Below are 230,686 nucleotides of genomic sequence, written 5' to 3'. Positions count from 1 at the left end.
GCTTACTTCTATATTTTAAAAAGTAATTTTATAATATTCTCGAAATTCTGCCAAGTGAGTGGTGAGAATTTCAAATTCATCGAATTTTGTTTAAAATCCTCACCCGGTACGCCTTGAACATAATATATACGATGATGTATATAAGAATCGAGGAAATCACTATATTACACATGGCCCCTGTTAAAAAGGTGAATCCGCTCGAATGGGAATTCACAAATCCAGTATACGTATGTTCAATCGCATCTATGTATTCTACTTCATCGACTTCTTCGACTTTAATAGTTCGGTCGAGTAGTAAGCTCCCGACTTTATAATTTAAAAAGAAAAGCAGAGGCCAAATAAATGTGCCTAGAACACCGCCGACAAGTGCGGAAACGGTATTCGCCTTCATGAGTCTTGCCATACCGACAGAAAGAACGGGGCCGAGTCCGAATGTAGGAAGCCAGCTAGGAATAAACCCAATTGTTACCCCTGACGCAACTTGATGTGGACCCGATTTAAGCCGAAATAGCCGGAGTAAATTATATTTAATGACGCGTGTTATTTTCATAGATGTCTATCCTCTCCAAGTACTTCATCGCAAATGTAACAATCAATACCGAGGTGTCTCCTATAGACAGATTATACCGAACGTAAGAAAATTCTTATGCTATTGTATTAAAGGAATAAAATGTTTTATGAGAAGTAGATTGTAAATTATACAATATCTGTCTAAGTCGAACATTACAAGCAAAAGTGCCCCCTGAAAAATCAGGAGGGCACTTTTGGCTAACATTTAATAAAACAGTTGCATAGAGGCCTAAGCGGGTAGTGTACTGGATCTATGCTTTTTTCTAATTTTCGTTTCCGTCACAGTAAGAAGCGACTACAGCAGCCATTGCTTTGGCACTTATAATGAGGCTTTCTTCATTAATATCAAATTTAGGATGATGATGCGGATATGCTTCACCTGACGCTGGCATCGCACCGACATAGAAGAAACAGCCCGGTACTTTTTCAAGATAATAGGCAAAATCCTCTGAAGGCGGCAGTGGCGGTGTTTCTAAAACGGCTTCCACTTCAGGAATGGCTGCCAGCTCCAAAGCCTGACGTACATGTTCCGTTACTACGGGATGATTATTCAGAACAGGGTAGTCGTTGAGGTAGTCTAGATGACATGTGACGCCAAATGATTTTTCCAACCCTTCTGTAAAAGCACGAACTTCAGCTTCTACTATTTCCCGGGTTTCAGGGGTCATTGTACGAACATCACCTTCGATTGTCACGGAATCCTTTATCACGTTAAAAGTACCTTTCCCGTCCAGATTTCCAATCGTAACGGACGCTGTATCAAATGGGTTAATGCGGCGGCTGACGATTGTTTGCAGATTCATGACAAATGAACTTGCGGCAATAATTGCATCATTTGCAAGATGCGGGGATGATCCATGTCCGCCTTTACCTTGAACGACAAGTTTAAAATAGGATCTGCCTGTTTGCGTGTTGCCGCTTCTGTAATAAATATGACCTGTCTTCATGTTGCTCATGACATGGATTCCGATGATAGCATCAACGCCATCCAGTACACCTGCATTGATCATTCCGATCGCACCACCTGGAGGCGCTTCTTCAGCGGGTTGATGAATTACTTTAATCGTACCTTTTAATTCATTTTTAAACTCCGCCAACGTTTGCGCCAAAACGAGCATATAGGCTGTATGACCGTCATGCCCACATGCATGCATGACCCCTTCATTTTTTGAAGCGAAAGGCAGACCGGTTTCTTCCTGGATTGGCAACGCATCGAAATCAGCACGAATGGCAATTGTTTTTCCTGGTTTTGCCCCTTGAATCGTTACAACGACACCACGTTCGCCCCCAAAGTTTGTTTCAACTGAATTGACCGGAACATCAACATAAAACTCCTGAATATACTTGGCTGTCTGCTCTTCTTGAAAGGAAAGCTCCGGATGTTCATGGAGATAGCGGCGGATTTCAATAATGCGATCCTTTTTTTCATCTAATCTTTTCATTAAATTGTCTAATAACATTTGATAATCTCCCTATTTATAAAATGGACATGGCTGATCAATGCATGTCCATTCGGTATTTAAATCGTTTCTAAGTTTTGAGCTTCCTGCTTTCTTCCGCCCGAAGTAGGTCGATTCGGTTTTAGACCGGCTGCAGCGATGATTCCTAAAACGGCACAGGCAATGATGTACAGAAATGCAGAGGCATAAATTCCATCAAATACTTCAATTAAATAGCCCATAACCATTGGTGCGAGGAATGCTCCAATCATTCCGCCAAGATTAATCATTCCAAAAGTTGACCCAATCACATTTTTCGAGAATAATTTATGCGGAAGGCTGAAGATGATCGCTACAATTGGTCCGTGGAAAAGCATACAGATGGATTGGTAAATAATAACGAGAGTGACTGACGGCGCATTGAATAATAAATAAAGAGATCCGATCATGATGATGAAGCTTATAATCGCAAGGTATTTCTCTTTTCCCATTAATAAAGATTTAATCAGCTGCCCGCCGACGATAACTCCTATAGCACCAGCCAGAGCCGGGATGGATGTCAGCATCCCCATCGACATCAAATCAAGGCCTCTCACATCTACAAGATATGGCGGCATCCATGAGATAAGCCCCCAAATGACCGTACTTACGCCAAACCACATAATGGCCAACTGCCAGCTTGTAGGAATTTTTAACACATCTTTAAAGGATGCTTTTTGGACTGTTTCTTCCTCAACTAGTTCTACCTGCATATTTTGCGGACTTAAATAATACCAGAGTAGGGCTGCAACAAAGAGACCTAAAATTCCAATCGCGAAAAAGAGGTTTTGCCAGCCGATCCATACAAGTAACGGGGTGGCGATTAAAGGAGCAATCACACCTCCAAGTGAATTCGATGACATCATGATCGTTTGGGCACTTGTCCGTTCTTTCTTTGGAAAGACATCTGCTATTGCTTTTGAACTTGCAGCAGGATATCCGCCTTCACCAAGACCGAACATGAAACGAATAATAATCATCGACATTAAAGACCAGGCCATGCCGGTAAAAACGGTAAATAAAGACCATAAAACAATGGAGATCACAATGACCTTTCTGGAACCGAATTTATCGGCAAGCCACCCCCCAGGTAATTGCATTAATGCATAACCGGCAAAAAAACTACTCAGTACAACACCCATTACAGACGGACTAAGATTAAAGTCTTTTGCAATTTCCACAATTCCGACATTCATTGCCATTCTGTCAAGATAGGATAAACACCATCCTAAAAATAGCAGTGAAAGTATTATGTGCCTCTTTTTATTAGGAACTTGTTCATTTTTCATAAATAACCTCCCCCTGAAATTTACTCATCCAATGTGAATGTAGCTATATGAATATAAGAAAACGATTGGAATAAACAATTTTTCGAGTATGATAATTGTTTAATCAAGAAAAAGTAAGCGTTTTCTATATTCAATATTTATTGAATATTATATAATTTCAGAAATGTCGTGCACATGTGCAGACAAACAAAGTTATGGAGAGAAAGTTGTTGAATTCAACAAGGGGGAGAATGAATGGAACAAAATGAGGCGTTGCTCAAACAATTAAGTAGGGAAAATCAAAAAGCCCAAAACCATGTGGTGAATCTAATGGAAAGCTTTCGCGCAATTAATTCGACACTTGAATTGGATGAAGTACTTAAAAAAATTATGCAATCTGCATTGAAGATTGTCGAAACAGCAGAGGCTGGTTATATACAAATGTATGATGCGATCTCGGATAAGCTGATCGTAAAGACATATGTAGGTTTTAATGAAAACATTAAATTTTTTAAAGTTAACATAGGTGAGTCCATTACAGGAAAGGTGTTCAGGGATGGCGATATAAGGTTAATTATCTCAACGGAAGAAATTTATAATAGCATGGCAAATTTAAGTGAGGAGAATCTTGAATTCATTACGAAGGCTCACCAAAATAGCCCTACTATTAAATCCATTTTGTCTGTTCCTGTAGCACTTGGAACAAAAACGATGGGGGTTATGACATTTCACTGTTTTGATGTAGAAGATGGCCTAAGTGAAACGGATTTGCTACTTCTGCAAAGTTTCGCTTCCCAAGCAGCAACTGCGCTATATAATGCACAGCTTCACACGAAAGTTCAAAATAGCCTGGATGAAGTTACCCATTTATCAAAAAAGCTGAAAGAAACGAATGCGATGTTAGAGAAACGTACAGAAATTCATACGCACCTCACGAAGTTATCTGTTCAGAATAAAGGACTGGAAGCAATTATCCTGGAAATGAATAAGTTAATGGAGAGAAAGCTTGTCTATGCGGATTACCTTGAAGGAAATTACGTCCCCCAGCATATTCAACATATCGCTACCATTCTGGACGATATATTCTTGCTCTTTGCGAATAAAACTGAGGCTAGTTATGTATCAACGTACGATTCAGTTCAAATTGATTGCTATATTTATCCGATTCGGTCAGGCTCTGTTTTTTTAGGGTGTCTGATTGTAGAAGGGAACACCCCTCTATCACAACCCGATCAGTTGATTATTGAGCAAGGAGCTCTGACTCTCTCGCTTGAAATTATGAAGCTTAGATCCCAGACTGAAATTATGTACAAGAAAACCTATGAAACCTACCATCGTTTTTTGGAAATTAGAAATCTCCAGCAGGCTGAGCTTGTTGCGCAGGAGTTAGGAATTCATCATGATCATTTTCTCCAAATTGCTTTAATTGAGCTAGATGGAAATGCGGATTTGCTTTCACTTGAAAATGATGCACTGCTTCTTCTAGCACATCTAAAAGAGAAGTTACGTTTAGAGAACAGTCTTTTGTTTAGCTACAATAATAAAATTACCGTTCTATCCTTTACCCGAGATTCAGCTGGAGAAGGCATGATTACGAACATATTAAAAAACGGTATGAATTGGTGGAATGAGCGGTTTACAGTAGTAGCCCGGGGAGGATTAAGCACAGGACAATACTCTCCCGGCCAAGCTAAAGATTATCATATGAAAGCGGAAAAGGCTCTTCTTCATTTGAAAAAACAAAAGGAAAAAGGCCTTCTGCATTACCGGGATATTGGCATTAGTACGCTTTTTTTACATCATCCTGCTGAAGAAATTAACTCATTTCTAAGTGAAACGTTTTCTGTATTGTGGAATAACAATGAAACAAACGATGAACTTCTCCATACGCTTTTCACGTATATACAAAACAACCGTTCCATGGCAACGACGGCAAAGGAACTCCATATTCATACAAATACGCTCTATCATCGTATAAAAAAAGTTGAAGACTTATTAAAAATTGACTTCAACCATTACGAAGATCATCTAAAAGTACTGCTGGCTGTGTATCTTTATAATACCTTTATGACCGATTGACATTCAGTCGAAAGAGGCTTAAAACTTATATTTTTTATAATTCAGATAAAAATTGGCGATTCATTTTGTGAAAAAAAGGGTAATGGTAAGAAGCCGATTAATTAAAAAGCTTATCAAAGGGTGGCATCACGATACTAAACAGAAAAGGGGATATGGACTATGCTACAACTATTTTTTAACGACGATCATTTAATTTCAATTACGGGGGATCAGGATATTTTATCGAAAGTACCTGACAATTATAAGCATTACGATTTAATTAAAATCAGAAGTGAATTGGTTACTACAGAACATTTAGTAGAGGCTTTCGAATTTGCTTTACGTAAAAAGGATACAGGGGCAGTACATGCAGCGGCCTATTATGCTAAATTAAAAAATATGTACGTTCAGAAAAAACGTGCTCTCACTAATAATTAACATGAAGATGTGAGCTTGTTAAATGAAAATTCGTTTCTACATATGAGCATCACCATAAAATACGAAATGGAAAGCATGGGAAACATGGCACAACTGACGTGCCATGCTATCGCCAGGCTTTTTTTGTGTGCAAATTTGTTTTAGGGGAAATACAATCCCCTAGGAAAAAGCTTATCACCCAAAATACCCCTTAAATATACAAAATTACTATATAAATATAAAGAAAAATCTAAAAATTTGCATAACTCATTGCTATCTCCTTTATATTTTGCTATTCTTTTAAACATTAAACTTCTAGGGGGACGCATATGGAAAGTAAAGCTGGTAAGAAAAAATTGGTTGATAGGTTTCTTGACGGAATTGAACGAGCGGGAAATAAACTTCCGGACCCAGTTACGTTATTCGTTATTTTAGCATTTTTTGTTCTTGCGCTATCACTGATTCTATCAAAACTTGGGGTTTCTGCCGTTAAGCCAGGAACTGACGAGACGATCGAAGTAATCAATCTATTGAATCGTGAAGGACTCATACAAATTGTTACAAACATGGTCAGTAACTTTACTGGATTCGCGCCACTTGGCATCGTAGTTGTGACAATGATCGGTATTGGGGTAGCTGAAAACAGTGGCTTAATATCAGCATTAATGAAAAAGACCGTTTTAAGTGCTCCTAAAAAAATCATCTTGCCTGTTATTTTATTTACAGGTCTTGTCGGGAATGTTGCCGCAGACGCAGCCTTCATTATTTTACCTCCAATTGCCGCCATGATTTTCATGAGTGTCGGACGAAATCCGTTAGTTGGGTTAATTGCTACCTATGCAGCCATTGCCGGAGGATTCAGTGCAAATATTATTATTTCGTCTTTAGACGTATTATTACTGGGCATTACACAAACTTCAGCCCAATTGGTTGATCCTACATATACCGGACTTGCAACAATGAACTACTACTTCCTGATCGTTTCGACATTTGTATTAGTTGTTGTCGCAACTTGGGTAACAGGTAAATTCGTAGAACCTCGCTTTGGTAAGTACGGCGGGAAAATAGAAGTGGCTGAACCACTGACAGCTTTAGAAAACAAAGGGCTTCGCTGGGCAGGGGTTGTTACATTAGCATACATCATTTTAATGGCGATTTTGGTAGTACCGGAATCAGGGCTACTGCGTAATCCGGAAGATAACGGCTTTTTAAATTCACCGTTTATGACGGGTATTGTACCAATTATGCTGTTCTTCTTCTTACTACCGGGCTTAACATACGGTATCGTTACGAAAAAAGTGAAATCGGACCGTGATGTAGCGGAACAAATGTTTAAATCAATCGGTGACCTTTCTTCATTCATCGTATTGGCATTCGTAGCAGCACAGATGATTGCCTATTTCGGATGGAGTAACATTGGACCAATCTTAGCAATTAAAGGCGCAGAGTTTTTACAAAATATGAACTTTACCGGCGCACCAATGTTTATCGGGTTCATTATTATTTGTGCATTCATCAACTTACTGATCGCAAGTGCATCGGCTAAATGGGCATTACTTGCTCCGATTTTCGTACCGATGTTCATGTACTTAAACTACTCACCAGCTGTAACACAAATGGCGTACCGTGTAGGGGATTCGATTACAAACCCGATTACACCGATGCTTGCTTACTTTGCAATTTTACTGGCATTTGCTCGACGCTATGACAAAAATATCGGAATCGGTACGTTAATCTCAGCGTTACTGCCTTACTCAGTATTCTTCGCAATTATGTGGATTATTTTATTCGCAATCTGGTTCTTACTTGGCCTGCCATTAGGACCTGGCGACGGCATTTACTTGAAATAATAGTCAGGATACACGAATATTATTTGAAAAACAGACAACTTAGAAAATGGGGATGGAAAACATGACGAATATTTTTGACATACTGGAACAGCATTTTGATGAAATGGTAGCGATCCGTCGTTACTTGCATGAAAACCCGGAGCTTTCACATGAAGAGGTGGAGACGCCAAAATATATTGCGGAATACCATCGTGCGCTTGGACATGAAGTGCGTGAAGGGGTAGGGGGACGCGGGGTAGTGGCTACATTACGCGGTGGTCAACCTGGTAAAACGGTGGCATTACGTGCTGATTTCGATGCACTGGCAATTCAGGAGCAAAATGATGTCCCTTACAAATCGAAGGTGGATGGCCGAATGCATGCATGCGGTCATGATGGGCATACAGCGTCACTCCTTGTATTGGCAAAGGCACTGAACAAAATCCAGGACGAGATTCAGGGGAATGTTGTATTCATCCACCAATTCGGTGAAGAAATTGCGCCGGGTGGAGCGATTGCGATGATTGAAGATGGCTGCCTGGACGGAGTAGATGTCATTTTCGGCCAGCATTTATGGGCACCGGTAGAGCATGGGAAAATTGCTGTATGCGAAGGTCCGTTAATGGCTGCAGCAGATGGCTTCTACATTACGATTAAAGGAAAAGGCGGACACGGTGCGAAACCACAGGAAACGAAAGATTCGATTTACATCGGGTCACAATTTGTTGTGAATGCCCAACAGCTTTTAGGCAGACGTATTAGTCCTGTGAAACCGGCAGTTATTTCGGTATGTCACTTTGAAGCGTTAAACCCATTTAACGTCATTGCCGACTCGGTAAAAATCAAAGGAACTGCACGTGTATTTGATGAAGAAACGCGTGACCTGATTGAACGTGAGCTGGAAGATGTTCTGAAGGCGGCTTGCTTGGTGATGAAGGCCGATTACGAATACGATTATGTGCGCGGATATTCGGCTGTTATTAATGACCGGGAAACAACAAGATTCTTTATCGAACAGGCAAGACAAACGCCGGGTGTTGAGGAAGTGGTTATTTGCGAACCGGAAATGGGCGGAGAGGACTTTGCCTACTACTTAGAAAAAGTACCGGGAACATTTTACTTCACAGGTGCCCGTGACCCTGAGAAAGAAGAAGCGTACCCGCACCACCATCCAAAGTTCGATATCGATGAGCGTGCACTTCTCGTTGCAGCAAACACACTTGCAAAGGCGACATTAGAGTATTTAAAGAAGCATGCTGTGAGTCGTGTTATATAAACATAGAGAAGTTAAGGGACATAACATAGTTTTGTGTTATGTCCTTTTCTTATGTACAATTGGCGGTAAAATAAATAGGGAGAGAGACATTTCATAGCATCACTCAATAAATTGTCTTATTTCATTAGACAGTTTCTGTACTAAATCATCTTCTTCTATTGCTAGTAACAATTGATTCCCTTTATCTATCCACACATTCCCTTGCTGTTGTAGACGGTTTAAACAGACCCCTTTACGAATATAACAAATCGCTAATTGAATATAGGTCTTTTCAGTTCTACAAATAATTATTGCCTCCTCTAATTCATCTATTGCCATTTCAAATTGTTCCTCTTTCATTAACAAATACGCAATATTAATAAACATATTAATTCTAATACGCTGAAGTCTAAATAGATTTCCATACTTTTCAATCGATAACTCCACTAATTTTCTTATTTCAAATATGGTTTCTAATGGGAAAATGAAAAGAATTGAATTCAGTAGATAAAGATCCATCACATACAGCATATTCCGCTTAGAAACTCTTTCCCATACTTTATTGGCAGATATACTTGCTTCAGTAAAATCCTTCTTTTCCAACAAAGTAAGGAATGCTTGGCATAAATAATAAATTTCTTTAATTAAATAATCTTGTGTTTGGTGTTTTTCTAAATACTCTTTGGCTAACTCATTAACTTCTAGTAATACTGTCTCATCATTATAGGACATGTAAAAAAAGCGATGAATAATTTCGTCTCGTATTGTAAATTGATAGTCATTTTGGAGAAATTTAAATTCTTCTAAACTCATATCAAGTTTATTTAAAATATTCAGGAACACAGATGCACGAATTTCTGTTCTACCTAGTTCAAACTTTGAATAAGCACTTTGGGTCATCAATGAATCTAATACGTAATTTTGAGATAAGCCTTTATTTCCACGGATTTCTTTTACTAATTCACCTAACATATATTAACCTCCCTAAATAAGTCATTTTTGACTATTTTTACAACTAAAATCTCCCTTATATTATCATACTGATAAAGGAGGTGAAGTTAAATTATGTACGAAGTGATGAGCGTTTTATTAGATATATGGTTAATTGGAGTAGGACAATAAAAATTTTACATTTAAATGATGGGGAGGATATTTAAAATGAAATTTAAAAAACTATTAGCTTGTGGTATTGCTACAAGTATTCTTTTCTCTACTTATGGAGGAGCTGTATCTGCCGCTACATATAAATCTCCAACTATTATTCAACATCAACAAAGTGAAGTTGATCAACTAGCAGGAGATTTAGAAGTTTTATTTACAGAATATGCATATCTTGACGGGGATCGCTATGTCCTTGACACTGAATTAGCCGCAGCATACTTTGGACAAGAAAATATTGCTGCTTTATCAGCTTTCATTAAATTAGTAAATGGCGAACAGCTTACTGAAGAAGATTTAATTGGGATTCCAGCTCCTGCATTTATGGCTGGATCCAATGGGACAGGTATGATTAGTGCAAATTCATGGGCAAGTTGTGTTGGAGACAGAATTTTAGAGTTTACAGGAATTGGATTCTTGAGTGGTGGAATGTGGGAACTAATTGAAAAGAAAAACTGGAACTTACTTGCTAAGGAACTAGTTAAGGTTGCAGGTAAAAATGCAATTAAAGGTGGCGCAGTGGGGCTAGCTGCTAGTTTAGCTTGGTTCTCAGTTGCATGCTTATAAAAATGAAATACTAATTTTTTTGTGTACTAACCTAATAATATAAACAACAACCCTATAAGATGGAATATCTTATAGGGTTTTATAGGGGAAAAGAGGGATAACAAGATATTGTTTAAATCAATTTTTATTGTTTAACCAAGATTTCTATTCTTTTTATAAGATAACTTAAGTGATAACCAATTGATGATCATAAGAATAATTGCAGCAATAAGCGCGACACCCAATATTTCAGTAGTTTCTTTAAGATCGGTTGGGATGCCCTTGAAAATTAATGTCAGCAATGCGAACATCACAAAAAACTTAAATGAGTTTTTTACTAAGCGTTTATTTTCTTTAGAATAGTCCGTACTTGTAAAGATTGCGGTATATTCAATACCGGATAAAATGTATCGAATTAAAATATAACCTGCAGGAATTACTATGTTTATAAAGGCAAAGAATTCATTATTAATAAAATCTTTATTATAGAATTGAATGGAAATTAATAAAAAGAAATTAACTATAATTACTAATAACAAAGCTTCACTGAAAAAACCTTTAATTTTATTTCTCTTATACTCATCTGACGGTAAAAAGAAAAGTAATGAATTTTTCATAATTATTCCTCCCAAAATAAATCATTTAATGTTAAATTGAGCGCTTTTGCAATGGCAATACATAGTGTTAACGAAGGATTAAACTTATTGTTTTCAATTAATCCAATAGTTTGACGTGTAACGCCTGTCCGTGCAGCAAGCTCATCTTGTGTCATATGTAATCCCGTACGTATTGACTTCACTTTATTCATTTAGCTTCTCTCCTATTTCATATTCGGTATTACAACTGTTTTAAATGTAACATATAAATTGCGTCCGCGCAATATATATATTACATAAATGCAATTTATATTTTGCATTCATCTAAATCCCAATAATTTTCAGGAGAGTTTGGATAGGTGGTAACAAAAACGAAGCGTCTTTATATAATGAAAAAGCGCGGATGATTTTTACACAATTGTGTTCGTAGTTGGATGAGGGGCACATCAATCTGAAAATCGCCATAAATGTAAATAATGTTGCTATATCAACTTTTCTACACATTACTTTTGAATAAGATATTACTTTTTTTTGAAAAAATGCAAAAAAATGTTTACAGATAATGTGAGGATGAGTATACTTACACAATAATCAAAAAAATTCTAAGGAGGTCGAAGAAAATGATCATTATCAATAAATTAATGTCACTAGTAGTTACAACTTCAATGAAAACAAAAATCACACATTCGACCAGACTGGAATGGATTGCTTAAACTCTTGATTAATTAAGTATGCCCATACCGCAGGGAGAAGTGTGTCCCTGCGGTATTTTTGTGTCTTTTTTTACCGCAGGGGGAGTCTCCCTGCGGCATTTTTCATTTTTAGGGCACTTTAAGGAGGTGATAATCCATGATAGTAAACTTTTTTACCCTTTCGATCGCTATTACAAAACGGGAGCGTGAAATCTCTCGTGAGAAAGCAATTCATGAAGAAAAAGTAAAAAAAATCTTTGAAGAGAACAAAAGAAAAGTAGAGGATTACACGCGTCAACGTCATTATTAATTTTGGTAATTTAAAACAATGAAAGGTGGGAATTGAAATGATTTTTATGAGTAAGAGACGGTATGCAGTTTTATGGTTGGAGAAGGACTCAACGTAGCTACGGATATGAATATAAGTGTGGATGATAATACTTAACTCAAGTGAAGGGGCTGTACGAAAAGTAATATCATTTCACCCAGCTCCATATCAAGGTATTATTTAGCCGCGTTTGGCGCGGGGTGGCCGGATTTCAGAAATGAATGCTAAGACCTAATGGGAACAGAATCTTACCGGCCTCCAGCATCCTTGATTTTGTGGATAATCTGATTGTTGCTTCAACAGTGTGAAAGCATAAAATCGTACATAACCTTAATGTGGTAAATCTTTCTGAAGATCTCCTTAAAGAGAGAGTTCCATCTTAAGTAACAATTAAATAGCTTCCGAAACCCAGCTTTTGAGGCAATTTTTCCATTACTGTTATATAAGATTAGATATCATAGTTTATTGCGATAAAATATTTAAGTACGGTGGGATGGCTAAAGTCATTAAGAGAGCTGGCTGATTACATGAGTGGAGGAGAACAATGAAATTCTTCAAAAAGATGTCTGAATTTGAGCAAAGTAATTGGAAAAATGGAGCAATCCTTGGTTTTTATACATATATGTTATTGTTATTTATCAATTATATTTACGATTTAATATTTGAAACTGAGCCCCTTACTTCAGGAATAATTTTTTGGACGGGAATTTTAATAGCCTTTGGATACGAGTTAGTACTAAATTTAAAGTCTAAAAAAGACGTAAAAAATTGAACTGTATCTGGACAATATTTCGGAAGGATCGACCGTATTTTCGTTGACCCTACATATCAAGGAAACACGAGTAATTTAGTTGGAAGTCAGATACTCGATTTCAAGCTGAATATAGAGTAGTTAATGTATCTGGGAACAAGTGAATACAAAAAAGAAGACCATTGCCACAACAAGGGTCTTCTCTATGTCTCGTATGAGTGGCAGTACACTGACTGCCGCTAAAAGCGAAAATCTTCTACTATAAGGACTTTACTTTTTCTCCTGTTCAATAAATTCAACATTATTTAGTTTAGCTACCTTATAAATTTCACTTTTATCTTCTTGTAGGAACTGATCGTTTAAAGGAATTCGAATAGAATCTCCTACCATTGAAGTAAAAATATATTCTTCATGCTTACCTATATCATCGAAATAATATTCGAGAACTACTTCTTGGATTTCAGACCATTGAAACGTTTTTTCGTCGAATAATTTATTGGAGACCACTTCTTCTTTTCCTATATATGTATAACTTAAAATCGATAAATAGAAAACAAAGAGTCCACCTGCAATAATAACACTTGATAGGCTAAAAGTGAGTTTGTTCTGTTTAATTACCGGAATCATTAATCCGATAAATAAAACAAAACATGCAGCCATTACTAGTCTGAAATTTATTCCATCCGGATAGAGTATGATTGCCAATCTATCAAATAAAAATGTTTGAACATAGAACACAGGAAATATTGCACCTAAAACAGGTATGCTGATAAGGGATAATATGGCGAGCACTAAAAAGATTAGACGAGGCGAGTAATGAGTTCGCAATTTAATTCCTCCAATTATAATTTTTATGTTACTAACTTATACGGATAAGGAAAGATAAAGTTTCAATTTTCTGACTTTATTATTTGGGAATCGGGTTCTATAATTGAATCAAGCACTTTATTAAAAGTTCATGGAAATCTTGGATAGGCTGGGTTTTTGGTGTACTTATAAGTGTATATATTATAGGTATATGGAGAAACAGAGAAGTAGACTGGGGACATTTTGTTACTTTGAGTATAGGTGGTTTAGTTGGTACAGCTATTGGCTTATGGCTTAGGAATAAAAAGTTATTGCTGAAAGTAAGAAACAGAATTGAATTTATTCTCTTAATTAAAGTAACTAGGGTTTAGTGCAACAAGGATTTATAAGGTATACATAAATAAACTTAATGCCACGGCGTTATCATAAGGGCACCACTTCACGAACTTGTATAGCATATTTTTTATTCCACAATCTGTCCCAATTGATGCAAAAAAAGAAGACCGTTGCCTCAACAATGGTCTTGGGTCCTAGCTGCCTGAAATTTAATGATTATTGATTAAGAGATTCTTTTGTTATTGTTTCTAAAAGCTCAAATAAGCCACTATCATTCGAAAATTTATAATATATATGATCGCTATCATTGTCATCTTCATAGACAAATATTAATTTTTTTTGAGTTGGATTAAGTTCTAACTCATAAAGCTTATTCAATGAAATATTGATAAAATAATTTCCATCCGCATATGAATCTGAACTAGATGATATTTCAAATTTTGAATTCTTAAAAGCTTCTAGAATTGCTGTTTTATCCTCCTCAGACAGCTTAAGTTTTACAAAAAGCTCTTCTGTCTCATGATCCAATTTATAACCGTCAACATTAACGTGTTCTGATTTAAAGTCTATATCATTAAAAACTTCATCGCTGGCTAATGTATTGCTGTTAAAAACAAAGAAAGCCACGAATAGGGCAACTATAAAAAAAATGAATATACTTACTATCATTTTTTTACTCTTAACTTTAGAATTCATAAGCAACCTCCAATTCCCCCCTTATCATTAAATAGTTAGAACTGGTAATATTTTACTCAAAAAATCAGAAAAAGCAATGTTTGGTATTGAACAAACGCAACATATTCTGTACCAAGAGGTTATGGGGAGTCGAGATAATCCTTTAATTCTTAGTAAATTTTACAATTGTATATAAGATGGTTATTCCACAATATCGCCCTATAACGGAAAAACGCGATTTTCTTATTGAAGATTCGCGCCAAATTGTTGAATAAGAGGTCGTCTTATTCAGGTGGTATAATACCTTACATAAAAAAGAAATACCAAATACGATTTTGAGTACGGGAATAGACTGTAATTAACAACATCTTTTGTTTTAATTGTCTAGACTAGAGTATTGCTATAACATTTTTAAATTGAATAATAAATAATCCATTCAAAAGGAGGTTAAGGACATTCTTACAAATAAATATATACGTCCTCTTGTATTTCCAAGTCTTTTGTTTATAAGTATGACTATTTTAAATATTTATCAAGATAACGGGATTCAGTGGGGGGATAATCTTTTTCTCTTCCTTTTCACATTAGTTTTCTACAACTTAATTTTATTTTTGCTTAAACGGTTTAAAGAAACACCCCCATCAAAATAACTTTTTATTTGTTGAATAATTCGAGTAATACAAATACATAAGAAATAAAGTTCCCAAATGAAAGTTTGTGGTCAACAGAAAAATCGGTAAAGGTGTAGCATTTTAACAAAGTTCGATTAATAGTAAGTTGGAACGCTGATTTTTTACAGAAAGAAACCAACTGTTTTGAAACAAAGTTTGATCAAAATAGTTGGTTCTTTATTTATCTAGTTTGGTTCTTATAAAAATTTTGATGATTGCGGATGCGAATATTCAAGAAAAGCGCCCTATAATTGAATATCAAATAAACTATTTAGCTATTTAAAACTACACATCTGCATTTAATAACTTGTAATCATTATCAAAATAGGCATGTATTCTGTGTCCACCAAATAAATCTCCATCATAATATTCACAGTATATATCATCTGCTCTAATTTCAATTGCATAGAGGGTAATTGCTTCGGCAAATTCTTCTTTGGTTATATCATATTCCCCTGCATCTACAGCATCCCAATTTAGATTTTCATCATCCTCATCATACTCGGGCCAAAAATCATTTTTGTAATTAATTAATTTCTCTGTTATGGCTATTTTAGCCTTTTGCTCGAAGTTCTCTAAGAATGTGAAAAGTTTTTCTGCTCTTTTAATCATCTCATTTTTATCAACCAATTCATTTCTTATGTTTAATGTCCAAAGTATTTCCCCATTACTTGCCTTAAATGTTTTACAATCCTCATCATATGCAAATACCCCAATTAATTCACTTTTTATTGATTTTTCCATAGCCCAATCCCCTTCATAAATAGTCTATTTTATTTTACTTAAGAAGTGTCCTCAATTAAATAGCCCTATAACGGAAAAAACGCGATCTTCTTTTTGAAGAATCGCGCCCGATTGTTGAATAACGAATGCCATTACAAGGTTATAATCAGCAATACTCCGAAACGTCGCTTTGGGGACGTTATTTAAAGGAAATCCTATTCTGTTATCGAAATAGAGTATATGAATGATTAATTTTATTATTTATAAGTTTAATATTAAATGGGGATGGATAAATTTGCAGTTAAAATATTTTATTATTCTATTTATACTTGTAGGATTACTTTGTGCTTGCAATGCCAACATAGAGCCAAAGGAACATTTAGGGGAAATATATAGTGTTGCATTGGACGCTATTGCAACAGAATAAAGAATTAAATCGTGGTATGGAATTTATAGCTATTGATATGAGTAATTTCAAGAATGTAGAGGAAAGTGATAAAGAAAAAATTTTAAGCTACTTGAAGGAAAAATATAAAGTTGATGTAATGGATGCTACTTTTGAACAACTCGAAGAAAAAGGATTATATAATGCCGATACAATGTCTCTAGATGGTGTACTCCTTACAATAGATAAGGTTGATTTTAAGTTTAAAAACGACACTGTTTTTGAAGTTTCCAAGTATCATTCTAACTTAGGCGCCGTCGGGTTTGAATGTAGAGTACATTATAAAGATAATGAATGGAAAGCTAAAGAAGTAAAAATGACTTGGATAAGTTAATTAGACTTTCAGTAGCGAATAGTTAAAAAAAATTATACAAGACAAGATTCAATAACGTTCCGAAATAAAAGTTTGGGAATAGAGCAGAAAGGCAGGAATGTTTTTATACAACATTTTGTGTCTTTTTCTTTTGAACATTGGGTCATCTTTTATGCATTGCCCAAAAACACGTTATTCAACAATATGGCCCTATAAACGGAAAAATGCGATTTTCTTATTGAAGAATCGCGCCCTTTTGTGGAATATTACCGCTTTTTACTTGTTAAACTAAAGCACTCCGTTAGTTTAATTAGTTAGTATCAAGTAATAGTATTTTGTATCTTGTAATAATCTAATTAATTCAAAGGATGATTTGAAGGCAATATATATTGCAATACCTGATAACATAGTTGTAACTACACCGCTATCTTTAAGCATTTTTCTATTTTTCTTATAAAGGATAAGCGTTGTTATAATAATTATTAGTAAGTATAATACCGATAAAATTAGTTTTGCCAATACCAATTTACTCTCATTTACAGCATTCATGTAATTTTCTAAATCTTCCCGATTTGAATCACTCTCTTGGATAATAGATATATCTCCTTTGTAGCCGACCTTCCAAGAAAATTTATTTTGTTCTTTTAATACAGTGTACTCATAACCAAAAGATTGTTCATCACCAATAATCCCTGAATATTCCTCTGTGTCCTCCTCAGTTTGGGAACAGGCAGATAAGATTAAGGTGAAATTAAATAGCATTAGCAAAATACATTTTTTCAGTTGAATTCCTCCTGTCTTTCGGCAAATTCATTATTGTCATCTTCCACTAATCTGCAACTTTAGTTTAAGTACATTTCTTCTAAATCTCACACTAATATTAACATAAGAATCCTTTTTTATTAGGTATTCTTATTCCATTAAATGGCCCTATAACGGAACAACGCGATCTTCTTATTGAAGAATCGCGCCCAGATTGTTGCATAAGGATGGCATCAGTTCTATATTTAGAATACTAAGAAAAGAGATGTTAATAATTTACGCTTTGGGAACTTCTCATTATTATAAACGTATACTTATAAAACTGTTTTATTGGAGGATTATTTGTGAATGATTACATACAAACAATGAGAAATTTAATTGGCCATGAAACCTTATTAACAATAGGCTGTGGCGCTATTATTGAAGATGAATTAGGACGTATTTTGTTACAAAGAAGAACGGATAACAATACTTGGGGAATCCCAGGCGGCATTATGGAAATCGGGGAAACTTTTAAGGAAACAGTAATGCGAGAAGTTTTAGAAGAAACAAATTTAGTGTTAAAAGATTTATCTTTATTTGGCTTATACTCTGGCAAAAAAGGATTCGCCTCTTATCCTAATGGAGACCATGTGTACAGTGTACAAATAATACTATTTACCAAAAATTATGAGGGCGATCTAAATATGAACAATGAAAGTAAAGAATTATATTTCATAGCAAAAGAGCACTTACCTTCTAACTTAACTCCCACACAAGCACCATTTATTTTAGATTGGAAGTCAGATACTCAAAAACCAATATTAAAATAAATTAAACAGTTGAAGTGGCAGCGTTTATACTCGCAAAGCTTTGTTCATAAATTGGTCCGATAGTTGAACACAAGTCAAACACCTCTACGAAAACAGCGTTTTTATGAATAACCGAAATATAGAAATGTCACGTTTGGGCGCAAAAAAGATTCAGAAGCATGACGTTTTACTAAACAAAAAGGTTAGCGTCTTAAACCTAGATTAAATAAATTAAAACGTATGTACTTAATTAGAAGGGAAATTGCAGAATATGTTAAAACAAAATAAATAAAGAGCCCTCCACTTTAAATTGTGGAGGGCTCTTTATTTTAGCTAGAAAATTAAGATGCTATTTTTACAAACTATGTATCAGCCTGTTTTACCAATAATTATTTTTTTAGTTGTTAAAGACTTACCAGTTTTTGCATTAGAAAATACGATTAAACCATAACCCCAATATGTAGAAGTAGGAGAACCAGATTTATAGACATATGTTTTTACATTAATAGCAAATTGCGCACCCGAATCGCCCGAAAATAAAGTCTCGACTGACGATTTTGCTCCAACAATAGTTGTAAGGGTTGCAAGTTTAACATACCCTAGAAATCCTAATGCCATACCAGATGCAGTAACTAATAGAGCGTCTGCAGCCGCAGTTTTATTTTGTTGCTTTATTGAAATTGTTTTGTTTATAGTTTCATACAAGTAATGATTAGTACCCCCACCAATATCATAGGCAAATGGAGTAATTTCTGTATCAGGCATAAGCTCATATCCTGACTCTAGTGGCTCTAGTAACTCTAGTGACTTTATTTTTTCGGAATAATTACTTTTACTCTCCAAAACCTGTTGCTTGGCATCAACTTCTAATTCATTCGCTTGTGCTAATGGACTAAAAAGGCTACTTAATAAAATAGCAGATGAGCCTATAATTAGTTTCTTCATAATAAAAACCTCCTAAAAGTGATAAAAATAGTGTATCATAGTTATATAACAAAAATATATATAATTTTACAATTTTTTAGAAATATTATATTTTTTTGAAATTTATTAAAAAAATGGTAGGTGTGAGTATGCGTTTATTAAAATCTATAAACAACTTTTTAGAAAGTAAGTATATGTTTCTTATACTAGGAACATTATTAGCTATAGTAGCAATAGCGCTTTATGTTAGGGGTTTAGGTGGTCTTTCTATCTTTATAGCTTCTCTTTTCTCTATTTCAAATTTGATATTGTTTTTTTATGTAAATAAATATGGGTTTAAAAATAAAAAATAAAGAAGTCAGTCTTCGTAGAGGACTAAACCCTTGCTTGGTAACATTTCATAAAAAAGGCATCCATTGTATTCACCATTGGATGCCGCTTTCATATTCCGATAATTTTTAAAAGCACTGTTTGTTACATTCTATTGGTCCTTTAACGAAAAAGAGCATTTCCTTTATTCAAGGAACGCACCCTTTAGCGGAAAAATGCGATCTTATTATTGAAGAATCGCGCCCGATTGTTGAATATTAATATATTGATTTCAGCCTTTTACTTGTTGCCCCTATACTTAATAAAGATCTCTTTAAATCTTTTCTAAAATTGATTTAACGAATTCAGTTTTCTCTTCAGCATATTTATGTTTATTATCTTTGTTTTCATTTGCCAAGTTAAGTTTCAATTGTTCATATTCAATTCTTGCTCCATCATTCACCCGCAAATAATCTCTAAACTTCAATTGTTCAAGTAAATATTTATTTCCACTTTGATACATATGGATTTGGTGGGTTCTTAGTTCACCCTTACTAAAATAATGTCTTTCAGGTAAAATGTTTATTCCTTTATACGAATATCCCAAATCCTCTAAAAGTGCGGCAGTATTACCACCCATATCAAAATCTTTGATTTCTACAGCAATATCAATAATTGGTTTTGCACTTAAATATTTTACTGATGTGCTTCCTATGTGATGAATATTTATAATATATTCACCTATTTTATCTTGTATTTTTTCTTTCTCTGATAAAAATTCCTTATTCCATTCTTCTGTCCAATGTACTAAAAATACATCTCCTTTGGGCAAACCTAACATCTTAATCCTCCTTAAAACTTATTACTGTTTTTATTGGAATATAATACCATACTTGAGGGTTCTTCTTGTTGCCCTAATCTTTCCCTTTAGTTTAAGTTTAATTCTCCATAAACACCAAAGTAAATAATATGGCCCTATAACGGAAAAATGCAATCTTCTTATTGAAGAATCGCGCCCGATCGTATTATTAGGTCAGCCAGAAAATATTTCTGGTTGACCATTTTTTATATCGATATATGATAACGGTAGCCGAGGTAGAACGTTCGCGCCCGTGGGGCTAAGACCTCGTCCGCAAAACAGTTCACCCCCTACTTGTAGAAACATGTTTGAGGCTGGTTGGGACAGTGATCTCGTATAACAAGCGAAGCTATGACACTACAACGAGGATTTAGGGGTTACCGGCAATTATCATTTTGAAGGAGGAATTATAATGAATCCAGTCATTGGCCTGGATGTAGCTAAAGGTGAAAGTCAGGTTCAAGCTTATTTGGAAAGAAAGAAGCCCTATAAGAAAAGCTTTAAAGTAAAACATGATCTTGATGGGTTAGCTAGTTTATTAGATTTTATTAAAGAAGTAGAAGATATTTCAGGAGAGCGCCCTCCCCTAGTTATGGAGTCTACAGGCCATTATCACACACCAGTTGTTCAATATTTTGAAGACAAAGGTTATTTAATCATTATCGTAAATCCACTCATCTCTTATAAGACGAAAAGTTCTAGTTTACGAAAGGTAAAAACAGATATCGTTGATGCCAATCATCTCTGCGAGCTGTATTATAAAGAGGATTTAGAGCCTTATAAAAAGCGTGGCATCCAACTTGCGAACTTACGTCATCTTACGAGACAGCACGATAATATTACAGGCATGTTTGTACAAACTAAACTACAATTCCAGGCAGTCTTAGATCAAGTATTCCCTGAATATAGTAATGTTTTTGGCGACTTATATTCGAATGTTTCTTTAAAAATACTACAGATTTATCCTACTTCAGAAGATATATTGAGCGCCAATAACGAAGTATTAACAACTAAAATAAAAGAATTCTGTAATTCTCGTTCTCTACAATGGGCAAATCAACAGGCTGAAAAGCTAATGACTGCAGCAGCTCAAAATCCATTTCAACAGGCTTTATATTCTAGCCTTGCCCTAAGTTTAGATATGTATATTAACATGATCTTTGAATACAAAAAACACCTATCCCTACTTGAAAATGAGATAGATGCTTTGGCCAAAAGTATTGAAGAATCGAAGATTATCCAATCAATTCCTGGTATCGGAGAAAAAATCGCTGCCACGATTATATCTGAAATTGGGGAAATTGAAAGGTTTAATCACCCTAAGAAACTAGTCGCATTTGCCGGTCTTGATCCAAGTATCTTTGAATCAGGTACATTCAAAGGCACTTACAACCGAATAACCAAAAGAGGCTCTAGCAGACTACGACAAGCTTTGTATATGGCTGTTAAATGTGCAATTCGTGATTGTCGAAAACAGAAAACTACAGATGAAATCCTTCCTCGTAATAAGAAATTACGGGCGTTTTATGATAAAAAACGTGAAGAAGGAAAACCATTTAGAGTAGCTGTAATAGCTTGTGCAAACAAACTCTTACATTGGATTTATGCACTATTAAAAAACAAAACTTCTTTCCAAGACATAGATTGATTTAACAATTTAACCAAGCAAACCTAAACTTTCCAAATCAAGAATTTGGACGGTTATTTGGCATGCACAAATTTAGTATAACATGATATTTTTATTATTTTTAATGAAAATTATTGACAACTATTAGCTGGTTTTGTGGAATAACGAATGCCATTATAAGGTTATGAACAGCAATACTCCCAAACTTCGCTTTGGGAATGTTTCAAACACAGCTATGGTAAAACATGGTTGTGTTTTTAAATATAATTTAGTTCTAAGATTCCTCTAGACTTTTGACTTCAAATGTCTTTTTCATTTTTTACTTAATCTGTTTTACTTTCATCGACATCTACTGGCAATACAACTGTATCTTCATTTGAATATTGGTTCTGTCTATCCGAAGATACAGTGATTGCGTCGTTTACAGTGCCGATTTCTTTTACTGCTTCTTCATCAGCGTATTCTTCGGAATAATCGAAATACTTCTTACATGAATGTTTTTTGGTCAAATCCAGATTCGTTATTAGAAAAGACTGTGCTTTTCCATTTAGAATTAAGCTGTTACATTCAAAGTGGAATAAGCAATAAATCTAATATTTAAAAAGGTTATGATAGGTTTTGAAATTCAAAACGAATGATAGAGTGAACGGATCTTTCGCGAAAAACGTTTTGAAATGAGGTGTCATATGGACGAGAAAATAATTTCATTAATTAAATCCAAACAAGAAAAAGGCATTAAATTGTTACTTGAATAATACGGGGGACTCATGAAAGCTATTGCGCTCAAATATCTGGCTAGTAGACCTCAAGAATTAGAGGAAACAATGGCAGATATAACAATTGCTATTTGGTATCATATCTACGACTTTGATTCGGGGAAAAACACGTTCAAAAATTGGGTAGCAGCCATTGCGAAATTTAAAGCAATCGATGTTTTACGAAAATTAGAGCGACAAGTTCCTACAGCAGAGCTACAAGATAATTTACCTTTGCTAGAATCTAAACAAATCGACTGGCAAATAGTACTGAATAGTTTACCTATTGAAGAACGCCAAATTTTTGATAGCTACTATTTTAAAGGGAAATCAACGACAGAAATAGCAGATCAATTTCAAATGAAACCATCCTGGGTCCACAATAAATTATCACGAACTAGAAAAAAACTAAAAGATCAATTTTTAAAAGGGCGGGTGTAAAGATGAGCATTTATAAAGAGTTAAATGAAGTAACTATTGATTTAAGTGAATTTGACGTGTCACCGCTCACCAATTATGAGAAAAAGCGTGTACAAAAACTCGTGAAAAAGAAGTTGAAATTAGTGAAGTCCCATAAAGGGATGGGCGTTGCAGCAGCTACTCTGGCAATCGGCTTATTAGCTATGAATCATCAAACGATTGCCAATATGCCGTTCATAGCAGCATTGTTAGAAGATTGGCAAGTAACTGAGCAAGTGGATTGGTCACCTTACAAAACAGTGATTGGTGAAACGCGTACGACAGAAATGGGCGATTTAACATTAAATGAAGTGCTTGTTAATTACGATAAAATAATGATTAGTGCAACGTTTGATAAAAATGAAGAGACCGTTTTTTCTTATCGACATCAATTAAAGCCTACTGTCATTATTAATGGTGAAAAAGTTGAAGCGAAAGGTATATCAGCACAATCGATTGCACAAAACAGTTCAATGTATACAATTTATAATGAGATTACATTAGCTGAGCCAGTAGCTGCTGCCAATTTTGATATACAAATTATGTATGACGAAATGCATACCCCACAGACAAAAACGCTAGAAGGTGAAACACTTGAACAGCCGTGGGTATTTGACATAAAGGCTTCTCAGCTTACTGTACAAAATAAAACAGCGGTGCATGATTTACACCAAACAATACAATTACAAAATGACGAGCAATTTGTAATTGATCGAATCGTAACAACTCCGATTTCTACAACCATTTATTATAGTGGTTTTTCATCTGATCAATCACCGAATATTAATCTTTTTGATGCGGAGGGGAACCGTTATCACTGGAATTCTGCATATGGAAATGATGATGGTACGGGAGAAATTAATTATACAGGTGCATCTTTTTTAGAGAGTGAGCTTTTCATCCAAGTTTTCTCTACTTCCACAGAAGATGATGCAATCAGTGGAAAAGTAAAGATTTTAAATTAATTTTTGATTTATCAGTTCCAGGCATCCATACAAATTTAAAGAGGCGTCCGAGAAGTCATTTTGGGACGCCTCATCTTTATGATTAAGTAGAAAATTTATATGTATAACAGATTCAAAAAAGGTTCCCAAATGAAAGTTTGGGCATACACCACAAAGGCACGAATGTTGTTAAATCAACATTTGTACCGTTGCGCTTGAACGATTATACAGTTTACTATACATTTGGTATAAATTGTTGAAGTTGCAACGTTTATACTCGCAGAAGCTTGTTCATAAATTTGCATAAAAACTTGAGTAACATTTTTTATCTTTAAAAGTGTTATTCAACAATATGGCCCGATTGTTGAATAACATCTAAAGACGATTCTTCAACTAACTGATCCGTTAGTTAAATAAACTCAACGATCATCTAGCGTTATGGAATGAAATGGAATAAAGTGTAATAAAATGAATGCACTAATGATATCACCAATTTAGATACTGAGGACGATAACATAAGAAGAGGTGGTAAATTGTTTAAGATATTAATAGGAGTAACTTCTCTAATATTTATAATTATTGGCATGTTACACGTTTTTTGGGCATTTGGTGGAGGTTGGGGAGTAAAAGCGGTTCTTCCGACTAAAGATGACAGTAAATTGCCAGTTTTACAACCAAGAATGTTAGGTACACTTTTGATCGGTTTATTTTGCTTTTTTGCATCTGTTCTACTATTAGTTCAAATAGATTTATTTACAGTCATCCAACCCTCCCCCCTTTCAAAGTGGCTTTGTATAACTGGAGGAATTGTTTTCTTATTACGTGCTATTGGTGAAGGAAAATATGTAGGTTTTTTCAAGAAAATAAAACATACTAGATTCGCAAAACAAGATACCGCCTTCTATTCACCTCTTTGTGTATGGATTAGTCTTATTTTTTTGCTAGCATCATTTATATAAATTTGAATAAATGACAATTAACAACAAAGATTTTCTTTCAGGAGTTGAAACGTTACGATATAGCCGTTGCTTTTGATATATTAGCTTCCGGATGCGGCATTTCAATTTGCCCATAGAAAGTATTGTTCATTTATAATGTCTGATGAGTTATTTTTTATTGTTACACTTACTTTCCTATTACCTTTGTTTATTAGATTTATTACAGTTAAAAGTAGCACAAAATCTACAAAATAAATCTAATAAAAGTTCACAAAAGATTATGGGCATAAGAAAAAACGGTAAACGTTACTACAACAACGTTTACCGTTTTTTTATTGAAATATTGTTTGTACCGAATTTTATGAAAGTCGCAGAAACGTTACTAAAGCAACTTTTATACTATTTATTACATTCTAATATGTATTACTAATATTTGGTATAATTATCCATAATGGGTGAGGTGAGAACAATTTGAAAAATATCTTGAAATTTATTGTACTTTTATTTACTCTATCAGCTTGCACACAAACGGATAGAAGTGAGAAGGAAGAAATTTTTGATGAGAAAGAATTATTATATTTATTTGAGAACTCTGATACCAATCAAAAGTTTAAAATAGTCCATGTTAATACTTTATTTGATAGCTACCTTGAAAAAGTAAAAAATTATACAAGCCAATCAAACTTGGAATTATACAAGGAGGAGGTTATCCAACCTGTTTACAGCGACTGTTTTGAAAATGGAGAGTTCATACATATAGTAGATTCCGTTCTTAATAAGGCTCCAACTAGTTTAACCGAATTAAAAATTGTAAGTGAATTAATTGAAAGTAAAAAAGATGACATAAATGCACTTATTCAAGATGCACTACTTCAATCCGCTAAGCTACTACAATCTGAAAGTGACGTAGCAGTATGTGTCTTTCCATCTAGTAATTCCAATGTTGTTATGTATACGGTAGGTGCTGGTAAAATTCTGATTCCTTATAATGAATACTTTGAAGATGATTTTATAAAGGTTGCTTTAGCACATGAATATCATCATAGTACTTGGGCAGAAAGTTATTTAAGTACTCATTCAGGTTCAGTCTTAGATAATCTTATATTTGAAGGAAAAGCTGTTATGTTTGAAAAAACTGTATATCCTGATATTGAAATTACACAAATGGATTTCACTTATAATAATGAATTTTGGTCTAAAATTGAACCTGATTTAAACAGTAAAGATATAAATCGTTCTTTAGAAATCTTATATGGTGGTAAAGGGCTGCCTTTATTTTATGGGTATAGTGAAGGCTATAAAATGATTAAATCCTACCTCGACTTACACCCAAATCTAACTCCAGAAGAATGGACAGGATTAAGTACAGAAAAAATTATTGAAAAGGGGAAATACTTCGATAACTATAATTAAATCAATGTATTAACAATCGGTTCAATTAAGCCCATTGCAAAATATAATATTGCACTTTGACAAAATTATACAGTTCTTTACAAAATAACGTTCCTAAATGAAAGTTTGAGAATCCAAAAAAATCCACAAACGCTTTTAAATCATTGTTTGTGGATTTTTGTGTGGAATATTATGCGGTGTTTTATTCAATTGTTTAGGAAGAAAGAAAAACTCATTCTATTATTTTCTTTGAATCGTCGGCAATTTTAAAGGATAGAATTTCGCGATTTTTCTCTATTATTTCCTTATTTTTAGCTATCGTTTCCTTTATATTTAGATGGATTTCATTATCGAAAATTTCAAGATGGTTTTTAAGTTTTGTATCTAATTGAGGTACTGATGTTTTACTATTATCCATAACAATTTAATCCTCCTTTATTCGCTATTATAATGAGGGATATAAATCTTTTCTTTCCCCAGAAGACTATTAATTCATTATTACATTAACTTCTTGAAACGATTCTAGAGAAATGACTACATTCAATTGTTACATCATAATTTACTTTGCAAATCCTCTGAAAGCTTAAAGACCATAATGCGTTCCCCAGTTATTGTGCTCAAATCACTATAAAAACTCACAACTTCCATACCTGTTATGGTTAGTATTGCTTCTTTTATTTCTTCTACACCCGATTCCACCAAGCTATTTCGCATTTTTTTAACTGATAATAGGCCCTCTTTATCTTGGCATACTGCATATTCAGCAGGTGTTAAGACCCCCCCTAACACAACAACCACCATATCTCTCAAGATATCTGATTTAACCGATACGGAACCGCGTCCTAGATAACTTTTCTCCCAATTAGTTAACACTTTACTGATTTCGGCTTCAAGAGCACCCTTTGTTTTATTCATCGTGACTTCCATCCCTTCCATTCCACAATTAATCGTTATATATTTATTTTATAGTCTGTGTTACCTCTAGTTTCTCCCATATGGCATATATAAATATTATTTCTCTGCACCATTTCTAACAAGTCCATAGCTTTCATTTCTAAAAAATAAAAAAACCGACAATCAAAAAATAATGGTTTCAAATATCAAACCATTTACTTTTAAAATTGTCGGTTTACTTTTAACTAACCTAATCTAGGTTTTTTAAAATGTCTACCTATTATTTAAAATTATTATTCTAATTCCTTTTTGAATGGATAATCAATATCCAAAATATTGACTACCAAACTAAGGAGAAAACTCTATTTATAATATATAAAATATTAATACTTAGATTATTCTCTGTCAAGTTTAAGATAATTGAATTTATATTAAATATTTAGCTTCAGCACTAGCTTCTTGGTATAGCGAAAGCGGTTTTTGGAGAAAAGCATCAGCGATTGTTTTAATTGGGTTTCTGTGTGGTATCTCTTATTTTCGGAATTTTGTTTTTCAAAAATTAGACATTTAATACGATAAGAGAAATAAAGTTCCCAAATATGCACTTCAACTAATGTGATGGTGGGCTATGATTCAATGGAGAGGGGGAAGGATATCTTTACACGTTGTTGTAGCAGCATTAACCGTTTTTTTATTCGAACATTATGCTTCCTCTAAAATTGTTCAATCAAAAGGCTCAACTAGTTTCTCTTCAGCCAGTGTTATACTTTTAATAGTGAGGTGACTAGAATGAAAAAATTGAAACTTGTGATTGCTGGAATTATTGGAATTTACATTATTACGTTTATGTATCAGCAGCATCGAACGATTCTTGAATACCGACAAATTCCATACTATTCATTAGAATTATTGGTTTCTCCAATTGCAGAAGTAATCGAATTTCATGAGAATGCTGATAATTATGAAGAGGATGAACGAAAAGAAATGCTTGGGAACATAAATGTTAGGTTTTCAACAATTTTTAATAAAACAGGTGTAGGGCTTTCAACTGAACAAAAGATCCATGATAGGTATTTCTATAAATACAATGAAGCAAGAATAGACTTTGCTCTTAGTTTTGATAAATATATGGAAGCAACAACACGTGAACAAAGGGAACAGGCATATAGAGAGCTAAAGAGTGAATACAGCGACTATCAGACATTTCTTCAACTAGCAGAGGATGATTTAATGTTACCTGATCCTACTCTTGAATGAATTTCAGCATCGGACTTGATAGTAATTAAAAACAGACTTTTTCCGTGGCACTAAACTTAAAACTCCTCTGAAAATCCCAGCCCCCACACAAGCAAGCGCTGTTTAACTTTGCTTGTTCGCGGGAACTTGAAGTACAACAGTACTGGGGGAATTTCAATGGAAAAAGTTCAGAAGAAATGGAACAGCTTGAGTCGCAGAAAAAAGGTTATAAGGGTTCTTATACTTCTTTTGATTTTACTATATATAGGGGTAATGTTATGGCATACATATAAACCGTTGCCGAAAGATATTTCCTATGAAGGGGACTTACATAGAACAGACAATATTGAAATGATCACGGATTTAACTTATGCGCAAGACCAAGATGGAACGGATCGAAAACATGAGAATCATATATTTGATGAAGTTTATACATTGATTGAAGAAGCCGAACAGTTTGTCGTGATGGATTTCTTCTTGATGGATGGGTATTTCGATGAAAAAGAAGATTTCCCGCAAATCGCAGATAGTCTCTCTGACAAGCTTGCCGAGAAAAAGAAAAACAATCCGGATATGCCGGTTATTTTTATCACCGATCCGCTAAATAAGGGCTATGGTTCCTATGAAACGCCATGGTTCAAGAAGATGCGTGAAGCCGGAGTAGAAATTGTTTATACCGATTTGGAACCACTGAGGGATTCCACGCCGATTTATTCAGGCTTATACCGATTATTTTTTCAATGGTTCGACCGTGATGGCGAAGGATGGATTGCCAACGCCATGTCGAGCAAAGCACCAAAAATGACCGCATCCTCCTATTTGGAACTGCTCAACGTGAAAGCCAACCACCGCAAAGCAGCAGTTTCGGAAAAGGAAGCGATTATTACTTCATCAAACCCGCATGATGCAAGTGGCTTCCACGGAAATCTTGCTTTGAAAGTAACGGGGCCCGTCATAAACGATATTCTGGAGGCAGAAGAAGCGGTGTCGCTCATGTCGGATGGTCCAAAATTGCCGAGGGCGGAGATTCCCCAGCAAGATGACGGCCAGTATGCGGTACAGTATTTGACCGAGAAGAAAGTTTTGGATGCCTTACTTGAAGATCTGGAGGCGACAAAAGAGGGAGATAAAATTTGGGTTGGCATGTTCTTTATTGCACAGCGCGGCATTGTGAACGCTTTAACAGATGCAGTAAACCGTGGCGTGGAAGTGAATATGATACTAGATCCAAACGAAAACTCATTTGGCCAGGAAAAGTCCGGTCTGCCGAATCGGCCGGTTGTGAACGAGCTGCTTGAAGATACAAATGAACAAATCAACATTCGCTGGTACAATACCATAGTCGGCCAATACCATACAAAAGCCATCTGGATTCAAACAGCGGAACAAACAATCATTTCAAGCGGTTCTTCCAATTATACGGAACGTACATTGGATAATTACAATTTAGAAAATAATGTACGAATCCTTGCTCCAAATGATAGCGCGCTCGTCTTGGATATGGAACAATATTTTGAACGGATTTGGAAAAACGAAGATGCCCTCTACACTCTAAATGTGGAAGAATATCAGGATAACCTGTCCTGGTGGCAACGCTGGATTTACTCGGCTCAAAAAGCAGTTAAATTAACTACTTATTAGTTAATCTAGCAGCATTTATATGTAACCCGGTAATCCCTGGAAAACAACAAACGTTATTAAATCAACGTTTGTTGCTCTTTAATTTAGTTTGTTATAATGAATTACGAAATCACTTATATTATAGAGTTTGATTACGAAAGAAGAATAATCGGAATTATCGAAGGTCAAAAAATATGGAACAGTGTATTGTAGAAAGGGATTCAGAATTGTTCCTCTTTGTTCAAAACCCTTCTATTCCTTACTTTCAAATACTGTTATCTCTTTAGCTTCAAATGTTAGTCTTTCGGAATCGACACTTGTTATTGGCTCTTCAAAATATACTGAAACCGCATTATTTTTATATAATTCATCAAATGTTAATGCATCACCAGCTTGAGTCTTAATAATCGTTTCGTCGGTTATTTTTATAGTACAAGAATAGCCTATGTCATCATTACTGTTATTCGATTTTCTAACTAGATCTGAACACCCAACATTGATGCTATCTTCTTCAATTGAAGAGATTTCTCCGTAAATAGAATATGTTTCATTTGAACAAGCAGTAAAAAAAATGAAACTAAATATTAAAATTAATTTCTTCATATAAACACCTCCACGGGCAAGAGTCACAGTCTTAGTAGGAAAATAGAAAAACAGCGGGAAGCTTCTCCCACTGTTTTTTATCACAACCCAACCAAAATAAAACACTGGTCATCGTTATTGTATTTACTATAAATCGTTTCCTTGTTTTCGAGGGCACTCTGTATGGTCTCTTTTGTCTGTGCCAATGGACAGGAGATGGATTCGTTCAATAAATCATTTAAAGTGTTACATTCAAATGCTTCCGAAACGCCATCTGTGTACAAAAGAATTTTTGTCCCGCGTTCATAGTGCAAAGTTCTCGATTTAAAAAGTATGTTTTCGAATGTTCCTAATGGCGGATTGGTTGCACCTAGCTCTTGCTGTACACCATTGTTGTCTACCTGCAGGATGGCAGGGGGATGACCAGCATTGATATATTCAATCGTCTGTGTACGAATATCAATATTTAAATAGATTGCTGTACAGTAATGCCATGCATCCTGGTTATTTTGAAATAAATCGTGCAAGTATTGGTCCAGCTCCTGCAATACCTTTTCAGGCGCAGCTTCCCGTGATATTAACTTTTGGAACATCGATTGAAGGGACATCGTAATTAAGGCCGATGAAACCCCATGCCCCATCACATCCAATAAAATAATTGCATATTTTTGGGGCGTTACTTGATAAAATCCAAAAATATCCCCGGATAATGATTTGGAAGCATGGTAATAAGAGAGAATCTCAATATTGTCATTGGTGATGTCATTCGTTAATGCGGTTTCCTGAACTTTTTTGGCAATCTGTAAATCACGCTCGGTTTCGCGCATGATTTTCGTGTTGATTTGATTGGCCTGCAAGAGATCCTGTTGCTTTCTTTCCAATTCCAAAAGGGCCTGCTCTTTTTCTAAATAAGCATCTTCCGTCATTTTTCTGGCGTTAATGAGCGCGTCTTCCAATGCACTGCGATTACGGATCGGAAAGATGACACAGGTAAACGGATGATTATCATGGACAGATGCATTTAATAATATAGGAATTTCTTCTTTCATTACGGATAGTAATGTCAGGAACATTTCCTCTACCGCCTGCTTCACTTTCATCATTGGTACTAAATAGAGCTGACAGAAAATCTGAGAGGAAGGAGATAATAGCACATTAAAATGCTTTCCTATAAGATGCTCAGATGATGGATAGTGCAGCAAATTTAGCATTGTCTTATTTATAGTAAGTATTTCACCTTGTGCAGATAGAGTGAGAAGCCCGCATGGAGCGTTTTCTATGAGTTCATCCATTTATAAATCCCACACCCTCACCGATAAGGGGCACAGATTGCTCCAATAAATAATCTTTAATCAATTGAATGGTTTCCTCTGGGTCGCTCATATGTGGACAGTGACCGATTGCATTCATATAGACAATCGTGCTGTTTGGCATATTCTCATGTAAGTACTCGCCAACTACCTTTGGTGCAATGACATCTTCCGAGCATTGTAAAATAAGGGAAGGTACCGTAGCTTTCGGAACATCTTTACGACTATCAGTAAAGAAGCAAGCCTTTGCAAAAGTATTGGCGAATAAAGGATCGGTAGAACAGAAACGATCTTCCAAATCTTTTGCCACACCTGCTTTTGCCGTATTGTTTAATAATGTAATCGAGAAAGCATTGGCCCAGCCGATATAATTTTTTTCCATCATGTCCATTAAATTGAGTAAGTCCTTCTTTTCAAAACCACCGTAGTATACAGGCGGATCATTTATATAGCTTGGCGACGGAGCAATCATGATTATTTGTGAAAAATATTCCGGTTTCTCTAACGAAGCCAATAAACCGATCATACTACTTACCGAGTGACCGACAAAAACAGCATCCTTTAAATAGAGCGCTTCACAAACATCCAATAGATCCTGTACGTAACCGGACAGTTCTCCATATTTTACAAGGTCAAAAGCTGTAATATCTGAATTTCCAAACCCGACATAATCAAATAAAACCACTTGATAATCCTCTTCAAAAGCAGGGAAAATGTCATTCCATACCGTTTGGTCGCAACCAAATCCCGCAGCGAATATTAGAGGTTTTTTACCTTTACCTCGAATATGTACGTTATTACGTTTAACCGTATTTTGAATCATGAAATAGCACTCCCTTCAAATGGTAACCTATAACATTTTAGATTTATATATGTTTAAAACATAAAAGTTTATCTTCTATTTAACAATCATTCTGTATGATATTGGGTTATAAGTAAAGGGATATGGATATTTATTACTTGGAATCTATCACTTTTCGGTTATAATTTCAATTCAAATAGAATTGGGGAGAGAAGTTTAATAAAAATCAACAATATGTTGAATATTGTGCATTGCTTCCATTACTCGTCCATTTTAAAATAAGAGTATGAAATGAACAAGTTGTTCAATTTTGAGGAGGAAGCAAACAATGAGTAAAGTATCTAAACTATTAATGGCAATTGCTAGTATTATATTAATCGGATTTGTGGGGAAAGCGTTTATTCTGGATGAAGCGGTGAAAGGGTATTTAGTAACGTTTTTTTTTGTCGGAGCAGGATTGGCGCTGTTACGTTTATTTATTAACACGATGATCGGTAAAATGAAAGGGAAACCTATTGTTGTGAAAATCGGATTCTTCGCTGTACTTTTAGGTCTAGGTATACCGTTCCAAAACTGGTTCCGTACAGAAGTCATTTTCTCGATGAGTAAAGCGTTTATTGTGCCAAGTATTTCAGTGATGGTTGCAAGTGTCGTGTTGATGACAATTGTGTATGGCATTATTGGGAAACATATTCAAGCAGCGCGTGTAGAGGAGCTTCAATTAAATTAACAGGACGGTGGGAAGGTTCTCACGTTCAAATAAAGAAAGCCGATTCGTACTTGAAATTTCGTACGGATCGGCGTTTTAGCGGACGCGATTCTGTAATAGGAATCAGCGTCCGTTTTTAATAGTGGGTATTGTTAAACAACACATTCTTTTATAGTCGAAATCTTAAAGAAGTCTTGGGACGGAAGCCCTCATTCCATCATTATTATCTCAATAAAATATCCATTTATATTTTAAAATGTGCTACATTATAAGGAAAAAGTGTTAATTAAGAGAGGGTGAACCAAAAATGGGTTCGCAATTGACTATGTATATTACGCTTGTTTGCACGTCAGGCGTACTGAATTTGTACTTATGTCTCTATGCCTTTAGCAAACGTCATAAATATACAAATATCGCAAACTATTTTATTTTATATACAGCAGTCATTAGCATTTACTGTTTTGCTTCGGCTATGACTTTAATATCGACGACGCTCGAACAAATCAGTTTCTGGAATACCATTCTCTACATCGGGATGCCTACATCTGCAACATTAGGTTTACTGTATGTCATGAGCTATTTAGGATTTAAGCTGACGGTTAGAAGAAGCATGCTGATACTTCTTGTTCCGATTATTACAATTATTATGGTAGCGACAAATCACTGGCATCATCTTCATTATCGTGTATTTGAACTGGACCCGAATTTAGGGGCACCTTTTGTTTATCAGGAGATTGGCATGTGGTATATGGTGCACGGTGTCTACACATTTGCCAGCATGTTTGTCGCGTTTTTGCTGTTGATTTCTCATTGGAAGGAAACGGCGAAGGTATACCGTCCGCAATTGATCGCGTTAATGTTCGGCCAGCTTGTTCCGATAGTGACAGCGTTTCTTTATTTGAACGGATTCACACCTCCAGGGGTAGATCCGGTACCAATGATTTTATGGCTTTCTTCATTATTATACTTGTGGGCAATCAGCACATCGCAGCTGTTTCGGATTATGCCGATTGCGAAAGATAAAATCTATAATAGTATCAATGATGGGGCCATCGTATTGGACGATTCATACCGGCTTATTGAATTCAATCAAGCTTCCAAAGTGATGTTGCCTAATTTGAACAAATCGATGTTTGGCAAAAACTTCGTGAAGTTTTGGAATGAGCAGACAGGAGAGGCCCTGCCATTCAAATTAACGGCCGATATCGAGTACGTTCAAGAAGTAAGGTTATGCTCCGAACATGCGGAGCGGGTTTATCAAGTCCGTATTACTTCACTGGAACAAGCGAGAAACAGTAAAGGTCTGTTGCTGGTTTTTACGGATATTACGGAGATCAAAAGACTGCAGGAAAAATTGGAGCAGCAAGCTTATTACGATGAGCTGACAAAGATTTATAATCGCCGTGCATTTCTACAGCAAAGTGAGCAGGATTTTCAGAAAGCTAAGGAAACAGGTTTACCATTTACGGCCCTATTAATGGATATCGATCACTTTAAACGGGTGAATGATACGTACGGGCATCATATTGGGGACCAATTGCTCGTGCACGTCGTAAATGCTTGCAAAACACAACTGCTGGAAAGCCATTTCTTCGCGCGATACGGCGGGGAAGAATTCGTCATTGCGCTGAAAGGTTTCAATGAAGCAGAAGGTGAAATACTAGCCAACCAGCTTCGAACTGCCGTTGAGCAGGCACCGCTCATGACAGAAGCAGGGAATCTTTCAGTTACGTTAAGTATTGGTGTGGCGGAAGTGGTGGACTGGACAGAGGAAACACTGTATCAGCTATTGCATAAGGCAGATACCGCTTTATATGCTGCGAAGGAAGAAGGACGTAACCGCGTGAAAGTGTATGCGGAAAGTGAGAGCGTACTTAGTTGATAGGGTGAAACCGGCATGGAGAAATTCATGCCGGTTTTTTAATTTGTTGAAGGGCGCTGTAAGTTTTATAAGCCGGACTCTGTACTACCTCGTTTTAGGAGAATATGTTAGCATAGTAAAATAATAACTAAAGGGGGGGAGCGGGTATGACACAGAATTCAAAGACGATTTCTGTAAGTATTAGCTTAATCCTAGCTCAAACCGTGTTTATAGGATTTTTAATTAAAAATATACAGCTATATATTAATCAGCCGTCGATCGTTGCAAAATGGCTTGCGGGAATTTCTTTTTTCATATTTCTGTTGCTGTTCATCGTCTCGTTATGGGCGACAATCAAACTTTTAAAAGGAAAAGATACAGGGGGATTGTGATGATTGGATATATTCTAACAGGGTTATTATTAATCTTTGCGACTCGGAAATTTTATAAGCATAGGGCGGTTTTTAAACAGCTTTCGAAAAAAGAATGGCTACAATTTGGCGCAGGTTTTTTATTGGCATGGGCGGGAGCTGTTTTCATCATTATAGGTGGATCCAACATAACGGATATGATTGAAATCACATGGTTAAAAAACCTTATGGAAATTGGAGTGATTTTGATTGGCTTGGCTTTGGCAGGAATTATTATGAGTAAAGTCTTACCGTATAAAATAAAGGAGTTTTATTTGGGAGATTAGTGAAACGGGGAAAATTGAAATGGATGATATGATTGGATTTGCAGTAGTTGGAATCATTATTGCATGTTTAATTTATGCTTTAGTTAAACAAATTAAAGAGACAAAGCATAGCGGGAACGGCATTGGCAGCCCGCTGTATCGAAAACAATTGGCAAGAAAAAATAAAGTGATGACAGTTGCGTTAATTGGAGTAATAGTATTTTACACATTAAATATCATGAGCGTTATCGCTTCATCTATTCCGGTATCAAACAGCTTTACTGTACTCGGGACTTTTTTAAGTTTTTTTGTTTACTTTTTTGCAAGGATAATAATGAAACCACAGCTGGGTGATCAGCGGAGGAATTTAAGCCTTTATTAATAGGAGAGTGCTGCGATGAGAAAACGCTTTACAAATTTAGACCAAGATGACCGGCTCGGTACTTTTATAGATGTCCTGAAATGGCAGCGATCAAAGCAAAAGAAAGTTGTCGATTACGAAGTACCGCAGTGTGAGGAAAAGCAAATTGCGTTTCTAAAAAGTAATCGCACGGAGCAGTCCGTTACGTGGATCGGCCACTCGACCTTTTTAATTCAAAAAGAAGGGCTCAATATTTTAACGGATCCGGTTTGGGCAAAATGGATGGGTGTAGCGAAACGGTTGGCAGAGCCGGGGTTGCGGCTGGATGAATTACCGGACATTGATATTGTCCTCATTTCACACGCGCATTACGATCACCTGCACGTACCGACGTTAAAGAAATTGAAAAAACGAAATCCCAACGTATTATTTCTTATTCCGGAAGGGCTCGGTTCTTTAATGAAGCGTCATAAGTTGCACAACTTTACCGAGCTATCATGGTATGACAAGCATGAATCAAGTGCGCTTGAAATTCATTTCGTTCCTGCAAACCATTGGACAAGACGCATGCCTTGGGATACGAATACCTCGCATTGGGGCGGCTTCATATTGCAAACGGCATCGGATGCGCAAAGTATTTATTACGCCGGAGATAGCGGGTATTTTAGAGGCTTCAAAGATATTGGCGAACGCTTCAACATACATACAGCGCTAATGCCAATCGGCGCATATGAGCCGGAATGGTTTATGCATGCCTCCCACGTGACACCGGAAGAAGCGATCCAGGCGTTTTGTGATGTCGGAGCGAAAGTGTTTATTCCGATGCATTACGGTGCCTATATGCTGGCGGATGATACACCGAAAGAAGCGATTGACCGGCTGCATAATCATTGGCAGCGCGTGGATTTGGAAGAGGTGGAACTGAAAACGTTGTCGATTGGGGAGACGTATAGAAGCTGAATGCATAGACCCCTTGACGAGAAGACAGGTTCAAAGTAAAGTAATGTTAAATTCATCAAGCATTAGGTGCCCGTTAAGGGAGAATAGGGAATAAAGTGAAAAGCTTTAGCGTAATCCCAACACTGTATAGAGGAGTTTCATAGCAAAGCCCACTGGATGTCAATCTGGGAAGGGGCTATGAAATCATGAATCTGAGCCAGGAGACCTGCCTAAGTATGCTTACTGTTTATAGACACTGGATATGTCTGTAGTTTATTTGTTATCGAATAAACTGCAGGCTATTTTTATTGTCAAAAATTCATTCTAATGGGGGAAACGAAACATGAAATTACTACAGCAAACGATTGAACAAATTCAAGAAATCGACCGACAAATGGAAGACAAAGCACGTCAGTACATAGACTCATTAGCTAAACCGCCTCAAAGCTTAGGGAAGCTCGAATCTTTAGCTATGCAAATTGCTACAATTACCGGTGAGCTTGCGCCGAAAATCGATAACAAAGCGATGATCGTCATGGCTGCAGACCACGGAGTATATGAGGAAGGGGTAACGCCGAACCCGCAAGGTACAACGGTATTCCAAACACTTTCCTTTCCAAAAGGGACGACAGGAATGTGTACGATTGCGAAAATCACGAATGCACAAGTCATTCCGGTAGATATCGGAGTAAAAGAAGACTTACCTCAAGACGCAGGGGTCATTATTAAAAAGGTGAAATACGGGACAGACAATATGGCGAAAGGTCCAGCGATGACCCGAGAAGAAGCGATTCAGGCAATTGAAGTAGGGATTGAAGTCGCAACAGAAGCGATCCAAAACGGTATCAATCTTATCGGTACAGGTGAAATGGGCATAGGGAATACGACGCCAAGTGCTGCGGTGCTTTCGGTACTTCATGGCTGCGATCCGCTGGAAGTAACGGGCTTTGGTGCTGGTGTCGGAGCTGGCGGCATTAAATATAAAGCCGAAGTTATTCGAAAAGCAATTGCATTGAATGAGCCGAATGCGGATGATCCGATTGATGTAGTGTCAAAAGTAGGCGGACTTGAGATTTGCGGGATGGCAGGAATCTTCCTTGCAGCAGCAGCGAACCGTGTGCCGGTCGTAGTTGACGGGTACATTTCAACCGTTTCAGCATTAATCGCCTATAAATTAAATCCGAATGTGAAAGCATATTTGATACCGTCACATTTATCGGAAGAGCCAGGTGCAAAAATTGCGGCCGAGCTTTTAGGACTGGAACCGATGCTGCATATGAATATGCGACTTGGAGAAGGATCAGGTGCTGCATTAGCGTTCCCGATTCTTGATGCGGCTTGTTCGATGGTTACGAATATGGTCACGTTGGAAGAAGCGGCAGCGCTTTTAGTAGCCAAGTAGAATAAAAAAATTCATATAATAAAATTCAATAAAAAGGCTACATTAAAAGAAACAATTACTTTAAATGTAGCCTTTTTTCTATAATTAAAGTGTTCCCGGAAAATAAGTACGGCTTTTCAGTCTATTCCATTTATCTTACCAGTAAAATACCAATAAGCGGAACTTTATCGTTTATTTTGCCAAGCAGAGTACGATAAAGAAAGCCCAACCCAATCCTCGTAAATGTAGTGTGAGAGCAAAACATTACAAGTAGTGGATAGAACTTGATTTTATTTTACAGAAAATTCAGTGAAATTCAAGCGATAGTCCTGTCAAATGCGTTTCCTCTGTAATATCCTATATTAATTAAATGTAAAAACATATCCGAACTGTTAATAATACCTAAAAAAGTGCTTTTTTATTCAACCATGGAATAAAGTAAGCGGTAAATAGGGTATGGAAACGTAAGACCAATAAAAAGGAGAGGCGGGAGGGGCATTAAAAGGAACGGGGTGATCACTATTTCTCCGTATGTGAAAGGTCGTTTTTGAATATATTCGAGAAAAGGATGAGGATAATATGAATCAAATTTTCAAAAAAGATGAGTTTATTATTATTCCTTTTTATAAAGGGCGAAAGCAGGAATTTATGGTCGTCAATACGAAGAAGGAATTTAAAAATGGACATACGCACTTAAAGTCATTTAAGATGGCCAAGTATTTGATCAATCTTGCGCGTTGCCAAAAAATCAATTCCGGATTAAGACCATATTTATTAACAAGCCTTACAAGAATATCGGCAGACCGTGAATATATTCAAAAATTAGAAGAGCTTCTAGCTGTGAAAAGAAGTAAAGGGTCAAAAGCTTCCTATTATAATAAAGCAATCTAATTGTACGTAATCACGTCAATAAAAATAGATAGACCGCTTTTTCAAGAAATTGAAAGAGCGGTTTTTTGCATGGAACTTTTTTTGGGGTGGAGCTCATCACCTGAGAACTTACAATGTAACTAAATCATTTTTAATAAAGCTTCTTCGCCAATCATGCCTTCTTCAATGCCGTACGCTCTCGCTTCGTATGTGACAGATTCCAGTGGCGCTTTTAGTAAGTCATCGATCGTTCGAACACCTACTGCACGACCCGCAATGATTTTGCGATCGGCCAACTTTTCATTTAACAGACCAACATCGAGTGCACCACACATAATGTACCCATGCTCATTCGAAATCGTCAGCAAGGTTGTTTTAGGTAATTGAACCGTTACCGCAGTAAATAAATGACCTTGAAGATCAATCGTTTCCGTATAGACGATAACCTTCTCCCCCTTTCATATAAATCATATGAAAGAATTGAAAAATGGTACTTGTTTTTGTGGGAAATTTAAGTAGGGTATTTTAAAAGAGCAGCTTTTTCCACTTTCGCCAGCTTTCGTTCTACATTCAAAGTGCCAAGTTCTACTTTCTGGCCGAACTGTTCTACTTTCAAGCCGGAACTTTCTAATATTCCCGAACCATTCCTCTTTTGAGCCAAGTTGTTCTACTTTTCCTAGCTTTCGTTCTACATTCAAGGCACAGAGTTCTACTTTCGCCCCGATCTGTTCTACTTTCAACCCGGAACTCTCTACTTTCCTCGGACTTTCATTTCACCCAGCACAACAATACTTACAAACTCTAACAAATCCTTCATATGACCTTAACATTCCACCTTTACACTTAGAAAAAATGTAAAGGTGGAATGTTGTCTATGTCTAGGAAATTATTAGCTGCTGCACTTATTGGAGCGGCGGTCACTACACCTGCCATTGTCGCAGAAGCAGCATTAAGTTTGGATGCCCGCTATGATTCAGGTGTTCAAAATGAAGATGGCGGTACAACGGAAATCGTTGCGTATAACCCGCACTCACATGCAACATATGTCGTAAATGGCGAAACGAAAAAAATCGAAGCAATCTCACTCAACTATACAAAAGACGAAGCAATGAATTTAAAGCCTTTCCTTTCGATTGATATCGCGAAAACGATTGCCTCATTCGACCAAACTTTTGAATACGGGGACTTAACAAGTATTACGGTGCATCCGAAAGAAAATGTGATTGCGGTGTCTGTACAGGCAAAAGGCTACAATACTGCCGGTTATGCCGTGATACTCACTGGTGAAGGCAAGCTTCTTGGCGCTACAAAAGTAGGCAGTCAACCGGATAACATTACATTCACAACAGACGGGAAGAAGCTTTTAACGGCAAATGAAGGCGAACCGCGTGAAGGTTATGGCAAGGATATTGTGGACCCGAAAGGCAGCATTTCTGTAATTGATACAGCAAACGGCTATGACGTTTTAACAGAAGAGACGCTTTTCTTCGATGCATTCGATACACCTGAAAAGCGCGCTGAGCTTGTGGCAGACAATGTAATATTAAAGAAAAATACGAACCCTTCTGATGATTTAGAGCCAGAATACATAGCAGTTAATGAAGAGAGCACAAAAGCATATGTAGCGTTACAGGAAAACAATGCCGTTGCCACTATTGATTTAACATCAAATGAAGTGGTGTCTGTGAAAGGGCTTGGCTTCAAAGACCACAGCAAGCCCGGCAATGAAATCGACTTATTGAAAGACGGCAAAATCGAGATTAAAAATGAAAACTATTTCGGAATCTATATGCCGGATGGAATGGCGGCCGTCTCGATTAACGGCAAAGATTATCTCGTCACGGCCAATGAAGGCGATGGACGCGAATGGGGTGAGGAAGACAGCGAAAACTTCCATCTGAATGAAATCGAAACGGAAGAAGAAATCGTAACATATGATACGTCTGGCTACGAAGGTTTTGTAGAAGGGCAGGACTATATTTTCGGTGCACGTTCATTTGCGATCTTTGATGCTGAGACAATGGATGTCGTGTTCGATAGCGGCAGTGATTTTGAAACAATGACAGCACAGCACCATCCTGAACATTTCAACGCAAGTAATACGAACGTAAAACTTGATAGTCGCAGCGGCAAAAAAGGACCCGAGCCGGAAGATGTAAAGATCGGCAAAGTAGGTGATGAAATCTTTGCATACATTGGACTGGAGCGCATCGGTGGTGTCATGATGTACAACATCACAAAACCGGCAAGCCCAAAATTTGTAGACTATTTGAACTTACGGGACTTCTCGGATGATATCAAAGGTGATGTTTCACCAGAAGGAATGGCCGTCATTACGAAGGAAGACAAGCCGCAGCTAATCGTTGGTCATGAAGTGAGTGGTACGGTAACAGTGTTGAATGTAATGGATGATCCGATCGCATTTAAAGACGCTGAAAATCATCCGGATAAAGATGCTATTGCAAACGTAACAAAGCGCGGTTTATTTAAAGGGGTAAATGAGACAACATTCGCGCCAAACAAGCCGTTTAGCCGTTCACATGCCGCACTGGTACTGCACCGTTTGGCGGGTACACCGGGAAGTGATGTTACGAGTTTCAATGACGTGAAAGCACCTGTAACACAAGTAGCTGTTTCATGGGCAGTGGCAAACGAGTTCATCAGCCCAGTAAACAACAAAGTATTTGGTGCAGCAAAACCGATTACGCGTGAAGCATTTGCCGTTGCGGTTTACAATGCATTGAAGGCGAACGGCCAAATTACAGCTGCCGAAGCACCTGCCTATACGGATGATGCGAAAATTTCCGCGTATGCAAAGGAAGCCGTTGCCTCTCTGAAAGCGGCGGGCATTATGACAGGAATTGATAATGAGTTCAATCCGAAGCAATCGTTAACACGGGCTCAGGCGGCTGTTGTATTGAATAAATTGGTGAAATAACGTACCGATAAATAAAGCTCGCTGCTCCTACCACGCAGCGAGCTTATTTGTGAGTGTTTAAAACGCCATTCCTTTTTCCATCGCAAGGCCTAGTTCACAGATTTTTTGAAATATAATTCTTCCTGAAGGGTACAATGATTTATACTAAAAATAACAACTACGAATGAACATGGGGAATGTAAATGAAAAAACTATTCGCTGCTTTTATGATGTTAGGAGTCATTTTTATAATGAATGATGCACAGGCACAGCAAAATAATACAAAATCAACTTGGCTTTGGCATACCCATACGATTACAGATGAGCAAACGATCCATTTTCTAATAGAAAAAGAAGTAACGACCGTTTATTTGCAGATTGATCCAGCATTACCGAATGATGTGTACGCAGCCTTTATTAACAGGATGCGCGAAGCAAATATTGAAGTGCAGGCACTGGATGGTGGTCCTTATTGGAATACAGCAAATTTTGATGCGTTATGGGCATGGATCAGTCAATACCATCAGGAATATCCTGCATCGAAATTCACAGCAGTCCATTTAGATGTAGAGCCTTATTTATCTGCATTATGGGAACAGAATCGAAACCTTGCAGTCAGTCAGTATCAAGAATTAATACAACACGCCCTCTATAAAGTACGCTGTACAGAATTAAGGTTAGAGACGGACATCCCATTCTGGTATGATGAAGTGCTATATTATAACCAATTTGGTGAAGGCAACTTGGCAGAGTGGATGATTGCGAATACAGACGGCATCTCCATAATGGCCTATCGCAATACAGTTGCCGCACTAAAGAGCATTACAAAAAATGAAATGAGTTATGCAAAGAAGTATCAAACACCGGTTGTGATTGGTGTTGAAACAATGCCGTTTCCAGATGAGCCTTATATAACATTTGCTGCTGAAGGTGAAATCAAGATGAACCAAGTGCTCAACCAAGTGGTGGGTCATTATGCTAAAAATCGTTATTTTAGCGGAGTAGCTATCCACTATGTGCAAAGCTGGCAAGGGTTGAGAGAGTAGTATTTGAGATAGAGTGCCATACAACAAAGAAACAAAGGACAATCCAAGGAGTTTGGGTTGTCCTTTGTTTCTTTTTAAATCTTTACGAAAAGCCATTTAAATAATGCTGTAATGCACTCGTACCACTTTCTTGGAGAGACTGATCTTCTGGGAAGGTACACCAATGATAAATGACGCCCATTGCGAGCTGGGTAAAGGCGAGTTTTAATTGTTTGAGTGATAAGGCAGGTTTTGTTGGGCTTGCTTCAATAACTTCGGTAATTAATGCTTCAAATAACATAAATAATTTACGGTTAGGATTCCTGAAATATAAATGAGCTTCAGATTCTAAAGAAGTAGAGTAAACTACGGATAAAAACTCACGTCCAAACGTTTCTTCTAAATAAATAAATACGTTCTCTAAAAAGAGCTGTAATCGCCTTTTTGGTGATAATTGTATTGGTAGATCATTATACAATTGTTCATAATACTTATCTGCCAAGGCAAAGTGCTCATTTAAAATTTCAGCCTTTGACTTAAAGTGATGGTAAAACGAACCTTTGGATGAATTGCAGGCTTGTACAATTTCATCGACACTGACATTTTTATATCCTTTTTCTTTAAACAACTGCATGGCAATCCTTATGATGAATTCCCTTTTGTTTTCTGTTTTATGTATTTTATTTTCTCTTTTAATCAATTAAATCACCCTTTATACATTTACTTCTCTTTTATTCTATTGTAAAATTAGACTGCAGTCTAGTTAATGAGATGAGGGGGGTTAAAATTGAAAAACAAAGTCATCCAAAATCTTTCAGAACTAAGTGGGTTATTCAAGGACAATCAGGTTATTTTAGCAGGGGGATTCGGATTGTCAGGCGCACCATTAACAATTATTGATCAAATGGCTGAAACCGATGTGAAGGGATTGCATGTAGTTAGCAATAATTTAGGGGATCATGGGATCGGTTTACACAAACTGTTTTTACAAGGGAAGATTGAAAAGGCAATTGGTTCATTTTTTACAATGAACAGAGAGGCAGTTATTGCTTGGTCGGAAGGTAAGCTAGATATTGAACTTTTACCACAGGGTACATTAGCGGAGGCCATTCGTTGTGGAGGCGCGGGAATTGGTGGCTTCTATACGAAAACGGCTGTAGGCACTGAGTTGGCAAACAATAAAGAAGAGCGAGTTATAGATGGAGAAACGTATATTTTTGAAAAAGCAATCAAGGGCGATGTGGCAATAATTCGTGCTAAAGCAGCCGATCGATTAGGAAATCTAATTTATCATACGACTGCCAGAAACTTTAATCCTATGATGGCAACTGCTGCTGAAACGGTCATCGTGGAGGTTGATGAAATTTTAGAGGTAGGCGAATTAGATCCAGAAGCAATTGTTACACCACATGTTTATGTAGATTATATTGTGCAGTCTAACTATGTGAAAGAGGGGGATCGCTATGTCAGCGTTTGATTCACGTACAGTTATCGCTAAACGTATTGCGCAGGAGTTGCAAGATGGTCAAATCGTGAATTTGGGCATCGGAATTCCTACGTTAGTGAATTCTTACATTGAAGGAAAAGATGTCTATCTACAATCAGAGAATGGTTTATTAGGAATGGGACCACCACCATCAGAAAATCAGATTGATGCAGATTTAATATCTGCAGGAAAAGAACCTGTTACGATTACAAAAGATGCATCGTTTTTCAGTAGTGCCGATTCTTTTGCGATGATCCGAGGGGGGCATATCGATGTAGCTGTATTAGGAATTTTACAGGTGAATCGTTTTGGTGAAATTGCCAATTGGTCTGTACCGGGGCAACCGATTTTAGGTGTAGGTGGAGCAATGGATTTAGTAGTAGGGGCCAAAAAGGTAATTGCAGCCGCAACTTTGTTTACAAAAGATGGCGATCCAAAAATTGTAGAAAGCTTAACTTATCCGAGAAGCGGTATACGCAGGATAGAGATGCTTGTAACTGAATACGCGGTATTTGAATTTGAGGACGAAAAAGTAATTGTAAAGGAATTGTTAGGTGACCTTACGATTGAACAATTGCAAGACCGATTAAAAATTCAATTAGATATGGGGGTAAAGCTATGAATGAAAGCGCTTTAGCGAAACAGACGACGAAGAAAACGATGACTCGTATTTTACCGTTTATTTTAATCCTGTATATCATTGCCTACTTAGATCGTGTAAATTTAGGGTTTGCTGCGTTAGAAATGAACGCTGATTTAGCATTAACTGCTGAAGTCTTCGGGTTATTATCGGGTATCTTCTTTATCGGTTACTTCTTCTTTGAAGTCCCTAGTAATATGATTATGCATAAAGTAGGGGCAAGAATTTGGATTGCGCGTATAATGCTTTCTTGGGGAATCATTGTTATTCTGACTGGATTTGCGCAATCAGCTACACATCTTTACATTTTACGCTTTTTACTAGGTGTTGCGGAAGCCGGATTCTTTCCTGGTATTATTTTATATTTAACCTATTGGTTCCGCGAACGCGAGCGTGGTAAAGCAACAGCAGTTTTATTATTAGCCTTGCCGATTGGAGGATTAATTGGTGCTCCATTATCAGCATGGATTATTGATAACGTTGCTTGGGCAAGTTTAGAAGGCTGGCGCTGGATGTTTATTTTGGAAGGGATTCCAGCATTAATTTTAGGTGTGATTACATTAGTTTATTTAACAGATCGTCCAAGTAAAGCGAAATGGCTGACACAGGAAGAAATAAATTGGTTGGAAGGCGAATTAAATGTAGAGCGACAAAAGGCATTAAAGCTCAATAAGCCGTCTAAACTAGCAATGTTAAAGGATGCAACGGTTTGGAAATTAGCACTTTTCTATTTTGCTGGCTATACAGGTGTATACGGTCTATCGTTCTGGGTACCAACTATTATTAAATCACTCTCTGCAGTCACTACAACGAATATGGAAATTGGTTGGATGGCTATGTTACCATCGTTAGTCGGTATACCTGCCATTATCTTTACCGGGCTTAACGCTGACCGGACAGGAAAGCATAAACAGCATCTAGTAGTATGTTTGCTTATTGCTACAGTTGGTTTCGTAGGTTGTGCACTCGCTACGACTCTATGGCCAATGGTTGCCATGTTGTCACTAGCTTCAGCAGGACTATACGGCTTCACGGGCAGTTTCTTTGCTTATTTAACATTCTTCTTCACCGAGTCAACAGCACCAGTAGGAATTGCACTTGTTAACTCATTTGCAGCACTTGGTGGATTCGTAGGTCCAACAATTTTAGGTATGTTTGTTTTAGAAACTGGCATGTTTGCACTTGCGATTATTTTAGTTGTCGGTATCCTAATTTTATTAACAATGCCGAAAGCAAATATTGAAATTGAAGCAGAAGGCAATAAAGAAGTACGTGTAACAACATCTGGGAAACGATTAACTTAAATTAGGTGCGCCTTAAAAAGACTGATTATTCTGTTTTTACGAAAGATGCTGCCCAGTATATAATTACTGCGCAGCATCTTTTTAGTAAAAGACCTCTCGCTACATCTCCTCAAAATAATCCAAATTAATGCGTTTAATTGCATAAAAGGGTTTGTTTAAAAGAGCTTTTTGCAAATGCTTACTTTTACATAAATTATTCCATGGACTCATACCATTTAATGTTGAGGAGGGATATTGATTGGATGAGCAAAATAACCGCAAGAACAGCAAGGACGAACAATTAGATATTTTCCGAACAGATGACAGGGGAAAAGATCTTACAACGAATCAAGGGTTAAAAGTGTCGGAGGATGAATTCTCATTAAAAGCAGGCGTGAGGGGGCCAACTTTACTCGAGGATTTTCATTTCCGTGAAAAACTAACGCATTTTGACCATGAACGAATTCCAGAACGCGTTGTCCATGCACGTGGCTTCGGTGTGCATGGGGAGTTTCAGTTATACAAAAGCATGGAAAAGTATACGCGGGCGAAATTCCTTCAGGATACATCTAGAAAGACGCCTGTATTTGTTCGTTTTTCTACTGTCAATGGTTCCCGTGGTTCTGCCGATACCGTACGTGATGCGAGAGGATTTGCGACGAAATTCTATACCGAGGAAGGGAATTATGATTTAGTTGGCAACAATATTCCGGTATTTTTCATCCAAGATGCCATCAAATTCCCGGATCTTGTACATGCATTTAAGCCGGAGCCTGATAATGACATACCGCAAGCTTCGACTGCCCATGATACGTTTTGGGATTTTGTCGCGAATAACCAGGAATCTGCCCATATGATCATGTGGATCATGTCAGACCGCGCCATCCCACGCAGTTTCCGTATGATGGAAGGGTTTGGTGTGCATACGTTTCGTCTCGTTAATGAGGAAGGTAAAGCGCATTTCGTAAAATTCCATTGGAAGCCTTTATTGGGAACGCATTCTTTAGTATGGGACGAGGCCCGTAAACTGGCGGGCATTGATCCGGATTTTCACCGCAATGACTTATGGGGTGCGATTGAAAACGGCTTTTTCCCTGAATTCGAACTAGGTGTTCAGATTCTTGCGGAAGAGGACGAATTCAGCCTCGGGTTTGACATCCTTGACGCGACAAAGATTTGGCCGGAAGAAGACATTCCTGTAAATATTATCGGAAAGATGACGTTAAATCGGAATGTAGATAATTTCTTTTCGGAAACAGAACAGGTTGCTTTCCATTTGGGGAATGTCGTGCCAGGGATCGATTTTACAAATGATCCATTATTACAAGGACGGCTATTTTCGTATTTAGATACACAATTACTTCGTCTGGGCGGACCTAACTTCCATGAGATCCCGATTAACAGACCGGTTGTTCCATTCCATAACAATCAGCGGGAAGGCTTCCACCGACAGACGATTAATCTTGGGAAAGTGAGTTATCACCGAAATTCATTAGCCGGGAACACGCCGTCACCTGTAAGTCCGGACAAAGGCGGATATGCCACTTATCAGGAAAGAGTGGACGGAGTAAAAATCCGGGCTCGAAGCGAAAGTTTTGCCGATCATTTTTCACAAGCGACACTTTTCTGGAACAGTATGAGCCCACCTGAAAAAATGCATATCATTGAAGCGTTCAGTTTTGAACTAAGTAAAGTGAAAAGTGAATCTGTTAAACAGCAGGTAGTGAATATGTTCGCCAATGTAGATATGGAACTAGCAACCGCCTTTGCAATAAATATCGGGTCACAACCTCCTGCAAGGGGCGGTTCGGCGGTAACGAAGTCCTCCCCGGCACTCAGTCAGGAAAATACAGTGAAATCCGTACAAACACGGAAAGTAGCGGTCATTTTGACAGAGGGATTCAATGGTCCGGAAGTTAATTACGTGCTCCATCAATTGATTAACCAAGGCATTGTTCCGGAAATTATTAGCGAACATATTGGGATGGTATACGGAACAGACGGAGTGGTCGTAAAAGCCGAAAACACCTTCCTAACTGCAAAATCCGTGCTGTTTGATGCTGTTTATATGGTAAGGGGAAGTAACACAAACGTCATGTTCAACAAGGATGCGGCCTACTTCATCGATGAAGCCTATTCACATTACAAGCCAATTGGTGCGACGGGTGCGGGTATTGAATGGCTGCGTGTAAATCAGATTTTAGGTCAGCCGGGTGTCATAACAGGAACAGATATGCAGGAGTTCGCAACCCAATTCATACAAGCGATAGCAGCCCAACGGTTCTGGTATCGGAAATTAGCATAGTTATTAAAAACACGTAAAACCCTACTCATAAAAGGTTTTACGTGTTTTTTTGCGGTGGTTTCATCTGAATCCTGTTAAACGAGATCATTCTACATGTTAAACTAATAATAACACCGCTCAAAAGGAGGATCGTCCCATGATAACCCGCGTAAAACAATCATTAACAACCCGTCTTCTTATCACCATCAGCGGAATCATATTCACAATTTGTGTGCTGTTTTTGTTGTTGATCAATCACTATCTGGATGAATCGGTACTGGAGGAGATGGGAGAAAAGGCGTTAACGAGTGCATACTTGATTGCTGAGCGGCCGGATATAGTCAATGCATTTTCTGCGGAAAATCCGTCTTCCATTCTTCAGCCGATTGCAGAGGATATACGAATGCAGACCGGAGCGAGTTTCGTCGTGATAGGGAATGAGCAAGGGATTCGCTACACCCATCCGATCACTGAAAAGATTGGCCAGTCGATGGTCGGCGGGGATAATGATTCAGCGCTGATTAACAAAGAGTCCATTGTTTCGGTAACGACGGGTTCAATGGGAGAATCGATCCGCGGAAAAGTCCCAGTTTTAGTTGACGGCAATGTTGTCGGGGTTGTTTCGGTCGGATTTTTAACGAAAGATATACAAAAGACGATTGATACTGCCTTTTTCGGTTGGCTTCAGATCACGCTCCTGCTCGCGGTTTTCGGGATTGTCTGTGCGGTGCTGATCTCGCTTTATGTAAAGGAACAGTTGCTCGGTATGCAGCCGGCGCAAATTGCGAAGCTCTATTCGGCGTATCATACAATACTTGAGGAAACAACGGATGGTGTGATCTTAACGACACTGAATAATGAAGTGGTGATTGCTAATACACGTGCGAAGGAACTCATCTCATCCCTGACAGAAGGGATCTCATTACATACGCTACTTCCCGAACGGCTTTTTAAAGAAGACGTGATTCGGGCTCTGGAAATTCCGTTGCAGCAGCAAGAGATGATTATTACCAAAACGCCATTGAAACATGAGGAGCAGCTCGGCTATTTATATATTTTACGGGCTAAGCTTGAATATGAAACGGTCATTAATGAGCTGACATTGGTGAAGCAGCAGGCGCGGATGCAGCGGGCAAAAACACATGAATTTGCGAATAAGCTGCACGTTATCCTTGGCTTGTTGAAGCAAGCCCATATTGATGAAGCGATTGCATTTATCAGGCAGGAGCAGCAAGATTCTACGAAACAGCAACAGGCACTTGCAACACAGCCTTCGATATTGCTGCAGGCGTTACTCGAAGGGAAAATATCGGAAGCGAAAGAGCGCGGTATTACGATTACGATCGAAACCGAGGATGTTTTAATCGATTATAATGATGAAGAAGTGGACGCATTATTAACATCGCTAGGGAATGTCCTTCAAAACGCAATGGATGCTTTGGATCAGACAAACATAACGGACAAGCAAATTAAGCTTTTTATTCATCAATATCGTCATGAGCTGATTATTGAGGTGCATGACAATGGGCCGGGAATCGATGAAGAAACGGCAAATCACATATTTACTCTCGGGTTTACGACAAAGGACGGCTATGATCGGGGGTACGGTCTGGCGATCAGTGAACAGGCACTTGAAAAAGTCGGCGGCTCACTGTTAATAGAAGAAAGCGATATAGGCGGGGCCTGCTTTTTAATCATTTTACAAAGGAAGTGATTCAATGGATATATGGTTACTGGAAGACGATTTTCGCATTGCGGCGATTCATGCAGACTATATTAAAGCGATACAGCCGGATGCACAAGTACAGCAATTTCTAACGGGGGCCTCATTAAAGGAAGCGCTCCTGCATAACACACCTCCTGCCGCTCTGTTGATGGATTTATATATTCCGGATGTTACAGGTTATGAACTCGTTGCGTATGTAAGATCACATTTCCCGGAAGTCCGCATCATTATGGTGACGGCAGCGGCCGAGCGTGCACATGTGGAAGCATTGTATGCATATGGGGTATTCGACTATATTGTGAAGCCGTTTGATGAAGCACGACTGCAAAAATCATTCCAGCAGTTTCATCACATGCAATCGGCTTTGCAAAAGAAAACACATTTATCGCAGCAAGATTTGGATACGCTGTTTTACCGGAAAAATCATTCGACGGCGACTGAAAAGGCACTGCCAAAAGGGATCGATACCTTTACGCTCGAACAGGTCATTCACTTATTTAAGGAGCAAAAGTTCACGACATTGACGGCGACACAGCTGAGTGAAGTAATCGGCACGAGCCGCTCCACAGCACGCCGCTATTTGGAATACTTAGTGGAAATGAATATACTGGAGACAAAACTGCTTTACGGAACAGTCGGGCGTCCGGAACGGAATTATGTCCTACGTGAAACTTATGAACAAAATTAGCTTTATTGTTTTTATTAAATAAATGAGCACATTCTTCCTCCTAACATAGAATTGTCATAAGATTATAAGAATTCTAAGCAATGGGGGTTGTTGAATGTTAAGTATTATTGGTATTATTACGATTTTAGTTATCGTTGTGCTGTTAATTAGCGGACGTGTATCACCAATTGTCGCAATGGTTATTCCACCAGTAGTGGCGATGTTTGTTGCAGGCTATTCGTTCGATGATTTAGGGGTATTTTTCAATGATGGAATCAGTTCTGTAATCAGTGTTGCCATCATGTTTATTTTTGCGATTATCTTCTTCGGGATTATGCAGGATGTCGGGTTATTCGAACCAATTATCAATAAGATGGTAGCGCTGTCAAAAGGGAATGTCGTGCTTGTTGCAATCGTTACGGTAATTGTCGCGGTTATTGCACAGCTTGACGGTTCAGGTGCTTCCACATTCTTAATTTCGATTACGGCATTATTGCCGCTATATGTTCGACTTGGGATGAACCCGTATTTACTTTTACTATTAGTCGGCGGTTCTGCGGCGATTATCAATATGATTCCATGGGGCGGGCCATTAGGGCGTGTTGCATCCGTTCTAGAAACAGATGTAACAGAGCTATGGCATCCGTTAATTAAAATTCAAATCATCGGTGTTGTGCTGATGCTGTTACTTGCGATCTTTATGGGCTTCCGTGAAAAACGCCTGATTGCGAAACGAGCGCAAACAGGAGAAACGTTAAAATTTGATTTAAGCAATAGTATTTTAAATGCTGAAACAGATGAAACGTTAAAACGACCAAAACTTATTTGGGCAAATGCGATTTTAGCAATTGTTGTTCTTGCTGTATTAATGTCAGGACTTTTACCAGCTGGCTTAGCGTTCCTGATCGGTGTCGCAATCGCTTTACCATTAAACTACCGTACACCGAAAGAGCAGATGGGACGTATTCAGGCACATGCATCGAACGCGTTGACAATGGCTTCAATCATTATTGCAGCAGGTCTGTTTTTAGGAATTTTAAACGGGACAGGCATGTTAACAGCCATTGCCAATAACGCCGTAAATATTTTACCAAGCTTTTTAGCCCAGTACTTACATATTATTATCGGGGTACTTGGTGTACCGTTTGACTTGCTGTTAAGTACGGATGCATACTACTTCGCATTGTTCCCGGTTGTTGACCAGATCGGTTTAACGTACGGCATCGATTCATTATCGACAGCGTATGCGATGATCATCGGTAACATCGTAGGCACATTCGTATCACCACTTGCACCAGCAGTATGGTTGGCACTTGGACTATCAGGTCTGGAAATGGGCAAACACTTGAAGTTCTCATTCTTCTGGATGTGGGGATTAAGTATTACCCTACTGATCATTGCGGTTTTAATTGGTGTGGTACAAATATAGATAGCAACCAAAAAGAAGCTCCCTTTAATAGGGGGCTTCTTTTTTGATAGATTGGCGTTGTGTTAGTTTTCACTGCATCCTTCTCTAAGATGGCGCTCAATCAAAATAATAATAATTTTAAATAAACAGAAAAAATTTTCTGATAAATAGAATTTTATTGCAGAAAAGTATCTAAAACTAGCAAAATAATGATATAACAAAGGAAAATAGAACGAAAATGCTTGTAATGGCAGTTTTTTAATAATAAACTGAATTTAGAAATATCTAAATATATAATAAAAGGGGAAAATTCATGAAAAAGAATCTATTAGCAAGTCTATTACTCGTACCAGCATTGTTATTAGCAGCGTGCGGTGGAGAAGAAACAGAAAAAAAATCATCATCAACTGATTCAGACAAAGAAGTGTATACAGTAGGTATTGATGTTACATACCCACCATTTGAATTCGAAAAAGATGGTAAATATGTTGGGATTGATGTGGAATTAATCGAAGCAATTGGTGAAGATCAAGGTTTTGAAGTGGAATTAAAAGCAATGGACTTCAAGGGGATTATTCCAGCATTACAAGCAGGGCAATTAGATGTAGCTATGGGTGGAATGAGTATCACAGAAGAACGTAAAAATGTTGTTGATTTCACTGAGCCGTACTTCGATGCAGGTGTATCTCTTATAGTAAGTGAAGCAAATACAGATATTCAATCTGTAGAAGATTTAAAAGGAAAACGCGTAGCAGTAAAAAAAGGAACAGTTGGCGCAAACTATGCGACTTCGATTGCACAAGAAATCGGATTTGAAATGATTCAATTTGATGATAGCCCATCAATGTTCTTAGAAGTACAAAACGGAAATTCTGTAGCATTATTTGAAGATTACCCAGTTATCTCATATGCAATCGCACAACAAGATTTACCATTAAAAATTGTTGGTGACCGTTTAAATGATGACAAATATGGAATTGGTGTATTAAAAGGTAAAAACGAAGAGGTTCTTGAAAAAATTAATACTGGTCTAGAAAACTTGAAAGAAAGCGGAAAGTATCAAGAAATTCTAGACAATTATTTAGCTGAATAAAACGGTAAGCACGCATATAGCGTGCTTATTTTTAAGAGGAGTGAAATACATATGGAAGTAGCAATCGCTGCGTTACCTTATTTACTGGAAGGGTTGAAGATGACCCTGTACATCTTTGTTATTGCTATTGTATTAGGGTTTGCTATCGGTCTTATCGTAGCATTGTTCCGATTGGCACCATTAACAATTTTAAATATCATTGCAAAAGTCTTTGTTAATATTATCCGTTGTACACCAATCATTGTACAATTATTCTTCATCTACTTCGGTGTAACAAAGTTCATTCCGATGGATAATATTACAGCGGGGATCCTTGCGATTTCATTGAACGCCGGTGCGTATTTCTCTGAAATTATCCGTGCGGGAATTCAATCAATTGATAAAGGACAAACAGAAGCAGCACGTTCACTCGGCCTTTCAGGGGCTCAGACGATGAAGGACATTATTATGCCGCAAGCACTTAGAAGAATGCTTCCTACATTTACGAACCAAGCAATTATTAGTTTGAAAGATACATCGCTATTATCTGTTATCGGTATAGCCGATTTAACGCAAAAAGGCGACATACAGGCTTCTGCTACCTTTGCGGCGTTTGAAATTTGGTTAACTGTCGGAGCAATCTACTTTGTGATTTTATATGCGTTAACATTGTTAAGTAATTACCTCGAAAGGAGAATGGCCCTGCGATGAGCATTATTACCGTAAAAAATCTTAAAAAATCATTTGGGATACTAGAAGTTTTAAAAGATATTTCTACAGAAATTAAAGAAAAAGAAGTTGTCTGTGTTATTGGGCCATCAGGTTCAGGAAAAAGTACCTTTTTACGTTGCTTGAATCGCCTTGAAGAAATTTCAGGCGGAGATGTCATTGTAAACGGTCATGCGATTTCCGCTAAAAATGCAAACTTAAATCAAATTAGACAAGAAGTAGGAATGGTTTTCCAACAGTTTAATTTATTTCCGCATAAAACTGTATTGCAAAATATCACATATGCGCCGCTAAAATTAAAAGGCTTAACGAAAGACCAAGCTAAAGAGCGGGCAATGGAACTGTTGAAAAAAGTTGGTTTAGTAGAGAAAGCCAATGCATATCCTTCTGAGTTATCAGGTGGACAACAACAGCGTGTGGCAATTGCCCGTGCACTTGCTATGCAACCAAAAATCATGTTATTTGATGAACCAACGAGTGCACTTGACCCTGAAATGGTAGGGGATGTTCTTGATGTTATGAAAGACTTGGCAAGAGAAGGTATGACGATGATTGTCGTAACGCATGAGATGGGCTTTGCGAAAGAAGTAGCGGACCGTGTTATTTTTATGGATGGCGGTTACATCGTTGAAGAAAACAATCCTAAAGCGTTGTTTGAAACACCGCAAGAAGAAAGAACAAAAGCGTTTTTAGGAAAAGTATTATAGACAGGATATAAGCCGGTTCGTACAAAATTTGTACGGACCGGTTTTTTGTTTGCAATGATTTGTTGATATTGTTGTAAAAAACTGGATAATATGATATATGTCTAACTACTTAGAGTAGGGCTTTTTAAGGGGGAAGGAAATGTTAGTTTTCGGTTTACTTTCATACATATTGGTATTAGTAATTTTGTTAAAGGTGAACACTTATGTAGCAATCGGTTTTATTATAGTAACTTCACTCGTTTCTAATGCTTATTTACCACAGCTGAAAGGATATGTTGGGGAACGGCGTATTCGCAAAATACTGGAAAGTTTAGGGGAGGACGTTAAGATTTACAATGATTTGTATGTCCCAAAAAAGAATGGGGAAATGACACAGATCGATCATGTATTACTTTCGCCAAATGGCATCTTTGTAATCGAAACAAAAAATTATACAGGGTGGATCTTTGGTAGTGAAAGTCAAAGAAACTGGACGCAAACAATCTATAAGAAAAAGTCACGTTTCTATAATCCGGTCATGCAAAATAAAGCGCATATTAAAGCATTGCAGCACTACTTAAATATGGATGTACCACTGCATTCAATAATCGTGTTTTCGAATGCGGCAACATTTAAATTTAAAGAACCTTTTCATGAAGCACATGTTCTTCAAACAAAACATTTAAAACGAACAATTAATCAATTTACGATAAATGAAATATCAGGCGAACAACTTAGCAGGATTTCGCAGTTGCTACATGCACTTGTTCCCGATACAAAGCAGCAAAAGAAGGAGATTAAAAAGCGCCATCTAGAATATGTGAAAGTAATCGCCAAACCTGCAAAGAAAAAAGTGATTAAAGTAAAGGCGGAGCCCGTTACTGCAGGACCGGTAATCGTTGAGCCTGTTCGTGTTTCTACAGATACTGCTTGTCCGAAATGCGGTAGTAACTTGGTAGTGCGTAATGGCAAGCGCGGGTCATTTTATGGCTGTCAGGGCTTTCCGAAGTGCCGGTTTACGAGGGATTTATGATCATCCTTTATGCTAATATGTAAATAATAATTAGCAGCGATTTTAAAAAAAGAAGGTGGCAATTTGTCAGCAATCGAAATACTGTCCTGGCCGTTCAAGCAAGAAAGCATCAATCAGATTAATAACAATGAACACTATCTGAACTACCCGGTCATCTACGTGTTAAATGGCAATAAAGAAGCTTATATTGGGGAGACGGTGTACTTTAAAAGCCGGATGAAAGCTCATTTAACTGCCCGTAAAAACGTCAGTCAGATTAACCTCATCAAGCATGAAAAATTCAACCGTTCGGCAACCTTCCATCTGGAAACGAAGCTGATTAATTATTTTCTTGGTGATGAAAAATATACGCTGCAAAACAAAAGTAAAACGGCGAGCGATTTTACACACAATTATTACGACAAGCCGTATTACGATCAAGAATTGTTTAAAGAAATCTGGCAGAGGCTGCACGAGCAAAAGCTGGTCGATCATGAACTGCATGTCATTGAAAATAAAGACATTTTTAAATTGTCGCCGTTTAAAGAACTATCGTTCGAGCAGCTTGAACTGAAAGAAAAGGTACTCGAATTTTGTGAGAAACAAGTAAGTGCCAATCCTGAAGAATACGGCAGTTTACTCGTCATTGAAGGTGAAGCGGGTGTCGGGAAAAGCGTTGTGTTAAGCTCGATTTTCAACACGATTCAGGAACGGGCGGAAGAAGCTTCGTCACCGCTTTATCAAACAGAAAATTATCTGGTCGTGAATCACGAAGAAATGTTCAAGACCTATAAAGGGATTGCGAAACAGATAAAGCATTTAAAAGCGAAAAACTTTGCAAAGCCGACACCTTTAGTCAATTCGCTGCAAAGAGACAATAAAAAGGCGGACATCATTTTTGTGGATGAAGCGCATTTATTGCTGACAAAGCCGGATACGTATAATAACTTCCACGGCAATAATCACTTGGAGGAACTATTAAAGTTAGCGAAAGTCGTCGTCATCATTTACGACCAAAATCAGGTGCTCAAACTGAAGAGTCTATGGGGTGCGGCAACACTTGAACAATTAAAGAAGCAAAGTACGTACACCGAAGAATACCAGTTAACGAACCAGTTCCGGATGCAGGCAAATGATGATGTCATTAATTGGATTAATGCCTTCAAAAATAAAAAGCTGCTTCCGCTGCCTCATGATGAAAATTATGAATTCAAAGTGTTCGAAACGATGAAGGATATGCATGATGCAATAAAGATGCGCAACAGTGAATTTGGCTTAAGCCGGGTCGTTTCAACATTTGATTACTTGCATAAAAAAGATGGCGGGACGTATTATGTGAACGAATCAAACGGCGCATACAAAATTGCTTGGAATACGACAAGTACGAAATATACATGGGCGGAAAAGCCTGAAACGGTGCATGAAGCCGGCTCGATCTATACGATTCAAGGGTTTGATTTAAATTACGTAGGTGTTGTACTAGGACCGTCTGTTCAATATGACGAAGCCCAAGACGAAATAGTCATTGATCCGAGCAAGTATATGGATAAAGGGGCCTACTCAGGCACGGAAGGCATTGCCGATGTGAACGAAGCGAAGGAAAAGATTGTGCTGAACTCGATTAATATTTTAATGAAGCGCGGGATTAAAGGGCTTTACATTTATGCAAGTGATGAAGCATTACGAAACAAGTTGTTAGCCGATCAACATCGAGACAGTAAGTAATCAAAGTCAGGTACACACAAGAGCATATTGTGTACCTGGCTTTTTACCGGTTTAATCGTAAATTACATTTTTCCCTTCTTCACTTAATTTCTTTAAAGATGCCAGCATATGATTGATGACTTCATCGGAATGGCGCTCCCAACAACCTAATTCGGCGACTATTTTCAAAGGAGATTTCGAACGATATGAGCGTGTTGGGTTACCTGGGAATCTTTTGTCCGTAACGTTCGGGTCATTTTCGAATTCACCTAATGGTTCAACAATATAAATTCGCTCTTTTGCTGTTGATCTTGCCAATTCGGCACCCCATTTTGCAGCTTCCAATGTTGCGGTAAAGTAAATATAGTTCGATTTCTTATCCTGATAATTGGATAAGTGAAGAGGCTCCAATAAATCTCCGATATTTAGTTCTGCTTTCGTACCATGAAAAAAAGGACCCCGATCGAGGACATCTGTTTGATCTTTCATAGGACACACCCCTTTCGTTTTGTATTATCAGTATAGTACGGAAATTTTAAAAGAGTAGTCTAAAAATAAATAGCCTGAAATGGTATACTAATAGTAGAGAGAATGAAAGATCGACATACATAGCACAAAGGACTAGTTTACATAGGGGAGTGACCGAGATGGAAACTGTATATTTTGCAGGTGGGTGTTTATGGGGTGTACAGGCATTTATGAAAACATTGCCTGGTGTAACATTTACTGAAGCCGGAAGAGCAAACGGAACGACAACCACTCTGGACGGCGATTATGATGGGTATGCCGAGTGTGTTAAAACCGAGTTTGATCCGAATGTTGTATCGATGCGCGAATTAATGGGGTACTTTTTTGAAATCATCGATCCGTACAGTGTGAACAAACAAGGCGAGGATGTAGGGGAGAAATACCGAACGGGTGTCTATAGCGAAAACGAAGCACACTTGATTGATGCAAAGGCATATATTACAGCGAGACCGGATGCTGACCGGATTGTTGTGGAAGTGCTGCCGCTCACTAACTATGTGAGAAGTGCGGAAGAGCATCAGGACCGGTTAACAAGATGTCCGGATGATTACTGCCATATTCCTGAAGCGTTATTAACGAAATATAAATGAAAAAGTGAACCTTCCAGTCAAGTTTGAGATGGAAGGTTCATTTTTATTAGTCGCATCAACATTTTAGCGATTGAATCTTTTTTTCTCATTTAATCGTAAAGGTATTAACTAAAGGAGGTATTTTGAATGAAACAGCTCTATATTAAACAAAAGGTTTTCAGTCTTAGCGGAAAATTTACGGTAATGGATCAGCACGAAAATGATGTATATTTTGTGGAAGGAAGTTTTATGCAAATACCGAAAACGTACTCGATTATGGATACAGCAAGAAATGAAGTCGCGCTAATTACGAAAAAGGTGCTCAGCTTGCTGCCAAAATTTTATGTGGAAGTCGAAGGACGAGAGGTATTGACAATCCAGAAGGAGCTCTCGCTTTTCAAGGCACGCTATTCGGTGGATGCAGTTGGGGTGGAAATTGAGGGGAACTGGTGGGATATGCACTTTGCAGTAAAACAGCATGGGGAAGTCATCGGACAAGTAAGCAAGGAATGGTTTACATGGGGGGATAGCTACAAGGTGGAAGTATTTAAGGATGACATGGAAAAAATCATCATTGCTATTGTAATTGCAATCGATTGTGTGAAAGCTGATCAGGATGCAGCGGCGTCTGTTTAAAACAAGAAAAAAGAGAGACAAAATCCGAGTGATCTAAAATTTTGTCTCTCTATTTAATCAAACAGCTACATGAATATTAGTATGCAGTCCAACCAGCATCAGCAGCAATGACTTGTCCGTTGATGAAGCTTGAATCATCAGAACCTAGGAATAATGCAAGCTGAGCGATTTCTTCCGGTTGACCAGCACGAGGCATTGTGCCTTGACCAGTAGATTGACGGCTGTATCCGAACTCAGAAACACCTGTCATTGATGATTGAATGTTTGTCATTACGCCACCTGGTGCGATACCGTTACAACGGATGCCAGAGTTAGCGTACATATAACCTGTGTTTTTCGTTAAACCAGCAACTGCATGTTTCGAAGCAGTATAAGCTGCACCAGCACGAGCACCACGTAAACCGCCTGCTGAGATGTTGTTTACGATAACACCGTGACCTTGTTCAAGGAAGAGGTTCGTTGCGATACGCATAGCACGCATTACACCCATTGTATTTACTGAGAAAACACGATCCCATTTCTCATCTGTAATTTCACCGACTGGCTCCATGCCGTCCATGATTCCAGCGTTGTTTACTAAAATATCTAATTGACCGTAAGCTGCTTTAGTTTCTTCAAACATGCGCTCGATGTCAGCTAATTCTGCTACGTTTGCCTTGTTTGCGATTGCTTGTCCGCCAGCTGCCACGATTGCGTCTGCTACTGTTTTTGCACCTTCACCGTTATAATCTGAAACGACAACTTTTGCGCCTTCTTTTGCATAAAGTTCAGCGATTGCTTTCCCCATACCAGAAGCTGCACCAGTTACGATGGCTACTTTACCTTGTAATTTCATTTGAAATCATCCTCCTGAAATATAATTATTATACATCTGTACAATAAAATTATAATACACAAATTAAAGCGTTTTCAATCAGCAAAAAACCTTCGTGTTGTACGATATCCAACAGATTTGATAGAATTGTACAATAAAGGAGGTCGCCATGAATAAAAATGATCTTCGTGTTATCAAAACGAAAAAAACAATACATAAAGCATTACTTTTATTATTGAAGGAAAAGTCATTGCCCCAAATTAAAATTACCGAGCTTTGTAAAGAAGCGACGATTAATCGCGGGACGTTTTATTTCCATTATCAAAGTGTTGACGATGTACTTCAGGAATTGTTCGAAGAAATTATGCTGGATTTACAAATTTCATATGATGAGCCATTTAAAGAAGGGTTGGAACTAACCGTCAGCGGAATGAACTTAAACCCAAATTCAGTAAAGATTTTCGACCACGTAAAAAAATACGAGGATTTTTACAAAATTGTATTATCTGAAGATGTGTCGATGAAATATTATTACATGCTCTTTGATGAAATCTGCAAGCTGATGGATGAGACCGATTATGTAAAGCATGAAAATGAGTTAAAGAAATATTTGCATGCCTACAATGCAAATGCCATTATCGGATTACTCATTCAATGGTACTTGAATAACTTTGAAGACTCCGTTGATATGATGAACAATCGCCTTGTGGAAATTGTGAAATTCCGGCAATCGCTTAAATGAAGTTTATAATCGCTAGAAAATGGAGTAGTGGACTATTTCATTTTCTAGCCTTTTTGCTTTATTGACGTGCCTAAAATAACTCCATCACATTCTTAACAAGTAATTAAATAATTTAACGATTTTACTTCAAGAATTAACGGAATATTAATAATTTTATGATAATATAAAGAGGAGTTGGTTGGCGTTTGCTGATTGAACTTAAATTGCATAACTAGGAGGAGAAAAATGGTTAAAAATCGAAATGTAACTCTACTGTTTTCTTGGGTACTTATTGTTTTCATTTTAATTCAGCCTCTTCAATCTACTGTTACAAATGCAGCAGCTGGGGACGGGTCATGGTCGACACCTTACTCCGTATCTCAGGCAATCAGCAATCAAAACAACTCCACAAAAACAGTTCAAGGTTATGTGGTGGGACAACCTACATCAACAACGACGGTCCTTACAGGCAGTTTTCCGAATGACTATGCATTGGCTATAGCGGACAATGCGAATGAAACGAATACCGCTAACATGATTTATGTACAGATTCCAACTTCTTTCCGCTCTTCTTACGGATTAAAATCAAATCCTTCATTAATGGGGAAAAGCGTAAAAATTACGGGTGCCTTGTCCGCATACTTTTCTCATCCTGGATTGAAAAATAGTACAGCATTTGAAATAGTGGGGGGAAGTCCTGCCGATCCTGAGCCGATTCCAACACCAAATCCTTCAACGGGTGCCTATTATGATGCAGCTATAGGGAAGACCGGCACAGCTTTAAAATCGGCTTTGCATAATATTATAGATGATCATACCGAAATTTCGTATTCCAATGTATGGACAGCTCTTCGCGAAACAGATGAAGATCCGAACAATTCGAATAACGTCATCCTTCTTTATACAGGCCGCTCCCAAAGCAAATTTACAAACGGCGGGAACGTGAATGACTGGAACCGTGAACATGTTTGGGCAAAATCGCATGGTAGCTTTGGCACATCGATGGGTGCAGGAACTGACTTGCATCACTTGCGTCCAACCGATGTCAGTGTCAACGGTACGCGAAGCAATCTTGACTTTGACAATGGCGGGAACGAGCATTCAGAAGCATCGGGCAACTACTATGATTCTGATTCATGGGAGCCAAGAGACAGCGTAAAAGGTGATGTTGCCCGTATGCTGTTTTATATGGCGGTTCGATATGAAGGGGACAGCGGAGAAGTAGATTTGGAATTAAATAATAAAGTAAATAACGGCACGGCGCCTTATCACGGGAAACTTTCAGTACTGCTCCAATGGCATAAACAAGACCCGGTCGACAATTTTGAACGTACAAGAAATGAAATTATATATACCGATTACCAGCATAACCGTAATCCATTTATCGATCATCCTGAGTGGGCATCCGCTATTTGGGAATAAAATATGAAAAAACACTCTCCTTTAAGCAAAGGGGAGTATTTTTGTGCTTCCTGATATATAATTTATGGAAGGGAGTGTTATAAATGGGCGAAATAGACATAAGTAAAGAGGCAATCGAAAAGGATTTGGCACTGATTAAAACATGTTTAAGACTCATTAATCAAGCGGTGATTTTAAGGGAACGCAATGGCGAAACCTTTACCCCTTCTGAAAATGAAGAGTTACATAGATTAATTTCTAAAATTGATAAAGATTTAAACAAACTTAAAATGAACATAAATTATGATACAAAGCTATAAAAGGGACAGGTAACTATATTCTATAATAGGCGTTTTTAAAACTGTCGCATATGATAATACGATGATTCTGTGAAGGGAATGAAATAAATGTATTATCAATCTTATGGGTATCCATATCAAGCACCATATTATATGAATTCTTCGCCGTATAATTATGGTGGAACCCCGACTTACTGGACATACCCGTATGGGGCTATTTCTATAAATCAATTAAATCCCTCTCCTGTTTCCGGTGGGAATAATGGAATGATGTTAAAGGATTATGGAGCGACCCCATTTGTCATCAATATTAATGAGGCATCGAAGCAAAACAATACGTACCGTACGGCTTTATGGACTGGGAAGCATTTGCAGCTCACATTAATGAGTCTGGAGCCGGGAGAAGATATTGGACTGGAGATGCATCCGAATGTCGATCAATTTTTACGGATAGAGCAAGGGCAAGGGGTAACTCAAATGGGCAAAAATAAAAATCGATTAGACTTCAGAAGAAATGTCCAGGATGACTTTGCCATTTTCATCCCTGCCGGAACATGGCATAACTTAACAAATACCGGTAATGTCCCACTAAAACTATATTCTATCTACGCTCCGCCGAACCATCCATTCGGAACGGTTCACCCTACGAAAGCTGCAGCAATGGCTATGAAAGAAGGCGGAGGTCACAGCAATGAATTCCCTGTTATTTCTGGGAAGACGCCGGATGAATGGATACGGCATACTGAATTTTTAGTGAAAGAAGGATTAGAAGATTTTCAAAGAGGGATAAACACTACTCATATTCTTCAGGAATTTATTCTTATGGGCGTTCTAGTAGGAAAAGGATACTCTCCGGAAGAAGCATATGAGACAGTGGAAGAGTGGGAACGGTCCGGGAAGTCTAAACTTCTGCAGCAAAGTAAAAATATGTAGTGAAGCGTTAAGGAACCTGAACGATCTCTTTTGCCTTAACTAACATAACCAACTATAATGAAACGATAGATGGTTATTAAAGGAGATTTTTAATGAATACACGAATGAATCCACGATATAAAATTACACGTCATGATCAGGAAGGGAATCCTACGCTCAGCTTACAGGAATGCCTAAACTTCTTTGCGACAAAACCAGATTTCGAATACCGAGATTTCTATAGTGTCACACAAGACGGTGTCAATATGAAAATTAACGGCCACTTCTTCATGTGGCAATATGAAAGCCAGGAAATACCGTTCCGTTTTTACGAAAACGAGCTGTATGTTGCGGCGGCACACCGGGCAGTTATGGATAAAACGAAGGAAGTAGCGCGCGGCCTGGAAGCGAATTATATTGAAGGGTAATTAATTACACAGCACTAATTCCATTTAGACAGTTGGGACCGATATCCGGGGCCGACTGTTTATTTGTTTAAGCTCATTCATATATGAAAGAAGGTTTTACTCATGAATCTATTAATTTTAGGCGGAACAGGTCGAGTTGGAAGTCATTTAGTTATGAATGCACTTAAGGACGGCCATCATGTAACAGCTCTCGTTCGTACACCGGACAAAATTGAAAATCAGCATGAAAATTTAACAGTTATTCAAGGGAATGTGCTGAAGAAAGAAGATGTTGCGCGGGCGATATATGGGGTGGATGTAGTGTTAAGTGCACTGAATACAGATGGGGGAACGACTTTAACCGAAAGTATGCCGCTATTTATTGATGCGATGGAACAAGAAGGCATCAAACGAATCATCACGATCGGTACTGCCGGCATTCTGCAAAGCCGGGTCAGCCCGGAACTGCTGCGCTATCAGTCAAGCGAATCAAAGCGGAAGTTAACCCGTGCTGCCGAAGAACACCATAAAGTGTACGAGTTACTGCAGCAGTCCAACCTTGACTGGACAATTGTCTGTCCTACCTATTTGCCGGACGGGGAACTGATCGGGAACTACCGGACAGAACGCAATTTTCTACCGGTAGACGGCAGCCAAATTTCAGTTCCGGATACAGCGGATTTTACCTACAGCTTACTGCAAAGCAACGAATTTATAAAAGCGCGTGTGGGAATCGCTTACTAATTGCTCCCTAACTTTGCCGAAATCATTTTGAAAATACCGATGCCTGTAAGCTTCAGTGTGATTTTCTCATTATGTGAAAGATGCTTCTCAATGAAAATGGACAGGTTATCGATTTTGATTTCCTGATAGTTATGCACATCTTTCGGCTTTCCTAGATGAGTCATCAATTCCTGGACAGGGGGTGCACAGCAGGCGTTCACCGAAATGGTTTTTACAGAAACCGGCTTGCCTTTTGACTGCATCCATTTTTTCGTATTTGTATCGAGTTCGATTTGCATGAAGGGTTCCTCGCTTTCTTAGAGAAGTTCTAATATCACCGCTCAATGTTCTAATAAACTTAAAAGTGTTTTAATAAAACTGTGTTTTTCTAATATATATGTACGATCTTCTAATAAGTGTTCCCGATGTTTAAATATGTGCGGCGGAAGTTCTAATAAACTCCAGACATGTTCTAATATAACGGAAAATTTCCTGATATCCATATTGCTTCTACCATATCATAAATTACAAAATAGAAAAGAAACAAAAAAACGAACGATTCGGATTTCCCGGAAAGGAGCAATCACAATCGTTCGTTTTAATTGTTATGAAGACGAAATATTTTCTGCCAAAACGCGCTGGACAGCATAAATATTCGTCGCTTTATTAAACTTCTTTTGAAGAGGGATGCTATTTCCGGAAATCCAAATTTTCAACTCTGCATCCAAATCGAAAGTTCCGGCTGTTTCGATCGAAAAATTTGTAATGCTTTTGTACGGAATGGACATATATTCCGTTTTTTTCCCCGTCATTCCTTGTTTATCAACGAGGATCAAGCGTTTGTTTGTAAAGATGAATGTATCTCGTATTACTTTATAAGCATGCTTGACTTCTTCATTACTCGTAATGATTTCGGCCATCTCTTTTTGAACATCTTCTGCTTTCAATTCACTTGCATTGCCCATCAAACCATCAAAAATTCCCACTATGTTCACCTCATCTGTTTATTCCACTATTTTTTCCATTCTTTTAAAAGATATACTTACGAATGATGAATTTTATTCCGAAATATTAATTTAATAATTTTCTCTTAAAATGAGTAAAAATATATTAGATGGGTATTAAAGCTGTATAACAAATTTAAAGGAGGAATTCTATATGAATCATTTGAAAGCTTTAGTTATTAAATTTGTGATGATTGCGGCAGTTTTAGGTATTATTCTTGCAGGATTTTTTGATTTTGCGTTTAGCGACACATTAGTAATCAGCTTAGTGTTAACACTTTTAGCTTATGTTGTTGGGGATTTAGGAATTTTCCAAAATGCTGGTACCCACGCAGAGCAGGATAAAAGAAATATCATCGCAACATTATCTGATGTACTTCTAGCAGCGATTGTTATTTACTTTATGGCACAAAGCTATTCTGAAAACAACGACAATATTGTAGCAGCTGCCATTGTTTCGGCTGTAGTCATCGGTTTAGGGGAATGGTTCTTCCACAAATATATTGATAGACAAGTATTTGATAGTGCTGAAGCAACGGATGCTCAAAGAGATTATTAATAGTTTCATAATGGCGCTTTCCAATAAGGAGAGTGCTATTTTTTGTTTTTTACATAATGAACGATGCATCACACATCCTAATAAAGGAGGTGTAAAAAATGAAGAACAATCCGAAAAAGAATCAAAATGAAGAAATGAAAAACCGGCAAGTAGAAGAAACGCTTGGCTTTTCACCAAATGACAGCAAAGCGCTACTTGCCCATGCTGTGGAAGTACAAACAACAGATGTGATTCCAATGATGAGCTGAATGAATATGCCAAAGTGGACAGCACGACAACGACTTTGAATAATTTACATGAAGATAACACGTCCGCAATTTTAGATCGAAACGCACCGAGGTAAGTGCCAATGAGAACATCAATTCAATTGATGTTCTTCTATTTTTAGAGTATACGAAACAAAAAGAACACGGAAATTAATCCGTGTTCACTGTAATTATTTTCGAGTTGTCGTTGTTTCCCACATATCCTTCAGCCAAGTGTCAAACTGTGCACCTTTTTCGCCTTCATATGTGTTGTAAATATCGATACGCATTTTTTCTAATTTTACTTTGAAGTCCTCGTACGTGTGGTCCGCAGGCAAGCTCTTCTTAATACGTTTGAAAATTTTACGCAGGTCTTTGAACAATTCGCCTTTCGGTGTTTCCGACGGTTCAACTTGCTGACCCATCTTCTTTAATTGTTTCGCAGCAGCATCACGAACTTTTGTTACTAGATCGGCCTTCGCTACATATTGCAAAATTTTAATTGATTCATCGGCTTTAATTTTCGCTAATTCCTGTACCGCATCTAAACGTGCTTCCCAATCTGCTGTACGGTTTACAGCTTTCTTTAATTCACTGAAATTTTCAGGTAATTGTTGTGTTGTTTCTTGATTTTGTTGACTCATTATTTTGTCTCCTTTGTCATTGCCTTACTAGCAACGATCCGCTCCATCTATTATAGCATGAAAGCGAGGTAATTACTCGTTCTACTAGATGGGCGGAATCGATTGCAGTGAGGGTGATTTTCTAATAAAGCTCTCCATTGTTCTAATATCCCGAAAAATCTTCTAATAAAAGTGAGATGTTCAAATATAAATCCTATTTTTTCTAATAAGTGCTCCAACTATTCAAAAAAAGCATGCGAATGTTCTAAAATCCCATACAACTCTTCTAATATGTACCCGAACTTTTCTAATAAAAATCCGCCCCGTCACTCAATAAAGTGATAATCAAAGCTTGCACCGGCAAAAAAGCACAACCTCAAACACGAAATCTCAACCCATTTCAGTTACACTCTTACTAAGCAATTTATAAAGGAGGAATTCAACCAATGTTCCAAAACAAAACCGTGATCGTAACAGGGGCAGCGCAAGGAATCGGGCGCTCCGTAGCAACCCATTTTGCAAAAGCCGGTGCGAATGTTATCATCGCAGATATCGAACATGACTTAGGTGTCCAGCTGGCAGGGGAACTCCAAAAAGAAGGGTACTCCGCCATTTTTGCCGAGACCGATGTGCGCAGTGAAGAGAGTGTATGTCAACTGATGGGAATGGCAGCTGACCGTTTTGGCGAGATTCATATTTTGATCAATAATGCGGGAAAAGGGAAATGGATTTCACCGCTTGAATTATCGCTTGAAGACTGGGATGACATCATCAATACGAATTTACGGAGTGTCTTTTTATGTTCACGTGAGGCGGCAAAGCTGATGAAAAACGGTGGGGCAATCATCAATCTTGCTTCAACGCGTGCCGTCATGTCCGAACTGAATTCAGAAAGCTACGCGGCATCAAAAGGAGGAATCCTTGCCCTGACTCATGCATTGGCAAGTTCGTTCAGTGAGCTCAACATAACGGTAAACAGCATTTCGCCGGGATGGATTGAAACAGGAGACTACGATGCCCTCAGACCTTCCGACCATGCCCAGCATTTTTCAAACCGCGTCGGCAAACCGGATGATATTGCACGTGCCTGTCTGTATTTAGCGAACCCGCAAAATGATTTTATTACAGGGACGGATCTGACAATCGATGGCGGGATGACAAAGAAAATGATTTATGAAGAATAGTAGATTAAAAGAAGGGCGCTTTCCTTGCAACGAGGAACAGCGCCATTTCCAATTGTTAAACGCACTCCTCGTTCTATCATCGTAATCCAATAGAGTTCTCAGTATTTTCTAATTTTGGGATGGTAAAGTTACAATTAATAAATTTTGGAGGGATGCCTAATGAAAATTGTAATCGTACCATCAGGGTTTAAAGAATGTTTGGATGCAGAGGATGTCGCATTAGCGATGGAACGGGGGGTAAGACGTTTTGACCCGACCATTGATTTGGAAGTAATGCCAATGGTTGATGGCGGGGAAGGATTCGTGAAGACAATTGTTCGTTTAAAGGACGGAGAATTAGTTTATAAAAAAGTAACCGGACCGGTCGGCAAAAAGATTAAAAGCTATTTTGGTATTTATGAAGAGAACGGGAAACGGACTGCGGTCATTGAGATGGCGGCGGTGGCAGGTTTGAAACTCGTGCCGCGCCATCAAAGAAACCCGTTGAAAACGACTACTTATGGTGTAGGGGAATTGATTGTTGCGGCACTTAATATGGGCATTGAAAATATTCTGATTGGCTGCGGGGATTCGGGTACATCGGATGGGGGTGCAGGAATGGCGCAAGCATTGGGCGTTCAGTTTTTAGATGAAAACAGGCAAATTGTCCAAATGAATGGCGGAGAAGATTTAATGGCTGTCAATACCATTGATACGGAAAATGCTGATCCACGGTTAAAGAACGTTTCGATCAATGTTGCGTGTAACTGGGGAAATATTCTGTGCGGGGAAAAAGGGGTTGCGCATATATTTGGACCTCAAAAAGGAGCTACACCAAAACAGGTGGAACAACTAGCATCTACGCTTGATCATTATGCGGATTTGATTGAACAAGCAACTGAACTGGATGTTCGTTCATTACCGGGCAGCGGGGCATCCGGCGGGTTAGGTGCGGGACTGATTGCATTTGCGGGTGCCACGTTGCATCCACGGTTCAATATCATCATGAAATATATCAATATAGAAGAAAAAATTCTGACGGCGGATATCGTATTAACAGCGGAAGGCAGTCTTGATTTTCAGACACCGAACGGGAAAATCCCTGCTGAGGTTGCACGCATTGCGAAAAAGAATCACATCCCGGTCATCGCGATTACAGGAACAATCGGAAAAGGCGCAAATCTGAACTATCATGCCGGGATTGATGCCTACAGCAGCATCATTCAAAAACCGATATCTTTGGAAAAGGCGATTAAAAAAGCACCGAAATGGATCGAGGAAAGTACGGAATCAATTTTACGTAAAGTTTCAATTGGCATGGAAATAGCCAATAAAGAAAATAGAAAAGAAAGAGCCATTTAACATGTCTAGCAAAGTAGAAAGAAATAAACAAAAGCAAAATCGCCTGAAATCAAAGATACAATCGATGCCGAATAAGACAGCGATCATTATATCCATACACATTCTAATCCTGATTGCCGTTATTTTCATTCAAGATTTGGATTACAGTGCAAAAGTATCCCTTTTTGCATTTTTATCAGCGATGACGTTATGGGTGACAACGAAATTTTCAGCAGGCTGGGTGGCAATGACCCTTATTGCATTTATAATTTTAATGAATGCGGCAGAGCCTGATTTATTGTACAACTCATTATCCGAGAAAGTCGTGTGGCTTATGATCGGCGCGTTTATTATCGGGGAAGCCGTTAAAAAATCAGGGCTGGCCGAGCGACTGACGCTGTTCATCTTAAGTAAATCGAATAAAAAAGAAAATGTCGTGCTTGGACTAAGTTCGGTATTGTTTGCATCGGCCTTCTTTATCCCTTCAACATCAGGGCGAGCAGCATTGTCGATGCCGATTATTAAGCAAATCAGCGAGAAATTTTCTTCTAAAGAACAAAGTATTTTGGCGATTATTGCACCGGTAATCATTTTAATGAGTACATCGGCGACTTTAATCGGAGCAGGTTCCCATTTAATCGGCATCGGCTTTCTGGAAAGTACGGCCGGTGAATCGATTTCCTACATCCAGTGGTTAATATGGGGTGTTCCGTTTGCACTTGTTGTAACCTTGCTTTCATTAATCGTCATCAAATGGACATTGTGGCCACGGGGTAGTGTAGAGAAATTGGAAAGTAATGAAACGATTCCTGTAACAAAACCTTTTGGAAAAGATGAAAAAAAGACAATGGTTCTCATATTATTTTTAATCATCGGCTGGATGACGGAAAGCCTCCACGGGTTGGATATTGAACTGATTACAGTAATCGGTGCCATTCTTTTCATGATGCCAAACTTCGGAATTATCAGCTGGAAACAAGGAATGAATGCCGTTTCATGGAATCTTGTGATGTTTGTTGCTGCAGCGACCGCGCTCGGCAAAGTATTGGTCGATACGGGCATTGTGGAATGGATAGAAAGTGAAATGATCAGCGTGTTGCATCTGTTTGTCGGTGCACCGGACTGGCTGATCGTATTAATGATCCTAACGATTACCGTAACAAGTCATCTGTATATTACTTCCCATACGACACGTGCCATAGTCTTCATTCCAGGACTGATCTTGTTCAGTGAGTTAATCGCCGTAAACCCCTCAACTGTCGTGTTTTTAAGTTTAATCGGGATGAACTATTGTGTAACGGTGCCGGTCAGCTCAAAAGCATTGCTGCTGTTTTATGAGGAGGGGGATATTTCCTATGATGCGCGGAATCTCGTAAAGCTTAGCGCCATTTTAATGCCCCTATATATATACATCATCATGCTTTTCTACTTTACTTTTTGGCAATGGACAGGCATGCATTTATAAAGTTAGTGTCAATTTTCTATTTGAGGGAATTGGCACTTTTTATCTGCATTTTGCACGATTCCTAGCCCTTATTAACTAAAAGTTTTAAATTTAATAATTGTTCAGAAAATAAAGATTGTTTTTATTATTACCCTGTTATAATATAAAGTTTATTAAATAACTAGGAATTAAAAGCGGAGGCATTTAGCATGAAAAAATTATTATCAATCGTTACATTATCAGCGCTCGTTTTAGCAGCATGTGGTGGCGACAAGTCAGATGAAAACGCAAGCGAGGCAAAAAATAAACTGGAGGAAATCCAGGCAGACGGAAAAATTCAAATCGGTCTTGAAGGAACATTCCCTCCATTCAGCTTCCATGATGAATCAGGAGCATTAACAGGCTTTGAATATGAAATTGCTGATCAGATTGCAAAAGATCTAGGTGTTGAAGCTGAGTATGTTGAAACAAAATGGGATTCATTAATTGCGGGTTTAGATACAGATAAATACGATTTCGTAATTAACAACGTATCGATTACAGATGAGCGTAAAGAAAAGTATGATTTCTCAACGCCATATATGAAATCAGAAGCGGTTGTTGCTGTACATACAGATAACACAGAAATTAAAGAGCCGGCTGACATGGACGGCAAAAAATCTTCACAAACAATTACAAGTAACTTTGCCCGCGATGCAGAAGCGCTTGGTGCAGAAGTTGTCGCAACAAATGATCTGATGAGTTCAATCGAGCTTGTTGTACAAGGCCGCGCTGATGGAACAATCCATGACCGCGTGACATTCCTGACATACTTGCAGGAACAGCCGGATACGAAGTTGAAAGTGCTGGACGGTGCGATCAATTCAACAGATATCGCATTAATTTTAAATAAAGAAAACGATGAGTTCCGTGAGAAGTTAAATGAAATTATTAAAGAACGTACAGAAGACGGTACATTCGAAGCAATTTCGGAAAAATATTTTGGTGAAAATGTTATTTCAAACAACTAATGGAAAGGTCGTTTCGACGGCCTTTTTTACGTGGATTTAACTATAGAAAGGAGTGTTAGTGGATGAGTAGAGAAATGGATATTTTACTTAACTCGATCTGGCCGATTTTAAAAGCAGGACTTCTTGTTACCATTCCGCTATCGCTCATTGCCTTTGCCATAGCATTAGTCATCGCAGTCGTGACGGCACTGGCTAGAATCTCAAACTATAAAGTATTACGCTGGATTTTCGGTACTTACGTCTGGGTATTCCGTGGAACACCATTATTGGTGACATTGTTTATCGTATTCTTCGGTCTTCCGAAATTGGGGATTACCCTTGATGCCTGGACAGCGGCGATTATTACATTCTCACTGAATACAGGCGCCTATGCATCTGAATCGATTCGAGCTTCGATTTTGGCCATCCCAAAAGGACAATGGGAAGCTGCAGAATCTCTCGGTATGACGTATTGGCAAATGATGCGACGAGTTATCGCACCGCAAACCGTCCGAATTTCATTACCATCAGTGGCCAATGATTTTATCGATTTAGTGAAAGGCACATCGTTAGTTGCGAGTATTACTCTAGCGGATCTATTCATGGTCGGACAGCAAATTACCGCACGTACATATGAGCCGCTTATGATTTATTCACTTTGTGCGGTCATCTATTTAATCTTCATTAGTATACTGATGATCATTCAAAGCCGCCTGGAAAAATACGCATCGAAGTATGTGTAGAAGTGTCAGGTGAAGCGCTAGAAGGGAGGGCTTATTATCGTACAATTTCAGCAAATGTCGAAGTTCTTTGGCGAAAACGAGGCATTGAAAAATATTAATTTAACATTTCATGAAGGCGAAACAACGGTTATTTTAGGTCCATCCGGTTCAGGGAAATCAACGCTGTTACGCTGTATCAATTTATTGGAGCGACCTGAAAAAGGGATTCTGACAGTCGGCAACCAAAAAGTTGAACTGAACAAGCCAATCTCTCAGAAGAACCTGCTTTCAATACGCCAAAATACAGCGATGGTATTCCAAAGCTTCAATCTGTTCCCGCATATGAAAGTGCTTGAAAATGTGATGGAAGGGCCGGTTACCGTCTTAAGGAAAGACAAAGGGGCTGCTAAACAAAAGGCACAGCAATTATTGGAGAAGGTTGGCCTGAGTCATAAAACAGACCAGTATCCATCGCAATTATCCGGAGGGCAACAGCAGCGTGTCGCCATCGCAAGAGCATTGGCAATGGAGCCGCAGTTTTTACTGTTCGATGAGCCGACAAGTGCACTGGATCCCGAGCTGGAAGGAGAAGTGCTGAAGGTGCTGAAAAATTTGGCGGAGGAAGGCAAGTCGATGATTATCGTGACGCACAACTTGAATTTTGCGCGCGAAGTGGCAGATCGGATTTTATTTCTCGAAAACGGTGAAATCGGCTATGACGGCGTAACCGAAAACTTCTTTACGGCAAACAACAACGAACGGATTCAACAATTTATAAAATCGATGCAATTTATTTAACTAGGGGGATTCAACATGACAACAGAAAAAACAAATGTAGAGAGCTTTGATTTAGACCATACGAAAGTAGTGGCACCTTATGTGCGACTTGCCGGTACGAAAACAGGAGCGAAAGGCGATGTCGTAACAAAATACGATATCCGTTTCAAACAGCCGAACAAGGCACATATGGAAATGCCGTCACTACACTCTTTAGAGCATTTAATGGCTGACCGTATCCGCAATCATAGCGAAGATGTCGTTGATTTATCGCCAATGGGCTGCCAAACAGGCTTCTACTTGGCATTACTGAACTACAATGACTATGACGGCGTATTAACGATTATTGAAAATACGCTGCAAGATGTGCTAAAGGCAGAGGCTGTTCCAGCATGTAATGAAGTGCAATGCGGCTGGGCGGCAAGCCATAGTTTAGAAGGCGCAAAAGCATTAGCTGAGGAATTTTTAGCAGGCCGCGCCGAGTGGCATATCGTTTTCGGAGAATAATTGATGAAGCAAGTCTTCTGTGAGAATAATCTCGCAGGAGACTTTTTTATTGGAGCAATTGTTTTAAAAGTTCCTGTGAATAGGTTATTAATAAACTAAAGTAACTAAAAGGAGAATTTGAATGAACAATACCTCAACGACTACATTAACAATGAAAAGAGAATTTAATGTAAAGCCTGAAAAAGTGTTTGACGCATGGTTGAATCCTGTAATGATGAAAAAGTGGTTCTTTACATTGGAAGGGACGAACAAGGTTGCACAAAATGACCCAAAAGTAGGGGGCAGTTGGGAAATTGTAGACCACCGGCAAGGTGTAGACTACCGGGCGATCGGGAAGTATGTTGAAATCAATTCGCCTGAAAAAATCGTGTTCACTTTTAAAATGCCGCAATTCAGCGAACTGGAAGATACAATCACAGTGGAGCTGAAAGAGTTGGGACAAGGCAGTGAAATGACGTTCACCCAACTGATGCATGTTGAAAATGAAGAGCAATGGACAGATGCAGACATCGTAAAAGCTCTAGATGAAATGCGAGATGGCACAGAACATGGCTGGAATTTAATGTTCATGGGTCTGAAGGAATTAGTTGAGACCGGAAAAGTGAGCTATCAAGGTTAGGACGTATAATGAAACACAAGGTGGGGGTTATGACCATCCGGTGATTGAATATTCGGGGAAGATTTTCTAATAAAAGGTTGAATTGTTCTACTATATCTTTATACGGTTCCAGAAGAAGTAGCCGCATCTTCGGAACAACAGCTCATCGCGAAATTTAAATATTAAATCAAAGGCACCGTCTAGTTAGGAGATGCCTCTAACTTATAGGGAGAAAAGTTCGCGAAAAATGGTAAAATAGGCTAAATTGAAGTGGTGTAAATTTGAATTCAGAAGGGGAAGGGTACAATGAAAAGCGCAAAACCATTTTTAATGTTTCAAGGCGGCGTTGCAGAAGAAGCAATGAACTTCTACACATCCGTTATCGAGGACGCAGAAATTACGAGTATTGTCCGCTATGGAGCAAATGAAGGCGGAGATGAAGGGAAAGTTATGCAAGCAACTTTTTCGATAAAAGGTCAGGAATTTATGTGCATTGACAGCAATTTAAAACATGAGTTTGACTTCACACCGTCATTTTCTATTTTTATTACATGTGATACAGAAGAAGAAATCAATCATCTTTATGAAAAACTGCTTGAAGGCGGCCATCCACTAATGCCAATCGGTGATTACGGTTTCAGTAAGAAATTCGGCTGGTTAAATGACCGTTACGGCGTGTCATGGCAAATCAATTTAGCTTAATAAATGTACCGGGTGTCATGAGTCGATACCCGGCGCTTCATTTTCTAATATATTTTAAAGTCTTCTAATAATAAATCCCTTGCGTTCAACGCCAGCTACTCAACCGGCATTCTGATAAAGCATCCCGCCAAACGCCCTGTTTCTCACCATAATCTTCAGCAAGCCATAGCCTAAAAGCGCACCCGCAAACGAACTCATCATAAATGCCGGGACAAAACCGAACAGTGCCGCTTCCTGACCTAAAAATAAAATCGCAATCGGATAAGTAGCCATCGCACCGAGCAACCCTGTCCCAATCACTTCACCTACAGCTGCAAACGCCAACTTCTTCGTTTTCGCAAACAAAAATGCAGCGAGAAGTGCGCCAATCATACTCCCCGGATAGGCAAAGATACTGCCTGTCCCCATCAAATTTCTTAACGTCGATGTAAGAAACGCCTGTAATACCGCATACCATGGACCGAGCAGTACCGCCGATACGACATTGGCAAAGTGCTGAATCGGAAAAATTTTTGCAAAACCTAATGGGATATACACCAAACTGCTGAGAATCGTCGTAATCGCTGCGATAATCGCGGAATATGTAAGTTTTCTCGTTTTATTCATTTCTACCATCCTTTATAATAATTTTTGCAACAAAAAAACCACTTTCAATTAAGAAAGTGGTATCGTAGCCTATACAAAAATAAAAATAGGGGATCGACACTACTTTCCTACGCTAGTATTACCTAGATCAGGTGCAAAGGGTACTTCTCAGCCAAAAGGCGCCCCTAGTAGTTTTATGAGCAGATCATCTGCTTCCAATATTAGGTTAATTTCACAATTATCATAACACGGCCGTTTCATTATGCAAATGCATTTTCTAAATTTGATTCCTTTGACCGAGAAAAACTACTGCTCATACCCGCCGCCATAATTACCGGGTTGGGCATGTTGCCAAGGGTTTGGCGGACCGATGAAAGTATTCGGTCTGACAGGAGCAATTGCCTGCTGCCATAAATTTTCGTTCATGCCATACGTATGGGCCATAATATTTGCTGGTGTCAGCTTAAGGAGGTCGGAACCTAAAATGACTTCCGGTGTCGGAGCATTAAAAATGGCAAGCAGATGCGTGTTGTTTTGCGTAGCGACTTCGTAATGCCACCACCCTTGAGGAACGTTCGCTACTTGACCGGGGGTAATCGGAAAATGCATCAGCTGTTTCGTAAACGGATTCAAAATCGAAACAATCGCACTCCCCGCAATACAGTAAACAAGTTCCGCCGCATTTTGGTGGTAGTGCGGTTCAATCACATTATTGGCACTCAAATAAATATCAAGCAGCGATATATTATCCAGTGTATTTAACTGGTTGACGCCCATTACATTAATAAAATTTTGCTGGTCTTTAACGAACAACGGGTTTTTATTAAGGTCGAATGTAAACTGGGGTTGCACTGATGTATAATCTTGATTCGGATTCAATAGTTCACCTCTTTTTTATTGTAGTTAAAATATGCAATAATTTACCAGTGTGTGCCTATGTCGTTAGTAGCCATCCATTTAAAAATACACATACAACGCATTGATTAATGTGAAAATTAAAATAAACAGGGTAGCACCACATACAATAATTTCTGTAAAGTGGACGAACATGACTCTTTCATAACTTAACTCAGCTTTACGAAAACCAAAGAAATTCCCATGACTGATAATATAAATAAACGTACTCACGACCATTAAGGAAGACATTAAAAATGAAATTGTTGGCAAAGAAGTAACGTAGCGCGAGTTGCCCCCTGTTTCCATATAGAGCGGAATATCCAACCTCTTGCTTAACACAAAACTGACAATGACCAGGATGTAGATAATAAGCGAAATATTAAAGGGATGTTTGCGGTAATCGATCAGATCAAGCATCATTTTTGTCTTCCCTTTATACTCCCAGTCCTTATTGTCTTCTACTCTGTCACCTTTCAGCATGTAAATAATACCGGCTATTACAAGCCCCGAAAATAAATACCATTCCAGCATCGTAAAAAACAGCGTCCAGCTATAAAACGGTGCGATCACAAGCGGTAGAATAACAAGTCCACTCAACCATTTATTAACTGGCTGATTAGCAGTAAGCCATTCGTTTAGAGCATGCCGTTTATCTTTTGTATGTCCTTCTTCCGGTTCCCGGTAACTGAAGAATTGATTCATTACAAAATTGCATCCTACCAGTACCAACCCGATTCCGAAAGAAAGATAAGAAGCTCTCGGATAAATTGTGATGCTATCATAATTAAGAATAATCCAGTTCCCGCTTAAGGCAGTGATCAATATCCCGGTAAGCATTATATACGAAGATAAGTTTCTCATCCGTACACCTCCAATTGTTCTATTCTACGTCGATAAGCTGGAAATAGTTTCAAAACGAAAAAGGAGGCATGCAAACGCTTCTAATAACGACCTGCATCGTTCTAATAAACAAAAAAATGTTCCAATAAAAGTGCGATGCCAATAAATCAGTGGGTTGTTCTAATAAACAGCCGACATCTTCAATTAAAGGACACCGATATTCTTATACCCCGCCGACATTTTCTAATAACCGCCCTAACTATTCTAATAAAATCACAAAACAAAAAAGCGATCGCACAAATAGAACCGATAGAACCGTCTCCTACTGTGCAGTCGCTTTTTTCAAAATAAGCTGCAGTATTTCATTGGCACAAATCGCATCCGCATCGGCTGTATGATGGTTAAGAAGCGGGATGTTATACGTTTCGGCAATAACATTTAAATTATTTCTCGGACTGTCCAAATATTTGCGCGCAAGCATTACCGTACAGGCTGCCGGATTCGTTGGACGAATGCCATTTCGGAAAAACTCGAGTGCGAGGAAGCTGTACCAGTCAAACCCGATATGGTGACTGACAATCGGCAAATCACCTAAAAAATCTTTAAAGGCGTGAATGACAGGGGAGATCGTTTGCTCACCTTTCACCCGTTCATTAGTAATCCCGTGAATATGCGAATTTTTAATCAGTTTTTCCGGATTCACAAAGCGGTGAAAAAGGTCCACCGTTTCTCCGTCACGTATTTTTAGCGCAGCTATTTCCACGATTTTATCACCTCTAGCAGCAGAGCCACCCGTCGTTTCAATATCGACGACGATATATTCGGGTGCATGCTCCAACAGTTCCACCATTTCCGCAACCTTCAAGCGCGGGCTATACGTTGTAATAAACTTTCTTAAATACTGCGCGGCAAGCTTCGTATTGTAATAATGGCCATAGCGCGTCCGGGCAATATAGCCGTGCTGTTCCAGTTCATCAATTGCCTCTGTCGGATAGCTTGCGGCCAATGCTTCACGTTTGGCAAAGCCCACAATCGAGCACGTAATCAGGATGCGGATATGCAGCCGTTCGATGTTCATAAACTTCACCTCTTAATTGGAACGTTTGTTCTATAATTGAACCATATATGAAGTAAATAATAAATAAAAAAGCTGACCACAACCGAAACAACGAGCAATGGTCAGCCTATCACTTATTTAGAAAACGGATTCGGCACTGGTTGCAGACGCTCTTGGACTTTCTTCGCAACGACCGTTTTTCCTTTTGAAGGAACGGTATTTGGTATTGAAGATCTTGCTTCGAGGTCTTCCCAGAAATCCGCGTTTTTAATCCCTAACACTAACGGATTGAACGTTGGGTTAAGCCCCAAACGTTTTTGCGTATCGTAATCTTTCAGTGCGGTTAAAGCGGTTTTCGAAAGCAGCACGATCGTAATGACGTTCACCCAGCCGAGCAAACCTACTCCTAAATCAGTAATCGCCCAAATAAGGGTAGCCGAATTCACTGCGCCGAAAATAACCATGCCTAAAAGTCCGAGGCGGGCAGCATGCGTAATGATTTTGCCTGCTTTGCCGATATTCAGCATTTCTTTAATGAAGGCAATGTTCGTATCCATTTTGTAGAAGTACGTAATTAACGTAGTAAAACAGAACAGGAATAATGAAATTGTCATAAAGTACTGACCGAATGTCGGAGAGATCAGTGTACTCATTGCCGACTGTGTTACCATTTTAAATTCAAGCCTTTGTAAATATAAAACGGTGTTCCGCCGCGGTATTCACCTTCGATTTTACTTTTGAAAATTTGAGAAAGGGTAATTTCAATAAATGAAGTGGCTGCACCTAAAAATCCCATAACCCACATCCAGAAAACTGCACCAGGACCACCAAGGCTGATGGCTGCTGCAACACCGACAATATTACCTGTACCGATACGACTGCCCAATGACATCGCCAATGCCTTGAAAGAGGAAATTCCTGCATTATCATTATTTTTCTCAAACAGCAATGTGATCATATCTTTAAAGCGTCTTACTTGAACAAATCGAGTTCTCAACGTAAAAATGAGACCGACCGCCAAAAATAAAAATACTAACGCATTACTCCAAACATACTTATTCAAAAAATTCACGATTTCCAACATTCATGTACCACGTCCTTTTTATTTCATTTTCTAAGTAAAACTGCACAGCAAATTTTTTATGTAGAGCTTTTTTCTGTTAACAGAAAAAAAGTATTATTACTGTAATTAACACAAACAAGCGCTTGTTAAACAAAATTTTTTCGGGCTTGTAGTAATTTTTATGGAATTCAAAGCTTGGGAATGTTTTAGTAGCAGGTATTTAACGGTGTTCTACATTAACAGAAAATAATTTAATATTCACAGGGAAAACGAATAAATTCCATAATCTTTTGTGCAGTAATTCCATATTCCTATCGCTCTCTTATCCCAGAAAGTACTTCTGGCAAAATATTTACACAATGATAGCTTCTCTACAGGTCAGTAATGAATTGATAAGACTACATAATAGAGGAGAGGAAGTTCATGTTTATTCCTTTATTTGGATTTAATTAACGCAGTTTTCCTTATAAATCGTTCAAAAATGCCGAATATTACTTCTTTAAATCAGCACTAAACTAAAACTTAGGTCTTTCTATTGGAATGTTTGAATGTCTCTTGACGTTGTAAAATGTTAGGCCTATCATTGCTAATAGAATCAATTGATAATGATTATCATTATTGATTGTTGATTCTAATAAGAAATCAAGCTGTCTTTACATAACTGTAAACGAAAGGAAGTGTTGAAGTGAACTTTCAGGAGTTAAGAGGGAAAGTTGCACTTGTGACAGGCGGAGCCCAGGGAATTGGCGCAAGCCTTGTCAAAAGCTTGGCTACATTAGGAGTAAAAGTTGCTGTAATCGATTATAACGAGGAGAAATTGAGAAGCCATGTGATTGGTTTAATAGAGCAGGACCACGAAGTTTTCGCCTTTCCTGCAGATGTCGGAGATAGTAACGCCATTGATGCAGTTGTAGAGAAAGTGGAAAACGAAATCGGGCCAATTGAAATGCTCGTCAATGTAGCAGGTGCATTGGCTACAGGACCGGTCGAATCATGTACTGACCGTGACTGGGCAAGGATTTTTTCAATTAATACGACAGGTGTGTTTTATGTTTCAAGAGCGGTAAGCCGTTATATGATTCAAAGAAAAGCAGGTTCAATTGTAACAGTCGGATCCAATGCCGCAAGTGTACCGAGAATTTCTATGGCGGCCTATGCAGCATCAAAGGCGGCAACGGTCATGTTTACAAAATGTCTCGGTTTAGAGCTGGCAGAGCATAATATACGCTGCAATATCGTTTCACCAGGTTCGACGGATACGGACATGCAACGTTCGATGTGGTCCGATGATCATGGAGCTGAAGTTATGATTAAAGGAATGCCTGAAACGTATAAAGTAGGGATTCCACTGAAAAAGATTGCACAACCGGACAATATTGTCGGTGCTATTCTGTTTTTTCTGTCCGAGCACTCAAGCCATATTACGATGAGCAATCTTGTCGTGGATGGCGGCGCAACATTGGGAGCGAGCTAAGTCTGTCTTTTGAATTCAGAGTAGTGAAACGAAAAGGAGCGGTAATATGGTAAGCAAACAAAAAGCACTAATCGAACATGAACTTTTAGATGAGTATGAAGTTGGTGATTTTTTCATTGAAACACCAAAAAGAACGATATTAGGCAAAGGTGTATTCATGCACGTGCCAGCGGGTGAACCACTTCAAAACCAGATGGAAGGATTGTCCGATAGAGTGGCGAGCGCGTTGAAGAAAGCCAAAGAACAAGGACATCCACGACCTGTCGTAGCGGGCGCGGTGCCATTTGATTACTATAAAAAGGCTTGTTTACTTGTTCCGGAATCTATCCAAATCGCACCATCATTGCAGCAGGAGGAAAGGGCAGTGACCGCTTCAGCATCTGTTACTGTTAATCGGCTCGTATCCAATCCATCACCAGAGCACTATAAGCAGGGTGTCATACAAGGGATTGAAAGAATAAAAAACGGCGAACTCGATAAAATTGTACTGGCACGTTCACTGGAAGTAAGTCTCAATAAGCCGATCGACCTTCCGCAGCTGTTACGAAATCTTGCGTATCAAAACAAACATGGATATACGTTTGCAGCACCGATTGAATACGGAAATCAAAAGGCTTCGCTCATCGGGGCTAGTCCGGAGCTGCTTGTTTCAAGACAAGGGATGTACGCCATCGCGAATCCATTGGCAGGTTCAAGACCTAGAAGTGAAGATCCGGTAGAGAACCAAAGACGTGCAGAGGAACTGCTTTCTTCTCCAAAGGATTTACATGAGCATGCGGTCGTAGTGGAAGCAGTCGTCAAGGGATTGCGTCCATTACTAAAAACGATCGAAGTCCCGGAAAAACCGTCAGTCGTGTATACGGAAACGATGATGCATCTTTCGACTGTCATTAAAGGAGAGCTCCTGGAAGCGGATATCTCATCGTTGGATTTAGCCATTGCCCTGCAACCTACACCAGCTGTTTGTGGCGCACCAACGGAAAAGGCAAGACAGGCAATCACAGAAATTGAACCGTTTGACCGAGGCTTCTTTACAGGCACAATCGGTTGGTGTGATGCTGAAGGCGACGGGGAATGGGTTGTGACGATTCGCTGCGCAGAGGCAAATGGCGATTCATTACGATTATTTGCGGGAGCAGGCGTTGTGAGCGAATCGAAGCCTGAAGAAGAATTGGCTGAGACGGGTGCGAAATTCCAGACAATGCTTCGCGCAATGGGTATCGATACAGAGCAGCTGAAGGATATTTAACGACTATTTATATGAAATACAACAGGGTTCACCAACAAAGAAAAAGGAGTGATTTAGATGGCTATTCCAGCGATCTCATCATATAAAATGCCAAAAGAAAGCAATCTTCCAAAAAATAAAGTAGGTTGGGAAGTCGATCCCAACAAGTCTGTCCTACTCATTCATGATATGCAGCAATATTTTATCGATTATTATGAGAAGGATTCATCATTAGTTCGTGAAATGATCGCCAACATAAAAGCAATCAGAAAACAATGCGATGAACTTGGCATTCCAGTTGTCTATACGGCGCAATCGGGAAATCAAAAACCAGAGGATCGCGCATTACTGACTGATTTTTGGGGAACAGGACTAAAAGACGATCCGAATATTACAAAAGTGATCGATGAATTGGCGCCAGGCAAGGCCGATATCGTATTGAAAAAATGGCGCTACAGTGCATTTAAAAAATCTAATTTACTGGAAATGATGAATGAACAAGGCCGAGATCAGTTAATCATTTGCGGGGTTTACGCCCATATCGGTTGCCTCATGACTGCTGGAGAAGCTTTCATGTCGGACATTAAGCCTTTTTTCATTGCCGATGCGGTAGCTGATTTTACACAAGATGAGCACGAAATGGCGATCAACTATGTGGCAGGACGCTGTGGGGCAGTTTATTCTACAGCACAAATTATGGATCAGCTAAAGCGTGAGACATCTGCAGAAGCAGAGCTCGTATAAGAATGAACAGGTGGTGAAAATTTTCGCCGCCTGTTTTTTGCGTTCAAATGGAAGCAAGTTTTTTTGAAGAATAAACAGGGAATTGGTTACCGACAATGTTTTTAGAAAAAAGGAGATGAAGTAGATGACAAATTCGGTGCCAAAGGAAGAAGGAATTGACCACAGCTTGAATCTTCTGAGAGAAGGCTATTTGTATATTTTAAATAGAAGACAAAGCTTTCATTCCGATCTGTTCGAAACACGATTGCTTGGAAAAAAGGCGGTCTGTATGGGCGGAAAGGAAGCGGCCGACCTTTTTTACGATAACAGTAAGTTTAAAAGGGCAGGCGTTGCACCAAACCGTGTTGCCGAAACATTATTCGGCAAAAAGGGTGTTCAGACACTGGATGGAGATACCCATAAGCACCGGAAAAAGATGTTTATGTCCATAATGTCCCAGGACAGACTTAAAAAACTGAATGAAATTGCCGCGAAGCAGTGGGACACGGCTCTAACTAAATGGCAGGAGATGGACGACGTTGTTCTTTACGAGGAAGCGCTGGAAATTATGTGCCGAACTGCCTGTGAGTGGGCGGGGGTACCGGTGGAAGACAAGGACATGAAAAAGCTCGCCGACGATTTTAGAGCGATGTTTGAATCGGCAACGGCAATCGGACCATCGCACTGGGCTGGCAGACATGCAAGAAACCGGGTGGAAAAGTGGATGGGGAACCTCATCGACCAAGTGCGCGAGGGGAAACTGAATCCCGAAGAAGGTACAGCACTGTATACGTTTTCAATGCATCGTGATTTGGAAGGGAATCTTTTTGATCAGGAGGTCGCTTCTGTAGAAGTAATCAATATATTAAGGCCGATTGTAGCGATTGCGGTCTATATTACTTTTTCAGCATTGGCTGCACATCATTATCCGGAAGAGCGGAAGAAACTTCAATCCGGCAACGAAAAAAATACACAGATGTTTGTGCAGGAGGTGCGCCGTTTTTATCCATTCTTCCCTTTTGCCGCTGCGGAAGTAAAAACAGATTTTACATGGAAGGATTATACGTTTGAAAAGGGTACATTAACTTTATTGGATTTATACGGAACGAATCATGATACGAATATTTGGGGGAATCCCGAAGTGTTTCAGCCGAGCCGTTTTGAAAACTGGGATGGCAGTCCGTTCAGCTTTATTCCGCAAGGTGGCGGCGATTACTATTTAGGCCATCGCTGTGCGGGGGAATGGGTGACGATTGAGATGATGAAATTGAGTCTGGATTTCCTAGTTAACCAAATGACATACGATGTTCCGGAACAGGATTTAAGCTACAGCAAAGTAAGTATTCCAAGCTTGCCTAAAAGCAAAGTAGTAATTAATAATGTTCAGCGAGTATAAGATGAATGGATTAAGCCTGTAACCTTTTACTTGGTTACAGGCTTTTTAAATGCTAATTCGTTAAATCAATTTTCTCATATGTTCCAACCTTTTCCCTGAAAAACGTTTCAATTTGTGCCCACTGAACGTGCGTCACGTTTTCTAAGGAATCCTCCAAACAGACAGCTGCACTGTAACCAGGTGCAAGGAAAAAAGGTATGGTACGGGCTTTTACACATGAGGCGGGGTGATGAATCGATCCATCTTGCCGAATCGTTGCCTCCATTAAAGAATCGTGTAAACCAAACCCTTTATATTTCCCGTAACTTTCCTTAGCAGTCCAGAGGGCATAGAATGCTTCCTGTTCAAGAAGCTTATAGAAGTGATTCTCCTCTTCGCTCCACAATGTTTGAAAGAGAGAGAAGTCCCTTGTTACCTGCTGTTCCACATCAATTCCAACCGGAAAATCACTAATGGCACATGCTACATAACTTCCGGAATGGGAGAGATTGAAGTGAAGGTCTTGTCCTAGTTGGTATTTACCGTTTGAATCTTTGGTAAAGCGAATTTCAGACAATTCCATTTCGTAAGTCGTCACCAACATCATCTTCGTCAGTAAATGGGCACAAACCGTCCGCAACCGATCTTCCGTTTTCCGCATGCGTCCAATACGCTGCACCACGTCGTTTTCCAAAAAGGGAAGATAACGTTGCCAATCAGTAGGCATCTCGTTGATCTTGCAATAGGCAATGGTTGTCATGCTTTTTCTCCCTTTAGAATAGTTTCCTGTCCTTTCGCAAATAAAGAACAGCCGAGTCCTGCCAGAAGCAGAACAACCGTAGCAACGAGGGCGTACTGATAAGAAAGGATCTCTGAAAAGTAGCGACCAGACACGGTTAATGTCGTCGCTACAAGGGCAATTCCTACTGCTGCTCCAACGCGGTTAAGCATATTGTATAGCGTTGTCGCCTTGCTCATCTGACTTTTTGCTACATGATGAAAGGCCGAAAGTTGCGAACCGATTACACTATGTCCTAAACATATCCCGACTGCAAACATCAATCCGCGTAACAGCCAAGGATTTGCTGAAGGACCAAGGATGGCGATACAGCAGAAAATCATTACTGTACCGATCAAACCGAGACGTACTGTATGCAGCATTCCGAAGCGCTTGGATGTTCGAGGCAGTAATTTGGATGCGACCATCAGTCCAAGTGCCTCGGTAAACGTAATAAGTGAGCTTTCCAGAGCAGAAGCTGAGTACGCGTACTGATACATGAGCGGGAACAGATACAGCATCCCCATCAAGGCGCCCATGGAACACATCGCGACGAGACTCGATGAAAGGAAAAGCGGTTGTTCATACAGACGCACGTCCAGCAGCGGCTCTTTTATATTTCGTTCATATACATAAAACCGGCTTAATAAAAATACACCGACAATCGCACAAAAGACGACCTTAATGGAAACACCGTCTGATGCAATAAGGCTCAGAGTGAGCATTAACAGCGGCAACCCGAGTGCAATGAGCATATAGCCTTTCGTATCAAACGGTGCTTTAAAAATCTCAAATTCCGTTAAGGCAAAAAGTCCGATCAGGACGATGATGATACCAAAAGGAATATTAATGAAGAACGCCCAGTTCCATGATAAATACTCCGAAAACAGTCCACCCACTAAGGGGCCAATCGCCGGTGCAAAGGCGATTGGCAATACTAATGAACGCGACAGATTTTGTCTTTCCGGTGGAGAAAATGTCCGAAACAGCAGTGTCATGCTGACGGGTGTAATGATTCCTCCTGCCAGTCCCTGCAGCACGCGCGCTAAAATAAGGGCCTGCAAGCTTCCCGCCAATCCGCAAAGAAGAGAGGCGAGTGTAAATAGACTGACAGAGAGTACATACATTCTTTTTACGCCGTACCGATTGCTTAAATAGCCGGCAGCAGGCAATGCAACAGCGATGCTGACAAGGTAGCCGATATTAATGCCGTTCGTTGCCCCCGGCGTTACACCGAATTCAATGGCAATTGTAGGAAGTAGCACATTGACAATCGTTCCGTCGATTGAAACCATGAACATCGCCACAACATAGAGGGCGATGATGACTGCTCGCTGTGCTTTCATCCCAAAACACTACGCAGACTTTTAGGTCTCATATCCAGCCAATTTTCTTCTATATAGAGTTGGCATAATGGTTTTAACGCAGGGCCATATACGACCTCCCATCCGGCAGGGACAGGAATGACTGCTGGCCATACAGAGTGCTGTTCTTCCGAATTTCGCAAAACGTAATATTCACGATCTTCTTGTTCAAAAGGGTTAGACATACATTTTTTTCTCCTTTACTAAGTACTTGACTAATGTTTGACCGACTTCATTCAATGGGATGGATTGACACATATCTTTATGGCGACAGGCAATATCAATCTGTGTAAGTTCTCCTTTGATATACGGATTCCACGAAGTAACATCAACGTCCGGGATCCAATCCGGCACAAGTGTAGATTTATAAAATAAAGCATCGCCATTATACGTTTCTTGCTGATGATTTTTCAGTAACTGAATCGAGTTTTTATAAACTTCTTTTAAGCGCAGAAAGGTCGATTCATCTAATGTTGCAATCGCGCTGCCCTCTGCTTTTAGAGCATCCATTACATATTCCTGTGTCACTTCATCTTCTATATCAGGTTCATACCCGGCTAGGGCAAGAAGTGCCACGAGTGCCTCCTGTTCTTCCGTCAGGTCCACTGGCGGGGTGAATGTGAACGGGTAGGCATCCATAATGCATAGAAGCGACAGTTCCTCTCCTTGGCGTTCCAGCTGGACAGCCATTTCCTGTACGACATTTCCGCCAAGTGACCATCCGAGTAGACGATAAGGTCCTTTTGGTTGAATTTCTTTGATGGCTTCAATATAGCCGAGCGCCATTTCAGTTAAAGAACCCGGAAGTTCACAGTCTTCGGCAATCCCTTTTGCTTGAATGCCGTATAGGGCAAACTCCGGCGGCAGATTTTTTAGCAATCCTGCATAGCACCAACTTAACCCACCAGCAGGATGGACAGCAAAAATCGGTTGCTCCCCGCTGCGTAACGGCAGTACTGTGTTCAATGCCTTTGATTCTTTCCCTTTTTGCAGTATATATGCGAGTCGGGAGATAGTAGGTGCTTCAAACAAATGCCCGATTGCCAGCTCTTTCCCGAATGCCTCGCGAATGCGTCCGATCAGATGTACGGCTAGTAACGAGTGGCCGCCAAGTTCGAAAAAGCTGTCCTCTGTGCCGACCTGTGGCAGATTCAGTACTTCGCAGAATAGTTCACAAAGCAATGTTTCCTGCGGTGTTTTCGGCAATACAAGTTCCTGCAATGTAATAACAGGTGCAGGGAGCTGCTTCGTATCCAGTTTTCCGTTTGCTGTAAGCGGCATTTGCTCCAGGCGAGTACAGCTTGAAGGAACCATATAGACCGGCAGTAAACGGGAGACGAAATCTTTCAACATTTGCTCGGTTACGTCCGTGCCTTGCTCCGGAACATAGTAGGCAGCCAAGCGGACATCTTCTTTTCGATCTTCTCTCGCAATGACAGCTGCCTGTACGATTTGCGGATGATTCAGAAGCACTTGTTCAATCTCGCCAAGCTCAATGCGGAAACCGCGTATTTTCACTTGGTGGTCAATGCGTCCGATATAGTCCAGTTCGCCGTTTTTCATCCAGCGAGCCAGATCACCTGTACGGTACATCCGGCTTCCCGGAGGTCCATACGGGTTGGCGATAAAACGTTCTGCCGTTAAGGAAGCGCGGTTTAAATAGCCTTGTGCCAAGCCTTCGCCAGAAACATACATTTCGCCGACAACACCGGGAGGAACCGGTTTTAACTGCCCATCAAGGACATAAATATTTAAATCAGGAATCGCCGTGCCGATCAGACTATTCGCCTGTGACTGGCTCAGTTCTTCATTTACACTTAAGTAGCTGACATGGACAGTTGTTTCGGTAATGCCGTACATATTCACAAGGGTAGGTGCATCTTCCGGATGTCGGTCATACCATTCCTGTAAACGTGTCAGGTTAAGTGCCTCCCCGCCAAACACAATGTAGCGTAGTGCCAGTTGTCCGGACAGTTCGGGATGCTCTTTATCAACGGTCATGAGCTGATAGAAGGCAGATGGTGTCTGGTTCAGCACCGTAATTTTCTTGTCTGCAAGCAATGCCAAAAAGTCGGTAGGTGAGCGGCTGACATTGTACGGTATGATTACGAGCTCACCGCCATATAACAGGGCACCCCATATTTCCCATACGGAAAAGTCAAAGGCATAGGAATGGAACAGCGACCAGCGATCTTCTTCGTTAAAATGAAACCATTCATCTGTTGCATCAAGTAAGCGGATAACGTTCTGGTTCGGAATAACCACACCTTTTGGTCGGCCAGTTGAACCGGAAGTATAGATAACATAGGCCGGATTCATTGGATGATTGTTATGATTTGTATTTTCACCAGGGAATGAAGTAAGTGAAACCTCCTCCATTACAAGCACTTCCAACACAGATGTCGCTTCTGCAGACGGCTTCAGATCTTCTGTAGTGATTAAACAGCTCGGGTTTGAATCGTTTAAAATATAGTCAATTCGGTCTTGCGGATAAACCGGATCAATCGGCACATAGGCAGCGCCGGCTTTTAAAACGGCTAAAATGCTGACAATCATATCGGTTGAACGCGGCATTAACAGTGCGACAAATGTTTCGGATGTAACGCCTTTTTCGAGTAAAAGATGTGCTAACTGGTTCGCTTTACGGTTCAATTCGGTATAAGTAAGCTCTTCGTTTTCGTCACTGACAGCAATTCGTTCGGCATGCATTTCCACAATCGCTTCGAATTGTTCGGCAATCGTTTTTTGCTTACTTACATGGCCTTTCGGATTCCAGTCAAGCAGAATTTTTTCCTGTTCCTGTTCCAACAGCACATTCAATTCTGAAATGGCCGGATTATGCAACGCCTGCTGCAGGACGATTACATAGCGTTCCATAAGAGCGGTAACTGTTTTTGCTTCATATAAATCTGTTCGGAATTCCACCTGTACTTCGATTCCATTAGGCTGCTCGGCTAGATATACCTCCCGCATTTCGATATTCAAATCGAATTTCGGCTGCCCAACCGTATGCAGCTGAATGTCGGCATTTTGGCCTTCCATTACAAGTGATGGCTGAGGCGTGTTCTGTAAGGCGAACATAATCTGGAAAATCGGATGCTGTGAAGGGACACGAGTCGGTTTTAATATTTCGACAATATGATCGAAAGGAACATATTGGTGCTCCATTGCCTCAATCGAGGTTTGTTTTACGCGCTCCATTAATTTTGTGAAACGAGGGTCCCCGGAAGTATCCGTCCGTATCGCCACCGTATTGATGAACATACCGACATTTGCCAGCAGTTCTTCCTGATCACGGCCCGCCATTGGACTACCGAGAATCAGATCTTCCCCTGCACCGAGCTTTGTCATGAGGGCCAAGAATCCGCTTTGTAGCACCATGTAAAGAGTTGCCTGTTCATCTTTTGCAAGCTGCTGCAATTGTCTGTGAAGCGCGGAATCGATTGTAAACGTCAAAGTTTTGCTAGTCGATTTCACCTGCAATTGACGCTTTCCATCCCGGACAAGCTCAATTTCATCCGGAACATGCTTCAGTTTTTCCTTCCAATAAGTAATGTTGTCGTCTGTATAAACACCGTGCGTTTGCTGCCAAACCGCAAAGTCATGGTATTGAAGCGTTAACGGTTCTAGCTCATGGCCTTCATAGGCAAGCTGCAGATCTTCAGTGAATGTTGCAAGTGACCAGCCATCCGCACTAATATGGTGGAAAACAACGACCAATGTGTTCAAATTGATGAGCGTTACACGGAAGCCGGGTTCCTGTTTCAAATCAAACGCATAGCGCGTGCACGCATTAATTTGAGCCGACACCTCTTCGGGGCTTACTTCCTCAATCAGCACTTTCGGCGTATCCTCAACGATTTTCTGATAGGGCACCCCATCCACTGCAGGATAAACTGTACGTAAAATGGCATGTTTTTCTACCACTTTACCAATGGCTTTAATCAGTTTTAATACATCAATCGGCTGATCAAATGTATAAACAAGCGGAATATTATAAGAAGCACTTGATTCCTCCAGCTGCTGTATAAACCATAAACTGCGCTGTGCATGCGATAATGGGATTTTTTCAACTTGCTGTCTGTCGATTACAGTGAGCGTCTTTTTCTTTGCTTTATCCACTGCTTGTGCCAGCTCTTTTACAGTAGGCTGATTGAAAATGACGGAGATCGATAAATCGATAGCAAATGTTTTCCGTAATGCCAATAGTAGCTCGGTTGCTAGCAGGGAATGCCCTCCTAGCTGGAAGAAGTTTTCATCAATTCCCACTGATTTGAGATTCAAAATATTTTTAAAGAATGTACAAATCGTTTCTTCGGTACGCGTTGTCGGTTTCACTTTTGCAATAATCGAAACATGAGGCTGCGGCAGCTCTTTCCGGTCGACTTTTCCGTTATTCGTTAATGGAAAGGTCTTCATGAAAACAAAATGAGCAGGTACCATATAATCCGGCAAACGTTCTCCTAGCTGCAGTCTGCATTGTTCCTCTGTTTCATTCCCCACTACATAGGCAACGATTTGTTTATGACCGGGCTGATCTTCACGGATTATCACAACGGCTTGTTCAATTGAAGTGAATTCTTCAAGCGCATTTTCGATTTCACCTAATTCAATACGGAAGCCGCGAATTTTGACTTGGTGGTCGGCCCGGCTAACATAATGAAGGCAGCCATCCTCCTGCCACACAACTAAATCTCCTGTCCGGTACATGCGTTTTCCGGATGCAAATGGATGTGCAACAAAACGTTCTGCCGTTAAGGTTGGACGATTATGATAACAGCGCGCCAGTCCGTCACCAGCAATATACAATTCCCCAACGACACCAATCGGAACGGGCTGCAGCATGCTATCGAGCACATAAATATCTGTCCGGTCGATTGCATTCCCTAATGAAGGAGTATCTTGCGGGCGAATTTCCGTGCAAGTTGACCAGATTGTTGTTTCGGTAGGTCCATACATATTGTGAACGGTTGCTCCTGCTTCCAGTAGTGCCTGCGCAAGGCTTTTTGAAAGTGCTTCACCACCGACAAGTACAGTAAGTCCTTTCAGCGCGTCTTTTGCGTACTGTACCATCATCTGCCAAACAGTCGGTGTTGCCTGCATGATGGAAATGTTTTGCTGCAAGATCAGCGACTGCATCACAACTGGATCCTGTACCTGTTCTTTTGTCGTCAGATGAATAGATGCCCCGTACAGCAACGGTAAATAAAGCTCCAATGCCGAAATATCAAAAGAAATCGTTGTAATCGCCAGTAAATTGTCCTTTTCAGATAATGTAAATTGATGCTGCATCGCTTGTAAAAAGTTAACCAAGCTTGGCATTTCAACGACGACACCTTTTGGATTTCCCGTAGATCCAGACGTATAAATCATATAAGCTGTTTGTCCAATACAATTAGCAATCGGTTCGTAAATTTGCTTCGAAGGGTGTAACGGCACAATCGGTGTTCCTTCTGCAATAAATGAAACCTCACCATTTACGAGCACAATTTTAGGACGAGCATCCTCAATCATATAAAGTAGCCGTTCTGCCGGATAAGCAGGATCCATCGGAATATAGGCAGCACCAACCTTGAAGCAGGCAAGCATCGTTGCGACCATTTCAATCGAACGGTCCATGCAAATTCCGACAAAGTCTTCGAGCCCAATGTCATGCGCTTTCAGCTGATGCGCAATCCGACCGACAAGCAGATCCAGTTCGGCATAGGAAATAGATGTATCATTCATCTCAACAGCGGTTGCACCAGGCATATTTTCCATCTGTTTTTTGAATAATTTATATACAGTGGCATTTTTCAGCTCACTGACAGTACCTTGTTTTGCCTCAAACATTGCCGCTTCTTCTTGCAATAGTATCGGGAAGTTGAACAGTGGTGTGTCAGCTTGATCTACCAATAACTCAAGCAACTGTAGGAAACGTGCGGCATGACATTCCACTTCTGCCTGTTCATAAAGATCCGAGTTGGCTACAAGATCAAACTGCATTCCATTTGGCGTGCTATAGAAATTGAAAGAAATATCTTCAACAGGCCCTGTCACAACTTTCTTGTGCTCTACCTCGACATTTCCGAACAGATAGTTTTCATAAAAAGGCATGAAATTAATTTCCGGACCATACAGCTGGTCATCGGTTGTCAGCCGCAAATCACGGCGCAGCTGTTCTTGACGGTACAACTGATGCTGCTTCATCTCCGTCATGAAGCTTTTCACATTTATACATAGCTGTTCAAAAGTTTCTTCAGTCGTAAACGTTGCACGCAAAGGCAAAACATTTACCCGTGTACTTGGTACGGACAGTGACTTATGACCAAAACGGTTCATCAACGGAATGCCGACAATCACATCCTCTGCCTGTGACATCCGTTTTGTGTAGGCAATAACTGCTGCGGTAACGACTTCCTGTATGTTGACGTGCAGCTGCTTACTGTATGTTTCTAATTTCATCCATGTAGTGGCAGAAAGGGAAGAGGGGTACAAAATAATCTGTCCCATACGACCACTCTTTTTTTTGCTGAGCGAAATGACTTCGGTTCCTTGCATTTTGGATAACCAGTAGGCAGCGTCCGCCGTTGCCTTATCGGAAGTTTTGTACTTCACTTCCTGCTCTACCATCTGAACATAGTCACCAAACTGCTTTGTGAATGATTCATGATGAAGCAAAGCCGAATAGCGCTCGGAAATTTGCTGGAACAGTAACCGGAAACTATACGCATCACTGACAAGATGGTGAATGCGCAAATAAAGGAAATGTTCTTCGGCAGACACCGAAAATAAAATAGCGCGAACAAAGTTGTCCTTTGTTAAATCAAGCAATGTTTCGACATCTTCCTGCATATGTTGAAACGCTTCAGCCATTGAACACCTAATCTGTTCAGAATGAAATTGAACAGAAGAAGGAATCGTCTGGAAAAGTGAACCTTCTTCCTCTGAACATTGGATATGTAGTCCAACCGCGCTCTCAATTGTGGCATCGACTGCCTGTAACAGAAGGGTGGAGTCCACCGGAGCCTGAATATGTAAGTACTCCGCTGTATTGTATAAATGGCTTTCCGTTAAATGGTGGGCATACCAAATCCCTGCAGCAGCTTCAGTTAAAGGGAAACGTAATTCAGCCATTCGACTCAACCTCCGTAATCTGCCATCGATTGTTTGATTAGACGATGCCACCCGTAGATTGTTGGCTCATCGGCAAGCTGTATGAATGTAAGTGCAAAGCCTTTTTGGCGGAGTTCTTCAACGATTGTCATCATCGTGATGGAATCGATTCCGACATCCAGTAAATAATCTTCATCCGAAATCGTATCAATCGGTTCTGTCACATATTGAGCAACAAGTTCGCGCAGCTGTTCCATTGTAAAATCAGTTTGAGTTGTCATATTATCAACCTTCTTTTCCTAATATTCTGTATCTTAACGTTGTAATTGCTGTTCAAGTAAAAGGCGTAAATCCTTTTTCGAAACTTTGCCTAGATGGGTCAATGGAAATTTCTCTACAAATAAAATTTCATCCGGAATTTTATAAGTAGCCAGCCCGCGCTCACGCAAGAATGACTTCAGCTGGCGTTTTGTTACCTCCGTATTCCTTAGAATAATGAAGGCACAGCTTTTTTCACCCATATAGTAATCGGGCATCCCGACAATTGCCGTATCATGGACTGCAGGGTGGGCAAGCAGCATATTTTCCACTTCTTCCGCAGCAATTTTTTCCCCGCCGCGGTTAATTTGATCTTTTGCCCGGCCTTCTACGATTAAATAACCATCTTCCGTGCATCGAACAATATCACCTGTCCGGTAAAAGCCATCCTTTGTGAACGCCTTTTCATTATGTTCAGGTGCTTTATAGTATCCTTGAATCGTATAAGGTCCACGTGTCAACAGATGACCTGTTTCGCCAACCGGCAATTCCTGGTCTTCATCATCCACGATTTTCACCTCGTCATATGGGGACATCGGGCGACCTTGCGTATGAATGACAATTTCATCAGGATCATCCAATCGAGTGTAATTCACCAAACCTTCCGCCATACCGAATACTTGCTGCAGTTGACAATCAAATACAGGACGCACACGTTTCGCTGCTTCAGCACTAAATTTCGAGCCGCCGACAAGCATGACTTCCAAACTCGATAAATCCTCCGTATGATTCGGCTTCATATCCAGCCAATGCAGGGCAAGGGACGGTACAAGCGGTACCATTGTCACACGGTGCTTTTCAATAAGCGGGAAAGCAACATCCGGACTAGGCGATGGACTTAAAACGATTTTACCGCCAGCATAAAGGACCCCTAATATCCCCGGGGAACTCATCGGATAATTATGAGAAACCGGTAGCACAACCAAAAATACCGTCTCTTCTGTCACCTGGCATTGTTCAACACTCAACTTAATCGTGTACATATACTCATCATGCGTTCTCGGAATCAGCTTGGAAATTCCTGTACTCCCGCCAGATAGCTGCAAGAATGCTACTTCGCTCCCTCTAACTTCAGGGAAATCGATAGATTGTGTACTGAATAATGAATCAAATGATACAAACTCCTGCGCCTCGCCAAGAACGATGACATGCTCCAGCGAATGAACTGCGTGCTGAACTTCTCGCGCAAGACCTCGGTAGTCAAATCCCCCAAAATGATCCATTACGATATAAGCCTTCGCTTCCGCAAATTCGCAGAAGTATCGAATCTCATTGGAACGGTGAGAGGGAAGTGAAAAGACAGGCAGTGCACCAATCTTAAATAGGGCAAATACAATTTCTACATAACCCGCCACATTCGGAAGCTGTACAACGACACGATCCTCTTTCTGAATCCCAAGCAGTAAAAGACCGGCTGCCAACTGGTCCACACGCTCATTAAGCTGTGCATATGTAAGTGATCGTTTATCATCCATAACCGCCACATTGTCAGCAAATTGTCGAGCACGATCTTCAAGCATCTGGCCGAAAGTTAAACCTACCCAGCAACCAGACTCCCGATAAAACTCAGCTCGCTCAGCAGGCCACGGTGTAAAACCATCTAACATGGGCTGAAACCTCCTATAATAAATCTTTAATTATCAACATATCAATATTGATATTGATAATCATTATCAATATACTGTAACGGCTATGCTACTCCTTAAACGATTACTCGTCAACAATTGATGAACAATTTGATTCAATTAGACCAAGCGCTCTGGTTCTTTCGACTTTTTTTATATTTATTATCATAGACTTAAAGAGGGATCTGTAAAATACAGCGAAATGTCAAAAACACTGAATTATATGGCGGATGAGATTGTCAAAACGGACCAGTTAAAAAATGATTTCATCTCCTCAATTTCCCATGAACTTCGGACACCGCTGACAGGAATAAAAGGATGGGCTGAAATGCTGGAGTCACCAGAAGGCTTAACGGAAAAAGAAATCAACTTTGGTTTACGGATGATCAACAGTGAATCTGATCGCCTCATAAAATTGGTGGAGGATCTTCTGAATTTCTCAAGATATGAGTCAAACCGCATTGAGCTACTCCTGACAAAGTTTGCCTATGCGACACTGGTTGAAGAAGTAACATTACAGTTGCAAAGTAAAGCAAATGAAAAGAATATCCGCATGAAACTGAATAGTAACCCAGTTTCTATTTACGCCGATGAAGATAAAATCCGGCAAGTTTTATTGAATACAATCGAAAATGCGATTAAATTTTCGCCTCATAACAGCGAAATAGTTATTAAGCAATACGAATCGAACGGGAAGGCGATTTGTATAATTCGGGATGAAGGAATTGGAATAAAGGAAGAACAACTACAGCATATTATGAATTCTTTTTATAAAGCCGATGTGAAATCCGTTGGTGCCGGACTTGGATTAGCGATTTCCCGTACGATCATTTTAAAGCACGGCGAGACAATCGAGGTGAATAGCGTATACGGAAAAGGTACAGAAGTTTTTATTGAATTGCCCTTAATTAGTAGCCTGTAATAGAGAGAGGGGAAACAACATGAAGAAATTAGTAGGAATGTTTACTGCTTGCTTATTGCTGGCCGGCTGCGGAGCATTAACATTGATTGAGGAAAATAGTTTAGCCGATGAAGAAACAAAGGTTTTGTCTGCACAACTTCAAGAATTCAATGAAGTAAAGGAAGCAAAGAGTCAGGCCGATTGGGACCGTGTTTTGGAAAAAGCACACTCACTGCTGGAAAATCCGGCATTGGACAACAATTTAAAAAAAGAGCTTGAAGGCATGGTTGTAGAAGCCGAAACGGAAATTAATAAGAGCATCAGAGAAAGCTTTGAACAAAATTCCGCGAACGGGGACGAAGAAGGAAATCCCCCGCCTGGAGAACCCGAAGATCCATCTGTCAGCTTGAAGGAAAAGTACCTCGCTAAATTAGCAGATGTAGAAAAAAGTGTGAAAGAGTTTGATGAAATTTTTGATCAAATTTTTGATCAAGGGATACAAGTAGAAATGACAGCAGCAGAGGGAGAAATATTCTCGAAATGGGATATGCTATTAAATGAAATCTACGCAGATCTAAAGAAAACCTTGCCACCTAATGACATGAGCAAACTAAGAGAAGAGCAGCGTGACTGGCTGGAATATCGCGACGAAAAGGCAACAGAGGACGCATTACAATATAAAGGCGGATCAATGGAAACACTACAATATGAAAGCACTCAAGCTCAGTTAACAAAAGAGCGATGCTATCAATTAGTCGATTTGTATATGAAATAGGACTGTAAGGTCAATTCCTTACAGTCTTTTTTTTAGGCTCCCCGGTTGTTCTAATAAAACGTAAAATGTTCTAATATCCACACAAAACTTCTAACTAAAATCCCACCCCCAATCGAATCAATTAATCGCCCATCGAATGTAATAGGCAGTATAAAATAATTTAAATTTACATTGATTCTTCAAATAGAATGATTTATTATGGTCAACAAAGTAATTTTTAGAAAATTTAGAAAAATATCCGTTGGAGATGATATAAAAATGGAAGAGTCAAAACCTTGTAATGCTTCAAGAGTCATTCGTTCAAGTCGGGTATTCCCGAATGATTTTAATAATCATAATACTTTGTTTGGTGGCAGGCTGTTGAGCGATATGGACCAAGTAGCCTCAATATCTGCGGCAAAGCATAGCAGACGAGAATGTGTCACGGCATCGGTTGATACAGTAGAATTTTTAACACCGATCCGTCCGGAAGAAGCCGTTACCTTCGAGTCATTTGTAGTTTGGACGGGGACGAGCTCGATGGAAGTGTTTATAAAAGTGCATGCCGAAAATATGCGGACAGGAGAAAGCAAGATTGCGGCAATTTCCTATTTTACATTTATAGCGCTTGATTCAGCCGGGCAACCTACTAAAATTCCACAAGTTTATCCGGAAACAATCGAAGAACGCTATTTATATGAAAAATCCAAACAGCGCACGAATTACCGGAATGATAAACGGGTTTTCAATAAAGAAACAGTGAGTTACCTTCGAAAAAATCATTCTTGGATGGCGTAATCCCTCCCATTCAATTAAATAAACGGCAAGTACTAGCTTGCCTAAAAATAAAACCGAACCATTTTGACGCTCGATAAAGCGCCCCAAAATGATCCGGTTTTTTAATTATTCGTTCACCCGTACCGGTTGGCTGTCAAACCGCCATCAATTACAAACTCTGATGCTGTTGAATAGCTGGAGTCATCACCGGTTCAACAGTTTTCCAATTGAATCCGTAACAGTAGGATTTTCGTCTTTTGTCATAACCATTCATCTCGAATCTTCTAATAAGCAGCTGCTACTTTCTAATATCCGTACCAACTGTTCTAATAAAACCCCCGCTTCTTTAAGAGACATATTTTAACAAAAAATATATAGTAAAACAAAGGGGGAAGCGAAATGAGAATTTTTGATGCACATTTTCATATTATCGATTATCAGTTTCCGATTATTGAAAGTCAGGGGTATATGCCGCCAAGCTATGACGTTGCAGCTTACAATAAGGAAACAAAAGATCTATCAATTAAAGGCGGAGCAATTGTTTCGGGCTCATTTCAAGGATTTGACCAGACATATTTACTGCATTCATTGAAGAAACTTGGACCGGCATTTTGCGGCGTAACCCAATTGCCGTATACGGTGTCCGACGAAGAAATTGAAGCACTGCACAAAAGTGGAGTGAGAGCATTGCGCTTTAACATTAAACGCGGAGGCTCGGAAGATTTATCGAAGCTTGATTATTTTGCAAGACGTGTGCATGAATTGGTCGGCTGGCATAGCGAGCTGTATATTGATGCGAAAGAACTGCCTGAAATAGCTGCAACAATTGAAAAATTACCGGCGATCTCCATCGATCATTTAGGGTTATCCGAAGAAGGGCTGCCGCATTTACTGAAGCTGGTCGATAAAGGGGTTCGTGTGAAAGCGACAGGTTTTGGCCGTGTCGAATTGAATGTACAAAAAGCACTGCAGGAGGTATACAGCATTAACCCGGATGCACTGATGTTCGGAACGGACTTGCCGTCAACCCGGGCAAAAAGGCCATTTGAGGTTGCTGATATTACACTGATCCAGCAACTTTTCGATGAACAGGCTAGCGATAAGATTTTATATTCGAATGCGTCGGCATGGTATTTTGGAAAATAATAAAAATTAGTGGTAAATCTAATGAGTATCACCAAAATAATTATAGAAAGATAGTAACATTCATGGTAAGGATGTTTTGAAATAGCATAATATGGGTAATTTCTCTTCAATGTATTTAAAGAGGTGAACATATGAAAGGGAAATATTTTTCGAATACTGTATTTACAGTTTCAGCAGTATTTATATTAATCTGTGTTATTTTTGGAAGCATTGCACCAGAAACCTTCAGTAATGTTGCTACATATTTATTTGGTTTGACGACCGACTATTTTGGCTGGTTTTACTTGCTCTCCGTTTTTATTATTATTGTATTTCTTTTAGTGCTGGCTATTTCCAAGTACGGGAAAATCCGTTTAGGAGGAAAAGATGCACAACCGGAATTTAAATTCCATACATGGATTGCACTGTTATTTGCAGGGGGCCTTGGAATTGGGTTAGTTTTCTGGGGTGTGGCCGAGCCGATGAGTCATTACTTTAAAACACCATTTAACGATGTCCAGGCGCAAACAACGGATGCTGCCCGTCTCGCAATGGGCTATGCCTTTTTCCACTGGGGGATTAGCCAATGGTCCGTATTTGCGATCATTGGGTTAGTTATGGCCTATATGCAGTTCAATAAAAAAAGAGATTTGTTAATATCTACAGCGTTAGAGCCTGTCACAGGAACAAATCAGGGCATTAAAAATACAGTTGATATATTGGCTGTTATTGCTACAGTAATGGGTGTTGCCACGTCAATCGGATTAGGTGTTTTACAAACAAACGGCGGTTTAAATGCCGTCTTTAACACACCGATTTCAATTTGGGTACAGCTAGCAATTATAGGTGTAGTTTTCATTGGATATATGGCATCTTCTATAAGCGGCCTGCAAAAGGGGATTCGTATATTAAGTAATGTAAACATGTACTTAGCCTTGATTTTACTAGTATTTGTTTTTGTTACAGGCCCTACAGTTTTCATATTGGAAAGTTTCGTTTTAGCAATCAGTGATTATATTACGAATTTCGTACAGTATAGCCTACGTTTGCAGCCGTATGCAGGGGGAACGTGGGTGAAGGATTGGACAATTTTCTATTGGGCGTGGGCGATTGCCTGGTCACCTTTTGTCGGATCGTTCGTAGCACGTGTATCGAGAGGGCGTACAATTCGTGAATTTATCGTCGGCGTTTTAATCATTCCGCCGGTTATTTCTTGTTTCTGGATTGCGGTATTTGGCGGTTCAGCACTTTACTTTGATTTGAACAAAGGCACAACAATTGCCGAAGCAGTTGATACTGATTTGACTGTCGCATTATTTCTAATGCTGGAACAGCTTCCGTTAACAACGATCGCCTCGATATTAGGGATTGTTTTAATTGTTATTTTCCTTATTACATCAGGGGATACAGCGACATTTATTATGGCAAGCATGACGGATAAAGGGACGATGAACCCTCATAATCGATTAAAAGTAATTTGGGGTGTTTTAATTGCTGCGATTGCAAGTGTACTATTGTTTTCAGGCGGGCTCGAAGCTTTGCAAACAGCTTCACTCATATCAGCCCTTCCATTTACTGTCGTCATGCTCTTACTCATTGTTTCCTTCTTCAAAATGATCCGACATGAAGTCATTCCTATTACGAAGCGGGATGTCCGTCGTCATAAACGAATTATGGAGCATATCGAAAAAACTGAAAATAAACCCAAAAAATAAATCGTAAAACGGGTACTGCTCACTAACAGGTGAAGCGGTACCCGTTTTTTAGCAATGATAGTTATATTATGTATAATAATTTTTATTTAGAAGATTTTTTATGAAATAAAGTTTAATCACAAATGAGGCGGGTAATTGTTAGGGGAACGCCAAAACACAATCTAGGAGGAATTACAAAATGAGTGAAATGAATAACATTAACAAGAAACTTGATGAATTATCTCCAGAGAAAAAAGATCAGATTTTAGAAAGCTTTTCAACGTTCAAAAGCTATTTGAACGACCAGCTTGCTAAAGGTGAACGACTAGGTTTGAGCGATGACATGTTGGCAAAAGGCGCCAAGTTTGTAGCGGAGCATTTAGCTAAAAACGAAGAACCTCGAAACAGTGAAGAAAAAGTGCTGCAGGAATTATGGAAAGTAGCAGATGAAAGCGAAAAGAAAGCATTGGCAAGTGTGCTAGTGAAAATGGTACAAGCAGATTAATTCGTTGGATTAGAGTTTAGTAGAATCCAATAATACAAATAGACGCAAAAGCTGATTTTACAGCTTTTGCGTCTTAAATTTTACACTTTAAATTCGTTGATTTGTTCTTGAACTCCGACAGCGCCTACGCTCAATGATTGGGCGACAGCGTTAATTTCCTGCATAGTGGCAGTTTGTTCTTCAACTGCTGATAGGACAATGCCAATCTCACCGGCAGCTCCGTTAGCTGCATGAGCCATTTCAGCAATAGATGCTGCAACTTCCTCAGTACTTGCGGAAATTTGTTCGGATGATGCAGACACTTCTTGAATTTGAGAAGTCATCTCTGTGATCGATCCGACAATATGATTAAATGAAACTTGCGCATTTTGTAAGTAAATAACACCCTGATCAACATTTTGAGCTGTTGCATTAACGCTTTCTTCAACTTCTCTCGTATCTGCTTGAATCGTAGATGTTAAGCCGGCAATTTGCGATGCCGAGCTTTTCGATTGCTCAGCAAGTTTGCGCACTTCGTCAGCAACAACGGCAAACCCTTTACCATGTTCTCCTGCACGGGCCGCTTCAATTGCTGCATTTAGAGCAAGCAGGTTTGTCTGATCTGTAATATCCGTAATCACTTTTGTAATGTTCTCGATCTCGGCAGATTGTCTGCTCAGCTGTTTAATTTTTTCTTTTGTTTCATAAGAAGACTGCTGAATAACCGACATTTGCTGTTCAGCTGTCTGTAATGTATGACCGCCTTCTCCAGCAATTGTCTGCATGTCCATCGCATGTGAGTTCAATACTTGCGCGGCTTCAGCGATTCGGCTTACACCTTGAGCTGTCTCATCCATAGCAACAGCACAATCATTGCCGATTGCTGCAGCGTTACTACCGCCTTCAGCAACAGTTTCCACACGTTTTGCAATATCAGCAGAAGCTGCAGATACTTCATCGGTACTGCTCGCCAGCTGTTCAGAAGCTGCTGTTGTACTTGAAACGTTTAATGATACATTACTGATCAAGCTGGCAAGATTGGCTTTCATTGCATTAAAGGCAGTCGCAAGGTCTCTAATCTCATCTTTTGATTTAACATGAATATCTTCCTCGCGTAAATCCCCATTCGCTATCACATTTGCAGTATTTGTTAATCTGCGTAATGGACGGGTAATGCTGAGTGTAATGTAGATGGCTAAAGCAACTGCAATGAGTGTACCTATCACAGCAATTGTAATAAGCGAAATTTTAATTATATTTGCGCTTTCAGTTGTTTCCTTACTAGTAGTGTTCATCTGTTCCTTTTGGAAATCAACCATACCATTGATTGTTTGCTGAATATTGCGGTTAGCTGGTACAGCGAATTCGAATAACATATTATAAGCTCTATCTGTTTCTTCATTATCGACGTACGCAATTACTTCTTCTACATAGCCGTTATATAAAGCTTGTTGTTCTTTTAATATGCTTAATTGTTCCTGCATTTTAGCGGTTCTAAATAATCCTTCGATTTCACCGATTTTTTCTGCAATTGTTTCTCTTTGAGTAGTAAGTCTTTCTATATCAGTTGGATCTTGGCGTAAAACATAGGAACGGATATATAGTCCCTGTAATGATGTCGCATTTTGAATTGCCGATAATTCCATCGCATTAAATACGGCCCCATCGATTACATACGAATAATCCTCATCAATTTCAGTCATTTTAATGACAGAAAAAATTGAAAGAAAAATGAGAATTAGAATAACGATACCAAAGCTACCGAACAGTTTCTTTCCAATATTCATATTTATTTTCCTCCGAATTCATAGTTAAAATATATTTATAACTTCGGTTTAAATTTAAAGTACTTAAGACTAATTTTATAGGTGATAGGTAGTTATTTAGGCTTAAAATGAAGTTTTGGAATTAAGTAAAATTTATTATGGTTTAAGCAGGGAATTTTGTCATATAACATTTCTATGGATGAGGGTGAATTGCAGAGGTTAGATTCTAATAAATTGCCGGGATGTTCTAATATAGCGAAAAGTTATCTAAAAAAGTCTTATTTTCTAATATAAGTGTCAGTTGTAATAAGTATCCGAGATGTGCTAATAAAGGTGGTGAATGTTCTAATAACGAATTAGGATCTTCTAATATCAGTTGTAACTCTTCTAGTAGACCCACCCCAACAAAAAAACCGAAACCCTATAAAAGGATTTCGGTTGGCACATGTAGCATCAAGTTCTAAACTTCGCCACGATGCCTTGCAGTTCTTCGGCAAGGTGGGCAAGAGAACCTGCTGCGGTATTCACTTCGGACATCGATGCAAGCTGCTCTTCTGAAGCGGATGCGACCGAAACGGCATTATCTGCTGTAGTTTCAGAAACCGACGCCATCTCAAGTGATTGCTCTGACACAGATTCCATTTTCGAATGAATGCTGTCAGATACAGCGGTAATCTCGTTTACCTGAGCTTGTACTTGACCGATAATAACAAGAATTTCATCAAACGTTGCCTTCGTATCGTGCGAAATCGTGATTCCCGCATTGACGCGGTCTTTCACTTGCTGGATTGACGAAACGGTGGTAGTCGTATCGTTTTCAATTTCAGCGGCAATGCGCGAAATATCGGATACGGACTGCTTCGTCTGCTCAGATAATTTCTTCACTTCATCCGCGACAACGGCAAAGCCTTTACCTGCTTCACCTGCACGCGCTGCTTCAATTGCAGCATTCAGTGCAAGCAGGTTCGTCTGGTCGGAAATATCCTGTACAAGCTTTAATATATTCACAATCTCAGTCGTACGGCTAGCAAGAAGTGTTAACGAATCTGCTGTTTCTTCTACTGTTGATTGAATGAGGTTCATTTGAGACACGGTGTTTTCTACATACACCGAACCTTTTTCGATTTTCTCATTGGTTGAAATAGAAAGTGCTGTCGCCTGATTTGCCTGATTCGCGATTTCTTCAGCTTCTTCCAATACTTTTTGCGCAAAGGCAGCAGAGGAGCTCGACATTTCTTTTTGCTTATCTGCTGCGTCCGAAACATTTTGAATGGAAGTGGAGATCAGTTCTGTACCAAGCATTGTTTCATCGGCACTGGCCATCAGCTCCTCGGCAGATGCTGCAACCTGATCAGAACTGTCAGAAACATGCGTAATGATTTCCTTTAAGTTACCGGTCATCTGGCGGAATGAAGTCTGTAATTCACCAACTTCATCATCAGCTTCCTGATCTTCAAACTGCACATTTAAATTCCCGGCAGCAATTTCTTTTGCACCTGTTGTTAATCGACTGATGCGGCCAACAATTTTGTTTGTGAAATATAGTGCCGACACGACACTTACGATTATAAGTGCGATAGCGGAAATAATGGAGATCCATGTAATCGCGTTTATTTTATTACCAAGCTCTTGCTGCATCGCAGTATAGTTTGCGCTCACATCACGTTTCAACTCGATTACATCATTAACGATTCCTCGTGTACGCTGGGATTGACGCTTAATTTCCGCAACATTTGTTTCCTGTAGGGAAGCGGCAGTCGCTTCGGAAATTTTTGCGAACTTTTCTTCAAACTGTGCACTAATTTGACGTTGGCGTTCTGTTGAAAAACTGCCTTTCAGATTGTTATAAACTTCCTCAGTTCGCGCTAAATCCGTTTCAATATTATATTTATTGTTTTCGGATACATTGATCGAATAGACGCTCAATGATTTTTGCAGGCTTTGAACTGAGCTGTTTAATTCCTCAACGGCAACTAAGGAATCCACGACTTCTTCCGTTGATGCGTTCAGGCTCATAAGCTGGCTAATATTATAGCCGATAATACAGACAGCTAAAAGCAGCGGTAACAATGCTAACATTAATATTTTCTGTTTTAATTTCACTGTTGTACGATCCTTCCTTCTACTTAATCGTCACTTGGCCGTCCGAAATTTCCTGCTGTAACTGATCAATTTGCTTTTGTTCCTGCGCAGTTAAATTCACGACACGGATTGGTGCAAGACTAACACCATTTTCTTTAATGCCAAGCACATTATCTTTTTCTGAAAGTGTCCCTGTTTCCGCAATTTCTTTAATTGCCTGATAAACAGCAGTATCGACCTGTTTTAGCATTGAAGAAACAATCGTATCCTCAGCAAGGAAAAACTGATCGCTGTCCACACCGAATGCATGTACACCGGATTCCTGTGCCGCCAAAATAGAGCCGACCCCTGTGAAGCCGGCAGCGGGATAAATATAATCCGCACCTTGCGCAATCATATCGCGGGCAATTGAAGCACCAAGCTGATCATCACCGAAATCACCTGCATATTCAGATAATACTTCTATGTCAGGGTTTACTTGTTTGGCACCGGCTTTAAACCCAGTTTCGAAACGCTTGATAACTTCATTTTCAACACCGCCGATAAATCCGATAGTATTGCTGTCTGTTTTCATCGCAGCGAGCGCCCCGAGTAAATAGGAACCTTCATCTTCTTTAAAAGTTATATTATGAACATTCGGCAGGTCAGACACTGCGTCGATTAATATAAATTGCTCGTCCGGATTAGCAGCAGCCACTGCTTCCATATCTTCCTGGACTGTAAACCCGATTCCAATGATCAGATCCTGTCCTTCCGCAACGAGTTCTTCCAGCCCTTGCTTATATGTACCGGTAAATTCAAGTTCACGGTAATCAAACGTTATATTTAACTCATCGCGTGCTTTTTCGAGACCTTCAAAAGCAAGATCTGAAAACGACTGATCACCAAGTCCTGCATCTGACAGCATGACCCCAATTTTCACCCGTTCCTTTTTCTCTTCCTCTGACTTCTGAGAGCAGGCAGAGAGCACGACTACAACGAGAAGACTCATCAAAAACAACCATCTTCTTTTCATTTCATCAGTCCTTTACTTTAAATACATTATGTAGAGGTTCGACCTCCAACATTTTCAATTTTAACGTATACTTGTCATTTAATAAATGAAATAAAAAAATTATGCAGAAAATTAATAATTTTTGGGAGATTATGGGTAATCGAAATTTTATTAGAAGATAACTCGGGGATATTAGAAAAGATTCAAGCGTTATTAGAAAATCGTAAAGTCATATTAGAACACCTCAAATTAGATGAGTACTTCTCCAACTATAAAAAGAAAATTCTGAAACTTATGTTGACACAATCTGGAAGCATGCAGTATAGTGTAGTAATTAAAAAGGGGGAAATTTTATGAAAGGGTTCATTTATACTCAGCAGCAGTTTACACAATTACATCTTCATACTAAGTAGTCTTGCTATCTTTATTAGATTTTTAATAATGAATAGGAAGACTTTTTCGCATTGAATCGTATAATAAAGCCGTTTTGGAGCTTTATCATTATACGATTTTTTTATTTCTCAAAAATAGGAGGATTTGTATGAAAAAAATGGACTATCAAAACGTAAGAGGAACACAGGATTATTTACCAAGCCAGGAAGTCATCAGACGCAACATACGGCGCACATTAGAAGATACGTTTATATTGTATGGATGCAAGCCATTGGAGACACCGATATTAAATTATACAAAGCTAATGGCTTCCAAATATGCAGGTGGGGCAGAAATTTTAAAAGAAATGTACACATTAACAGATCGTGGGGAACGTGATTTAGCACTTCGTTATGATTTAACGATACCTTTTGCAAAAGTAATTGCGATGAACCCACAATTATCAATGCCCTTTAAGCGCTACGAAATCGGGAAAGTCTTCCGGGATGGACCGATTAAAGCAGGAAGGTTTAGAGAGTTCACTCAATGCGATGTGGATGTTGTCGGCATAGAATCCCAGTCCGCAGAAGCTGAATTGATGATGATGACAATCGATGCTTTTAACAAGTTGAATATTGAAATGGTGATTCAATTCAATAACCGTAAGCTATTGGCAGGGTTACTGCAATTTTTTGAAGTCCCTCAAACAAAAATAAACAGCGTCATTCTTATACTTGATAAGATGGAGAAAATCGATCAAATCACTTTACTGAAAGAATTGGAAGAACAGAACCTTTTACCTTCCACAATTGAGTTTATTAAGCAGTTTTTAAATGCTAATCCGACACTGGCATATTTTGAACAGTACCGAATGGAGAATGAATTAATTAAGCAAGGATATGAAGAATTAGTCGAGCTGCTAGATTATTTACAAGTTTTAAATGTCGGTGAAAGTTGTGTGTTTAATCCATTTTTAGCACGTGGTCTGGAAATCTATACAGGAACGATTTATGAGCTGTTTCTAAAAGATGGTGCCATTAAATCAAGTATTGGAGGCGGCGGTCGTTACGATAATGCCATTGGAGGATTGATCGGTTCAGAGGAGAAAATTTCTACTGTCGGCATTTCATTTGGTTTAGACGTTATATATACAGCGATGGAGCAAAGAGAAAATAATGCCAACCAATCGTTGGTGGATATTTATATTATTCCATTAAATAAGGAAAAGGAAGCCCTGCGTATAGCTTGGCAATTACGTCAGCAAGGAAATCGTGTAGAAGTTGAATTAAGTGGGAAGAAATTGCGAAAAGCAATGGAAAAAGCAAATCGTGAAAATATCCGGAAAGTAGTTATTTTAGGGGAAAATGAAATTCAACGCGGACGATATGAGCTGAAAGATATGAAAACAGGTGACATTGAGCAATTTGAAATATTTTAAATAGGAAGGGAAGAGACGGGATGATTATTCGCAAAGCAAATATAAGTGATGCCACTGGGATAGCCAAAGTCCATGTTGATAGTTGGCGGACTACATATAAGGGAATTATTCCACAGAGCTTTCTGGATGGGCTCAGCTATGCGCAACGCACAAAACTTTGGGAAAACAATATTTCAGATAAAACTAATACAATCTTCGTTGCAGAAAATGAGGGAGAAATTATTGGTTTTGTCACAGGGGGCACACGTAATACAAATAAAGAGGCAGGAGCAAGCGATTTAACATCGATTTATTTACTTGAAGAATGGCAAGGCAAAAGCGTCGGGAAAAAACTATTGAATCAAATTATGAGTACCTTTTTAGAGCAGGGCTATCAGAAAATATATGTGGATGTATTAGCAGATAATAAAACAAGACTGTTTTATCAATATTATGGAGCTGAGTATGTTAAAACGGTTCAATTAAATATAGCAGGTAAGACAGTAAATGAAGAGATTTATGTATGGAACAATGTAGAAAAAGTAATCCAACGGTCTAAATAAAAGATTTACATTTTTTGTGTTATTTCAAATAATATTATTGAAAAATTGTATAATTATGTTATTATTTTACAGTACGGTAAAGCTAAAAACCTATCAATTCTCTATTTATTAGGATAATAGAAACAAAAAATTAGGAACTAAAACATGCTACATTCCTTAGTAGTCATGATATACTAATAGTTGTCAGACATTTCAGTTAAAGTGGTGGGGGGGCCGGTATGGAATTTAATCAAAGAACAAAACAGAATGTATTATTGCTTTGGTTAGCTACAGGGCTACCCCTCATGTACGGTTTATATTTTCTGTTTCCAAGTCAGCCAATCGACTGGGAAATTTTCGTGTATCTGACTATTTTCGCACTCATAACAACAGCGATTCCTTTCCAAATCGGGAATACGACGATTATTCTTTCTCAATGGGTGACATTGGCAGCCTTTTTGCTGTACGGTGTCGGGGCAGAAATGCTTATCGTCCAGTTAAGTATTTTGCCGATTATTTACCAGATGAGAAATCATAAAGATGCATTTTACCGGATTATTTTTACTTCGTGGATGTTTGCCTATACGTCGTTTTTCGCTGCTGGCATTGTACATTTAGCGGGGTTTGAAGTAGGGAACACGAATTTAACGCACTTACTGGTTTACGGAACAGTATTTGTCGTATTGCATTTGTTTATCAATCATACGATTTTGTATGTGCGTGACCGTTTTACAGGAGAAGATGAAAAGTTTTTCAGTGAACATATATTATGGGATTATGGCAGTGCGACTATTACGATCCCGTTTGCGGTTACATTAGTTATCCTGATTAATGGAATTGGAGCACCGGCGATTTTCCTGCTAGGCATTCCTTTTTTTGCGGTAACGTTTATTGCAAAAATGTACAATATTTCGGAACGCGTCAACTATTCGCTCAGTAAAGCAAGTGAGTTTGGTCATGAGCTGGCAGATCGATTAAGCGCACAGCAAATTATTGAACTGTTTATGCACCGGGTTGGTCAGCTCTTTGCCCATGATGCGATGTATCTTGTCGATCATATTCAAGGGAAATATGTGATTTTGCGTGCAAGAGTAGATGGAAAGGATATCGAAATTCAAGCAGATTCCGATTCAATCCGAGATTCCTTTATTCATATTTGCTTCCAGACAGAAGACAAAAAAGTGTTCTCCAGTGCGAAAGAATGGGAAAAGGATGCTCCGGATTTTATTCCTTTTGATATGAATAGTGTCATGATTGTTCCAATACACCGTAATCAAAAGACGGAAGGAACATTGATTTTAACGGCACGCAAAAAGAACGCTTTCGAAAAGTACCAGATGGATATCGTTCACTTACTGTCGACGTATTTTGCTGTATCGCTGGAAAAAGCGAAGTATTTCAGCGCGGCAGTAGAGAAAAGTGAGACATGTGCATTAACAGGTTTATATAATTATCATTATTTAGATAAAAGGCTAGTGATGGAGCAGGAGCGGATTATAGCGAACCCCCATCTGCAGTTCTCATTGTTAATGATGGATATCGATTATTTTAAACGCATTAATGATACGTATGGCCATCATGCGGGTAATATTATCCTTCAAAATTTTGCTAAACTACTGGAAAACTTTGTTCCGGAAGAATCGGTTTTGGCAAGGTATGGGGGAGAAGAATTTGTCATGCTTCTACCGCATATGACGAAGGAAGAGGCAGTCCAATTAGGTGAAGAAATTCGTCAATGTGTAGAAGTAACACCATTTTTAATTGAATCCGATTTGGCCGAAGAGGGTCAGAAAGAGCTAGTATTTATTACAGTGAGCATCGGCGTTTCGAATGTGCCGGATGATACGGATGAAACGAAAGGGCTTTTACGTAACGCTGACCGTGCCCTTTATATCGGAGCCAAACAGGCAGGACGCAATAAAGTAGCAGAGTATTCACGTTAAAAGAACGCCTTAGTTAACGCTATGGTGTTCTTTTATTATTTTCTAATGAAGTTTTATTAACAACCGGGTAACAAATCATACTAATTTCATATGGATTAATGTATGATGGAAGTATAATCTTTAAAGTTGAAAAATTCTGTGTAAAAGCTTGCAACATATCGGAGGAATGACAGATGGCAAAAATCTACGTAATCCATGAAAATGATGATTGGACGCGTCACTTAGTAAATCGTTTAGAAGAATTAAACTTACCATATGAAACTTGGCATTTAGACGAGGGGATCGTCAACTTGACTGAGGCCCCACCGGAAGGAGTATTCTACAACCGAATGAGTGCCTCATCACATACGCGTGATCACCGTTACGCACCTGAACTGACAGGAGCAGTACTGGACTGGCTTGAATTCCACGGAAGAAAAGTATTAAATGGCAGCAATGCACTACGCCTGGAGTTAAGTAAAGTAAAACAGTACACGGCACTGGAAAAGCACGGAATTAAAACACCGAAAACAATTGCGGCTGTTGGAAAACAGCAAATTGTTGAAGCGGCAAAAGCACTGAATATCGTACCTTTTATTACGAAGCATAATCGTGCAGGTAAAGGATTGGGCGTTCAGCTGTTCTATTCAATCGCTGCACTGGAAGAGCATTTGGCTAAACCGGACTATGAAGAGCCTGTTGATGGAATTGTGCTGATCCAGGAATATATTGAATCACCTGAATCGTACATCACACGTGTTGAATTTATCGGAAGAGAATATTTCTACTCAGTTCAAGTCGATACGTCGGAAGGATTCGAGCTTTGTCCAGCAGATGTATGCCAAATTGGCGATCTGTTCTGTCCGGTAGGAGAAGAGCCTAAAGAACAGCGTGCAAAATTTGAAATCGTCGAAAACAACGAAACAAAGCTGCTTGAAAACTATGCGAATTTCCTGAAAGACAGTGGAATTGATGTAGCGGGCATTGAATTTATCCGCAATGCAAGAGGGGAAATATTTACGTATGATGTCAATACAAATACGAACTACAACCCGGATGCAGAGGCAAAAGAAGAGAAGTATGCAATGCTGCAACTTGCTAAGTTTTTAGGGCAGGAACTGGAAAAAGTAACAGTTCAAAAAGTGAAATAATATAAAAAGTCCAATGAAGGGGGAGCACAGTACGGCACTTTCTTCATTGGACTTTTTTATTTATATTTCTTATGCTGCTTCATTCGTTTTACTAAGAAACCGCCTTTAAACGATTTCGGTTCATAGGAAATTATAAACGCGGATGGCTCATGATGTTGGACTAGCATAAATAATTCCTTTTCACGATTCCGTTTTGTTAAAATTTCATATTTATAACGTTGGCTGTCACGCCCTTCACCAACGTATGTTGTTACCGCAAACCCTTCATTTCTCATAACTTGGATCAGCTCTTCATTGCGGATTTGCGTATTGATCGTTACATAAATATAGCCAATCGCCAGCTTTTGTTCGATGCGAGTCCCGATAATAATACCTAGACCAAAACCGACCGCATAAACGACCATTGCAAGAAAACCTTGGTCGCCACTGAAAACAAGAGACAGACCAAACACATAGATGAGCATTTCAACGATTCCGATCATTGAAGCGAGCGTTGTAATATTTTTGACTAAAAAAATTGTACGCAGTGTAAATAAAGGAACGTAAAGAAGTTGTAATAATAGAATAAGTAAAATTTCTTTCATCAAATCGAATCCTTTTCTTTAAATAATTATGCTCATCATATATGTACACTCTTACAAATGCAATAGATAAGATTATATAGAGAAGTATTATTCAACGTATTATACACCCTGGCTAATTTCCCAATAAAAAATATTCTATACAAAATTTCTCAAAATAAACATAACTTATATGTTTACCCATCCGTTATTTGTGGGAAACATATATGAGGATAATCCATAGAAAATTATTCGTTATTACTTATTACTTTTATACTCAGTGAAAGAGACTAGCAGGAGCTTTCGTAATAGGTTTATTAATTACTTATATTATACATAGTACATAGCTAATGAGACTTATAGACTGAAAATGTGACAAGAAAGCCTCCGCATTTCTTTTAACTGTTGTTTTCTGTATAATTATGGGGAACGGGCAATGAATTTATATGCTTTATCTAAAAAAATAGAGAGAAGTTGATGTAATGACCATTCTTGTTGTAGACGATAACCAAGTTAACCTCTTCGTTATTGAAAAAATATTGAAAAGTGATGGTTATGAGAAGTATGTTTCCGTACAATCTGCAAAAGAAATGTTTGACTACTTAGATCCATCCAATGCTCCTAAGTGCTATGACATTAATGTTATTTTATTGGATGTTATGATGCCGGAGATGGATGGAATTGAAGCTTGTCGTATTTTAAAACAAAATCCTCAATGGAAAGATATCCAGGTGATATTCGTAACGGCACTTGAAGATAAAGTGAAATTGTCGGAAGCTTTAGATGTTGGCGGGATTGATTACATAACAAAACCTATTAATCGAATAGAATTATTAGCCCGTATACGTGTTGGGAAAAGGTTGAAAAAAGAACTGGACTGGCATACAAATCAGGAAAAGATTATTCAAAGAGAGTTGGATCTGGCAGCCCGTGTCCAACAAAGTCTTTTAAGCCCAGCTGTTCATGAACCGAATATCTCAATTACTGCTTCTTATTTACCATCATCGAATCTGGCAGGCGATTTATATTACTGGGACAAGCTTGATGAAGACCGCTATGCTGTCATGTTATTGGATATGATGGGGCATGGGGTGTCCGCATCGCTTGTTTGTATGTATATTTCATCTGTTTTGCGTGAGGCAATTAAAAAGCTGACCGACCCAGAGCTTGTTATTGCAGAGTTGAATCGTTATATGAATTTACTGCAAAATGAAAAAGAAAATATATTGTATTATTTCACCGGTGTGTATTTTATTATTGATACGAAGAAAAAGACAGTGGAATACGTCAATGCAGGTCATCCGAAAGGGTATGCACTAGTTGATGGGGAAAAGACAGTACCGATTACGTCGACGAGCTATGCGGTAGGATTTGTGGAAGATATCAAAATTGAAAAAGCAGTTATACCATATAATTCTTCTATCCAAATTGTCCTCTTTACAGATGGTGTTCTGGAAGCAATGGGTCCGTGTGAACTGGAATCAGATAAAGAGTTATGTGAAATTGCAAGTACCCACTGGTCGACGGAAACTTCACCAATCGACTATTTACTGAAGGGCGAACAGCAGCATAATCAGCCAGATGATATGTGTGTACTATTATTGCGTGCCAACAGTTAATTAACGGATTTAAATAAAAGAACTCAATTTTTCTCTTGTAGAAAAATTGAGTTTTTTGCTGTTTAATCCAAAATAAAAAATGGTACATCCGTATTAGATGTACCATTTTTTCAACTTTTACATATTTAAATAGTTACTAAAATCTCTTTTGATAGATACGCTCCGTACCGTTAACGGTGCGGTATTTGGATACGAGCGGAGTGAACTGCAATGTTTCTTTATCTCCTAAGCCAAGATATCCGTTTCTTGCTAAGCTATCGTAAAAGAGGTGATGTACTTCATGCTGCAGCTCAGGTGTAAAATAAATGAGCACATTGCGGCAAATGATAACATCAAATTCCTGGAATGATTTATCCGTCGCCAGATTATGCTGTGCAAACATAATATTTTCGCTTAAGTAAGGTTGAAATGTGGCAAAGCTATCATCCGTTTTATAGTAATGGGAAAAGCTTTCAGTTCCGCCAGCTAAAATATAATTTTTTGTATAGGCTTGCATTTTATGAAGAGGGAAGGCACCATGCGCTGCTTTTTTCAGCACATCTTCGTTCATGTCTGTCGCATACATCATCGTACGATCCAGCAGACCTTCTTCCTGCAGAAGGATGGCCATTGAATAAACTTCTTCACCCGTTGCGCAACCTGCATGCCATATCCGTATTTTATCAAGCTGTTTCAACTGTGGGATAATCTCTTCCCGGAACGCCCTAAAGAATGAGGGGTCCCGGAACATTTCAGTTACATTAATCGAAAAATCGTTCAACAACACTTTTAACAATTCTTTATTGTATATAATCGATTCGGTTAATTGTGATATTGATGAAAAATTATTAAGTCGCATGCGATGTTCAATGCGTCGCAATATAGATTGTTGATTATACTTTCGGAAATCATACCCCGATAATGTGTAAACTGCTTCCAATAATAATCGTACTTCTAACTTCTTTCTATACATTTCGTAAACTTTCCCCACTTGTGAGCCATACCGTTAGTACGGAGAATAGTTGTTCCAAGTTTAAAGGCTTACTAATATAATCGGAAGCCCCAGCTTCAAATGCTCGATCTTGGTCTTGTTTCATCGCTTTTGCTGTTAATGCAATAATCGGCAGCTCATGTAATTGTAAATCTTTGCGGATACGCTCCATTGTTTCATATCCGTCCATTTCAGGCATCATAATATCCATCAGAACAGCATCAACACGTGTTGCTGTCTGTAAAATATTCAAGCATTCTACACCGTTAGACGCTTCTATAATGTGAACACCTTTATGTTCCAATGCCTGACGAAGCGCATAAATATTACGGTAATCATCATCAACAATCAAAATATGCTTTTCATCAAATATCGACTTTGATGCACCCATCGGAAGTGCTGGAGTGGCATCTGTATAAACTGCTTCCTGTTCAGCAATTGTCGATTGTACAGCATTTCCATCAGGTAAGCTTGGCAAGTACACAGTAAACGTACTACCTTGACCTTCAGTACTTGTTAACGTAATCCAGCCACCAAGAAGTTTAGTAACTTCGCGGCAAATGGATAAACCTAAGCCTGTTCCGCCATATTTACGAACAGTGGCTCCGTCCGCTTGCTGGAACGATTCAAATACAATGCTTTGTTTATTTTTCGGAATACCAATACCGGTATCTGTCACACTAATCGAGATCCATGTATCGCTTAGCTGTCTCATGGTAGGTGTTATACGTGCTTTATCCACCTTCACTGTTACCGAACCTTCCTCAGTAAACTTCAGTGCGTTGGAAAGCAAGTTATTTAAAACTTGATGGAATCGTTTCACATCTGTATGGAAAATTTCAGCAAGGTTATTTGCTACATCCACCGATAATTCCAAACCTTTTTGTTTCGCTACCGGCAGGAATAGACTTTGAATATGCTGTGGAATTTCATAAATATCCATTTCTCTGAACCATAAATCCATTTTTCCGGCTTCAACTTTCGATAAATCCAGTATGTCATTAATCAGGTTCAGTAAATCTTCGCCTGAATCATGGATAACTTTTGCATATTCCAGCTCGTCATCAGATAAATTATGCTCATGGTTTTCCGCAAGCATTTCAGACAAGATTAAAATGCTGTTGAGCGGTGTACGCAATTCGTGAGACATATTCGCAAGGAACTCTGATTTGTAATTTGAGCTTTGGCGCAGCTGTTCTGCACTTTGTCTTAACTCAACCTGTACTTTTTCCAGCTCATGTGTTTTCTGTTCCGCGTCACGTGTACGCTCTTCTAAACGTTCATTAATTGTTGTCAGTTCTTCTGTTTGCATTTTCAGTTCTTCAGATTGTGTTTGTAGCTCTTCTGACTGAACTTGCAATTCTTCTGTCATCGCCTGTGATTCATTTAAAAGACGAATGACTTCCATACGACCGATGATGCTGTTAATCGTTACGCCTAAATGTACAACGACTTCTTTAATTAGGTCACGATGCAGTTGGCTATATGGTTTTAGTGAAGCTAATTCAAAAACAGCTACGACTTCCTGCCCGAAAAATACTGGCACAATAATACCATTTGAAATTGGAATATTACCAAGTGCTGTTTCTAAGTAGTGGAAGCTATTATCTTTATTATCATAGCTTAAAATCCGTTTTTCCTTCACACTCTGTCCAATGAAGCCTTGTCCAACTTCAAAACTTTCCCGTCCGACATTGTCGCCAGTTTCCGCAAAGGCAGCAATCTTATTGAATTTGTTTTTATTGCGGATATCTTGAATATAAAATGCGCCATATACCGAATGTGTACGTGTCGTCAACGAGTTCAGCAGTACTTCACCTAATTCATCGAGTGTATCGACACCTTGGTAGGCTGTTACAACCTCGGCCAAGTTTGTTTGGAACCATTGACGGTTCTCCAATGTGGTTAGAAGTGAATTTGTTGCCAGTACGAGATCTTTCACTTCATCGTTCGTCTTAGCAGTAATTCGCTTCCGTACTTTCCCGTCTGATGCATTCATATCTTGGATAGCATCGGTTACTTCGTTAATCGACCCTGCGATATTACGAGAAATAATTGTGAAGATGATAATTGTAGCCGTCGCGATTAATGTTAAAATTCCAAAAAGGCTATATGTTAACGCTGTATTTTGGTCATTAAGCTCCGCAACTTTTACTTGAATTGCGTCTGTTTCAAAAGTACGGAATGCAGTGAACTTTTGCTGTAAATCACTGATTGCCACACTGCTTTGCATTCCATCAAACGTCGAAAGTATTTCTTCATTATTATTAGCAAGTATCGCGTTCAATAAAGGCTGTCCAATATTATTGATCCAATCTTCGATACCGCTGTGTATCACTTCCAACTGCTCTTGGCCACTTGAAAAGTCCTGTACAATTGTGCTTAGTTCTTCATAAGAAGCTTCCCATGTTGCGAGTTCTTCATTAAATTTATCAAGATGAGTTTCGTCATCTGTAATTAAATAACGTTGTAAGGAGGATTCCATATTAAGAATTTGACGTTCTAGATTATTTGACATCATGCGCATTTGGGAATCATATTTAATGACGCCGTTTCGTTCTGATTGTAAACTTGTTATTTGGTTATTTAAGACAAGCGCCGAAACGATTAAACATATTATGAGAATAATATACCCACTCGTTATTTTGAAGCCAATGCCCCATTTACGTTTTTTATTCATTGTGTGTTCCTACCCTGCCTTTATATAAAATTTCTATCATCTAAGTATACTATAATTTAGTAGACTGTACGAATATGATGATTGAAAAAGTTCACAGAATGATGATTTATAATTAATAAGAATCTTTTAATTCATATCAATCTTTCCGTATACTCCGCCGCCGCCTCCTGTAATGGCAATTTGTCCTTTTCTTGATAAATCGATGAGGACTGCAAGTTTTTCAGGAATGACGCTTTTTAGTTCTTCAAATGATGCTTCATGTAAAATATTCATCTCGGTGCCGAATGCATCCAACATCTTTTCAATTGTTTTAGCGCCAATACCCGGAATAAAATCGAGCGGAACTTGGTGAATATACGGAGGTCTGCTGATTTCCAGCTGCGGGTTATCCGTTAATTCTACAATTCTTTTTGCAACGCCTTTGATCAACTGCTCCTTTCCGCAATGAGGGCAGCGGCTATGACCTTCCTCTATTAATTGTTCACCGCAGTTGGCACATACCGTTTCGTGATACTTGCCAAGTAGGGGATTAAGTCCGTAATTAGCTATGATTTGTCTGCCTTCCATCTTATGGAGCGCTTTTCTCAGCTCTTCAAAATTAACATCCTGTACCTGGATTTTCTGATATTCACGGGCAAGCTTTCCTAAAGAATGCGCATCCGAATTTGTTACAAAGCTATAAGGGGCCAATTCACTAATCCCTTTGACCATCATCGTATCAGAACTTAATCCGAGTTCAATTCCATCAATGAGGTTTGAATCAAATACTTCCGTTAAACTACTTTTAACCCCTCTGCCGAAAAGGCTTTTAAACGGGGTAAATACGTGCGCCGGAATAAAAAGGCCGCCAAGTTCATGGACTTTTTGCTGCAAAGTGTGTCCATCACATCGCGTACGCTGTGTGCTTAGATGGATGTTCTTCTGGTGAAGCCGGAGCCAATTTGAAAACTGTTTCATCTTAGTAAGTGTCGGTATATAGCAAAGAACATGGATTGGCCCATGGCAGTTTGCATCGTAAATCTCAATTTCCGTTCCTAAAATGAGCGTTGTCTTTTTATAACGAATTCCGCCTTCAGCTAATTCTGTTGCTTTTTGTTCTAGAAGAAGATGTTCCACTTCTTCGATTACTTCTGGGGAATGACAATCAATAATGCCGATTAAATCCAATCCTTTTCTCGAAGTAGCGGTCTCCAAAATATTTGTAAGCGTCAAGTTTTTGCTTCCTGTTATTTTTACTGCCCGACCTTTATAAGTACGACCAATATGTATATGTAAATCCGCATAAATTTCCTGCCACATTATGCACACATCCTTAAAAGAGTTGTTTTTTAAATAATACCCGAAATTCGAAGTTTATTTTCAACGTGGGGAAGATTATTTATATTAAATAACTCAGACAGTGGTCACGACATTCGAAAGCTGCCGAAGCAAAAAGGAAGGGGGCAAAACCCGAAAACACCCTTTTTTTCTATAAGAAAAAGGGTGTTTTTACTATGCTTAAAAATATACGTTTCTTAATAAGAGATTTTACTTGTCTAACGAAATTTCTAATTATGTTGCATTATCTTTAAATTCAGTTCTGTTAATCAACTGCTTCGGACAGTGTTGCTTTAGTTGCGGTAACATTTTCTGGAGACACGCGATTTTGCATATTTACATACGAGCGTTTATCCGAAACGAATGTTAAAGCAATCGCAGCAATTAAACCCGGAATGGCAAATGCGATGAAGTTCATTTCAATCGGCAATGCAATTGATAATAGGAAGCCGCCTAGAAGGGGACCCATCATGCCGCCCATACGCCCAATCCCGGATGCCATCCCTAATGCAGTGGAACGGATATTTGGCGGGTAGTACTGTGAAACGTATGCTTGTACAATATTTTGAGCACCGATTGTTGCAGCACCAGCGACAGCAACTAACACATAAATGTAAAACGTATTACCGCCAAACCCTAGAAGTGTTAAAGCGATTGCACCAGAGGCATACATCGGAACGAGCATTTTCTTTGAACCGTATTTATCACATAACCGGGCGATAATAATCGTACCGACCATTGCACCACCTTGAAGTGTAATGAGGAAGCCTAAGCTCGAGTTCAACCCATAGCCCGCTTCAATCATGAGCTTTGGCAACCATGTGTTTAATCCATAAACCATTAGAAGACATGAGAAAAACGCTGTCCAAAACATGACCGTACTTAAACCACGTTTATTATTAAATAATCCGACAACAGGAACTTTGGAATTATCAACCGGAATATGTTCGAGCTCTTCCGTTCCGTCAAATGTTATATTCGGATCTACTTTTCGTAAATTCTTGAATAACTCTTCTGTCTTTCCCCTTCTAGCAAGGTAAACTGCTGATTCCGGCAGCTTTTTATACATCAATGGTAATAATAGTAGTGGAATTCCGGCCACCCAAAAAATCGACTCCCAGCCTAAGCTTGGCATAATTAAGATACCTAAAATAGGGGCTAACATCCCGCCGACAGAATAGCCGCATAATACAATGGAAACGACCATACTGCGCATTTTTTTAGGTGAATAATCTGTCAATAATGCGATGACATTCGGCATAATGCCACCGAGGCCCAACCCAGCGAAAAAGCGGAAAATTGAAAATAACAATACATTTGTTGTAAAGCCACATAGGACTGTAAATAAGCTAAATAATACGATCGAAATCGCGGTAACTTTTTTTCGGCCAATACGGTCTGCTAAAATTCCTAAAATGATCGCACCAAACATCATACCGAACAAACCATAACTGCCAATTGCTCCGGCTTGAACTGTCGTCAATCCCCATTCCTCGATCAGTACAGGGACAACTGTACCATAGACCACTAAATCATACCCATCAAATAAAATAATGAGAAAACACCATGCCAATAAGCTGAAATGAAAGCGGTTAAACTTACTGTCTGCAATAACCTGTGCTACGTTAATTTTCTTCATATGCATTCCCCCTAAAAGTCACCAATCCCCATTGAACCGACTTAAATTATTAATATAGTGAACAAAGTTCATAATATTTATAGATAATAATATTCTGAATTAAGGTAATTTTCAATGTTTATTATTAAAAAAGTTTAAAAAAGTTAAAAAATCAAATTGTCTAGTTTATATAAATTTTTCGTTAAAATGCACAAAAGGGTAGGAGAACAATTATTTAATTTCTTTTTATGAGATATTTGTTAGTGAATGAATTAAAAGAGGGGTTAAATTAATATGTCCTGCTGACAGGGGAAATTCACTCAGCAGGACCGTTTATTTACTCGTAATTTCAATTAAACAATCGTTTTTATTGCTTGCCATTTTTCCATTACGACATCTTCATCAAACGTACTAATGATTCGATAGTTTTCGTCATCTAAAATGCGGTAATGCTTGCTTAAAAGATTTTGCTGAAGTCGGTGGTGTTTATATTCGTCGATGTTCTTCCACCAAACATAACCGCCCATTGTTTTTTCACGTGGGGTAATGATGACATTATGTGCGGTAAGTTCAATGACTTCCATCGGGTCGCCGCCAATACGGTTTTGTAATGTTTCGCTATGACGGAAGAGGGCGCAGATCGCAATCGTCGTTGTCCAGTTTGCATAAGTACGCTCTTTCTCGATTTGTACGAGTGTCTTTTTCGAAATGCCCAAAATTTCGGCCATTTTATCTTGTGTATAGTTATTTTCAGTGCGGATAAGTTTCAAACTTTCCGATGTTATTTGTATAATAAAATCTCGATCCATCGAATCACCTCGTGTAATAATACACTAAATATAACATAATGCCATTTCTATTTCGACGAATTGAAATAAAAAATAGCCTGAGCAAAATCGCCCAGACTACTTTCATATAACAATTATTCGTCCTTTCCTTTTCCGAGTAGCTTATTTGAAATGACAAGTCCGATTGCACCGATAATGATGAACGAAATCGAACGAATAAGGATGTCGAGCTCGGATAAATCAAAGAAAATCATCTTGATAATCCCGAAGAACAGTAAGCCAATACCGACCATCTTCAAATTCGAGTAGCTTCGTTTCGCTGCAAGGAACAACGAGAAGCAGGCGAAGGTGAAAATAAATACAGTATTTAGAATAACCGCTGAGCTCCAATTGATAAGATCATGGAAATTCATGAAATTCGTTATACTGAAAATCCATATAATCGAAATAATCATACTGGCGATCGTCAGTTGCTCTATATATTGGCTGAAAAACGTTTTGTAGTTTTTATAAATCCATCCTTTTTCCCAAGCATCAGCAACAATTGCCCACAGAATGGCAAAATACAAAATGCGAACGATAAGGGCGACGATAACTGCCTGGTCATCAACCCATACAGTGGAAAGTAAAACAAGTCCCGCAAACACATAAACGCCAGAAGCAAGCCAAGGAAGAAAATGACCGACGATTTCGGGTTTGACGACTAAAACAGCAGCAAATGCAAATGCAATTAAACTAATTGCTAAAAACGTTGTGTAGTGCTGCGGCATATACGCCCAGTCCAGTTTCCAAACATAAAGTAGGGCAACTAAATATAATAGGCACGGATAAATATCTTCCAATTTGAAAAGTCTCTTTTTCTCTTCAACCGGTGCAGCTTTATACTGAAGCAGGACTTTATAAAGACCTATTAGCATCGCTATAACAAGAACAATGTTCAAATGCTTCAATGAGAAGAATGGCTCCACTTCATAAAACATTAAAACGAAAAAGGCGAGTACAGAAAACGTAATACCCTTAACCCATTTCATGAAGAAAATCGCATGCTTCAACGCAACGACCAGTCCGCCAAATGACACGACAATCATCAGAAGCAATGACATTTCGCTTGAAATATTGAGCTGGGTAATAATATTCAGCAGTACAATAATCGATAATGTCCCGAACATATCAATCAACAGTCGTTCCGCACGCTTGAATACGATATATAAAGCGCCGGCTACAATCGCAAAGAACAAAACAAGAGCGATTAGTAACGGAGTCTCTTCACGAGAAAGTATTCCGTTTATGAGTGACAATACGATGACTGTAAAAGTGAATAGTAAACTAGCATGCAACTTACTATTACTAGAATATAACCGTATGAAACTTATGAGAAACAGACTGAAAACGGCAATGATCGCAAATGCAAAAAAGGCCAGTCGTTCATCATGGAATATCGAAACAACCGCCAGTGCTAAAACTGAAAAGGCCGTCCCGATATAAAGTGCTCTACGCTGTGTATGTTTTAAAATAACGACTTGCACAACGGCGAAAAGCAACACGACGAAAATGCCGATAATCACTCCGCTAAACTGCATGTATTCCAGTAAATACGGCAGTAATAATGACGTAAAGACAACGAGTGCTGTCAATGCTTCATTTCCTTTAACATAGCTGATGAAAACGCCGTAAATGATATAAATTAGGGCAAAAATTAATGCTACATATAAACTGAGCACATCATATAAAATGGCCCCCGCAGCAGTTGTTAAAATCCCGACAATGAAGGCACCACCGTAAAGCGATAACGCGACAACCCGTGATCCTTTTTCCTTTTTCTCCATATAGTAGGCACATGCGCCAAGACCGATCGATAATACAAAGCCGGCAATAATTTTGACGCTATCGGATAAGAAGCCGTAATCACTAACGAGTTTTAAACCCCAGAGGACACCGAGCACTAAAATGACCGTAAAGATTCGCGGTAATGCCCGGGTAAACAAGTCTTCCAGTGACCGCTTTTCCTTTTCTGGAATAGGGTCTTCTCTAGGAACAGTAACCGTACTTGGTACAGGTAGTTTTTTTCGTACAAAAGGTTTTACCGGTTCTGTTTGAACGGGTACAACTTGCTCTATTTTCACATGCTGCTTTAAATGCTGTACTTCTGTTTTTAATGAGCGTACTTCCTGTTCCAAAGCCGCAATCCGTTCCAGCATTTCTGTATCTCTTTCCACATAATCACCTCTTTCAATAAAAGTAATGATACTCTATTAGTGTAATTTTACACTTTTGTGCAGTGGAAGTAAATTGTTTTCGGAAAATTCATTTACCGTAAAACTAATCTATAAATAAGGGGCGAGAAAAATAGTAAAAGGACTATTTATGAGAATGTCATGCATATTATTTATCATTTGAAACTATAATTAAGTAATATAGAAATAAATAAAGAAAATTAGTAGGGGGTAATATGAGTAATTTAATAATTTTTTCAATCATTTTTCTAATCGTCCTAGTAATTTTTATCAAGCTGTTTCGTTCCTTTACCGCACAATTATATATTCGAAGCAGAATACGAAAAGGAATCAGGCGGAATTTTAAACAAATTAAATTGGCAAAAGGCAATAAGCAACAGCTTTTTGACGTATATAAAAGTGTATATAATAACGCGACATCAAAACCAAATCGATTATTTGCCTCCAGAGACCGAGATAAATTTGAACTGAAAGCAAATACGGAATTAAACCGTATGACGAGAAATCCTTTTACAAAACTGTATGCAAGCGCATTAACGTATTCAAAAGGGTTATTTACATGTCTTTTTCTTATTGCGACAATTCTTTCAGGAGGAATTTTGAAAGATGAAGTAAAAGCCTCTTCATTGACATTACCGACAGTTGACCAAGACATTCAATTAAAACTGAATGTTAACTTGGAAGATAAAATCGATCAGATCGTGACAAGCTTTATGCAAGGTGAAAATAAACTGCAAAGCTTTAATTTTCAAGATTTGGCGAATAAGAAGGTTGTTCCGGTTTATGATGTAAAAGATTTACCGCAGGCAGTGACAAATGTGGAGCAGTTAGGCCAGGCAATCGCCCATCATATGTCGCAGTTTGAACATCAGTTTACGGTTTACTATGAAGGCGATGTCTCCGATTTTGAAACGACAATAGATGAAGTTTTTGCATGGCTGGAAGTAAATGAACCGTATTTATGGGCGGTCATGGGCGAGTTCTCAACACGCGCCAAATACTACGGCAATAAAGTTGAATGGCATGCAGCGGTAAACTATGATTTAACAGCAGAAGAAAATGCCATTGTGCTTGGGAAGATCGATCAAATTATAAGTACAATTCCGGAGAACGCAACGGTATCGGAAAAAGTGAAATTTGTGAATGATTATCTAGTTGTGCATACGGAGTACAATGTGAACAGTAAAGCAAATCCACATACACCGTATTCTGTTTTAATGAATGGGGAAGGTGTCTGTGAAGGATATGCATTGGCTGCATTATTAATGTTTGAAGCGCTCGGTATCGAGGCGAAATATGTTGTCGGTAATGCCGGCGGACCACATGCCTGGAATTTGGTGAAAGTGGATGGACAGTGGTATCACCTCGATATTACATGGAATGACCCGGTTCCGGATCAGGGAGATCGAGTCCATTATCAATATTTCCTCATAAGCGATGAAAAACTTTCGAATGACCATGAATGGATTAAAGCGGATTATCCGAAAACATCTGTAAATGATTACCTGTAAAAAATAATATTGACAAAAGAATGTATTAACCACATAATACACTTATTGGGTGTATGAAGTGCTTAATACATTTTTTTATGCATACTGTATTAAGCAGTTAGTACAGAGTTCGGTTAGATGGATTTTTTTGCAGATAGTGTACTAAGTGAGTAATACACGAGAGGAGCTGAACAAGGTGGATGTGAAATTCAATAACCGGGATCCTGTATATGTGCAGGTTATCCGTCATTTTAAGGAACAAATTGCAAAAGGTTCGTTTGCGCCAGGGCATGTCATCCCATCTAGACGGGAGTTGGCCAATCAGCTCAAAATCAACCCGAATACAGTGCAGCGTGCCTATAAGGAAATGGAGGAGCAGAAATTGATTTATACAGAAGGAAATATGCCAAGTTGCATTACGAAAGATGAAGCGGTACTAAAAAGTGTACGTGAAGAATTAATCAGTGAAGCGGTGCAAGTATTTATCAGTTCGATAAAATCAATCAATGCGCCACTTCCCGAAATAATGGAGCTCGTACAGAAACAGTATGAGGAGGCGGAGCATCGTGATTGAAGTTAAAAGTGTCTCTAAAAAATATAAAAGAAAGCAAGTATTGAAAGATATGAGCTTTACTGCAGAAAAAGGGCAAATTACATGCCTGATCGGAATTAACGGTGCAGGAAAAACGACCATTATGAAATCTATCATGGCGCTCACTCCGATTGACCGTGGCGAAATTTTAATCGATGGAAAAAAAATCAGCAAAGATGCGTACGAAAAAATTACGTATATTCCAGACCGTCTGACAATGTCACCAAACTATACAATTGCACAAAGCTTCGAGTTTATGGCCGATTTTTATAAAGTGTGGAATGAACAGCGGGCAACAGAACTTCTCGCATTTTTTCAACTGGATCCGAGCGATAAAATTTCAAGCTTATCAAAAGGGAACACGGCAAAAGTTAATTTACTGCTTGGCTTGGCATTGGATGTAGACTACATACTAATGGATGAGCCATTTTCAGGAATCGATATCTTTTCTAGGGAACAGATTGCGAATGTCTTTACGAGTCATTTAATCGAAAACCGAGGCGTCATTATTACAACACATGAAATTAATGATATTGAGCATTTAATCGATAAGGCGGTGCTTATTGGAGACGGCCGTGTATTAAGAGAAATGGATGTAGAACAAATGCGGGAAACAGAAGGCAAATCCGTAGTAGATGTAATGCGGGAGGTGTATGTCGGATGAATCATTATATAAAGCTCGTCAATTTTGAAGTGAAACGATTTAGTAAACTCTTTCTAGCTTTAATAATTGCGGTAGTAGCAGCCCAAATTTTCGGTGCCATTATCACGTCTTTACATTATGTAAGTAATGCGGAAACAACGATGCTGCGTGAACAAATGACAGTAAGCGACTATATACAAAACTATGGTGCGTATTCACTGCAGAACTTTTTATTTTCGGAATACTTCATACTATCCGTTGTATTTGCAGCAGCTTTACTTATGATTTATGTATTTTTTATTTGGTATCGTGACTGGTTAGGTAAATCATCGGTTATTTATCGTTTGCTCATGCTTCCTACAGCACGCAGAAATGTGTATTTTGCCAAATTAACAACAATTTTGCTTTTTGTTTTCGGTTTAACAGGAATGCAAATCATCTTACTGGAAGTTGTGAAACAAATTACTCAACAAATAGTACCTGACCAATTGTGGCAGGCTGACAGTGTAATTTATATTTATTCTACTGACATACTGAATTTATTGTATCCACAATCACCGTTATTATTTGTTTTCTATTATGTAATTGGCATTACAGCTGTTGCCGTAATTTTTACCTCTATATTATTTGAACGCAGCTATCATCTTAAAGGGATTTTCCTGGCATTAATCTATATTGTCATTTCAGTTGTCATTGTAATGGTTCCAGTAATCATTCAAACGATCACCGATTATTTTTATACGAATGAGATTTATTTAATCGTTACTGGGTTCAGTATTTTAACTACTGCCCTTGCGATTTATTTAGCAGATTATTTATTAAAACGAAAGATTAATGTGTAGAGGAGGGGAATTACATGAAAAAATATTGGCAACTTCTTTTAATTGCCGGAATCATCGTTGTAACATTTACTGTGCACTATATACAAGTAGTGAACGCAAAAGACAAAGAGTATGATTTTACGTTCGAAAAAATTTCAGGTGATGATAAATATATAGATTCATTGATGTTCGAAACAAGCGTTGAGTATGGGATAGGATACAATTTACTTCTTATTAGTAAAGATGAATCCACATTAATTGAATCTATTCATAACCGTACAGTGCCGATAATGTTTCAAAAACTTATAGATGAACATAAAAGCTTTATGCGCGGTAAAGCATTTATTGAAAATAACTATTTTGAGGACGATACGAAGCTTATTTATATGAATGAACCTGAGGAAGGCTGGAAGATAAAAGAAGGGGACACATATAGTTATGAAGTTGATATACTGGATAAAGTGAAGGATGAAAAAACTTCATTTACTATCGAGTCACAACTGAAAAATAGATATAACTGGGTTTTTTATAATGACATTACGGTTGTTGATAATGAGCTTAAACTTATTGTAAAACAAATGGATAATGACGGAAGCGAAAAAATGTATCAAGTAATTATTGATTTGAAAAAGCAGCAGCTGCTGAGTGAAACTTTACTTGAAGAAGCAACAACGGATGATACGACAAGAAGAAGTATTGATTCCTACAATTCTTATTCAAATTTAGGACATGAAAAATACCACGTCTATTCTATAAATTCTTTTGATTTGAAAAATCCTGAACAAGATCTTATTTCACATCAGTTCAGTGCGTTAAATACGGAAACGAATGAAATAACTGATATTCAGTTACCGGAAGGTTTAGATCAGAACATGCAAAGTATTGAAGTGGATGATAATTATTTAGTTATCGCCTATTCAACAAAAGAGGAAATAGTCATTTACAGATATAATATCGGACAGCAGCGATGGCTTGAACCGATTACTGTACCGTATTCTGAAAAAGTGTTAGTTCCTGAACTTAATAGCACGGCTACGCTAAACGGAAAATTCTACGTCATGACAGAAGTGAATAACGATTTTATACTCAAGATTTTTGATATTGAACAAGGTACATTATTATATGAAGGAAAACTTATCAATAATAATGTGGAACAAAAATATTATATTCACATAACTGATGTTTATGAATTAGAAAAGTAACTGAAAAGATTTAAAACTCAATGAATTTGGCTACCAACAGATTTTTGGAGTATATAATAGAAAGATACTTAATCGTGCATTTGCGGAAAATCTTTAAGATATTCCGGCAAGCCGTTATTAATTAACGCATTATCTTTAATTTAATTATTCCATTTCAATGGGTAAAGAAAAGAAATAAACTTAAATGCACATAGCAAATCCCGCTATCTTAAATGGTAGCGGGATTTTTTTGATCGGTTCAACTCTCAAAGAATATTATAGTCTTAAACAAATGATTGACTGAATATTCACATTTATTTACACTGAGGAAAATGAGGCGACATAGAGAGACAGCTAGAATTAGACAAAGGAGAGGGTATGTTGTGTTTAAATGGAAGAGCAAAGAGCAGTTAAGGCAATTATTATGTGAACTTGTACAAGTAAAAAGTGTTTCAGGTTCACAGGCAGAAAAGGAATTCCCTGATATTGTAGTGAATAAACTGTCGGAGCTGGCCTATTTCAAAGAAAACCCTGGCCATTTAAATCGAACATATTTGAGTGACGGGCGCAGTTTCATTAGCGCATTGGTCAAAAAATCTCCGAATACTAAAAAGACAGTTGTATTAATTAGTCACTTTGATGTAGTGGATGTACAGGAATACGGAAAATGGAAACAATATGCTTTTGATCCTGAGAAGCTAACGGAACAATTTTACTCGATCAAAGACGACTTGCCTGAAGCAGTGCGAGTTGATATGGAGAGCGGAAACTGGCTATTCGGCAGAGGGACAATGGATATGAAATGCGGGCTTGCCTTGCATATGTCCATTGTTGAACAAGCGACGTTCGGAGAGTACGACGGCAACATTCTTTTATTGACCGTTCCTGATGAGGAAGTAAACTCTGAAGGGATGCGAGCAGCGGTTCCAAAACTTGTACAACTTCTGGAAGAGCATAATCTTGAATATACAACAATTTTAAATTCAGAGCCGATGTTCAGCAATTTTCCTGGCGATAAAAATAATTACTTCTATACCGGATCTATCGGAAAAGCATTGCCGGGCTTTTTATGCTACGGGAAGGAAGCCCATGTCGGGGAACCTTTTGGTGGATTGAATGCAAATTATATGGCATCGGTAATCACAGCTGAAATGGAATTAAATACGGATTTTTGTGAAAAGGTGGGCGAAGAAATTACACCGCCTCCTACGAACTTAATTTATCACGACTTGAAAACGGAGTATTCCACACAAATTTCACACCGGGCTGTGACGCTGTTTAATTTATTTTTATTTGAAAGAAGCATGACAGACGTTGTTTCATTGCTCCAGCAAAAAGCGATTAGAGCAGCAAGTGAAATAGAACAGTCCTATATGAACAAAGCTACGAAGTACTCACAGCATACGGAGTTTACACCGCAAGAATTAAAGGTGAAGGTCATGACGTATGAGGAGATTTACGAATATGCGCTGGAGAAATACGGTGAGGAAAAAGTTGAAGGGCTTCTATCAAATCGTGACAGCGAAAAAGATGATCGGAAACGAACGATTGAACTAGTCGATCAATTAGCTGCGTTATGTAATGAACTGGCACCGATGATTGTCATTTTCTTTGCGCCGCCATTTTATCCTGCAATCAGTTCGGGCAAAAATGGACTCATCAGCAACCTTGTAAATGAGTTGAAGCAATACACGCAGGAAACATATGATATGGAGTTCCACATTCAAAACTATTTCGCCGGAATATCGGATTTAAGTTATGTAGGTTTAAACTATGAAAACAGTTCAATTGCGTCGCTTATAAACAATATGCCGGTTTGGGATAAAGGCTACTCGCTGCCGATCGGGGATATGAAAAAGCTGAATGTACCGGTGCTGAACATTGGTCCGGTTGGGAGAGATCCGCATAAGTGGACAGAGCGGCTTGACGCGGATTTTGCATTTGTAACATTAGTCGATCTATTGCAATTGACAATTGAAAAATTATTCGCTGCGCATTATGAGGTGAATGAACAAATAGTAAGCAAATAATACTCTGCCTTTAACGTTTTAACGTTAGATTTATGTTACAGTGGGAATACTAACCGCGAAATAGAGCGGAGTTGGAGGCTTATTATGACAAATACAGTAGACGAACTATTAGAATCGCTCGTGGCAGCGACAATAAATAATGAAGTGAAGTGGAGTAAAGGTACGGAAGCACTGGAAGATGTGTTAGAAGAAGTATACGGCAACACGGAAAAGCTTTATTTCTTCTTTGATGAAGAAGAAGGTTCAAACATCGTTTTAGCAACGTATCAATATTACGAAGGCGAAGTAGAAGCCGATGAATTTTTAAAAGAAGGCATAAGCCTGTTTGTCATCGATGCAGATGATTTTGAGATTTTAAATGAAGTAACAGATGAAGATGCAGACGATGCAAAGTTATTTCCTGCTTTAATGGAAGCGATTGAAGAAGCGAAGTAAACTTTAAAGATATAACGGGTGTGGACAGTGTTTTATATGGTTCACACCCTTATTTTTTATTTATACGAGCTCAAACACTATGCCTTCAGGATAAATGCCAATATAGGTCTCCTCATCATTTAAATAGGCAATTTCCGCTCCATCAATTACTTGATGTTCGGTTAGTACTGTTAAGATTGATCTCAGTGCTAATCCTAAATCAACAACGAGGCAGAACGTAATGCCGGCACCATCCCCGATTTCGGAGCCATAAAGCTCGCCGTTTCCAGTTTCGTGCAAAATATCATCTAATAAATCCTCCACGAACAGGCTTCTTTCTTCCGCTTCTTCAAACTGCTCTTCCAGTTCATAACGGTATTGAACAGCAATTTTAATTAAAGAACCGGGATCTACATATTCATAGCCTTGATTGACCTTCTCTGCTGCAAGTTTTTCCATGACGCGTTTAGAACTTTGGAAAAATCCTAACGGCAGTTCCTCCTCCATACCTTGCTCACCTAATGTCCCGGATAATATATGAATCTGCTTATTCATTTTCCAGGCTTGCCAAAATTGTGTGCCACCGTTCATTTTCTTTAATAATCGAATCATTTTCCATCCTCCATATCCTATCTAAAATCTCATACCCATTAAACTATGTAACTAGACAACAGAAAGTTAAAAAAAGGAATCTTTTTTTCTCGCACTTTTTTTATTAGAACAATTAAACACGATTTCAGAAAAACTCAACCCGATATTGGAAAGTCTGGAGGTGATATTAGAACAACTGGAGAATAAATTTGAAAATCGCAACTTTATTAGAACAAATAAAATGATATTAGAACTTCTGTAACTATGTTAGAATACCCGGCCAAACTCTAGTGACACCCGGCACAAATCCCGGACAACATAATCCAGCCCAACAAAAAACGCCCGGTAACCACTCAACCAAGGCGTTCCACTCAACCAATCAATAACCGCTATTCAACAATTTAAACCCTTTCACCGCTAACGGCACTTCACCAAAGGGCTTTTGATCAAATTGTTCTTCGATATAAATTTCCGCCAGCATCTGCTCGCGTTCACCGCCCGATTCAGCATGCTTTACTGCGACAACTGCTTCGTATAGACGAGCAAGCTGTTGCATCAGCGGTTTTGCTTCGAGCGTTTGCATTGCCGGATCTAGTGTGACAAACACTGCAAAACGCTGCTCCACGACAGAGGCAAGCTGCTGCAAATACGGATGGCTCGTTTGCTGTAGTTCATGAAGGAGCGTAATATGCGCATTTTTTTGCACAAGGCGAATCAGCTCATGTGCCAAAATGTTCGCAGTTCCTTCCCAAACGGTTAATACTTGGGCATCCCGAAGTAAACGGGGGAGTACGAAATCCTCGATATAGCCGTTGCCGCCATGTAGTTCAATTGCTTCATGGGTAAATTCAATCGCCCATTCTGCTGTTTCCTTTTTTACTAACGCAATTAACAGGCGGACGATTTGCTGTTCGTCTTCAGATGCATTACCGTCGATAACCTCCTCATAGCGCGATACTAAATCAAATAACGCGACAAGTGATGCATGCCATTTTGCGTGCAATGCGCCTAACGTTTGCTTCACCATCGGAAACTCGGCAACAGTCTGGCCAAAAGCAATACGCCCGTTTGTATAATGGACCGCTTCATCAAGGGCACGTTTCATAATGCCGACTGATGCTGCGGCATTGCAAATCCGGGATAAGTTCAGTGCTTCGAGCATATAGTAAATCCCTTTGGACGGATCCCCGACAACATATGCTTTCGCACCGTTAAATTCAACTTCACCTGATGGTACCGCTTTTACGCCAAGCTTATCTTTCAATCGGCGGATTGTAATGTGATTAAGCTCACCATTGTCTTCACGCCACGGTACAGCAAACAATGTTAAGCCTTTCGAGCCTTGCTTGGAATTGGTCGTCTGGCGTGCAAGTACCATTGCCACTCCGCACATACCCGCATTCGACGCAAAGTACTTTTCGCCGTATAAACGCCACTCACCTTGTTCGAATCGCGCTTCCACGATGTTCGCACCGACATCGGAACCTCCTTGACGCTCCGTTAAAAACGTGGCTCCTTCAAATAATTCGGTTTCGCCTGTTGCACAAATATGCGGCATAAACTTCTGCTTGAGCTCATCAGATGCATAGTGCTCGAATAAATAAGCCGTGGCCATCGTCAATGTAACAGGACAGTAAAAGCCGGGCTCAGTTTGCGACAATAAATAACCTTGTGCAAAGCTGTATACATAATTGCCTTTATGACCTAATTCCGGAATGTCTTTATGCACATAGCCGACAATTCCTGTTGCATAAGTCTCGGCAACCGTTTGTTTATAGCCTTCGTTTACAATGACTTCACTCACTTCATCGCCGTATGCATTATACCGACGTAATCTCGGTTCGCCTTCCCGGTCTGTCACTTTGGCACGGGCATCAATTGGTCCTGCACAAAGCGCACCGAATGCAGTCAGCCGTTCATCTGCATAACGGTAAAAAGAAGGCGAAAGCTTTTGCTGTAATAGCTGATGCAATGTTTGATCAAATTCATAAAAGTTCTGGCTCTTTTCACGTTTATTGGCTAACACTTGCATTTGCTTCACCTCTTAGCTGTTGTTTTAATATTTTACCGGAAGCATTTCGCGGAAGTGCTTCAGCTTGTTCAAAGAATTTCGGGATTTTAAATGCGGCAAGTTTGCCTTCTAAGTGCTCGCGAATTTCCTGCTCGGAAACAGGGACTTTCGCACAGTAAACCGCTTTTACAGTTTCACCCCATTCAGGATGCGGCACGCCGAACACCGCTACTTCAAAAATAGCGTCATGCAGCAGCATCTGATCTTCAATTTCTTTCGGATAAATATTGACGCCGCCGGAAATAATTACATCTTTTTTACGGTCAACAATGTAAATATAGCCTTCCTCGTCAATGCGGGCTAAATCGCCTGAACGTACCCAGCCATCAACGAAAGTATTTTTCGTTTCTTCAGGATTTTTATAGTACTCTTTCATATTACCTTCACCATATAAAACGATTTCGCCAATTTCTCCAGGAGTTACATCTTCATTTAATGTGTTAATAACACGCAGCTCTGTTCCGAATGGTGCACGCTTTCCGATACTACCTGCTTTATGAGGATGGTCGGCAGCATGTAAAATCGACCCGCTCGGACCGGCTTCCGTTAAACCGTACACACATACTAAGTTGTCCGTATTAAACTGCTGTTGAATATAGACGACTTCTTTTTCAGACAGCGGTGCCCCTCCGTAAACCCACCATTTCATTGACGAAAGGTCTGCATTTGCGATGCGCGGTGAGCCGGCAGTTAAAAGATAGGCAACAGGTGCCCCGAAAAAGTGTGTCGTTTTGTATTTTTCTACCGTATCTATTAACAAGTCAGGCGTAAACGTCGGTGTGAGTACAGCGGTTGCCCCGACTAAAACAGCTGTAACTAAAAATAAATTCAATGGAGCTGAATGCGTTAACGGCATCATAATCAGCATTCGACTTTCAGGCTTTACTTCCATTTCAATTGCAATCATATGCGATACAGCAAGTACATTACGGTTAGTCAGTAAAACTCCCTTTGGATTGCCGGTTGTGCCCGAAGTATAAAGTAAAGTAGAAAGATCATCTTCCACTAAATTACAGCAAACAACCTCATTACCTTCAGCCTCGAATTGATTGAAGCTTTGCCAATCATGAATGACAGGACCTGTTTTTACTTTCAGACCGTTGAACATAATCGTAGCAGCCTGTTCGAAAATCAGCTCATGTACAAAGATCGCCTTTGCATCACTATGATTGAGCACATATTCAATTTCACGCGTGACAAACTTGGCATTGATTGGAACTACAACTGCACCAATACGCTGAATGGCAAAGTAAAGTGCGGCAAACTCTTTCACGTTCGGCATGAAAATCCCGACTTTATCACCTTTAACAATTCCGTTTGCGCGCAATGAGCCGGCGATTTTATTTACTTGTTCATCCAATTGTTGATACGTCGTTTCCTGACCGAGACTAATGACAGCAATTTGATTCGGATACTTTCTTGCATGACGAGCTAACAGATTAGAAATATTCATGATTGGTCCTCCAATAATAGAATTAGTTTTTCCCGAAAAATAGCTTCCGTCCTTTCGATATCTTGACGGATTTCATACAACTCTTGAATCTTCTGATCAATTTCCCTTAACTTTTGCTGACCGTATTCGATTGTCCGCTCCAACTGTTTAATACCAGTACGATCAAGGTCAAAAAGTAAAATCATTTCCTTGATTTCTTCCATAGAAAAGCCATACTTTTTTCCGCGGATAATTAACTTAATCTTTGCCTCCTCTCGTTTGGAATAGTGGCGCATTCCATTATGAGGTCGTGTCGGTTTCAAAATCCCGAGTTCTTCATAGTAGCGCAATGTTCTCGTTGTGAGTGCATATTCTTTAGCGATCGTTTTAATGGATTTCATATAAGGCACCCCCATTGGCGAAAGTATACCATTTACGTTAACGTCAATTTAAAGAGAAATAAAGATTAAAATAGAAAAAATATTTATTAAGGGATGAAATAATGGGGAAGTGAGGTTTGAGTCAAATACAATCGTTATACTTTAGAAGTTATGATAAGGTTAATAGTCCTTATTAAATTCAGCTTGTTTCTCAATCGAGAAGCCGCTTTTTTATTTATATTCGTATAAAATTCTTACTATATAAAAAATAATCCGCAATAAGTAATAATCTCATTGACAATCATTATCAAATAGCATTATTATTTTAATTAGTGAAAATGATAATTGTTATCAATCAATTTTAAGGAGCGTTAATTAGATGAAAACGAAAAAGTTCTATTCTTTAATGGCAATGCTTTTCGTAGCAATGGGCTTACTAGTTGTTGCGGGCTGCTCAGATAAAGAAACAAGTACAGATGAGAATAAGTCAAATGAAACAACAGGCTCTTCGAATTCTGAAGATTCGGCAACTCAATACCCAATCGTAATTAAACATGCATTAGGAGAAACAGTAATTGAAGAAAAACCGGAACGTGTAGCAACAGTTGCATGGGCAAACCATGATGTGGCACTTGCTCTTGGTGTAGTACCAGTAGGTTTCTCAGCAGCAAATTACGGTGTACAAGATGAAAGCGGTATGCTTCCATGGACAGCAGAAAAATTAAAAGAGCTTGGTGAAGAAAATCCGAACATCTACCAAGATACAGATGGTATAGATTTTGAAGCAATCTCAGATTCAAATCCGGATGTGATTTTAGCGGCATATTCAGGAATTACACAAGAAGAGTATGATACATTAAGCGAGATTGCACCAGTTGTTGCATATCCGGAAATTCCATGGGTTATTACATGGCGTGACCAAATCCTATACAATTCAAAAGGTATGGGTATGGAAGAAGAAGGTAAACAATTGATCGCTGATACAGAAAAATTAATCCAAGATAAAGCAAACGAATTCCCGGAAATCAAAGGTAAGAAAGCGGCGTTCGGTATGTTTAACGCTACAGATTTATCGAAGTTCTATATCTATACACCAGCTGATCCACGCGGTGAATTACTGGAAGAGCTAGGTATGGAATATCCGGAAAGCATTAAAGCGCAAGTTCAGGATGAAAACAGCTTCTATATCGAGTTAAGTGCAGAAAATGCAGATGCTTTAAATGATGCTGAAATTCTGATTGCCTATGGCGATGACAACACATTAAAAGCACTTCAGGCAGATCCGATTCTAGGTAAAGTACCTGCAATCAAAAATGGTACGGTTTTAATTATTCCTGACAACACACCACTTGCTGCTGCAGGAAATCCGAACCCGCTGTCAATTCAATATACAATCGACGAATATGTAACTTTAATTTCGGAAGTTGCAAAAAAGTTAAAGTAATATGAAAAGTACATCCGTTTTAGAAAAGAAGCAAATTATGATGCCGCGTAATTTTATAAAAGTATTAGTGCTTTTAATAATTTTACTCGGACTATGTATACTAGCATCACTTGTATTTGGTTCGCGGATGATTAGCTGGACAGACCTTCTGAATGGGTTATTCCATTCAGAGGCTCAGTCTCATGAAGCGAACGTCGTAAGGCAGCGTGTAGTAAGAACAATTTTTTGCTTACTATGTGGTGCAGCATTAGGTGTTTCCGGAGCGCTTATGCAATCGGTGACACGTAACCCTATTGCAGATCCAAGTATATTAGGTGTCAATACAGGGGCATCCCTTTTTGTCGTTTGCGGCATTGCCTTTTTGAATATCAGTTCAGCAAATCAGTATATTTGGCTTGCGATAGCGGGAGCTTTTATTACCGCTATTTTTGTATTTGGGATTGGTTCAATGGGAAAAGGTGGTGCGACACCATTAAAGCTCGTGTTGGCAGGTGCAGCTACGAGTGCAATTTTATCATCACTGGTTGTGGCAGTCATGATACCAAGAACGAATGTAATGGATCAGTTCAGATTTTGGCAAGTCGGAAGTGTCGGTTCCGGCAGCTGGGATACGATCACGTTATTTATTCCATTTATAGTAGTAGGACTATTTATTGCCTTAATTACAGCTCCGGCATTAAATGCAATGGCATTAGGTGATGATGTTGCGACAGGGCTGGGTGTACGCACAGGTACTGTAAGAATTGTAGCGGCATTAGGTGGCGTATTATTATGTGGTGCTGCAACAGCATTGGCAGGTCCAATCGGCTTTATTGGTTTATTAGCTACACATATCGTACGTCTCGTAGTAGGTCCTGATTTACGTTATATTATTCCGATGTCAGCATTGTCGGGGGCAATTATTTTAACCTTTTCCGATGTGATCGGAAGGCTTCTTGGCAGTCCAAGTGAGCTCGAAGTTGGAATTGTGACGGCCTTTATAGGTGCGCCGATTTTAATTTTAATTACGATGAAAGCGAAAATGCGTGCAATATGATGAATGAAACGATGAATATGATTAAGACGTCAAGATTAAAAAGAAAACGCCGGTTTATATTGATGACTACCTTGATGGCAATCATTTCGCTAGTACTTTGCGGTTTGATGCTTATGCTTGGCAACACGATTTATCCGGTACAGGATGTCATAAAGGTTTTACTAGGTGAACAAGTGAAGGGAGCATCCTTTGCGGTAAATACAATTCGTTTTCCAAGAATGGTGGCCGGTTTGTTTGCAGGCTTTGCATTTGGTGTCGGGGGCTATATTTTCCAGACGATGCTGCGCAACCCGCTTGCAAATCCAAATGTAATCGGAATTACAACAGGTTCAAGTGCAGCAGCTGTATTTTGTATCATTGTATTAAATGCAAGCAATACGGTTGTATCCATCGCAGCTGTAATAGGAGGCCTTGCAACAGCTATCTTTATCTATCTGCTGGCAAAAGGCACATCCTTTTCGATTGGTCGACTAATTTTAATCGGTATCGGCATTCAGGCGATGCTGACGGCCTTTATCAACTATTTAATGCTCATCGGGGATACACATGATATTCCGGCTGCAATGAGATGGCTAAGCGGTAGTTTAAACGGTGCAAAATTAACGAACTTATACCCGCTTATCCTTATCGTGTGTATTTGCACACCGATTTTAATGTATTTTGCAAAGCGTCTGGAAATGCTGGAGCTTGGTGAACAGGCAGCAACCTCTTTAGGCGTCAATACAAATCAAACGAGAGTCATCCTTATTATTACGTCGGTGCTCATGATTGCATTAGCGACTGCTGCAACCGGTCCGATTGCCTTTATTTCCTTTTTGGCAGGCCCAATCGCAAAAAAATTAGTAGGTGTCGGATTTTCAGGTCTTATTCCTGCAGGTTTAATCGGTGTCATTTTAGTATTGGCGGCAGATCTTATCGGACAGTTTGCTTTTGAGACACGCTATCCGGTAGGGGTCATTACAGGGATAATTGGTGCACCATACTTAATTTATTTATTAATCCGTATTAATCGGAAAGGAGATTTATGATGAAATCGACACATACATTCCAAACGGAAAATCTTGTTGCAGGCTATGACAACAAAGCGATTTTACAAGGTGTTAGTCTAGCGATTCCAAGCAATAAAATCAGCATAATTATCGGTTCGAATGGCTGTGGAAAATCGACACTTTTAAAAACGATGGCACGATTAATCAAGCCAATCTCCGGCCAAGTATTGTTGGATGATAAATCGATTAACAAAATCCCGCCGAAGCAGCTTGCACGTGTTTTAGGACTTCTTCCGCAATCACCGATCGTACCTGAAGGCATCACAGTTGCTGACTTAGTTGGCAGGGGCCGGTTTCCGCATCAGAGCTTTTTAAAAGGCTGGTCAACTGAGGATTACGATGCAGTTGCGGAAGCGATGGAAATGATGAACATTACCGAACTTGCCGACAGTCATATCGATGAGCTGTCAGGAGGGCAAAGACAACGTGTATGGATTGCAATGGCACTTGCACAGCAAACCGACATTTTGTTTTTGGACGAACCGACTACATACTTGGATATTACGTACCAAGTGGAGATTTTGGACTTATTAACGGATTTAAACCGTAAGTACGGAACGACAATTGTGATGGTACTTCATGATATTAATTTATCCGCCCGCTATGCCGACTATATTTTTGCTTTACATAAAGGTCAACTTGTTTCGGAGGGAGCACCAGCACACGTCATTACGAGTGAATTGATCAAAGATATATTTAATTTAAGCTGTGTTGTCACACAAGATCCTGTTTCGGATTCGCCTTCTGTTGTACCTATCGGAAGACACCATTCGAAATCCGGAATGCTCGTTTAGCTGCAACTTAGTCAATGGAATCCGGAGGCGATTTCGCGAAAAGCGTTATTGTCCGACAAATGAAAAGAATGGAGTGTTTCGAATGAACGATATTTATGATGTAACAATAATTGGCGGTGGTCCTAGCGGATTATACAGTGCGTTCTATGCAGGGTTGAGAGATTTAAAAACAAAAATCATTGAGTTTCAGCCGACGCTCGGCGGGAAACTTCATGTTTATCCTGAAAAAATCATTTGGGATATCGGCGGTATGCCTCCAACACCAGCACAGCAAGTCATTGAAAATCTCATTAAACAGGGGCTGACATTTAAGCCAACCGTATGTCTAAATACGAAAGTCGATTTCATAACAAAAAAAGATGATTTATTTGTGATTGAGACAAGTTCAGGCGAAAAACACTATTCGAAAAAAGTGATCGTTGCAGTAGGTGGCGGCATTATCAGTCCGATTAAATTGCATATTGAAGGCGCGGAAAAGTATGAAGTATCGAACTTGCATTATACAATTCGAGGCATTCAAAGCTTTAAGGACAAGTCACTGCTGATTTCAGGCGGCGGCAACTCGGCGATTGACTGGGCGAAGGATCTGATCGGCATTGCCAAGCAGATTACAGTTATTTACCGAGGCGAAAAGCTATCTGCACACGAAGCACAAATCCGGCATTTGCAGGATAATGGCGTTCCGATCATTACAAATACACAGATTAAAACACTTGTAGCGAATGAGACGAAGACAAAAATAGAAGAAGTTATTTTGGAAAATGTCGTAACAATGGAAACATCGAAAATTGTAGTGGATGATGTCCTTGTCAACCACGGCTATGACCGGGATTCTTCATTTTCTTTTGATGCGGCACTTTCTCCGGAAAAAGATAAGGACTATGACTATTATTATTTGACGGACGGTAAAGGGCTGACATCGGTAGACGGTATTTATGCTGTTGGCGATATTTCCAAATATGATAATAAAGTATATTTAATTACCGGTACATTCCAGGATGCTGTCAATGCGATCAACGCCATCAAAATTAGCCTTGAACCAACAGCAGATCAGTATGCAAAAGTTTCTTCACATAATGAAGTGTTCGAAAAACGCAACAGGGAACTAATGAAGGACATTCTGGTGAACGGCTAGTACGATCAAATAGAATAATTACAACGCAGAAGTTTTTGTGAACTTCTGCGTTTTTTTATGATATAAGGGTAATATTCAATTATAATGAAAGTACCAGATTTATGGAATTTATACGGTGTATCTGAGGAAGGGGATTGCGATGGTTTTTCAAAGAGTAGTTGATTATAAATGGCTCTTGATTGCATGTGTCATTTTACTGGGCAATATGATTGTTTATCAGTTATCGTTTGTTTCCGCACTTTCAGATGAGCAAGTACATGGAATGGTAATCGGTTCACTAATAGACTGTGCGGTTGTGGCACCGGCACTTCTCCTGCTGCAAAAAGGAAAATGGACTATCAAAAATTTTGTTGTCTTTGTTGCTGCGGGTATTTTATTTGCTCGACTAGTCATCCCTAATGGATTAATGGAGCCTTTCCGTTATATAACTTTTTCTGCAATCGCTGTTGAAGCGGGATTGGTTTTAATAGAATTAATCATTTTATTTGTTTTCATAAAATATTTACCTAGCACCATTCGGTCGGTCAAATTAGAGCAGGAGCAACTTATTTTTGCATTTCCTCGAATCGTAGCAGAGAAAGTAAAAGATAATGTATTGATGAGAGTACTTTGCCAGGAGATACTTGTTTTTTATTATGCGTTTTGCAGTTGGAAGAAAAAACAGCCAAGCGGATATACCGTTCACAAAAATACAATGTACGTAGGTGTTTTAGTGATGATTTTCCATGCGGCATTATTTGAAGCAGTCGCCTTTCATTGGTTCTTCCATGACCGTATGCCGATTTTAGCTTGGGGCCATACAGTTCTCTCACTTTATGGACTCATATTCTTGCTAGCAGATTCCCGCGCATTAGTACTAAATCCAGTCCGTATCGAAAACGGAAATTTATATCTTTCCAACGGCTTATTGAAACAAACAAAAATTGACCTGAAAAATATTTCCAGGTTGCATACGTCCGTACAAGATGAAAAGATCCATCATTTTAAAGTATTAGGAAATACAGAGGAGCAGCCTGATTTTATTATTGAGCTGAAAGAATTGCAGACAATTCAAGTAGTAGGCGGATTTGAAAAAAAGGCAAAGTATATTGGGGTTTATGCAGACGCGCCAGCGCTTTTACGTAGCGAAATAGAGTTAGCGATAATAGAGAAATAGTGTAAAAGATTAAGAAATGGGGTATAGATTATAGAACGCGAACGCAATGTTATGAGGTGAAAAGATGAATATTCGGATATTAGGTTATAAAGATGCAGAGCAATATAAAAAGGTTAGATTGCACGGGCTTTTAAATTCCCCAACATTATTTAGCTCGTCTTTTGAACATGAGAACAATTATACGGTTCCGGAAATTGAACAACGACTTCGCCCACAAGCCGATAAATTTACGCTTGGGGCATTTGAAGAGAACGAGCTGATCGGAATGGCGACATTTAAAAGAGAAACGGGTGCAAAACTAAATCATAAAGGCGTTCTTGTCGGTCTCTATGTTATGCCAGAATCAAGAGGGAAAGGTGTAGCGCGGGATATGATAGAAGAATTGTTGCGCCTATTAAGAGAAAATGAAGGTCTTGAACAGTTACATTTAACAGTCGAGTCAACAAATGCACAGGCAATCTCTCTTTACGAATCACTAGGATTTAAGCAATTCGCAAAGGAACAGCGTGCACTAAAGATTGACGGCAACTATTATGATCAAGTGTGGATGGCAAAAGAATTATAGCTAATAAAAAAAAGTAAAAGCATTTTTTCTGCTTTTACTTTTTTACGTTATATAGCGCTTCCTGCAGAGCCTTTTGATAAGCGTTCTGAAATGATCAGAACAATGAGGATTAAAATAATCTGCAGCACACCGTATGCGCATGCTGTACCGAACTTGAAGGCATACAGCTTTTGGAAAATTGCAACCGACAATGGAATCGTCGACGTATTATAAATCAAAATCGATGCGACGAACTCCCCAATACTTTGGACAAATGCGAGCAATGTACCGGCAAGAACACCAGACAAAGTAAGCGGAATGACAATTCTTCTGAATGTATACCACCACGATGCCCCTAAACTTCGCGAAGCCTCCTCTACGGACTGATCCAGTTGCATAAGGGAAGCGGATGTTGACCTAAAGACAAGTGGTAAATGCCGGATAAAATACGCAAGCGGTAAAATCCAGAATGAACCGATCAATACTTGATTGAATGTAAACGCACTTTCCGTAGAGAACGCAGCGATTAAGTTAACAGCTACAACCGTCCCCGGCAATGCCCAAGGAATCGTAATTAAAATATCGAGTGCTGTTTTCCCTTTGAAACTAAGTCTGACCATCGCATAAGCAGCAGCAACACCGAATATAATATTGCCGACTGTTGCGATGAAGCCCATTTGCAGCGAGTTCCAAATTGGTCGCCATGTCCGCTCATCAGTAAATAGCGCTTTGTAATGGTCGAGTGTATATTCGGTTGGCAAAATCTGAATTGTCCAGGCACCGTCTTTTGAAAATGATATTAAGATCAGCACTAAAATCGGCAGGATCAAAATTAATGTTCCAATGAAGGACAGGGCAACCGCTAAATATTTCAAAGGCTTCGAGCTCACTTCCGACCGGTGAACACTTACGCCTTTACTTAAATTTTGATAGTTACGTCGGTTTTGATACCAGCGCATAATAAGTAAAAAGGTGATGGAAACGAACGATAAAATGGTTGACTGAGTTGCCGCCATATCCAAATTGCCGTTTGTCCGCGATAAATAAATTTGCATCGTCATTGTACGTTCAACCCCGAACATGAGTGGCGCGGTATAGGATGCCATCGACACCATGAAAACGAGCAGGGAAGATGCGATTAAAGATGGGGTAAGCATCGGCAGAATAATCTTCCGCCAAACCCGTATCCGGCTTGCCCCAAGACTTGTTGCGGCTTCTTCCAAAGAAGGGTCAAGCCCTTTAATCGCAGCAGAAGCAGTCAAATAGAAGTACGTATACATCGTGAACGTATGAACCACAATGACACCCCAAATCCCTTTTAATGCAAACGGAACATCTTCCAATTGAAACATCTGCTGAAATAAGCGAGGGAATATGCCACTTTCACCATATAAAAATGTAAAAGATAAAACCCCGACTAAAGGAGGTAATGCCATCGGGACAAGTACTAAAATAGAGAGCAGACGGCGCCCCGGGAAATCATAGCGTTCCAGTAAAAAGGCCATCATAACTCCGACAACAGCACAGCATATGACACTAATGATTGATATATAAAAGCTGTTCCAGAGAGCCTCTAAATTGGCTGTGCTTTCTAAACTAAAAAACTTCTGATAGTTTGCCAGCTGATTGTCGCCAGCAAAGCTCTGAATAAATGTCGAGTAAAATGGATAAATCACATAGGCAAACAATATTAAAAACAGCGGGGAGATAAGGATATAGACAAAATAGCGTGATTGTGTAAGACGAGACCACCAACTCGCTTCGTATGTGTCAACGGATTTTTTGCTCATTGTGTGCCCCCTCTCTTATTCTCCTAGGAAATAAATATTTTGTTTAGGGATATGTAATTCAATCATATCGCCAGCTTGCAGTATTGCAGTACCCCGACTAATAATCATTGCTTTTAACGTTGTATCATTCCATTTCATAAAGTAATTTACGCTGAGTCCGGTAAATTCAATCAGCTCGACGATCCCTGTAACGGAGTTTTCACCAGGACCGCTTTCAAATGCTTCAGGTCGGACGGATACATAAATTTCGTCCCCAATTGATACTTGAAGCCCCGCTGCCAAGTTTTCTGTCAGGCCTTGCAATTCAAGTCCTTTGTCATTTGTTACAGTAATAATATTGTCTTCAATCGATTTTACTTTCATCGTAAGCAAGTTTGTCTCTCCTATAAAAGTAGCGACAAAGCGGTTGTTTGGACGGTGATAAATTTCCTGAGGCGTACCAATTTGTTTGACGACACCATGCTCCATTACCATAATCCGATCTGACATTGCCATTGCTTCAGTCTGGTCATGGGTAACGTAAATTGTCGTCACGCCCAGCTCTGACTGAATCCGTTTAATTTCAATACGCGTTTCCTCACGTAACTTTGCATCCAAATTGGATAATGGCTCATCCAGCAGCAAGATATCAGGTTCAATGACAAGGGCACGTGCCAAAGCAACACGCTGTTGCTGTCCACCTGATAATTCATTAATTTTGCGTGAGCCATATGGTCCTAAATGAACGAGCTCGCGTATCCGGTCAACCTTTTCTTTAATCGTTTTTTTATCATATTTCCGGATTTCAAGACCGAATGCAATATTTTCATTGACTGTCATATGCGGGAAGAGTGCATAGTTTTGAAACACCATTCCGATATTACGTTTATTAGGCTGCAATGTTGTGACATCCTGATTGTCAAAGTAGATCTTTCCTTGAGAGGGGTAGTAAAATCCGGCGATCATCCGTAATGTTGTTGTTTTACCACAGCCACTCGGACCTAAAAATGTGAAAAATTCACCCGATTTTATATCCAGCTCTAAATCTTTGACGCTTACGACATCACCGAATTTTTTTGAAACGTCGTTAATATGAACAGCTTTCATCCAATCCAACTCCCTTCACACCGACAAATTAGGAAAAGAAAGACCTCTTAATTCAGAGGTCAGTCATATAACTGCTATTTGCCTTTTCCTTTAATATTTGTATCCCAATGTTCCATCCATTCCGCTTCTTTATCGGCCATTACTTGCCAATCAATATCCAATGGTTTTAAATCCAACTCTTTATACCAGTCCGGCATTGCATCCGCCGCAATATCCGTACGTGTTGGAATTTGGTAATACTCTTTTGAAAGTTCAACCATTGTCTCTTGGTCGAACAGGAATTCCATAAATAACTTCGCGTTCTCTTCGTTTTTAGCATTGTTTACAATACCGACTGCATCGACTAAAATCGGTGCGCCACTTTCCGGATAAATAAAGTCAAACGTGTAATCCGTTGTATGTTTTTTCAGTAAAATATCCTGTAAGTTCCATAACGAAATTGAACCTTCCTGGCGAGCCAGTTTTAAATACAATGCGTTAGGATCTTGTGTATATTCTTTCGTGTTCGCATCCAGTTGCATCAGCCAGTCATAGCCTTTTGACGGATCATCAGCACCTTGGCGGAAAATCATAGAAGAATAAATTGTGCGCATCGTTCCTGAAGCAAGAACACCGCGAATTAAAATTTCATCTTTCCACTTCGGATCAAGTAATTCGTCCCAATCCTGTGGTCCTTCTTCTGGTGACATTACCTCACTGTTAATCATAATCACTTCAGGTAACAGCATTTCACCGACCCAACGATTTTGTTCATCTTTATGAAGAGGGTCAATGGAATCGATAAATGAAGGATCCCACTGTAAAAGTAAATCTTCATTTGCAGCAACCATCATCGCTGACTGTGTACCGCCCCACCAAAAATCGCCTTGTGGGTTGGCTTTTTCGCCACGGACACGCTCTAAAATCTGCTGTGCACCCATTGTCATATATTCCACTTCGATATCCGGGTAACGCTCGTTAAATTTTTCGATAACACCCTGTACCATGTTTTCGTCACGCCCTGTGTAAATGACGAGCTTGCCGGAAGCATTTTCTTCTGTTGTACCTTCTGTCGTGCCGCTATCGCCTTGCGTTGACTCATTTGTCGTCTCTTCGGCGTCGCTACACGCAGCCAAAACTAATAAAAGAGTTGTGAGAATAAGAGAAAGCCAAGTAAATCTTTTCATCCAATGTCCTCCTTACATATAGTTTTCTTTGTCATGCAGAATAAAAGGATATCTATTCCAATTTCATTTTATCTACAATTTTTTTAATATTCAAACAAATATCCCTATAACTTTTAATTTTTTACAGTTGCTGACTTGAAAAAAATAAATTTTTGCGCAGAAATTTCTGGAATGGGGAAGGGGGAGAGGGTCTTAAGTCAAGTTAAATATGAAGAAAATTGTTTTATTTAAATTTATTAAGGGAATTATAAAAGCATCAGCACAACAGCGGTTTCTCCCATTAATTTGGAATTATATACGGTTGGACGTGCTTCTCATCTCACGAATAATGGAACTTAATTTACCGGAGGAGTGAAAATATGAGTAAAAGTAATAAAGAAATTGCATTGCAAATTTTAAATGAAAACAGTATTGGCGTTATGGCCACAAATAATAATGGTGTGCCGAATTCGCGCTATATGACATTTGACTACGTACAGTCAAAGCTGTATACGGTGGCGCTGGAAGATTCTGAAGTAGTCCGCGAAATTACCGAATATGGCGGTACCCATATTTTATTAGGCTATGAAAGCGATGGCTTACTTGAAACGTTTTTAGAAATTGAAGGCAATGCAGCGACAACATTAAATGATGTTGTGAAGCAGCAGCTGCTTGAAAAATATCCGGAGCATGCGGACGGAAACTTTGTGCTAATTCAAGTTACGCCAACACGAATGAGAATTATGAATAAAAACGGAAAAAACCAGGAAGAGATTCAACTATACTAAGGGAGGCAGTGTAATGGAAACATTAAAAGAAAAAGTACTTTCAATTATTAAAGACCATAAAATCGGGACAATGGCTACATTAAACGGACGTCACCCTTATGTTCGTTACATGACATTTACAAATGAAGATTTCACGCTCTATGCGACAACAACTGAGGACTCTCAGAAAGTGTACGATTTAAATGAAAATCCTTACACTCATATTTTACTGGGCTATACAAAAGAAAATCTGAATGCACCGTATTTAGAAATTACAGCAAAACTAAGCGAAGTAAAGGATGATTCATTAAAATTGAAAATCACAAACTTCTTTAAAGATGTATTTACTTCTGAAGACGGGGATATGGTTACGCTTCAATTTGATCCGATTACAATCAAATTAATGAATGATGGTGAACCCCAGGAGCTGAAACTGTAACGTCTTAATTTAATCAGTTTAGTAAAGCAATGGCATATCGTTGTCATTGCTTTTTCTGTTGTTAAGAATAAAAATCAGCATCCAAGTTAATTTATTTTGCTATTTTATTTAACCGTGAGCAGAAATGGGGAACGATGAAAGCAACAGAAATAATTTGTCCTGGAATCTTTGCTATGAAAAATTACATAAAAGTCACACTGCAAAAAAAGCAGCACAACAATAAGTAAAAGCTCTTATGGCGTAGTAATGAATACTACCGCATAAGAGCTTTTGTAATTAAATTAGAAACATTGGAAAGTCAGAATTGAATTTCGGTTAACAGAACTGTATACCCAGCCGAAACGACTCCATCTAAAGCCTAAAATGATATTTTGCGTAACAAACGTCGGGAAGAACCAGAAAGTGTTTCCGTTTCGTTGCCAAATAAACGTATTACGGAAAATACAACGTCTTATACCACTGGAACCTTGCTGTGACTGGCTAGCGGATAGTTGTTGCATTTGTGGAGTAAAGCTAGGGGGCGGTCCGGCTGGCATTTGAGTATTGCCGCCCGGTCCACCACCAGGACTTCCCGGGAAGCCACCAGGACCACCGCCTGGGAAACCTCCAGGGCCTCCACCCGGACCACCTCCCGGGAATCCCGGTCCAGGTCCAGGGAAACCACCTGGGCCTCCAGGGAAACCTCCCGGGCCTTGTCCTGGTGGTGCAGGGAAAAACTGTTGTTGAAATGGTTGTCCTTCAGGGCTCTCATCAAAGCGTTCAAACGGATTTTGATACAACAAGCATACCTTCTTTCTTAAGTATTCTTTGTAATGTATGTAGATGCGGGTAAACGCCAATAGGAATTCGCCTATTAATAGATGAAATACCGTAATGATCATAATTTTCGCCCAAAGATGTAATTTCCATTAGGATGTTTTATTTCATAATGAATTAGGGGAAATTGTTAATGAAAGGATAATTACTTAAATAAGTATAGAAGATTTGAAAAATGTGTGTAACTGGACTAAAATTCACTATGTAGATAAGAAAGAGAAGGGAATTTATAATGAAAAAATATTTGTTTGCTATAATCCTATTGTTGTTGGCAGGTTGTAGTAATGGAGAAAGTACAAAAGTTACATTTACCGAGAAACAGGCAGTACCATTTGAAATTATTAAGTATGATGAAAAAATTGCGCCAATTTATGAATCGCTCGTTCCGCATATTGCCTATGCAAATACACAAGGACAATTTGAATCACTTCAAGGTCGCTTTGATGTAGACAATTTCACAATTGATATGGATAAGTATATGGCAGTATTTATTGTCACTTACTCTGGCAGCTGTGGTACTTCAGTGGATAATGTTTACAAACATGATAATTACTTGGCGGTTCAATTAATCGACAATGTCGGACAAAAATGTGAAGACGAAGGTATGCCTCATACATTCGTTCTCCAAGTAAAGAAAGATGATTATGAAAAAGTCCAATTATATAACGGGGAAATTATAAAATCTTCAGTCGATGTAGAATAAATTTATTAAAAGTTTTCAGCTTTGGTTATTCAAAGTTGAAAGCTTTTTTTGTAATTTTATATTTTTTGGGCACAATTAATTGTGATTTGAAAATAAAAACTATATAATTTTCTTAAACTATAACGTGATGGTTTCGGGGGTAGAATTCTCTTAAATGAATTAGTAACTTCACCATCATTGTTAGCATGTTCAACAAGATAGTTGGGTACATAAGAGAAAGACCAATTATTTTTAAATTATTTTTGGAGGTGAATCCCTCACGCTGAGGGAAGTAATTGGACGTAAACACCATATTAAACATTATTTTATTAATTATCTTTTTAGGCTTAACCGCATTTTTCGTAGCAGCAGAATTCGCTGTCGTAAAAATCCGTAAATCCCGTATTGATCAATTGATTTCAGAAGGCAATAAAAAAGCAGTCATTGCAAAAAAAGTAGCAGGGGATCTTGATTATTATTTATCTGCCTGTCAGCTTGGAATTACAATTACAGCAATCGGTTTAGGTGCGTTTACAAAGCCGTATGTAAAAGAACTGCTGCACCCGGTATTTGACTGGTTAAATGTTTCTGATGTAGTAGCTTCGGCTGCTTCTTATGTAATTGCACTTGCTATTGTAAGTTATTTGCACGTAGTAATTGGGGAAATGGCGCCAAAAACTTTAGCGATTCAGTTTTCCGAAAAAGTGACATTAATGCTTGCAGGACCGCTTTATTGGTTCGGTAAAATTATGTATCCGTTTATCCAGGCATTGAATGGAACATCTCGTTTATTATTACGCGCAATCGGTGTTAAATCAGCAAGTGAAGAGCAGGCCTATTCGGAAGAGGAACTGAAAATTATTATGGCTCAAAGTTTCCAGGGCGGCCAAATAGACCAGCAAGAACTGAAATATTTAGAAAATGTATTTGCTTTTGATGAACGTGTTGCAAAAGATATTATGGTGCCGCGAACAGACTTAGTTACAATCGACAAAGATATGAGCGCCGAAGAGATTATCCAAATTTTAGATGAACATAACTATACACGTTATCCGATTGTTGAAAATAATGATAAAGACCGTATTATTGGTGTCGTCAATGCTAATAAGCTTCTTAGCTATATCGTTTCAAATCGCACGGTACAGCTCGAGCAGTTTTTAACGAAAGTCCCGTTTGTTTTAGGCGTGACGAGTATTCAAGATGCACTGTTAAAAATGCAAAAGGCGAAAGTGCATATGACGGTTATTATCGATGAATATGGCGGTACTGCCGGTGTCTTAACAATGGAAGACGTTTTGGAAGAGTTGGTTGGAGAGATTCGAGACGAATTTGACGAGGATGAAGTAGATGATATCCGCAAGTCAGGAGAAAACGAGTATACGATTAATGGCCGTGTACTGCTTGATGAACTGGAAGATCGCTTCGGATTTGAGTTTGAGGACAGTGAAGAGATTGATACAATTGGCGGCTGGATTCAGCACACAAATATCGACTCAATCAAAAACGGAGAAGAGCTTCAGATCGGTGATGAAATAAAATTCGACGACCATATTTGGGTCATTTCAGATATGGACAATTATCAAATTAAAGAAGTTGTATTAAGACAATATAAACTTCAGCAGTAAATGATCGATACTTTATATGTCTTGGAGGTGAATCCCTCATATTTCGGGGGAATTAATTGGACAGTATTATAATAATAAATTTAATTTTAGTTGCGGTATTTATTTTGTTAACAGCCTTTTTCGTTGGGGCAGAATTCTCGATTTTAAAAGTGCGAATGTCACGAATCGATCAGCTTATCGCAGAGGGTAATAAAAAAGCCATCACTGCAAAAAAGGTGACAAAGGATTTGGATTACTATTTATCGGCCTGTCAGCTTGGGATTACGATTACAGCATTAATTCTTGGTGCACTCGGTGAACCAACCGTAGAAAAAATGCTTGAGCCTGTTTTTGACTATTTCAGCATTCCTGCGGCGGTTGCAACAGCCCTTTCTTATGTAATTGCGTTATCAGTTGTTACTTTTTTACACGTAGTACTTGGCGAGTTGATGCCAAAAACATTGGCCATCCAATATGCTGAAAAAATGACGCTTTTATTAGCACCGCCACTTTATTGGTTCGGGAAAATTACAGGACCGATTATTTCCGTATTAAATGGTTCTGCTCGTGGACTGCTAAAAATTTTTGGTGTCAAACCTGCTGGACACGATACAGTTTACTCGGAAGAAGAGCTTAAACTGATTGTGACGCAAAGTTATGAAGGCGGAGAGATCAACCAGACGGAGCTTGCCTATTTAGAAAATATTTTCGCTTTTGATTCGCGAAAGTTACGGGAAGTAATGATTCCGCGCAGTGAAATGATTACAATCGAAAAAACATTTACATTACAGCAAATTCTTAACGTAATTGATGAATACGAATTTACGCGTTACCCGGTCATTGATCGTACTAAAAATACTGCAGCCTTTATCGGTTTCATTAACACTAAGGAAATGCTGACAGATATTGCTGCAGGACGTACGAATTCTTTCATTACGTACATTCGTGAGATTCCTCGCTATAAAGAAACGGTGGCGATAAAAGATGTGTTTTTAAAAATGCAGCAATCGCGCAACCATATGGCAATTGTAACGGACGAAAAAGGCATCACAATCGGTCTTGTTACGATGGAAGATATCCTGTCCGAAATTGTGGGAGAAATTGAAGATGAAGATGATGGGGAAATTATCGTTCCCTCAACTTAAAGTGAAATTCCAATCCGTGGGGTATTTTTCAGCCCCACAGATTGTTAGTTGAACCAATCAGGCATTAACGGGGATTTTTACTTTCGTTAATGCGGGATAAAAAAAGGTCGTAAATGATGGTTGTATCATCCATTATTTGCGGCTTTTTTGCTATATTAACGAAAGCCGCTCAAATAGATTATAAGGACAATTGTCGTTATAATTGAAGGAATAAGGAGTTGAAGAATATGCAATGTGGGGCAAAATGCTTTTTAGTAGAAATTGAGCATAATGGCGAAAAAAAGCAAGTTCAAGTAAAAGCAAGATCGTCAGTACGTGCCAGAAAAACAGTACTTATTCAATATGAAGAAGCCGTTAACATCCTGTCAGTAAAGGAAGAAAAATAACAATGAGCAACCAATAATAAGGTTGCTCATTTTTTCATTTGTTTTGTTTGTTCTGCTTTTCTAACTTTATTTGTTTAACTAAATGTAGGATTAACATAATGATTCCGACTGTACAGAATAGAAGACTGACGATAAATAATACTAGCCATGCTGTAATGCTCCAATTAGTTGTGAAAAAGATGGAAATGATTAATAAAAGCATCCCGACAAATAACACAAGATAGCCTTTTTTAGATAATGACACTGCAAACCCTCCTTAAATACATATCATAAAAATAACATAATGTTGGCTGACTTATCTATTTAAATGGCTCCATTACCTAATAGAAAGATGATTTCCATTCTCGTCCGGATGCATTCCGCTTATGTTACAATTCGGTAAGGAATACTAATTCAAGAAATGAGGCGCAGTACATGGTTCAATCGCTCAACCAATTTATTCAAAGGTGGATGCCGGTATTAACACCGCTCAGTTTAGTCATCGGTGTTCTGCTCGAAAAAATCGGTACACATTTTCTTTTTCTAGTTCCGATATTATTTGCGGTCATGACTTTCATTAGCAGTTTGAATCTGAAATTTCGCGATATAAAAGTGTTTAAACAATACCCTAAAACGATTTTATCGATGATTGCATTTCTACATATACTCATGCCTTTATGGGCATTCATTCTGGCGGAGCTCATATTCGATGACCGCCTATTAACAATCGGTTTTCTCATTTCCGTTGCCGTGCCAACAGGAGTTACGAGCGTCATTTGGGTGACGATCAGTAAAGGAAACTTGCCTTTATCACTCGCCATCATTTTGATTGATACATTGCTTGCTCCGATTCTTATGCCGTTAATCTTGCATTTAGTTGTTGGAGAGTCTATTTCGCTAAATACGCCAGCGCTTATTTTTGATCTCATTTGGATGATTGTTTTACCTTCGATATTAGGTATCCTCGTCAATGAATGGACAAAAGGAAAGCTGTTCGAACAATATGGTAAACCAATGTCTTTAATCTCGAAGCTCTGTTTGTTCGCAATTATTATGATTAATAGTAGTGCGATTGCCCCCTATGTAAAAACGATAGATTGGGAGCTCGCGAAAGTAATTGCTGTAGTTCTCTTTTTAGCAGTTTCGGGGTATGTATTTTCTCTTTTATTAGGCCGTCTATTTTGGAAATCAGAGGCCGATCAGGCGACATTTGTCTTTAATGGGGGAATGAGGAATATTGCGGTAGGGGTCGTTATCGCTACAACATATTTCCCGTCAAAAGTAGCAATGCCGGTCGTTTTCGGGATGTTATTCCAGCAAGTATTAGCTTCAATATTTTATAAAATCATCCGAAAAAATTCGGAAATAGAGTAAAGACGTTCGTTAATAGTGTACTGTGGAAAAATACAGTTGTGTTATTTGGTCGCACATTGTATTATTGGTCTATAGTAAATTATTTAATTTTAAAGAGTTATATAAAAATGAAGCTTCAGCCGGAGAAATATTGTGGTGCAATGTTCCCATTCACTTACTCGTCTCAAACATCCAGAAGCAATGTAACATCTTAGAATAGCGGGGGAAATTATGAAAAGATTGTTCGAAAAATGGAACAGCATTAACTTAGTAAACCGTATTATTATTGGTATAATAATTGGCGTTATTTTAGCACTAACGATTCCTGATACGGTAAGTGGTATTACCATTCTAGGGACTCTATTCGTTTCAGCTTTAAAAGCAGTTGCACCAGTTTTGGTATTTGTGCTTGTTATTAATGCGATTGCTTCACATGTTGGCGGCAAAGCAACAAATATGAAAATGATTCTTGCTTTATATGGGGTTGCGACATTAGCAGCGGGATTTGTAGCAGTCGTTGCAAGCTATATTTTCCCGACAGTATTAACTTTAAAAACAGAAGCACAGGATGTGACACCGCCTAGCGGGATCCTTGAAGTGTTTGAAACATTATTGTTCAATATCGTGACAAATCCGGTAACTGCTATTATGAATGCAAATTATCTTGGTATATTAGCTTGGGCAGTAGTTTTAGGGATTGCTTTAAAAGCAGCCAATGATTCAACAAAAGGTGTTATTGCGAATTTTTCGGATGCAATTACGAAAGTTGTACAATGGATTATTAACTTAGCACCATTCGGTATATTAGGAATAGTATTTGAAGCGATTTCTACGACAGGCCTTTCAGCATTAGGGGAATATGCCCGTCTAATTCTAATTTTAGTAGGGACAATGTTCTTCGTGGCACTCGTTGTGAATCCGCTAATTGTATATGCGGTTGCTAGGAGAAATCCGTATCCTCTAATTTTGACATCAATTAAAGAGAGTGGAATTACAGCCTTCTTCACACGTAGTTCAGCGGCCAATATTCCAGTCAATATGGCATTGGCAGAAAAGCTGAAATTAGATAAAGATACATATGCTGTATCGATACCTTTAGGTGCAACAATCAATATGGGCGGGGCAGCGATTACGATTTCCGTTCTGACGATGGCAACTGCTCATACATTAGGCATCGAAGTGGACTTTATGACTGCAGTTATCTTAATGGTACTGGCTGCACTGTCTGCTGCTGGTGCATCAGGTGTTGCAGGCGGCTCGCTGTTACTGATTCCGTTAGCGTGTAGCTTATTCGGAATTTCAGACGATATTGCAATGCAAGTCGTGGCTATTGGTTTCATCATCGGTGTAATTCAGGATTCTTGTGAAACAGCATTGAATTCTTCGACAGATATCGTTTTTACAGCAGCAGCTGAATATGCGAAAGAACGTAAACAAAATTAACAAAAACTGTGCTGAACGGAATCGATTCCGGTTCAGCACAGTTTTTTTATTATTCAATCAGCACCGCCGGCAGTAATGTCACTATCATAACGTCCTGTATTTGAATGCTCTGCAGCAGAGAAAATAATTGTGGAGAAGCCTACATCGTATGAGGATAAGTCACCGATTGCTTCAGTCGATGTGTATATTTGGGTTGCTACAAGCAGAGAGTTAAAATGCATCCGATCTAACTTTAAAAAGCGGCATATTTCTTCATGCATATCATGGAGTGCCGGGAACTGGTGAACTTCAAACTTGGCGAGTGAGAGCAGGGCAATCGTATTGTAACGGTGCGTTGTAAGTGTTATTTCTGTCTTTTTAATATATGTCGCCAGCTCTTTTAACCGGGCAAAGGTTTCGTGATGAAAACCCCCTGTTCCGATTGTTAAAATGACAGCTGTATTTGTCGTGTCCTTAGTACGTTCAAATCCGATTGACACAAGTGCCTGATAATACTGCTCCACACTGTTTGCCAGTACTTTTGTGTCTTCCGCCCGTCCGGCTAGCATCGCGTTAGTGGAGAGTTTTAACGGTGCATATTTTACGCTTTGTTTGTTCATTAAATCTTTCATTAACAGATTGATTCGCTCGATATGTTCTTCCGATTTTAAATAGGCAGCCGCAATATAGCTGTCATCATGGCGGGTAAACTGCTTTGTAAGAGATTTGTGGAGATTTAAAGCATCACCGACTTTTTCAGGTTCCTTTGCATAATGAACAAAGTATGTATTAATAATTTGAGTATTAACTCGAGCAAAGTTATACCATTTTGTATTGTTTTTGATTTGCTGACGGACTTTTTCATAATCTTCATAGTTGAATACGATATTGCGGACAGTCAGCTTTAATGCAAGGTCAATATAAAAATATTTTGCATCAGCCCCAAAATATAAAACGATTTTATCAATGTTTGTAAAAAATAATTGTAATTGAGCATTCATCCCGATCACCTCTTACTTAATACGTACGTTTTAATCGAGGAGAAGTTTCATTAAAATATTCGCGAAATAATAAAAACCGTTTACAAAATACAGCATAAATCGATAGAGTATTGTATGATAAATAAGTGATAAATCAAATATAAAGACCGCTGAACAGATTGAGAGGAAGTATAGTAATGACTCGACAACCATTTTTACCGATTATTGTCGGTACTGATATTAATGCATATAACATGGCGATTTCTTTCCATGAAGAATATAAAATCCGTCCGATTCTAGTAGGAAAAGGTGTTTTGCCTTTTACGAACTTAAGCAATATTCCACGTGCAATTGAGTATGACAAAAAACTTGGTGAACCGGACCAGTTTGCCAAAATATTAATTAGCGTAGCGAAGAAATATGAAAATGAAGCGGAAAAACTGATTTTAATCGGCACAAACGATTTATACGTCCGTTTAATTATTGAAAACCGAGCGATCTTAAGAGATTATTTCGTGTTCAACTATATCGATGAGAATTTAATGAATGACTTGCAGATTAAATCCAATTTCTATAAGCTGTGCGAACAATACGGCATCGATATTCCAACGACTGTATTTTATGATTGCAAAACAGATGGCGCATTTGAAACCGACATGATGTATCCGGTTATTATTAAACCAAGTAACGGGATTGAATACAGCCGTCATCCATTTACAGGCCAGGCGAAAGTTTTCAAAGTGGAAAGCAAAGAAGAAGTAAAAAAAGTAATCGATATGATTAAAAATAGCGGCTACCAGGAAGAGCTCATTATTCAGGATTATATTCCCGGTGATGACACAGCAATGTGGGATTCGGTTGTCTACGTAAATTCAAAAGGAGAAACACAGCTTGTATCGTTTGCACAAGTTGTCCTTCAGGAACATACGAAAACTGCGATCGGCAATTACACAGCGCTTATAACTCGCTATAACGAAGAAGTGATGACGAAACTGCGCGGCTTTTTGGAAGCGGTCGGCTATCGCGGCTACGGTAACTTTGATTTGAAATACGATGAGCGTGACGGGAAGTTTAAAGTATTCGAAGTAAATATCCGTCAAGGTCGCTCAAGTTATTATATTAACGCTATGGGTCATAATTTGGCGCGCAACTTTGTGGAAGATCTGATTTACGATATTCCGAAACCTTGCGCGTATTTAAAAGGAGATGTCCTGTTTTCAGTCGTTCCGAAAATTGTATTGAAAAAATTCGTTTACGATGAAACGGTGAAAAAGGATATTCGACGTCTGATCAAGGAAAAGAAACTTGTAAATCCGTTGTTCTACAAACAGGACAAGCACTTGAAACGCAAAATCTACATGTTTATCCGTCAGGTCAATTACTATAAAAAATATAAGCAAAACATATGGTAAACATCAGCCGATTAACAGAAACTTTCTGTTAGTCGGCTGTTTTCATATTCTGAAAAACTTAGACCAAAATGTTATAGTTAAAGAAAATTGAAAAGAGTGATATTTATGACGGTACATACATTTACGTTAACGATTGACTGGCCGGGTGGAAGAAATGCGGTTGGAGATTTGAAAACCGAACGATTGCACACACAAATTTCGATTCCACCTGAAATGGATGGACCTGGTGTCGGGACAAATCCGGATGAAATGCTGCTAGGTGCCGCGGCTACCTGTTATTTAATTACACTGGCGGCAATGCTTGAGCGTAGCCAAATTGACGCAAAGCTGAATTTGAAGTCAGAAGGGCTTGTTGATGTGACAAACGGTGTTTTTACATACAAAGCGATCCACCATTATGTCGACATTGACCTGCAGAACAAAGAAGATGAACGTGCCCGTCGTATAGCGGAGCGCTATGCATATAAGGCAGAGGAAACTTGTATGATTAGTAAAGCGTTAAAAGGGAATGTAGAAGTGCATACACATTTAACTTTGACCTAAAGGGGCGATTTGAATGGATTTTATTTCAGCTATAATTCAACTGCTCATTGCATCCGCGCTTATATTCTTTATTAGCGGTCGTTTAATCGGCTCACAAATAAGTCTCATGAAAAGAATATTATCCGTGCTAATTAGTGTTTCATTAACGACCTTTGTTTTTTGGTATACATATTTGCGCGGGTCCGACTATTATGACCAAGGAATCGTTTCAAATGTTGTCAACATAACAACAATTATCTGGCTCGGCAGTATGCTTCTGATTTCGATGCTGCTTTATCTGTTTTTTGAGCTGTTTGATTCGATAGAATTGAATGAAAATGGCACACCTGTTGGCAGACGTTCCTATTTTAAAACACTTATTACGTATTGGAAGCGTCAAAAACGTTTACGTGAAGTAGTCGGGATTGCTGTAACGAACGGAGTCACACGAACGATGAAATATGCCCGTGCCCGCGAAGATGAACGTGAACTCGCAAAAGCATTACGGGAGACACTTGAGCAGTGCGGCGGGGTATTTATTAAATTTGGACAAGTACTATCAACACGTAAAGAGCTCTTGTCACCGATTTTTATTGATGAACTTGAAAAGCTTCAGCAACATGTAAAACCCCTTTCCGAACAGCAAGTTGACCAAATAATTGCCGAAAACTTTAATGCGGGTGCGGACCAAATCTTTTCCTATATAAGTAAAACACCATTAGCTTCCGCTTCAATCGGTCAAGTACATAAAGCGGTGTTAAAGGAAACAGACGAACCTGTCGTTGTGAAGTTTTTACGGCCTGACGTGAAAAATATAATGCAGGATGATCTATCGATTTTAATGGAGTTTGCCAGATGGATTACCAGCAAATCACAGTGGGCTGAAAACTTAGGTTTTTACGATTTGGCGAAAGGCTTCAGCATGGCATTGAAGGAAGAAATTGATTTTAATATCGAGGCCCGCAATATGGAGCAGGTTGCCAAAATTGTAGAACGTGGCAGTATCGATGTAAAAGTGCCGAAAGTATACCGGGAGTGCAGTAATTCCAATGTTGTGGTGATGGAATATATAAAAGGCCAGTCCGTTACAGTAGCTAATGAACTATTTACAGATTTGGGCACTGACCGTCATCAGTTTGCAAAAACATTATTGTATTCGTTTTTAGAGCAAACGCTTATTTCTGGAATTTTCCATGCTGATCCGCACCCAGGGAATATTTATATTGAGGAAACAACCGGACGTGTCGCGATTCTCGATTATGGGGCTGTCGGCCGTTTAGCTGAATTGCAGCAGGAAGGGTTAAAGTACTTCCTTGTCGGAATTCATCAAAACGATGCAGCACTTGTTGTTGATGGGATTGCCCAGCTTGTAGAAAATGCCGAGCAGATCAATCGGCATGAAATGGAGCAGGCGATTAGCCAGATTCTGCTGAAAATCAACTATGTGTCGACGATCCCGACTGATGAGCTAATGTACTCCATTTTCTCTGTTGTGCGTGAGTTTGGACTCCATTTCTATCCTTCCGTCAACGTGGCATTACGTGCGATTGTAACATTGGACGGTACATTGTCTATTATTTGCCCGGGATTTAGGATTTTCAGTGAAGTAAAAGACTTCTCCAATGATTATTTGAAATCAAGCTTCCTGAAACCTTTCAAACATCCGGTAGAGACGAAAGACTTAATCGAAGAAGAACTGGCACTGATGTTGCCGAATTTACGGAAAATACCGCGCCGGCTTGATCAGTTGTTCAGAAAAGTGGAGAGCGGGAAAATCATTTTGCATCACGATATTTTCTCAGATAAAGCGAATTCCATGTTTATAACACAGCTGTTTTCACGGTTTGTTTTACTGATGGTCGGAATTACATTTGGAATTATATCGGTTGCATTACTGGCAATCTCGCAATTTATTCATAATGCTTATGCAATTTATTTAAATACGGCTGCTTATTTAGGTTTGTTTTTATGTGCGATTTTGCTCGTGCGATTATCCATTCAAGCAATCCGAGATATGAAGCGTACAAAGTAGAGGTCCTTTTATAGGATCTCTATTTTTTTATCCTTCTCCGCTTTAGCACTTTACTATAATAAAATACTAAATCACTAGAAGGCTAATGTATTAGCAGGTAAACAACTTTTTAGAAATAAAACGTATAAAGCCCTTAAAATAAGCATTTTCAACTTAACTATTGTTTTAAAGGTGAAATATTAGTAGCAATTAACTGCTATTTAAACAATAATAAAATTGAGAGATAAGAATAGTTAAAAGGGGTGCGGTAAATGATTCAGTTAAACGGACAAAATTTATCGATCGAACAATTAGGGAGCATTTTATATAATGGGGAAAAAGTAGAAATAGCAGAGGAAGCGATAGTACGTGTTGTTAAAAGTCGTGAAGCAGTGGAAAGAATTGTTCAGCAGGATAAAACCGTATACGGCATTAACACAGGGTTTGGAAAGTTTAGCGATGTGAAAATTGCGGAGCACGAGGTAAGCAAGCTCCAAGTTAATTTAATCCGTTCCCATGCATGCGGTTTTGGGGAGCCTTTTTCGGAACAAGTTGCAAAAGCGATGATGGTGCTTAGATTAAATGCACTATTAAAGGGGTTATCAGGTATTCGCTTGGTAGTGCTGGAACGGCTGTTATGGATGATTAATGAAAATGTTGTTCCTGTTATTCCACAGCAAGGTTCACTTGGAGCATCGGGAGATTTGGCACCACTTTCTCATTTAGTTTTGGCGGTTATTGGGGAAGGAGAAGTATTTGTAAATGGTAGTAAACATCCGTCACATGAAATATTTGAACATCGGGGACTGCCGAAAATTGAACTGCAGGCAAAAGAAGGTCTTGCATTAATTAATGGAACCCAGGCAATGACAGCACAAGGCGTAGTCAATTATTTGGAAGCCGAGAAACTGGCTTATGCGAGTGAATGGATTGCCTCAATAACAATGGAAAGTTTATACGGGATTATCGATGCCTTCCATCCAGCTGTTCATGAAGCGCGCGGCATGCAAGAACAAATGGGTGTTGCAGAGCGTATGCGTGATTGGTTAAAGGATAGTAAACTCATTACACATCAAGGGGAAAAGCGGGTGCAGGATCCGTATTCGCTTCGCTGCATCCCGCAAATCCACGGAGCGAGCTGGCAAGTATTGAATTACGTCAAAGAAAAGCTCGAAATCGAAATGAATGCGGCAACAGATAATCCGCTCATTTTTGATGACGGTGGTTTAGTCATTTCAGGAGGAAACTTCCATGGTCAGCCAATTGCGTTTGCGATGGACTTTCTGAAAATCGGGATGGCGGAGTTGGCCAATGTATCAGAGCGACGTATTGAGCGATTAGTAAACCCGCAGTTAAATGAAGGGCTGCCTGCATTTTTAAGTGCGAATCCAGGACTTGAATCAGGCGCGATGATATTGCAGTATAGCGCAGCAAGTTTAGTATCGGAAAATAAAACATTGGCACATCCTGCATCAGTTGACTCCATACCGTCTTCTGCGAATCAGGAAGACCATGTTTCGATGGGTACGACAGGGTCTCGCCATGCGGGCATGATTATTGCCAATGTAAGAAATGTACTGGCAATCGAGGCATTTTGTGCCGCACAGGCAGTGGAATACAGGGGTGTAGAGAACATGTCGCCAAAGCTTTATGAGAAGTGGAAAGACATTCGTAACTTAGCACCTGCAATGACGGAGGATCGGATTTTCAGCAAAGACGTGAATCGTATCATCGACTACTTGAAACCGAACGGGTAAGTATTTACAGCAACATTCTACCGGTGCATTTGTTATAATAAGTGTTTAGTAGAAAGAGGAGATTTATTATGACAAAACCACATTTATTAATAGTTGATGGAATGGCGCTATTGTTTCGTTCATTTTTTGCGTCAGCAGCGATGAATCAATTTATACGTTTAGATGACGGAACACCATCAAACGGTGTTCAAGGCTTTGCCCGTCATGTATTGACAGCACAGAATCTGATGCAGCCGACACATTTAGCTGTTTGCTGGGATATGGGTGCGGTTACGTTCCGCAATGAACTGTACGATGGCTATAAAGCAAATCGACCTGCACCACCGGAAGAGATGCTGCCGCAGTTTGATATGGCTAAAAGAGTATCGGAAATGATCGGATGGCAAAACTTTGGAACACAAGGTCTTGAGGCGGATGATTTAATCGGATCAATGATTGAAAAGTGGAAAGACGATGCTCAAATTACTGTGATTAGCGGAGATAAAGATTTACTACAATTACTAAACCCTTCGACAACGATTGCCTTTACGAAAAAGGGCTATACAGAATACGATGTGTATACGGAAAGCCGATTTGTTGAGGAATATGGCATTGCGCCAAAACAATTCGCTGAAGTTAAAGCGTTTATGGGAGACACAAGCGATGGTTACCCGGGGGTAAAGGGCATTGGGCCGAAAACAGCGTTACAGCTTATTCAAAACCATGGTTCCATTGATGGCGTATTAGAAGCATTGCCGACATTAAAGCCGGGCCAACGTATTAAAATCAGTGAAAATTTAGCGATGTTACGATTATCGCATCAATTGGCTACAATACACTGCGATGTACCGATTGACATAGAGCTGGATCAATTAGCATTAGCACCTTATGCTCCGGAGTTATTTGAACACATTGAAAAGCATGGCTACCGCTTAATCGCGAAACATGCGCGTTCGATTTATAAATAAAATGCGAAAGAGGTTGTGCACAGTTGCACAACCTCTTTTTAATGGGAAATTATACGTTCACCTTTGACTTTTACAAGCTCCACATCCACTTTCCGAATAGTAGACTCGTCAAGAGGAATATTTCCATCTTGTTCATACTTTTTCCAAGTTTTCAAATCTTTTCGATACAATACCTCAGCTAACCGGTAAATATCAGCATCAAATTTTAAGGAAGCTTTATAGGTTTGCTCGATTTCTTTTTTTACTTGCTCCTTAATCTTGTTTTTTAATAAATCCATTTTATTTTCATTAAGAATTTCATTTGTTTGAACAACCAATTGCACTTGTAAATCAAATTGCACATTATTTTCGGAAACAATTGGTGTAATTTTAGAATGCACTTCGTCAACGGTTGTCGTTGTATATAACTCTTCAAACTCTTCCGTTTTAACGGTAATATCTGAGCGGTCTGTTTCATTTTCCAGCCATTGAACACCTTTTAAATCGTCGCCTAATAAGTTCCCTTTTAAACCAGAGTTCTTACCGATAATGCTTATGCCTTTAAATGAATAGACTGGATCCGGTCCATCTTCCTTTGACCAGTTTTCGCTAATTTCGATAAATGGTATTTTGGCTTCATGACTAGGTTCATTCAAATGAATCATAAGTTCCCGTAATTGTATAGGACGGACCCGGGATGACTGATTAAATGAACTGAGCGGGTCGGACACCTTTGAAAGGGTAATGGATTTATTGATAATGGGTGTGATGAGCAAAGCTTCCTTGAGTGGGGAATCTGTAATATAAGCCCAAGTTGTATACCTCCATTCCCTGTATCGGATAAGGGAATTGATAACAGGTTCTACTTTACCTTCCTTTGCGATATTTTCCGAAAAGAGAACATAGTTTAAATGCCCTAAAAAGAAGCGCTCATCCATCGTTTGATATAAATTAAAAAATGCTTCATCAAAAGTCTTTCCTTTGGCAATCCCAACTTCAGCCTGCGTAGCTTCCGGGTTCGGCTGTTCGCTTTTAGCAATATTAGTGAAAGCAACAACTTGACTATAAATTTCATATTCACCATCTTTATAATCGATTCCCAGGCCAAGTAAATAATACATACGTTCAGGCTGATTTGTATCCCAGCAGCCAGCAACTAAAAGTAACAATGGAAGCAAAAGCCATTTTTTCATTTTGTTTTTTCCTTTGTTTTATCTTTATCATTTAATATTTCCGGACGTTTAGTGTTTGATTTTGCTGGTGGACGGAAAAGGGACATTTTTATATTATCCCAGCTCAAATTGACAGCTATATTTAAATAAGGAACACCAAATACACGGATATTCGCGATATAAACAAGGCAAATATAGATTGATAAGAAGAAGCCGAAAAGTCCTAAAATCGATGTAATAATAATAAATACAATTCGCATCATGCTGATTGTCGTAACGAAGGACTGATTGACAAGTGTAAAGGTAGCGATCGTTGAAATGGCTATGACCACAATCATTGCCGGACTTGTAATCCCAGCTCGAATGGCTGCATCACCTATAATTAATCCTCCTACAACACTGATCGTTCCACCTAAAATACTCGGTAAGCGTAATCCCGCTTCACGAAATAACTCAAACATAAAAAGCATTCCAAGCATTTCTATAGCTGCAGGCAGTGGGGAGCCCGTATTGGCTTGTACAACTGTCGCAAGTAATTGAATTGGGAGCTGCTCTTGATGGAATGTTGTTAACGCAAGCCAAAAAGCCGGTAGTAAAAGCGCTATTAATATGCAAAATAAACGTAATAACCTTTCTAACGAGCTGAATATGGACGGAAAATCATTATCCTCTCCGGACTTTAATAATGCTAGAATATTGGTGGGCGTGATAATTGCGTATGCAATTCCGTCTACTAAAATGATAAAGCGTCCGGTAACGAGTGATTGCATCGCAAAATCAGGACGACCTGTCGAATCATTTAAAGGAATTAAATAGGAAATTTTATTCAACCGTTCCATTATCAATTCACCACTTAAAATAACATCTGTATCGATTTCAGAGAGTTGTTTTTTTAATTGTTTCAAGATAGATAAATCTGCAATGTCATTAAAATATAAAATAGCGATCTTTGTTTTAGAACGTGTCCCTAACGTTATTTTCTCAACACTTAACGAATTCGTAGGCAGACGTTTGCGGATAAGAGCAATATTTACACCTAAATCTTCAATGAAGTTATCACGTGGACCTTTAATAGTTACTTCTAAGTTTGATTCCTCAGGGCTTCGATTAGGCTTGTTTTCAATATTGCTGCATAACAGTATATTTAAATTCTCGATATAAATAAGAACAAATCCGCTAAATACATTCGTAACAGCTTCCTGCAAATCTTCAATTTTCAATAGCTGGGGAAGATGCAGTTTCTGCATTAGAACTGCCTCGTCAAATTGTTCCTTTTGATGACATGCCACTCTTAATCGGGGTACGACTACTTCATTGAATAAATGATTATCTGTCATCGCTTCACAGGTAATGAGCATAACGTTGCTTGCAGGAAAGTCAAATGTTTGAAAGCGAATATCAGCACAATTATCAAATTGCTTTTTTAAGATAGCGTATTCAATCATTATATTCCAACTTTCGCTTTGATTTTCGATTTGCTAATATAAAGAGAATAATTGAAAGTACGAAAAAGAATAACGTAGTACTTATTAGAAAATATTGCCCCTTCCATTTGCTAAATATACTGTCATCGAGTAAATAAAGAGGCAGCGAACAAAAAACAAAGAGCGGAAAAATATATTCCCAAACTTTCTTCTTTTGACCATTGAGCCCTAATAGCTCAATTGCTATGAATAATATAAAACCAATACGGACAAATGCGCCTGTAAGCCACTGGTAAATAGAAAAGAAATCAATATGGTTTATAAAGCTGCCGATTGAGGCAATTCGCCATTCTTCAAATGCGGGGTAGCGCTGTTTAGCAGCCTCAGTTGGTCCGAATTCGGCAATTGCCCCCAATAAGGGACCTAGTGTTAATCCAAATAGTATAAAGAGCATAATTAATAAATGCCGAAATTTAAGCTTTGTTTTAAAGTGCTGCTGAATAAATACGAGCAAATAAAGCTCAATAAAGCCGGAAGCAGGATATACCATAGATGTGAAAATCGGTGTAAATCCATGCTCGAAAAATGGCTGCAGCAATGCATAATCTTTCACTTGAATATTAACAAATGCGATAAAGAAGCCAAGGACGACAACACCAAACAAGACGACAACATTGACCATCGTAATCGTTAATATGGAGGATGTGGCCAGTAAAAAACATACAATTGTAAAAAAGAAAAACAAAATCAATGGCGGCGTTTGCAGCAAAAAGGTTGTTGAAACCCATTGTAGTGTTTCATGCATTGTAATAACGGCCATGAGAAGTAAGTAAAAACCAATGATAAAAATAAGCACTTTACCCAGCTTAGGGTAATTGTTTAGTAAATACATACGAAGAGATTCTTCTTTAAGTTTTTTTAATGTGATAAAAGGAAGAACTAACCAGGGAATCATCAAAAATATTGAAAAAATAACAGAAAACCAAGCATCACGACCTGCTCCATTCAGTAAGGATGGAATAATCGTGACATGGTTTTTTAATCCGATGAATGTCATTGTTAAAAAAATAATATGTAAAAGACTAATAGAGCCAACTGATTTCATAATGTATCCTCGCAGTTTTTTTACAGTAATAGCCAATCGACTAATCATTTATTCAGAAAAAAGAAAACAGCAGTAGCATAAATGCTACTGCTGTTCCTTTTCGATTTTCACAAAGCTTAAAATATTGCGTTGGTCATCATATTTAAAAGTCCGGATTTGACTGTCACGGTTACGACCGCCATTATCATGAATCGTTAAGTAGAGTTCATTGTTTTTAATTTCATATCCGATTAATGGTACCCAATGATATTTATAGAGAGGGTTGGAATTACGCAGAAACTGCCCGGTAAAATATACATCAAATTTCATCGCTACCGGATTACCCAGGCGTAACTGCTCAATTGCCTGAGTTAACGTACATTCTTCGATACACCAGTCTTCCCCTAGCAGTCGACGTAAGTTTCTGATCATCCGCCATTTAAAAAGTCCTATTTTTGTACCACCTAATAATTTATAAAGTTCGTTTACATCTTTCGTGCGGATTGTTTCATCTTCGCATAAGTAATTCAAAATAACGTGTGCAGTCGTTGGGCCGCATGCCGAGTTTTGATATTCAGGCCGGATGTCCGAACTATATTGTGACCTGCCATTTACATTTAATAATACTCGCATACTTAAAACCTCCAAAGTGTTATAAAGTAGATTAATACCCATAAATAAAAAAAATAATCATTAAAGTTGAAACTAAAAATAAAACAGCTCCGTCTAACGGTTAGCAATTAAAACAAAGGGGGGAAGAAAGTGGAGTTTGAAGTGTTTATAAGAACACATGGAGAAGAATTGCTTCGACTTTCCTATACATATGTGAAAAATAAAGAAATGGCAGAAGATATTGTGCAGGATGTGCTGCTGAAAGCATATGAACAGCGTGAGCACTTCCGCGGAAATGCGAGTTACCGAACATACTTATACCGAATGACGATCAATCGCAGTTATGATTATTTACGCAGCTGGAGCTATAAAAATACCATTTTAACGAATAAAATACAGCAAATTTTTCAAGGGACGAAATCTGCAGAACAGCAAGTGCTTGAACAAAACGAAAATCGGTTACTGGGAAATGCAGTTCTTGAGCTTCCGATTAAGTACCGTGAAATTATCATTCTCTATTATTATAAGGAACTGAAAATCGATGAAATCGCACATTTACTCTCAATTTCGGACAATACCGTGAAAACGAGACTTAGGCGTGGACGTGAAAAGTTAAGAGATCAATTAAAAGGTGGTGAGTGGCATGACGAATTCTCAAATGAAACGAGCAATTGATGAAGTGATTAGCAATGAGCCGCTGATGAATGAAGCATTTGTACAAAAAGTGTCGGATGGAAAAAAACAACGTAAGAAGCAGGTGCCGCTCATGCAACCGGCCATTGTATTACTTTTTCTATTTGTAATTGGCGGAATACTTTACTTTATGCCACAATCGGATGACCAGTTGGCGGTAGATTCGGAAGATGAGAATATGTATTTGGCAAAACCTGAACATTTTAATGACATGATGATGCAAAATCGTAGAGATAGCAGATTAATGTATGTATTTAATAATGGAACACTTTATTACACAAGCGATACACGCCTTTATTTAGAAAAACCTAAATCAGAAGATGAAATACCCTACTCGGGGGAATTATTCGAGGAAAGATATACAAATATAAAAATCAAAACAAAAGATAACCAATATTTCATTACAGGGGATGACGGGTTTAGCTGGACCTTGACACGGACCGCTCCTCGTATCCTTGTAGACGAGAGAGGTAATGAATATACAATACCGATTGCTTTTGAAGATATACCTAAAACTAGTGATATTCTGCTGGATGATAAAATCCAATCGCTGGGGATTTATAAAATCGGTGGTCTTGGGACATATGCTTATACTTTAGAGGAAGATTTAGACGAAGTAAATGAATTATTCAATCAGGCAACCGTGAATGAAGAGTACATTAGATTAAGCATACCTGAGTACATGATTGATATTAAATATGAGAATGGAAATAGAGGAAACCTGGAGCTAATGGTGAGTGAAAGCAATGAAGCAAGCTATGTAAAAAAACATGATATAGTAAATAATACTTTGACAGTGTTCAAAATTCCAAAAGCATTAGCCGATCATTTTAATCAATTAGCCGAGAAGATAGAAGAAATCAATAACGCCAAATAAAAACAAAAACTACCTCAAGTATTTGGGGTAGTTTTTGTCTGTATATTTAGCTGCATAAACCAACTGATTTGTTTTCGTATTGTGCATTATCCAATGCATTTACCATAAAATGTGCAACGCTTGCTCTTGGAATTGAGCTTGAACCTTTTGGAACCGTATCGACTGCTTCTTTGTAATCGGTTTTTAACGGTTCATCTTTTAAGCCCATAGGACGAGCGATTGTGTACGTAATATCTTTTGTTTTGTAATAGTTAAGCGCTGCGCGGTGGTCCGCTAATGGATTGGCGAGCATTTTCATCATGAGTTTCCCCATTACACCCGGAATTTCTCCATCCACGCCAGCTGAAGCACAATACACTAAACGTTTTACGCCAGCTTTCTCCATACCGTCCGCAATGTTTTTCCCCATTGTTTCAAGTTCATTGGATTTCTTTACACCTGTACTTGAACCTAAACATGAAATGACCGCTTCTTGCCCGACGATCGCATCGGCCACTTGCTCTGCATTAAATGCATCGCCTTGAATAATCGTTACATCTGTAGTTTTTAATTTTTCAGGTGTACGTACAAATGCGGTAACTGTATGACCAGCCTTAACAGCCATTTCAACAAAATGCTGGCCAACGCCACCAGTAGCCCCGAATACAATAATTTTCACGATTAATGGCCTCCTTTTAATGCTGCTTTTTGGATCTTAATACCTTTCCACATAAATGTTAGAATAATAGTGAAAATTAATATGATTAATCCTGCGATAAACGGGTATAGGATATCGATGTCATATAATGCGCCTGCAAGAAGAGGACCCATAATATTGCCGATGCTCATATAGGCATTGTTCATACCCATTGCAAACCCTTGTTCATTCCCGGCCATTTTTGAAATTAATGTCGTTAATACAGGACGCAAAATTGATGTCGCAAGGAATATTAATAACGAAATCGCAAAGAACATCGTATAGCTTCCTGCGATAATAGACAGGAAGAAGCCGGAAGCGGTAACGACTAAAAATAATTTTAAAACATTTACTTCTCCGATTGCTTTTACGAGGCGGTCAACAACAAATAATTGCATAATAACACCGACTAATCCTGTTGATGTTACCATGAAGGCAATTTCCTGTGGCGTTGCACCAAATTTATCATCTACATAAAGTCCAAGAACGGTTTCATAAGCCATTAAACCGAAACTCATGATTAGTGTAATAATCAGTGGAATGAAGAATGGCTTTTTAACAGATAAAAGAATATCATTCACCATTGATGAATTTTCGTCTTGTGGAACTTCGACTTTCTCTTCCTGACTCTCCGCCAATGTAAAGTATGAAACGACAAAGGCAAGAAGCCCGACTACCGCTGAAACAAGAAGCGGTGTTTTAAGTCCGAAATCCGCTAAAAAACCTCCGATACCTGGTCCGATTACAATACCAAGTGACATCGAGGCTGAAATAAAACTATTACCTTTTGCGCGTTGATCCATCGTTGTAATATCTGCTACATATGCAAAAATTGCAGGAATCAGGAATGCACAGCCGATTCCGCCGATAGCACGTGAAAAGTAAAGCAGCCAAATGGAATCAGCAAAGTAGAAAATAAACATCGAAATAGCTAACGTAAGCAGTCCGATATTAATGAGCGGGCGACGACCATACTTATCCGTCCATTTTCCCCCGATAGGTGATACTAAAAATTGTGCGAATGCAAAAATCGCAATGATTAAACCTGCAGCTGTTCCGCCTTGCCCAATTTCTTTTAAATAGGCAGGGATAATTGGAATGATAATCCCGAAACTCCCAACAGCAATAAACATGTTAAGCATAAGTAAAGCGAGCTTTTTTCGTTGATCTGAAGTCATAAATTTTCCTTTCTTACAATAAAATTTCACGTAATCAATTGTAATTAAAAAACCGCATTATGACTAGCGCTTTAGCTTATGAAAAATAAAAAATAAATCCAAAAGTGGTAAACTTTTGGATTTATTCATAAATACATATTATACTTGTGCGTTTAAGAATTCTTCTACTTGTGCAGGTGATTTTGCATTAGCGCTATGTAAGTGTGCTAATTTTTCACCATTTTTGAAGATTAGTAATGAAGGAATACCCATTACTTGATATTTCTCCGCTAAATCCGGGAAGTTATCACGGTTGATTGAATACCAGTCATATTGATTGTACTCTTCAATAATTGGATCGATAAACATATCCATACGTGTGCAGTCCGGGCACCAGCCAGCGAAGAATTTTACGATTACTGGTTTTTCATTGCTTGTCAGTTCTGTGAATTGTTCAATTGTTGTAATTTCTTGCATATTAATCACGCTCCTTACGCCCATTGTACACGATTATGACAGCTTACGAAAAGTAATTTAGCTTAATATATGTTCCTTCTAGCAATAAAAATATAAGAATAATAATTTTATTTAAAATTGCGAGAAAATTATTGCTTAAATTGTCAAAATAATCTACACTAAGAACAGAAAAGCTGTTTGAAGTTTTTTTTTGATTTCAAAATGAATGACTGTTCATTCAAGGGAGAAGGGGGAAGTGCTCGTGTCTTACAAAATTGAAAAAGTAGCGGTTTTAGGTTCAGGGGTAATGGGTTCAGGGATTGCAGCACATTTGGCGAATATCGGGATTCCTACATTGTTATTGGACATAGCTCCGGGCGAACTAACAAAGGAAGAAGAAGCTAAGGGGTTAACACTTGATTCAAAACCTGTTAAAAATCGATTTGCAGTTTCAGCAATGCAAAAATTACTAAAGCAAAAACCAGCACCACTTTCATCGAAAAAAAATCTAGCATTAATTACACCAGGTAACTTTGACGATGATTTAGAAAAGCTGAAAGATGTTGACTGGATTATTGAAGTAATTGTAGAAAGATTAGAAATTAAAAAAGGCTTATTTGAAAAGATTGATGCTGTACGTAAACCAGGCACAATCGTTTCATCAAATACATCAGGGGTTAGCATTAACGCAATGGCGGAAGGGCGTTCAGAAGATTTCCAGGCGCATTTCCTTGGGACACATTTCTTCAACCCGCCACGCTATTTGAAATTACTGGAAATCATTCCGGCAAACACGACAAACCCGGAAGTTGTAAGCTTTATGCAAACATTCGGTGAGGATGTATTAGGTAAAGGTGTTGTTATCGCAAAGGACACACCGAATTTTATCGCTAACCGAATCGGAACATACGGCCTAATCGTGACAATGAACGAAATGATTGCACGTAACTATACAGTAGGGGAAGTAGATTCGGTAACAGGACCACTAATCGGCCGTCCGAAATCTGCGACATTCCGCACTTTGGATGTTGTTGGTCTTGATACTTTTGCACATGTTGCTACAAACGTATATGACCAGACAACGGGTGAAGAACAGGCAGTATTTGAAGAATCACCTATTTTAAAGAAAATGATCTCAAATGGTTGGATTGGCGCGAAATCGGGCCAAGGTTTCTTCAAAAAAGTTGGGAAAGAAATTCTACAATTGAATTTATCAACATTTGAATATGAACCGACTACGAAACTTGTAGCACCATCATTAGAAATGGCAAAACAAGCAAAAGGTCCAGGAGGCAAATTAAAAGTTTTAATTTATGCAAATGACCGAGTTGGGGAACTATTATGGAATTCATTTGCACCGACACTAATTTACTCTGGAAAATTAGTAGGTGAAATTGCAGACGATATCGTTGCAATCGACAATGCGATGAAATGGGGCTTCGGCTGGGCTCAAGGTCCATTTGAAATGTGGGATTCAATCGGCGTAGAAATATCAGTCGCTAAAATGAAAGATGAAGGCCGTGAAATTCCAGAATTCGTTACTGGATTATTAGAGAAAGGCCTGAAAACATTCTATTCAGAAATCGATGGTGATTTAGCTTACTACAACGGTTCAGAATATGTAAAAGTACCGGTGAACGAAAAAGCGATCGACTTAAAACGCTACAAGAAAAAACACGGTGTGATCAAATCGAATTCAGGTGCAAGCCTAATCGATTTAGGTGATGGAATCGCGTTACTTGAATTCCACTCAAAATCAAATGCAATCGGTTTGGATATTGTTCAAATGATCAACTACGCCATTGATGAAGTTGAGAAAAACTTTAAAGGCCTTGTAATTGGGAACCAAGGTAAAAACTTCTGTGTCGGTGCCAACCTTGCAATGATTTTAATGGAAGCACAAGATGATAACATTTTTGAACTGGACTTTGTTATTAAGTCATTCCAGCAAGCAATGCGCCGTATTAAATATTCAACAAAACCGGTTGTTGCGGCACCATTCCAAATGGCATTAGGTGGCGGAGCGGAAGTATGTTTACCGGCTGCACACATTCAAGCATCAGCTGAAACGTATATGGGTCTTGTAGAAGTAGGAGTTGGATTAATCCCAGGTGGCGGCGGTAACTTAGGTCTTTACCAAAAGTTCATTAAAGGCTTGCCAAATGGCGTGGATGTAGACTATCAACAAATCGCAAACAAAGTATTCGAAACAATTGCAATGGCAAAAGTTTCGACTTCTGGTGAAGAAGCACGTGAAAATAACTTCCTGGACTTTGCGGACGGTATTTCAGTAAATCCGGATCACTTAATCTATGATGCAAAACAAGCAGCACTTGCACTTGCGGAAGCTGGCTATACAGCACCAGTGAAAAAACCGGTGAAAGTAGTAGGCGCACCTGGTTATGCAACATTGTTATTAGGGGCTCAAGGAATGTTCGATTCAGGCTATATTACAGAGCATGATCTGAAAATCGCGAAGAAACTTGCATATGTAATCGCAGGCGGAAAGGTACCATACGGAACAGAAGTTTCAGAAGAGTACTTATTAAACCTGGAAAAACAAGCATTCCTTGAATTAGTTGCAGACCAAAAATCACAAATGCGTATGCAGCACATGCTTGTAAAAGGAAAGCCATTACGTAACTAATCGAAGTCCGTGCGCAAAAAGCGACAGACTTTATCTTAAAACGTTGTATCAGTTGAAATATTTTGCCGGCAACTAGCTTACGAGTTTACTTGCTGGCTAATCACAAGGGGGAAACATCATTATGCGTGAAGCCGTTATCGTTGCAGGAGCACGAACACCAATCGGGCGTGCGAAAAAAGGATCACTTGCGAACACTCGTCCAGATGATTTTGGTGCAGTAGTAGTAAAAGAAGCATTAAAACGTGCGGGCTATGAAGGTCCAGTTGATGATTTAATTATGGGATGTGCAATGCCAGAAGCAGAACAAGGGATGAATGTTGCCCGCTTAGTTGGGGCATTGGCAGGGTTACCGGATGAAACACCAGCATTAACAGTTAACCGTTTCTGTTCATCAGGGCTACAAACAATTGCCTATGCAGCAGAGCGTATTATGCTAGGCCATGCCAAAGCAATCGTTGCAGGTGGTACAGAATCGATGAGTATGATTCCGATGACTGGTAATACAGTTCGCCTAAACCCGAAAATTGCTGAAGAGGCACCACAATACTATATCGGTATGGGTCACACAGCTGAAGAGGTAGCGAATCGTTACAATGTAACACGTGAAGAGCAGGATGCTTTTGCAGTACGTTCACACGAATTAGCTGAAAAAGCGATTAAAGAAGGTAAGTTTAAAGACGAAATCGTTCCGGTTGAAGTTACGGAATATTACGTCGATGAAAACAACCAGTTAAAAGAAAAAGTTACAATCTTTGATACAGATGAAGGGGTTCGTCCAGGTACATCGGTAGAAACGTTGGCAAAATTACGTCCAGCATTCAATGTAAAAGGTTCTGTAACAGCAGGAAATGCTTCTCAAACTTCTGACGGTGCAGCAGCAGTACTAGTAATGGACCGTGAAGAAGCGGAGAAACAAGGCATGCAGCCACTGGCAAAATTCCTGGGATTTGCTGTCGGCGGAGTTCCACCGGAAGTAATGGGTATCGGTCCAATCGTAGCAGTACCGAAAGCACTTGAAATTGCAGGGATTACACAAGATCAAGTAGACCTGTGGGAAATTAACGAAGCATTCGCATCACAGTCAATCCAAGTAGTTCGTGAGCTAGGTATTGATATGGAGAAAGTGAATGTTAACGGAGGGGCTATCGCATTAGGTCATCCACTAGGTGCAACAGGTGCGATTCTTACAGTGAAGTTAATCAACGAATTAAAACGCCGCGGCGGTAAATACGGTGTTGTAACAATGTGTATCGGCGGCGGAATGGGCGCAGCAGGGGTATTTGAAGTTCTTTAATTGTCTGGGGAAACAATACAATAAAAATCACAAAGGAAACTAGGGAGGAATTTATAATGGCACAAACAACAAACAGCATTATTAAAGGTGGCGGCTTTTTAATCGAGGACGTGGATATTAACCGAGTAATTACACCGGAAGATTTCACAGACGAGCAAAAAATGATTGCTCAAACGACACAGGAATATGTAACGAACGAAGTATTACCGGTAGTTGAAAACTTAGAGCACCATGAGTTCGATCACTCTGTACGTCTATTAAAAACAGCAGGTGATTTAGGTTTACTAGCAGCTGACGTACCTGAAGAATATGAAGGGCTAGGCTTAGACAAAATTTCTTCTGCATTAATCGCAGAAAAAATGTCACCGGCTGGCGGTTTCTCAATCACGCACGGTGCCCATGTAGGGATCGGTTCATTACCAATCGTATTATTCGGTAACCATGAGCAAAAAACGAAGTACTTACCGAAGTTAGCTTCAGGTGCATTAATCGCAGCATATGCATTAACAGAGCCAGGTTCAGGTTCGGATGCATTAGGCGCTAAAACAACAGCTAAGTTAAATGAAGCTGGCACACATTACGTATTAAATGGTGAAAAACAATGGATTACAAATGCAGGCTTTGCAGATGTATTCGTTGTATACGCAAAAATCGATGGCGATAAATTCACTGCATTCATCGTAGAGCGTTCATTCCCAGGTGTTTCTGTAGGTCCGGAAGAGAAGAAAATGGGGATTAAATCATCTTCAACTCGTACATTAATTTTAGAAGATGCAGAAGTGCCTGTAGAAAACTTACTAGGTGAAGTAGGCCGCGGTCATATTATTGCATTCAACATTTTAAATATCGGACGTTATAAATTAGGAGTAGGTACTGTAGGTGCATCAAAACGTGCATTTGAATTAGCAGTTGCTTATACGAACCAACGTCAGCAATTCAAAACAAAATTATCGGATTTCAACTTAACGAAAGAAAAAATCGCATCAATGGCTTCTCACATTTATGCATCTGAATCTTTAAACTATCGTACAGTTGGTTATTTCGAAGACCGTTTAAGCCAGTTATCTGATGAAGAGCAAAAAGACGGCAAATCAGTTGCAGCAGCAATCGCTGAATATGCTATTGAGTGCTCGATCGCAAAAGTATTCGGTTCTGAAACATTGGATTTCGTAGCGGATGAAGCGGTTCAGTTACACGGTGGTTACGGCTTTATGGCTGAGTACGAAGTAGAACGCATTTACCGCGACTCTCGTATTAACCGTATTTTCGAAGGTACAAACGAAATTAACCGTATGATCGTACCGGGCACATTTATGAAAAAAGCATTAAAAGGTGAGTTACCACTATTACAAGTTGCGCAAGAACTGCAAAACGAGCTATTAATGCTTATGCCTGAAGAAATCGGCCAAGGTGCTTTAGAGCAAGAGAAATATTTAGTGAAAAATGCCAAGAAGATTGCAGTACTTGCAGCAGGTGCAGCAGCACAACGCTACGGTGCAAAACTGGATGCGGAACAAGAGCTGTTAGTAAACATCGCAAACATTGCGAACCAATTATACGCAATGGAATCTGCAGTAATCCGTACACAAAAAGCAATCGAGCGTGACGGAGAAGAAAAAGCAGCACAAAAAATTCTTTACACTCAAATTTTCTGTCAGGAAGCATTCGCAGAAATCGAAAAAGAAGCAAAAGAAACATTAATCGCTTCAGTTGAAGGTGACGATGCACGTATGATTTTATCAGCATTACGTAAATTAACGCGTAACAACCCTTACAACTTAATTCCGAAAAAACGTGAAGCTGCAGCGAAACTAATCGAAGCAGAAAAATATGTAGTTTAATAAAGACGGTAACCGGGTGTTTACAATGCACCCGGTTTTTCTATGGGTTTTCTAATAAAATGTAAAATGTTCTAATATAATTTCAAAATGTCTAATATACATGGGAACTTCTAATATAAGTTTCCTATCTTCTATTATGTCACCCAAAGTTTCTAATAAGTGAAGTGAAGCCGTTCTTCTAAAATACGTCGGGCATGTTCTAATATTTTTGCACATCTTCTAACAACAACCATAACCAGTAAAACTCCGATAGTGCGAACACATTTTTGATTTGTCCTTCTATATCCGTTACAATATAGGAAAATCCAGGGCAAAAAGGAGTACTTACATGACAGTAAAATTCATCCAATATCCGAAATGTACAACTTGTAAAAAAGCGCAAAAATGGCTAGATGAGCAAGGTGTGGACTATGAAAATATTCATATTGTAGAGCAGACACCATCTAAAGAGGAACTTAAAGCAATTTACGAAGCTAGTGGAGTGCCGCTGAAGAAATTCTTTAATACATCTGGCATGAAATATCGTGAATTAGGCCTAAAAGATAAATTACCGACAATGTCCGAGGATGAGCAATTAGAGCTATTAGCATCGGATGGTATGTTAATTAAGCGACCAATCGTTACAGATGGTAAAAAATTAACTTTAGGATTTAAGGAGTCTGACTTCTTAGAAACTTGGAAATAAACAGTTATTCACATTGTATTTCCGAACGAAATATGGCAAAATGAACTTGAATGTACTACATATAACATGGAGGTTTTCGAATGAGCACACCTAAAGAATTACGTTATTCAAAAGAGCATGAGTGGGTTAAAATTGAAGACGGTAAAGCGACAATCGGTATTACGGATTTCGCACAGTCTGAACTAGGCGATATCGTATTCGTAGAGTTACCTGAAGTAGGCGATGAAATTTCAAGGGATCAGCCTTTCGGTAGTGTAGAATCTGTTAAAACAGTTTCTGAACTATATGCACCACTTTCTGGTAAAGTTGTTGCAATCAACGAAGAATTACTGGACAATCCTGAATATGTAAATGAATCACCATACGGTAATGCATGGATGGTTACTGTTGAGTTAACAAGTGAAGCAGAAGTAGACGAGTTATTAGACGCAGATGCTTACACTGCATTAATCGAACAATAATATGAAACACTAAAGCCTTCTATATAAAGGTTTTAGTGTTTTTTTGTTATTCTATATATAAAGGTGTCGAATGAAAGGAAGCGTGTTATATGGGAAGATGCATTGTTGTAGAAGGACGTGCCGATAAATTGAGATTAATCCCGATATTAGCTGAGGACGTGACAATTATTTGTACAAATGGCACAATAAGTGAAGTCAATTTGATTGATTTATTGGAAGAATATGAGCAAGATGAAATTATCACTATGTTTGATGCAGATAAAAACGGTGAGAAGTTACGTAAACTGATGAACCGTGCATATCCCGAAGCGACACAGCTTATCATACCTCATGAATATGTAGAAGTAGAAAAAACACCTACTAAAATCTTAAGGGATATTTTACTACAGGCAAAATTTTTAGTAAAAGAAGGATGACAGTATAATGGAACAATGGACGAAACAGCAATGGGAACAGAACGTACAACAGTATGATCAGACAGCGTTTTTCTTATATACGCCTATGTGCGGCACTTGTGAAGTGTCGGAAAAAATGTTGGAAGTAATTGAGAAATTACTCCCAGATCTTCCGCTTGGTATGGCAAATATCAATTATTTAGGGGATTTACCATATGAATTGAAAATTGAAAGTGTACCTTGTTTAATCGTTTCAGACAACGGGGAACTAACGAATAAAATTTATGCATTTAAATCCGTACCGTTTTTGTATGAAATATTAAAAAAGTAATTGACGTAGTCACTTTGTCGTGATAAAGTAACATTCATAATAATAAAACTTAATAACGTTGCTCTTATAAAGAGAGGTGGAGGGAAGTGCCCTATGAAGCCCGGCAACCAGCGTTTACGCAAAGGTGCCAATTCACACAAAGTTTAAACTTTGAAAGATGAGAGAACGGTTTACCGTATAAATGTATGTGAAACCTTTCTACTTGTCTTGGTAGAAAGGTTTTTTTCATTCAACGGAGGTTTTGAATGAGAATAGAACATGATTTTGAAATAGCAGGAAGGTTATTTCAATTTAGAAGGAGTACAACCGATGATTGATATACAAAATATTACAAAAGTGTATAACACGAAAAACGGTAAACTTACAGCAGTTGATAATGTAAGCCTATCGATTAACAAAGGTGAAATATACGGAATTATCGGCTACAGTGGTGCCGGTAAAAGTACGATGATCCGCCTGCTGAACGGTTTGGAAAAGCCAACAACAGGTTCTGTCATTGTAGGCGGCCAGGATATTGCAAAAGCTTCCGGGGCAAAATTACGAGAAGCACGCCAAAAAATAAGTATGATTTTCCAGCACTTCAATCTGCTCTGGTCACGTACAGTTGAAGAAAACATTGCATTTCCACTTGAAATTGCAGGCGTTTCAAAAGCTGATCGTGAAAAGCGAGTAGAAGAGCTGATTGAACTCGTAGGTTTAAAAGGAAGAGGGAAAGCGTATCCTTCACAATTGTCAGGCGGTCAAAAGCAGCGTGTCGGCATTGCACGAGCGTTGGCGAACAACCCGGAAGTACTTTTATGTGATGAAGCGACTTCAGCGCTTGATCCGGAAACAACGGATTCAATTTTGGAATTACTGCTCGATATTAATAAAAACATCGGACTTACAATTGTACTCATTACACATGAAATGCATGTTATTCGCAAAATCTGTAACAGAGTAGCGGTAATGGAAGCCGGTAAAGTAGTGGAACAGGGAGATGTATTGCAAGTGTTCCAGCATCCTCAAGCACCAATTACGAAAAACTTCGTATCACAGGCTTCTGGTGAAACACAGGAAACGCAAGCATCACTGGAACAGATTTTAGCCAATTATCCAGAAGGCAAAATCGCTAAATTAACATTTGCAGCGGCAACGACAGAACAGCCTGTCATCTCACAAATGATTAAGCAATTTGACGTAGTTGTTAATATAGTGCATGGCAAAATCTCAAATACAACGGGCGGTTCGTTTGGTACATTGTTTATTCATATCGATGGCGAGCCAAAAGCAGTCGCGGAAGCATTAAGCTTTTTAGCAAAGCAAGAAATTCAGGCGGAGGTGATTGAGCATGTTTAATCAATTATTTCCGAACGTAGATTGGGGTAAAATGCTCGAAGCAACATATGAAACAATTTATATGACGGCTGTTGCGACAGTCATCACATTTATACTAGGACTTCTAATTGGTATTGTCTTATTTTTAACGAGCGACAATCAATTATGGGCAAATAAAATTGTACACTTTTTGACAGGGTCACTCGTGAATATTTTCCGCTCGATTCCATTTATCGTCTTAATCATTTTATTAATTCCATTTACTAAGTTTTTACTTGGAACAATCCGTGGCGCCAATGCAGCATTACCTGCGCTAATTATTGGGGCAGCACCGTTTTATGCGCGCATGGTATTAATAGCATTAAGAGAAATTGATAAAGGTGTCATTGAAGCAGCCCGCTCAATGGGAGCGAAAACTTCTACGATTATTTGGAAAGTGCTGATCCCGGAAAGCTTACCGGCATTAATTTCTGGTATTACTGTTACTGCGGTAGCTTTAGTAGGATATACAGCAATGGCCGGCATTATCGGTGCGGGTGGTTTAGGTAACCTGGCATTCCTTGATGGTTTTCAGCGTAACCGAACAGATGTGACATTAATGGCAACTGTTTTAATTTTAGTTGTAGTATTCATTATCCAATTTATTGGGGACTTCATTACAGCAAGAGTGGACAAACGATAGTTAGTGGCTCATAAAAGGCCGTAATTATAAATAATGGTGCATCGAAACAATATGGACGCAAACTTTAAAAAAGTGCGCGTCTATAAGGGAAATAATCAGAATATAAAAAAGGTTTCGATAAACTGAACAAACTAAAAAAAGGGTAGGTAAAACAAATGAAGAAATTATTATCAAGCGTTATTTTAGGAGCTTCAGTACTTGCTTTAGCAGCATGTGGCGGAGAAGATGAAAAATTAGTAGTTGGTGCGTCAAATACACCACACGCAGTTATCCTTGAAAAAGTTAAGCCAATTTTAGAGGAACAGGGTATTGAGCTAGAAATTGCAACTTATACAGACTATGTTCTTCCAAACCAAGATTTAAATAACGGTGATTTAGATGCAAACTACTTCCAGCACATCCCATACTTCGAAGCTCAAAAAGCGGATTTCGATTATGACTTTGCAAATGCTGGCGGTATTCACATCGAGCCGATTGGTATTTACTCTAAAAAATATTCATCTTTAGAAGAACTTCCTGAAGGTGCAACGATTTTACTTTCTAACTCAGTGGCAGACCATGGACGTATGCTTTCATTACTTGAAGCACAAGGTTTAATTACATTAGCAGAAGGTATTGATAAAACAAAAGCAGAAATAAAAGACATCGTAGATAATCCGAAAAACTTCGAATTCGATGCAAACACAGCAGCTGAATTATTAGTGCAAATGTATGAAAATGAAGAAGGCGATGCGGTGTTAATCAACTCAAACTTCGCAATCGATAACGGTATTAACCCATTGGAAGATTCAATCGCAATCGAGTCTAGTGAATCACCATATGTAAACATTATTGCAGTAAAATCTGGTGATGAAGATTCAAAAGAAATTAAAGCATTAGTAGATGCATTACGCTCAAAAGAAGTACAAGACTTTATCGTTGAAGAGTGGGGCGGCTCTGTAGTACCTGTTTCAGGCGAATAAAATGATCAAAAAACCATTTTCTCTCTTCGGGGAGAAAATGGTTTTTTTTCTGGACATAAAATAGCCTTTTCTTAAATAAGGGGTATCTCCTTATCCAATAAAAATTTTTTTCTGTCCAAATGCATTTTATTGGAATCGTGTTAATCGTGAATAAAAGTTGGATATAAATTTGACGAATACTTCTTCGGATGGAGCAAGATCTCTTGCTGTTGGTGCAATGATGCCGACTGTGCGTCTTATATTAGGAATGGCAATCGGCACTTTGACAGTCATGCGCGGTGTTGAATCGTAAAGTGAACTTTCCGGTAAAAGTGTCACACCGATTCCTGCTGCCACAAGCCCTTTTAAAGCATCCATATCTTCTCCCTCGGTAGTGATATTCGGCATAAAGCCTACAGAGCGGCATGCATCAACAGCCACTTTATTTAAAATATAGCCTTCCGGAAAAAGTACAAATTGGTCATTACGCAAATCGACAAGGTTAATCGAATCTTTTTTTGCTAGTGGATGTGTTGCAGGCAATAAAGCATGGATGTTTTCACTAAACAGCACGGTTGTATTGATTGCTTCGTCTTTTGGTGGTAATGGTCCAAGCAAAGCTAAATTCAGCTCGCGATTTTTGACCGCATCAATCAAATACTTATAGGATCCTTGGCGCAAATGGAAAGAAATTTCCGGGTATTCTTTTTTAAATGCCGAAATGACGGTCGGCAATACATAGCTTGCCAAACTTGTAGGAAAACCTATTTTAATTGTCCCTTTTGCCGGGTCTAAATATTCTTCTACCTGCTTTGCAGCAAAATCAATTCCCTTGAGTGCGGAAATACAATGTTCCAAAAAAATCTTCCCGACCGGCGTCAGCTTTACGTTACGCCCAATTCGTTCAAAAAGCGGTGTGCCGAGTTCTTCTTCCAAGTTGGCAATTTGCCTGCTGATTGCAGACTGGGCAACGTGTAAATGCTCCGCTGCTTCAGAAATATGCTCCCGTTCTGCCACCTCTACAAAGTAACGTAACTGTCTTAATTCCACAATTCCCACCCCATTCATCTAAAAAGTAGATTGTTTATATCCAAACTATATATTGTTTATATTATTTCGAAAACTTTAAAATGTAAATACGGGATTGAAAGAATGAGGGGGAATGAATATGAGTTTTCATCAGTTACCAGAAGCACAAGGGTTATATAATCCTGAATTTGAACATGACGCATGCGGAATCGGCATGTATGCAAATATAAAAGGAATACCTTCACATCAGATTGTAGAAAAAGGATTGGAAATGTTATGTCGCTTAGAACACCGTGCAGGACGCGGCGGGGACGGCAAGACAGGTGATGGGGCAGGGCTGTTAGTTCAAATCCCACATGCTTTCTTTCAACAAAACTGTACGGATCTTAATTTACCTGAAATGGGTGAATATGGTGTTGGCCAAATTTTTTTCACAGAGAATGAAAACGAACGCCTAAAAATTGAACAAAAGATGAACGAATTAATTGAACAGGAAAATCAGCAACTGATTGGTTGGAGAACTGCTCCGACAAATAAGGAAAATTTAAGTGAGATTGCTAAATCGACTGCACCGGTAGTTCGCCAAGTATTTATTCGCTCAAACGAAAACGACAATAAGGCGTTCGAACGAAAATTGTATGTCATCCGCAAACAGCTCGAACATTGGGCTACGGAGCAACAATTCGAATTGTATATTCCAAGTCTTTCTAGTCAGACAATTGTTTTTAAAGGTTTGCTCTCACCAGAAGAGGTAAGTGAATTTTATGTGGATCTGCAGGACGAAAACTTTGTATCTGCATTGGCACTCGTGCATTCACGTTACTCAACGAATACATTCCCATCATGGAAACGGGCCCATCCGAACCGCTATATTATCCATAATGGGGAGATTAACACATTGCGCGGCAATATTAACTGGATGCGTGCACGTGAGCAACAGTTCGTATCTGAAGCGTTTGGGGATGACCTTGAAAAGTTATTACCGATTATTGATACAACGGGTTCAGATTCCTCGATGCTTGATAACGCCTTTGAATTTTTTGTATTAGCTGGACGTTCACCTGCAGAGACGGCGATGATGATGATTCCGGAGCCATGGACAGAAAACCCGCGCATTGATGAAGATCGTAAAGCGTTTTATCAATTTCATGCAAGCTTAATGGAGCCATGGGATGGACCGACTGCTATTTGTTTCACGGACGGCAAACAGATCGGGGCAATTCTGGACCGTAACGGTTTGCGGCCAGGAAGACTTTATGTGACAAAAGATGATCATGTTATTTTCTCGTCTGAAACTGGGGTAGTCGATTACGCTGAGGAAGACATTCTTTACAAAGACCGATTAAGCCCAAGCCGCATGCTGTTAATTGATTTAGAACAAGGAAAAATTATTTCGGATGCGGAGCTGAAATCCGAAGTAGCAGCAGAAAAACCTTATGCAGCATGGCTGGAAGAAAATATGATCAAACTCGAAGTGAAGGAAGAGCAGTTACCTGAAATAAATGATCTGACATTACGCCAGAAAATTCACGGTTACACATTTGAGGATGTACAAAAATATATTGTACCTCTTGCAAATGACGGAAAAGATCCGCTTGGTTCGATGGGGAATGATACACCATTAGCTGTTCTGTCAGATAGACCGCAATCATTATTTAATTACTTTAAGCAGCTATTTGCACAAGTGACAAACCCGCCGATTGATTCCATTCGGGAACATGTCGTGACATCGACAATGACATTGCTTGGAGCGGAAGGTGATTTATTACAGCCGAATGCGCAAAATGCACGTCGCCTCCTGCTGAAAACACCGGTATTAACGACTGCAGAATATGAGCAAATCGTAAATAATAACGAAGAACATTTTGAAGTAGCAGAAATCTCGCTGAAATTTACGGAAAATTTAGAAAGTGAACTTAACCGAATCAAAACGGAAGCGGAAGCGGCTATTTTTGGCGGCAAGACAATTATTGTACTGTCTGACTATATGGATGACGCTAAGCAGTTAACGATGCCTGTTCTTCTGGCAGCAAGTACAATCCATCAATATTTAGTGCGAATCGGTTTACGTACGAAGGCCAGCATTATCGTTAGCAGTGCGGAAGTTCGGGAAGTTCATCATTTTGTTGCACTAATCGGCTTCGGTGTTGATGCCATTCACCCGTACTTAGCATATGCAACGATTGATGAGGCAATTGAAAAGGGTCATCTATCTGTACCGTTTGAAAAAGCAGTTCAAAAATTCCGAAAGGGAGCAGCAGATGGTGTCGTTAAAGTGATGTCGAAGATGGGAATTTCAACAGTTCAATCTTATCGTGGTGCCCAAGTGTTTGAGGCAGTCGGAATTTCAAAAGAAGTGATTGACGAATACTTTACAGGTACGGCTTCGCAAATTGACGGGATCGACTTAAAAACAATCGGTGAAGAAGCGAGACGCCGCCATGAGGAAGCAATGCAATCAGTGTCAGAACAATTGCATTCAGGTTCAGATTTCCAATGGCGTGCAGATGGAGAGCATCATGCGTTCAATCCGAAAACAATCCATACACTCCAGTGGGCTACACGTAAAAATGATTTTGGTTTGTACCGGATGTATGCGGAAATGGCCAATGAAGAACGAATCGGATTTTTACGTAATTTATTCGACTTTAAAAAGAATGAACGCCGAATCCCGATGGAAGAAATCGAGTCAGTGGATTCCATCGTGAAACGTTTTAAATCAGGGGCTATGTCGTTTGGTTCGTTATCGAAAGAAGCGCACGAAACATTAGCGGTAGCGATGAACCGTCTAGGTGCACGTTCGAACTCTGGTGAGGGTGGGGAAGATCCGGCCCGTTTTACAATCGAGCCGAATGGTGACAACAAGCGCAGTGCAATTAAACAAATTGCATCAGGACGTTTTGGGGTGAAATCGCATTATTTAGTAAATGCCGATGAACTGCAAATTAAAATGGCGCAAGGAGCCAAACCGGGAGAAGGCGGCCAGCTGCCAGGCAATAAAGTATATCCATGGGTAGCGGATGTACGTGGTTCTACTCCTGGGGTAGGGTTAATTTCACCGCCGCCGCATCACGATATTTACTCAATCGAGGATATGGCACAGTTAATTCACGATTTAAAAAATGCAAACCGTCATGCAAGAATTTCTGTAAAGCTCGTAGCTAAAGCGGGTGTTGGTACAATTGCTGCAGGTGTTGCTAAAGGGGCGGCAGATGTCATCGTCATTTCAGGCTATGATGGCGGTACAGGGGCATCGCCGAAAACATCGATTAAGCATACAGGCTTACCGTGGGAGCTCGGTTTAGCGGAAGCGCACCAAACATTGATGCTCAATGGACTGCGCGACCGAGTGACACTGGAAACGGACGGCAAGCTCATGACGGGGAAAGATGTCGTAATGGCAGCACTTTTAGGAGCAGAGGAATTTGGTTTTGCGACAGCACCGTTAATCGTTTTAGGTTGTGTCATGATGCGTGCCTGTCATTTGGATACTTGTCCGGTAGGTGTAGCAACACAAAATCCGGAACTCCGTGCTAAATTTATGGGTTCAGCTGATCATGTTGTCAATTATATGCGTTTTGTTGCGGAAGAAATGCGTGAATATATGAGTATTTTAGGATTCCGTACTGTGGAAGAGATGGTCGGTCGTACAGATGTACTGCAAATTTCAGATCGCACGGCAAAACATTGGAAAGCAAGCCAGCTTGATTTAACGGCCCTGCTTCATCAAATCCAAGGAACACGCACGAAGCATCATCAGCAAAACCATAATATAGAGGGAAGCTTTGATTTACGCGAGTTATTGCCGCAAGTTTCAAAGGCAATAGAAGGAAATGAACGAATTGAATTAAACTACCCGATTAAAAATACAGACCGTGTAATGGGAACAATTGTCGGCAGTGAAATTTCCCGCAAATACGGGGAAGCAGGATTACCTGATAATACAATCAACTTAACGTTTACAGGCCATGCTGGTCAAAGCTTCGGCGCATTTATCCCTAGAGGAATGTCGATGCGCGTAGTCGGAGATGTTAATGATTACTTCGGTAAAGGTTTGTCTGGAGGAAAAGTGACAGCCATCGCACCGATTAAAGGCGAACAGGAGAAAAACGTCATCGCCGGAAATGTTTGTTTATACGGGGCAACGAGTGGTAAAGCCTTTATTAACGGGCGTGCAGGGCATCGATTCGGTGTTCGTAATTCAGGTGCTGAAATCGTTGTTGAAGGAATTGGAGATCACGGGTGTGAGTATATGACTGGCGGTAAGATCGTTATATTAGGGGATGTCGGTCAAAACTTTGGTGCCGGAATGTCTGGAGGAATCGGCTATATTCTGCCGAGTGAAGAGGAAAAGTTCAAATCACAATGCAATATGGAAATGATCCATTTTGAAAAACTGACAGACAAAGCGGAGATAGAATCTGTTCGACAATTAATTATTCAGCATTTGGAAGAAACGGATAGTTCCTACGCATTGGATGTGTTAGCGAAGTGGGAGCAGTTCGTTCCGAAGTTCGTTAAAGTTGTACCAACGGATTATAAAATAATGGTAGATAAAATAAAAAATTACACTGCAACCGGTTCTACAAAAGACGATGCAGCAATGCAGGCATTTACGGAAGTGACGACTAGTCAGAAGAAGCTTGTGAGCACAAAATAAGAGGGGGTTTCTAGCATGGGAAAAGCAACGGGTTTTATGGAATTTAAACGGGAGAAAGTTCAGGAGCAACGACCACTAGAGCGTCTTTCAAATTGGGGTGAATATACAAGCAGGCTATCTGATGAAAAATTACAGACACAAGGTGCGCGCTGTATGGATTGTGGAACGCCATTTTGTCATATGGGAATTGAAATTCGCGGTACTGCAGCAGGGTGTCCGATTCAAAATGTCATCCCTGAATGGAATGACTTAGTATATAAAGGGAAATGGCAGGAAGCGTTGGAACGTTTGCACATGACGAATAATTTCCCTGAATTTACTGGCCGTGTCTGTCCTGCTCCATGTGAAGGGTCGTGCACACTTGCCATTACGGATCCGGCTGTCGCGATTAAATCGATTGAACGTACGATCATTGATAAAGGATTTGAAAATGGCTGGATTACACCACGTATCCCTGCATCGCGTACGGGCTTTAAAGTGGCGATTGTCGGCTCGGGTCCTGCAGGTTTAGCGGCAGCAGACCAACTGAACCAACTAGGTCATTCCGTGACGGTGTTCGAACGTTCCGATAGATTTGGCGGGTTATTAATGTACGGAATCCCGAATATGAAGCTTGAAAAAGATGTGATTGAACGTCGAATTCATTTACTCTCAGTGGAAGGAATCGATTTCGTTGCAAACACGGAAATCGGAAAAGATATAACGAAGGAACAATTACAAGCTGATTTCGATGCTGTAATTTTATGTACAGGAGCACAAAAACAAAGAATTCTTCATTTAGAAGGAAGAGATGCAGGCAATATTCATTTAGCGATGGACTATTTAACGGATGTTACGAAAAGCCTGCTGGATTCAGACTTTGCGGATAATCAGGCGTTAAATGTGGAAGGGAAGGATGTCATCGTAATTGGCGGCGGGGATACAGGTGCTGACTGTGTAGCAACAGCACTCCGCCAAAAATGCCGATCTGTCTACCAATTTGGGAAACATCCGCAACAAGCCACAACACGTACAGATGAAACAATGTGGCCAAAAGATCCGAACATTTATACAATGGATTATGCTTATGCCGAAGCAGATGCAAAATTTGGTCGTGATCCGCGAGAATATTGTATTCAAACTACGAAAATAGAGAAAGATAGTAAGGGTAATGTAAAAGAGCTTCATACTATCCAAATGGAAAAAATTCTAGGCGAGGATGGCTTCCACTACTTTAAAGAGTTGCATGGTACTGAGAAAGTATGGCCGGCACAGCATGTATTTGTTGCAATCGGCTTTGAAGGTGCTGAAAAAGAAACACCAGAACATTTCGGAGTAGAACTAACGAATAACCGTATCCGTGCATCGGTTAAAGACTACGAAACAAATATTCCGGGCGTTTTTGCTGCAGGTGACGCACGCCGAGGGCAAAGCCTTGTCGTATGGGCAATCAAAGAAGGACGCGGAGTTGCCGCAAGTGTTCATTATTATTTAAATGAAATGTTAGTTAAAAGTTAATAGGATAGTAAGAACGGATATTTTAATAAAATTGATTGGAATGGAGGGCGACTCCAGCGGGAAAAGCACGATGCCTGAGACTACAGGCTCAGGCTGTGCCCGCGGAAAGCGTCTTGGAATGGAAATCAATTTTTACTCACAGCAAAAAACGTCATTTTTCTCCCGGAGAAAAATGGCGTTTTTAAGTTATAATCCAACTTTAAATATTTTTGAGAAAATATAGAATCAATCATTTGAATAAGTGAAATTGATTCTCAATTAAATGATTGCTATTGAAAAAATGAAAAGCTAAATTATTACTGTTTAAATAGTAGAAATAAACCGCAGTAAAGTGTTTTACAAGAATGATAGATATTTTTTAATTAAAATCATTCTAAACTATTTGCAACCCACATTCATTTCGGGTAAGATTGGTAATGAACTTAATTTGGCGTACAAAAAGTATGCAAATGAATATTTGGAGGTAATTTAATGTCAACATTAGAAATTAAAGATCTTCACGTTGCAATCGACGGAAAAGAGATTTTAAAAGGTGTAAATCTAACTATCAATACAAACGAAGTACATGCGATCATGGGTCCTAACGGTACTGGTAAATCGACATTAGCTTCTGCAATTATGGGTCACCCAAAATATGAAGTAACATCAGGCGAAATCTACCTTGATGGTGAAAATGTATTAGAAATGGAAGTTGATGAGCGTGCCCAAGCAGGTTTATTCCTTGCTATGCAATACCCATCAGAAATTCCTGGTGTAACAAACGCGGACTTCTTACGTTCAGCAATTAACGCTCGTCGTGAAGAAGGACAAGAAATCTCATTAATGAAATTCATCCGTGAATTAGATAAAACAATGGAATTCTTAGAAATGCCTGAAGAAATGTCTCAACGTTACTTAAACGAAGGTTTCTCTGGCGGTGAGAAAAAACGTAACGAAATTTTACAAATGATGATGATCAAACCAACATTCGGTATTTTAGATGAAATCGACTCTGGTTTAGATATCGATGCATTAAAAGTAGTTTCAAAAGGTATTAACGAAATGCGCGGCGAAGGTTTCGGCTGCTTAATGATCACTCACTACCAACGTTTATTAAACTACATCACACCTGACCATGTTCACGTAATGATGCAAGGTAAAGTTGTAAAATCAGGTGGTGCTGAATTAGCACAACGCTTGGAAGCAGAAGGTTATGAATGGATTAAAGCTGAATTAGGCATTGAAGATACTGAAGAAGTAACAGAAGCATAATTAAGGAGGACGACGAAGATGACGGTTGAAACAAAATTAGCGTTATCAGCAGAAGAAGTACGCTCGTTCTCGCAAAAACATGCTGAACCAGCAACATTTGCTGATTTCCGTGTGAGCGCAATGGAAAAAGCTGCTGCGCTTGACTTACCAAAACCAGACAGAACGAACATTAGCAAGTGGAACTTCATTGATTTCCCTAACCATACAGTAGAAAGCACTCCATTTAATTCATTGGAAGAGCTGCCTGTAGAGGTGAAATCAGTAGTTGATATTGAAACACAAGAAAACCTTTATATCCAACGCAACAATACACCAGCGTTCATTAAAGTTTCAGAAGAACTGAAAAACAAAGGTGTAATTTTCATGGATATTCAAACAGCAGTTCGCGATCATAAAGATTTAGTAGAAAAATACTTTATGACAACAGCTGTAAAAGTGGACGAGCATAAATTAACTGCTTACCATGCAGCACTAGTAAACGGTGGTATTTTCGTATACGTGCCACGCAACGTTGTAATCGAAGCACCTCTTCAAGTTGTGTTTTTAAATGACGATGCAGAAGCTTCATTATTCAACCACGTGTTAGTAGTAGCAGAAGAATCTTCGGCTGTTACTTATGTTGAAACTTATATTTCTACATTTGATGAAGCACATGGTCAAGTAAACGTTGTAACAGAAGTAATCGCAAAAGATAATGCACAAGTAACATTCGGTGCAGTAGACAACTTGGCACATGGCTATACTGCTTATGTAAACCGCCGTGGACATGCTGAGCGCGATGCAAAAATTGACTGGGCATTAGGTTTAATGACAAACTCAGATACAATTTATGAAAATACTACAAACTTAATTGGCGATAACTCTACTTCAGATTTCAAAATGGTAACTGTAGGTAGCGGAGATCAAAAACTTAACTTCACAACATTAATCCGTCAATGGGGTAAAAATTCCGACGGTCAAATTTTAAAACACGGTGTAATGAAAGATTCTTCACAGTCAATCTTTAACGGAATCGGTCATATTATGCATGGTGGTACAAAAGCAAATGCAGAACAAGAGTCTCGCGTACTGATGCTTTCAGAAGGTGCACGCGGAGACGCTAACCCAATTCTGTTAATTGATGAAGACGATGTAACAGCAGGACACGCGGCATCTGTTGGACGTGTTGACCCAACTCAACTGTACTACTTAATGAGTCGTGGTATTTCTAAAGCAGAAGCAGAGCGCCTTGTAATTCACGGATTCCTTGCGCCAGTTGTTGCTAAATTGCCAATCGAAGGCGTTAAAAAGCAGCTGACGGAGGTTATCGAAAGGAAAGTTCGATAATGATACCTAACGATATTAAAAGTTATTTTCCAATTTTAAATCAGGAAGTCAATGGACATCCTTTAGTTTATTTGGATAGTGCGGCTACATCTCAAAAGCCGATTCAAGTTATTGAAGCAATCTCAAATTACTATAATTTAGATAACTCAAACGTTCACCGAGGTGTTCATACACTTGGTAACCGTGCAACGGATTCCTATGAAGGTGCGCGTGAAAAAGTTCGTAAATTCATTAATGCTAGTTCAACACAAGAAGTAATTTTTACTCGTGGTACAACAACAGCACTTAATACAGTTGCTTCAGGCTATGGTCGTCAAAATGTACAAGAAGGTGATGAAATTGTCATTACGTACATGGAACACCATTCAAACATTATTCCATGGCAACAGCTTGCAAAAGAAAAAGGGGCGGTACTGAAATATATCGACCTTGAAGCAGACGGTACAATTTCATTGGAAAAAGTACGTGAAACAATTACGCCACAAACGAAAATTGTTTCTATGATGTATGTTTCCAACGTATTAGGTACAATCAATCCAATTAAAGAAGTTGCACAAATTGCCCATGAAAATGGCGCGGTAGTTGTTGCGGATTTAGCTCAGGCAGCACCGCATATGAAGATCGATATTCAAGATTTGGATGTTGACTTCGCAGCATTTTCAGGACATAAAATGTGTGCACCAACTGGAATTGGGGTACTATATGGTAAAAAGGCGCTTCTTGAAGAAATGGAACCAGTAGAGTTTGGCGGTGAAATGATTGATTTCGTAGGTTTAAATGAATCAACATGGAAAGAGTTACCGTGGAAATTCGAGGGTGGTACACCGATCATTGCAAGTGCAATTGGTTTGGGTGCTGCAATCGACTTTTTAGAGGAAATCGGTTTAGACAATATTGCAGCCCACGAACATAAGTTGGTAGGTTATGCAATGGATCAATTGGAAACAATTGATGGTCTTCAGATTTTCGGACCACGTGACCCGATGAAACGATGCGGACTCGTTACATTCAATCTAGATGACGTACATCCACATGATGTGGCGACAGTATTGGATATGAGTGGAATCGCTGTCCGTGCAGGACATCATTGCGCCCAACCTTTAATGAAATGGCTTCAAGTAACAGCAACAGCTCGAGCAAGCTTCTACATGTACAATGATGAAGAAGATGTTGATCGTTTAGTTGCAGGATTGCGCTCAGCGAAGGAGTATTTTGGCGATGTCTTTTAATAATTTAGATCAACTTTATCGTTCCGTTATAATGGATCACTATAAAAACCCTCGTAACAAAGGGTCTCTTGAAGAAAACAGTGTGACAATCGATATGAATAACCCTACTTGCGGTGATCGTATCCATTTAACATTGAAGCTAAACGATGATATCGTGGAAGATGCGAAGTTCGATGGGGAAGGCTGTTCAATCTCCATGTCTTCAGCATCAATGATGACTCAAATCGTTAAAGGCAAAAAATTGGACGAAGCTTTGGAACTGGCTGATATTTTCTCAAAAATGATGCTGGGCGAAGACTTTGACGATGAAAAGTACGATCTTGGGGATGTCGAAGCACTGCAAGGTGTAGCAAAATTCCCGGCACGTATAAAATGCGCTACATTAGCTTGGAAAGCGATGGAAAAAGGCGTAAACAACGAAAAGAAATAAACAGTAGTAAGGCTAAAGTGTGTTTATGCACATTTTAGCACTTCTCATTAGATGAACGGAGGAGACAACATGGCTAAAAAAATGCCTGAAATCGGCGATTACAAGTATGGTTTCCATGATAAGGACGTATCAATTTTCCGTTCTGAACGTGGACTTACAGAAGATATCGTTCGTGAAATCTCAAGTATGAAGGAAGAGCCACAGTGGATGCTTGACTACCGCTTAAAAGCTCTTGAAAAATTCTATGAAATGCCAATGCCTCAATGGGGCGGTGACCTAGCGTCATTAAACTTCGATGAAATTACGTATTACGTAAAACCATCTGAAGCAACTGAACGTTCTTGGGATGAAGTACCTGAAGAAATCAAAGCAACATTTGATAAATTAGGTATTCCAGAAGCTGAACAAAAATATCTTGCAGGTGTATCTGCTCAGTACGAATCTGAAGTAGTTTACCACAACATGAAGCAAGACCTTACAGATTTAGGGATTATCTTCAAAGATACTGACTCAGCATTAAAAGAAAACGAAGATATCTTCAAAAAACACTGGGGTACAGTAATCCCTTATACAGATAACAAATTCGCAGCATTAAACTCTGCAGTTTGGTCTGGTGGTTCATTTATTTATATGCCTAAAGGCGTTAAATTAGACACACCATTACAAGCATACTTCCGTATTAACTCTGAAAACATGGGTCAATTCGAACGTACGCTAATCATCGTAGACGAAGATGCATCTGTACACTACGTAGAAGGTTGTACAGCGCCTGTTTACACAACAAACTCTCTACACTCGGCTGTAGTAGAAATCATCGTTAAAAAGAACGCTTACTGCCGTTATACAACGATTCAAAACTGGGCAAACAACGTTTATAACCTTGTTACAAAACGTACAGTTGTTGAAGAAAACGGTACAATGGAATGGATCGACGGAAACATCGGTTCAAAATTAACAATGAAATACCCTGCTTGTATCCTTAAAGGTGAAGGCGCACGTGGTATGACATTATCAATTGCCATTGCAGGTAAAGGTCAACACCAACACGCTGGTGCGAAAATGATTCACTTAGCACCAAACACATCTTCAACAATCGTTTCAAAATCGATTGCTAAGCAAGGTGGTAAAGTTACGTATCTTGGTCAAGTAAAATTCGGTAAAAATGCTAAAGGTGCACGTTCAAACATCGAGTGTGACACATTAATCATGGATAACGAATCTACTTCTGATACAATTCCATATAACGAAATCTTAAATGATAATGTATCTTTAGAGCACGAAGCGAAAGTTTCTAAAGTATCTGAAGAGCAGTTGTTCTACTTAATGAGCCGTGGTGTTTCTGAAGAAGAAGCGACAGAAATGATCGTAATGGGCTTCATCGAGCCATTCACAAAAGAATTACCAATGGAATACGCAGTAGAAATGAACCGTCTAATCAAGTTCGAGATGGAAGGTTCTATCGGATAATTTTTATCCAGGCACTTGCCTCCAATTTATTGGAGACAGGTGCTTTTTTATGTTAAGGAAACAATAGATTTTGGCATTGTGGATAACTTTGAACTAAACGACTGTCTACGTCTAGGCTAAAGCGCCAACTCCTCGGCCATTTCGGTCCCTCCATGCAAAAGTGGTGAAGCATTTACTTTTGCGTCGGGCCCTCCAATGGCTGTCGGAGTTGAACGGGCGCTTTAGCGCTTTTGTTCTAATTGTGGTGAATTCGTGAAGAAATAAACAACTTTACTAGAAAGATTCCAGAAAGCGCATAGTATACGTTTACAATAATTGTATTAGATGGAATAATGGATTTAGAATGTATATGAAGGAGCGACAAAAATGGAAAACTTATTTTGGCCAGTAGCTTTAGGGGTTCCTGGTGCTGTAGTTGTAGTTGCAGTAGCACTCACTTTTTGGGCTTTAAAGGAAAAGAAGAACGGTAAGATTATGAAAAATGAAGAGCATGAAGGTATTATTAAATAATATTAAAATGGCTTCAAACGACTACTTAAGCGTTTGAAGCTTTTTTCTATTTTAAGTTGGAAATGAAGTTTTCGATTTCCTGTTGTGTTTTACGGTCTTTGCTGACGAAACGTCCAAGCTCCGTGCCGTTTTCATAAGCTAAAAAACTAGGAATACCGATAATTCCTAAATCAATACATAGATCTAAAAACTTATCACGGTCTACTTTAACGAATTTATATTCCGGAAATTTTTCAACGACTTCCGGCATAAACGGATCAATGAAACGACAATCTCCGCACCAATCCGCTGTAAATTCGAAAATAACGGCTGAACTGCTTTTAAATTGCTCAAATTCCTCTGTTGATTGTAAAATATGCATAAACTTGTCCTCCTTTTTTCTATTATTATGATGTGAAATGTAGTGTTTTGCAATGAATGACCATTGAAAAGGGTAAGGTATTATACAATGCTAGAGAGGTGAAGAACGATGATTTCAATCGGCTTAACTGGTTGGGGAGATCACCCGGAAGTATATAGTGAAGTTACTGCAGCAAAAGATAAATTATTTGATTATAGCGGGCATTTCCCTGTCGTAGAATTAGATACGTCTTTTTATGCGATTCCTTCACCGGCAAATGTAGAGAAATGGTGCAAGGATACACCGGATAGTTTTCAATTTGTCGTGAAGGCTTATCAGGGCATGACAGGTCATTTACGCGATGAACTGCCATTTGAGACGAAAAATGATATGTTCAACGCATTTCGAAATTGTGCAGATACATTTAAAAAGCACGGTAAGCTTGCAATGGTACTAGTTCAATTTCCTCCTTGGTTTGACTGCCAAGGGAAAAATGTTCAATATATCCGTTATATAAAGCAACAATTACAAGGGTATCCTATTGCTATTGAGTTTCGAAACCAAACTTGGTACAGTGCGGAAATGAAAGAGAAGACACTGCAATTTTTAAAAGACCATCATTTGATTCATACAGTTTGTGATGAACCGCAGGCAGGAAGCGGCTCCGCTCCTTTTGTACCAATTGCTACTAGTGAGAAGGTGCTCGTACGTATTCATGGTCGCAATGTTCATGGATGGCGAAATATAGGGCATGGGGAAAACTGGCGCAAAGTGCGGTTTTTATATGATTATAATGAAGAGGAACTGCAGAAACTTGCAGAGGAAGTAAAATTTTTGGCACGCCAATCAAAACATGTCTTCGTATTATTTAATAATAATTCTGGAGGGCATGCAGCCAAAAATGCAAAACGAATGCAGCAAATTCTTGATCTTGAATTTGATGGTTTAGCGCCAAAGCAATTAGGTCTTTTTGAAGAATAACGTAAAGCGAGGTGGCAATGCAAAAGTGCGAGAAGTAATTCATATATTCCATACGAATGATTTGCATAGTCATTTTACGTACTGGAAACGCAGTCAGTCGTTTATTCAAATACAACGTCAATTACTGGCCGATAAAGGTGAAACTAGCTTCTTGATCGATTTAGGAGATCATTTGGACCGTTCCAATTTATATACAGAGGCAACACTAGGTAAGGGTAATATCAAAATGCTGAATGATGCGGATTATGATGTTGTGACAATTGGAAACAATGAAGGCATAACGCTCTCCTATAATTTGCTCTATCATTTATATGATGACGCAAAGTTCGAAGTAGTTGTTGCAAATCTATATTCACAATCAGAAGAAAACCCCCGGTGGTTGAAACCTTACACAATATTAACTACCCAGTATGGCACAAAAATCGCTGTAATAGCTGCGACTGCCCCGTTCGACCTTTTCTATAAGGAGCTTGGGTGGGACGTGACAAACCCGCGTACAGAGCTTGTGAAGCTTGCATTTGAATTAAAAGAGCAGGTAGATATAATCGTTTGTTTATCACATTTAGGGATTACCGAAGATGAATTGCTGGCACAGGAATGCCCGATTATCGATGTGATTTTCGGTTCGCACACACATCATGTGTTTGAAAAAGGTAAAGTGGAAAACAATGTACTCTTAACTGGAGGCGGGAAATTTGGGCAGTATACCGGACAGTTAACGATGGAATTTGACCACAAGTCCAGAAAATTAGTGGGAAAATCAGATCAATTATTTGAAAACGCACTTTTACCAACTGTCGAAGAAGAAGAACAGTGGTTGTCCAATCTTCAAAAAGAAGCAAAGGCTATTTTGGAAAAACCTATTTTCACATTAACGAAACCTTACAATAAAGAATGGTTTCACCGTTCCCAATTATCGGATTTATTTGCAGAGTGTATGTATGATTATACAGAAGCGGATTGTGTTATGTTCAATGCTGGAATTTTTGTCGAACCGTTGCGTAAAGGACTAATTTCTACATATGATATTCATAAAATTTTTCCCCATCCGATAAATATATGTGTCGTGCAAATAACCGGCAGTGAATTAAAAGAAATTTATACTCAATCCGAAAACGAAGAATGGCCGCGTCTTGAATTAAAAGGCCTTGGTTTTAGGGGTGTGATTTTCGGAAAAATATTGAATTATGGTATTGAGATGACGAAGCAGCGTGAGTTATATATTAACGGGAAACTCATGGAGCCGGATCGGATCTACCGATTAGCAACATTGGATCTGTTTACATTCGGTTATTTTTTCCCAAGCTTTAAATATGCAAAAAAGCAATATATGCTACCGGAATTTATCCGGGATGTCTTTAAAAATTATTGTATGAAAAAGTTTCAGTAAATTTCCCAAAAGCCACTTTCCAATTATATAATGAACGTAATAGTAGAATGGAGAAATTAGTATAGATGCGATTAATATCGATAAATGTTTTGAAAGAAGGTATGGCAGTCGGCAGAACTATTTGGAATGAAGCTGGTCATCCACTGCTTCATAAAAATGTCGTTGTAACAAGCCGAATTATTGAAAGGCTGCGAGAGCTGAATATTCATTATTTATACATTGATGACAAACTATCAGCCGGTATTGAAATAGAAGAAACGATTGCACCGTTAAAAAGAATGGAAGCCGTTAAAAATATGGCTAAATCGTTTGAAAATGTGAAAAAAGCGAAACGGGATCAGGCGTCCTATGTGCTGGATCAACAGTCCAAAGTAATTGGCTTTATTGTCGATGATATTATGAATGCCATTATTAATAGCGAGGAAGTATTAATGGTTCTGACGGATGCTTATTTGTATGACAAATATATTTACCAGCATTCATTCCAAGTAGCATTGTATTCAATCGCGATTGCTAAGGAAATGGGCTATTCTTACGAAGACATACGATTAATTGGAATTGGGGCTATTTTACATGATGTGGGCAAGCTGCTTATTTCGCCTGATATTTTATTGAAGCCGAGTAACTTAACGGATGAAGAATACGAAGAGATGAAGAACCATGCCCGTTACGGGTTTGACTTATTACGCAATTTACATTCAGTGTCATTGCTTGTAGCACATTGCGCGTTTCAGCATCATGAACGAATTGATGGAAGCGGTTATCCACGGGGGCTTGTTAACAATGAAATTCATCCGTTTGCAAAAATTATCGCTGTTGCAGACGTGTTTGATGCATTAACATCAAATCGGATATACCGGAAGAAAATGTTGCCGTCAGAAGCGATTGCAATCATAGATAACGGTAACGGAATGCAGTTTGATGCAAAGGTGATGCAGGCATTTAAACGGAGTGTTGTCCATTATGCAAATGGATCAATTGTGCTGTTGTCCGATGGAAGACGTGGAATTGTATCAAAGCAAAATCTTGTCGATGTGACACGTCCTTGGATACGTATTTTCCAGGAAAACGGTCAGATGTTGGACGCTACTTATGAAATATGTTTAAGTGATTACCCGACAGTCGATATTAAAAAAGTTGATGTAGATTTTGATGAAAATATAGAATAGAAAAATCCTCCTTCTCATATTTTATGGGAAGGAGGATTTTTTTTGCGTTTTCGTAAAAGAAAGTGGAATTCCTATGGCAGGAAAAAAGGCAAAATGCATAATGCCGTAACAATCGTTATCGTCAGTATTGTCGGTATGGTTTGTTTTAGTATATATGTTATTAACGATAGATTAATGCCAACCTATTTACAGTACGCCGAAGTCCAAACATTTAAAGTAGCTTCGTATGTTGTGAGTAAAGCAATTAATTCCAGAACATCAAGTGTGCTTGATGTAAATGATGTCATCGTCGATTTACCGACCCAATCAGATGATATGATTACGACAAAATTTAATACGGAAATAATTAACCAAGTACGGGCAGAAACAACAGCATTAGTAAAAGAGTATTTAGAACAGGCTGAAAATGGAGATTTATCACATTTGCCGAATTTGGAAAATGTAGAATATGACGTAGGAAAAATGGAAGCCGGTGACGGAATCGTATTTTTCGTACCATTAGGGCAGGCTTTAAACCTTCCGATTATCGGGAATTTAGGGCCGAAAATACCGATTCGCTTTCATATTATTGGGAATGTGAGCAGCAATGTTGAATCAACAGTAAGTGAATTTGGCATAAATAATGCAATTGTAGAAGTAAATTTACTCATTGGAGTGAATGTCCAAATTATCGTGCCATTTGCCAGTAAATCTGCGTCGGTCGAGCAGAAAATCCCGATAGCAATTGGTCTAGTAAGAGGAACTGTGCCGCATATTTACAGTGCAGGTGAAGGGGCACAGCCGTCTATCGAAGTACCAATCCCTTACGAATAGTAACTTAATTATGATAAATTAAAATTATGAGAATACTCTGTTGTTGGAAAGTTGTTAATATGATACTCTGACATCAGAACATCGTAGCATTTGAGTGAGGGGAGTAAATGATATGACATCTTGTAAACCAACTAATCCTAGAGAAGAACACTTGCGCAAACCGGAGTGGCTAAAAATTAAGCTAAATACCAATGACGAATACAAAGCACTAAAAAAATTAATGCGGGACAATAACTTGCATACGGTATGTGAGGAAGCTCGCTGCCCGAATATTCATGAATGCTGGGGTGAGCGTCGTACAGCAACAATGATGATTTTAGGTTCTGTATGTACGCGTGCATGTCGTTTCTGTGCAGTTAAAACAGGTTTGCCTAATGAATTGGACTTGGCTGAACCAGAGCGCGTAGCAGATTCTGTTGCGTTAATGAATTTAAAGCATGTTGTTATTACAATGGTAGCGCGTGATGACCTGAAAGACGGGGGCGCGGAAGTATTGGCAGAAACGGTGCGTGCAATCCGCCGTAAAAGCCCGTTAACTTCTGTGGAAGTACTACCATCTGATTTAAGCGGTCGTGAAGAAAGTTTACGCATATTAATGGACGCAAAGCCGGACATTTTAAACCATAATATTGAAACAGTACGCAGTCTGACACCACGTGTTCGGGCAAAAGCGACATATGACCGTTCACTGGAGTTTTTACGCAGAGCAAAAGAAATGCAGCCAACTATACCGACAAAATCTTCTTTAATGATTGGTTTAGGAGAAACGTTAGAGGAAATCTATGAAGTAATGGATGACCTGCGTGCAAACAATGTTGATATTATGACAATCGGCCAATATTTACAGCCGACAAAAAAACATTTGCCAGTAAAAAAATATTACTCTCCAATCGAGTTTGGCAAGCTGCGTAAAATCGCTATGGAAAAAGGCTTCAGCCATTGTGAAGCAGGTCCATTAGTACGCAGTAGTTACCATGCGGATGAACAAGTGAATGCAGCAAAACAATCAAGTGTTACATTGTAGAAAAATAGACGTTTAACTTATCTATGCGGGCATTTTAATACTCGCCGATAGACGGACTATAGCTGATTTCACCATATTTACCTACAAAATTTGTTGTGAATATTGCTTTCAGGTTCAATATTCATTAACATGGAAATAGATAGGTGGTGTCTAGTTTGATTATTGCAGATGGGTATGTTTATGAAGTGATCGAAAATGTGCGGGAAGGTTTTCAAGAAGATGCATTTATCGCACGATACTCAGATATTTTATCGAAATATGATTATATTGTAGGGGACTGGGGTTACGGTCAGCTACGTTTAAAAGGATTTTTTGACGATAAAAATCAAAAATCCACGTTTGATACAAAAATTAGTACGATTCAAGACTATTTGTACGAATATTGTAATTTTGGATGCGCCTATTTTATACTTCAAAAAACAGGCCGTGCACAAGAACAAAAGAAAGAACAAATCGTTGCACAACAAACTGAGGCAGAAGAGCCGGTTGAATCAGCTGAATAACGTACAAAAGAGGAGGCGCCGTATAGCGCCCCCTCTTTTTTTAGCTTAATAGTTCACGTAAATATTCACGTAAGTCTTCCGTTTCTTCTTCTGTACGGTTGTATACATGTTCTAAATACCCAGGTTCTTCCACATCATCTGCTCCAATAATGGCAAAACGGCCAAACTGGATATCAAGAACGAGCACTTTTCCGAAAAAGCGACTGCTTTGCAATATGGCTAAATCATAGCGCTGAGTTTTTCCGGCAAAGCTGACGAAGCGCGTTTTTGTATCTTCTACATCATCATATAAGAAAAATCGTTCCATTTTGTTTTGTACCCCTTCCATCTCTATAGAATATGGTACTATATAAAGGAAAACACTATCAACTTTTATTGATTGAATGGAGGCTTTATCTATGTACTTCGTAGATAGAAATAAAATTACAAACAACTTAGCACACTTGGACGAGTTACTGTCGATCTTTGAATCGACTGAAAACTGGTTGGCAGATGATATTCATAAGCTGGCATTACAACGAATCGGCCATAATGTAATGGAAGCGATGATGGATGTAGGAAACTTGGTGATTGACGGCTTTATTATGCGTGATCCTGGAAGCTACGAAGACATTATCGATATTTTCGTTGATGAAAAAGTGATTACAGAAGAGATGGATGCACCCTTAAAAGCGGTTGTCGGCTTACGCAAAATGATCGTTCGTGAATTTATCGCTGTAGATAGTGAAGAAATTTTAAATGTACTAACAGCAAACTTAAATATACTCAAGCAATTCACTCCAAAAGTTCACGATTACTTAACAAATGAATTAGGACCAGTTTCAGCCTTTTTACCAGAGGATGAGGCATAATGTTTCCGTATAAAGCGTATTGCTTTGATTTGGATGGGACAATCTATCGGGGGAGTGAAGCGATCGATTCTGCCGTGAAATTTGTCCACCTACTGCAGGATGAAGGAATTGAACCGTATTATTTAACGAACAATTCATCGAAAACCCGTGAACGACTTCAGCAAGTTTTACAAGATATTGGTGTAGAGGCACCGCTTGATCATATTTATTCAAGCTCACTTGCAACGGCAGCCTATGTAGCAAAAATGAGTGCAAATAATAAAGTGAATGTTGTCGGTGAACTTGGCATTCGCACAGCTTTAATCGAGCAAGGATTAGAGATTACCGATGAACAGAGCGATGTTCTTGTAATGGGGATAGACCGTCAAATCTCATATGAGAAACTTGTAAAAGCATGTGGGTATGTCCAGAATGGCGCGGAGCTAATTGGAACAAATGGTGATATTAAATTTCCGAATGAAACGGGTTTTACTCCGGGGAATGGATCATTTGTTCAATTAGTAGCAAATGTTTGCGGGGTTACACCGACGTTCGTAGGGAAACCATCACCGGTTATGCTGCAGATCATTGCTGAAGAGCATCACTTTGAAAAGAATGAAATGGTTATGGTCGGGGACAACTATGATACCGATATTTTATGTGGTATAAACTTTGGCTGTGATACCATTCATGTCAATACGGGAGTTACTCCTACTGAAATTGTAAAACAGCAAGCCAAGCTGTCTACGTATTGTGTAGAAAATTTGATGGAACTTATTAAATAAAGAAAAAATCCGATGTGGGACGTTTACCACATCGGATTTTCTTCTATATATTTATAAATGCGCTTCGTCAGCTCTTCTGGAGTGTCCGCCTCAACTATATCCCCGTTAACAACAGCATAAAAGTTTTCGGCACATTTCGTACAGTAGCTTAAGCAGCCATATTCCAATACATCAATATCAGGATCTTGCTCCAGTTGTTCATATGTTTGTTGCGCACCATTTGCTAAATTGCTGATGCAAAATTCGACTAATGGATTTAACATGTTGTCACCTCACTATTAGCAATCCTACTTTTTTTTGCTGCGAACGTCAATTTCTCCGATTTAATATCTTTCAACATATGTTTGAATATGCTTCAATTGCAACAAAATAAATAAAATAGTGTAATAAAAAACTTATGTGAATAAATTCACAAAATATCATTTAACATATTGTGAAACTTATCACAAACAGTTATAATACTTATGGAAACTTTGTGAACACAATTATGATGCCTAAAAGCTTTATAATTGATTACTTACAGATATGAGGGAATATGCTATGCAAAAGTTAGTATTATTAGGTGGCGGATACGGAAATATGCGAATTTTACTTCGTCTATTACCAAGTTTACCAGCAGATGTAGAAATTACATTGGTAGACCGTACACCATTCCATAGTTTGAAAACAGAATTTTATGCACTTGCTGCAGGTACATCAACAGATAAGGAAGTCCGTGTTGCATTTCCGGAACATGAGCGCTTAAAATGCGTATACGGAGAAGTAGTACGCATCGACCGTGAAGATAAAAAAATTTACTTGGGTGACGGCGGAGAGCTTGCTTATGATCAGCTTGTTATTGGTTTAGGCTGTATCGATAAATATCATGGAGTGCCGGGTGCCGATGAATTCACATACAGTATTCAAACAATTGCCAAATCACGTAAAACATTCGAAAAAGTATGCGGATTAGCTCCAGGTTCGACAGTTGCCATTATTGGTGCAGGTCTTTCAGGAATCGAGCTTGCAAGTGAACTGCGTGAAAGCCGTTCAGATTTAAAAATTAAATTATTTGACCGCTCACACCGTATTTTACGCGATTTCCCGGAAAAGCTAAGTGAGTATATTAAGTCTTGGTTTATTAAACACAACGTAGATGTAATTGCAGAATCAAATATCACTCGCGTTGAAGAAGGCCGTTTATACAACCATGATGAAGTAATTGAAGCTGACGTAATCGTATGGACAGCTGGTGTACAGCCTGTGAAAATCGTTCGTGAACTTGATGTTGAAAAGGATAAATTCAATCGCCCGATCATTACGGATCATTATCATGTAGTTGGGGATGAAAATGTATTTGTAGTAGGAGACTGTGCTTCTTCTCATTTACCTCCAACAGCACAATTGGCAGAAGAACAAGGCGAACGTATCGTTAAAGTTCTAAAAATGCGCTGGAAAGGCGAGCCACTTCCAGAAAAGCTTTCAGAGATCAAAATGAAAGGCTTTATGGGCTCCCTTGGTAAAAAACAAGGCTTCGTTCACCTAGCTGATACAACGGTAACAGGACGCATTGCACGCCTTATGAAGTCGGGTCTGCTTTGGTACTATAAAAAGCAAAACGAAAATTAAAATTGAGCACCCCTGCAAAGGAAATCAATTTGACTGTAAACAAAAAAATTCAATTTCCTCAAGGAGAAAATTGAATTTTTTGTTTATGTTATAATTTACTCTTCAGTTGGTACAAAGCCCGCTGATTCGAGCGCTGTAAATACAGGCTTAATCTGCACATAGCCTTCACCAACTACTTCATCATTGACTAGAACTAAAGGGTAGAAAAATTCATCTTCTTGAATACGATTTGCGTAATCTTGATCACGTTCATTATCAATTACACCTTCAATATCGATATAGCGGATAGTAAACGGCTGTTCCGGATATTTTCGTGAAATTGCCGCTTGAAGCCATTCATATGTATCTTTGGAAGATGGTGCATTTACACAGCTGGCACAGATGATGTCAGCGCCGAAAACTTCTATAACTGGATGTGATTGTGACATAGGAATTCCAACCTTTCGTTATTCAATAATGGATTTTTTTGCTCCTTCACATTATAATGATTTTAATGAAGGGAGTCGAGCAAAATGACAGAAACAGAACAATATGCACAAGTACAAGAAGTTTTAGATAAATTACGTCCGTTTTTATTACGTGACGGCGGAGACTGTGAATTGGTAGATATTGAAGAAGGTATCGTTAAATTGCGTTTATTAGGCGCATGCGGTAGCTGCCCAAGTTCTACAATCACATTAAAAGCAGGTATCGAACGTGCACTACTAGAAGAAGTGCCGGGTATCGTCGAAGTAGAACAAGTCTTCTAATTCAAATTTGAAAGAGCTGCCAAGAAAGTTATTACTTACTTGGCAGCTCTCTTTTATTGGACGATTTTACCTCGCTCTTCTCGAACTAATTCCCATTGCTCTTTAGCCATATTGACGAGTTTGGCTTCACCGCCTACACGTTGACTTTCAATTACACGTGAAAAGAAGCGTGTTGCATTTTCATAATCCCCAAGGCGACGGGACAGCTCAGCAATCATATATAAAATTCGTACACTGGACATTGTTGTACCTGCATAATCTTCCGTTGAATAGCTTTCCATATAATGATCGCGGGCCAATTTTAAAAAGCGCAGTTCCTGAACGTTATTTTTTAATGATCGATATAACCAAGCCAAGCGTAATGCCAAGCCAGAAGTAATGACGAATTTTTCTTTTTTAATCGTTGCACAAAACAACGCAAGTTTATATGTTTGAATTGTTTCGAAAACAGAACGTTCTTTACTGAAACTGTGCGGTATCCAATGACTGCAAATTTTTTCATTGATTTGTTCTTTTACACCTGGAGCAAAATATTTACTGAAGTCTTCGGTAAACGAAAACCCGCAATGCTGACAGACAAAAACATTATAATATAATGCATTCACGTTATTGTCTGTATAGACTGGTTGAAAGTCGGAAGTTGTATGTTCAATTTTTATGGACTTGGTACGAACTTTAAGTGTTGAAAAATTTTTCTTGCAATGAATACAGTTCACTGTTTTTTCGTAAAATGGGGAAATTTCCATAAAGGTTCATACCTTTCGTTTAATTATGATTCCTTATTATAGCAAGGAAATTTAAAAAAGTGTGAGTAATCTACTGAATTTATGTGAATTTTTTAGGTATTTTATCCTTATCCCCTTTTACACAATGCAGGAATATAATCAGGTAGAGCAGTTTTGTTGTCAGATAGCTTTTACAATTGTTATGATAAATAAAAGAAAGTAGGTGACTGGAATGGCAAGTGAAAAACAAGTAATCATTTTAACAGAAGCGGCCTCATTTCAAGTCAAAGAAATGATGGTTCATAACGGAGAAGAAAATGCGAGCCTGCGTGTTGCCGTAAAAGGCGGAGGCTGCAGTGGTCTATCATACGGTATGGCATTTGAGCAAACAATAAATGACGATGACTTCGTTGACAACCAACACGGCATTCAAATTATCGTATCCCAAGAAGATGCGGGCATTTTACAAGACACGAAAATTGATTTTAAACAATCATTAATGGGTGGCGGTTTTACAATCGACAACCCGAACGCACTTGCTTCATGCGGCTGCGGAACAAGCTTTAAAGCGGCAGCACGCCCAGCAGTAGAACAACCATGTGAATAATGGATTGTGAATAACGAGTCTCTTTGATTTGTGATGTGATTAAACATACAAATCATGGAGGCTTTTTTTTATGCTTAAAACAGAAAATAAACAACTGAAAGAGGATATTATGTAAAAATATGTTGGAATAAATAAAAAATTAGGTTAAAATAACATTCGAGAATTAAAACTAGTACTTTTATCTATAATTTAAAGTTGTATAGGAGTAATTTGTACTCTTTTTTAGAGGGGGAATAGTTAATTAATTCTATAAATAGGGAGGTTAATTAGTTGCAGTAACCAATAAAAAATTAAATATAAGGGGTGTACATAATTGAAAAAGCAGTTTAAATCTAGCTCTTCTATTAAATCCAAGCTAATTGGAATCTCTATTTTACTATTGATTGTTCCGATGATTGTAATTGGAGTGACAAGTTACCAGAAAAGCTCTACTAGCTTAGAGCAAATAGGTAAAACAAACTTGCAAAACAGTGTTGAATTTACACTTGCTACAATTGATGCTTATAATTCGGAAGTTGAAAAAGGAAATATTTCACTTGAAAGTGCTCAAGAGAAAGTAAAGGAGATTATTTTAGGCGAAAAGAATGGGGATGGGATTCGACCTATAAACTCTTCAATTGATCTTGGTAAAAACGGCTATATGATTGTATATAGTCAAGATGGAACTCGTATTGCGCACCCATCTAAAGAGGGTGCTAGTGCATGGGATGATGAGGATGAAAACGGTGTAAAATTCGCTCAAGAAATGATTGAAATAGCGAATGCCGGTGGTGGCTTTACTTTTTATAATTCAGCATTACCAAATAATAAAGAGCAAATTGAAGAGAAGGTTTCCTATTCAAAAATAGACCCAAACTGGGATTGGGTAGTGACTGCCAGTACCTATATGATGGATTTTAATCAACCTGCTACAGAGCTGTTGACTATTATTCTTATTGTTATGGGTATTTCAATTATTTTAGGGGTAATCATCATATGGTTCTATGCAAATTTAATTACAAAACCAATCATTAAAGTAACGGAACAGATGGGACATCTAGCAAATGGTGATTTAACGAAAGAACTGCTGCTAGTCAAATCAAAAGATGAAATAAGCAGATTGGCTGATGCCATCAATTTATTACATAAAAATCTTAAAAATTCGATGAAAAAGGTTTCCGAAACTTCAGAGTCATTAACTAGTCAAAGTGAAGAACTATCACAATCTGCCGATGAAGTGAGAATGGGATCAGAACAAGTGGCATCTACTATGCAAGAATTGGCTGCTGGTTCAGAAACACAAGCTAATCATGCAAGTGAATTAGCTTCTGTAATGAATACTTTTGTCGAAAGAGTCCATGATGCAAATGAGAATGGGTTACGGATAGAGGAGAATTCAAAAGATGTATTAAATATGACCAATGACGGATCGGAATTAATGAAAAAGTCAATTCAACAGATGGAAAAAATCCATTCCATTGTAAATGAATCCGTTAAAAAGGTTGCAGGGCTAGACAAGCAATCACAGGAAATATCAAACCTAGTTACCGTCATTAAGGATGTAGCTGATCAGACAAATCTTCTTGCTTTAAATGCTGCAATTGAAGCTGCAAGGGCTGGAGAGCATGGAAAAGGATTTGCTGTAGTTGCTGATGAGGTAAGAAAACTGGCTGAGCAAGTATCAAACTCTGTAACAGATATTACGGGTATTGTAGACAATATTCAAAAGGAAACTTCTTTCGTGTCCGACTCACTAAAAATAGGTTATAAAGAAGTAGAACAAGGAAAAACACAAATTGAATCAACAGGTGAAACTTTTGAAGGGATCAGTAATGCTGTAAAAGAAATGGCAAATAGTATTACAACGATCGGCAAAAACTTATCAGAGATTTCAGCTAGTACACAAGTGATGAACGGTTCTGTTGAAGAAGTTGCATCGGTATCTGAAGAATCCGCTGCTGGCATTGAACAAACAGCAGCATCTGTTCAACAAACAGCAGCATCTGTTCAACAAACAAGCAGTATAATGGAGGAAGTAGCCGGAAGTTCGAAACAACTTGCCAATTTAGCAGAAGAACTCAATACATTAGTGAGAGAGTTTAAACTTTAATTAATTTTTGGCAACACGCCCTGTGAATAAAATGTAACCAATCTTAAAACCTTTAGCGATTAACTTTCGTTAAAGGTTTTTTTAAAAAAATCCACCTTTTCACTATGCAGAATAATTTGTCAAAATCTTAAAACTTATATTTCCTATAAAATAACTATGTTTTGTTGTATCGTTTTGTATTATTATAAGGTTTGAATTATTATAGATTTATCACCATACTGCTAGGGGGCTTTTCTAAATGAGTGTTTTAGAATTACTGGATAAGTTAGATCAAATCGAAATTTTATATGAGCCAATCTATAGTGCAGATGGGCATCGCATTGTGGCTTATGAAGCGATAGGCCAAGTGGAAAGTGAAAATGAAAAAGAGCCGATTAATATAGAGCAATTTACATATGAAAAAGACGTACCAGCAGATATTAGAGCAGAAATTGAGCAAATCTTTGTTCGCAGATCGTTGCAAAATGTTGCCCATTTAATTGATGATGTTGGTTTGTATATTCCGTGCAACCCTGAACTGCTTTTGCTTGATTTTGGAGAAAGCTATTTTTCAATGCTGAAAGAAACAGTCGCTGAATCGAACCTCCGAAATATTACCCTTGTCATGACGGAACATCTTTACGAAGGAGAGATGAATCAGCTGCAGCATTTAATTCGCTATATTAAAACATATGGCATTAAAATTGCATTGGCAGATGTTGGCTCACAAACACAGCTTGAAAATATTTTACTACTTGAACCGGCTATTCTTAAAATTAATGTCGGCCAGTTGAACTATAATTTATGGGGTGCGCAAAACCATGCGTTTTCAACTATTCGTACACTCGCTGTGAAGATGGGAACGCAATTATTAATCGAAAATATTGAAACGGTCTATCAATTACAGCACGGCTGGAAAAACGGTACCCGTTATTTCAAAGGGCCATATTTGCAACTGCCGCATAAAGAGCTGCAAGTACGCGATTCTTTAAAAGAACGTTTCCGCAAAGATTGTGAGCAGTTTATTGCTACGGAGAAGAAATTGCTTCTGCAAAAGTATGAGGAAATGAAACGTCTTGAACGGATGATTTGTTCAACAGTCGATCAAATCAACCCATCTACATCACAAATTGATAAACTGATGCAGCTGGCAAACGCATTGGAAAAATGTGCATTTCGTATTTATATTTGTGACAGCAATGGTTTCCAAACATCCCCGAATATCCGCTGGAACGATGAAAAATGGGAAAAGCAAGAAGAAATCATCGGTAAAAACTGGAGCTGGCGACCGTACTTTCTGTTGAACATTATTAAAATGACAAAAGACAATAAAGGCGAGTTTTCCTCCGTCTACAGTGATATTGAAACAGGCGAGTTAACACGCACGTATTCAATGGCCATTTCAAACGAAGAGTTTTTGTTTATTGATATTAAATACGATTACTTATATGAACATAATATTGTAAATTGACAATGAATAATATCCATATGTTTGAAATCATACAGGAAAAACGCTACTATTATGTTAGTATTTCAGTAAAAAACCGTTTACTGGCGTTCTATAAAAATGGCAAATAGATTTATAGCGCCGGTTTATTAAAATGAAGGGGTTTGATTGAATGAAAAGACCGACAATTTTAGTATTAGGCGCAGGGTACGGAGGATTAACAACGATTGTAAATCTTCAAAAATTAATCAATACAAATGAAGCAGAAATTATTTTAGTGAACAAAAACGACTATCATTATGAAACAACATGGCTGCATGAAGTAGGGGCAGGAACGATTTCTCCAGATAAAGCACGTTATCCGATTTCAAAAGTTATTAATCACAATGTAACGTTCGTCATTGCCAATGTAGAAAATATTGATGTCAATACAAAGAAAGTAGAAACATCAGCTGGTGAGTTTTCATATGATTATTTAGTGATCGGCTTAGGCTTCGAAGGGGAAACATTCGGTATTCCCGGTCTGAAGGAACATGCATTATCATTGACGAATATTAATACCGCACGCCAAGTCCGTGAGCATATCGAGTATCAGTTTGCTTCTTGGACATTGGATGAAGTGAAAGACGACAGTAAACTTACGATTGTCGTAGGTGGTGCCGGCTTTACAGGCATAGAATTTTTAGGGGAGCTCGGCAACCGGATTCCTGAGCTTTGCAGAGAATTTGATATTCCTCAGGAAAAAGTACGTCTTCTTTGTGTAGAAGCAGCACCGACCGTATTACCTGGATTTGATCCGGAATTAGTCGATTATGCGCAGGATCAGCTGCGTAAAAAAGGTGTGGAATTTTCTATCGGCACACCGATTGTGGAAGCAACAGCAGAAGGCGTGAAAATTAAAAAAGATGAAGAAAATACGGAATTCATTAAAGCCGGTACAGTTGTATGGGCTGCAGGGGTACGTGGAAATGCTCTAATCGAGACTTCCGGTATTGAATCGAACCGTGCACGTATTGCAGTTCGGGAAGATATGCGCGCACCAGGTTTTGATGATGTCTTTGTAGTAGGAGACTGTGCATTTTTATTGAATGAAGAAGCAGGCAGACCTTACCCGCCAACAGCTCAAATTGCGATGCAGCAAGGTGAGATCATTGCTAAAAATATAAAGCATTTAATGAATGATGAGCCGACAGAAGTATTTGCTTACGATGATAAAGGAGCTGTTTGTTCATTAGGTCAAGAAGATGCCATTGGAACAGCATTTGGTCGTAAATTTACAGGGAAGCCAGCATCGGCATTAAAGAAAGTCGTAGATGACCGCGCATTATATTTAGTTGGCGGTGTCGGCTTAACGTTGAAAAAAGGGAAATTCAAATTTATATAAACGAACTTCAAACTTGCAAACGATGTGTAACGCTTCTTTTGCAAGTTTTTTTATCAATAGCAAAGGGGGAATGTTATTCATGAAAAAGGATCGTGGAAAAGTGTGGCTTGGCGTTGCCGCAATTGTTGAAAATTCAGCAGGAGAATGGCTGCTCGTAAAAAAAACATATGGGGGACTAAAAGGGGCCTGGTCTTTACCGGCAGGATTTGTTCAGCAAGCCGAAACCGTTACGACTGCAGCGATGCGTGAAGTATTGGAAGAGACGGGGATTCTTTGCGAGGTAAAGGGACTTGTGGGCTTCCGTTCCGGTGTAATCCTCAATGATATTAGTGATAATATGGCGATTTTTTATTGTAAGCCGGTGGATAATGATCAGCCTTTTACTTTGCAGGAAAGAGAAATCGGTGAAGCATGCTGGATGGCACCGAGTGAAATTATTCACCATGAACTTTCATCGGTTATGCTCAGAGAAATGGCAAACCAGCATGCGGCACAACATATTCACCCAATTATTGAAGGTGTGAACCCGGGGGACGTATTCGGCTATAGTGAATACCATCTGTTTTTCAAAAAATAAACGATTTACTTTATGAAGTATTTCTGACAATATTAGTATTCTATACGTTATTTTGGATGTTGAATTGAAAGGACCCGTTATATCATGTAAAATTATGATAGATTAATGGGGGTATACATAACATGAATGATGTTTCGCTAGTACAAGTAATCATTTCCGTCGTATTATTTTTTGTCATGTTTTTCGGTATCGGCTTTTTATTGAATATGTTATTGCGGATGACATGGTTAATGGCTATTGTCTATCCGGTTGTCGTAATTTTTATCATTGATGAAGTAAGCTTTTTGGATTATTTCTTTAAGGCAGGGACAGCATTTCCGGCTTTAATCGATAAAATTCAAGCATTAAAGGTTGTTGATATTGTTGTCTTATCGGGTGGTTTTGGCGGGGCGATCGTGTCGGGCTTTGTCATGATTGCGCTGCGAAAAGCAGGATATCGCATGTTTTAGTTTACTTTAGCGGAGTATCCGCAACGAAAAAAATAAAGGGGTATGTTAAAAGCCGATTTAGCCTTTAACATACCCCTTTTTTATAACACTTGAATGGTGTACCATAAAGTCGCAAAAACAATTCCTGCCAATCCTCCGATGAATACTTCACTTTTTTTGTGACCTAATAATGTTTTTAAATCCTCTATTTTTTCTTGCTCATTCATTTCCGGCCAACGTTTAATTTCATCAAAAAACAAACGGAGATCGTGGCGCAGTTCGTTTAAAACGGCCGCGTGTTGCCCAGCCTGAAAGCGTACATGGCTCGCATCGTACATGACGATTCCTGCCAGCATCGCTGCAACAGCGAAAGTGGGTGAATCAAATCCGGTCTCAATACCGACCGCCGTCGCAACACTTGTTACAGCTGCAGAATGGGAACTTGGCATTCCACCGGTAGATGTCAGCAAGCTCCAATCCACTTTTTTCGTTACGATAAAATGGATTGGTACTTTTAAAATTTGCGCAAAAACAATCGCAAAAACCCCAAGCCAAAGCGGCGTATTTTGTAGAAGTTCGATAATTACACCTACTTTCTCCTCATTGCTATAATTATATCATTTTCCCTATATTCGTTTGAATTTAAACTTGCAGAAAAATAAAAATTATTGGATGTTTCGTTACCCGAATTAAAAAAATTTGTATATAATGAAACTATACATTAGGAGGGTTTTAACTATGAATATTGAATCAACAGCAAAAACGTTTGAAACACAAACTTCGGAAACATTGATTATCGGAGTACAAAAGCATCGTGAACAAATGAAAAACTGGTCAGCGTTTAGTGAATTTTACGGAGATATCATTGACACATGGCTACATGCAGGCGAAATTTCATCAGATACAAAAAAAATTACGAAATTACCGTATTCAGGCAGCCACTCTTCACTTAAACGTATTTACTTTGTCGGTCTCGGTGAACGTAAAAATATAACAGCAAACGAATTACGTGAAGTATTTGCAGCAGTTGGTAAAGAACTGAAAGCATCAAAAGTAAGTGATGTGGCAGTTTGGGTAGAATCGTTTACAACAGATCAGCTGGAAGAGGCGGAAGTTGCGTATTTAGCTGGTGAAGGTTTAAATCTAGGCTATTACTCAGTACAAAATTATAAAACGACTTCAAATGAGCCGAAAACATATTTTGATCAAATTCAATTTGTTACTGAGGCGAATATGGAAGATGTGATCGGTAATTTCGAAGTAGGGAAAATTTATGCGGATGCGGTTAATGAAGCGCGTACATTAATCAACTTGCCTCCTAATTTACTGACAGCAAGTGATTTGGCAGATTATGCAACAGAGCTTGCCAATATTTATGGTTTAGAGGTTGAGATTTTAAACAAAGCCCAAATGGAAGAACTGGGTATGGGCGGTATTTTATCTGTCAATAAAGGTTCTGTAGAAGAGCCCCGTTTAATCACATTGAAATATAAAGGAAAACCAGAATGGGAAGATGTGATCGGCTTTGTCGGAAAAGGTGTAACATACGATACAGGCGGCTACTCATTAAAACCGCGTGAAGGCATGGTCGGCATGAAAGGTGATATGGGTGGTGCAGCCGCTGTTCTTGGTGCAATGCGCATTATCGGTGAAACACGCCCGAAACAAAATGTCGTTGCCGTTATCGGTTCTACAGACAATATGGTATCAGGGGATGCATTTAAGCCGGATGATGTTATTACTATGTACAACGGCAAAACGGTTGAAGTATTAAATACAGATGCGGAAGGCCGCTTAGTACTGGCAGATGCTATGACATATGCGAAACAGCAAGGTGCCAACTATTTAATCGATGTAGCGACATTAACGGGCGGAGTAATCGTTGCATTAGGTAAAGATAAAACAGGTGCTTTAACAAATAACGAAGAATTTTTCGAAGAGTTTATGGGCGCGGCACTTGAAACAGGTGAGTTCGTATGGCGCTTACCGTTAACAGAAAGCGATAAAAAGCGTATCCGTAAATCGGAAGTGGCAGATTTAAACAACTCTCCAGGTCGTGACGGCCATATGATTTTCGGCGGCGGCTTTGTTGGAGAGTTTGCAGAAGGTACTCCTTGGGTTCACCTTGATATTGCAGGAACTTCTGATGCGGATGCACCGCATGCATTGGGACCAAAAGGCGGCACAGGTGCGATGGTACGTACTTTGGCAACACTAGTAGAATTACGCGATATCTAATCAACATGACAGGATGCTTTGCAATGAAAAACTTGCAAGGCATCTTTTTCATTTTTAGGCGGGTGACTAGTGGCTCTCATAATTATGAATACACTATTCATAAGGGAGGAGGACATGAACATGGTTAATCGTTATAATCCAGGTTTTGGATTTGGATATCCATTTGGGGTTCCGTTTTTAGGGAGCTTTTTAGGAGGTTTTTTAGGGGGGTCGCTGAATAATAATCGTTACGGACCATATCCACCGTATTATCAACCGTATCCGCCTAATTACTACTATCCACCGTATTATCCGCGCTATCCGAGACGCTACTGGTAAGAATGCGGTAAGTAGATAAGGAGAGGCTTGCTCGTCCCCACATTGTTAGCTATGATGAGGAAAAGAAATATTACGAGTTTTGAGGGAACGAAATTATGAAAAATCCATATTTATATGGCTACTTACCATTCATTACAATTATTTTATTCAGTTTTTCATTCAGTATGTTGGCTATATCAGAATCGCTACAACTAATTCATGCAATCGGTCTCTATAATGGAATGCGTGAGTTTTTATCGGATATGGAGCTGCGTTTCGTATTACTGATTGTATTTGTGCTACTATTTTTCATGATTTTTTCAGCATTGAAGCTGATCGGTGAAACGATTCATGAGCTTGGAATGCTGTTCTTCTCAAAAGATAAAGAAGGGCAAACGATCCATGCAGCACGCGGTGGATATGTCATCTTCTTTTTTGGAGCATTTGCTTCGGTAATTGGGAGTCAATCCTTACCGATTTTAGTCGGCATTTTTATGTTCACGATTTTTTGTTATTTTATTTACAACGTTTATAAGAAGAGTCAGTATATGTCCATTCCAGGGGTGATCGGATTAATCTTTTATGAAGTAATTACCTGGTTTCTATTAGTGGCTCTCGTCGTCTATGCCGTGATTAAGCTATACAACGGAATTCTTGCGAGCTTGCCGTTCGCATAGTATAAAAAAAGCTTGTTAGGATTTTAGCGGGGGAGGTGCGCTATTTAAAACTAACAAGCTTTTTTTATTCTGTTATTGCATTGAATATAGAAAAATGAATTTTTGCGCGTTCGATTGCTTCCATTGAAAGGGGCTGATCATAGCCTATCCAGACGGCTGCCGTAAAGTCATCCGTCAATCCGGCAACCCAATAATCTTTAAATTCGTTCGTCGTTCCGGTTTTGGCACCGATAAAGCCGGATGAGCTATAAAGACCTCTTCCTGTTCCTGTAGCTACCGTTTCATTCAAAAGGCTTCGCATCGTTTTCGTTGTCGAGGCAGACCATATTTCCTCACGTTTGTGCGGCCAGCTAAAAATCGTTTCTCCTGTTAAATCCGTTACTTTACGAATGCTATGAACAGGTACATAATAGCCGTCGATAAAGCTGGAGTATGCATCGGCCATTTCCAGTGAAGTCACACCGTATGTTAACCCGCCCAATGCTGCGGCAAATGTGCGGTCTTTTTCTATAATCGATTCAAAATTGAACCGGTTAATATAACGAAATGCTGTATCGACCCCTATGGCATTAAACAATCGTAATGCACTTGTATTAATACTGTTTTTAAATGCTGTTTCCACGGTTATATTGTTGTACCAAATGCGTCCATAGTTTTCCGGACAGAAATTCCCGACACAGTACGGACCGCCATTTACGATCGAATATTGTGTTGCGGAGGTTTCTTCAAAGTAAGGGGCAAACACACTGATGGGCTTAAATGCAGAACCCGGCTGTCTAGGTGATTGGAATGCACGGTGCAAATCATGCTTTCTATAATTCTTCCCGCCAAAAATACTGATCACTTCTCGTGTTTCATTATCAATAATCGTTGCACTTGCCTGTAAATCGGTCTTCGGTAAAATGCGGTTAATGGCCGCTTCATCCTGTCGCTGTTTCTCAGGTTGCAGCGCAGTATATACATGAACACCTTGACGTAGAATTGCGTCCGTTTTTTTCTTCAGCTCTAACTGTAGAAATTCCTTTTCCATTTTATCAGGTGTATTATCAATCTTTTCACGGTAACCCGTTTGTTCGGCAATTAGCCATTTCAGCTCCTGTAAAACGAATGTACTGTAGCTTGGATACTGCTGTGCTTTTTGTTTAATATTTAATTGAATCGGTTCTTTTTTATACATCTTTGCTTCTTCAGCTGTAATAACCCTATGCTCTGTCAGTTTATCGATTAACCGTTCCTGCCTGCTTTTTGTATTTTTGAAGTGCACGACCGGATCATATAATGAGGGGCTGTTCGGAATAGCCGAGATAAAAGCGATTTCGGGAATGGAAAGTTTTGATAACGGCCGATTGAAATAATAAGTTGCCGCAGCTCCGATTCCGTATACTTGATTGCTGAAATACATTTCATTTAAATACATCTCAAAAATTTCGTCTTTTGAAAAAGATTTCTCAATTTCGTAGGCATAAAAAAGCTCCATCAGTTTCCGCTCATATGTTTTGTCCGTAGTTAAATAACGCATGCGGACAAGCTGTTGTGTAATGGTGGAACCGCCCTGCTGGATAGACTGCTCCGATTTATTTGCGATGAGCGCGCGGGTAATTGCACTCACATCAAAACCGATATGTTCATAAAAACTTTCATCTTCACTGTATATAAATAGCTGTTTTGCAATTTCAGGGACCTCATCAAGCGAAAGTGGCTGTGACCATTCAGTATATTCTTCACTGAAAATTTTGTTGTTTGCATCATATAAGGTAATGGGCGATGTGGAAGTTACTTCAGGGAGCTTAATCGATTTCTTGATTAACTGTTCATACTGCTCCGCTTTCACTAGTTCTTTCCAAGCCTCATTCCCAATCAGAAGAAGTAAAGGAATGCTACATAAAATGACAATGTAGCCGAAAAGTTGTTTCATGGATAATTGGCCCCCAAATAGGATATTCATTATAATTGTCCAAACAAAAAACAACAAAACGAAAACGTACTAAGCGTAATCATCTGTTGTTTTTTAAAGATACCATATATACATTGAACATTTAAGCATGTTTTTTCAACATCTCGTCCATGTACTGCGTCGGAAGCTTTTTCAAAAAGGACATAATGACAAAGCCGATTAAAAATAATAGGCCGGTCGTATAAAATACGGAATGAATCCCGCCAAAGCTTGCTACAACCCCGCCTAATACCGGTCCGATAATATTGCCAAGGAAACGGAAACTCTGGTTGTAGCCCATAATTTCGCCTTGCACTTCAATTGGTGCTTCACGGCGAATGAGCGCGGACGTAATCGGAATGAGACCGCCGGATATAATACCAAATAAGAATCGTAGTATAATAAGCTGCCATAACTCTGTAACGAATGCCTGTGGAATGATAAAAATGACGGCAAGGATTAACAAGTACGATAAAATTCTTTCATATCCATAATGGTCGGCCAATTTCCCCCAAAATCTCGCGAAACATATATTACCAAGCCCAGCGGCACTAAAGGTAACGCCGGCGAGCATGGCTACTTCTTGAGAAGGGGTAAGTTCAGATACGTAAAGAGACAGCAATGGCTGAATGCTAAAGTTCCCGATCTGAATGAGTGAAGTTACGAACATTACATTTAAAATAAGGCGATGATGGAAAATAGCCCAGATTACATTTTTCCTTGAATAAATGGCATTTTTAACTTTACGGATAATGGTCGGTTCATGAATACCGAAAATAATAATTATCGCAGCAATTGTAATTGTGACTGCTGTAATGATAAAAGTGTACTTAAACCCGAAAGTATCTGCCATCAAGCCTCCTAATACAGGACCGAATAATGTTCCGCCGACACTGCCCATCTGCAATGTCCCGAGCGTTTTCCCGGCCACTTCTTTCGGAGTATGCTTACTAATGAATGCAATAGAAGTAGGGATAAAGCCTGTCACAACACCCATCGCTAGCCTCAGTAAAAAGAACTGCTCGACATTTTGAACATAACCCATTAAAAAGATACTTAACCCAACGCCGAAGCAGTTGATAATCATGATCGGCTTGTACCCGTATTTGTCAGCAATCCGCCCCCAAATCGGAGACATTAAAAATGCCGTAACAAATGTTGCAGCAAAGATTATTCCTGCCCATGTTTGTACATAGCTATCTGTAAAGTCGCCGAGTGTATCAATATATAAAGACAAAAACGGCATAATCATCGTAACAGAAGCCGCAACAATAAAGTTTGCTATTAAAATGATGATGAAATTATGTCTCATATTTTGCTTCAAATTATCACTTTCTTCCTTTTAAATTAATATTTAGTATAACTTATTTCGGAATACGAAGGAAGTCCCTCGCAAGTTAGTGGCTTAAAATATTAGAGTTATGGTAAACTTGGACTTGGTATTAAAGGGGAAGTTTGGTTTCTATACCTATACCCATCCATTCCACATTTTATTTAAAGGAGAGACAAAAATGTTTCCACAATTATCGAAAGAACTAAATCCAGGTGAAGTAATGGTAGAAATGAACACAACTATGGGTTCAATCAAAATTAAATTATTCCCGGAGCACGCACCAAAAACAGTTGAAAACTTTTTAGGTCATGCAAAATCAGGTTACTATAACGGTATTATTTTCCACCGTGTAATTCCGAACTTCATGGTACAAGGTGGAGATCCAACTGGTACTGGTATGGGGGGCGAGTCAATTTGGGGCGGTACATTCGAAGATGAGTGTGTTCCTGAACTAATGAACATCCGTGGCGCATTATCAATGGCCAATGCAGGTCCTGGTACGAACGGATCTCAATTCTTCATCGTTCAAGCACCTCAAGTTGAAGTATCTATGTTAAAACAAATGGAAGTGCGTGGCTGGTCAAAAGAAGAAGTTGAGTTTTACAAACAAAACGGCGGTACACCATGGTTAGACGGCAAACATACAGTATTTGGCCAAGTTGTTGAAGGTATGGATGTTGTTGACAATATTGTTAAAGTTGACCGAAATATGCACGATAAGCCTAAAGAAGATGTTAAGATTGAGTCAATCACAGTAATTGACTAACTTTTAAAGGACGTGTGGGCACGTGAACCATTTTTTAATGAATTTCTCTGGTGGCTTTTTATATTTCCCGGAAGACAAGTCATTGTATCTTCCCGCTGCAATTGAATTCGCCATTTTACTGATTATTGTTTTGGTTACATTCCGGTTCGTCCGCCGCATCGCTGCTCGCCAAGCTGCACAGGCTAAAATTTTAGAAGAACGCGCATTAAAAGAACGTGATGCGCGTATCGCTAAAGAAAACGCTAAGGAAGAATAATAAAAACAATAATCAAATGATGGAATAGAAAAAGGGGCAGTCCGGAAATTAATAATTCCGGGCTGCCCCTTTTGATTCTTTATTCGAATGTAGCCATTGTTCGTTTAATGCGTTCAACACCGTCCTGCAGCAGTTCAAATGGACAAGCAACATTAATACGTAAGAAGCCTCTTCCTGATTCCCCATATTTTGTCCCTGGATCTAATGCAACTTGTCCTACCGATAGAAGGCGTGTCATTAATTTCTTTTCTTCAATACCTGTTTTACGGTAGTCAATCCACATTAAATATGTCGCATCAGGAATTTCCACTTCAAGACCTTCAATAGCGTTCAATTCTTTCACAACATATTCCATATTGTTTTTTAAATAAATAAGAAGATCATCCAACCAGGCAGCTCCTTCTGTATAGACAGCCTTTACGGCAGTCGAAGCAAATGTATTTAAACCTAAATTCCCGTGTGCCTGTGTATTTTTCTCGATTGCCGTAAATAGTTTTTTGTCTGGTGCGACAATCATTGCGGCATGAATTCCTGCAATATTAAATGTTTTCGTTGGTGCAATACATGTGATGATTTTTGCCTCGTTTACTTTCGCTAATGTTAATACAGGCGTATACGATTTTTGAATTGAAATATCGGCATGAATTTCATCGGATAATAGATACACATCATATTGAATACAGAGCGCAACTAACTGTTCCAGCTCTTCTGGACTCCATACAATACCGATAGGATTATGCGGATTACATAAAACAAACAGTTTAATACCAGAGCGGAATATTTCTTCAAGCTCCTCAAAATTCATCATATAATGACCGTCTTGTTCGGTTAATTCACATGTCACGACTTCGCGTTTCTGAGCAGTCGGTACATTTGTGAATGGCGGATACGCTGGTGTAGACATACCGATTTTATCGCCAGGTTCTGTAAAGGTTTCGATAACGGTCGCGATTGCCGGCACAACACCAGGCTGGAAAATAATCGTGTTCGGATCAATCGTCCACTGATGGCGGGTACTATACCAGTGAACAATCGCATTTTTTACATCATTGTCGGCAAAAGTGTAGCCGAAGATAGGATGCTCTAATCGAGTTTTTAACGCTTCTGTTAAAGCTGCAGGCGGAGGGAAGTCCATATCTGCTACCCACATCGGAAGTAATTCTGTTGTATCTTTCAAATTGTAGACGACATTCATCATATCCCATTTTACAGATGCGGAACTGCGACGCTCATGAACTTTATTAAAAATAGACATTTGAACCCTCTTTTCTTATGCTTTCTTTCAGATTATGGTATCATACTAACTATTATAAGAGGTAGTAAGGTGAATCAAATGGATAATATTGAAATGAATCAAAAGTGTGTACATTTATTGGAACAGTGGGATCCTTTTAGCTACGGTTCCGAAAGTTATGCAACTGAAACGGCAGATGTAGTTGCTGCACTTCAAAATATTGACGATCCAACAACATTGGCGAAAGTCATTCAAAGAGTTTATGAATACTCTTTTGAACAATGGATTCCTTTTGAGCAATGTGTTGCAATCGCATATAAATTAATTGCCGTAAAATTTGAAGCGAAGTGTATTATATAAAAATGCAGGCGACCTGTAAGTTGAGGTCGCCCGCATTTTAATGTAATCCGTCAATTAAGTTAGAAACCGGTACTTCTAAAACAGTCGATAAAATTAAAATGTTTTGGGTTGAAGGAATTTGCTCACCGTTTTCATAGGCTGTCAGTTTTTCAATACTTACTTGTGTTCGTAATGAAAGCTCTTCAATTGATAACTTCTTTTCCGAACGTAAAGTTTTCAACTGTTCCTGAAACTGCAATTTCATTTCCCATCTCCTCCCCGTATATGTTTACTATCATATGAACAACAACTTATAAAGTCCTCTTAGTTGTGAAAATAAAAAAACTTGTCCGAATTCATATCGAACAAGTTTTTCTAGCTTAACTAAAGAAAACTTTATTAATAAAGATAGCTGCAATTGAAAGTGGCGCTACATAGCGTACAATGAACAGCCAGCAATTATAAACAACTGGTGATGTCATCATTTCTTCACGAGAAATTTTCTTTGAATAATAATATCCGGCAAAAATAGATGTTAAAAAGGCACCGATCGGCATTAAAATCGCGCTCGTTACATAATCGACAAAGTCAAAAATGGAACGTTCAAAAATGGTGATATCCGATAAAATTCCGAATGATAAAGCACTAGGAATACCGATGACAAAAATAATTGATGCTAATAACCAAGATGCTTTTTTGCGCTGGGCAGTTTTTTCCCGAATACCAATGGAAACGACCACTTCCAGCAATGCAATCGCTGAAGTAACTGTTGCAAACAGAAGTAAGATGAAAAATACGAGCAATAAAAACCCGCCAAATGGCAATTGCTCAAAAACAGCTGGAATCATAATAAATACTAAGCCCGGTCCTTCTGTAGGAGAGAACCCTAATGCGAATACGGCAGGGAATATTACAAGACCCGCCAATAAAGAAATCGCGATATTCATACTTGCTACATTGACTGCTGAAGTTACAATTTTTTCTTTCTTAGATAAATAAGATGCGTATGTTATCATTGCCGCAACTCCAATACTAAGAGAGAAGAATGCTTGTCCTAACGCTAACATTAACGTATCGCCGTTCAAGTAAGACCAGTCCGGAATGAACATGAACTTAACGCCTTCCATCGCACCGTCCAATGTAATGGAACGGATAAACAGCAAAATGAAAAATAAGAATAAAATCGGCATCATCCATTTACTCGCTGTTTCAATCCCGTTTTTTATCCCTGCTTGGACAATGAATAATGTTAGAAGCATGAAAGCAGCTTGTGCGATTAACACTTCCCATGGATTGGAAATGATATCTGAAAACAAAGTGCTGAAATCAGCCCCTTGTCCTGTAAGTGAAAAACTAACGGCCCGAACTATATAGCTCAATATCCAACCACCTACAACACTATAGAAGGATAATATTAACCCGCACGCAACAAGACCGATCCAACCGATCATAAACCATGGTTTATTTGGAGCCTGCTCTTTAAAAGATGTAATCGGATCTTTTTGACCGCGTCGTCCAATCATAAATTCCGCAATTAATATCGGCAAGCCAATTAAAACTGTACATATAACAAACAAAATAATAAATACACTACCGCCATTGGTCCCCGCCATATAGGGGAACTTCCAAATCGCGCCAAGACCGATTGCGCTTCCTGCTGCTGCAAGTATGAATCCTATCTTAGATGTAAATTGATCTCTAGATGACAAAACAAAACCTCCTCATATATATGCAATTACTCATTTTACAGTACGATTCACGTATTTAGCAAAAAGTTTTGTGAATTTATTGAATGTAATTATAGAAAGAGAAAAAAATTCATATTTTTTTAGTAAGACTCTTATTTAATGACTTAAAAACGCTAGATTAAAGCGATTCTTTGTTACAGTCCGTCTCATATGTTATAATTTAACATGACATTTACGTATATACGAAAAGAAGGTAGGAACAAAGTATGGCAAAAAAAATTGAAGTGGGTGACGTGCTAACGGGTAAAGTGACAGGAATTCAACCATACGGAGCTTTTGTTGCTTTAGATGAATTTACGCAGGGACTTGTGCATATTTCTGAAATCACATACGGTTTTGTGAAGGATGTAAGTGATTTTTTATCCGTCGGGGATGAAATACAAGTTAAAGTTCTGGATGTGGATACAGATCAAAAAAAAATAAGCTTATCGATACGCGAATTGCAGGAAGTACCGTTTCACCGGAAAAGGGATATGCCGCCTCGACGTACTTTGCAAGATCGGGTTGATGAAGTGGATGCGGATGGCTTTCAAATTTTAAAGGAAAAATTGAAAGATTGGATCGAACAATCTGGACACTAAGAAGGACATGTTCAATTTATTTTTAAATAAGTTGGACATGTTTTTTATATGGAGGAAATTGGTCAGTTTTGAGCAAATTTCGTGAAAAAAGCGCTTTCTTCATTAATTATCAACGGAAATATTAAAAGTGTATAAAATGTGGCTAAATATTTAACAAACTCTGAATAAAGTATGTTACAATGTTGGCGGAAAGACCCAAATAAATCAAAATTTAAAGAGGCGAATAATAAAATGGCTGAAAATTTGAACTTATTTACATCAACTCAAGAAGTAATTCATGAGGCATTAAATAAACTAGGCTATGATGAAGCAATGTATGAATTACTGAAAGAACCGATTCGTATGTTGACTGTGCGTATTCCTGTAAAAATGGATGACGGTGCGACAAAAGTATTTACTGGTTACCGTGCACAGCATAATGATGCAGTTGGTCCAACAAAAGGTGGCGTACGATTCCACCCGATGGTATCGGAAGAAGAAGTGAAAGCGCTTTCGATGTGGATGACGTTAAAATGTGGCATTGTTGATCTTCCGTATGGTGGAGGTAAAGGTGGCGTTATTTGTGACCCACGAGAAATGTCAATGGGCGAAATTGAACGATTAAGTCGCGGTTATGTTCGTGCGATTAGTCAAGTAGTTGGTCCAACGAAAGACATTCCGGCACCGGACGTATTTACAAATGCTCAAATTATGGCTTGGATGATGGATGAGTACAGCCGTATGGATGAATTTAATTCGCCAGGATTCATAACAGGTAAACCAATCGTTCTTGGCGGTTCACAAGGTCGCGACCGTGCAACTGCGGAAGGAGTTACAATTGTCATCGAAGAAGCTGCAAAAAAGCGCAATATCGATATTAAAGGTGCACGAGTGGTTATTCAGGGCTTCGGTAACGCAGGTAGTTTCTTAGCGAAGTTTATGAGCGATTTAGGTGCAAAAGTCATTGGTATTTCAGATGCACACGGTGCGTTGCATGATCCGAACGGTTTGGATATTGATTACTTATTAGATCGCCGTGATTCGTTTGGTACGGTTACGACATTGTTTGAAAATACAATTTCAAACAAAGAGCTTCTAGAACTGGATTGCGATATTTTAGTGCCTGCTGCCATTGAAAATCAAATTACAGCAGACAACGCACATCAAATTAAGGCAAACATTGTTGTAGAAGCAGCAAACGGTCCAACAACAGCTGAAGCGACAAAGATTTTAACAGAGCGCGGTATTCTTCTTGTACCAGACGTTTTAGCATCTGCTGGTGGTGTAACGGTGTCTTACTTTGAATGGGTTCAAAACAATATGGGTTATTATTGGACGGAAGAAGAAGTACGTGAAAAATTATATTCTAAAATGACTACTGCGTTTGAAAATGTCTACACAACAGCACAAAACCGCAATATTAATATGCGTTTAGCTGCTTATATGGTAGGTGTACGCCGTACTGCCGAGGCCTCTCGCTTCCGTGGATGGGTATAATCATTATATTATTAAGTCTCACTCCTATTATTGGAGTGGGACTTTTTTGAAAAATAGGGGGAACCATTGATGAACGAATTTTCATTTTATAATCCAGTAAAGATTCATTTTGGTAAAGGGAGTATCGAACATTTACGAAAAGAACTTCCGCAATACGGCCAGAATATATTAATTGTATATGGTGGAGGAAGTATTAAATCGAATGGTGTATACGATGATATTATGACCATTTTAAATGACTTGAATATGAACGTATTCGAATTATCTGGTGTCGAGCCAAACCCTCGTGTAGAAACAGCGCGTAAAGGTATTGAAATTTGTAAAGAAAATCAGGTTGATATCGTATTAGCAGTAGGGGGCGGTTCAGTAATTGACTGCTCTAAATTAATCGTTGCAGGTGCAAAGGTGGAAGCGGATGCTTGGGATATCGTAACTAGAAAAGTAATGGCAACTGAAGCATTACCATTGGCGACTGTTTTAACATTAGCTGCGACAGCATCTGAAATGAACTCAGGTTCGGTTATTACAAACTTAGAAACAAAAGAGAAGTATGGTTGGGGCAGTCCCGCAACTTTCCCGAAATTCTCGATTTTAGACCCATCTTATACTTATTCGGTGCCGGCAAATCAAACGGTAAATGGTGTTGTTGATACAATGTCGCATATTTTTGAACAGTATTTCAACAATGCGACAAACACGCCGATTACAGATGAAATGAGCGAAGGGATTTTACGCACGCTGATTGAAGTTGCGCCAAAAGCATTGAAAGATCCTTCTAACTACGAGCATCGTGAAACATTAATGCTTGCGGGAACTATCGGTTTAAATGGATTCCTTGCATTAGGCTCACGCGGTGACTGGGCAACACATAACATTGAGCATGCGGTTTCAGCATATTACGATATTGCACATGCAAGCGGCTTAGCTATTTTATTCCCGAACTGGATGAAGCATAATTTACATGTGAATCCTTCGCGTTTTGCAAAATTAGCTGTAAATGTGTTCAATATTGATCCGACAAACAAATCAGAGGAACAAGTTGGATTGGAAGGTATTGAAGCATTATCTGCTTTTTGGACATCTCTTGGTGCCCCAAATCGCTTAGCTGACTATGATATTGATGCTACACACTTCGAAGAAATGGTTGAGCATTGCCTAGTATATGGTCCGTTCGGCAACTTCAATAAACTTGAAGCAGACGATGTACGCAAAATTTTAGAAATGTCTTTATAAGAACGTGAAAAAAGGAAGCGGTCGGATAGTGGGACCAGCTTCCTTTTTATTGGAATCAATTAAATCATGCCTTTTTCTGATTCAGGTTTTGTAGCGATATGTTTCCAGCTGCGTTCTCCATTATCCTCATCGAACGCCAACGTAACTTTTGTCACACCTTTTTGGTTTAACAGCAGTGTTGTTAAATGATCGCGTACATCATCTAAATAAGCGAGAGACAAACTTGGATCTGTTTCCGCAATAAGTTCCACATGTAAAAATTCGCCTTCTTTGATTACTTCAAGTCGTGCGATATCTGTTACATGCGGATCTTCCATCACAAGATTTCCGATATGCACAAGCATTTCCTCATCCGTTTCACCGATTGCACCACGTGCATTATCTAAAAAGACACGGCCAACTACGTAAAACATCATTAAACCGATTACCATTGAAATAAATCCTTCTAATCGGTAAAATTCGGTGAAATATGCAATAACAATTGCTAAAAACGCCAGGACATTACCCGAAGTCGCCACTAAGTCTTCCATCCATACAAGCTTTGTCGCCGGTTTTGCACGCTTTAAATATTTTGCAGACTGGAGAATTATTATCCCCTTAGGTTCTACGCTAACTTCATGAAGCACTTCTTTTGCAGCTTTATTTAAAACAAAACCTTCTAGAATAATACCAATTGCCAATACGCTAAGAGCGATCCAAATTCCTGAAGATTCAGATGCAGGATGGATAAAATGATGCCATCCTTCTTTAATTGTTTCATATGAAAGGATTGCTACAATTAAAACGGCGCCCAAACAGACTAAGTTAACAATACGTCCGTATCCATTCGGGAATTTTGGAGTAGGCGCCTTTTTTGCTAAGGCAGACCCTATGAATACGAAAAATTGGTTTGCGGCATCCCCGAAAGAGTGCATCATTTCGGCAAACATCGCAACATTTCCTGTAAAGAAGAACGCAACTCCTTTAATCGTTCCTAAAAATGTATTGACGAATGCTGCGAGTAAGGACGGTTTATTACCATCCTTTAGTAATTTGAAAAATTCTCCCATTGCGTTTTCCTCCGTTAATCTAAATATTCGATTTTAATATTTACTACATAATCCAATTTCCGAAGCCGGTTATAAAGTTCGATAGTATGGTTCGTTTCGACGGTAGATAATCGTATATCGATTTCATGTAATAGTTTTTCGGAAAATGGTACATCTCGGATTGAAATATTATCGATATACATATCATGCTCCCTCAAATAATCCACGACATTTTTTATATTGTCCGCTTGGTCGGTATTGATAATTAAAGAAACTTCGCGCATTCTTAGACGTTTTGGACCGAACTTCAATAGGAAGGGAGCAAGAAGTTCAATACCCAATACGACAATCAGGACCGTAATAAATGCTTCAATATAAAAACCAGCGCCTACAGCAATTCCGATGGCGGCGGCTCCCCAAATCATGGCGGCTGTTGTCAGTCCGGTAATACTATCATTCCCTTTACGCAAAATAACACCGGCACCTAAAAAGCCAATACCGCTTACAATTTGCGCGGCTAAACGCAATGGATCCATCGTAATGTTGATATCGTCCCGTGCAGGTGTTGAATAGGCAGTCTCAATTGAGATGATTGTAAGTAAACAACTGAATGTCGCGATTACTAAACTTGTCTTTAAACCGACTGGCTTCTTTTTCAATTCCCTTTCGATACCAATAATTAAACTTAGTGTAGCCGCAATTAGTAATTTTAATAAAATTTCTACGGTAAATTTATCATTCGCTAACCATTCCATATCCAAACATCTCCTTCATTTAAAATGGAATTCAAATCCTCTCGAAAAAAAATCTTTAATAAGGTATAGTTTGATAATGTGAATATGAGGTATCGCAAAATATTTCGTATTAGATGATATATATATAGAAAGAAGGGGTTATAGTGGATAAACCACCAATCCACCCGTATATTCCTATTATTATTGGCGTAATCTCTGTTTCCCTTTCTGCAATTTTTGTAAAACTTGCAAGTGCAGATGCTGGAGTTATTGCATTTTATCGTATGCTGTTTTCGATATTGATAATGCTGCCGTGGTTTTTAATGAAATATAGCAATGAAATAAAAGTGCTGTCAAAACGTGATTGGATATTTTCATCAATCGCAGGGGTATTTTTATCATTTCATTTTATATTATGGTTTGAATCATTAAATTACACTTCTGTAGCCAGTTCTACTGTACTGGTAACAATGCAGCCGCTTTTTGCATTTATCGGGACGTATTTATTTTTCAAAGAAAAAATAACGCTGCAGACATTTATTGCAGGGGGCATTGCGATTTTAGGCAGCGTCCTTATTAGCTGGGGAGATTTCCAAATTAGCGGTACGGCACTTTACGGGGATATATTAGCATTAATTGCATGTGCCTTAATAACAGGTTATTTATTGTTCGGGCAGGATGTACGGAAAAGATTATCACTTGTTACTTATACGATGGTCGTGTATTCCGTAAGTACAATTACTTTATTCTTTTATATTATTATAAAAGGGGAATCATTCGGTCCATATCCGGCGATTGATTGGATGTGGTTTATTTTATTGGCGATTATTCCAAACTTATTAGGGCATAATCTTTTCAACTGGGCATTGAAATGGACAAGTACGAATGTAATCTCGATTGCGATTTTATTCGAACCGGTTGGTGCAGCGTTACTTGCGATTTTGATCTTCAATGAATATTTGACTGTTTCCCAAATAGTAGGCGGATTAGTCGTTATTTTGGGGATTATGTTGTTTGTAGTAGACTTTAAAAAGTTTTTTAGAAAAAAAGCTTGATTTTAACTATCCTTTTGAGGTATATTATTACTTGTCCTTAAGAGGATGGTTACTTCGAAAATATTTTACAATAATTATTGACTTCAATAAAACATTGTAATATACTAATGTAAGTCGCTATTGAAGCGAAAGAATATTAGGAAATGTTATTGACATAATAGTTATAAAATGATAACATTGAGAAGTTCCTTTTGGGAGCACAATGAACCTTGAAAACTGAACAAGCAACGTTAATGAAACAAGCTTCTTAAATGAAGCAAACAATAGATTTCAACTTCTAACGAAGTTGGATCGCTAGCAAAGCAAATGAGCTTTCAAACTACTTTTATGGAGAGTTTGATCCTGGCTCAGGACGAACGCTGGCGGCGTGCCTAATACATGCAAGTCGAGCGGAAATTTTATTGGTGCTTGCACCTTTAAAATTTTAGCGGCGGACGGGTGAGTAACACGTGGGTAACCTACCTTATAGATTGGGATAACTCCGGGAAACCGGGGCTAATACCGAATAATACTTTTTAACACATGTTTTGAAGTTGAAAGACGGTTTCGGCTGTCACTATAAGATGGACCCGCGGCGCATTAGCTAGTTGGTGAGGTAACGGCTCACCAAGGCAACGATGCGTAGCCGACCTGAGAGGGTGATCGGCCACACTGGGACTGAGACACGGCCCAGACTCCTACGGGAGGCAGCAGTAGGGAATCTTCCACAATGGACGAAAGTCTGATGGAGCA

Annotated in this window: 222 protein-coding genes, 1 rRNA gene, 2 pseudogenes and 3 riboswitches; of the genes and pseudogenes, 147 read left to right on the top strand and 78 right to left on the bottom strand. The window is 38.9% G+C overall.

Annotated features, from left to right (window positions below; all coding sequences use genetic code 11):
* Positions 1 to 76: 76 nt before the first annotated feature.
* The 3 genes from M3166_RS12910 to M3166_RS12900 all read right to left on the bottom strand — a co-directional run bounded on the left by M3166_RS12910 (position 77) and on the right by M3166_RS12900 (position 3,337).
* Positions 77 to 550 (bottom strand): DUF2062 domain-containing protein, encoded by a 474-nt coding sequence (locus tag M3166_RS12910; RefSeq protein ID WP_251690249.1) that lies wholly within the window; start codon positions 548 to 550, stop codon positions 77 to 79.
* A gap of 283 nt (positions 551 to 833) precedes the next feature.
* Positions 834 to 2,030, bottom strand: a complete 1,197-nt coding sequence (locus M3166_RS12905; protein ID WP_251690248.1) for a M20 family metallopeptidase — start codon at positions 2,028 to 2,030, stop codon at positions 834 to 836.
* A 59-nt stretch (positions 2,031 to 2,089) separates the two neighbouring features.
* On the bottom strand, positions 2,090 to 3,337 hold the full coding sequence (locus M3166_RS12900) for an MFS transporter (protein WP_251690247.1): 1,248 nt from the start codon (positions 3,335 to 3,337) through the stop codon (positions 2,090 to 2,092).
* A 234-nt stretch (positions 3,338 to 3,571) separates the two neighbouring features.
* Here M3166_RS12900 and M3166_RS12895 point away from each other — a divergent pair, with 234 nt between their 5' ends.
* From M3166_RS12895 to M3166_RS12880, 4 genes are all read left to right on the top strand, one after another.
* Complete coding sequence (locus M3166_RS12895) at positions 3,572 to 5,395, top strand: helix-turn-helix domain-containing protein (protein ID WP_251690246.1); 1,824 nt, start codon at positions 3,572 to 3,574, stop codon at positions 5,393 to 5,395.
* Positions 5,396 to 5,554: 159 nt separating this feature from the next.
* Positions 5,555 to 5,812 (top strand): UDP-glucose 6-dehydrogenase, encoded by a 258-nt coding sequence (locus tag M3166_RS12890; protein WP_251690245.1) that lies wholly within the window; start codon positions 5,555 to 5,557, stop codon positions 5,810 to 5,812.
* A gap of 308 nt (positions 5,813 to 6,120) precedes the next feature.
* Positions 6,121 to 7,641: an AbgT family transporter gene (locus tag M3166_RS12885; RefSeq protein WP_251690244.1), complete on the top strand. Its 1,521-nt coding sequence runs from the start codon at positions 6,121 to 6,123 to the stop codon at positions 7,639 to 7,641.
* Positions 7,642 to 7,702: 61 nt separating this feature from the next.
* The gene (locus M3166_RS12880) at positions 7,703 to 8,896 is read left to right on the top strand and encodes a M20 metallopeptidase family protein (RefSeq protein ID WP_251690243.1); all 1,194 of its coding nucleotides are present in this window, start codon (positions 7,703 to 7,705) and stop codon (positions 8,894 to 8,896) included.
* A 99-nt stretch (positions 8,897 to 8,995) separates the two neighbouring features.
* Here M3166_RS12880 and M3166_RS12875 read toward each other — a convergent pair whose 3' ends face one another.
* Complete coding sequence (locus tag M3166_RS12875) at positions 8,996 to 9,847, bottom strand: helix-turn-helix domain-containing protein (RefSeq protein ID WP_251690242.1); 852 nt, start codon at positions 9,845 to 9,847, stop codon at positions 8,996 to 8,998.
* A gap of 186 nt (positions 9,848 to 10,033) precedes the next feature.
* Here M3166_RS12875 and M3166_RS12870 point away from each other — a divergent pair, with 186 nt between their 5' ends.
* The gene (locus tag M3166_RS12870; protein ID WP_251690241.1) at positions 10,034 to 10,600 is read left to right on the top strand and encodes a hypothetical protein; all 567 of its coding nucleotides are present in this window, start codon (positions 10,034 to 10,036) and stop codon (positions 10,598 to 10,600) included.
* Positions 10,601 to 10,731: 131 nt separating this feature from the next.
* Here M3166_RS12870 and M3166_RS12865 read toward each other — a convergent pair whose 3' ends face one another.
* Entirely contained in the window at positions 10,732 to 11,196 is a 465-nt protein-coding gene (locus tag M3166_RS12865; RefSeq protein WP_251690240.1) for a hypothetical protein, read from the bottom strand.
* A gap of 2 nt (positions 11,197 to 11,198) precedes the next feature.
* Positions 11,199 to 11,387, bottom strand: a complete 189-nt coding sequence (locus M3166_RS12860; protein WP_251690239.1) for a helix-turn-helix transcriptional regulator — start codon at positions 11,385 to 11,387, stop codon at positions 11,199 to 11,201.
* A 637-nt stretch (positions 11,388 to 12,024) separates the two neighbouring features.
* Between M3166_RS12860 and M3166_RS12855 the strand changes: the two genes are divergently transcribed.
* Together M3166_RS12855 and M3166_RS12850 are read left to right on the top strand one after the other, a co-directional pair.
* Positions 12,025 to 12,177, top strand: a complete 153-nt coding sequence (locus tag M3166_RS12855) for a YrzI family small protein (RefSeq protein WP_251690238.1) — start codon at positions 12,025 to 12,027, stop codon at positions 12,175 to 12,177.
* 562 nt (positions 12,178 to 12,739) lie between these two features.
* Positions 12,740 to 12,967: a hypothetical protein gene (locus M3166_RS12850; protein WP_251690237.1), complete on the top strand. Its 228-nt coding sequence runs from the start codon at positions 12,740 to 12,742 to the stop codon at positions 12,965 to 12,967.
* 249 nt (positions 12,968 to 13,216) lie between these two features.
* On the opposite strand, the gene M3166_RS12845 is transcribed toward M3166_RS12850, so the two are convergent.
* The 3 genes from M3166_RS12845 to M3166_RS12835 all read right to left on the bottom strand — a co-directional run bounded on the left by M3166_RS12845 (position 13,217) and on the right by M3166_RS12835 (position 16,179).
* Positions 13,217 to 13,774 (bottom strand): hypothetical protein, encoded by a 558-nt coding sequence (locus M3166_RS12845; RefSeq protein ID WP_251690236.1) that lies wholly within the window; start codon positions 13,772 to 13,774, stop codon positions 13,217 to 13,219.
* A 531-nt stretch (positions 13,775 to 14,305) separates the two neighbouring features.
* Complete coding sequence (locus M3166_RS12840; protein WP_251690235.1) at positions 14,306 to 14,785, bottom strand: hypothetical protein; 480 nt, start codon at positions 14,783 to 14,785, stop codon at positions 14,306 to 14,308.
* A 935-nt stretch (positions 14,786 to 15,720) separates the two neighbouring features.
* A complete protein-coding gene (locus M3166_RS12835; protein WP_251690234.1) occupies positions 15,721 to 16,179 on the bottom strand; it encodes a DUF2262 domain-containing protein in 459 nt (152 codons plus the stop codon).
* A 374-nt stretch (positions 16,180 to 16,553) separates the two neighbouring features.
* On the opposite strand from M3166_RS12835, the gene M3166_RS12830 reads away from it, so the two are divergent.
* On the top strand, positions 16,554 to 16,937 hold the full coding sequence (locus tag M3166_RS12830) for a peptide ABC transporter substrate-binding protein (RefSeq protein WP_251690233.1): 384 nt from the start codon (positions 16,554 to 16,556) through the stop codon (positions 16,935 to 16,937).
* 285 nt (positions 16,938 to 17,222) lie between these two features.
* On the opposite strand, the gene M3166_RS12825 is transcribed toward M3166_RS12830, so the two are convergent.
* Positions 17,223 to 17,678: a hypothetical protein gene (locus tag M3166_RS12825; RefSeq protein WP_251690232.1), complete on the bottom strand. Its 456-nt coding sequence runs from the start codon at positions 17,676 to 17,678 to the stop codon at positions 17,223 to 17,225.
* A 344-nt stretch (positions 17,679 to 18,022) separates the two neighbouring features.
* Between M3166_RS12825 and M3166_RS12820 the strand changes: the two genes are divergently transcribed.
* A complete protein-coding gene (locus tag M3166_RS12820) occupies positions 18,023 to 18,490 on the top strand; it encodes an NUDIX hydrolase (RefSeq protein WP_435368079.1) in 468 nt (155 codons plus the stop codon).
* Positions 18,491 to 18,838: 348 nt separating this feature from the next.
* On the opposite strand, the gene M3166_RS12815 is transcribed toward M3166_RS12820, so the two are convergent.
* A complete protein-coding gene (locus M3166_RS12815) occupies positions 18,839 to 19,414 on the bottom strand; it encodes a hypothetical protein (protein WP_251690231.1) in 576 nt (191 codons plus the stop codon).
* Between the two features lie 128 nt (positions 19,415 to 19,542).
* Between M3166_RS12815 and M3166_RS12810 the strand changes: the two genes are divergently transcribed.
* A complete protein-coding gene (locus M3166_RS12810; protein WP_008405435.1) occupies positions 19,543 to 19,746 on the top strand; it encodes a hypothetical protein in 204 nt (67 codons plus the stop codon).
* Between the two features lie 290 nt (positions 19,747 to 20,036).
* Here M3166_RS12810 and M3166_RS12805 read toward each other — a convergent pair whose 3' ends face one another.
* On the bottom strand, positions 20,037 to 20,543 hold the full coding sequence (locus M3166_RS12805; RefSeq protein WP_251690230.1) for a GrpB family protein: 507 nt from the start codon (positions 20,541 to 20,543) through the stop codon (positions 20,037 to 20,039).
* A 430-nt stretch (positions 20,544 to 20,973) separates the two neighbouring features.
* Here M3166_RS12805 and M3166_RS12800 point away from each other — a divergent pair, with 430 nt between their 5' ends.
* Positions 20,974 to 22,209 carry an IS110 family transposase gene (locus tag M3166_RS12800; RefSeq protein ID WP_251690229.1) on the top strand — a complete coding sequence of 412 codons (1,236 nt, stop codon included), beginning with the start codon at positions 20,974 to 20,976 and terminating at the stop codon, positions 22,207 to 22,209.
* A 302-nt stretch (positions 22,210 to 22,511) separates the two neighbouring features.
* Here M3166_RS12800 and M3166_RS12795 read toward each other — a convergent pair whose 3' ends face one another.
* Positions 22,512 to 22,697 carry a hypothetical protein gene (locus M3166_RS12795; RefSeq protein WP_251690228.1) on the bottom strand — a complete coding sequence of 62 codons (186 nt, stop codon included), beginning with the start codon at positions 22,695 to 22,697 and terminating at the stop codon, positions 22,512 to 22,514.
* A gap of 258 nt (positions 22,698 to 22,955) precedes the next feature.
* Here M3166_RS12795 and M3166_RS12790 point away from each other — a divergent pair, with 258 nt between their 5' ends.
* The 4 genes from M3166_RS12790 (at position 22,956) to M3166_RS12775 (ending at position 26,697) form a co-directional block, all read left to right on the top strand.
* Complete coding sequence (locus tag M3166_RS12790; protein ID WP_251690227.1) at positions 22,956 to 23,384, top strand: sigma-70 family RNA polymerase sigma factor; 429 nt, start codon at positions 22,956 to 22,958, stop codon at positions 23,382 to 23,384.
* 2 nt (positions 23,385 to 23,386) lie between these two features.
* Positions 23,387 to 24,367 carry a DUF5643 domain-containing protein gene (locus M3166_RS12785; protein WP_251690226.1) on the top strand — a complete coding sequence of 327 codons (981 nt, stop codon included), beginning with the start codon at positions 23,387 to 23,389 and terminating at the stop codon, positions 24,365 to 24,367.
* Positions 24,368 to 24,879: 512 nt separating this feature from the next.
* Positions 24,880 to 25,305: a DUF3995 domain-containing protein gene (locus M3166_RS12780; protein ID WP_251690225.1), complete on the top strand. Its 426-nt coding sequence runs from the start codon at positions 24,880 to 24,882 to the stop codon at positions 25,303 to 25,305.
* 450 nt (positions 25,306 to 25,755) lie between these two features.
* Positions 25,756 to 26,697: a DUF2268 domain-containing putative Zn-dependent protease gene (locus tag M3166_RS12775; RefSeq protein WP_251690224.1), complete on the top strand. Its 942-nt coding sequence runs from the start codon at positions 25,756 to 25,758 to the stop codon at positions 26,695 to 26,697.
* Between the two features lie 211 nt (positions 26,698 to 26,908).
* Here M3166_RS12775 and M3166_RS12770 read toward each other — a convergent pair whose 3' ends face one another.
* Both M3166_RS12770 and M3166_RS12765 read right to left on the bottom strand, forming a co-directional pair.
* The gene (locus tag M3166_RS12770) at positions 26,909 to 27,094 is read right to left on the bottom strand and encodes a multidrug transporter (RefSeq protein WP_251690223.1); all 186 of its coding nucleotides are present in this window, start codon (positions 27,092 to 27,094) and stop codon (positions 26,909 to 26,911) included.
* Positions 27,095 to 27,228: 134 nt separating this feature from the next.
* Positions 27,229 to 27,591 carry a DUF2294 domain-containing protein gene (locus M3166_RS12765; protein WP_251690222.1) on the bottom strand — a complete coding sequence of 121 codons (363 nt, stop codon included), beginning with the start codon at positions 27,589 to 27,591 and terminating at the stop codon, positions 27,229 to 27,231.
* Between the two features lie 768 nt (positions 27,592 to 28,359).
* On the opposite strand from M3166_RS12765, the gene M3166_RS12760 reads away from it, so the two are divergent.
* Positions 28,360 to 28,827 carry a hypothetical protein gene (locus M3166_RS12760; RefSeq protein WP_251690221.1) on the top strand — a complete coding sequence of 156 codons (468 nt, stop codon included), beginning with the start codon at positions 28,360 to 28,362 and terminating at the stop codon, positions 28,825 to 28,827.
* Positions 28,828 to 28,983: 156 nt separating this feature from the next.
* A complete protein-coding gene (locus tag M3166_RS12755) occupies positions 28,984 to 30,447 on the top strand; it encodes a phospholipase D family protein (RefSeq protein WP_251690220.1) in 1,464 nt (487 codons plus the stop codon).
* Between the two features lie 231 nt (positions 30,448 to 30,678).
* Here the strand turns inward: M3166_RS12755 and M3166_RS12750 are convergent, their stop codons facing one another.
* From M3166_RS12750 to M3166_RS12740, 3 genes are all read right to left on the bottom strand, one after another.
* Positions 30,679 to 31,029 (bottom strand): hypothetical protein, encoded by a 351-nt coding sequence (locus M3166_RS12750; protein ID WP_251690219.1) that lies wholly within the window; start codon positions 31,027 to 31,029, stop codon positions 30,679 to 30,681.
* An 80-nt stretch (positions 31,030 to 31,109) separates the two neighbouring features.
* Positions 31,110 to 32,300 carry a SpoIIE family protein phosphatase gene (locus M3166_RS12745; RefSeq protein WP_251690218.1) on the bottom strand — a complete coding sequence of 397 codons (1,191 nt, stop codon included), beginning with the start codon at positions 32,298 to 32,300 and terminating at the stop codon, positions 31,110 to 31,112.
* On the bottom strand, positions 32,293 to 33,141 hold the full coding sequence (locus M3166_RS12740; protein WP_251690217.1) for an alpha/beta fold hydrolase: 849 nt from the start codon (positions 33,139 to 33,141) through the stop codon (positions 32,293 to 32,295). Before M3166_RS12740 ends, M3166_RS12745 begins: the two co-directional genes overlap by 8 nt.
* Before the next feature lie 307 nt (positions 33,142 to 33,448).
* On the opposite strand from M3166_RS12740, the gene M3166_RS12735 reads away from it, so the two are divergent.
* The 8 genes from M3166_RS12735 to M3166_RS12700 all read left to right on the top strand — a co-directional run bounded on the left by M3166_RS12735 (position 33,449) and on the right by M3166_RS12700 (position 39,938).
* A complete protein-coding gene (locus tag M3166_RS12735; RefSeq protein WP_251690216.1) occupies positions 33,449 to 33,850 on the top strand; it encodes an MFS transporter permease in 402 nt (133 codons plus the stop codon).
* Positions 33,851 to 34,136: 286 nt separating this feature from the next.
* A complete protein-coding gene (locus M3166_RS12730) occupies positions 34,137 to 35,711 on the top strand; it encodes a histidine kinase N-terminal 7TM domain-containing diguanylate cyclase (RefSeq protein WP_251690215.1) in 1,575 nt (524 codons plus the stop codon).
* Positions 35,712 to 35,857: 146 nt separating this feature from the next.
* Positions 35,858 to 36,082 carry a hypothetical protein gene (locus M3166_RS12725; RefSeq protein WP_251690214.1) on the top strand — a complete coding sequence of 75 codons (225 nt, stop codon included), beginning with the start codon at positions 35,858 to 35,860 and terminating at the stop codon, positions 36,080 to 36,082.
* Positions 36,082 to 36,387: a hypothetical protein gene (locus M3166_RS12720; RefSeq protein ID WP_251690213.1), complete on the top strand. Its 306-nt coding sequence runs from the start codon at positions 36,082 to 36,084 to the stop codon at positions 36,385 to 36,387. The genes M3166_RS12725 and M3166_RS12720 overlap by 1 nt, the downstream gene beginning before the upstream one ends.
* Positions 36,388 to 36,406: 19 nt before the next feature.
* A complete protein-coding gene (locus M3166_RS12715) occupies positions 36,407 to 36,748 on the top strand; it encodes a 4-aminobutyrate aminotransferase (RefSeq protein WP_251690212.1) in 342 nt (113 codons plus the stop codon).
* Between the two features lie 15 nt (positions 36,749 to 36,763).
* Positions 36,764 to 37,687, top strand: a complete 924-nt coding sequence (locus M3166_RS12710; protein ID WP_251690211.1) for an MBL fold metallo-hydrolase — start codon at positions 36,764 to 36,766, stop codon at positions 37,685 to 37,687.
* A gap of 47 nt (positions 37,688 to 37,734) precedes the next feature.
* Positions 37,735 to 37,914: riboswitch (cobalamin riboswitch) on the top strand.
* 95 nt (positions 37,915 to 38,009) lie between these two features.
* A complete protein-coding gene (gene cobT, locus M3166_RS12705) occupies positions 38,010 to 39,068 on the top strand; it encodes a nicotinate-nucleotide--dimethylbenzimidazole phosphoribosyltransferase (RefSeq protein WP_251690210.1) in 1,059 nt (352 codons plus the stop codon).
* Between the two features lie 558 nt (positions 39,069 to 39,626).
* Positions 39,627 to 39,938 carry a hypothetical protein gene (locus M3166_RS12700; RefSeq protein WP_008405307.1) on the top strand — a complete coding sequence of 104 codons (312 nt, stop codon included), beginning with the start codon at positions 39,627 to 39,629 and terminating at the stop codon, positions 39,936 to 39,938.
* Positions 39,939 to 40,057: 119 nt separating this feature from the next.
* On the opposite strand, the gene M3166_RS12695 is transcribed toward M3166_RS12700, so the two are convergent.
* Positions 40,058 to 40,360: a YunC family protein gene (locus M3166_RS12695; RefSeq protein ID WP_065216841.1), complete on the bottom strand. Its 303-nt coding sequence runs from the start codon at positions 40,358 to 40,360 to the stop codon at positions 40,058 to 40,060.
* A 431-nt stretch (positions 40,361 to 40,791) separates the two neighbouring features.
* Between M3166_RS12695 and M3166_RS12690 the strand changes: the two genes are divergently transcribed.
* On the top strand, positions 40,792 to 42,855 hold the full coding sequence (locus M3166_RS12690; RefSeq protein ID WP_251690209.1) for a choice-of-anchor I family protein: 2,064 nt from the start codon (positions 40,792 to 40,794) through the stop codon (positions 42,853 to 42,855).
* 182 nt (positions 42,856 to 43,037) lie between these two features.
* Positions 43,038 to 43,880, top strand: coding sequence for a hypothetical protein (locus M3166_RS12685; RefSeq protein ID WP_251690208.1), 843 nt, complete (start codon positions 43,038 to 43,040; stop codon positions 43,878 to 43,880).
* An 82-nt stretch (positions 43,881 to 43,962) separates the two neighbouring features.
* Here M3166_RS12685 and M3166_RS12680 read toward each other — a convergent pair whose 3' ends face one another.
* Positions 43,963 to 44,559 carry a TetR/AcrR family transcriptional regulator gene (locus M3166_RS12680; RefSeq protein ID WP_251690207.1) on the bottom strand — a complete coding sequence of 199 codons (597 nt, stop codon included), beginning with the start codon at positions 44,557 to 44,559 and terminating at the stop codon, positions 43,963 to 43,965.
* 87 nt (positions 44,560 to 44,646) lie between these two features.
* Between M3166_RS12680 and M3166_RS12675 the strand changes: the two genes are divergently transcribed.
* From M3166_RS12675 to M3166_RS12620, 12 genes are all read left to right on the top strand, one after another.
* Positions 44,647 to 45,336: a CoA transferase subunit A gene (locus tag M3166_RS12675; RefSeq protein ID WP_251690206.1), complete on the top strand. Its 690-nt coding sequence runs from the start codon at positions 44,647 to 44,649 to the stop codon at positions 45,334 to 45,336.
* On the top strand, positions 45,323 to 45,967 hold the full coding sequence (locus tag M3166_RS12670; protein ID WP_251690205.1) for a 3-oxoacid CoA-transferase subunit B: 645 nt from the start codon (positions 45,323 to 45,325) through the stop codon (positions 45,965 to 45,967). Before M3166_RS12675 ends, M3166_RS12670 begins: the two co-directional genes overlap by 14 nt.
* The gene (locus tag M3166_RS12665; RefSeq protein WP_251690204.1) at positions 45,964 to 47,289 is read left to right on the top strand and encodes an MFS transporter; all 1,326 of its coding nucleotides are present in this window, start codon (positions 45,964 to 45,966) and stop codon (positions 47,287 to 47,289) included. Before M3166_RS12670 ends, M3166_RS12665 begins: the two co-directional genes overlap by 4 nt.
* A gap of 238 nt (positions 47,290 to 47,527) precedes the next feature.
* Complete coding sequence (locus M3166_RS12660; protein ID WP_251690203.1) at positions 47,528 to 49,573, top strand: catalase; 2,046 nt, start codon at positions 47,528 to 47,530, stop codon at positions 49,571 to 49,573.
* A 136-nt stretch (positions 49,574 to 49,709) separates the two neighbouring features.
* Positions 49,710 to 51,266, top strand: coding sequence for an ATP-binding protein (locus tag M3166_RS12655; RefSeq protein ID WP_251690202.1), 1,557 nt, complete (start codon positions 49,710 to 49,712; stop codon positions 51,264 to 51,266).
* 4 nt (positions 51,267 to 51,270) lie between these two features.
* A complete protein-coding gene (locus M3166_RS12650; protein WP_251690201.1) occupies positions 51,271 to 51,966 on the top strand; it encodes a response regulator in 696 nt (231 codons plus the stop codon).
* Positions 51,967 to 52,060: 94 nt separating this feature from the next.
* Complete coding sequence (locus tag M3166_RS12645; protein WP_251690200.1) at positions 52,061 to 53,374, top strand: CitMHS family transporter; 1,314 nt, start codon at positions 52,061 to 52,063, stop codon at positions 53,372 to 53,374.
* Positions 53,375 to 53,666: 292 nt separating this feature from the next.
* A complete protein-coding gene (locus M3166_RS12640) occupies positions 53,667 to 54,446 on the top strand; it encodes a transporter substrate-binding domain-containing protein (RefSeq protein ID WP_251690199.1) in 780 nt (259 codons plus the stop codon).
* 51 nt (positions 54,447 to 54,497) lie between these two features.
* A complete protein-coding gene (locus tag M3166_RS12635; RefSeq protein WP_251690198.1) occupies positions 54,498 to 55,136 on the top strand; it encodes an amino acid ABC transporter permease in 639 nt (212 codons plus the stop codon).
* Positions 55,133 to 55,861 (top strand): amino acid ABC transporter ATP-binding protein, encoded by a 729-nt coding sequence (locus tag M3166_RS12630; protein WP_285848908.1) that lies wholly within the window; start codon positions 55,133 to 55,135, stop codon positions 55,859 to 55,861. The genes M3166_RS12635 and M3166_RS12630 overlap by 4 nt, the downstream gene beginning before the upstream one ends.
* 139 nt (positions 55,862 to 56,000) lie before the next feature.
* Positions 56,001 to 56,873, top strand: coding sequence for a nuclease-related domain-containing protein (locus M3166_RS12625; protein WP_251690197.1), 873 nt, complete (start codon positions 56,001 to 56,003; stop codon positions 56,871 to 56,873).
* A gap of 63 nt (positions 56,874 to 56,936) precedes the next feature.
* Entirely contained in the window at positions 56,937 to 58,577 is a 1,641-nt protein-coding gene (locus M3166_RS12620; protein ID WP_251690196.1) for a DUF2075 domain-containing protein, read from the top strand.
* A 51-nt stretch (positions 58,578 to 58,628) separates the two neighbouring features.
* Here the strand turns inward: M3166_RS12620 and arr are convergent, their stop codons facing one another.
* Positions 58,629 to 59,045, bottom strand: coding sequence for an NAD(+)--rifampin ADP-ribosyltransferase (gene arr / locus M3166_RS12615; protein WP_087617704.1), 417 nt, complete (start codon positions 59,043 to 59,045; stop codon positions 58,629 to 58,631).
* Between the two features lie 158 nt (positions 59,046 to 59,203).
* Between arr and M3166_RS12610 the strand changes: the two genes are divergently transcribed.
* Both M3166_RS12610 and M3166_RS12605 read left to right on the top strand, forming a co-directional pair.
* Positions 59,204 to 59,674: a peptide-methionine (S)-S-oxide reductase gene (locus M3166_RS12610; RefSeq protein WP_251690195.1), complete on the top strand. Its 471-nt coding sequence runs from the start codon at positions 59,204 to 59,206 to the stop codon at positions 59,672 to 59,674.
* A gap of 126 nt (positions 59,675 to 59,800) precedes the next feature.
* Positions 59,801 to 60,289: an LURP-one-related/scramblase family protein gene (locus M3166_RS12605; protein ID WP_251690194.1), complete on the top strand. Its 489-nt coding sequence runs from the start codon at positions 59,801 to 59,803 to the stop codon at positions 60,287 to 60,289.
* A gap of 76 nt (positions 60,290 to 60,365) precedes the next feature.
* Here the strand turns inward: M3166_RS12605 and M3166_RS12600 are convergent, their stop codons facing one another.
* Positions 60,366 to 61,124: an SDR family oxidoreductase gene (locus M3166_RS12600; RefSeq protein WP_251690193.1), complete on the bottom strand. Its 759-nt coding sequence runs from the start codon at positions 61,122 to 61,124 to the stop codon at positions 60,366 to 60,368.
* 148 nt (positions 61,125 to 61,272) lie between these two features.
* Here M3166_RS12600 and M3166_RS12595 point away from each other — a divergent pair, with 148 nt between their 5' ends.
* The 6 genes from M3166_RS12595 to M3166_RS12570 all read left to right on the top strand — a co-directional run bounded on the left by M3166_RS12595 (position 61,273) and on the right by M3166_RS12570 (position 65,587).
* Positions 61,273 to 61,845 carry a TetR/AcrR family transcriptional regulator gene (locus tag M3166_RS12595; protein WP_251690192.1) on the top strand — a complete coding sequence of 191 codons (573 nt, stop codon included), beginning with the start codon at positions 61,273 to 61,275 and terminating at the stop codon, positions 61,843 to 61,845.
* Between the two features lie 225 nt (positions 61,846 to 62,070).
* A complete protein-coding gene (locus M3166_RS12590; RefSeq protein ID WP_251690191.1) occupies positions 62,071 to 63,246 on the top strand; it encodes an endonuclease in 1,176 nt (391 codons plus the stop codon).
* 83 nt (positions 63,247 to 63,329) lie between these two features.
* Positions 63,330 to 63,545, top strand: a complete 216-nt coding sequence (locus M3166_RS12585; RefSeq protein ID WP_251690190.1) for a phosphoglycerate mutase — start codon at positions 63,330 to 63,332, stop codon at positions 63,543 to 63,545.
* Between the two features lie 87 nt (positions 63,546 to 63,632).
* Entirely contained in the window at positions 63,633 to 64,457 is an 825-nt protein-coding gene (locus M3166_RS12580; protein ID WP_251690189.1) for a cupin domain-containing protein, read from the top strand.
* 92 nt (positions 64,458 to 64,549) lie between these two features.
* Positions 64,550 to 64,864 carry an excinuclease gene (locus M3166_RS12575; RefSeq protein WP_251690188.1) on the top strand — a complete coding sequence of 105 codons (315 nt, stop codon included), beginning with the start codon at positions 64,550 to 64,552 and terminating at the stop codon, positions 64,862 to 64,864.
* 102 nt (positions 64,865 to 64,966) lie between these two features.
* The gene (locus M3166_RS12570; protein ID WP_251690187.1) at positions 64,967 to 65,587 is read left to right on the top strand and encodes an NAD(P)-dependent oxidoreductase; all 621 of its coding nucleotides are present in this window, start codon (positions 64,967 to 64,969) and stop codon (positions 65,585 to 65,587) included.
* On the opposite strand, the gene M3166_RS12565 is transcribed toward M3166_RS12570, so the two are convergent.
* Positions 65,584 to 65,865, bottom strand: coding sequence for a CC/Se motif family (seleno)protein (locus M3166_RS12565; RefSeq protein WP_251690186.1), 282 nt, complete (start codon positions 65,863 to 65,865; stop codon positions 65,584 to 65,586). The two genes, M3166_RS12570 and M3166_RS12565, sit on opposite strands and share 4 nt — an antisense overlap.
* Before the next feature lie 306 nt (positions 65,866 to 66,171).
* Positions 66,172 to 66,552, bottom strand: a complete 381-nt coding sequence (locus M3166_RS12560) for a PH domain-containing protein (RefSeq protein WP_251690185.1) — start codon at positions 66,550 to 66,552, stop codon at positions 66,172 to 66,174.
* A gap of 172 nt (positions 66,553 to 66,724) precedes the next feature.
* On the opposite strand from M3166_RS12560, the gene M3166_RS12555 reads away from it, so the two are divergent.
* A complete protein-coding gene (locus M3166_RS12555) occupies positions 66,725 to 67,129 on the top strand; it encodes a DUF2512 family protein (protein ID WP_251690184.1) in 405 nt (134 codons plus the stop codon).
* 98 nt (positions 67,130 to 67,227) lie between these two features.
* On the top strand, positions 67,228 to 67,377 hold the full coding sequence (locus M3166_RS12550; protein WP_251690183.1) for a hypothetical protein: 150 nt from the start codon (positions 67,228 to 67,230) through the stop codon (positions 67,375 to 67,377).
* Between the two features lie 188 nt (positions 67,378 to 67,565).
* Here M3166_RS12550 and M3166_RS12545 read toward each other — a convergent pair whose 3' ends face one another.
* The gene (locus M3166_RS12545) at positions 67,566 to 68,018 is read right to left on the bottom strand and encodes a HEAT repeat domain-containing protein (RefSeq protein ID WP_251690182.1); all 453 of its coding nucleotides are present in this window, start codon (positions 68,016 to 68,018) and stop codon (positions 67,566 to 67,568) included.
* A gap of 425 nt (positions 68,019 to 68,443) precedes the next feature.
* On the opposite strand from M3166_RS12545, the gene M3166_RS12540 reads away from it, so the two are divergent.
* The 9 genes from M3166_RS12540 to M3166_RS12500 all read left to right on the top strand — a co-directional run bounded on the left by M3166_RS12540 (position 68,444) and on the right by M3166_RS12500 (position 76,240).
* On the top strand, positions 68,444 to 69,181 hold the full coding sequence (locus M3166_RS12540) for an SDR family NAD(P)-dependent oxidoreductase (protein ID WP_251690181.1): 738 nt from the start codon (positions 68,444 to 68,446) through the stop codon (positions 69,179 to 69,181).
* Between the two features lie 159 nt (positions 69,182 to 69,340).
* Positions 69,341 to 70,522, top strand: coding sequence for a glycerate kinase family protein (locus tag M3166_RS12535; protein WP_251690180.1), 1,182 nt, complete (start codon positions 69,341 to 69,343; stop codon positions 70,520 to 70,522).
* 1 nt (position 70,523) lies between these two features.
* Positions 70,524 to 71,966 carry an SLC13 family permease gene (locus tag M3166_RS12530; protein ID WP_251690179.1) on the top strand — a complete coding sequence of 481 codons (1,443 nt, stop codon included), beginning with the start codon at positions 70,524 to 70,526 and terminating at the stop codon, positions 71,964 to 71,966.
* 188 nt (positions 71,967 to 72,154) lie between these two features.
* Positions 72,155 to 72,955 carry a transporter substrate-binding domain-containing protein gene (locus M3166_RS12525; protein WP_251690178.1) on the top strand — a complete coding sequence of 267 codons (801 nt, stop codon included), beginning with the start codon at positions 72,155 to 72,157 and terminating at the stop codon, positions 72,953 to 72,955.
* Between the two features lie 62 nt (positions 72,956 to 73,017).
* A complete protein-coding gene (locus M3166_RS12520; protein WP_251690177.1) occupies positions 73,018 to 73,677 on the top strand; it encodes an amino acid ABC transporter permease in 660 nt (219 codons plus the stop codon).
* 36 nt (positions 73,678 to 73,713) lie between these two features.
* Positions 73,714 to 74,454, top strand: coding sequence for an amino acid ABC transporter ATP-binding protein (locus tag M3166_RS12515; protein ID WP_251690450.1), 741 nt, complete (start codon positions 73,714 to 73,716; stop codon positions 74,452 to 74,454).
* 15 nt (positions 74,455 to 74,469) lie between these two features.
* Complete coding sequence (locus M3166_RS12510; RefSeq protein WP_251690176.1) at positions 74,470 to 74,940, top strand: S-ribosylhomocysteine lyase; 471 nt, start codon at positions 74,470 to 74,472, stop codon at positions 74,938 to 74,940.
* Positions 74,941 to 75,061: 121 nt separating this feature from the next.
* Positions 75,062 to 75,559: an SRPBCC family protein gene (locus M3166_RS12505; protein ID WP_251690175.1), complete on the top strand. Its 498-nt coding sequence runs from the start codon at positions 75,062 to 75,064 to the stop codon at positions 75,557 to 75,559.
* A gap of 285 nt (positions 75,560 to 75,844) precedes the next feature.
* Positions 75,845 to 76,240 (top strand): VOC family protein, encoded by a 396-nt coding sequence (locus M3166_RS12500; RefSeq protein WP_251690174.1) that lies wholly within the window; start codon positions 75,845 to 75,847, stop codon positions 76,238 to 76,240.
* Positions 76,241 to 76,339: 99 nt separating this feature from the next.
* On the opposite strand, the gene thiW is transcribed toward M3166_RS12500, so the two are convergent.
* The 6 genes from thiW to M3166_RS19580 form a co-directional block, all read right to left on the bottom strand.
* The gene (thiW, locus tag M3166_RS12495) at positions 76,340 to 76,846 is read right to left on the bottom strand and encodes an energy coupling factor transporter S component ThiW (RefSeq protein WP_251690173.1); all 507 of its coding nucleotides are present in this window, start codon (positions 76,844 to 76,846) and stop codon (positions 76,340 to 76,342) included.
* An 87-nt stretch (positions 76,847 to 76,933) separates the two neighbouring features.
* Positions 76,934 to 77,022: riboswitch (TPP riboswitch) on the bottom strand.
* Between the two features lie 109 nt (positions 77,023 to 77,131).
* On the bottom strand, positions 77,132 to 77,704 hold the full coding sequence (locus tag M3166_RS12490) for a cupin domain-containing protein (protein ID WP_251690172.1): 573 nt from the start codon (positions 77,702 to 77,704) through the stop codon (positions 77,132 to 77,134).
* Positions 77,705 to 77,782: 78 nt separating this feature from the next.
* The gene (locus M3166_RS12485) at positions 77,783 to 78,583 is read right to left on the bottom strand and encodes a nucleotidyltransferase (RefSeq protein ID WP_251690171.1); all 801 of its coding nucleotides are present in this window, start codon (positions 78,581 to 78,583) and stop codon (positions 77,783 to 77,785) included.
* Between the two features lie 301 nt (positions 78,584 to 78,884).
* Positions 78,885 to 79,640 carry a 3'-5' exonuclease gene (locus tag M3166_RS12480; protein WP_251690170.1) on the bottom strand — a complete coding sequence of 252 codons (756 nt, stop codon included), beginning with the start codon at positions 79,638 to 79,640 and terminating at the stop codon, positions 78,885 to 78,887.
* Between the two features lie 113 nt (positions 79,641 to 79,753).
* Positions 79,754 to 80,290: an alanine:cation symporter family protein gene (locus M3166_RS19585; RefSeq protein WP_435368078.1), complete on the bottom strand. Its 537-nt coding sequence runs from the start codon at positions 80,288 to 80,290 to the stop codon at positions 79,754 to 79,756.
* Positions 80,284 to 80,703: an alanine:cation symporter family protein gene (locus M3166_RS19580; protein ID WP_435368077.1), complete on the bottom strand. Its 420-nt coding sequence runs from the start codon at positions 80,701 to 80,703 to the stop codon at positions 80,284 to 80,286. The genes M3166_RS19585 and M3166_RS19580 overlap by 7 nt, the downstream gene beginning before the upstream one ends.
* Positions 80,704 to 81,367: 664 nt before the next feature.
* Between M3166_RS19580 and M3166_RS12470 the strand changes: the two genes are divergently transcribed.
* The 4 genes and pseudogenes from M3166_RS12470 to M3166_RS12455 all read left to right on the top strand — a co-directional run bounded on the left by M3166_RS12470 (position 81,368) and on the right by M3166_RS12455 (position 85,503).
* Positions 81,368 to 82,156 (top strand): 2,3-dihydro-2,3-dihydroxybenzoate dehydrogenase, encoded by a 789-nt coding sequence (locus M3166_RS12470; protein ID WP_251690169.1) that lies wholly within the window; start codon positions 81,368 to 81,370, stop codon positions 82,154 to 82,156.
* A gap of 46 nt (positions 82,157 to 82,202) precedes the next feature.
* Complete coding sequence (gene dhbC / locus M3166_RS12465) at positions 82,203 to 83,405, top strand: isochorismate synthase DhbC (protein ID WP_251690168.1); 1,203 nt, start codon at positions 82,203 to 82,205, stop codon at positions 83,403 to 83,405.
* Between the two features lie 57 nt (positions 83,406 to 83,462).
* Positions 83,463 to 84,095: pseudogene (locus M3166_RS12460) on the top strand (isochorismatase family protein); the annotation flags it as partial.
* 157 nt (positions 84,096 to 84,252) lie between these two features.
* Positions 84,253 to 85,503 (top strand): cytochrome P450, encoded by a 1,251-nt coding sequence (locus tag M3166_RS12455; RefSeq protein ID WP_251690167.1) that lies wholly within the window; start codon positions 84,253 to 84,255, stop codon positions 85,501 to 85,503.
* A 52-nt stretch (positions 85,504 to 85,555) separates the two neighbouring features.
* Here the strand turns inward: M3166_RS12455 and M3166_RS12450 are convergent, their stop codons facing one another.
* The 6 genes from M3166_RS12450 to M3166_RS12425 are packed head-to-tail and all read right to left on the bottom strand — an operon-like array spanning position 85,556 to position 96,644.
* Entirely contained in the window at positions 85,556 to 86,242 is a 687-nt protein-coding gene (locus tag M3166_RS12450; protein WP_251690166.1) for a 4'-phosphopantetheinyl transferase family protein, read from the bottom strand.
* Positions 86,239 to 87,606 carry a DHA2 family efflux MFS transporter permease subunit gene (locus M3166_RS12445; RefSeq protein WP_251690165.1) on the bottom strand — a complete coding sequence of 456 codons (1,368 nt, stop codon included), beginning with the start codon at positions 87,604 to 87,606 and terminating at the stop codon, positions 86,239 to 86,241. Before M3166_RS12445 ends, M3166_RS12450 begins: the two co-directional genes overlap by 4 nt.
* Positions 87,603 to 87,809 (bottom strand): MbtH family protein, encoded by a 207-nt coding sequence (locus M3166_RS12440; protein ID WP_079524290.1) that lies wholly within the window; start codon positions 87,807 to 87,809, stop codon positions 87,603 to 87,605. The genes M3166_RS12445 and M3166_RS12440 overlap by 4 nt, the downstream gene beginning before the upstream one ends.
* Positions 87,802 to 94,740, bottom strand: a complete 6,939-nt coding sequence (locus tag M3166_RS12435; RefSeq protein ID WP_251690164.1) for an amino acid adenylation domain-containing protein — start codon at positions 94,738 to 94,740, stop codon at positions 87,802 to 87,804. The genes M3166_RS12440 and M3166_RS12435 overlap by 8 nt, the downstream gene beginning before the upstream one ends.
* A gap of 5 nt (positions 94,741 to 94,745) precedes the next feature.
* On the bottom strand, positions 94,746 to 95,000 hold the full coding sequence (locus M3166_RS12430; RefSeq protein WP_014822959.1) for a phosphopantetheine-binding protein: 255 nt from the start codon (positions 94,998 to 95,000) through the stop codon (positions 94,746 to 94,748).
* Between the two features lie 33 nt (positions 95,001 to 95,033).
* Positions 95,034 to 96,644, bottom strand: a complete 1,611-nt coding sequence (locus M3166_RS12425) for a (2,3-dihydroxybenzoyl)adenylate synthase (protein WP_251690163.1) — start codon at positions 96,642 to 96,644, stop codon at positions 95,034 to 95,036.
* Between the two features lie 220 nt (positions 96,645 to 96,864).
* Here M3166_RS12425 and M3166_RS12420 point away from each other — a divergent pair, with 220 nt between their 5' ends.
* The 6 genes from M3166_RS12420 (at position 96,865) to M3166_RS12395 (ending at position 102,418) form a co-directional block, all read left to right on the top strand.
* Entirely contained in the window at positions 96,865 to 97,584 is a 720-nt protein-coding gene (locus M3166_RS12420; protein WP_251690162.1) for a sensor histidine kinase, read from the top strand.
* 19 nt (positions 97,585 to 97,603) lie between these two features.
* Positions 97,604 to 98,338: a lysozyme inhibitor LprI family protein gene (locus tag M3166_RS12415; protein ID WP_251690161.1), complete on the top strand. Its 735-nt coding sequence runs from the start codon at positions 97,604 to 97,606 to the stop codon at positions 98,336 to 98,338.
* Between the two features lie 258 nt (positions 98,339 to 98,596).
* On the top strand, positions 98,597 to 99,115 hold the full coding sequence (locus M3166_RS12410; RefSeq protein ID WP_008406119.1) for an acyl-CoA thioesterase: 519 nt from the start codon (positions 98,597 to 98,599) through the stop codon (positions 99,113 to 99,115).
* 378 nt (positions 99,116 to 99,493) lie between these two features.
* Positions 99,494 to 100,240: an amidohydrolase family protein gene (locus M3166_RS12405; protein WP_251690160.1), complete on the top strand. Its 747-nt coding sequence runs from the start codon at positions 99,494 to 99,496 to the stop codon at positions 100,238 to 100,240.
* Positions 100,241 to 100,371: 131 nt separating this feature from the next.
* A complete protein-coding gene (locus tag M3166_RS12400) occupies positions 100,372 to 101,934 on the top strand; it encodes a BCCT family transporter (RefSeq protein WP_251690159.1) in 1,563 nt (520 codons plus the stop codon).
* Between the two features lie 178 nt (positions 101,935 to 102,112).
* Entirely contained in the window at positions 102,113 to 102,418 is a 306-nt protein-coding gene (locus M3166_RS12395) for a DUF3243 domain-containing protein (RefSeq protein WP_251690158.1), read from the top strand.
* An 80-nt stretch (positions 102,419 to 102,498) separates the two neighbouring features.
* On the opposite strand, the gene M3166_RS12390 is transcribed toward M3166_RS12395, so the two are convergent.
* From M3166_RS12390 to M3166_RS12380, 3 genes are all read right to left on the bottom strand, one after another.
* On the bottom strand, positions 102,499 to 104,184 hold the full coding sequence (locus tag M3166_RS12390) for a methyl-accepting chemotaxis protein (RefSeq protein WP_251690157.1): 1,686 nt from the start codon (positions 104,182 to 104,184) through the stop codon (positions 102,499 to 102,501).
* A gap of 432 nt (positions 104,185 to 104,616) precedes the next feature.
* A complete protein-coding gene (locus M3166_RS12385; protein ID WP_251690156.1) occupies positions 104,617 to 106,266 on the bottom strand; it encodes a methyl-accepting chemotaxis protein in 1,650 nt (549 codons plus the stop codon).
* A 19-nt stretch (positions 106,267 to 106,285) separates the two neighbouring features.
* On the bottom strand, positions 106,286 to 107,260 hold the full coding sequence (locus tag M3166_RS12380; RefSeq protein WP_251690155.1) for a BMP family lipoprotein: 975 nt from the start codon (positions 107,258 to 107,260) through the stop codon (positions 106,286 to 106,288).
* Positions 107,261 to 107,780: 520 nt separating this feature from the next.
* Between M3166_RS12380 and M3166_RS12375 the strand changes: the two genes are divergently transcribed.
* From M3166_RS12375 to M3166_RS12360, 4 genes are all read left to right on the top strand, one after another.
* Positions 107,781 to 109,049: a histidine--tRNA ligase gene (locus tag M3166_RS12375; RefSeq protein ID WP_251690154.1), complete on the top strand. Its 1,269-nt coding sequence runs from the start codon at positions 107,781 to 107,783 to the stop codon at positions 109,047 to 109,049.
* A 20-nt stretch (positions 109,050 to 109,069) separates the two neighbouring features.
* On the top strand, positions 109,070 to 109,591 hold the full coding sequence (locus M3166_RS12370; protein ID WP_251690153.1) for a GNAT family N-acetyltransferase: 522 nt from the start codon (positions 109,070 to 109,072) through the stop codon (positions 109,589 to 109,591).
* 218 nt (positions 109,592 to 109,809) lie between these two features.
* Complete coding sequence (locus tag M3166_RS12365) at positions 109,810 to 111,513, top strand: sensor domain-containing diguanylate cyclase (protein WP_251690152.1); 1,704 nt, start codon at positions 109,810 to 109,812, stop codon at positions 111,511 to 111,513.
* Positions 111,514 to 111,686: 173 nt separating this feature from the next.
* Positions 111,687 to 112,643 (top strand): ATP-grasp domain-containing protein, encoded by a 957-nt coding sequence (locus M3166_RS12360; protein ID WP_251690151.1) that lies wholly within the window; start codon positions 111,687 to 111,689, stop codon positions 112,641 to 112,643.
* 56 nt (positions 112,644 to 112,699) lie between these two features.
* Here M3166_RS12360 and M3166_RS12355 read toward each other — a convergent pair whose 3' ends face one another.
* Positions 112,700 to 113,227 carry a DUF2179 domain-containing protein gene (locus M3166_RS12355; RefSeq protein ID WP_251690150.1) on the bottom strand — a complete coding sequence of 176 codons (528 nt, stop codon included), beginning with the start codon at positions 113,225 to 113,227 and terminating at the stop codon, positions 112,700 to 112,702.
* A 458-nt stretch (positions 113,228 to 113,685) separates the two neighbouring features.
* On the opposite strand from M3166_RS12355, the gene M3166_RS12350 reads away from it, so the two are divergent.
* The gene (locus tag M3166_RS12350) at positions 113,686 to 114,822 is read left to right on the top strand and encodes a SpoIIE family protein phosphatase (RefSeq protein WP_251690149.1); all 1,137 of its coding nucleotides are present in this window, start codon (positions 113,686 to 113,688) and stop codon (positions 114,820 to 114,822) included.
* A gap of 136 nt (positions 114,823 to 114,958) precedes the next feature.
* Here M3166_RS12350 and M3166_RS12345 read toward each other — a convergent pair whose 3' ends face one another.
* The 6 genes from M3166_RS12345 to M3166_RS12320 all read right to left on the bottom strand — a co-directional run bounded on the left by M3166_RS12345 (position 114,959) and on the right by M3166_RS12320 (position 124,411).
* Positions 114,959 to 115,774, bottom strand: a complete 816-nt coding sequence (locus M3166_RS12345) for a CheR family methyltransferase (RefSeq protein ID WP_251690148.1) — start codon at positions 115,772 to 115,774, stop codon at positions 114,959 to 114,961.
* Positions 115,767 to 118,472 carry an ATP-binding protein gene (locus M3166_RS12340; protein ID WP_251690147.1) on the bottom strand — a complete coding sequence of 902 codons (2,706 nt, stop codon included), beginning with the start codon at positions 118,470 to 118,472 and terminating at the stop codon, positions 115,767 to 115,769. Before M3166_RS12340 ends, M3166_RS12345 begins: the two co-directional genes overlap by 8 nt.
* A 126-nt stretch (positions 118,473 to 118,598) precedes the next feature.
* Complete coding sequence (locus M3166_RS12335; protein ID WP_251690146.1) at positions 118,599 to 119,771, bottom strand: endonuclease Q family protein; 1,173 nt, start codon at positions 119,769 to 119,771, stop codon at positions 118,599 to 118,601.
* Between the two features lie 283 nt (positions 119,772 to 120,054).
* A complete protein-coding gene (locus M3166_RS12330; RefSeq protein WP_251690145.1) occupies positions 120,055 to 121,428 on the bottom strand; it encodes an MFS transporter in 1,374 nt (457 codons plus the stop codon).
* Between the two features lie 332 nt (positions 121,429 to 121,760).
* Positions 121,761 to 122,216 carry a helix-turn-helix transcriptional regulator gene (locus M3166_RS12325; RefSeq protein WP_087618661.1) on the bottom strand — a complete coding sequence of 152 codons (456 nt, stop codon included), beginning with the start codon at positions 122,214 to 122,216 and terminating at the stop codon, positions 121,761 to 121,763.
* 113 nt (positions 122,217 to 122,329) lie between these two features.
* Positions 122,330 to 124,411, bottom strand: a complete 2,082-nt coding sequence (locus M3166_RS12320) for a DUF2339 domain-containing protein (RefSeq protein WP_251690144.1) — start codon at positions 124,409 to 124,411, stop codon at positions 122,330 to 122,332.
* A gap of 233 nt (positions 124,412 to 124,644) precedes the next feature.
* Between M3166_RS12320 and M3166_RS12315 the strand changes: the two genes are divergently transcribed.
* The 7 genes from M3166_RS12315 to M3166_RS12285 all read left to right on the top strand — a co-directional run bounded on the left by M3166_RS12315 (position 124,645) and on the right by M3166_RS12285 (position 131,621).
* The gene (locus tag M3166_RS12315; RefSeq protein ID WP_251690143.1) at positions 124,645 to 125,940 is read left to right on the top strand and encodes a transglutaminase domain-containing protein; all 1,296 of its coding nucleotides are present in this window, start codon (positions 124,645 to 124,647) and stop codon (positions 125,938 to 125,940) included.
* Positions 125,941 to 126,115: 175 nt separating this feature from the next.
* Positions 126,116 to 126,493, top strand: a complete 378-nt coding sequence (locus M3166_RS12310; protein WP_008406052.1) for a GntR family transcriptional regulator — start codon at positions 126,116 to 126,118, stop codon at positions 126,491 to 126,493.
* Positions 126,486 to 127,175 carry an ABC transporter ATP-binding protein gene (locus tag M3166_RS12305; protein ID WP_251690142.1) on the top strand — a complete coding sequence of 230 codons (690 nt, stop codon included), beginning with the start codon at positions 126,486 to 126,488 and terminating at the stop codon, positions 127,173 to 127,175. The genes M3166_RS12310 and M3166_RS12305 overlap by 8 nt, the downstream gene beginning before the upstream one ends.
* Positions 127,172 to 127,996 (top strand): hypothetical protein, encoded by an 825-nt coding sequence (locus M3166_RS12300; RefSeq protein ID WP_251690141.1) that lies wholly within the window; start codon positions 127,172 to 127,174, stop codon positions 127,994 to 127,996. The genes M3166_RS12305 and M3166_RS12300 overlap by 4 nt, the downstream gene beginning before the upstream one ends.
* 14 nt (positions 127,997 to 128,010) lie before the next feature.
* Positions 128,011 to 129,177, top strand: coding sequence for a hypothetical protein (locus M3166_RS12295; protein WP_251690140.1), 1,167 nt, complete (start codon positions 128,011 to 128,013; stop codon positions 129,175 to 129,177).
* 362 nt (positions 129,178 to 129,539) lie between these two features.
* Positions 129,540 to 131,186 carry a M20/M25/M40 family metallo-hydrolase gene (locus M3166_RS12290; RefSeq protein WP_251690139.1) on the top strand — a complete coding sequence of 549 codons (1,647 nt, stop codon included), beginning with the start codon at positions 129,540 to 129,542 and terminating at the stop codon, positions 131,184 to 131,186.
* An 84-nt stretch (positions 131,187 to 131,270) separates the two neighbouring features.
* Positions 131,271 to 131,621 carry a hypothetical protein gene (locus M3166_RS12285; RefSeq protein ID WP_251690138.1) on the top strand — a complete coding sequence of 117 codons (351 nt, stop codon included), beginning with the start codon at positions 131,271 to 131,273 and terminating at the stop codon, positions 131,619 to 131,621.
* 60 nt (positions 131,622 to 131,681) lie between these two features.
* Here the strand turns inward: M3166_RS12285 and M3166_RS12280 are convergent, their stop codons facing one another.
* From M3166_RS12280 to M3166_RS12265, 4 genes are all read right to left on the bottom strand, one after another.
* Positions 131,682 to 132,212, bottom strand: a complete 531-nt coding sequence (locus tag M3166_RS12280) for a hypothetical protein (RefSeq protein WP_251690137.1) — start codon at positions 132,210 to 132,212, stop codon at positions 131,682 to 131,684.
* A 358-nt stretch (positions 132,213 to 132,570) separates the two neighbouring features.
* Positions 132,571 to 134,223: an acyl-CoA dehydrogenase family protein gene (locus M3166_RS12275; RefSeq protein ID WP_251690136.1), complete on the bottom strand. Its 1,653-nt coding sequence runs from the start codon at positions 134,221 to 134,223 to the stop codon at positions 132,571 to 132,573.
* Complete coding sequence (locus tag M3166_RS12270; protein ID WP_251690135.1) at positions 134,204 to 135,715, bottom strand: class I adenylate-forming enzyme family protein; 1,512 nt, start codon at positions 135,713 to 135,715, stop codon at positions 134,204 to 134,206. Before M3166_RS12270 ends, M3166_RS12275 begins: the two co-directional genes overlap by 20 nt.
* Positions 135,712 to 136,095, bottom strand: a complete 384-nt coding sequence (locus tag M3166_RS12265; protein ID WP_087618408.1) for a MerR family transcriptional regulator — start codon at positions 136,093 to 136,095, stop codon at positions 135,712 to 135,714. The genes M3166_RS12270 and M3166_RS12265 overlap by 4 nt, the downstream gene beginning before the upstream one ends.
* A 358-nt stretch (positions 136,096 to 136,453) precedes the next feature.
* On the opposite strand from M3166_RS12265, the gene M3166_RS12260 reads away from it, so the two are divergent.
* The 7 genes from M3166_RS12260 to M3166_RS12230 all read left to right on the top strand — a co-directional run bounded on the left by M3166_RS12260 (position 136,454) and on the right by M3166_RS12230 (position 143,253).
* Positions 136,454 to 137,518, top strand: a complete 1,065-nt coding sequence (locus M3166_RS12260; RefSeq protein WP_251690134.1) for an iron-siderophore ABC transporter substrate-binding protein — start codon at positions 136,454 to 136,456, stop codon at positions 137,516 to 137,518.
* A gap of 1 nt (position 137,519) precedes the next feature.
* Positions 137,520 to 138,554 carry a FecCD family ABC transporter permease gene (locus M3166_RS12255; protein WP_251690133.1) on the top strand — a complete coding sequence of 345 codons (1,035 nt, stop codon included), beginning with the start codon at positions 137,520 to 137,522 and terminating at the stop codon, positions 138,552 to 138,554.
* A complete protein-coding gene (locus tag M3166_RS12250) occupies positions 138,551 to 139,582 on the top strand; it encodes a FecCD family ABC transporter permease (RefSeq protein WP_251690132.1) in 1,032 nt (343 codons plus the stop codon). The genes M3166_RS12255 and M3166_RS12250 overlap by 4 nt, the downstream gene beginning before the upstream one ends.
* Positions 139,582 to 140,397 (top strand): ABC transporter ATP-binding protein, encoded by an 816-nt coding sequence (locus tag M3166_RS12245; RefSeq protein WP_251690131.1) that lies wholly within the window; start codon positions 139,582 to 139,584, stop codon positions 140,395 to 140,397. Before M3166_RS12250 ends, M3166_RS12245 begins: the two co-directional genes overlap by 1 nt.
* An 82-nt stretch (positions 140,398 to 140,479) precedes the next feature.
* Entirely contained in the window at positions 140,480 to 141,532 is a 1,053-nt protein-coding gene (locus tag M3166_RS12240) for an NAD(P)/FAD-dependent oxidoreductase (protein ID WP_251690130.1), read from the top strand.
* A 139-nt stretch (positions 141,533 to 141,671) separates the two neighbouring features.
* Positions 141,672 to 142,688 carry a hypothetical protein gene (locus tag M3166_RS12235; protein WP_251690129.1) on the top strand — a complete coding sequence of 339 codons (1,017 nt, stop codon included), beginning with the start codon at positions 141,672 to 141,674 and terminating at the stop codon, positions 142,686 to 142,688.
* 64 nt (positions 142,689 to 142,752) lie between these two features.
* Positions 142,753 to 143,253, top strand: coding sequence for a GNAT family N-acetyltransferase (locus M3166_RS12230; RefSeq protein WP_251690128.1), 501 nt, complete (start codon positions 142,753 to 142,755; stop codon positions 143,251 to 143,253).
* A 47-nt stretch (positions 143,254 to 143,300) separates the two neighbouring features.
* On the opposite strand, the gene M3166_RS12225 is transcribed toward M3166_RS12230, so the two are convergent.
* The 3 genes from M3166_RS12225 to M3166_RS12215 all read right to left on the bottom strand — a co-directional run bounded on the left by M3166_RS12225 (position 143,301) and on the right by M3166_RS12215 (position 147,274).
* Positions 143,301 to 145,022 carry an ABC transporter permease gene (locus M3166_RS12225; RefSeq protein WP_251690127.1) on the bottom strand — a complete coding sequence of 574 codons (1,722 nt, stop codon included), beginning with the start codon at positions 145,020 to 145,022 and terminating at the stop codon, positions 143,301 to 143,303.
* A 15-nt stretch (positions 145,023 to 145,037) separates the two neighbouring features.
* A complete protein-coding gene (locus M3166_RS12220; RefSeq protein ID WP_251690126.1) occupies positions 145,038 to 146,108 on the bottom strand; it encodes an ABC transporter ATP-binding protein in 1,071 nt (356 codons plus the stop codon).
* A 74-nt stretch (positions 146,109 to 146,182) separates the two neighbouring features.
* Positions 146,183 to 147,274 (bottom strand): extracellular solute-binding protein, encoded by a 1,092-nt coding sequence (locus tag M3166_RS12215; RefSeq protein ID WP_251690125.1) that lies wholly within the window; start codon positions 147,272 to 147,274, stop codon positions 146,183 to 146,185.
* A gap of 359 nt (positions 147,275 to 147,633) precedes the next feature.
* Here M3166_RS12215 and M3166_RS12210 point away from each other — a divergent pair, with 359 nt between their 5' ends.
* Both M3166_RS12210 and M3166_RS12205 read left to right on the top strand, forming a co-directional pair.
* Complete coding sequence (locus M3166_RS12210; RefSeq protein WP_251690124.1) at positions 147,634 to 148,041, top strand: pyridoxamine 5'-phosphate oxidase family protein; 408 nt, start codon at positions 147,634 to 147,636, stop codon at positions 148,039 to 148,041.
* A gap of 13 nt (positions 148,042 to 148,054) precedes the next feature.
* Positions 148,055 to 148,459, top strand: a complete 405-nt coding sequence (locus tag M3166_RS12205; RefSeq protein WP_251690123.1) for a pyridoxamine 5'-phosphate oxidase family protein — start codon at positions 148,055 to 148,057, stop codon at positions 148,457 to 148,459.
* A gap of 281 nt (positions 148,460 to 148,740) precedes the next feature.
* On the opposite strand, the gene M3166_RS12200 is transcribed toward M3166_RS12205, so the two are convergent.
* Positions 148,741 to 149,238: a hypothetical protein gene (locus M3166_RS12200; RefSeq protein WP_251690122.1), complete on the bottom strand. Its 498-nt coding sequence runs from the start codon at positions 149,236 to 149,238 to the stop codon at positions 148,741 to 148,743.
* Between the two features lie 269 nt (positions 149,239 to 149,507).
* Here M3166_RS12200 and M3166_RS12195 point away from each other — a divergent pair, with 269 nt between their 5' ends.
* The 4 genes from M3166_RS12195 (at position 149,508) to M3166_RS12180 (ending at position 153,092) form a co-directional block, all read left to right on the top strand.
* Positions 149,508 to 149,978: a Fe-S oxidoreductase gene (locus M3166_RS12195; RefSeq protein ID WP_251690121.1), complete on the top strand. Its 471-nt coding sequence runs from the start codon at positions 149,508 to 149,510 to the stop codon at positions 149,976 to 149,978.
* 275 nt (positions 149,979 to 150,253) lie between these two features.
* Complete coding sequence (locus tag M3166_RS12190; protein ID WP_251690120.1) at positions 150,254 to 151,582, top strand: hemolysin family protein; 1,329 nt, start codon at positions 150,254 to 150,256, stop codon at positions 151,580 to 151,582.
* A 56-nt stretch (positions 151,583 to 151,638) separates the two neighbouring features.
* A complete protein-coding gene (locus tag M3166_RS12185; protein ID WP_251690119.1) occupies positions 151,639 to 152,706 on the top strand; it encodes a hemolysin family protein in 1,068 nt (355 codons plus the stop codon).
* A 227-nt stretch (positions 152,707 to 152,933) separates the two neighbouring features.
* Positions 152,934 to 153,092, top strand: coding sequence for a hypothetical protein (locus tag M3166_RS12180; RefSeq protein WP_251690118.1), 159 nt, complete (start codon positions 152,934 to 152,936; stop codon positions 153,090 to 153,092).
* Positions 153,093 to 153,126: 34 nt separating this feature from the next.
* Here M3166_RS12180 and M3166_RS12175 read toward each other — a convergent pair whose 3' ends face one another.
* Positions 153,127 to 153,336: a hypothetical protein gene (locus M3166_RS12175; RefSeq protein ID WP_251690117.1), complete on the bottom strand. Its 210-nt coding sequence runs from the start codon at positions 153,334 to 153,336 to the stop codon at positions 153,127 to 153,129.
* Positions 153,337 to 153,506: 170 nt separating this feature from the next.
* Between M3166_RS12175 and M3166_RS12170 the strand changes: the two genes are divergently transcribed.
* Together M3166_RS12170 and sstT are read left to right on the top strand one after the other, a co-directional pair.
* Positions 153,507 to 154,445, top strand: a complete 939-nt coding sequence (locus M3166_RS12170; RefSeq protein WP_251690116.1) for a bile acid:sodium symporter family protein — start codon at positions 153,507 to 153,509, stop codon at positions 154,443 to 154,445.
* 210 nt (positions 154,446 to 154,655) lie between these two features.
* A complete protein-coding gene (gene sstT, locus M3166_RS12165; RefSeq protein ID WP_251690115.1) occupies positions 154,656 to 155,867 on the top strand; it encodes a serine/threonine transporter SstT in 1,212 nt (403 codons plus the stop codon).
* 53 nt (positions 155,868 to 155,920) lie between these two features.
* Here sstT and M3166_RS12160 read toward each other — a convergent pair whose 3' ends face one another.
* Positions 155,921 to 156,847 carry a DUF4003 family protein gene (locus M3166_RS12160; RefSeq protein ID WP_251690114.1) on the bottom strand — a complete coding sequence of 309 codons (927 nt, stop codon included), beginning with the start codon at positions 156,845 to 156,847 and terminating at the stop codon, positions 155,921 to 155,923.
* A gap of 176 nt (positions 156,848 to 157,023) precedes the next feature.
* On the opposite strand from M3166_RS12160, the gene M3166_RS12155 reads away from it, so the two are divergent.
* From M3166_RS12155 to M3166_RS12135, 5 genes are all read left to right on the top strand, one after another.
* A complete protein-coding gene (locus tag M3166_RS12155) occupies positions 157,024 to 158,238 on the top strand; it encodes a carboxylate--amine ligase (RefSeq protein ID WP_251690113.1) in 1,215 nt (404 codons plus the stop codon).
* 105 nt (positions 158,239 to 158,343) lie between these two features.
* On the top strand, positions 158,344 to 158,781 hold the full coding sequence (locus M3166_RS12150) for an SACOL1771 family peroxiredoxin (protein WP_251690112.1): 438 nt from the start codon (positions 158,344 to 158,346) through the stop codon (positions 158,779 to 158,781).
* Positions 158,782 to 158,794: 13 nt separating this feature from the next.
* Positions 158,795 to 160,792: an ABC1 kinase family protein gene (locus M3166_RS12145; RefSeq protein ID WP_251690111.1), complete on the top strand. Its 1,998-nt coding sequence runs from the start codon at positions 158,795 to 158,797 to the stop codon at positions 160,790 to 160,792.
* A 251-nt stretch (positions 160,793 to 161,043) separates the two neighbouring features.
* Positions 161,044 to 162,528 carry a histidine ammonia-lyase gene (gene hutH / locus M3166_RS12140; RefSeq protein ID WP_251690110.1) on the top strand — a complete coding sequence of 495 codons (1,485 nt, stop codon included), beginning with the start codon at positions 161,044 to 161,046 and terminating at the stop codon, positions 162,526 to 162,528.
* A gap of 68 nt (positions 162,529 to 162,596) precedes the next feature.
* Positions 162,597 to 163,475, top strand: coding sequence for a 5'-3' exonuclease (locus M3166_RS12135; protein WP_251690109.1), 879 nt, complete (start codon positions 162,597 to 162,599; stop codon positions 163,473 to 163,475).
* Between the two features lie 38 nt (positions 163,476 to 163,513).
* On the opposite strand, the gene M3166_RS12130 is transcribed toward M3166_RS12135, so the two are convergent.
* From M3166_RS12130 to M3166_RS12115, 4 genes are all read right to left on the bottom strand, one after another.
* Positions 163,514 to 164,647 (bottom strand): Ger(x)C family spore germination protein, encoded by a 1,134-nt coding sequence (locus tag M3166_RS12130; RefSeq protein WP_251690108.1) that lies wholly within the window; start codon positions 164,645 to 164,647, stop codon positions 163,514 to 163,516.
* Positions 164,644 to 166,071, bottom strand: a complete 1,428-nt coding sequence (locus tag M3166_RS12125; protein ID WP_251690107.1) for a spore germination protein — start codon at positions 166,069 to 166,071, stop codon at positions 164,644 to 164,646. Before M3166_RS12125 ends, M3166_RS12130 begins: the two co-directional genes overlap by 4 nt.
* Entirely contained in the window at positions 166,064 to 167,155 is a 1,092-nt protein-coding gene (locus M3166_RS12120; protein ID WP_251690106.1) for an endospore germination permease, read from the bottom strand. Before M3166_RS12120 ends, M3166_RS12125 begins: the two co-directional genes overlap by 8 nt.
* A gap of 84 nt (positions 167,156 to 167,239) precedes the next feature.
* Complete coding sequence (locus tag M3166_RS12115; RefSeq protein ID WP_251690105.1) at positions 167,240 to 167,767, bottom strand: C39 family peptidase; 528 nt, start codon at positions 167,765 to 167,767, stop codon at positions 167,240 to 167,242.
* A 129-nt stretch (positions 167,768 to 167,896) separates the two neighbouring features.
* Here M3166_RS12115 and M3166_RS12110 point away from each other — a divergent pair, with 129 nt between their 5' ends.
* Together M3166_RS12110 and M3166_RS12105 are read left to right on the top strand one after the other, a co-directional pair.
* Positions 167,897 to 168,421: a sigma-70 family RNA polymerase sigma factor gene (locus M3166_RS12110; protein WP_251690104.1), complete on the top strand. Its 525-nt coding sequence runs from the start codon at positions 167,897 to 167,899 to the stop codon at positions 168,419 to 168,421.
* Positions 168,390 to 169,316: a hypothetical protein gene (locus tag M3166_RS12105; RefSeq protein WP_251690103.1), complete on the top strand. Its 927-nt coding sequence runs from the start codon at positions 168,390 to 168,392 to the stop codon at positions 169,314 to 169,316. Before M3166_RS12110 ends, M3166_RS12105 begins: the two co-directional genes overlap by 32 nt.
* A 46-nt stretch (positions 169,317 to 169,362) precedes the next feature.
* Here the strand turns inward: M3166_RS12105 and M3166_RS12100 are convergent, their stop codons facing one another.
* The 3 genes from M3166_RS12100 to M3166_RS12090 all read right to left on the bottom strand — a co-directional run bounded on the left by M3166_RS12100 (position 169,363) and on the right by M3166_RS12090 (position 171,626).
* Complete coding sequence (locus tag M3166_RS12100) at positions 169,363 to 169,974, bottom strand: NAD(P)-dependent oxidoreductase (RefSeq protein ID WP_251690102.1); 612 nt, start codon at positions 169,972 to 169,974, stop codon at positions 169,363 to 169,365.
* A gap of 2 nt (positions 169,975 to 169,976) precedes the next feature.
* Entirely contained in the window at positions 169,977 to 171,170 is a 1,194-nt protein-coding gene (locus tag M3166_RS12095; RefSeq protein ID WP_251690101.1) for an MFS transporter, read from the bottom strand.
* A 138-nt stretch (positions 171,171 to 171,308) separates the two neighbouring features.
* Positions 171,309 to 171,626 carry a thioredoxin family protein gene (locus M3166_RS12090; RefSeq protein ID WP_251690100.1) on the bottom strand — a complete coding sequence of 106 codons (318 nt, stop codon included), beginning with the start codon at positions 171,624 to 171,626 and terminating at the stop codon, positions 171,309 to 171,311.
* A gap of 241 nt (positions 171,627 to 171,867) precedes the next feature.
* Here M3166_RS12090 and M3166_RS12085 point away from each other — a divergent pair, with 241 nt between their 5' ends.
* From M3166_RS12085 to M3166_RS12040, 10 genes are all read left to right on the top strand, one after another.
* Positions 171,868 to 174,252, top strand: a complete 2,385-nt coding sequence (locus tag M3166_RS12085; RefSeq protein WP_251690099.1) for a 3-hydroxyacyl-CoA dehydrogenase/enoyl-CoA hydratase family protein — start codon at positions 171,868 to 171,870, stop codon at positions 174,250 to 174,252.
* A 121-nt stretch (positions 174,253 to 174,373) separates the two neighbouring features.
* Positions 174,374 to 175,546, top strand: a complete 1,173-nt coding sequence (locus M3166_RS12080; protein WP_008408694.1) for an acetyl-CoA C-acetyltransferase — start codon at positions 174,374 to 174,376, stop codon at positions 175,544 to 175,546.
* A 56-nt stretch (positions 175,547 to 175,602) separates the two neighbouring features.
* The gene (locus M3166_RS12075; protein ID WP_251690098.1) at positions 175,603 to 177,387 is read left to right on the top strand and encodes an acyl-CoA dehydrogenase family protein; all 1,785 of its coding nucleotides are present in this window, start codon (positions 175,603 to 175,605) and stop codon (positions 177,385 to 177,387) included.
* Between the two features lie 328 nt (positions 177,388 to 177,715).
* Entirely contained in the window at positions 177,716 to 178,072 is a 357-nt protein-coding gene (locus M3166_RS12070) for an arsenate reductase family protein (protein WP_251690097.1), read from the top strand.
* Between the two features lie 80 nt (positions 178,073 to 178,152).
* The gene (gene gcvH, locus M3166_RS12065; RefSeq protein WP_251690096.1) at positions 178,153 to 178,533 is read left to right on the top strand and encodes a glycine cleavage system protein GcvH; all 381 of its coding nucleotides are present in this window, start codon (positions 178,153 to 178,155) and stop codon (positions 178,531 to 178,533) included.
* 89 nt (positions 178,534 to 178,622) lie between these two features.
* Positions 178,623 to 178,949 carry a toprim domain-containing protein gene (locus M3166_RS12060; RefSeq protein WP_251690095.1) on the top strand — a complete coding sequence of 109 codons (327 nt, stop codon included), beginning with the start codon at positions 178,623 to 178,625 and terminating at the stop codon, positions 178,947 to 178,949.
* 7 nt (positions 178,950 to 178,956) lie between these two features.
* Positions 178,957 to 179,259 (top strand): thioredoxin family protein, encoded by a 303-nt coding sequence (locus M3166_RS12055; protein WP_065216306.1) that lies wholly within the window; start codon positions 178,957 to 178,959, stop codon positions 179,257 to 179,259.
* A 61-nt stretch (positions 179,260 to 179,320) separates the two neighbouring features.
* A riboswitch (SAM riboswitch) is annotated at positions 179,321 to 179,423 on the top strand.
* Between the two features lie 145 nt (positions 179,424 to 179,568).
* The gene (locus M3166_RS12050) at positions 179,569 to 180,597 is read left to right on the top strand and encodes a methionine ABC transporter ATP-binding protein (RefSeq protein WP_008408682.1); all 1,029 of its coding nucleotides are present in this window, start codon (positions 179,569 to 179,571) and stop codon (positions 180,595 to 180,597) included.
* Positions 180,590 to 181,258 carry a methionine ABC transporter permease gene (locus M3166_RS12045; protein ID WP_251690094.1) on the top strand — a complete coding sequence of 223 codons (669 nt, stop codon included), beginning with the start codon at positions 180,590 to 180,592 and terminating at the stop codon, positions 181,256 to 181,258. Before M3166_RS12050 ends, M3166_RS12045 begins: the two co-directional genes overlap by 8 nt.
* A gap of 155 nt (positions 181,259 to 181,413) precedes the next feature.
* A complete protein-coding gene (locus M3166_RS12040) occupies positions 181,414 to 182,220 on the top strand; it encodes a MetQ/NlpA family ABC transporter substrate-binding protein (protein ID WP_251690093.1) in 807 nt (268 codons plus the stop codon).
* 126 nt (positions 182,221 to 182,346) lie between these two features.
* On the opposite strand, the gene M3166_RS12035 is transcribed toward M3166_RS12040, so the two are convergent.
* Complete coding sequence (locus M3166_RS12035; RefSeq protein ID WP_251690092.1) at positions 182,347 to 183,249, bottom strand: LysR family transcriptional regulator; 903 nt, start codon at positions 183,247 to 183,249, stop codon at positions 182,347 to 182,349.
* A 118-nt stretch (positions 183,250 to 183,367) separates the two neighbouring features.
* Here M3166_RS12035 and gltB point away from each other — a divergent pair, with 118 nt between their 5' ends.
* The 8 genes from gltB to M3166_RS11995 all read left to right on the top strand — a co-directional run bounded on the left by gltB (position 183,368) and on the right by M3166_RS11995 (position 195,598).
* Complete coding sequence (gene gltB, locus M3166_RS12030) at positions 183,368 to 187,888, top strand: glutamate synthase large subunit (protein WP_251690091.1); 4,521 nt, start codon at positions 183,368 to 183,370, stop codon at positions 187,886 to 187,888.
* Between the two features lie 15 nt (positions 187,889 to 187,903).
* Positions 187,904 to 189,385, top strand: a complete 1,482-nt coding sequence (gene gltD, locus M3166_RS12025; RefSeq protein WP_251690090.1) for a glutamate synthase small subunit — start codon at positions 187,904 to 187,906, stop codon at positions 189,383 to 189,385.
* 471 nt (positions 189,386 to 189,856) lie between these two features.
* Positions 189,857 to 190,636: a Fe-S cluster assembly ATPase SufC gene (gene sufC / locus M3166_RS12020; protein WP_251690089.1), complete on the top strand. Its 780-nt coding sequence runs from the start codon at positions 189,857 to 189,859 to the stop codon at positions 190,634 to 190,636.
* Positions 190,637 to 190,654: 18 nt separating this feature from the next.
* Positions 190,655 to 191,962 carry a Fe-S cluster assembly protein SufD gene (gene sufD, locus M3166_RS12015; protein WP_251690088.1) on the top strand — a complete coding sequence of 436 codons (1,308 nt, stop codon included), beginning with the start codon at positions 190,655 to 190,657 and terminating at the stop codon, positions 191,960 to 191,962.
* Positions 191,962 to 193,191, top strand: coding sequence for a cysteine desulfurase (locus tag M3166_RS12010; protein ID WP_251690087.1), 1,230 nt, complete (start codon positions 191,962 to 191,964; stop codon positions 193,189 to 193,191). The genes sufD and M3166_RS12010 overlap by 1 nt, the downstream gene beginning before the upstream one ends.
* Complete coding sequence (gene sufU / locus M3166_RS12005) at positions 193,181 to 193,621, top strand: Fe-S cluster assembly sulfur transfer protein SufU (protein ID WP_251690086.1); 441 nt, start codon at positions 193,181 to 193,183, stop codon at positions 193,619 to 193,621. The genes M3166_RS12010 and sufU overlap by 11 nt, the downstream gene beginning before the upstream one ends.
* A gap of 69 nt (positions 193,622 to 193,690) precedes the next feature.
* Entirely contained in the window at positions 193,691 to 195,088 is a 1,398-nt protein-coding gene (gene sufB / locus M3166_RS12000) for a Fe-S cluster assembly protein SufB (protein WP_251690085.1), read from the top strand.
* Between the two features lie 366 nt (positions 195,089 to 195,454).
* Entirely contained in the window at positions 195,455 to 195,598 is a 144-nt protein-coding gene (locus tag M3166_RS11995; protein WP_251690084.1) for a hypothetical protein, read from the top strand.
* A 46-nt stretch (positions 195,599 to 195,644) separates the two neighbouring features.
* Here the strand turns inward: M3166_RS11995 and M3166_RS11990 are convergent, their stop codons facing one another.
* Positions 195,645 to 195,998: a thioredoxin family protein gene (locus M3166_RS11990; protein WP_413078752.1), complete on the bottom strand. Its 354-nt coding sequence runs from the start codon at positions 195,996 to 195,998 to the stop codon at positions 195,645 to 195,647.
* A 69-nt stretch (positions 195,999 to 196,067) separates the two neighbouring features.
* Between M3166_RS11990 and M3166_RS11985 the strand changes: the two genes are divergently transcribed.
* From M3166_RS11985 to M3166_RS11960, 6 genes are all read left to right on the top strand, one after another.
* Complete coding sequence (locus M3166_RS11985) at positions 196,068 to 196,919, top strand: DUF72 domain-containing protein (RefSeq protein WP_251690083.1); 852 nt, start codon at positions 196,068 to 196,070, stop codon at positions 196,917 to 196,919.
* Positions 196,920 to 196,944: 25 nt separating this feature from the next.
* Complete coding sequence (locus tag M3166_RS11980; RefSeq protein WP_251690082.1) at positions 196,945 to 198,309, top strand: bifunctional metallophosphatase/5'-nucleotidase; 1,365 nt, start codon at positions 196,945 to 196,947, stop codon at positions 198,307 to 198,309.
* Between the two features lie 65 nt (positions 198,310 to 198,374).
* Positions 198,375 to 199,478 carry an HD-GYP domain-containing protein gene (locus M3166_RS11975; RefSeq protein WP_251690081.1) on the top strand — a complete coding sequence of 368 codons (1,104 nt, stop codon included), beginning with the start codon at positions 198,375 to 198,377 and terminating at the stop codon, positions 199,476 to 199,478.
* Positions 199,479 to 199,520: 42 nt separating this feature from the next.
* Complete coding sequence (yunB, locus tag M3166_RS11970; RefSeq protein WP_251690080.1) at positions 199,521 to 200,291, top strand: sporulation protein YunB; 771 nt, start codon at positions 199,521 to 199,523, stop codon at positions 200,289 to 200,291.
* 112 nt (positions 200,292 to 200,403) lie between these two features.
* Positions 200,404 to 201,315, top strand: a complete 912-nt coding sequence (lipA, locus tag M3166_RS11965) for a lipoyl synthase (protein ID WP_008408659.1) — start codon at positions 200,404 to 200,406, stop codon at positions 201,313 to 201,315.
* Positions 201,316 to 201,470: 155 nt separating this feature from the next.
* Positions 201,471 to 201,818, top strand: a complete 348-nt coding sequence (locus M3166_RS11960; protein WP_251690079.1) for a YutD family protein — start codon at positions 201,471 to 201,473, stop codon at positions 201,816 to 201,818.
* A gap of 40 nt (positions 201,819 to 201,858) precedes the next feature.
* On the opposite strand, the gene M3166_RS11955 is transcribed toward M3166_RS11960, so the two are convergent.
* Positions 201,859 to 202,125, bottom strand: a complete 267-nt coding sequence (locus M3166_RS11955; protein ID WP_008408657.1) for a DUF3055 domain-containing protein — start codon at positions 202,123 to 202,125, stop codon at positions 201,859 to 201,861.
* A gap of 91 nt (positions 202,126 to 202,216) precedes the next feature.
* Between M3166_RS11955 and M3166_RS11950 the strand changes: the two genes are divergently transcribed.
* Together M3166_RS11950 and M3166_RS11945 are read left to right on the top strand one after the other, a co-directional pair.
* Entirely contained in the window at positions 202,217 to 202,669 is a 453-nt protein-coding gene (locus tag M3166_RS11950) for a DUF86 domain-containing protein (RefSeq protein WP_251690078.1), read from the top strand.
* Positions 202,669 to 203,433 (top strand): TIGR01457 family HAD-type hydrolase, encoded by a 765-nt coding sequence (locus tag M3166_RS11945; protein WP_251690077.1) that lies wholly within the window; start codon positions 202,669 to 202,671, stop codon positions 203,431 to 203,433. Before M3166_RS11950 ends, M3166_RS11945 begins: the two co-directional genes overlap by 1 nt.
* A gap of 23 nt (positions 203,434 to 203,456) precedes the next feature.
* Here the strand turns inward: M3166_RS11945 and M3166_RS11940 are convergent, their stop codons facing one another.
* Positions 203,457 to 203,696: a YuzB family protein gene (locus tag M3166_RS11940; protein ID WP_079524177.1), complete on the bottom strand. Its 240-nt coding sequence runs from the start codon at positions 203,694 to 203,696 to the stop codon at positions 203,457 to 203,459.
* Positions 203,697 to 203,973: 277 nt separating this feature from the next.
* On the opposite strand from M3166_RS11940, the gene M3166_RS11935 reads away from it, so the two are divergent.
* Positions 203,974 to 205,041 carry an NAD(P)/FAD-dependent oxidoreductase gene (locus tag M3166_RS11935; RefSeq protein WP_251690076.1) on the top strand — a complete coding sequence of 356 codons (1,068 nt, stop codon included), beginning with the start codon at positions 203,974 to 203,976 and terminating at the stop codon, positions 205,039 to 205,041.
* 95 nt (positions 205,042 to 205,136) lie between these two features.
* On the opposite strand, the gene M3166_RS11930 is transcribed toward M3166_RS11935, so the two are convergent.
* Positions 205,137 to 205,469, bottom strand: coding sequence for a YuzD family protein (locus M3166_RS11930; RefSeq protein WP_008409039.1), 333 nt, complete (start codon positions 205,467 to 205,469; stop codon positions 205,137 to 205,139).
* Between M3166_RS11930 and M3166_RS11925 the strand changes: the two are divergent.
* Positions 205,426 to 205,790: pseudogene (locus M3166_RS11925) on the top strand (NifU family protein). The gene M3166_RS11930 and the pseudogene M3166_RS11925 overlap by 44 nt on opposite strands.
* A 53-nt stretch (positions 205,791 to 205,843) precedes the next feature.
* Here the strand turns inward: M3166_RS11925 and M3166_RS11920 are convergent.
* Positions 205,844 to 206,536 carry a DUF2225 domain-containing protein gene (locus M3166_RS11920; RefSeq protein ID WP_251690075.1) on the bottom strand — a complete coding sequence of 231 codons (693 nt, stop codon included), beginning with the start codon at positions 206,534 to 206,536 and terminating at the stop codon, positions 205,844 to 205,846.
* Positions 206,537 to 206,747: 211 nt separating this feature from the next.
* On the opposite strand from M3166_RS11920, the gene M3166_RS11915 reads away from it, so the two are divergent.
* The 6 genes from M3166_RS11915 to M3166_RS11890 all read left to right on the top strand — a co-directional run bounded on the left by M3166_RS11915 (position 206,748) and on the right by M3166_RS11890 (position 213,047).
* Positions 206,748 to 207,122 carry a HesB/IscA family protein gene (locus M3166_RS11915; RefSeq protein ID WP_251690074.1) on the top strand — a complete coding sequence of 125 codons (375 nt, stop codon included), beginning with the start codon at positions 206,748 to 206,750 and terminating at the stop codon, positions 207,120 to 207,122.
* A gap of 313 nt (positions 207,123 to 207,435) precedes the next feature.
* Positions 207,436 to 209,211 carry a methyl-accepting chemotaxis protein gene (locus M3166_RS11910; RefSeq protein WP_251690073.1) on the top strand — a complete coding sequence of 592 codons (1,776 nt, stop codon included), beginning with the start codon at positions 207,436 to 207,438 and terminating at the stop codon, positions 209,209 to 209,211.
* Between the two features lie 238 nt (positions 209,212 to 209,449).
* Positions 209,450 to 210,661 carry an EAL domain-containing protein gene (locus M3166_RS11905; protein ID WP_251690072.1) on the top strand — a complete coding sequence of 404 codons (1,212 nt, stop codon included), beginning with the start codon at positions 209,450 to 209,452 and terminating at the stop codon, positions 210,659 to 210,661.
* Positions 210,662 to 210,809: 148 nt separating this feature from the next.
* Entirely contained in the window at positions 210,810 to 212,021 is a 1,212-nt protein-coding gene (locus M3166_RS11900; RefSeq protein ID WP_251690071.1) for an NAD(P)/FAD-dependent oxidoreductase, read from the top strand.
* Positions 212,022 to 212,100: 79 nt separating this feature from the next.
* A complete protein-coding gene (locus M3166_RS11895; RefSeq protein ID WP_251690070.1) occupies positions 212,101 to 212,598 on the top strand; it encodes an NUDIX domain-containing protein in 498 nt (165 codons plus the stop codon).
* Between the two features lie 122 nt (positions 212,599 to 212,720).
* On the top strand, positions 212,721 to 213,047 hold the full coding sequence (locus M3166_RS11890) for a YuiB family protein (protein WP_251690069.1): 327 nt from the start codon (positions 212,721 to 212,723) through the stop codon (positions 213,045 to 213,047).
* A gap of 80 nt (positions 213,048 to 213,127) precedes the next feature.
* Here the strand turns inward: M3166_RS11890 and M3166_RS11885 are convergent, their stop codons facing one another.
* A complete protein-coding gene (locus tag M3166_RS11885; RefSeq protein WP_251690449.1) occupies positions 213,128 to 213,607 on the bottom strand; it encodes a divergent PAP2 family protein in 480 nt (159 codons plus the stop codon).
* A 157-nt stretch (positions 213,608 to 213,764) separates the two neighbouring features.
* Here M3166_RS11885 and M3166_RS11880 point away from each other — a divergent pair, with 157 nt between their 5' ends.
* The 3 genes from M3166_RS11880 to M3166_RS11870 all read left to right on the top strand — a co-directional run bounded on the left by M3166_RS11880 (position 213,765) and on the right by M3166_RS11870 (position 216,238).
* Positions 213,765 to 215,264 (top strand): leucyl aminopeptidase, encoded by a 1,500-nt coding sequence (locus tag M3166_RS11880; RefSeq protein WP_251690068.1) that lies wholly within the window; start codon positions 213,765 to 213,767, stop codon positions 215,262 to 215,264.
* A 120-nt stretch (positions 215,265 to 215,384) separates the two neighbouring features.
* Positions 215,385 to 215,582, top strand: coding sequence for a hypothetical protein (locus M3166_RS11875; protein WP_251690067.1), 198 nt, complete (start codon positions 215,385 to 215,387; stop codon positions 215,580 to 215,582).
* A 95-nt stretch (positions 215,583 to 215,677) separates the two neighbouring features.
* A complete protein-coding gene (locus tag M3166_RS11870; protein WP_251690066.1) occupies positions 215,678 to 216,238 on the top strand; it encodes a YufK family protein in 561 nt (186 codons plus the stop codon).
* 64 nt (positions 216,239 to 216,302) lie between these two features.
* Here M3166_RS11870 and M3166_RS11865 read toward each other — a convergent pair whose 3' ends face one another.
* Both M3166_RS11865 and M3166_RS11860 read right to left on the bottom strand, forming a co-directional pair.
* Entirely contained in the window at positions 216,303 to 218,153 is a 1,851-nt protein-coding gene (locus M3166_RS11865) for a transglycosylase domain-containing protein (protein WP_251690065.1), read from the bottom strand.
* Positions 218,154 to 218,274: 121 nt separating this feature from the next.
* Positions 218,275 to 219,483, bottom strand: a complete 1,209-nt coding sequence (locus M3166_RS11860; RefSeq protein WP_251690448.1) for an MFS transporter — start codon at positions 219,481 to 219,483, stop codon at positions 218,275 to 218,277.
* A gap of 199 nt (positions 219,484 to 219,682) precedes the next feature.
* Between M3166_RS11860 and M3166_RS11855 the strand changes: the two genes are divergently transcribed.
* On the top strand, positions 219,683 to 220,270 hold the full coding sequence (locus M3166_RS11855; RefSeq protein ID WP_079524164.1) for a peptidylprolyl isomerase: 588 nt from the start codon (positions 219,683 to 219,685) through the stop codon (positions 220,268 to 220,270).
* A 22-nt stretch (positions 220,271 to 220,292) separates the two neighbouring features.
* Positions 220,293 to 220,526: a hypothetical protein gene (locus tag M3166_RS11850; protein ID WP_251690064.1), complete on the top strand. Its 234-nt coding sequence runs from the start codon at positions 220,293 to 220,295 to the stop codon at positions 220,524 to 220,526.
* A gap of 79 nt (positions 220,527 to 220,605) precedes the next feature.
* On the opposite strand, the gene M3166_RS11845 is transcribed toward M3166_RS11850, so the two are convergent.
* Positions 220,606 to 221,781 (bottom strand): MalY/PatB family protein, encoded by a 1,176-nt coding sequence (locus M3166_RS11845; protein ID WP_251690063.1) that lies wholly within the window; start codon positions 221,779 to 221,781, stop codon positions 220,606 to 220,608.
* Between the two features lie 78 nt (positions 221,782 to 221,859).
* Here M3166_RS11845 and M3166_RS11840 point away from each other — a divergent pair, with 78 nt between their 5' ends.
* Positions 221,860 to 222,120: a DUF1871 family protein gene (locus M3166_RS11840; protein ID WP_251690447.1), complete on the top strand. Its 261-nt coding sequence runs from the start codon at positions 221,860 to 221,862 to the stop codon at positions 222,118 to 222,120.
* A gap of 37 nt (positions 222,121 to 222,157) precedes the next feature.
* Here M3166_RS11840 and M3166_RS11835 read toward each other — a convergent pair whose 3' ends face one another.
* Both M3166_RS11835 and M3166_RS11830 read right to left on the bottom strand, forming a co-directional pair.
* A complete protein-coding gene (locus tag M3166_RS11835; protein WP_251690062.1) occupies positions 222,158 to 222,364 on the bottom strand; it encodes a helix-turn-helix domain-containing protein in 207 nt (68 codons plus the stop codon).
* A 115-nt stretch (positions 222,365 to 222,479) separates the two neighbouring features.
* Positions 222,480 to 223,808: a sodium-dependent transporter gene (locus M3166_RS11830; RefSeq protein ID WP_251690061.1), complete on the bottom strand. Its 1,329-nt coding sequence runs from the start codon at positions 223,806 to 223,808 to the stop codon at positions 222,480 to 222,482.
* Positions 223,809 to 224,053: 245 nt separating this feature from the next.
* Here M3166_RS11830 and yugI point away from each other — a divergent pair, with 245 nt between their 5' ends.
* From yugI to M3166_RS11815, 3 genes are all read left to right on the top strand, one after another.
* Positions 224,054 to 224,428 (top strand): S1 domain-containing post-transcriptional regulator GSP13, encoded by a 375-nt coding sequence (yugI, locus tag M3166_RS11825; RefSeq protein WP_251690060.1) that lies wholly within the window; start codon positions 224,054 to 224,056, stop codon positions 224,426 to 224,428.
* Between the two features lie 231 nt (positions 224,429 to 224,659).
* Positions 224,660 to 225,904 (top strand): Glu/Leu/Phe/Val family dehydrogenase, encoded by a 1,245-nt coding sequence (locus tag M3166_RS11820; protein ID WP_251690059.1) that lies wholly within the window; start codon positions 224,660 to 224,662, stop codon positions 225,902 to 225,904.
* 69 nt (positions 225,905 to 225,973) lie between these two features.
* Positions 225,974 to 227,137 (top strand): iron-containing alcohol dehydrogenase, encoded by a 1,164-nt coding sequence (locus tag M3166_RS11815; protein WP_251690058.1) that lies wholly within the window; start codon positions 225,974 to 225,976, stop codon positions 227,135 to 227,137.
* A 59-nt stretch (positions 227,138 to 227,196) separates the two neighbouring features.
* Here the strand turns inward: M3166_RS11815 and M3166_RS11810 are convergent, their stop codons facing one another.
* Positions 227,197 to 228,186, bottom strand: a complete 990-nt coding sequence (locus M3166_RS11810; protein ID WP_251690057.1) for a cation diffusion facilitator family transporter — start codon at positions 228,184 to 228,186, stop codon at positions 227,197 to 227,199.
* A 14-nt stretch (positions 228,187 to 228,200) separates the two neighbouring features.
* The gene (locus tag M3166_RS11805) at positions 228,201 to 228,920 is read right to left on the bottom strand and encodes an MgtC/SapB family protein (protein WP_251690056.1); all 720 of its coding nucleotides are present in this window, start codon (positions 228,918 to 228,920) and stop codon (positions 228,201 to 228,203) included.
* A gap of 143 nt (positions 228,921 to 229,063) precedes the next feature.
* Between M3166_RS11805 and M3166_RS11800 the strand changes: the two genes are divergently transcribed.
* Complete coding sequence (locus M3166_RS11800) at positions 229,064 to 229,954, top strand: DMT family transporter (RefSeq protein WP_251690055.1); 891 nt, start codon at positions 229,064 to 229,066, stop codon at positions 229,952 to 229,954.
* A gap of 324 nt (positions 229,955 to 230,278) precedes the next feature.
* Positions 230,279 to 230,686, top strand: a 16S ribosomal RNA gene (locus tag M3166_RS11795); the annotation flags it as partial.

This window comes from Solibacillus isronensis (assembly GCF_023715405.1).
Taxonomy (GTDB): Bacteria; Bacillota; Bacilli; order Bacillales_A; family Planococcaceae; genus Solibacillus; species Solibacillus isronensis_B.
This window is presented reverse-complemented; position numbering and strand designations above follow the sequence as displayed.

Coding starts and splice junctions, on each gene's coding strand:
- M3166_RS12910 (WP_251690249.1), bottom strand. CDS start 550: ATGAAAATAACACGCGTCATTAAATATAATTTACTCCGGCTATTTCGG.
- M3166_RS12905 (WP_251690248.1), bottom strand. CDS start 2,030: ATGTTATTAGACAATTTAATGAAAAGATTAGATGAAAAAAAGGATCGC.
- M3166_RS12900 (WP_251690247.1), bottom strand. CDS start 3,337: ATGAAAAATGAACAAGTTCCTAATAAAAAGAGGCACATAATACTTTCA.
- M3166_RS12895 (WP_251690246.1), top strand. CDS start 3,572: ATGGAACAAAATGAGGCGTTGCTCAAACAATTAAGTAGGGAAAATCAA.
- M3166_RS12890 (WP_251690245.1), top strand. CDS start 5,555: ATGCTACAACTATTTTTTAACGACGATCATTTAATTTCAATTACGGGG.
- M3166_RS12885 (WP_251690244.1), top strand. CDS start 6,121: ATGGAAAGTAAAGCTGGTAAGAAAAAATTGGTTGATAGGTTTCTTGAC.
- M3166_RS12880 (WP_251690243.1), top strand. CDS start 7,703: ATGACGAATATTTTTGACATACTGGAACAGCATTTTGATGAAATGGTA.
- M3166_RS12875 (WP_251690242.1), bottom strand. CDS start 9,847: ATGTTAGGTGAATTAGTAAAAGAAATCCGTGGAAATAAAGGCTTATCT.
- M3166_RS12870 (WP_251690241.1), top strand. CDS start 10,034: ATGAAATTTAAAAAACTATTAGCTTGTGGTATTGCTACAAGTATTCTT.
- M3166_RS12865 (WP_251690240.1), bottom strand. CDS start 11,196: ATGAAAAATTCATTACTTTTCTTTTTACCGTCAGATGAGTATAAGAGA.
- M3166_RS12860 (WP_251690239.1), bottom strand. CDS start 11,387: ATGAATAAAGTGAAGTCAATACGTACGGGATTACATATGACACAAGAT.
- M3166_RS12855 (WP_251690238.1), top strand. CDS start 12,025: ATGATAGTAAACTTTTTTACCCTTTCGATCGCTATTACAAAACGGGAG.
- M3166_RS12850 (WP_251690237.1), top strand. CDS start 12,740: ATGAAATTCTTCAAAAAGATGTCTGAATTTGAGCAAAGTAATTGGAAA.
- M3166_RS12840 (WP_251690235.1), bottom strand. CDS start 14,785: ATGAATTCTAAAGTTAAGAGTAAAAAAATGATAGTAAGTATATTCATT.
- M3166_RS12835 (WP_251690234.1), bottom strand. CDS start 16,179: ATGGAAAAATCAATAAAAAGTGAATTAATTGGGGTATTTGCATATGAT.
- M3166_RS12825 (WP_251690232.1), bottom strand. CDS start 17,678: ATGCTATTTAATTTCACCTTAATCTTATCTGCCTGTTCCCAAACTGAG.
- M3166_RS12815 (WP_251690231.1), bottom strand. CDS start 19,414: ATGAAGAAACTAATTATAGGCTCATCTGCTATTTTATTAAGTAGCCTT.
- M3166_RS12810 (WP_008405435.1), top strand. CDS start 19,543: ATGCGTTTATTAAAATCTATAAACAACTTTTTAGAAAGTAAGTATATG.
- M3166_RS12805 (WP_251690230.1), bottom strand. CDS start 20,543: ATGTTAGGTTTGCCCAAAGGAGATGTATTTTTAGTACATTGGACAGAA.
- M3166_RS12800 (WP_251690229.1), top strand. CDS start 20,974: ATGAATCCAGTCATTGGCCTGGATGTAGCTAAAGGTGAAAGTCAGGTT.
- M3166_RS12790 (WP_251690227.1), top strand. CDS start 22,956: ATGAAAGCTATTGCGCTCAAATATCTGGCTAGTAGACCTCAAGAATTA.
- M3166_RS12785 (WP_251690226.1), top strand. CDS start 23,387: ATGAGCATTTATAAAGAGTTAAATGAAGTAACTATTGATTTAAGTGAA.
- M3166_RS12770 (WP_251690223.1), bottom strand. CDS start 27,094: ATGGATAATAGTAAAACATCAGTACCTCAATTAGATACAAAACTTAAA.
- M3166_RS12765 (WP_251690222.1), bottom strand. CDS start 27,591: ATGAATAAAACAAAGGGTGCTCTTGAAGCCGAAATCAGTAAAGTGTTA.
- M3166_RS12760 (WP_251690221.1), top strand. CDS start 28,360: ATGAAAAAATTGAAACTTGTGATTGCTGGAATTATTGGAATTTACATT.
- M3166_RS12755 (WP_251690220.1), top strand. CDS start 28,984: ATGGAAAAAGTTCAGAAGAAATGGAACAGCTTGAGTCGCAGAAAAAAG.
- M3166_RS12750 (WP_251690219.1), bottom strand. CDS start 31,029: ATGAAGAAATTAATTTTAATATTTAGTTTCATTTTTTTTACTGCTTGT.
- M3166_RS12745 (WP_251690218.1), bottom strand. CDS start 32,300: ATGGATGAACTCATAGAAAACGCTCCATGCGGGCTTCTCACTCTATCT.
- M3166_RS12740 (WP_251690217.1), bottom strand. CDS start 33,141: ATGATTCAAAATACGGTTAAACGTAATAACGTACATATTCGAGGTAAA.
- M3166_RS12735 (WP_251690216.1), top strand. CDS start 33,449: ATGAGTAAAGTATCTAAACTATTAATGGCAATTGCTAGTATTATATTA.
- M3166_RS12730 (WP_251690215.1), top strand. CDS start 34,137: ATGGGTTCGCAATTGACTATGTATATTACGCTTGTTTGCACGTCAGGC.
- M3166_RS12725 (WP_251690214.1), top strand. CDS start 35,858: ATGACACAGAATTCAAAGACGATTTCTGTAAGTATTAGCTTAATCCTA.
- M3166_RS12720 (WP_251690213.1), top strand. CDS start 36,082: ATGATTGGATATATTCTAACAGGGTTATTATTAATCTTTGCGACTCGG.
- M3166_RS12715 (WP_251690212.1), top strand. CDS start 36,407: ATGGATGATATGATTGGATTTGCAGTAGTTGGAATCATTATTGCATGT.
- M3166_RS12710 (WP_251690211.1), top strand. CDS start 36,764: ATGAGAAAACGCTTTACAAATTTAGACCAAGATGACCGGCTCGGTACT.
- cobT (WP_251690210.1), top strand. CDS start 38,010: ATGAAATTACTACAGCAAACGATTGAACAAATTCAAGAAATCGACCGA.
- M3166_RS12700 (WP_008405307.1), top strand. CDS start 39,627: ATGAATCAAATTTTCAAAAAAGATGAGTTTATTATTATTCCTTTTTAT.
- M3166_RS12690 (WP_251690209.1), top strand. CDS start 40,792: ATGTCTAGGAAATTATTAGCTGCTGCACTTATTGGAGCGGCGGTCACT.
- M3166_RS12685 (WP_251690208.1), top strand. CDS start 43,038: ATGAAAAAACTATTCGCTGCTTTTATGATGTTAGGAGTCATTTTTATA.
- M3166_RS12670 (WP_251690205.1), top strand. CDS start 45,323: ATGTCAGCGTTTGATTCACGTACAGTTATCGCTAAACGTATTGCGCAG.
- M3166_RS12665 (WP_251690204.1), top strand. CDS start 45,964: ATGAATGAAAGCGCTTTAGCGAAACAGACGACGAAGAAAACGATGACT.
- M3166_RS12655 (WP_251690202.1), top strand. CDS start 49,710: ATGATAACCCGCGTAAAACAATCATTAACAACCCGTCTTCTTATCACC.
- M3166_RS12650 (WP_251690201.1), top strand. CDS start 51,271: ATGGATATATGGTTACTGGAAGACGATTTTCGCATTGCGGCGATTCAT.
- M3166_RS12645 (WP_251690200.1), top strand. CDS start 52,061: ATGTTAAGTATTATTGGTATTATTACGATTTTAGTTATCGTTGTGCTG.
- M3166_RS12640 (WP_251690199.1), top strand. CDS start 53,667: ATGAAAAAGAATCTATTAGCAAGTCTATTACTCGTACCAGCATTGTTA.
- M3166_RS12635 (WP_251690198.1), top strand. CDS start 54,498: ATGGAAGTAGCAATCGCTGCGTTACCTTATTTACTGGAAGGGTTGAAG.
- M3166_RS12630 (WP_285848908.1), top strand. CDS start 55,133: ATGAGCATTATTACCGTAAAAAATCTTAAAAAATCATTTGGGATACTA.
- M3166_RS12625 (WP_251690197.1), top strand. CDS start 56,001: ATGTTAGTTTTCGGTTTACTTTCATACATATTGGTATTAGTAATTTTG.
- arr (WP_087617704.1), bottom strand. CDS start 59,045: ATGAAAGATCAAACAGATGTCCTCGATCGGGGTCCTTTTTTTCATGGT.
- M3166_RS12610 (WP_251690195.1), top strand. CDS start 59,204: ATGGAAACTGTATATTTTGCAGGTGGGTGTTTATGGGGTGTACAGGCA.
- M3166_RS12605 (WP_251690194.1), top strand. CDS start 59,801: ATGAAACAGCTCTATATTAAACAAAAGGTTTTCAGTCTTAGCGGAAAA.
- M3166_RS12600 (WP_251690193.1), bottom strand. CDS start 61,124: ATGAAATTACAAGGTAAAGTAGCCATCGTAACTGGTGCAGCTTCTGGT.
- M3166_RS12595 (WP_251690192.1), top strand. CDS start 61,273: ATGAATAAAAATGATCTTCGTGTTATCAAAACGAAAAAAACAATACAT.
- M3166_RS12590 (WP_251690191.1), top strand. CDS start 62,071: ATGGTTAAAAATCGAAATGTAACTCTACTGTTTTCTTGGGTACTTATT.
- M3166_RS12585 (WP_251690190.1), top strand. CDS start 63,330: ATGGGCGAAATAGACATAAGTAAAGAGGCAATCGAAAAGGATTTGGCA.
- M3166_RS12580 (WP_251690189.1), top strand. CDS start 63,633: ATGTATTATCAATCTTATGGGTATCCATATCAAGCACCATATTATATG.
- M3166_RS12575 (WP_251690188.1), top strand. CDS start 64,550: ATGAATACACGAATGAATCCACGATATAAAATTACACGTCATGATCAG.
- M3166_RS12570 (WP_251690187.1), top strand. CDS start 64,967: ATGAATCTATTAATTTTAGGCGGAACAGGTCGAGTTGGAAGTCATTTA.
- M3166_RS12565 (WP_251690186.1), bottom strand. CDS start 65,865: ATGCAAATCGAACTCGATACAAATACGAAAAAATGGATGCAGTCAAAA.
- M3166_RS12555 (WP_251690184.1), top strand. CDS start 66,725: ATGAATCATTTGAAAGCTTTAGTTATTAAATTTGTGATGATTGCGGCA.
- M3166_RS12550 (WP_251690183.1), top strand. CDS start 67,228: ATGAAGAACAATCCGAAAAAGAATCAAAATGAAGAAATGAAAAACCGG.
- M3166_RS12545 (WP_251690182.1), bottom strand. CDS start 68,018: ATGAGTCAACAAAATCAAGAAACAACACAACAATTACCTGAAAATTTC.
- M3166_RS12540 (WP_251690181.1), top strand. CDS start 68,444: ATGTTCCAAAACAAAACCGTGATCGTAACAGGGGCAGCGCAAGGAATC.
- M3166_RS12535 (WP_251690180.1), top strand. CDS start 69,341: ATGAAAATTGTAATCGTACCATCAGGGTTTAAAGAATGTTTGGATGCA.
- M3166_RS12530 (WP_251690179.1), top strand. CDS start 70,524: ATGTCTAGCAAAGTAGAAAGAAATAAACAAAAGCAAAATCGCCTGAAA.
- M3166_RS12525 (WP_251690178.1), top strand. CDS start 72,155: ATGAAAAAATTATTATCAATCGTTACATTATCAGCGCTCGTTTTAGCA.
- M3166_RS12520 (WP_251690177.1), top strand. CDS start 73,018: ATGAGTAGAGAAATGGATATTTTACTTAACTCGATCTGGCCGATTTTA.
- M3166_RS12510 (WP_251690176.1), top strand. CDS start 74,470: ATGACAACAGAAAAAACAAATGTAGAGAGCTTTGATTTAGACCATACG.
- M3166_RS12505 (WP_251690175.1), top strand. CDS start 75,062: ATGAACAATACCTCAACGACTACATTAACAATGAAAAGAGAATTTAAT.
- M3166_RS12500 (WP_251690174.1), top strand. CDS start 75,845: ATGAAAAGCGCAAAACCATTTTTAATGTTTCAAGGCGGCGTTGCAGAA.
- thiW (WP_251690173.1), bottom strand. CDS start 76,846: ATGAATAAAACGAGAAAACTTACATATTCCGCGATTATCGCAGCGATT.
- M3166_RS12485 (WP_251690171.1), bottom strand. CDS start 78,583: ATGAGAAACTTATCTTCGTATATAATGCTTACCGGGATATTGATCACT.
- M3166_RS12480 (WP_251690170.1), bottom strand. CDS start 79,640: ATGAACATCGAACGGCTGCATATCCGCATCCTGATTACGTGCTCGATT.
- M3166_RS19585 (WP_435368078.1), bottom strand. CDS start 80,290: ATGGTAACACAGTCGGCAATGAGTACACTGATCTCTCCGACATTCGGT.
- M3166_RS19580 (WP_435368077.1), bottom strand. CDS start 80,703: ATGTTGGAAATCGTGAATTTTTTGAATAAGTATGTTTGGAGTAATGCG.
- dhbC (WP_251690168.1), top strand. CDS start 82,203: ATGGTAAGCAAACAAAAAGCACTAATCGAACATGAACTTTTAGATGAG.
- M3166_RS12455 (WP_251690167.1), top strand. CDS start 84,253: ATGACAAATTCGGTGCCAAAGGAAGAAGGAATTGACCACAGCTTGAAT.
- M3166_RS12450 (WP_251690166.1), bottom strand. CDS start 86,242: ATGACAACCATTGCCTATTGCAAGATCAACGAGATGCCTACTGATTGG.
- M3166_RS12445 (WP_251690165.1), bottom strand. CDS start 87,606: ATGAAAGCACAGCGAGCAGTCATCATCGCCCTCTATGTTGTGGCGATG.
- M3166_RS12440 (WP_079524290.1), bottom strand. CDS start 87,809: ATGTCTAACCCTTTTGAACAAGAAGATCGTGAATATTACGTTTTGCGA.
- M3166_RS12435 (WP_251690164.1), bottom strand. CDS start 94,740: ATGGCTGAATTACGTTTCCCTTTAACTGAAGCTGCTGCAGGGATTTGG.
- M3166_RS12430 (WP_014822959.1), bottom strand. CDS start 95,000: ATGACAACTCAAACTGATTTTACAATGGAACAGCTGCGCGAACTTGTT.
- M3166_RS12425 (WP_251690163.1), bottom strand. CDS start 96,644: ATGTTAGATGGTTTTACACCGTGGCCTGCTGAGCGAGCTGAGTTTTAT.
- M3166_RS12420 (WP_251690162.1), top strand. CDS start 96,865: ATGTCAAAAACACTGAATTATATGGCGGATGAGATTGTCAAAACGGAC.
- M3166_RS12415 (WP_251690161.1), top strand. CDS start 97,604: ATGAAGAAATTAGTAGGAATGTTTACTGCTTGCTTATTGCTGGCCGGC.
- M3166_RS12410 (WP_008406119.1), top strand. CDS start 98,597: ATGGAAGAGTCAAAACCTTGTAATGCTTCAAGAGTCATTCGTTCAAGT.
- M3166_RS12405 (WP_251690160.1), top strand. CDS start 99,494: ATGAGAATTTTTGATGCACATTTTCATATTATCGATTATCAGTTTCCG.
- M3166_RS12400 (WP_251690159.1), top strand. CDS start 100,372: ATGAAAGGGAAATATTTTTCGAATACTGTATTTACAGTTTCAGCAGTA.
- M3166_RS12395 (WP_251690158.1), top strand. CDS start 102,113: ATGAGTGAAATGAATAACATTAACAAGAAACTTGATGAATTATCTCCA.
- M3166_RS12390 (WP_251690157.1), bottom strand. CDS start 104,184: ATGAATATTGGAAAGAAACTGTTCGGTAGCTTTGGTATCGTTATTCTA.
- M3166_RS12380 (WP_251690155.1), bottom strand. CDS start 107,260: ATGAAAAGAAGATGGTTGTTTTTGATGAGTCTTCTCGTTGTAGTCGTG.
- M3166_RS12375 (WP_251690154.1), top strand. CDS start 107,781: ATGAAAAAAATGGACTATCAAAACGTAAGAGGAACACAGGATTATTTA.
- M3166_RS12370 (WP_251690153.1), top strand. CDS start 109,070: ATGATTATTCGCAAAGCAAATATAAGTGATGCCACTGGGATAGCCAAA.
- M3166_RS12365 (WP_251690152.1), top strand. CDS start 109,810: ATGGAATTTAATCAAAGAACAAAACAGAATGTATTATTGCTTTGGTTA.
- M3166_RS12360 (WP_251690151.1), top strand. CDS start 111,687: ATGGCAAAAATCTACGTAATCCATGAAAATGATGATTGGACGCGTCAC.
- M3166_RS12355 (WP_251690150.1), bottom strand. CDS start 113,227: ATGAAAGAAATTTTACTTATTCTATTATTACAACTTCTTTACGTTCCT.
- M3166_RS12350 (WP_251690149.1), top strand. CDS start 113,686: ATGACCATTCTTGTTGTAGACGATAACCAAGTTAACCTCTTCGTTATT.
- M3166_RS12345 (WP_251690148.1), bottom strand. CDS start 115,774: ATGTATAGAAAGAAGTTAGAAGTACGATTATTATTGGAAGCAGTTTAC.
- M3166_RS12340 (WP_251690147.1), bottom strand. CDS start 118,472: ATGAATAAAAAACGTAAATGGGGCATTGGCTTCAAAATAACGAGTGGG.
- M3166_RS12335 (WP_251690146.1), bottom strand. CDS start 119,771: ATGTGGCAGGAAATTTATGCGGATTTACATATACATATTGGTCGTACT.
- M3166_RS12330 (WP_251690145.1), bottom strand. CDS start 121,428: ATGAAGAAAATTAACGTAGCACAGGTTATTGCAGACAGTAAGTTTAAC.
- M3166_RS12325 (WP_087618661.1), bottom strand. CDS start 122,216: ATGGATCGAGATTTTATTATACAAATAACATCGGAAAGTTTGAAACTT.
- M3166_RS12315 (WP_251690143.1), top strand. CDS start 124,645: ATGAGTAATTTAATAATTTTTTCAATCATTTTTCTAATCGTCCTAGTA.
- M3166_RS12300 (WP_251690141.1), top strand. CDS start 127,172: ATGAATCATTATATAAAGCTCGTCAATTTTGAAGTGAAACGATTTAGT.
- M3166_RS12295 (WP_251690140.1), top strand. CDS start 128,011: ATGAAAAAATATTGGCAACTTCTTTTAATTGCCGGAATCATCGTTGTA.
- M3166_RS12285 (WP_251690138.1), top strand. CDS start 131,271: ATGACAAATACAGTAGACGAACTATTAGAATCGCTCGTGGCAGCGACA.
- M3166_RS12280 (WP_251690137.1), bottom strand. CDS start 132,212: ATGATTCGATTATTAAAGAAAATGAACGGTGGCACACAATTTTGGCAA.
- M3166_RS12275 (WP_251690136.1), bottom strand. CDS start 134,223: ATGCAAGTGTTAGCCAATAAACGTGAAAAGAGCCAGAACTTTTATGAA.
- M3166_RS12270 (WP_251690135.1), bottom strand. CDS start 135,715: ATGAATATTTCTAATCTGTTAGCTCGTCATGCAAGAAAGTATCCGAAT.
- M3166_RS12265 (WP_087618408.1), bottom strand. CDS start 136,095: ATGAAATCCATTAAAACGATCGCTAAAGAATATGCACTCACAACGAGA.
- M3166_RS12260 (WP_251690134.1), top strand. CDS start 136,454: ATGAAAACGAAAAAGTTCTATTCTTTAATGGCAATGCTTTTCGTAGCA.
- M3166_RS12255 (WP_251690133.1), top strand. CDS start 137,520: ATGAAAAGTACATCCGTTTTAGAAAAGAAGCAAATTATGATGCCGCGT.
- M3166_RS12250 (WP_251690132.1), top strand. CDS start 138,551: ATGATGAATGAAACGATGAATATGATTAAGACGTCAAGATTAAAAAGA.
- M3166_RS12245 (WP_251690131.1), top strand. CDS start 139,582: ATGAAATCGACACATACATTCCAAACGGAAAATCTTGTTGCAGGCTAT.
- M3166_RS12240 (WP_251690130.1), top strand. CDS start 140,480: ATGAACGATATTTATGATGTAACAATAATTGGCGGTGGTCCTAGCGGA.
- M3166_RS12235 (WP_251690129.1), top strand. CDS start 141,672: ATGGTTTTTCAAAGAGTAGTTGATTATAAATGGCTCTTGATTGCATGT.
- M3166_RS12230 (WP_251690128.1), top strand. CDS start 142,753: ATGAATATTCGGATATTAGGTTATAAAGATGCAGAGCAATATAAAAAG.
- M3166_RS12225 (WP_251690127.1), bottom strand. CDS start 145,022: ATGAGCAAAAAATCCGTTGACACATACGAAGCGAGTTGGTGGTCTCGT.
- M3166_RS12220 (WP_251690126.1), bottom strand. CDS start 146,108: ATGAAAGCTGTTCATATTAACGACGTTTCAAAAAAATTCGGTGATGTC.
- M3166_RS12215 (WP_251690125.1), bottom strand. CDS start 147,274: ATGAAAAGATTTACTTGGCTTTCTCTTATTCTCACAACTCTTTTATTA.
- M3166_RS12210 (WP_251690124.1), top strand. CDS start 147,634: ATGAGTAAAAGTAATAAAGAAATTGCATTGCAAATTTTAAATGAAAAC.
- M3166_RS12205 (WP_251690123.1), top strand. CDS start 148,055: ATGGAAACATTAAAAGAAAAAGTACTTTCAATTATTAAAGACCATAAA.
- M3166_RS12195 (WP_251690121.1), top strand. CDS start 149,508: ATGAAAAAATATTTGTTTGCTATAATCCTATTGTTGTTGGCAGGTTGT.
- M3166_RS12180 (WP_251690118.1), top strand. CDS start 152,934: ATGCAATGTGGGGCAAAATGCTTTTTAGTAGAAATTGAGCATAATGGC.
- M3166_RS12170 (WP_251690116.1), top strand. CDS start 153,507: ATGGTTCAATCGCTCAACCAATTTATTCAAAGGTGGATGCCGGTATTA.
- sstT (WP_251690115.1), top strand. CDS start 154,656: ATGAAAAGATTGTTCGAAAAATGGAACAGCATTAACTTAGTAAACCGT.
- M3166_RS12160 (WP_251690114.1), bottom strand. CDS start 156,847: ATGAATGCTCAATTACAATTATTTTTTACAAACATTGATAAAATCGTT.
- M3166_RS12155 (WP_251690113.1), top strand. CDS start 157,024: ATGACTCGACAACCATTTTTACCGATTATTGTCGGTACTGATATTAAT.
- M3166_RS12150 (WP_251690112.1), top strand. CDS start 158,344: ATGACGGTACATACATTTACGTTAACGATTGACTGGCCGGGTGGAAGA.
- M3166_RS12145 (WP_251690111.1), top strand. CDS start 158,795: ATGGATTTTATTTCAGCTATAATTCAACTGCTCATTGCATCCGCGCTT.
- hutH (WP_251690110.1), top strand. CDS start 161,044: ATGATTCAGTTAAACGGACAAAATTTATCGATCGAACAATTAGGGAGC.
- M3166_RS12135 (WP_251690109.1), top strand. CDS start 162,597: ATGACAAAACCACATTTATTAATAGTTGATGGAATGGCGCTATTGTTT.
- M3166_RS12130 (WP_251690108.1), bottom strand. CDS start 164,647: ATGAAAAAATGGCTTTTGCTTCCATTGTTACTTTTAGTTGCTGGCTGC.
- M3166_RS12125 (WP_251690107.1), bottom strand. CDS start 166,071: ATGATTGAATACGCTATCTTAAAAAAGCAATTTGATAATTGTGCTGAT.
- M3166_RS12120 (WP_251690106.1), bottom strand. CDS start 167,155: ATGAAATCAGTTGGCTCTATTAGTCTTTTACATATTATTTTTTTAACA.
- M3166_RS12115 (WP_251690105.1), bottom strand. CDS start 167,767: ATGCGAGTATTATTAAATGTAAATGGCAGGTCACAATATAGTTCGGAC.
- M3166_RS12105 (WP_251690103.1), top strand. CDS start 168,390: ATGACGAATTCTCAAATGAAACGAGCAATTGATGAAGTGATTAGCAAT.
- M3166_RS12095 (WP_251690101.1), bottom strand. CDS start 171,170: ATGACTTCAGATCAACGAAAAAAGCTCGCTTTACTTATGCTTAACATG.
- M3166_RS12090 (WP_251690100.1), bottom strand. CDS start 171,626: ATGCAAGAAATTACAACAATTGAACAATTCACAGAACTGACAAGCAAT.
- M3166_RS12080 (WP_008408694.1), top strand. CDS start 174,374: ATGCGTGAAGCCGTTATCGTTGCAGGAGCACGAACACCAATCGGGCGT.
- M3166_RS12075 (WP_251690098.1), top strand. CDS start 175,603: ATGGCACAAACAACAAACAGCATTATTAAAGGTGGCGGCTTTTTAATC.
- M3166_RS12070 (WP_251690097.1), top strand. CDS start 177,716: ATGACAGTAAAATTCATCCAATATCCGAAATGTACAACTTGTAAAAAA.
- gcvH (WP_251690096.1), top strand. CDS start 178,153: ATGAGCACACCTAAAGAATTACGTTATTCAAAAGAGCATGAGTGGGTT.
- M3166_RS12060 (WP_251690095.1), top strand. CDS start 178,623: ATGGGAAGATGCATTGTTGTAGAAGGACGTGCCGATAAATTGAGATTA.
- M3166_RS12055 (WP_065216306.1), top strand. CDS start 178,957: ATGGAACAATGGACGAAACAGCAATGGGAACAGAACGTACAACAGTAT.
- M3166_RS12050 (WP_008408682.1), top strand. CDS start 179,569: ATGATTGATATACAAAATATTACAAAAGTGTATAACACGAAAAACGGT.
- M3166_RS12045 (WP_251690094.1), top strand. CDS start 180,590: ATGTTTAATCAATTATTTCCGAACGTAGATTGGGGTAAAATGCTCGAA.
- M3166_RS12040 (WP_251690093.1), top strand. CDS start 181,414: ATGAAGAAATTATTATCAAGCGTTATTTTAGGAGCTTCAGTACTTGCT.
- gltB (WP_251690091.1), top strand. CDS start 183,368: ATGAGTTTTCATCAGTTACCAGAAGCACAAGGGTTATATAATCCTGAA.
- gltD (WP_251690090.1), top strand. CDS start 187,904: ATGGGAAAAGCAACGGGTTTTATGGAATTTAAACGGGAGAAAGTTCAG.
- sufC (WP_251690089.1), top strand. CDS start 189,857: ATGTCAACATTAGAAATTAAAGATCTTCACGTTGCAATCGACGGAAAA.
- sufD (WP_251690088.1), top strand. CDS start 190,655: ATGACGGTTGAAACAAAATTAGCGTTATCAGCAGAAGAAGTACGCTCG.
- M3166_RS12010 (WP_251690087.1), top strand. CDS start 191,962: ATGATACCTAACGATATTAAAAGTTATTTTCCAATTTTAAATCAGGAA.
- sufU (WP_251690086.1), top strand. CDS start 193,181: ATGTCTTTTAATAATTTAGATCAACTTTATCGTTCCGTTATAATGGAT.
- sufB (WP_251690085.1), top strand. CDS start 193,691: ATGGCTAAAAAAATGCCTGAAATCGGCGATTACAAGTATGGTTTCCAT.
- M3166_RS11995 (WP_251690084.1), top strand. CDS start 195,455: ATGGAAAACTTATTTTGGCCAGTAGCTTTAGGGGTTCCTGGTGCTGTA.
- M3166_RS11985 (WP_251690083.1), top strand. CDS start 196,068: ATGATTTCAATCGGCTTAACTGGTTGGGGAGATCACCCGGAAGTATAT.
- M3166_RS11975 (WP_251690081.1), top strand. CDS start 198,375: ATGCGATTAATATCGATAAATGTTTTGAAAGAAGGTATGGCAGTCGGC.
- lipA (WP_008408659.1), top strand. CDS start 200,404: ATGACATCTTGTAAACCAACTAATCCTAGAGAAGAACACTTGCGCAAA.
- M3166_RS11955 (WP_008408657.1), bottom strand. CDS start 202,125: ATGGAACGATTTTTCTTATATGATGATGTAGAAGATACAAAAACGCGC.
- M3166_RS11950 (WP_251690078.1), top strand. CDS start 202,217: ATGTACTTCGTAGATAGAAATAAAATTACAAACAACTTAGCACACTTG.
- M3166_RS11945 (WP_251690077.1), top strand. CDS start 202,669: ATGTTTCCGTATAAAGCGTATTGCTTTGATTTGGATGGGACAATCTAT.
- M3166_RS11940 (WP_079524177.1), bottom strand. CDS start 203,696: ATGTTAAATCCATTAGTCGAATTTTGCATCAGCAATTTAGCAAATGGT.
- M3166_RS11935 (WP_251690076.1), top strand. CDS start 203,974: ATGCAAAAGTTAGTATTATTAGGTGGCGGATACGGAAATATGCGAATT.
- M3166_RS11930 (WP_008409039.1), bottom strand. CDS start 205,469: ATGTCACAATCACATCCAGTTATAGAAGTTTTCGGCGCTGACATCATC.
- M3166_RS11920 (WP_251690075.1), bottom strand. CDS start 206,536: ATGGAAATTTCCCCATTTTACGAAAAAACAGTGAACTGTATTCATTGC.
- M3166_RS11915 (WP_251690074.1), top strand. CDS start 206,748: ATGGCAAGTGAAAAACAAGTAATCATTTTAACAGAAGCGGCCTCATTT.
- M3166_RS11905 (WP_251690072.1), top strand. CDS start 209,450: ATGAGTGTTTTAGAATTACTGGATAAGTTAGATCAAATCGAAATTTTA.
- M3166_RS11900 (WP_251690071.1), top strand. CDS start 210,810: ATGAAAAGACCGACAATTTTAGTATTAGGCGCAGGGTACGGAGGATTA.
- M3166_RS11895 (WP_251690070.1), top strand. CDS start 212,101: ATGAAAAAGGATCGTGGAAAAGTGTGGCTTGGCGTTGCCGCAATTGTT.
- M3166_RS11890 (WP_251690069.1), top strand. CDS start 212,721: ATGAATGATGTTTCGCTAGTACAAGTAATCATTTCCGTCGTATTATTT.
- M3166_RS11880 (WP_251690068.1), top strand. CDS start 213,765: ATGAATATTGAATCAACAGCAAAAACGTTTGAAACACAAACTTCGGAA.
- M3166_RS11875 (WP_251690067.1), top strand. CDS start 215,385: ATGGTTAATCGTTATAATCCAGGTTTTGGATTTGGATATCCATTTGGG.
- M3166_RS11870 (WP_251690066.1), top strand. CDS start 215,678: ATGAAAAATCCATATTTATATGGCTACTTACCATTCATTACAATTATT.
- M3166_RS11865 (WP_251690065.1), bottom strand. CDS start 218,153: ATGAAACAACTTTTCGGCTACATTGTCATTTTATGTAGCATTCCTTTA.
- M3166_RS11860 (WP_251690448.1), bottom strand. CDS start 219,483: ATGAGACATAATTTCATCATCATTTTAATAGCAAACTTTATTGTTGCG.
- M3166_RS11855 (WP_079524164.1), top strand. CDS start 219,683: ATGTTTCCACAATTATCGAAAGAACTAAATCCAGGTGAAGTAATGGTA.
- M3166_RS11845 (WP_251690063.1), bottom strand. CDS start 221,781: ATGTCTATTTTTAATAAAGTTCATGAGCGTCGCAGTTCCGCATCTGTA.
- M3166_RS11840 (WP_251690447.1), top strand. CDS start 221,860: ATGGATAATATTGAAATGAATCAAAAGTGTGTACATTTATTGGAACAG.
- M3166_RS11835 (WP_251690062.1), bottom strand. CDS start 222,364: ATGAAATTGCAGTTTCAGGAACAGTTGAAAACTTTACGTTCGGAAAAG.
- yugI (WP_251690060.1), top strand. CDS start 224,054: ATGGCAAAAAAAATTGAAGTGGGTGACGTGCTAACGGGTAAAGTGACA.
- M3166_RS11820 (WP_251690059.1), top strand. CDS start 224,660: ATGGCTGAAAATTTGAACTTATTTACATCAACTCAAGAAGTAATTCAT.
- M3166_RS11815 (WP_251690058.1), top strand. CDS start 225,974: ATGAACGAATTTTCATTTTATAATCCAGTAAAGATTCATTTTGGTAAA.
- M3166_RS11810 (WP_251690057.1), bottom strand. CDS start 228,186: ATGGGAGAATTTTTCAAATTACTAAAGGATGGTAATAAACCGTCCTTA.
- M3166_RS11805 (WP_251690056.1), bottom strand. CDS start 228,920: ATGGAATGGTTAGCGAATGATAAATTTACCGTAGAAATTTTATTAAAA.